The following is a 227,048-nucleotide window of genomic DNA, read 5'->3' as shown; positions in this document are numbered from 1 at the left end:
CGCACGGTCTCGGGGGTGACCTCGACGCACTCGTCCTCGCGGCAGAACTCCAGGCACTGCTCGAGGGAGAGTCGCTTGGCCGGAATCAGCTTCTCGAAGTTGTCGGAGGTGGCGGACCGGATGTTGGTCTGCTGCTTCTCCTTGGTGATGTTGACGTCCATGTCGTCGGCGCGCGAGTTCTCGCCGACGATCATGCCCTCGTAGACCTCGGTGGTCGGCTCGAGGAACATGATGCCGCGTTCCTGCAGGTTGGTCATGGCGTACGCCGTGGCCGCGCCGGAGCGGTCTGCGACCAGCGAGCCGTTGTTGCGCGACCGGATCTCGCCGGCCCACTTCTCGTAGCCCTCGGAGATGTGGTGCGCGATGCCGGTGCCCCGGGTCTCGGTGAGGAACTCGGTGCGGAAGCCGATCAGGCCGCGGGCCGGGACGACGAACTCCATGCGCACCCAGCCGGTGCCGTGGTTGGTCATCTGCTCCATGCGGCCCTTGCGCGCAGCCAGCAACTCGGTGATCGCGCCGAGGTACTCCTCGGGGGCGTCGATGGTCAGGCGCTCCATCGGCTCGTGGACCTTGCCGTCGATCTCCTTGGTGACCACCTGCGGCTTGCCGACAGTCAGCTCGTAACCCTCGCGACGCATCTGCTCGACGAGGATGGCCAGCGCCAGCTCGCCGCGGCCCTGCACCTCCCACGCGTCGGGACGCTCGGTCGGGAGCACGCGCAGCGACACGTTGCCGACCAGCTCGGAGTCGAGACGGTCCTTGACCAGGCGGGCGGTGACCTTGTGGCCCTTGACCCGGCCGACCAGCGGCGACGTGTTGGTGCCGATGGTCATCGAGATGGCCGGCTCGTCAACGTGGATCAGAGGCAGGGCGACCGGGTTCTCCGGGTCGGCCAGGGTCTCGCCGATGGTGATCTCGGGGATGCCCGCGACCGCGACGATGTCACCGGGGCCGGCGGACTCGCCGGGCTTGCGCTCGAGGCCCTCGGTGACGAGGAGCTCGGTGATCTTGACGTTCTTGATGTCACCGTCGCGCTTGATCCAGGCGACGGTCTGGCCCTTCTTCAGGTTGCCCTGCTTGATGCGCAGCAGTGCGAGGCGCCCGAGGAACGGGGAGGCGTCGAGGTTGGTGACGTGGGCCTGGAGCGGCGCGCCCTCGTCGTACGTCGGGGCCGGGATGGTGTCGAGGATCGTCTTGAAGAGCGGCTCGAGGTCGCTGCCCTCGGGCATCGTGCCGTCCGCGGGCTTGACGGTGCTGGCGATGCCGGCCTTGCCCGAGGCGAAGACGACCGGGAAGTCGAGGGCGTCCTGGCTGTGGGACTCGTCCAGCAGGTCCATGAACAGCTCGTAGGTCTCGTCGACGACCTCGTCGATGCGGGCGTCGCCACGGTCGGTCTTGTTGACCACCAGGATCACCGGCATGTCGGCGTTGAGCGCCTTGCGGAGCACGAAGCGGGTCTGGGGGAGCGGGCCCTCGGACGCGTCGACCAGCAGCACGATGCCGTCGACCATCGAGAGGCCGCGCTCGACCTCGCCACCGAAGTCGGCGTGGCCCGGTGTGTCGATGATGTTGATCGTCATCGGCTTGCCGTCGGCGGCCGGTCCGGCGTAGTGGACGGCGGTGTTCTTCGCGAGGATCGTGATGCCCTTCTCGCGCTCGAGCTCGCCGGAGTCCATGGCGCGTTCGGCGACGCCCTCGGCCTGGTGCGCGGTGAACGCGCCGGCCTGGTGGAGCATCGCGTCGACCAGCGTGGTCTTGCCATGGTCGACGTGGGCGACGATTGCGACGTTGCGCAGATCGGAGCGTGAGGTGTTTCCAGACATGGGGCAGCGCTTTCGTTCGCGATGGATTCCTGCCCGGCCATGGGACAGCCCGGTCAGTCTACGGCGCTGACACGGTGCGCTCCGAATCGTTCCCTGCGAGATTTTCACTGCGCCATGTATCAAATGTCTGGTTTGCCCGTCCTTTGTTGGCAGTGTCGGAACGCACCGTGCGCTCCGCCCCCGACAGGAGCAACGTCATGGGTCTCAGCAATTTCAGGCATGTCATCGGCTACGGACTGCTCGTGGTCCTCGCCACCGCCGGAGGGGCCAGCGCCTCGGCGATCCCCGGCACGAACACCGTCGACTCGGGGGACATCATCAACCGTGAGGTGAAGGCGGTCGACATCGCTCCCGGCGCGGTCAGGTCGGGCACGGTGCTCAACCACTCGCTGCTCGGCATCGACTTCAAGAACAACTCGGTGACCGGCGACGCGGTCCGGGAGCACAGCCTCAACATGGCCTCGGCCGGCTGCCAGGTCGGGCTCGTGCACAGCTTCACCAACCTGTCCGGCATCCCGCAGGACGCGATCTGGCGCAACGCCGACAACGGCCACAACTGCTCCGGCGGCCAGATCCTCGTGCGCCACACGAGCGCCGGCAACTACCAGGTGCAGTTCGTCGGGGACCCGGCTGCGCTCGGTGTCGCGATGCCGGTCAGCGGCTACAACTCGATCGGTGTCACCAAGTCCGGCGACGTGTTCAACCTCGAGCAGCGCAACATGGACGGCACGCTGGTCAACAACACGATCAGCTTCGTCACCTACTGATCGCCTGCTGCACAGTGCACCTCCCGGCACCGTGCAGCTTCGTGCCCGAAGTGCGGCAGTTCGCCCGGGCCTGCGCCCCCTCCCTGCGCAGACCTGCCCTTCACGGGGTCGAACTGCCGTACTTCGGGCCTTTCGCATGTCGGTGGGTCGCGATAGGACTGAAGTCATGAGCTGTTCCATCGTGCCGCCGTACCTCCTCCGCCAGATCGCCTCCGAGCCCGACGCCCGGGCCACCGACCACTGCCATCGCACCCTCGAGATCGATGAACGCTTCCGGGCAGGGCGCCGTGCGCCACGGGCCGTGGCGGCCGCCGACGGAGGGTTCACGGTGCACACCGCCGACAACGGCACCGACCTGCCGGGCCGCGCCGTGCGCGCCTCCGGCGAGCCTGCTTCGGGCGATGTCGCGGTCGACGAGGCGTACGCCGGACTCGAGGCGTCGCTGGCGATGTACGCCGACGTCTACGCGCACAACTCGTGGGACGGGCAGGGTGCCCACGTGCTGGCGACCGTGCACTACGAGCGCAACTACGACAACGCGTTCTGGAACGGCACCCAGCTGGTCTTCGGAGACGGAGACGGCGAGGTGTTCGACCGCTTCACCAAGCCGGTCGACGTGCTGGCCCACGAGCTCACCCACGCGGTGACCGAGTCGGTCGCGGGGCTGGTCTACGAGGGGCAGTCCGGTGCGCTCAACGAGTCGGTCTCCGACGTCTTCGGCGCGTGCCTCAAGCAGCGGGTCCTCGGCCAGGGCGCCGCCGAGGCCGACTGGGTCGTCGGCGAGGGACTCTTCCTGCCCGGCGTCAACGGCCGCGGGCTGCGCGACATGCACAACCCCGGCACGGCGTACGACGACCCGGTGCTCGGCAAGGACCCCCAGGGCGCGGACATGTCGGCCTATGTCGAGACGACCGACGACAACGGCGGAGTCCACCTCAACTCCGGCATCCCGAACCGTGCGTTCGTGCTGGCCGCGCTCGCAATCGGCGGCACCTCAGCCGAGGGCGCCGGCCGCATCTGGTGGACGGCGCTGGGCACGGTGGCCCCCGACGTCGACTTCGCCGGGTTCGCCGCGGCCACGGTCGAGGCGGCCGGCGACCACGCCGACGCCGTACGCGATGCCTGGGCGCAGGTCGGCGTCGAGGTCGCGCAGCCCGCAGGCGACGCGGCTGGCGGTGCGACTGCGGACGACGTGGCCGCATTCGGTGGTCGAGCAGGGCGAGGGACGAGCCCGGAGAGTCGAGACCACTCCGCAGAGGCAGCGCCGACCGTCGTCGAGGTCCGCCGTACCGGTGGCTTCGCGGGCCGCACGGCGACCGGCCGCTGCGACCTCGGCGGCGAGGGCGCCCACCTCGACGAGGTGCGCGCACTGCTGTCCCGGGTCGACCTGCGCCCGGCCAAGCCGGCCCGCACCTACCCCGACATGTACTCCTACGTGATCCGCGTCGACGACGACGAGGTCACCCTCGCCGAGACGCAGCTGACCGACGACCTGCGCCGACTGACCGCGCTGGTGCTGGAGCAGACCCCCGACGACTCCTGAGGCTGCCCCGGGCGACCACGATCGTGCAGGTGGCGAGTCGTGACACCGGAGTCGCCTGGAAAGCGACCACGATCGTGCAGGTGCAGACTTCGGGTCGCGGGCGACGGCCAGCGGGCGACGGTCGCGACGGGCCAACGCGTCAGGCGGGCTCGAACCCGGGGACGTACTCCTCCAGCAGCGCGCGGAACTCCACCTCGGCCTCGAGCTGGCAGAGCACGCCGAACCCGCCGAGCCAGACCCGGTGGATCAGCATGTACTCCGGCGGCAGGTTGAGCTTGAAGGCACGGGCCAGGTTCTCCTGGGTGGGCGTCGCGACCCGAACCGTCTGCGAGCGCAGCCACTGGCGGTTGAACCGGAACGACTCCGAGCGGCCGGCGTCGAGGAACGGGCCGAGGTAGTCGCGGAGGTCCTCGGGGGTGAACTCGGTGCGCGGCAGCAGGAAGCCCTCGCGGCGCAGGCCGTCGACCACCGTCTCCCAGTCGTCGGAGAGGCCGTGCGAGAGCAGTTCGCCGAGCGGACGCGGGAACCCGTCGGGCAGCCGGGCGACCGCGCCGAAGTCGACGACGCCGAGGCGGCCGTCGTCGAGGATCCGGAAGTTTCCGGGGTGTGGGTCGGCGTGCAGCAGGCCGGTGCGGGTGGGGCCGGAGACGAGGAACCTGGCGTAGAGCCCGCCGAAGTGGTTGCGCTGCTCCGGCGTGCCGAACTTGATCACCTGGGCCAGGGACGACGGGCTCTCCATCCACGTCGTCACCAGCACGCGTTCGGTGTGCGCCACCACCGCGGGTACGACGAAGTCGGGGTCGTCGGCGAACTCGGCGGCGAAGACCGACTGGGCCGCGGCCTCAAGGGTGTAGTCGAGCTCCTCGGCGACCCGGGCCTCGACCTCGGCCAGCAGCGGCTTGATGTCGAGTCCGGGAGCGAGCACGGTGAACAGCCTGGCCATCCGGCCGAGCTGGCGGATGTCGGAGCGCAGCGCCTTCGCGGCGCCGGGGTACTGCACCTTGACCGCCACCTCGGTGCCGTCGGCCCAGGTCGCGCGGTGCACCTGGCCGATCGACGCGGACGCGACCGGTGAGGCGTCGAACGCGCTGAATCGGGTGCGCCAGTCGTCGCCGAGCTCCTCGGAGAGAACCGACTCGAGCATGCGCACCGACATCGGTGGCGCGGAGTCCTGCAGCTTGGTCAGGGCGTCGCGGTAGGGGCCGATCAGCTCGTCGGGAAGCGCCGACTCGAAGATGCTCATCGCCTGGCCGAACTTCATCGCGCCGCCCTTGAGCTCGCCCAGGACCTTGAAGATCTGGTCGGCGGTGCGGGCCTGCACCTCGGTCAGGACGGCGTTGGCCGGTCGACCGACGAGGCGCTTGCCGAGGCCGATGGTCGTGCGTCCGGCGTAGGCGGCGGGCAGGCTGGCCAGACGCGCCGTGCGTCCGATCGCGGACTGGCGCATCTTCGAGTTCCCCGGTTCCTCACCCACGAGCCAGAGCCTATCCGGACCACCCTCGCGACGACCTGTCGCCAGTTGGTGTCGACCCGTCGCCAGTTAGTGCCGACCCGTCGCCAGTTCGCGAGGACCCGACGCGAATTCGACGATCCGCGACGAACTGACGACGGGTCGATCAGAACTCACGACAGGTCGATCAGAACTGGCGACGGGTCGATCAGGCGAGGGCGCGGTCGAGGGCGGCCTCGACGTGCAGGGTGGTGCACGGGAACAGCGGCACCTCGACGTCGGCCTGCTCGATGAGCAGCTCGAGCTCGGTGCAGCCCAGGATCACGCCCTGCGCGCCGCCGTCCCAGAGCTGGTCGATCAGCTCGACGATCTTGCGCCGCGAGGAGTCGAGCACCTTGCCGTGCACGAGCTCGTTGTAGATGATCGCGTTCACCATCTCGTGCTGCTCGGGTGCCGGCACGTGCACCTGGAGGCCGTGCGAGGCGATCCGGTCGGTGAAGAACGTGCGCGACATCGCGAACGTCGTACCGACGAGTGCGACGGTGTCGACCCGCCGCGCCTTGGCAGCCTCGGCGACCACGTCGGCCAGGTGCAGCAGCGGGATGTCGACCGCTGCCTCGACCTGTTCGGCCACCCGGTGGAAGGTCGTGGTGCACAGCATCAGGAAGTCGGCGCCGGCCTTCTCCACCCCGCGCGCGGCCTCGGCCAGGATCGTGGCGACGCCGTCCCAGTCCTCGGCCTCCTCGAGCGCGGTGACCTCCGCGAAGTCGACGGAGGCCATCACCGTCTTCGCTGAGGAGTAGCCGCCCAGCCGCGTCTCGACGCCGAGGTTCAGGTCCTTGTAGTAGGCGGCGCTGCTCTCCCAGCTCATTCCGCCGATGAGTCCGATGGTCTGCACACGCGCAGTCTCCCGTGCCGCGGACGATTCGGCCACCCCGGGTCTCGTCAATTGGCGCCGGGGCCGACCGGCAGGCGATCGAATCCGCGCAGCACCCGGGTCGGCCGGCGCGTGGGCGTGCCGTTCACGATCAGATCGGGGAACCGGTCGTAGAGCGCCCGGAGCGCGACGGTCGCCTCGAGGCGGGCCAGCCCGGCACCCAAGCAGTAGTGCACACCCGAGGAGAACGCGAGGTGCTCGGCGGCGTTGCTGCGACGTACGTCGAACCTGTGCGGCTCGACGAACACCGCCGGGTCGCGGTTCGCACCACCGATCATGGTGAGCACGACCGTGCGGTCGGGCACGGGAACCCCGGCGACCACGGTGTCCCGGTAGGCCTGGCGCAGCGTGAGCTGCACCGGGGAGTCGTGCCGCAGCACCTCCTCGACCGCGTTGGTCCAGAGGTCGGGCTCCTCGCGCAGGGCGGCGAGCTGATCGGGGTGCCTGGCCAGCAGTGCGACGGCGTTGCCGATCAGGTTGACAGTGGTCTCGAAGCCGGCGCCCAGCAGGAGCAGCCCGGTCGCGTGCAGCTCCACGTCGGTCAGCCGGTCATCGCCGTCGAGCTGGGTGAGCCGGCTGAACAGGTCGTCGCCCGGATCGCGACGCAGCTGCGCGACGTGTTCCTCGAACCAGGCGTGCAGGTGGCGTACGTCGTCGCTCGCGGCGCGGAACTGCCGCCAGGACAGTCCGGGGTCGAGGGTGATGGCGGCCCCGTTGCCCCACTGGAGCAGGCGCCCGTGCATCTCCTCGGGCACGCCGAGCACCCGGCCGATGACCGCGACGGGAAGCTGGGCGGCGTACTCCTCGACGAGGTCGAATCCGCCTGCGCCACGCGCGGCGATCCGGTCGAGCAGGCTGTCGGCGACGGATCGGATCTCGGGCTCCAGGGCGGCCACCGCGCGCGGGGTGAAGACTCGCGAGACCAGCTTGCGGTAACGGGTGTGCACGGGCGGGTCGACGGCCAGCAGGGAGGGCGGGTCGATCGGGCCCAGCTCGTCCGGGTTCGCGAACGCCGCGACCAGGCGCTGCAGCGGTAGCGGCAGCTCACCGTGGCCGCCTGCCACACCGAACGCGTCGCTGCGCAGGATCTGGTTGACCGCCGCGTGGTCGGTGGAGGCCCAGGCGATGCGGCCCCGGGCCAACGGGCCACGCTCGCGGAGCTCGTCGTACGCCGGGAACGGGTCCTCGCGCAACACCGGGTCGACCTCGAGCCTGGCGATGAGGTCGCCGCGCCTGGCTGCGGACCTGATCGCCCACCGGCTCATGCCGTGCGCGGCGGTCCAGGTGACCAGCCGGTGGCCGGGGAGGTTGGCGAACCGGCCGCGTTCCGCGGGCGCCGTGGGCCGGGCTGCGTGGGCGTCGGTCACGGGGCAGACCCTGCCCGGAACGTGGCCCGGGTCGGGTGTCTGCGCTGCGTTAGGACGCGTGGACAAGGGGCCCTCCCGAGGTGGCACCGCGCTCCGGGTAGCGGGCCAGGATGCGGAGTACGCCGGCATGGCGGGCGCGCAGGTCGCGCAGCACTGCCACGCGTTCGTCGGGACCGAGGTCCTGGTCGAGCTGTGCCTCGACGGTGAGGTTCCACCGGTAGCGCAGGTGGGCGACCAGGCAGTCGCGGTCACCGAAGATCAGCGCGATCTCGTCGTTCCACGGCAGCTCGCCGGAGAGGTCGAGTCGGGTCGACTCCTCGATCTCGCGCAGGGCCTGCCAGCGTCGGTGGGTTTCTTGCCAGGTCATGGTCATCTCACTTTCGCACCGTTGCTACTGGATCGGTCAAGAGCGACGCTAGGCGCGGGCACCCTGGCCGGGCATCGCGCTGCGGTACCCATCCGGGCTCCGACCCTGGTAGGAGTCGCCACCCGCCCGCGGAGTGATGGCAACGGCGCGTGAGTTCCCTAGGCTGGCCACATGTCTGTCGACCTGGGCGCGTTCGTGCGTGCGCTGCGCGCCCGCATCGAGGACAAGGGCGCCTCCCGCGGACTCGTCTACCCGTGGTGGATCGCGGTCATCACCTCGGTCGGCCAGGTCGGCGCCATGCTGGTCGCGGCCGCACAGCGCGACGTTCTCTGGACGCCGCAGCCCGTGGTCCTGGCGGTGCTGCTGATCGCCGTCCCGCACGCCCTGCACTTCGTGCTGCGCGACTGGCTGCACTGGAGCATCGGCACGGCGTTCGGGTTGGCCGGTGTGGGCTGGATGCTGTCCGCGCCGATGGTCGTCGACACCAACGCCGACGCGACCGTGCTCGCCCTGGCCCTGCTGGTCGGCGAGATGACCACCACCGAAGGTGCGCGCCTCGGCCTCTTCGTGGGCGGGCTGTCGGTGGTGATGATGTTCGTCATCGAAGGACCGGATGCCCTCGAGCTGGGGCTGCCGTCGATCCTGGTGGCGTTCATGATCGGCTACACGCTGCGGTGGCAGATGCGCGCGATCTCCGCCGAACGCGACGCAGTCGACGGCGCCCGCGCCCGTGCCGCCCTCGAGGAGCGCCAGCGCATCGCGCGCGAGATCCACGACCTCGTCGCGCACTCGCTCAGCGTCACCCTGCTGCACGTGACCGGTGCCCGCCGGGCGTTGACCGAGGACCGCGACGTCGACGACGCCGTCCACGCCCTCGAGGACGCCGAACGGATCGGACGCCAGGCGATGGCCGACATCCGGCGCACCGTCGGCGTCCTCAACAACGGCCCGCGCTCCGACGTACAGGCGGCCCTGCCCGCGGCCGGTGACATCCCGGGGCTGGTCGACGACATCCGGGCCGCCGGGCTCGAGGTCGACTTCGCGGAGTCCGGCGACCCGTCCGGCGTGCCCGAGTCGGCCGGCCTCTGCCTGTTCCGTGCGGTGCAGGAGTCACTCACCAACGTGGCCCGGCACGCGCCGTCCGCGCCCGCGCAGGTGCGCGTCGACTACTCGTCGCGCGGCGCGACCCTGACGGTGCGCAACCCGGCGCCGGCGGCGGCGCGACGTGGCACCGGCGGCTCCGGGCTGGCCGGCATGGCGGCCCGGGTCGAGCAGTTCGGTGGCACCTTGTACGCCGGACGCGATCCGGGCGCGGCCGACCAGTGGTTGGTGGAGGTGGACCTCCCGGGTTCGGCGGAGTGGTGCGTGGTGAAGCGGATGAAGGGAAGGGCTCGATGAACCCGGTGCGGGTGCTGCTGGTCGACGACCAGGAGCTGGTGCGGTCCGGGCTGCAGCGCATCCTGCGCCGCCGTGACGGGTTCGAGGTCGTCGGCGAGTGCGCCGACGGTGCCGAGATCCCGGGCACGCTGGCCGAGCTCGCCGCGGCGTACGACGGCACGGGTGCCCCGGTCGACGTGGTGGTGATGGACCTGCGGATGAAGCGGGTCGGTGGCATCGAGGCGACCACGCGGCTGCGCACCGACCCGGAGGCGCCACCGGTGCTCGCGCTCACCACGTTCGACGACGACGAGCTGCTCTCCGGTGCGCTGCGCGCCGGAGCCGCGGGGTTCGTGCTCAAGGACTCGCCCGCCGAGGACCTCATCCGCGCCGTGCGCGCGGTCGCCGCGGGTGACTCGTGGCTCGACCCCGGCGTGACCGGGCGGGTGCTGAGCACCTACGTGCGCACCGGCCCCGAGTCGGCACAGCGCCCGGAGGAGCTGACCGCCCGGGAGTACGAAGTGCTCCAGGCCATCGGGCGCGGCCTGGCCAACAGCGAGATCGCTTCGGCGCTGCACATCTCCGAGCTGACCGTGAAGAGCCACATCGGCCGGGTGTTCACCAAGCTGGACCTGCGCGACCGTGCGGCCGCCGTGGTCTATGCGTTCGACCACGGCATCGTGACGCCCGGTGGCTCCTAGCAGGGCTCGGTCCAGAGCGAGGGCGCCCGGGCACTAGTCGCTGGTGCGGTGCACGTTGTTCTGGGCGGCTTGGGCACGCGGCTTGATGACCAGCTCGTCGATGTTCACGTGGGCCGGTCGGGTGGCCACCCACGCGATGGCGTCGGCGACGTCCTCGGCGACCAGGGGGTCGGGTACGCCGGCGTACACCGCGTCGGCCTTGGCCTGGTCGCCACCGAAGCGGACCAGGGAGAACTCCTCGGTGTGCACCATGCCGGGCGCGATCTCGCTGACCCGGATCGGTTCGCCGAGCAGCTCGAGGCGCAGGGTCTGGGTCACCACCTTCGTGCCGTGCTTGGCCGCGACGTAGCCGGCGCCGGTCTCGTAGGGGACCCGCCCGGCCGTGGAGCCGACGTTGACGATGACGCCGTCCCCGCTGGCTCGCAGGGCCGGCAGCAGCGCCTGCGTCACCCGCATCAGCCCGACCACGTTGACGTCGTACATCGCCTGCCACTGCTCGGCGTCGGCCGACTCGACGGGCGCGGAGCCGAAGGCGCCGCCGGCGTTGTTGACCAGCACGTGGACCGATTCGCCGACGGCTCGTGCGAGGCCGTCGACCGACGCGGCGTCGGTGACGTCACAGGCCACCGCGAGGCCGTCGATCTCGGCGGCGAGCTGCTCGATCCGGTCGGTACGGCGTGCGGCGCAGACCACCCGGAACCCCTCGGCGGCGAGCGCTCGGGCGGTGGCGGCGCCGATCCCGCTGGAGGCTCCGGTGACGACTGCTGTGCGGCGAGTGCTCATGGCGAGGATTGTGCCGGATGGAGAGACGAGTGGCAGGGACGGGCCAGCCACGGCACACTGGGTCGGTGGCGCGTCGGGGTGGCGTGCCTGCGCGTGCACGAGAGCGCGCCTGCGTGTGCACAGAGAGGAAGCGTCGACGTGCGTGGACTGGCCGCCGTGACCGGGATCCTGGGTGGGCTGTGCCTTGTCGTCCGCCACTTCATCGACAGTGCCGATCCCTTGCAGTGGGCGGGCTTCGGACTTCTGGGCGTCGCGGTCCTCTGCATCGGGCTGATGCTGGTCCCGAAGGCTCCGGTCTGGCTGCAGGCCATCGTCGCGGTCGGCGTCGTGTGCCTCGCCGGCTCGGTGCTGGTCACCCTGCACAGCGAGCTCGACCCTGACCCGGTCGATCTCGGCGTCGGTGTCCTGGCCGTCCTGCTGTTCCTGTTCCTCGCCGTCCGGTGGCGTGGGTCCCGTGCGCCACGCACCCACGGCTCGCACAGCCGCTGACGCCTGCACCCTCCCGCATGCCGCATGCCGCCTGCCGCCTGCCGCCTGCCGGCGGGAACAGCCGGGAATAGCAGGCCTGCCACCGTGGTTCTGGGGAGGATGACCCGAGGAGGTACGACGCGCAGATGAGCCGCATCGCGATGATCAGCCTGCACACCTCGCCGCTGGACCAGCCGGGCACCGGCGACGCAGGCGGCATGAATGTCTACGTGGTCGAGCTGTCCCGACAGCTGGCCCGTCGCGGCATCGCCGTCGACATCTTCACCCGGGCCACGTCGTCGACACTGGATCCGATCGTCGAGTTCTCCGACAACATCCTGGTGCGCCACGTGCACGCCGGACCCTTCGAGGGGCTGACCAAGTCCGAGCTCCCGGGGCAGCTGTGCGTCTTCGCGCGCGAGGTGCTGCGCGCCGAGGCGGCGAACCTGCCCGGCCACTACGACGCGGTGCACTCGCACTACTGGCTCTCCGGACAGGTCGGCGCGCTGGCCCGTGACCGTTGGGGCGTCCCGCTCGTCCACTCGATGCACACCATGGCGAAGGTGAAGAACGAGGCGATGGCCGAGGGAGACACCCCCGAGCCGATCGCGCGCGTGCTCGGCGAGGAGCAGGTCGTCGAGGCCGCCGACATGCTGATCGCCAACACCGACCTCGAGGCCAAGCAGCTGATCGAGCTGTACGACGCCGAGCCCGGACGGGTCGAGGTGGTGCACCCGGGTGTCGACCTCAACGTGTTCCGTCCCCGCATCGACGCCCGCGAACGCCTCGGGCTGCCGGCCGACGCCCAGGTGCTGCTCTTCGCCGGTCGGCTCCAGCCGTTGAAGGCGCCCGACGTCCTCCTCAAGGCCGTGCACGTGCTGCTGACCGAGGACCCGTCCCTCCGTGCGCGCCTCGTGGTGCCGATCGTGGGCGGACCCTCCGGGTCCGGGCTCGAGCACCCGGAGGCCCTGGCCGACCTGGCCCACGACCTCGGGCTCGACGACGTGGTGCGGTTCGTGCCGCCGGTCGCCCAGTCCGTGCTGGCCGACTGGTGCTCGGCCGCGACCCTGGTCGCCGTACCGTCCTACAACGAGTCGTTCGGCCTGGTCGCCGTGGAGGCGCAGGCCGCCGGAGCGCCCGTGGTCGCGGCTGCCGTCGGCGGCCTGCCGACCGTCGTCCGCGACGAGCACTCCGGCCTCCTGGTCGACAGCCACGAGCCCCGCGACTGGGCGCACGCCCTCGGCCGGGTCCTCCGGGAGCCCGGGCTGCACGCCCGCCTGGCCGCCGGTGCGGTCGAGCAGGCGCGGCAGTTCTCGTGGGAGCGCACCGCGGACCGTACCCTCGAGGTCTACCGCCGGGCTGCCGGACTGATGAGGGAGGACGAGGCGATTGTCACCGCAGGTTGAGGCAGAACGGCCCGATCACGATCGGGTCGAGGTCGTCCGCGCCTGGCTGGTCGACAACGAGGTCGCCTACGACGAGGGCGCCCCCGGCGTCTTCTCGTTCTCGCTCCCGGGTGAGAACAAGCTGCAGACTCCGGTGCGCGTCGACGTCGGCCCGCACGCGCTCGGCGTCCACGCGTTCGTGTGCCGCAACCCCGACGAGAACCACGAGGGCGTCTTCCGCTGGCTGCTGGAGAAGAACCTGCGGCTGTACGCCGTCGCGTTCGCCATCGACCGGCACGGTGACATCTACCTCGACGCCCGGCTGCCGCTCTCGTCGACCAACGCCGACGACCTCGACCGCCTGCTCGGCACGGTGCTGGCCACCGCCGACGAGTCGTTCAACACCATCCTCGAGCTCGGCTTCGCCTCCTCCATCCGCAAGGAGTGGGAGTGGCGCATCTCGCGGGGCGAGTCCACGAAGAACCTCGAAGCGTTCCGCGGGTGGCTCGAGCAGGAGTAGGTTCCGCCCATGACAACGGTTGCCTACGTGATCGCCGGCCTCGTCGCCGCACTGCACCTCTGGTTCCTGGTGCTCGAGATGTTCCTCTGGACGGCGCCGGCCGGTCGCAAGGCCTTCGGGCTCACGGCGGAGTTCGCGGAGGAGACCAAGGCGCTGGCCGCCAACCAGGGCCTCTACAACGGGTTCCTCGTCGCCGGCCTGGTCTTCGGGATGATCCGCGGCGACGAACCGACGATCGCGTTCTTCCTGGCGTGCGTCGTGGTGGCCGGCGTCTACGGCGCGGCCACCGTGAGCCGCAAGATCCTGTTCGTCCAAGCCGTGCCCGCCCTGATCGGCCTGATCCTCCTCATCCCCGCTCTCACCTGACCCGTCGCCAGTTCTGATCGACCCGTCGTTAGTTTCGATCGACCCGTCGTGAGTTCTGATCGACCCGTCGTGAGTTTCGTTCGACCCGTCGTGAGTTCTGATCGACCCGTCGTGAGTTTCGATCGGCACGAAAGACTGGCGACGGGTCGCCCAGAATTGGCGACAGGTCAACCTGAACTGGCGACGGGTCGCGTGAAGTCAGTCCCACGCGTCACTTTCGTCACTTACGCTGTCGGGCATGGCCTTCCCCTCCGCTCGTCGTACGCCGTCACGCCTGGCCGTCGTACTCCTGATCGCCGCGCCCTTGGCCGCCGCCGCACCCCTGGCCACGGCTGCGCGTCCGGCCGCGACTGCGCCCCTGGCCGCAGCGCAGGTTGCCGCTCCGGCAGCCATCACGTCCTCAGCCGGTACGTCGCACGCGTCGCCCGCGGTCGTCGTACAGCGGGCGGGGGCCGTCACACCGCGCGTGCAGACCACCCGCTGGAGCAGCAACGCCGAGCTCGCGACCGGCCTGCGCAACGGCAGCCTGATCAGCAACGGATCGCTGCAGTTCGCAGCCCGGCCGATGGGGTCGGCCAGCCTGCGTGATCCCTACGGCTCGGGGCGCTCGGTCCGCTACGACTACGCACGCTGGACCTCGCCGTGGGTGGCGCCGGGCTTCGACGCGACCAACCTCATCGCATCGTGGAACGCCCGCGTGCCGGCCGGCACCTACCTGCGGATCGACGCGCGCACGAAGTCGGCGACGGCGGCCAGCTCGTGGGACACGCTCGCGGTGTGGGGCTTCACCGTCGAGAGCATCCATCGCTACTCCGGTGAGGCGCAGACCGACGACCTCAACAAGCTGAACACCGACACCCTGGTCAGCCAGGGCACCAGCCGGATGCGCCAGTGGCAGCTCCGCGTCACGCTGATGCGGCGCAGTGGCACCACCGCGACGCCGCGCCTCGACTCGATCGGCGCGGTCGCGGCGAACTTCACCACGCGCACCGCGGCGACTTCGCCGACCTCGATGCGCGCGACCAGCGAGAGGGCGGTGCCGAAGTTCTCCCAGATGATCCACACCGGCCACTACCCGCAGTGGGACGCGGGCGGCGAGGCCTGGTGCTCGCCGACGTCGACGGCCATGGTGCTGCGCTACTACGGCCGCGGGCCGAGTCCGGAGCACTACGCGTGGACCGGTGAACGCGATGGCCAGGTCGACCACGCTGCGCGCTACACCTACGACCACAACTACCAGGGCACCGGCAACTGGCCGTTCAACACCGCCTATGCCGGGCAGTACTCCACGGACGCCTTCGTCACCCGCCTGCTGAACCTGCGCGACGCCGAGCGGTTCATCCGGGCCGGCATTCCCGTGGTGGTCTCCATCGCGTTCGCGCGTGGCGGTCTCGACGGGTCGCCGCTGACCTCGACGCCGGGCCACCTGGTGGTGATCACGGGGTTCGCGGCCGACGGCCGGGTGATCGTCAACGACCCGTCTGCCGCGACGAATGCCGGCGTACGCCGGGTCTACCGTCGCGACCAGTTCGAGCGCGCGTGGCTCGGTGGGTCCGGCGGCGTGGCCTACGTGATCCGCCCGCCCGGCAGAGCCCTTCCCGGCGATTCCCCCCGCTGGTGACCCACCCGCGATACTCCCTGACGTTTCGGCCCGTCACCCGCGATACTCCCTGACGTTCCGGCCCCTCACCCGCGATACTCCCCGACGATTCCGTGGTCGGCCGTCGCGGCAGTCATGTCGTGACGGGTTGGTCGGCGGGTACGGCGGCCAACGGCTCCTTGACGCGGGTACGCCGACGCGAGACGAGCACGCCGACCACGCACAGCACCCCTCCGACGTACGCCAGTGCCGGAGGCGTCTCGCCGAGCAGCACGGCAGCCAGCACGATCGCGATGACCGGCACCAGGAACGTCGTGATCGCGAGGCGGCCGGCGTCCATGTGGGTCAACGCGAAGGCCCAGGTCGAGAACGCGAGGGCGGTCGGGAAGACGCCGAGGTAGAGGATCCACAGCCACGACGAGGCGCTGCCGTGCTCCACCAGGTCGACGAACTCACCGGTGAACGGCGAGGCGGTGAGCAAGCCGATCACGCAGGCCAGGAACGTGATCTCGAACGGGTGCAGTCGCCGGGTCAACGGCTTCTGGCAGACCACGCCGATGCCGTAGGTGATTGCCGCGAGCACGGTCAGCAGCACGCCCCACAGGTCGCGGTCGCCGGACTGGTCGTTGGCCAGCGCGATGATCGCGACGCCGGTGAAGCCGATGGCGATGCCGACCACCAGCCACTTGGTGAGGCGCTCGTCGAGGAACACCGCGGCAAGCAGCGCTACCAGCAGCGGGCCGATCTGGATCAGCATGGCCGCAGTGCCGGCGTCGATGCGGCGCTCGGCCTCGTTGAGGGCGAGGTTGTAGATGCCGAACCACATCACGCCGCACGCGATGAGCAGCGGCCACTCACGCCCACGGGGCCAGGTGCGCGGACGCCGATAGACCATGATGCCGAGCACGATCGCCGCGATGCCGAGCCGCCCGATGGTCAGCGCACCCGGGGTCACGTCGTGCCCGAGGTGCCGGATCGCCACGAAGGCGGACGCCCAGCACACAAGGGTGAATCCGGCGGCTGCGGTGGGCAGCCAGGTGCGAGTCAGGGCTGGGGAGTTCGTCACTCACCAAGCCTAGGGACCGGCGTACGTCGTTGCCGAGCGATTTTCGGACAGCGTTGCGCGACATCCCGCCGTACTCCCCGATACTGCCTGAGATGTCCGACCTCGAAGGGCCGAAACGTCAGGGAGTATCCCCAAGGAAGGGCCGAAACGTCAGGGAGTATCCCCAAGGAAGGGCCGAAACGTCAGGGAGTATCGGAGAGCTAGAGGTCGAGCTTGTAGCCGAGGCCGCGGACGGTGACCAGGAACTTCGGCTCACCGGGGTCGGGCTCGAGCTTGGCGCGCAGCCGCTTCACGTGCACGTCGAGCGTCTTGGTGTCGCCGACGTAGTCCGACCCCCACACCCGGTCGATCAGCTGGCCGCGGGTGAGCACACGGCCGGGGTTGCGCAGGAACATCTCGAGCAGCTCGAACTCCTTGAGCGGCAGCCGCTGCTCGTTGCCGTCGACGGTCACCACGTGGCGCTCGACGTCCATGCGCACCGGGCCGGCCTCGAGCGTGGCCGGCGACAGGTCGGGCTCCTGCCCGCGGCGGAGTACGGCGCGGATCCGCGCGACCAGCTCGCGGGGGGAGTAGGGCTTGGTGACGTAGTCGTCGGCGCCCAGCTCGAGCCCGACCACCTTGTCGACCTCGTCGTCCTTGGCGCTGACCATGATCACCGGCACCGTCGAGGTCTGCCGGATCTGACGGCACACCTCCGTGCCGGGGATGCCCGGCAGCATAAGGTCGAGGAGCACGATGTCGGCGCCCGCCCGGTCGAACTCGGTGAGGGCGTCGGGGCCGGTGTTGGCCACCGCGACCTCGAAGCCTTCCTTGCGGAGCATGTACGCCAAGGCGTCGCTGTAGCTCTCTTCGTCTTCGACAACGAGTACCCGGGTCACGGACGTGCCTCCTGCTTTTTCCTGGGAAGGGTCAGGGTGAACGTGGATCCCTGTCCCTCGACGGACCATACGCGGATGTCGCCACCGTGGGTGGCCGCGACGTGCTTGACGATGGACAGGCCGAGGCCGGTGCCACCTGTGGAGCGGTGCCTGGCCGGGTCGACCCGGTAGAACCGCTCGAAGATTCGGTCGATCTCCTCGGTCGGGATGCCGATGCCCTGGTCGGTCACCGAGATCTCGACGGACTCCTCGGTGGCGCGCGCGGCGACCAGCACCGACGACCGGTCGAGGGAGTAGTTCACGGCGTTGGCGACCAGGTTGCCCACCGCCACGGCGATCTGCTCGGTGTTGCCGAGGACCTTGAGGCCCTTCTCGCCCGAGGCCACCACCGACAGCCCTCGCGACTCGGCGTCGATCGCGACGGTGTCGACCGCGGTGGCGATGATCGAGTCGACGTCGACCGGCAGCGGCTGGTCGAGCGGGTCGTCGCCCTGGAGCCGGGAGAGCTCGATGATCTGCTGCACGAGGCGGGCCAGTCGCTCGCTCTCGATGATCATCCGGCCGGCGAAGCGCTCGACCGCCTCGGGGTCGTCGGAGGCCTCCTGCACGGCCTCGGCGAGGATGCGGATCGCACCGATCGGGGTCTTCAGCTCGTGGCTCACGTTGCCGACGAAGTCGCGGCGGATCGCCTCGACCCGGCGCTCACGGGTGCGGTCCTCGACCAGCACCAGGATCAGCCGGGCGCCCAACGGCGCCACGCGGGCGGTGACGTGGCGCGCGGGCGCGGCCGACGTACGGGCGACGACGATCTCGGTCTCCCGGATCTGCCCGTCGCGGCGCACCTGGCGCACGACCTCGGAGAGTCCGGAGTCCTTGAGCTCGTGACCGCCGACCAGGCCGAGGGCGTACGCCGGCGCGGAGGCCTTGCGTACGACGTCGTCGTCGTCGATCACCATCGCACTGGAACGCAGCACCGACAGCACCTGGGCCACGCCGGTGGGAACCACGGGCTCGGCGGTGTCGGGGATCCGTTGCTGCTGCCGCTCGCTCATCACGAAGGCCAGCACGACCCCGGCCACGAAAAGGCCGATGAGCAGCGCAAACAGGACCGTTTGCGATGTCGTCACGCCATGATCGTACGCAGCGTTTCACCTGGAGTTCGCCAACGAGTCCAATGCTTCACACTGTTCATCCCCAGTTCACGCATCAGCGACGGCTGGTCACTTGCGCCCCTTACTGTCTCCCGCATGCGTGAGGCCTTCCATGACGAACTCGATTCCATCTTCATCGACCTGGCGGGCATCGCCCGCCAGGTCCAGCACGCCGTGTCGCGTGCCACCGAAGCCTTGATGACCGGTGACGTGCACATCGCCGAAGAGGTGATCAGCGGCGACAAGGCGATCGACCTCGCCCGGGAGGCGGTGGAGGAGAAGTCATTCGAGCTGCTCTCGCTGCAGCAGCCGGTCGCCCGTGACCTCCGCACGGTGGTCGCCGCGCTGCGCATGGTGGCCGAGCTCGAGCGGATGGGCGACCTGTCCGTCCACGTCGCCAAGATCGCCCGGTTGCGCGTCCCGTCGGTCGCCGTACCGGCGCAGGCGGAGCCGACCATCCGCCGGATGGCCACGGTGGCCGAGATGATGACCGCGAAGACCGCGGAGATCATCGAGAAGCGCGACGTCGAGGCTGCCGCCGAGCTGGCCCAGGACGACGACGAGATGGACCGCCTGCGCCGCAACTCCCTGCGTGAGCTGCTCAGCTCGGAGTGGACCCACGGTGTCGAGCCGGCCGTCGACCTGGCCCTGCTGGGCCGCTACTACGAGCGGATCGCGGACCACGCCGTCTCGGTCGCCCGTCGGGTGGTCTTCGTGGTGACCGGCGAGACCGTCGTCGACGACTGAGTCCAGGCTGGGACCGCAAGGACAAGACGTCGGCCCGCACTCCACTGTGGAGTGCGGGCCGATGCCCTTCTCGGCCAGGCCCTCGGGGGACCCGGTCGTCGGTCAGGGCTTGGAGAGCCTCATCGAGTAGTCGCCCGATCCGCGGTAGGACTGGACGACGTACGAGTAGGAACCCGCCGTGCCCTCATAGGTGATCTCCTCGTGCGAGCTCGAGGAGTCACTCTTGGCCACCCGCACCCACGAGCTGCCGTTCCACTTCTCCAGGTAGAGGTCGTAGTCGGTGCCCTCCGGACCGTCGAGGCACGCCTTGTGCGTGCCCGCAGCGGCCGAGGTGTAGTAACCCTCGGCGCCCGGCTCGTACGAGTAGTCGTTCGTGCCGGTCAGGCTGCCGTTGTCGGTGAGCGTGAGGTCCGGGCAGGTGCCCGGCTCCGGGTCGGTTCCGCCGCCGGTGCAGGCGACGTCGTTCTCCGGCACGCCCACGCCGTCCCATGCCTTCTCGACTCCGGCGCACTCAGCGCTGTCGGCACCGTAGATGTCGGTCGCGGCCTGCACCGTCGCGTCACGCGCCTCGGGGTAGGTCGTGGTCGAGGTCATGTAGGCGTCGAGGGCCTTGAACCAGATCTGCTCGACGTTCTCACGGCCGATGCCCTCGACGGTCGAGTCGTCACAGGTGGGGCTGTCGTAGCTGACCCCGTTGATCTCCTTCGCGCCCGAGCCCTCGGAGGCCAGGTAGAAGAAGTGGTTGCCCGGACCCGAGGTGTAGTGCGGGTCGTCGTTGCCGATCTCGGGGGTCCAGCAGTCGTAGCTGGCACCGTCCTTGGAGGGCTGGTCCATGTAGCGCAGGGGTGTCCCGTTGCCGTTGATGTCGATCTCTTCGCCGATCAGGTAGTCGCCGACGTCCTCTGCGTTGTTGGCGTTGAACTCCACCGCGGTGCCGAAGATGTCGCTGGTGGACTCGTTGAGGCCGCCCGCGTCGCCGTAGTAGACCAGCCCGGCGGTCGCCTCGGTGACACCGTGGCTCATCTCGTGGCCGGCCACGTCCAGCTCGGTGAGCGGGTTCTCGTTGTTCTCGCCGTCGCCGTACGTCATCTGCTGGCCGTCCCAGAAGGCGTTGACGTAGTTGTCGCCGTAGTGGACCCGCGAGGGGACGCCGACGCCGTCGTCGAAGATGCCGTGGCGGCCGTGCTTGTCGAGGAAGTAGTCCCACGTCTGCGCGGCGCCGTAGTGCGCGTCGACACCGGCCGAGTGCGGGTCGGCCATCGTTCCGTCGCCCCAGTCGTCGTCCTCATCGGTCATCACCGAGCCGCCGGACTCGCCGTTGCCGAGGTCTATGGTCGTGCCGTTGCCGCGCTCGGTGTCGGTCATCTCGAAGCCACCGCTGACGGCCTTGGTGCCGATCTCGACCTCGCCGACGAAGATTCCGTGGCCGGTGCCGGTGTGGATCTCGTCCCAGCTGGCCAGGGTCTTGCCGGTCTGGGCGTCGACGATGACGTGCAGGCGGCTGGGCGTCTGGTCCTTCTTCACACCCTTCACGACGACGTCGTAGGCCAGCCGGTCGCCACCGTCGGTCGCGAAGACGACCTGCTCCGCGGACTTGCCGGTGACCTTGTAGCCGGCCGTGCGGACGCCCGCGTCGAGGGCCCTGGCCCTGCTGACCTTGGCCGTGCTGCTGGTCGGCTTCACCGCGGCCCGGCTGGCGTGCTGGACGCCGGTCACCGCTCCCTTGGCGTTGGCGTGGACGATCATGTCGCCGCCGATGACCCGCATGCCCTGGTAGGTGCGCTGGTAGCGGGTGTGCGTGACGCCGTCGGTGTCCTTGACCACGTCGGTGGCGGTGAGCTCCTGGCTGGCCGGGAGCCCGATCTTCTTCGCCATCGTCGCCTCGCCGGAGCGGGCCCGGGACAGCAGCTGCTTCTGCTCCTTGACGGTGACCGTCTTGGCGCTGTTGCGCTGCTGGGCCTGGAGGTCAGACGAGCGGTCTTCGCGCGGCTTCTGGACGTCGTCGTCGCCCCCGAATGCCTGCGCGGTCGGCGCGAGGCACATGAGGGCGATCGTCGCGGAGGCCACCAGTGTGCGGCGCCTGCGCGAGATGAGGTTGTGACTCATTGATCTCTCTTTCCCGAGTTGGTGCCGGAGTCGACACTGCCTTCGACCTTGTGTCGTCGTACGCCGGCAGGCAAGAGAGGCGGGCTTGTTAACTTTTGACTCGTGGACGGGCCGACCCGAAGGTCAGTAGTGCCAGGCGAGCCCGGTCGTGCCGGGGGCACAGTCGAGCACCACGTAGTGCGCGTGCCCCAGCGAGTCGACGGTCACCCGCCGGGCCGAGTCGCCACCCTCGTCACGGGGCCGGTGGTAGGCCTCCACCCACTCCGGCAGGTCATTCGTCGGGAAGTGCACCTCGACGACGTACTCGCGGATCGCACGCGCACAGCTGGCGTCGTACGACGTGTCGAGCGGGCCGGGCCCGTCGGCGGTGATCTCGTAGTCGAGCACGACGGTGTCGCCACGGCTCAAGGACTGGGCGAAGCGCAGCTCCGTGCCGAGCACCCGGTGGGCCGTGTCGACGTGCCGGGAGGCGACCTCGGCGCCGGCATGGACGGTGAGCCAGGGGGTCCCGGCGGTGCGGTCCTCGAAGAACTGGGTGACCCCGATGCCCTCGAGGCCGTCGGCGTCGGCCCGGGCGACGGTGCGGATGCGCACCGACTCGATGCGTCGCGCGGCGTCCAGGCGTACGACGTCGTGCTGGCTGATCCGTGTCAGGTGCTGGCCGCCCGAGTGTGCCTGCACCTTCTCGGCGATGCGACGTACGGCCTCGCGCTCGACGAAGCGCGGCACCAGGCCGACCTGCTTCGGGGCCCGGACGGGGCCTCGTGGACGTGGTGCCGGGACCAGCACCCGCAGGCTGCGTGGGGCCAGGCCGAGCACGCTCTCGAGGTGGGCGACGACCATCTGCGAGCGCTTGCGGCCGGGGACCCGGTTGCCGCTCTGCCAGTAGCTCAGCGTGGCGACGCTGACCTCGACCCCGCGTTCGGCGAGACGCTGCTGGATGTTCTCCAGACACAGCCCGCTGCGTTCGACCGCTTCGCGCAGCGCGGTGGCGAAGTCGTTGGGGCGTGTGATCAGCGCGGGCACGGTTCTCCGATCGTGCCCCAACCCATCTCCCCGAGCGTCGAAATCTAGCAGCACGCTCCCGGCAGGCCGCCTGCTGCTGAGCCTCCACGCGTGATCGGGTCCGACTCGTGATCGACCCGGGTGGGTCGCATAGCCTGCATCAGTGACCACACTCCTCATCCTCGGCGCCACGGGTGCCGTGGGCTCCCGAGCTCTCGAGATGGCCCTCGCCGACACCCGGGTCGACCGCGTCGTCGCCCCCACCCGGCGTCCCCTCGCCGAGCGCGACGGTCTGACCAACCCGGTGCTCGACTTCCACGACCTGCCCGGGGACAGCGACATCTGGAGCGTCGACGCCGTCGCCTGCGCCCTGGGTACGACGCGCAAGCTGGCTGGCTCGCGTGACGCGTTCCGACAGGTCGACCACGACCTCCCACTCCGGGTTGCCGAACTGACCCGCCAGGCCGGGGCGTCGTCGTACGCACTGGTCTCGTCGGTGGGCGCCGACGAGAGGTCGCACACGTTCTACCTGCGGGTGAAGGGCGAGACTGAGAACGCTCTCGAGAAGTGCGGCTTCGAGTCGCTGACCCTGCTGCGCCCTGCCGGCCTGGTCGGTGGTGTCCGCACCCGTGCGACCGGCATCGGTGACCACCTCGTCGAGGCCAGTCGCGCGATCAAGCCGCTGATGCCGGCCCGATATCGTCCCGTGCACGTCGACCGGGTGGCCGCGGCACTCGTCGGGTCAGCGGTGGCCGCCGACCCCGGCGTGCACGTGCGTCAGAGCGAGTCGCTCTGACCGCTGGTCTGCTGCGCCCCTGCGGACACTTCGACCCCCGCCAGCAGGGTGCAAAGCAGCATGGACGGAGCGTTACTCGCGGGGTGGGTGGTCAGCGGCCCTGGTTGGCCACGGCGGCGGCGGCCTCGGCGGCGGCCTCGGGGTCGAGGTACTCGCCACCCTTGACCGTCGGTGCGAGGTCGTCGTCGAGGCGGTAGACCAGCGGCATGCCGGTGGGGATGTTCAACCCGGCGATGTCGGTGTCACTGATGCCGTCGAGGTGCTTGACGATCGCGCGCAGACTGTTGCCGTGGGCGGCGACCAGCACCGTCTTGTCGGCGCGCAGGTCGGCGACGATGTCGGACTCCCAGTAGGGGAGCAGTCGCGCGATGACGTCCTTGAGGCACTCGGTGCGGGGCATCTCGTCGCCCAGGTCGGCATAGCGGGGATCGCCCACCTGGGAGAACTCGTCGTCGTCGGCCAACGGCGGAGGCGGGGTGTCGAACGAGCGGCGCCAGGTCATGAACTGCTCCTCGCCGTACTCGGCGAGGGTCTGCTTCTTGTCCTTGCCCTGCAGGGCGCCGTAGTGGCGCTCGTTGAGGCGCCAGCTGCGCCTGACCGGGATCCAGTGGCGGTCCGCGGCATCGAGGGCGAGCACGGCGGTGTTGATCGCGCGGCGCTGGAGCGACGTGTGGACCACGTCGGGCAACAGGCCTGCGGCGACCAGCTGCTCACCGCCGCGGACGGCCTCGGCGCGGCCCTTCTCGGTCAGGGCCACGTCGACCCAGCCGGTGAAGAGGTTCTTCGCGTTCCACTCGCTCTCGCCGTGGCGGAGCAGGATGAGGGTGTAGGTCATCAGTGGTCGTCGCCCTCGGTGGCGTGCTCCTCGCCCGAGTGGCCGACCTCCTGGCCCTCGGTCAGCTCGTCGCCGTCCTGGCCGGCCCACTGGCCGGCGTTGGCCACGATCGGCACCTCCACCTTCACGGGGTCGGAGTGGCTGAAGCTCAGCGTCAGGGTGGCCCAGCCGCCGATCTTGAAGTCGCCGGTGACCTTGATGCCGTCGACCGAGTCGCCGCTGGCGGCGGGCAGGTCGTCGGTGGTGTTCGCGATGCGGGTGGCGCCGCCGGGGGCGACGGTGACCTTGCCCTTGACCTGGGCGGTGACACCCTCGCCGGTGATGCCGGTGAGCGTGTCCTCGTTCTCGAGGTCGTTGTTCGACAGCGTGGTCACCAGGGTGCCCTCGCCGTCGGCGGTGGCGACGATCACGGCGTTGAGCACGTCGACGGCGTGGTCACGGTTGTTCGCGCCGGGAGCCGGCGTGTAGACCTTGTCCGTGGCGTAGTTGAAGCCACACGACGCCAGCATGGGCGCGGCGAGCACGAAGGTGCCGGCAGCGATGGCGCGGGCAATCCGGTTGCGAAGCAGCATCTGAAGGCCTTTGGTGTCGTCGGCGGGCCGTGTCTGACCGGACCGCAGTCGGGTCACAGCCTAGACGACATATTCCGAGTGGGAGATGCCGGGCTCGCGGTGTCCGCATCCCGACCCGGCGGCGGGTTCACGCCTCATTCATTCACTGCACGAGGCCGACGGTGAGGGCGGTCGCGATCAGCGCTGCCCCGACCACGATCGTGTAGATGACGGCGATCACCATCAGCTTCGGAGCCCCCGTCCTCAACGCGATCCGGAGCGGGAAGCTCGTCGTACCGTCCTTGTTGTCGTCGACCAGGCCGGGCAGGGAGACGAGCAGGTGGACGCCGATGCCGAGCAGTGCGGCGCACACGGTGAGGGCCAGGGTCGGCGGACCACCCGCGCCGTCGCCACCCCAGCCGCCGTACGACAGGAACGCGGGGAACAGGCCGAACGTGGCCATCCAGGGCAGGTAGGAGAACTGGCTGCGACGCAGCAGCCCGGCGTTGGTGAGCATGGCGATCAGCAGTATGCCCAGCCAGGTCAGGCCGGACGTGAGGCCGTGGGAGATCGCCAGCGGGATCACCAGCAGTGCCGCGACGGCGATCGAGAAGACCACCGTGCCCTTCTCGAGGTAGCCCGCGGCGACGGGCTTTCCCTCGCGGGCGTGGGACTTGTCGCGGTCGGCGTCGACGAGGTCGTTGTGCCAGCCGAGCAGCACCTGTCCGACGAGTGCGGTGGCCAGCACCAGGCCGACCTCGCGCGTGGGGCGGCCGGCCAGGGCGGCAGCGACCGTGAGGCCGAGCGTGACCAGCACTGCCTGCCGCGGGTGGCTGGCCCGGAACAACGCGACGGGCAGGCTCCGACCGAGCTCGAAGACCGCGCCCGGTGTGCCGTCGGCGCGCGACGAACGGACGCGTCGTGCGGGCTTGTAGTTCTTGGCAGACATAGGCCGAAGTATTGACCAAGGGGCCCGTGATTGCAGGGATTCGACGCGCCAGTGCGGTACGGCGGCGGCGCCCGATCGAGGCCTCGAGAACACTTGCCCACCACAGGCAATGCGGTTCTGTCAAGCCCGGATTGGGCACCTGACCTGCGCAAACGTGGAAAGGGGTGTCTAGAACTCGTGTTAGACTGGTCACCTAGGAAGGGGTACTTGGCACATGACATTTACCGTCGGCGAAACGGTTGTTTACCCAAATCACGGAGCGGCTGTCATCGAGGACATCGAGACGCGCACCATCAAGGGAGAAGACAGGGAATACCTGGTTCTCCGCATCGTCGCACAGCAGGACCTTGTCGTTCGGGTTCCTGCCTGCAACCTCGACCTGGTCGGGGTTCGTGACGTCGTGGACAAGGAGGGCCTCGACCGCGTGTTCGACGTCCTTCGTGCCGCGCACGTCGAGGAGCCGACGAACTGGTCGCGTCGCTACAAGGCGAACCTCGAGAAGCTGCACTCGGGTGATGTGATGAAGGTTGCCGAGGTCGTTCGCGACCTGTGGCGCCGTGAGCGTGACCGCGGCCTGTCCGCCGGTGAGAAGCGGATGCTGGCGAAGGCACGCCAGATCCTCGTCTCCGAGCTGGCCCTGGCCGAGCACACCAACGAAGACAAGGCAGAGGCGATCCTCGACGAGGTCCTCGCTTCCTGATCCCTGTTTCACGCAAGAGCCCCACGGTCCCCAGGGCCGTGGGGCTCTCGTCATTCCATCGACCCGTCGTGAGTTGCGGTTGACCTGTCGTGAACTGCGGTTGACCTGTCGTGAACTGCGACCAGGGATGGAAACTGGCGACGGGTCGATCGGAACTGGCGACGGGTCGGCGGACGCTTGTCCAGTGGCCGTGAGGTGGTGAGGACAAGTTGACACCTGCGTGAAACAAACCGTTCCCGGCCCGAAATCTGCACTGCCTAGGTTCCTCGACATCCGCACACTCGAGGAGTCGATCGTGACCACCACCGCACCCCTGCCCTCCCGGCCCGCGCCGTCCGCCATGAAGGGCGGCACCTGGATCGAGGACTGGCGCCCCGAGGAGCCCGAGTTCTGGGAGAACGGCGGCGCCAAGGTCGCCCGCCGCAACCTGATCTGGTCGATCTTCTCCGAGCACCTCGGCTTCTCCGTGTGGCTGCTGTGGAGCGTCAGCGCCGCCATGCTGCTCAAGGTCGGCTTCGACTTCACCACGTCGCAGCTGTTCCTGCTGGTCGCCGTACCCAACCTGGTCGGGTCGCTGATCCGGTTGCCCTACACCTTCGCGGTGCCCAAGTTCGGCGGGCGCAACTGGACGGTGGTCAGCGCCACGCTGCTGCTGATCCCGACCCTGCTGTTCGCGCACTTCGTGCAGCGCCCCGAGACGCCGTACTGGGTCTTCCTGGTGATCGCGGCGACAGCCGGCTTCGGCGGCGGCAACTTCGCCTCCTCGATGGCGAACATCAACTTCTTCTACCCGGCCAAGCGCAAGGGCACGGCGCTGGGCCTCAACGCGGCCGGCGGCAACCTCGGCGTCGCGGTGATCCAGTTCTTCCTGCCGATCGTGGTCGGTGGCGCGGGTGCCTTCGGCCTGGTCAAGGCGAGCGAGAGCGGCCTGGCCCTGCAGCGTGCCGGCTACCTGTACGCCGCACTCGCGGTGCTGGGTGCGGTCTGCGCCTGGTTCTTCATGAACAACCTGGCCGCCGCCCGCTCCAAGCCGCGCGAGCAGCTGGCCGTCGTGAAGTACAAGCACACGTGGGTGATGTCGTTCCTCTACATCGGCACCTTCGGCTCGTTCATCGGCTACTCCGCCGCGATGCCGCTGCTGATCAAGCTCAACTTCTGGGTGCCCACCGCCGACGGTGCCGGCGCCGGCATCAACTTCGCCTACTACGCCTTCCTCGGCGCACTGGTCGGCTCGGTGGCCCGCCCCTTCGGTGGCTGGCTGGCCGACAAGTACGGCGGCGCGCGGGTCACCCTCTTCACGTTCGGCGCGATGATCGCCGGCACGCTGGCGGTGCTGTGGACCCTCTCGCAGCTCACCCCGAACCCGACCGCGAGCGTGGCGATCGCCGAGGAGAACCAGCAGTGGTTCCCCTGGTTCCTCGGCTTCTTCCTCTTCGTCTTCGCGGCCAGCGGCATCGGCAACGGGTCGACGTACCGGATGATCCCGCTGATCTGGGCCCGCCAGGCCCGCACCACCACCGCGGAGGGCACCCCCGAGCAGGCCGACGCACTGGCCCGCGCGACCAAGGAGTCGTCGGCCGTGATCGGCATCGCCGGGGCCGTGGGCGCCATCGGCGGCTTCCTGATCCCGATGACGTTCGGTGCCCCGTGGATCGAGGACCCGGTGTCGGCCGTCAGGGGTGCCTTCCTCGTCTTCACCGCCTTCTACGCCGTGTGTCTGGGCGTGACGTGGTTCTTCTACACCCGACGCGCGTTCCTGGTCGGCCGGGTGCCGAGCCTGGCCGGCGCCGGAATCTAGGACCTGCATGAGCACCGAGACCCACTGTCCCTACTGCTCGCTGCAGTGCGGGATGCGGCTCGCGCCGGCCGGGGCCTCCGTCGGGGCTTCGACCGGCGCGAAGCCCGCCCCCGCACGGGCCGCCCTCGAGGTCACCGAGTGGCCGGAGTTCCCGGTCAACCAGGGGGCCCTGTGCCGCAAGGGCTGGACGTCGACCGGGTTGCACAGGCATCGCGAGCGGTTGACCCAGCCACTGGTGCGCTCCGCCGAGACCGGGGAGCTGGCGCCGGCGTCGTGGGAGGAGGCCCTCGACCTGATCGGCGACCGCCTGCTCGCCGTGCGCGACGCTCACGGGGCCGACGCGATCGGCGTCTTCGGTGGGGGCGGGCTGACCAACGAGAAGGCCTACCAGCTGGGCAAGTTCGCCAGGGTCGCGATCGGCACCAGCCAGATCGACTACAACGGTCGCTGGTGCATGTCGTCGGCCGCCTCTGCAGGCACCCGGGCACTGGGTCTCGACCGCGGTCTGCCCTTTCCCCTTGCGGACATCGAGCAGCCCGACGTCGTCGTGCTGGTCGGGTCGAACCTGGCCGAGACCATGCCGCCGGCCGCGCGTCACCTCGCCGCACTGCGTGAGCGGGGCGGCAAGGTCGTGGTGATCGACCCCCGCCAGACCTCGACCGCCGCGCAGGCCGACGTGTTCGTGCAGCCCGTTCCGGGCACCGACCTCGCGCTCGCGCAGGCCGTGCTCCACCAGGTCGTCGCCGACGGCAACGTCGACTCGGACTATGTCCAGGCTCGGACGACGGGCTTCTCGTCCGTGCGCGACTCGGTGGCGTCGTGGTGGCCCGAGCGGGCCGAACGCGTGACGGGGGTGCCGGCGTCGGAGATCCGTTCCCTGGCTGCGCTGCTGGGCTCCGCGGACAAGGTGATGGTGTTGACCGCCCGCGGCGCGGAGCAGCACGCGTCCGGCTCCGACACGGTGCTGGGCTGGATCAACGTGGCGCTGGCACTGGGCATGTGCGGCAAGGAGTACGCCGGCTACGGCTGCCTCACGGGGCAGGGCAACGGGCAGGGGGGACGCGAGCACGGGCAGAAGGCCGACCAGCTGCCCGGCTACCGCATGATCGACGACCTGGAGGCTCGCGCGCACGTCGCGTCGGTGTGGGGCATCGACCCCGATTCCCTGCCTGGCAAGGGGAAATCGGCCTACGAGCTGCTCTCCTCCCTCGGTGAACCGGACGGGGTGAAGGCCCTGTTGGTCTTCGGCTCCAACATCGTGGTCTCCGCACCCAACGCCTCGTTCGTGTCGCAACGCCTGGACGCCCTCGACCTCCTGGTCGTCGCGGACATCGTGCTCAGCGAGACCGCCGCGCGCGCGGACGTCGTACTGCCCGTCACGCAGTGGGCGGAGGAGACTGGCACCATGACCAACCTCGAGGGACGCGTCATCCTGCGTCAGCAGGCGATCACGCCGCCGGCCGGAGTGGTCAGCGACCTGGCCGTCCTGCGTGGGCTGGCGACCAGGCTGGACTCGCCGGTCGACTTCTCCACCGAGCCGGAGGAGATCTTCGCCGAGCTGGGCCGGGCCTCCGCCGGTGGCAAGGCCGACTACGCCGGGATCACCTACGACCGGATCCGCGACGAGCAGGGCGTGTTCTGGCCCTGCCCCTCACCCGACCACGCGGGCACACCGCGGATGTTCCTCACGGCCTTCGGCCACCCCGACGGTCGGGCCCGCTTCCACGTCGTCGAGCACCGGGGCGCGGTCGAGCAGCCGGACGCCGACTATCCGCTGCACCTGACCACCGGGCGGGTGCTCGCGCAGTACCAGTCCGGCGCCCAGACCCGCCGGGTGCGCGACCTGCCCGACACCGGACCCTTCGTGGAGCTGCACCCGATGCTGGCCCGGCGCCTGTCGGTGTATGACGGAGAGGAGGTCCGGCTGGCCACGCGACGCGGCGTGATGACCGCACCGGCGCGGGTCGTCGACACGATCCGCCCGGACACCGTCTTCGTGCCGTTCCACTGGGTCGGTGCCAACCTCCTCACCAACGACGCCCTCGACCCCGCCTCGCGGATGCCCGAGTTCAAGGCCTGCGCCGTGGCGGTGTCGCGCGCCGATCTGATTGCGTCCGGTCGTGACCTGCCCGACGTGGTGGCTGCGTCATGAGCGAACGGCTCGTCATCGTCGGCAACGGGATGGCCGCCACCCGGCTGGTCGAGATGCTCGTCGCGCGGCGGTACGACGGACACATCACCGTGATCGGCGAGGAGCCGGTGCCGGCGTACAACCGGATCCTGCTGTCGGCCGTGCTCGAGGGCACCCACCGCGCCGAGGCCCTGACCATGCGCGACCCGGAGTGGTTCGCCTCGGTGGGGGTCGACCTGCGCCTGGGCAGCCGGGTGCTGCAGGTCTCGCGCAAGGAGTCCGACGTCATGCTGGTCGACGGGACGACGATCCCCTGGGACCGGCTGGTGCTGGCGACCGGCGCCATCCCGACGCTGCCACCGATCCGCGGGCTGGTGCAGATGGACGGCCAGCTGCATCCGAAGGTGCACGCGTTCCGCAGCCTTGCCGACTGCAACGGGCTGCTGTCCGCACTGGCGGAACGTGAGGGACAACGTGCCGTGGTCGTGGGCGGCGGACTGCTCGGGCTCCAGGTCGCGCGCGCCCTCAGCGTGCGCGGCGTCGCGACCGAGATCGTCGAGGGCACGGAGCACCTGCTCTCGACCCAGCTCGACGAGCGCGGGGGCTCGATTCTCAAGCGTGGGTTGAAGAAACTCGGCACGGAGGTCTACACCGGCGCACGCGCCGTACGCCTGACCGACGAAGGTCTGAAGCTCGACAACGGCTACACCCTGGAGACCGATCTGGTCATCCTCACCGCCGGCGGACGCCCGTCGACGGCACTGGCTCGGCAGGCGGAGCTCTACGTGCGGCGCGGGATCGTGGTCGACGGCCACCTCGCCTCGATCACCGACCCACGGGTGCACGCTGTCGGCGACTGCGCCGAATTCGCGGGGAAGGTGACCGGGTTCGTGCCACCTGCCTGGGAGCAGGCCGTCGTCCTCGCTGAGCACCTCTGTGGCGGCGACGTGGCGTACGACGGATCACGCTCGGTGGCGCGGCTGAGGGCCAGCGACCTGGAGGTCGCCGTGCTCGGGGACCCGGAGCACACCGATGGTGAGGTGGTCGAGGTGACCAACCCGATCGCCGGGACGCACCGCAAGCTCGTCGTCCGGGGCGGGGTGATCGTCGCCGCCGCGCTGGTCGGGGACCTGGCCCGGGTCGGACTCATCACCCAGCTCTACGACCGGCGCACCATCCTGGGCGCGCACGAGCCGGGGGAGCTCCTCTCCGCCGAGCGCGCGACCGCCTCGGAGGCGACGGAGCTGCCCGACGACGCGGAGGTCTGCGCCTGCGCCGGCGTCAGCGCCGGCCGGATCCGCGGCTGCCGCACGCTCGACGAGGTGCGCGGCTCGACCCGGGCCACCACCGGCTGCGGCGGCTGCAGCTCCGTCGTCGAGCAGCTGCTCGCCCGCTGACGGACGAGTCCTGATCGACCCGTCGTGAGTTTGGATCGACCCGTCGTGAGTTTCGAGAACTGGCGACAGGTCAACCGGAACTGGCGACAGGTCGGTGAAGAAGGGTTTTCATGCCCGAAACAAAGCGAAACCCTCCAGTCAACATGGGCCGCATAACTTCCAGTCACAGGTTGTCAGGAAGGACTCCTCATGAGCACACGCAAGACACTTGTCGTCATCGGGCACGGCATGGTCGGTCACCGTTTCGTCCAGGCTGCCATCGAGCGGGGCCTCACCGAGCGGTTCGACCTCGTGGTGGTCGGCGAGGAGCCGCGTCCGGCGTACGACCGGGTGGCGCTCACCTCGTTCTTCGAGGTCGGCGCCGAGCAGCTCTCCTACCTGCCCTCCGGTGCGTACGACGACCCGCGGGTGCGGCTGGTGCTCGACACCCCCGTCACCGCGATCGATCGTGACGCGCAGACGGTGACCCTGGCCGACGGCGAGGTCGTGGACTACGACGTCGCCGTGCTGGCCACCGGTGCGGCGCCGTTCGTGCCGCCGGTGCCGGGCAAGGACCTCGGCAACGTCTTCGTCTACCGCACGATCGAGGACCTCGAGGCGATCCGCGAGGCATCGAAGACCGCGAAGTCCGGTGCCGTGATCGGCGGCGGGCTGCTCGGCCTCGAGGCCGCGAATGCCCTGCACCAGTTGGGGATCGAGGCCCACGTGGTCGAGATGGCGCCGCGCCTCATGGCGGTGCAGATCGACGATGCCGGTGGTGCCACTCTCAAGCGGCACATCGAGCAGCTCGGCCTCACCGTGCACACCGGCGTGATGACGGAGTTCATCGACGGCAACGATGACGGCCTGGTCAGCGGGCTCAAGTTCAAGGACGCCGACGAGCCGCTCCCGGTCGACCTGGTGGTCTTCTCCGCCGGCATCCGACCGCGGGACCAGCTGGCCCGCGACTGCGGCCTCGAGGTCGCCGAGCGTGGCGGCATCCTGGTCGACCCGCAGATGCGCACCAGCGATTCGTCGATCCTGGCCATCGGGGAGTGTGCGGCGCCCGGGGGGAAGATGTACGGCCTGGTCGCGCCGGGCTACCAGATGGCCGAGGTCGCGGTGGACGGCCTGCTCGAGGGACCGGGTGAGTTCACCGGTGCCGACATGTCCACCAAGCTCAAGCTGCTCGGTGTCGACGTGGCCAGCTTCGGTGACGCGTTCGCGGCCACCGAGGGTGCCCTCGAGCTGGTCTTCGCCGACGCCGTTGCCGGCGTCTACAAGAAGCTCGTCGTCTCCTCGGAAGGGGATCGGCTGCTCGGTGGCGTGCTGGTCGGCGATGCGTCGGCGTACGGCGTGCTGCGGCCGATGGTCTCCAGTGGCATGGCGCTGCCGGAGAACCCGGAGGAGCTGATCCTCCCGGCCGCGCGTGGGGGCGGGGCCGCGAAGCTGGGCATGCCCGACGAGGCCGTGGTCTGCTCCTGCAACAACATCACCAAGGGCTCCATCTGCGGCACCATCGACGCCGAGGGCTGCGCCGACCTGCCGTGCGTGAAGTCGTGCACGAAGGCCGGCACGGTGTGCGGCTCATGCGTGCCGATCGTGAAGAACCTGCTCGCCGAACGACTCGAGGCGGCCGGCAAGGCGGTCAGCAAGGGCATCTGTGAGCACTTCGACCTGACCCGCCAGGAACTCTTCGACGTCATCGCCGTCCACGGCTTCCAGCGCTTCGACGACATCGTCACCGCGCACGGCCGCGGTCGTGGCTGCGACATCTGCAAGCCGGCCGTCGCGTCGATCCTGGCCAGCCAGTTCAACGGCCACGTGCTCGACAAGACCACCGCCAACCTGCAGGACACCAACGACGCCTACCTCGCCAACATCCAGCGCAACGGCACCTACTCCGTCGTCCCGCGTATCCCCGGCGGCGAGATCACCGCCGACAAGCTGATCGTGATCGGTGAGGTGGCCCGCGACTTCGACCTCTACACGAAGATCACCGGTGGGCAGCGGATCGACCTGTTCGGCGCCCGCATGGAGCAGCTGCCACAGATCTGGAAGCGACTCGTCGACGCCGGGTTCGAGTCGGGCCACGCCTACGGCAAGTCGCTGCGCACCGTGAAGTCGTGCGTGGGCTCGACCTGGTGCCGCTTCGGCGTGCAGGACTCGGTGCAGATGGCGATCGACCTCGAGCTGCGCTACCGGGGGCTGCGCAGCCCGCACAAGCTGAAGGGCGGCGTCAGCGGCTGCGCCCGCGAGTGCGCCGAGGCCCGGGGCAAGGACTTCGGGGTCATCGCGACCGAGAAGGGCTGGAACCTCTACGTCTGCGGCAACGGGGGAGCGATCCCGGCGCACGCACAGCTGTTGGCCAGCGACCTGAGCTCCGAGGACCTGGTCCGCTACCTCGACCGGTTCCTCATGTACTACATCCGCACCGCCGATCGGCTGCAACGTACGTCGACCTGGCTCGGCACGATCGACGGTGGGCTCGAGCGGGTCCGTGAGATCGTGGTGGACGACGCCCTGGGTCTCGGCGCCGAACTGGAGGCGGAGATGGCACGGCACGTGGACTCCTACTTCGACGAGTGGAAGGAGACCATCGAGGACGAGGAGAAGATGTCCCGCTTCGTCTCCTTCGTCAACGCGCCGGGTGTTCCCGACCCGAACATCTCTTTCTCCACGACGCGCGGCCAGATCGTCCCGTCGCAGTCGGAGGAGCCGGTCTCGCTCGGCGCCACGATCCCCGTGGGCGCCCCGACCGGAGCGGGTGCGCTGTGACCTCGCGGGAGTGGGAGCCGATCTGCGACCTCGCCGCCCTCGAGGTGGAGCGCGGTGCGACGGCGCTGGTGCACGGGCAGGCGGTGGCGATCTTCCGCACCCATGACAACGAGGTCTTCGCGCTCGGCAACTACGACCCGTTCGCCAAGGCCAGCGTGCTGGCCCGCGGCATCGTCGGCACCCGCGGCGAGATCCCGTTCGTCGCCTCGCCGATGCACAAGCACGCCTTCGACCTGAGGACCGGCCGCTGCCTCGACGACGACCACGTCCAGGTGCCGTCGTACGACGTGCGCGTGGTTGCGGGCGTCGTACAGGTCGGGCCTCGCCTGGAGGTCGCATGACCGTCGACGGGCCGCTGGCCTCCTTCCGGATCGGCGTCACCGCCGCCCGGAAGGCCGAGGAGCAACGCACGCTCCTCGAGCGACGCGGTGCGCAGGTCGAGTGGGCGCCCGTGCTGTCGGTGGAGCCGAACAAGATCGACGCGGTGGCGCTGCGGGCAGCCACCGAGCAGGTGCTCACCGCCCCCGTCGACCTGTTCATCGCGACCACCGGCATCGGCCTGAAGTCGTGGTTCGCGGCGGCGGAGGAGTGGGGCCTGCTCGAGCCGCTCCTCGAGTCCCTCAACGGTGCGGAGATCCTGGCCCGCGGCCCGAAGTCGGTCGGCGCGCTGCGTCGTGCCGGGCTGCGCGAGCTGTGGGCGCCGGAGTCGGAGTGCTTCGAGGACGTGCTGGCCCACCTGCGTGGCCGCGACCTGACCGACCGGCGGATCGTCGTGCAGGAGCACGGCCAGTCGCTCTCGAACGTCGCGCACGCGCTTCGGCGTCAGGGGGCCACCGTCGACGTGGTCACGGTCTACCGCGTCGAGGGGCCTGCAGACCCGGCACCGGTCTTCCGCATGGTCGACCTGATCGCCGACCGCAAGCTCGACGCGGTCACCTTCACCGCGGCGCCGGCGGTGGCGTCCCTGATGGACGTCGCCGGCGCGATGGGCCGCCGCGACGAGGTGATCGCCGCGTTCCAGGCCGACGTCGTCGCCGTCTGTGTCGGCCCGGTGACCGCCGCCGCGTTCGAGATGTGGGGCGTGCCGACGGTCCAGCCGGACCGTGCCCGCACCGCCGCGATGGTGAAGCTGCTCGAGACCGAGCTGCCGGTACGCCGGGCAGGGCAGGCCTTCGACGTAGCGGGCCACGTGCTGTTGCTCCATGGTGACCAGGTGCTGCTCGACGGGGTGGCGGTGCACCTCTCGCCCTCTCCCTTCGCGGTGCTCCAGGCGCTGGCGGTCAATCCCGGTCACGTGGTCCCTCGCCGGGAGCTCCTGGCCGCCCTGCCGACGGGGCAGGCGGCCTCCGAGCACGCGGTCGAGATGGCCGTGGCCCGGTTGCGTGCCGCGCTCGGCACCCGCGTCGTACAGACAGTGGTGAAGCGGGGCTACCGATTGGCGACGCCATGACCGGCGCGGTCACCGCACTGCCGGACGCCGGCCCCGCCGCCGGGCCCTCGCTGGTCACCGTTGCGCACGGCACCAGGATGTCGGCCGGCAACCGGATCGCGGTGGCGATCACCGCCCAGGCCCGACGCCGGTTGGACGTCGCGGCCACCGCGTCCTACGTCGAGCTGTGCCAGCCGCACTTCGCCGACGTGATGACGAGCGCCCAGGGCCCCACGGTCGTCGTACCGCTGCTGCTCTCGTCCGGATTCCACACCCGCGTCGACCTGCCGGGGGCGGTGACCCGCTCGGCGTACCCGGTGCGGCTGGCCGGGCCTCTCGGCCCGCACCCGCTGCTGGCCGAGGTGATGGTGCGGCGGCTGCTGGGGGCCGGCGCCCGACCCGACGACCCGGTGGTGATGGCCGCCGCGGGCTCGAACGATCCTGCGGCGCTGGTCGACCTCGCCGAGATGACCCGGTTGCTGCGGCGTCGCTGGGACGGTCCGGTGCACCTGGCCACCGTCGGCGGTCGCGGCCGTCGGGTGCACGACACCGTCGTGGCCGCGCGCGCCGGGGGGCGGGTCGCCGTGGTGCCCTACCTGCTGGCGCCCGGACACTTCCTCGGACAGGTGCGCCGTCGGGCGGCCTCGGCCGGGGCGACCGTGGTGGCGGATGTGATCGGTGCCGACCCGCTGGTCGCCGAGCTCGTCGTACGCCGGTATCTCGCCTGCACCCGCGACCACACCCTCGCCGCCTGACCCCACGTTTGGTCAGACGATGAGGGCGGTGGCGATCGCGGCGACGCCCTCGCCGCGGCCGGTGAGGCCGAGGCCGTCGGTGGTGGTGGCCGAGATCGAGACGGGAGCGCCGACCACCTCGGAGAGCACCCGTTCGGCCTCGGTACGGCGGTCGCCCAGGCGTGGCCGGTTGCCGATCACCTGGATCGCCACGTTGCCGATCGTGAAGCCGGCCGCACGCACGCGTCGTACGGTCTCGGCCAGCAGCGCGCTGCCCGAGGAACCGGCCCACTCGGGCTCTGCGGTGCCGTAGTTCGTGCCGAGGTCGCCCAGTCCGGCGGCCGAGAGCAGTGCGTCGCAGGCGGCGTGCGCGGCGACGTCCGCGTCTGAGTGCCCCTCGAGCCCGGCCGGCTCGTCGGGCCAGGCCAGACCGGCCAGCATCATGGGTCGATCGACGGCAAAGCGGTGTACGTCGGTGCCGATGCCTGTGCGGGGGGTCGAAGTCACGAGATGATCATGCCTGAGACCATGGACGGCGTGACGACTCCCCGAGGTGCCTGGTCGGCTGCCGGCGCCGTGGCCGGTGTGGCCGGACTGGCGATCAGCCATGCGGCGACGATGGTGCTCACCCTGCGCTCCTCGCCCCTGGTCGCCGTGGCCGAGCTGATCATCCAGCACGTGCCGGGTGGTCTCGCCGAGCGGGCGATCAAGGTCCTCGGCAGCAACGACAAGCCGTTCCTCGTCGTGGTCATCTTCCTGATCATGATGCTCTTCGCGATGTGGGCCGGGCGCCTGGCCGAGCACTCGTGGTGGAAGCCGATCCTGGTCTGGGTGGGCATGGGTGCCGTCGGCCTGCTCGCCGTCCTCACCCGCTTCGACGCCACCGCGCTCGACTACCTGCCGGTGACCGCGGGTGTGGTCACGTGGATCGTCGCGTTGTCGTTCCTCACCGAACCACTGCACCACGCCGATGCGGCGGACGACACCCAGTCCGACGGCAAGTCGCGGCGCAGCTTCCTGATCCGCTCCGGAGTGCTCGGCGTGGCCGGCATCGGGGTGGGCATCTTCGGCCAGAACTTCGGCGCCAAGCGGCGTCACGTCGAGGAGACCAGGCGCCTGCTGAACCTTCCCGTCACCGACCCCAAGTCGCCGCGCGGGACGATGGTCGACGTCCCCGACATGCCGTCGTGGAAGACGCCGACCGGGGAGTTCTACAAGATCCACACCGCCGTCGTGGTGCCGACGATCGAGCCGCAGGACTGGTCGCTGCGCATCCACGGCAAGGTCGACCGCGAGATCACCCTGACCTACCAGGAGCTGGTCGACCGGCCGCTGATCCAGCGCTGGATCACCCTCAACTGCGTCTCGAACCCGGTCGGCGGACCGCTGATCGGCAACGCCTGGTGGTCCGGCGTGCTGCTCGCGGACCTGCTCGAGGAGGCCGGGGTGTCCGGCGACGCCGACGCGATCCTCCAGACCTCGCACGACGGCTGGACCTGTGGCACCCCGCTCGACATGGTCACCGATCGCCAGCGGCACGCGATGCTGGCGATCGCGATGAACGGCGAGCCGCTGCCGATCGACCACGGCTTCCCCGTGCGCACCCTGGTGCCGGGGCTGTACGGCTACGTCTCGGCCTGCAAGTGGGTGGTCGACATCGAGGTCACGAAGTTCGAGGACTTCGAGGCCTACTGGACCGACAAGGGCTGGTCCGAGAAGGGTCCGGTGAAGATCGCCTCCCGCATCGACGTGCCGGAGAACGGCGACGACGTCGAGACTGGCACCGTCAGGATCGGCGGGCACGCATGGGCGCAGCACACCGGTATCAGCGGCGTCGAGGTGGCGATCAACGGCGGCGAGTGGACGCGGGTCGACATCGGCTCGAGTCCCAACACCGACACCTGGGTCCAGTGGAAGACAGAGGTCGATCTCGAGGAGGGCGACCACACCGTGTTGGTGCGGGCCGTCGGCTCCGACGGGGAGACACAGACCGGGGTCGAGCGCGACACCCGGCCGGATGGTGCCACCGGTTGGCACCAGATTGAGATCAGCGCCTCATGACCTTCACCTCAGACGGAGTGGCCCTCGTCGTCGGCGGCAGCGGCGGGCTCGGTGCTGCGATCGCGCGGTTGCTCGCCGAGCGTGGCAGCAACGTCGCGGTCACCTTCCGCGCCAACGAGTCCGCCGGTACGACGACCGCGGCGTCCTGCCGCGAGTGGGGCGTGCGCTCCTCGGCGTACCGTCTCGACGTCGGCTCGTCGACCGACTGCGCCGACGTGGTGGCGAAGGTCGTCGAGGAGTACGGCGGCCTGCACACGCTGGTCCACGCGGCCGGACCGCACGTGCCGATGGTGCACCTGTCCCGCGTGGCACCCGACGACATGGCGCGACAGCTGGCCGACGACGCGGGCGGGTTCTTCAACGTCGTGCATCCCGCGCTGACCCACCTGCGGGCCGACGGCGGATCGATCGTGGCGGTGACCACGGCGGCGACCGCCCGCTACCCGGTGCGCGACGGCCTCTCCGCCGGACCCAAGGGGGCGGTCGAGGCGCTCGTGCGCGGACTGGCCGCCGAGGAGGGCCGGTTCGGCGTGCGGGTCAACGCGGTCGGGCCGGGCATGCTCACCGACGGCATGGCGGCCCGCCTGATCACCTCCGGCGAGCTGTCCGAGGCCGCCCTCGACGTGACCCGCGACAACATCCCGCTGCGCCGTTTCGGCAATGCCCGCGACATCGCCGAGGCGGTCTGCTTCCTCGCCTCCGACGCCGCCGGCTTCATCTCGGGCCAGAAGCTGGACGTCGACGGCGGCTACACCGTCTGACCTCCTGCCTCGGAAATCGTCAGGGGGGTGGCCGGACCTCTAGGATTGCCCGGGTGAGCCTCAAGTTCTATGACACAGCGACCCGCGAAGTGCGTGACTTCGTGCCCCTCGAGGAGGGGAAGGTCGGCATCTACCTGTGTGGGCTCACGGTGCAGTCGGAGCCGCACGTCGGGCACATCCGCTCGGGCGTGAACTTCGACGTGCTGCAGCGGTGGCTGCGTGCCTCTGGTTACGAGGTCACGTTCATCCGCAACACCACCGACATCGACGACAAGATCCTGATCAAGGCCGCCGAGCAGGGTCGCCCCTGGTACAACCTCGCCTACGAGATGGCGCGCGAGCTGTCGAAGGCGTACGCCGCCCTCAACGTGGCCCCGCCGACGTACGAACCCGCGGCCACCGGTCACATCCCCGAGATGGTCGAGCTGATCTCCGAGCTGATCACCCGCGGCCACGCCTACGCGGCCGAAGACGGCTCGGGCGACGTCTACTTCGACGTCCGCTCCTGGCCGTCGTACGGCGAGCTCTCGGGGCAGCGCATCGACGACATGGAGGCGGCCGCCGACGCCGACCCGCGCGGCAAGCGCGACCCCCGTGACTTCGCCCTGTGGAAGGGCTGGAAGAAGGAAACCGAGCCCGAGACCGCTGCCTGGCCGAGCCCCTGGGGTCCGGGACGTCCGGGTTGGCACATCGAGTGCTCGGCGATGGCCGGCAAGTACCTCGGCACCGCCTTCGACATCCACGGCGGCGGCCTCGACCTGCGCTTCCCGCACCACGAGAACGAGCAGGCACAGTCCCGCGCGGCCGGGCACCCGTTCGCGTCGTACTGGCTGCACAACGCCTGGATCACCACCTCCGGCGAGAAGATGAGCAAGTCGCTCGGCAACTCGCTGCTGGTGCCCAACGTGCTCGAGCGGGTGCGGCCCATCGAGCTGCGGTTCTACATGGTCTCCGCGCACTACCGCTCGCACGTCGAGTTCAGCTTCGAGGCGCTCGACGAGGCCGCCGTCGGCTTCCGTCGCATCGAGAACTTCCTGGCCCGCGCCGCCGCCGAGGTCGGCGAGGTGCCGACCGGTGGGCTGCTCTGCGCCGACTTCGTCAACGCCATGGACGACGACCTCGGTACGCCGGCCGCGGTCGCCGCGATCCACGACGTCGTGCGCGAGGGCAACAAGCTGATCGGCACCGGCGACATTGACGCCTTGCGGGGCAATGCGGCGTCGGTGCGCGCCATGCTCGACGTGCTCGGCCTCGACCCCGCAGACCCGGCGTTCGCGACCGGCTCGACCGGCGAGACCGACAAGCTGAGCGCCGCCGTCGACGTACTCATCAACACCCTGCTGGAACAACGCAACGAGGCGCGCGCGGCCAAGGACTACGCCACCGCCGACGCCATCCGCGACCGCATCAAGGCGGCCGGCATCGAGATCGAGGACACGCCCAGCGGTCCGAAGTGGTCTCTCGAGACAGACACGAGCAACTGAAGTGGAGCACAACTGACATGCCCGGGAACTCCCAGCGTCGAGGCGCCATCAAGAAGACGGGCAAGGGCAACCCCACTGCCGGCTCCGGCGGTCGCGTCAAGCGCGGCCTCGAGGGCAAGGGCCCCACGCCTAAGGCGAAGGACCGCCCGAACCACAAGGTCTACAAGAAGATCAACAAGGTCGACAAGTCGGCTGCCGCGCGCCCGAAGCGCCGCACCGCCAAGGGCGGCGACTCCGAGTGGGTGGCCGGCCGCAACTCCGTGGTCGAGGCGCTTCGCGCGCACATGCCGGTGACCGCGCTGTACGTCGTCGAGGGCACCGAGCGCGACGCCCGGCTGCGTGAGGCGTTCGCGCTGGCGGCCGACGGCGGCGTCTCGCTGCTCGAGGTCTCGCGCGGCGAGATGGACCGCCTCACCAGCGGCGCCGTCCACCAGGGCCTCGCCGCGCGCGTCCCTGCCTACGAGTACGCCGACGCGGACGAACTGATCGACTTCGCGGCGGCGAACGACGAGAAGCCGCTGATCGTGGTCCTCGACTCGGTCACCGACCCGCGCAACCTCGGCGCGATCGTGCGCTCGGCCTCCGGGTTCGGTGCGCACGGCGTGGTCATCCCTGAGCGTCGGGCCGCCGGCATGACGGCATCGGCCTGGAAGACCTCCGCCGGTGCGGCGGCCCGCCTGCCGGTCGCGCAGACGGTCAACCTGGTGCGCCAGCTGAAGGCCTACCAGGACGCCGGCTGCATGGTGATCGGCCTGGCTGCTGACGGTGACCTGTCGCTGACCGACCTCGACAAGCCCGAGGTGGACCTCTCGAAGAACCCGCTGGTCGTGGTGGTCGGCTCCGAGGGCAAGGGACTGGGCCGACTGGTCGCCGAGACCTGCGACCACCTCGTCTCGATCCCGATGGCCACCGGCCTCGAGTCGCTCAACGCCGGCGTCGCCGCCTCGATCACGCTCTACGCGATCGCTCAGGCCCGCCAGGCCTGAGGGGTTCGCCTGCGTGGGCCTTGCCGGGTCGTTAGGGTCGAAGGCATGGCTGTCGGGAAACGGAACGTGCTGCGTGCGGGCGGCTACGTGCTGGCCTGGCTGCTGCTCGCCGTGCCCTCGGCGCTGGCGATCTTCCTGAGCTCCAGCACCACAGTCACGGTGGCCAGCCACGACGCGACGGTCAGCCCGAGCCTGGGGCAGTACGTCACGATCCGCACCGGGCCGTTCCTGCCCGACGTGCGCCGTGACTCCGGCGGCCCGATCGGCGTGGACATCGTGCTCGGCAAGACCGAGGCCGACTCCACCGAGATGCTGGTCGAGCGCTACGCGTTCATCGCCAGCCAGCCCCAGTCGCAGGTCGCGATCGTGGAACGCGCGGTCACCCGGCTGGTCTGGGACGCCGCAGCGCGCGGCGCCGTCCTCGCCGTGTTTCCCCTGCTGTTGTGGGCGTTGATCGGCAGGCAGCGCCGCACCGAGATCTTCGGTCGTACGCCGAAGCACCTGATCGTGGCGACACTGGCCACCGGCACCACGATCGCGGCCGTGGTGGTGCTGGTCATCAAGCCCTGGCAGACCGACGAGACGAAGGTCGTCGACCAGTCCCAGTGGCAGAGCCTCCAGTCCTACCTGCCGGAGTTCGACGTACCGGCCGAGGCCCGCGACATCGAGGTGCAGGGCACCCTGGCCGCCAGCGGCACCAAGCGGCTGGTGCTCAGCGCGGTCGACACCTACCGCATGAGCCGGGAGTTCTACGACGCCGCGCGCGACAAGGCCGAGACGCTCGAGCTGCGCAGGCCCGGCGAGGACGAGTCCGTGGCCGTGATCGTCTCCGACCGACACGACAACATCGGCATGGACCAGGTGGCTCGTGCCATCGCCGACCGGGCCGACGCGAGCGCGGTGCTCAACGCGGGTGACGACACATCGACCGGATCGGAGTGGGAGGCCTTCTCCCTGGACTCTCTCGACGACGCGTTCAAGGACTACGACGGCCGGTTCTCCGTGCAGGGCAACCACGACCACGGCACGTTCGTGCAGGGCTACCTCGACGACCTCGGCTGGCAGACCGCGAGCGGCAGCCTGCTCGAGGGACCGGGTGGTGGGCGTCTCCTGGCCTACAACGACCCGCGCTCCAGCGGGCTGGGCACCTGGCGCGACCAGCCGGGGATCAGCATCGACGAGCTTGCGGTCAACATCGCGGACCGGGCCTGTGAGGCGGGCCAGCGCATCAACACCCTGCTGGTGCACGACATCGACATGGGCACGGTCGCCCTCGAGCGCGGCTGCGTCGACCTCGTCATCTCCGGCCACGTGCACGTGCAGGTCGGACCCGACCTGGTCAAGGGCTCCAACGGCGAGTCCGGCTACAACTACACGAACGGCACCACCGGCGGTGCGGCGTACGCCGTGGCCGTGGGCAGCAAGCTGCGCCGCCCGGCCGAGGTCACGTTGGTGACCTACCGCGACGGCCGCCCGGTCGGCCTCCAGCCGGTGACCCTGCAGACCAACGGCGTCTTCGACGTCGGCGACTACCTCCCGCTCACCTACCGGAGTGAGGACACGCGCCAGGTGGGTGCGGACGGCTCAGGTGGGTCCGGCGGCGGGCAGGACCGGGCGCTTCGGTAGCTCGACGGCGATGTAGTCGCGGGCGGTGTCGAAGATGTCCACCTCGTGGCCGGCCGCCTCGGAGAGGAACCACCGGTGGACGAGGATCTCGTGGAAGATCTCCGCCGGCTCGAGACGGCCGCGCAGCTCCGGCGGCACCATCGCCTTGATCGGCTCGTAGACCCGCACGAGCCACTGGTTGGCCACGATCTCCGGGTTCTCGCCGGCCAGCCCGAGGTGCGCGGTGTAGGCGGCCAGGTCGTTGAGCAGTCGCCGGGCCTGGTTCTCCTCGACGCTCAGGCCGGTCAGCCCCTGCAGCTCCCGGGCGTGGTGGCCGAGCTCGACGACCTTCGGCTGCAGCCGGTAGCAGTCGCCCTCGGGTGCGGCGACCATCTCGATCTCGTCGACGTCGAAGCCGAGCTCGTTGAGTCGCTCGATGCGCTGCTCGACCCGCCACATCTCGTCGCGGCCGAACTCCTCCGCGCGGGTCAGCTCGGCCCACAGGAGGTCGTAGCGCTCACGCAGCAGCGCGATCACCTCGGCCGGGTCGACGGAGTCCTTCAGGTCGCCGCTGGCGGTGAGGTCGAGCAGCTCGGCGTACACGTTCTCGCAGCCGACCTCGACGTCGTGCTCGCGCATCGCGTCGGACAGGGTCGCCTTCAGCTCGCCGGTCTCGGCGTCGACGAGGTACGCCGAGAACTCGCCGGCGTTGCGACGGAACAGCACGTTCGAGAGCGACACGTCGCCCCAGTAGAAGTGGGTCAGGTGCAGCCGCACCAACAGGACCACCATCGCGTCGATGATCGCCGGGAGCTCTGCTGCGCCCAGCCCGTTGGAGAACAGCCAGCGGTAGGGCAGCGAGTAGCGCAGGTGCCGGGTCACCAGCACCGACGGCAGCGGGCGGTCCTGGTTGTCGGTGCGGCCGGAGATCACGCACTGCGGCTCGACGCACGGCAGGCGCTTGGCGCCGAGCTCCCGGAGCATGCGGTACTCCCGGTTGGCGATCTCCTCCTCGGTCTCCTTGGCGACATACGTGTTGCCGCCCGGACCCGTGGTGATGATGCGTACGACGTGACGCGAGAGCCCGCGCGGGAGCGGCACCAGGTGCACCTCGTCCCAGTCGGCCAGGGGCTGCGACCAGGGCAGGGGCAACAGCGCAGGATCGGGTCGAGTCGCCACCACGCGCAACGCCATCTGCCCATCGTGGCGGCTCGCCCGCGGGGGCACAAGGTGGTGGTTCCGACACCCGTCTCCGCGACCACCGAATGCCGGGAGGGCGGTCAGAGGGAGATGACCAACGCCCCGGGGCCGTCGGCGGAGGCGACGACGAGGTGCTGGTCCTGCTGGTCGAGGGTGGCCGACCCCGTGGCGAGCAGCACGGACGAGGCGCGCAGTCCGGTGATCGTGAGCGCCGGTCCCGCGGAGCGGCGTACGACGACCAGCACGTCGCCGTCGGGGTGCTCACGCACGAACGCCAGCACGTCGTCCTCGACGTGGACCCACCGCAGGCCACCACGGCGCAGTGCGACGTGCTCCCGACGCAACCGTGAGAGCGCGGAGTAGACGGCCAGGGTGTCGCGGTCCCAGGACTCGGGACGGTGCCACGGCATGGTGCGGCGGGAGTCCTCGCCGAGCACGCCCTCGAGGCCGATCTCGTCGCCGGCGAAGACCATCGGCACCCCGGGCAGGGTGAACTGCAGGGTCGCGGCGACCTGGTGACGCGCGGCCGACCCCGTCACCGTGCGGATCCGCGCGCTGTCGTGGGAGCCGAGGATGTTCCACGACGACGAGAACGTGCGCCAGCCGTAGCGGGCCAGCCACATCCGCATCGAGGCCACGACCTGCGCGCCGGTGCGGGTCGGCACCGGAACGGGAGTGCCGAACGAGCGGGCCGCCGTGTCGTCCGCGCGCAGCCACTCCCACACCGGCCAGGAGAAGCCGGAGTAGTTCATCGTGCCGTGCCACCCGTCGCCGGGCACGTCCTCCGACCCGTCGTGGTTGTGCTCGCCGAGCACCAGCGCGTCGTCGCGGATGGCAGTCGCCGTGCGGCGTACGGCGCGAGCCACCTCGTGGTTCAGGTCGACCTCGCGCAGCCGCCCGGTCATGTTGGCGACGTCGATGCGCCACCCGTCCAGGTCGTACGGCGGCAGCAGCCAGCGCCCCACGACCGAGTCGGGCCCTTCGGTGAACGCAGCCCGCAGGGCCGGATCGCCGTGGTTCAGCTTGGGCAGCGTGTGGTGGCCCATCCAGGTGGCGTAGCTGCCGTCGGGTTCGAAGCAGTACCAGCTGCGGTGCGGGTCCTGCTCGTCGCCGGCCGCCGAGGTGAACCACTCGTGGGTGTCGCCGGTGTGGTTCGTGGTCAGGTCACCGAGGATCCGCCAACCGCGTTCGTGCACCGCGTCGGACAGCCGCGCGTAGGCCTCGTCGCCGCCGAGCAGCGGGTCGACCGACGCGAACGTGGAGGCGTTGTAGCGGTGGTTGGACTCACCGGGGAAGACCGGCGTCGTGTAGACGATGTCGGCACCGACCTCGGCGACGTGGTCGAGGTGGTCGGTGATGCCGTCGAGGTCGCCGCCGAAGAACTGCAGGGGAGTGCGGGGGTCGCTGCCCTCGAAGACGACGGTGTCGTCCCACCCGGCCGGCGTGGCCCAGGTCGGGGTCTCGCGTTCGTCGGCCGCGCGCGACCGGGCGAAGCGGTCGGGGAAGACCTGGTAGACGACGCCGTCGCGGGACCAGTCGGGCGCCGGGTCGTGGGAGGACAGCTTGAAGTCGAAGGCGTCGGGGACGTCGTGGTCGAAGACCCCGGCCCCGGTCAGCCAGCGCTGGGTGCGGTCAGCGTGCACGAGCAGGAAGCGGTAGTTCATCACTGGGTTGTGCAGGGGGAGTTTCGCCTGCCACCACTGGTGATTGTCGTCCTCGGTCGCCGCAGCGCGCAGGAAGATCGGCTCGGCGTCGGTCGTCGTACGCACCCAGACCTCGGTGATCGCGTCATCGCGGTGGGTTCGGCAGCGGATGCCGACCAGGTCGCCGGGGGCGGGGGACTCGTCGTCGACGTAGAGGGGTGACCCGTCGTGGTGGGGCTCGCGCAGGAGATCCATGGCTCCAGTGTGGCGGGTCGGGCTCACCGCGGCCTGCTGGGCTCCAGGAACACGGCGCCCGGGCCGCGCGGGGCGACGATGTCGTGCGGATTGCTGAGCGCGCAGGTCTTCAGGCTCAGGCAGCCGCAGCCGATGCAGCCGTCGAGCCGGTCGCGGAGACGCTCGATGCGCTCGATCTGCTCGTCGAGACGGTCCCTCCAACGCTTGCTCAGCCGGGCCCAGTCGGCCTTGGTCGGCGTACGGTTCTCGGGCAGCGTGGCGAGTGCCTCCCCGATCTCCTCGAGGCTGAGCCCGACGGTCTGGGCGCTGCGGATGAACGCCAGCCGGCGCAGGGTCGACTGCGGGTAGCGGCGCTGGTTGCCCGTCGTGCGCACGGACTGCACGAGGCCGCGCGACTCGTAGAACCTGATCGCCGAGGTGGCCACCCCGGCGCGTTCGGAGAGATGCCCGATCGTCCACTGCTTCATGGTGGCTCCAGACTTCAAGTGACCTTCAACTTGAAGTCCATGGTGCCACGGGCCTGGTGGAGCCGCGTGAGAGAATCGAACTCTCGACATTCGCTTTACAAGAGCGATGCTCTGCCATCTGAGCTAACGCGGCGTGCGCCGTCGGACAGCGCGGCAGGAAGTCTATCTGCTGGTCCGGGTGCGTCGTCGCCCAGACCCGGCCGCAGACCCCGGCCGCAGGCACCGATGAGTTCCGGGCTCTTCGCAGGTCTCACCTGAAAACCACCAGGAGGACACATGCACGATCTCGGAAGCGCCACCAACGCGATGGCGGCAGTCGTCGCCGGAATCCGCGACGACCAGCTCACCGCACGCACCCCGTGCCCGGCGTACGCGCTCGGTGACCTGCTCGAACACGTCGACGGCCTGAGCCTCGCCTTCGCCATGGCTGCCCGCAAGGAGCTGCCGGCCTCGGCCGGCGCGCCGCCCGCGGGCGACGTCAGCAGGCTGGCCCCGGACTGGCGCACCCGGGTGCCGGAGCAGCTCGAGGCGCTGGCCGCGGCCTGGCGGGAGCCCGACGCCTGGACCGGACAGACCGCGGCCGGTGGCGTCGAGCTGGACGGCGAGACGGCCGGACTGGTCGCCACCAACGAGGTGGTCGTGCACGGCTGGGACCTGGCCCGGGCCTCCGGGCAGGAGTTCCCCATCGACGACGAGAGCGTGGCGCGGGCCCGGGCGTTCGTGGCGATGTTCAGCGGACCCGGCACGGAGGGGATGCGCGGTGACGCGTTCGGCCCCGAGGTGGCGCCGCCCGCCGATGCCTCGCCATTGGAGGAACTGGTCGCGATGAGCGGTCGGGACCCGCGCTGGCAGCCCTGAGCGACGTTCCCCGCCGGTGGGCTCCGGCACGCCGGCAGACGGGCCTACGATGGCGGGCATGGCCACACCGCTGCGTCACAAGATCGTGAACAACTCCGCCTCCTACCTGCGCCCCGGCGAGCAGGTGCAGGCGGTCCTGGCCGGGCAGACCATCACCGGGTGGTGGGCCCTGCTCACCTACCTGTTCTTCTTCTGGCTGCGCTACCGCGCGGTCCTGGTGACGGACCAGCGCATCCTCGTCCTCGACACCGGCAGGTGGTCGATGACCAAGCCGAAGGGTGTGGTCGCGGAGCTGCCGCGCAACGTGATCATCGGGCCGGCCAGTGGCCTGTGGTGGAAGTGCCTGACGCTCGGCGAGAAGCTCTACGTGCACAAGCGCTTCCACAAGGACGTCCTCGCCGCCGACACGGCGCTGATGGAGTCGGGCGTCCCGCCGCAGCAGATCCCGCTCGGCGGCCACGCGCAGTCGCAGGGTCAGCAGTCGCAGGGTCAGCAGTTCCCGGGGCAGGACCAGTGGCAGGCGCCGGGGCAGCACGCCGCGCCCCAGGGTCAGCAGTGGCCGGCGCCGCAGGAGCAGTACGCCGCACCGCAGGACCAGTGGCCGGCTGCGCAGCAGCAGTGGCCCGCGCCGGGCCCGCAGGGCGCACCGCAGGACCAGTGGCAGCAGTGGCCCCCCGCCCCCGGGCAGCAGCAGTGGCCGGCTCCGCAGCAGGCGCCCGAGCCGCCGGCCCCGAAGAAGGCCGACCCCTGGCGGTCGGGCGAGCTCGACGAGCCCGACTTCGACAACCGCACCCGGATCCGCCCGCGCCCCGAGGAGTGAGCCCGGACTGAGTCCGGACTGAGCCCTCCGGCGCTCCGAACCCTGCCGCGTCCGGCGGGCCGTGGAACATGCAGTTCGGTCGCTGAGGCGCGGCTCTCACGCTCAAGGACGGACGTGGAAGCCCGAACTGCATGTCGGACGGTCCGCGTGAGCCCCGTGGGCGACTAGTCCAGGGTGTCGAGGGCGGCCTGCGACTGGCGCTCGGCCGCTTCGGCGAGCTCGCCGGCCGACTGGTCGGTGCCGTCGTACGCCGAGGCCGCGGTCGTCGTACCGTCCAGGGCGGCGCGGAGCAGCTCGGTGAACGCCGTGGCGAAGTCGTCGCCGGACAGTTCCTCCAGGCCGTGGATGTCGTCCTCGGTCGGCGTGCCCTCGAGGTCGGGGGCGTCCGCCTCGATGCCGTGGTCGACCCCGTGGTCGCGCACGGTCACGGGCACGTCGGCGCCCCACTCGGCCAGCAGGTCGGCCGAGGTCTCGATGCGCGCCGTGGCGTCGGCGCGGACCGTCTCGACCGCCGTCGAGGTGGTCGTGGGCAAGGTCTGGCCGAGGGAGGCGTCGAGCAGGTTGAGCAGCGCCGCGTCGCGGTGCATCAGCTCGGTCGCGAAGGCGGCGCGGTCGGCGCTGCCTTCCTTGGCGTCGGAGTCGTCGGACGAGCAGCCGAACAGCAGGAACGCCAGCAGGCCGGTGACGAGCAGGCGGAACCTCATCGCACCCGACGTACGTCGAACTGCGAGGCAGGGTTGGCGATCGACTCCTGGCCGAGCACGATCTGGAGCTCGCGTTCACCGGAGTCGATCGTCGCCTGGAGCACGCCGAGCACCGACGACGCCGTGGCGCCCAGGGCGTACGCCGGGTCGCCGGTCGTGCGCAGGTGGGCGGTGAACAGGGCGGCGGTGAGGTCGCCGGACCCGTTGGCCTTCAACGGGAGCCGCGGCGTCTGCACGATCCACGCCCCGTCGTCGGTGACCGCCAGCATCTCGAGGGTGTCGGCGGGCGCGTCGGGCTGCTCGACGCTGGTCACCAGCACGGTCGAGGGGCCCATCGCGCGGGCCAGGTCGACAGAGGCGAGGGTCTCGTCCAGGGAGAGTGGCGAGGTGTCGGTGAGGAAGCCGAGCTCGAACTGGTTGGGCGTGATCAGGTCGGCCGCGGGCACCACGCGGTCGCGCAGCAGCGGCGGGATCGCCGGGTTCACGAAGCAGCCGCTCTTCGCGTTGCCCATCACCGGGTCGCACGCGTAGATCGCGGCGGGGTTGGCCTTCTTGACCCGGGCGACGGCGTCGAGGATCACGTCGCCAATCTCCTCGCCGCCCTGGTAGCCGGACAGCACCACGTCGACCTGGTCGAGCACGCCGCGTTCCTCGATGCCGGTGATGACCTCGCGCACGTCGTCCGCGGCGAGCATCGGCCCACGCCAGGCGCCGTACCCGGTGTGGTTGGAGAAGTGCACGGTGAACACCGGCCACACCTCGTGGCCGAGGCGCTGCAGCGGGAAGACGGCGGCGGAGTTGCCGACGTGGCCGTAGGCGACCGAGGACTGGATGGAGAGGATCTTCACCGGCACATCCTCCCATCCGGATTGGCGTACTCAAGGTACGGAAACCCCTTCCCGGCGAAACTAGAACTTGTTACAGTCGGCTGTCCGGCGAGATCGAACACATGAGGGTGGAGAACGATGGCCAAGCAGGGGAGCGTCAACGAGGCCGAGTACGTCGTGGTGGGCGCCGGGAGTGCCGGATGCGCCGTGGCGGGTCGGCTCGCCGACGCCGGGCACAGCGTCGTACTCCTCGAAGCCGGCGGCTCCGACAAGTCGATGATGTTCCGCAAGCCCGGCATGATCACGATGATCCATGCCGAGCCGAAGCTGAAGGCGAAGTTCGACTGGGGCTACTACAACGCCCCGCAGGAGCACCTCAACAACCGCAGGATCCCGGCCACCCGCGGCAAGCTGATGGGCGGCTCGAGTTCGGTCAACGGGATGATCTTCGTGCGCGGCAACCGGGCCGACTTCGACTCCTGGGCCGACGAGGGCAACAAGGGCTGGTCGTACGACGACGTGCTCGAGACCTACAAGAAGCTGGAGAACTGGGAGGGCGGCGCCGACGACTACCGCGGCACCGGCGGACCGGTCCAGGTGATCGAGAACCACGACATCACCGACGCGGCGAAGTCGTTCGTGCAGGCCGGCGAGGCTGCCCTCGGGGTGGCCAGCACGCCCGACTACAACGGCGCCGAGCAGTCCGGCATGCACGTCATCCAGGAGTCGACCCGCGACGGCGTCCGCTACTCCGCGTCCCGCGCCTACGTCACCGACAACGCCTCGCCCGGCCTCTCCGTACAGACCGGCGCGACCGTGGCACGTGTGGTGATCGAGGCCGGCCGGGCCACCGGCGTCGAGGTGATCGAAGGCACCTCTCGCCGCACGATCAGGGCCACCAAGGAGGTCATCGTCAGCGCCGGAGCCTTCGGATCGCCGCAGATCCTGCAGCTCTCCGGCATCGGCCACGCCGACCACCTCGCCGGCTTCGGCATCCAGGTGCACGCCGACCTTCCGGTGGGTGACAACCTGCACGACCACCTGTTCGTGCCGACCACCTGGCACGTCACGAACTCGCCGCACAAGGGCAACGCCTTCTACTTCGGCAAGGGCATCCTCAAGGACCGGCTCAAGCCCGGCCGGACCTTCATGGCCCACTCGGTCTTCGAGTCCGGCGCGTTCGTGAGCACGTCGCTGGCCGAGGGCGGACCCGACATGCAGCTGCTGGCCCTGCCGTGGTCCTACCCGGCGCCCAACCAGGACGCCCCGGTCCGGATGAAGCCCGACCAGCGCACGTCGTGGAGTGCGTTCTCGACGCTGATCCAGCCGAAGTCGCGCGGCACCCTGCGGCTGGCCAGCGCCGACCCGACCGTCGCGCCGATCATCGACCCGCAGTTCCTCGCCGAGCCCGACGACCTCAAGGTGCTGGTCGAGGGGCTCGAGATGATCCGCGAGATCATGCACCACCCGTCGATCGCCGCCACCGTGAAGGGCGAGTACGAACCCGGACCGGCGTACGACGGCCAGAGGCTGGTCGACGAGGTGCTGAACCGGGCCACGACGGTCTACCACCCGGTCGGCTCGTGCCGCATGGGCGTCGACGACCGTGCCGTGGTCGACCCCGAGCTCAAGGTGGTCGGCATCGAGGGCCTGCGCGTCGCCGACGCCTCGATCATGCCGACCATCATCCGCGGCAACACGAACGCACCGTCGATCATGATCGGCGAGAAGGCCGCCGAACTCATCCTCCAGGGAGCCTGACGCCATGAACCGACCTGTCTCCGTCACCGATGCCTTCCTCCAGCAGCTCGTCTCGCGAGTGCCCTCGACCTCGGGCGGCACGTGGAAGCTGACCGAGGTCTACACCGGCGAGGTGCTGGTCGAGCTGCCCCAGTCGACGCCCGACGACATCACGGCGGCCTTCGAGGCCTCTCGCCGCGCGCAGGCGGAGTGGTCGCAGTGGCCGTTGAAGAAGCGGCTGAAGGTCTTCAAGAGGTTCCACTCGCTGGTGCTGTCGCGCAACGAGACGATCGTCGACCTGATCCAGGTCGAGAGCGGCAAGGCCCGACGGATGGCGTTCGAGGAGACCCTCGACATCCCGATGGTGGCCGGCTACTACCTCAAGCGCGCGGCCAGGCTGCTGGCGCCGAAGAAGCATGCCGGCCCGGTGCCCGTGGTGTCGTCCTCCCTCGAGGTGCGCCAGCCCAAGGGCGTCGTCGGCATCATCGCGCCGTGGAACTTCCCCTTCGCCACCGGCATCTCCGACGCCATCCCGGCCCTGATCGCCGGCAACGGCGTGGTGGTCAAGCCCGACAACAAGACCGCGCTCTCGCCGCTGTACGGCGTGCAGCTGCTCGAGGAGGCCGGGCTGCCGCGCGGTCTCTTCCAGGTGGTGTGCGGCGAAGGTCCCGACGTCGGGCCGACATTGATCGACAACGCCAACTACGTGATGTTCACCGGCTCCACGGCCACCGGCCGGGTTATCGGCGAGCGGGCCGGGCGCAACCTGATCGGCTGCTGCCTCGAGCTCGGCGGCAAGAACCCGATGATCGTGCTGCCCGACGCCAACCTCGACGACGTGGTCAAGGGTGCCCTGTTCGGTGCGTTCGGGAACACCGGCCAGATCTGCATGCACATCGAGCGGATGTACGTCCACGACTCGATCTACGACGACTTCAGGTCACGGTTCGTCGCGGCCACGGAGAAGCTGCGGGTGCGGGCGACGTACGACTTCGAGGCGGAGGTGGGCTCGCTGGTCTCGGTCGACCACAAGAACCGCGTCGCCTCGCACGTCGAGGATGCCGTCGCCAAGGGCGCCGTCGTGGTGACCGGTGGGCGCGAGCTGCCCGAGGTGGGGCCGGCGTTCTACGCGCCGACGATCCTCGAGGGCGTCACCAAGGACATGCTGGCCGGCGTCGGCGAGACGTTCGGGCCGGTCGTGGCGCTGCACCGCTACTCGTCGGAGAACGAGGCGATCGCGCTGGCCAACGACACCGACTACGGGCTGAACGCCTCGGTGTGGGGCGGCGACATCGACCACGCGACCAGCGTCGGCCGGCGGATCCACTCGGGCAACGTCAACATCAACGACATCCTCGCCACGGCGTACGCCTCGAAGGGCACGCCGTCCGGCGGCGTGAAGCAGTCGGGCGTCGGCGCGCGTCACGGCGACCAGGGCCTGCTGAAGTACACCGACGTCCAGAACGTCGGCATCCTGCGCAAGCAGGTGATGGGCGCGCCCGACGGCATCCCGTTCGAGAAGAACGTCGAGCAGCAGATCAAGGGCCTGGCCATCATGCGCAAGCTCCGCATCCGCTGATACGAGCCTGCAATTGTTGATGCGCGAACCGGCAGTTGTTGCGTCGCGAACCGGCGATTCTTGATGCGCGAACCGGCAGTTGTTGTTGCGGTCAGGCCATCTGGAACGAGCGCTTCGACAGGCCCATCCAGTAGCCGTCGATCCTCTTGTCCCGCGGGTCGTCGGCATTGCGCGAGGCGCCGAGCGAGATGAACAGCGGGATGTAGTGCTCGACGGTCGGGTGCGCGTAGGGCATGCCCGGCGCCTTCGTCTTGTACGCCGCCAGCTCGTCGATGTCACCACGTGAGAGGGCCTCGGCGGCCCAGAGGTCGAAGTCCTTGGACCATCCCGGTGCGGCGGCCTCGATCGACCAGTCCTTGAGGAACGGCAGGCCGTGGGTCAGGAATCCGGAGCCGATGATCAGCACGCCCTCGTCCCTCAAGGGGCGCAGGCGCTCGCCGAGCTTGAGCAGCTTGTAGGGGTCCTCGGTCGGCAGCGACATCTGCAGGACCGGGATGTCGGCGTCGGGGTACATGATCTTCAGCGGCACCCACGCGCCGTGGTCGAGCCCGCGGCTGCGGTGCTGGTGCACGGGCTCACCCTGCGGCATCATCGCCGCGACGCGCTTCGCGAGTGCGCTCGCGTCGGGCGTCGCATAGGTCATCTGGTAGTACTTCGGCGCGAAGCCTCCGAAGTCGTAGACCAGCGGCACGTTCGACGCGGTGAGACTGACCGGCGCGGACTCCCAGTGAGCACTCACGATCAGGATCGCCTTGGGGCGCGGCAGGTCGCGCGCCCAGGACGCGAGCTCACCCGCCCAGACCGGGTCGTCGAGGAGCGGGGGAGCGCCGTGGCCGATGTAGAGCGCCGGCATCGTCATCGTGGAGTCCATGTCAATCACAATAGTTTAACCTTCAACTTTATTCCACCCCTCTTCCTGGACAGTCCCCAACGTCTGGCACCTCTCCCTGCTCGAATCGGGTGTCAAACGTGGGGGACCATCTCGGTAGGGTCGGGAGGCATGAGCGTGTTGTCGAGGTTGGTCGAGAAGGGGCTCGTCGCCGAGGACTGGGCCGCTGCCCTGGCGTCGGTCGACGACCAGATCGCCTCGATGGGGCGGTTCCTGCGCGAGGAGCTGGCGGCCGGGCGTCCCTATCTTCCGCACGGCGATCACGTGCTCCGCGCGTTCCAGCGCCCGCTCGCCGACGTACGCGTGCTGGTCGTCGGCCAGGACCCCTATCCCACGCCCGGCCATCCGATCGGCCTGAGCTTCGCGGTGGCGCCCGACGTACGACCGATCCCGCGCAGCCTGACCAACATCTACCAGGAGCTGCACACCGACCTCGGCCTCGAACCTGCCGCCCACGGAGACCTGACCGCGTGGTCCGACCAGGGCGTCATGCTGCTGAACCGGGTGCTGACCGTGCGCCCCGGCGAGGCCGCGTCGCACCGCGGGCGGGGCTGGGAAGCGGTCACCGAGTGCGCGATCCAGGCGGTCGTACGCCGGGGAGGGCCGCTCGCCGCGATCCTCTGGGGCCGTGACGCGCAGTCGCTGAAGCCGATGCTGGGCGCCGTGCCGTGGGTGGAGTCCGCGCACCCGTCGCCCCTGTCGGCGCACCGCGGTTTCTTCGGGTCGCGGCCGTTCAGCCGGGTGAACCGGATGCTGGAGGAGCAAGGTGGCCGGGCGGTGGACTGGAGGTTGCCGCAGGTCGCTGCGGCGATGTGACTGGTTCGTAACGTTCAACCCGTGGCAGCCTGCGGACGTGCACACTGTGCGCCACCGTCACCAGGGAGGTCTGCGTTGCTGACTCGAATCGCTGTCGTCAACCGTGGAGAGGCCGCGATCCGGCTGATCCGTGCCGTGCGAGACCTCAACGCCGAGGGCGGTGCCCAGCTCACCACGATCGCCCTCTTCACGGACGACGAACGGTCAGCGATGTTCGCGCGCGAGGCCGACGAGGCCTACGGCCTCGGCCCCGCCTCCGCGCGCCCCTACCTCGACCACGCGGTCCTGGAGCGCGCCCTGGTCGAGACCCGTGCCGACGCGGTCTGGGTCGGCTGGGGCTTCGTCGCCGAGGACCCCGCCTTCGCCGACCTCTGCGACCGGCTGGGCATCACGTTCATCGGCCCGTCCGGTGAGTCGATGCGCAAGCTGGGCGACAAGATCGGGTCGAAGCTGATCGCCGAGGAGGTCGGGGTGCCCGTCGCACCCTGGAGCCGCGGCGGGGTGGACACCCTCGAGGAGGCACTGGCCTCCGCCGAGCAGGTCGGCTACCCGCTGATGCTCAAGGCCACCGCCGGCGGTGGCGGGCGAGGCATCCGCAAGGTCGAGAACCCGGCCGACCTCGAGGACGCCTACCAGCGCACCCGCGACGAGGCCGAGCGCGCCTTCGGCAGCGGCGTGGTCTTCCTCGAGCGCCTCGTGACCGGCGCCCGCCACGTCGAGGTGCAGCTGATCGCCGACGGGCAGGGTACGGCGTGGGCGCTCGGCGTACGCGACTGCTCCGTGCAGCGCCGCAACCAGAAGGTGATCGAGGAGTCCGCCTCCCCGCTCCTCGACGAAACCCAGGTCGCCGAGGTCAAGGAGTCGGCCGAACGCCTGGCGCTGGCCGTCGGCTACCGCGGCGCCGGCACCGTCGAGTTCCTCTACCACCCCGAGACGCGCACCTTCGCGTTCCTCGAGGTCAACACCCGGCTGCAGGTCGAGCACCCGATCACCGAGGTCACCACCGACGTCGACCTCGTCAAGGCGCAGCTGCACGTCGCGGCCGGTGGCCGCCTGGAGGGCGAGCGCCCGGCCGAGGTCGGCCACGCCGTCGAGGCCCGGCTCAACGCCGAGGACCCCGACCGCGACTTCGCGCCCTCACCCGGCCGCATCGCCCTGCTGGAGCTGCCCGCCGGCCCCGGCATCCGGGTCGACTCGGGCGTCGCGGAGGGCGACACGATCCCCGCCGACTTCGACTCGATGATCGCCAAGGTGATCGCCTACGGCCGCACCCGTGCCGAGGCACTCGCCCGGCTGCGCCGCGCCATGGCCGACACCACCGTCGTGATCGAGGGCGGCGCGACCAACAAGAGCTTCATCCTCGACCTGCTCGACCAGCCCGAGGTCGTCGACGGCAATGCGATGGTCGACGGCAGCGCGGTCGGATGGGCCGACACCGGGTGGATCGACCGGGTCCGTGCCGAGGGCCGGCTGGTCGCGCACAAGCACTCGGGAGTGGCCCTGGTGGCCGCGGCGATCGAGGCCTACGAGGACGAGGAAGCGGTCGAGATCGCCCGCCTCCTCGAGACCGCCCGTGGCGGTCGCCCGCAGGTGCAGCACACCGTCGGACGGCCGGTCGAGCTCAAGCTGCGCGGCACCGTCTATCGAGTCACGGTGGTGCAGACCGGTCCCGAGACCTATCGGGTGACCGTGGCGCTCGGGGACCAGTCCGAGACGTTGACGGCCTCCCTCGACCGGCTCGACGAGTTCCACGCCCGGCTCACCATCGACGACCAGAGGTTCCGACTGGTCAGCGCCACCCACGGCCCGATGCACCTCGTCGAGGTCAACGGGGTCGCGCACCGGGTCAGCCGTGACGAGGGCGGCGTCGTACGCTCCCCGGCGCCGGCGCTGGTCGTGGCCACGCCCGTCCGTGCCGGCGACGTGGTCGAGGCCGGCACACCCGTTCTCGTGCTCGAGTCCATGAAGATGGAGACCGTCCTCCACGCCCCCGTCGCCGGGACCGTGAAGGAGCTGCTGGTCACCACGGGCTCACAGGTCGAGACCGGCGCGCCGCTGCTCAGGCTCGAGCCCGACGCCGAGGCCGATGCGGCTCCGGCCACCGCGGCTCCGGGCGAGGCTCCCGGCCTCGACCTGCCGGTCGCCCGTGGTGAGGTGACGCTCGACGAGCGGGTACGCCGGGGTCTCGCTGACCTGAGTGCCGTCCTGATGGGCTTCGACCTCGACCACAGGGCCGACCGTGCCGTGGTCGACGACTACCTGGGCGCCCGCGAGGCATTCCGTGCCGAGGGTGGCGACGTGCTGACCGACGAGCTGGCCCTGCTCGCCATGTTCGCCGACTTCGCCGAGCTCAGCCGCAACCGGCCGGCCGGGGAGCAGCTGCACACCGAGCTCCGGGTGCACAGCTCGCGTGAGCACTTCCACACCTACCTGCAGAGCCTCGACGTGGAGCGCGGCGGCCTGCCCGACGAGTTCCGGCAGCGCCTGATCCGTGTGCTGGCCCACTACGGGGTGGCCGACCTCGACCGTACGCCGCAGCTCGACGAGGCGGTCTTCCGGATCTTCCTCTCCCAGCAGCGATTCGCCACCGACCTCGCGCTGGCCACGTCGCTGCTCGAGCGCTGGATGGCCGAGCCGCCGCCGGCGACCGAGATCGGCGCCGGCGTGCGCGAGCTCCTCGACCGCCTGGTGCGTGCCACCCAGCTCCGGTTCCCGGTGGTCGGCGACCTGGCCCGCAGTGTGCGGTTCCGCTGGTTCGACCAGCCGGCCGTCGACGCCGAGCGCGCCGGCGTACTCGCGGCCGGGCGCAACGAGGCCGCAGCGCTGGCCGCGGACCCGGACCTCTCCGATCGCGACGCCCGCCTCGACGCCCTGGCCGACATCCCGGAGCAGATCGTCGGGTTCCTCGCCGAGCGGCTCGAGAAGGGCATCCCCGCCCACGAGCCGATGCTGGAGGTCCTCTTCCGCAGGCACTACCGCGAGTACGACCTGCACGACGCCCGGCCGGTCCACATCGACGACCGCCCCTGCGCGGTCGCCGACTACACGCTCGACGGACGCCCCACCCACCTGGTCTCCACCGTCGGACATGTCTCGGAGCTCGTCCCCGGCAGCGGACTGGGCGACGCCGTCGACCAGCTGGTCGACGGGGGCGGGGACGGCGTGGACGTCGTCGCCGACCTCTACCTCGGCTGGGCCGACGCGCCGGCCACCCCCGACGCGATGTCGGCCGAGCTGGGTCGCCTGGTCAACGCGCTCTCGTTCTCCGCCGCCGTACGCCGCCTCGTGATCGCGGTGTGCCCCGGGTCCGGCCGTCCCGTGGAGTACTTCACCTTCCGGCCTGCCGAGGGCGGAGCCGTCGAGGACACCCTCGTGCGCGGCCTGCACCCCATGGTCGCGCGCCGCCTCGACCTGTGGCGCCTGCGCAACTTCCACGTCACCCGCCTCGACGCCCCCGAGGACGTCCTGCTCTACGAGTGCGTGGCGCGGGAGAACGCCCAGGACCGGCGCCTGGTCGCGCTGGCCCAGGTGCGCCAGCTCGCCATCATCCGCGACGACGAGGGCCGGGTGATTGCCGTACCCCATGCCGAGCGTGCGGTCGAGAACTGCCTCGAGGCGATCCGTCGGGTGCGCACCTCCCGCGGGGCCGCGGGGAGCAAGCTCGACGTCAACCACGTGTGGGTGCAGGTGTGGCCGGTGGTCGACGCCGACGTCGACCAGCTCACCACCCTGCAGGGCAAGATCACGCCGCTCACCGACGGCGCGGGCATCGAGGAGGTCGTGGCCCAGGGCCGCATCGCCGGGCCCGACGGGCAGGCGACCCCGGTCGCCATCCGGTTCCACGCCCGGCCCGGGTCCGGCGTCACCGCCTCGATCGAGCCGCCGCCCACCGAACCGCTCAAGCCGCTCGACGAGTACGCCGGCAAGGTGCTCCGGTCGCGTCGCCGCGGAATGGTCTACCCATACGAGCTGACCGGAGTCCTGGCCGGCAACGGCGGAACCCTGGTCGAGCACGACCTCGACGAGAACGGTGTGCTCGTTCCGGTCGACCGCGCGCCGGGCCTGAACAAGGCCGGGATCCTCGTGGCCGTGGTCACCACCCCGACGACCCTGCACCCCGAGGGAGTCACCCGCGTGGTGCTCTGCGGTGACCCGACGAAGGCGCTGGGAGCGGTCTCCGAGGCCGAGTGCGCGCGGCTGATCGCGGCGATCGACCTGGCCGAGCAGATGCAGGTCCCGGTCGAGTGGTTCGCGATCTCGGCGGGCGCCCGCATCTCGATGGAGTCCGGAACCGAGAACATGGACTGGGTGGCCGCCGGCCTCAAGCGCATCATCGAGTTCACCCAGGATGGCGGCGAGATCAACATCGTGGTCGCCGGCATCAACGTCGGCGCCCAGCCCTACTGGAACGCCGAGGCCACGATGCTCATGCACACCAAGGGCATCCTCGTGATGACGCCCGACAGTGCCATGGTGCTGACCGGCAAGCAGTCGCTCGACTTCTCCGGAGGCGTCTCCGCTGAGGACAACTTCGGTATCGGCGGCTACGACCGGGTGATGGGCCCCAACGGCCAGGCGCAGTACTGGGCGCCCGACCTGGCCAGCGCGTTCGGTGTGCTGATGGCCCACTACGACCACACGTACGTCGTACCCGGTGCCTCGGGTCCGCGGCGTGCGCCGAGCAACGACCCGGCCGACCGGGACATCACGTCCTTCCCGCATTCGGCACCCGGGAGCGACTTCTCGACGGTGGGCGAGATCTTCTCCGCGGCGACCAACCCCGACCGCAAGAAGGCCTTCGACATCCGGACCGTCATGCGGGCGCTGGCCGACCAGGACCACCCGACCCTCGAGCGCTGGGCCGGCATGGCCGACGCCGACACCGCGGTGGTGCAGGACGTCCACCTCGGTGGCAATCCGGTGTGCCTGCTGGGCATCGAGTCCCGGCCGGTGGCACGACGCGGCTTCCCGCCCACCGACGGCCCCGACACCTACACCGCGGGCACGCTGTTCCCGCGGTCGTCGAAGAAGGCGGCCCGGGCGATCAACGCCGCCAGCGGCAACCGGCCGATGGTGGTGCTGGCGAACCTCTCCGGCTTCGACGGCTCACCCGACTCGATGCGCAACCTGCAGCTCGAGTACGGCGCCGAGATCGGGCGGGCCATCGTCAACTTCGACGGTCCGATCGTCTTCTGCGTGATCTCGCGCTACCACGGTGGTGCCTTCGTGGTCTTCTCCAAGCGGCTCAACCCGCGGATGACCGTGCTGGCGATCGAGGGTTCCTACGCCTCAGTGCTGGGTGGCGCCCCGGCCGCGGCCGTGGTCTTCGCCGGCGAGGTCGACAAGCGCGCCGCGGCCGACCCGCGAGTGGCTGCCCTCGAGGAGCGGATCGGCGAGGCCTCCGGCACCGACCGTGCCGGCATGGTGCTCGAGCTGGCGACGTTGCGGGCCGAGTTGCGGGCCGAGAAGATCAGCGAGGTCGCCGCCGAGTTCGACGGTGTCCACGACATCCACCGCGCCGTTCGCGTGGGATCGGTCGACGAGGTCATCTCCGCCGCGCAGCTGCGGCCGAAGATCATCGAAGCGATCGAGAGAGGCGCACGAGCCGGCAGTTGTTGATGCGCGAGCCGTCAGTTCTTGCGTCGCGAACCCGCGCATCAAGAACTGCAGGTTCGTGGGTCAGGGGACAGGGCGTTGGAGGCGGTCGAGGAACGCGATCAGCAGGGCCTCGCGCATGGCGGGGGAGGCTACGTCGAGCATGGCGTTGACCTCGGCCATCCGCGCAGGCAGGGCCAGTGAGCCGTCGTCGGACGCGCTGACCAGCCCCGAGGCAGCCAGCAGTCCGTCGAAGTCGTCGTCGGACAGAGTCGTCGGGTCGAGCGCGGCGATGAAGGCCACCACCTCGGGGTCGACCGACACAGGGCCAGCCGTCACCGCGGACTCGACGGCCGCCTTCAGTGCTGCGAGGAAGTCGTCGACATGGGCCAGGGTCGCCGCCGAGACCGACAGGTGGATCGTGGCCGGCGCGTCGGCGTACGACATCTGCGGCTGGACGTACCACCCGGCCGCGGCCATCTCGTCGCAGACCGTGAACGGGTCGCACGCGTCGGTGCAGGCCAGCGCGACCAGCGTCGAATCCGGCTGTACGACGACCCGCAGGTCGGGGATTGACGTGATGCCTTCGACGATCCGGTCGACCGCGGTGAACACATCCTCGGCCAGGCGCAGGTAGCCGTCGTCGCCGATCGACTGCACCACGGCCCACGCCGCCGCCAGCGGGCCACCCGACTTCGTCGACTGCATCGTCGAGTTCAGCATCGTGTAGCCGGGCCAGTCCGCCGAGGCGAAGTACTGCGCCTTGCGCAGCGCGGGCGTGCGGTGCAGCAGGATCGACGTGCCCTTGGGTGCGTAGGCGTACTTGTGCAGGTCGACCGAGACGCTGGTGACCCCGTCGACCGCGAACGTCCACGGCGTCACCGGCCGCCCCAGCCGGGCGGCGTACGGCAGCACCCAGCCGCCGATGCAGGCGTCCACGTGGCAGCGCACGCCACGGGCCGCGGCAGCCGCCGCGATGTCGGTCACCGGGTCGACCACGCCATGGGCGTACGACGGTGCGCTGGCCACCACGAGGACGGTGCGGTCGTCGATCGCAGCGGCCATCGCATTCGCGTCCGCGCGGAAGTCGGACGTCACCGGGACCACGACGGCCTCGACCCCGAAGTAGTGGGAGGCCTTGTGGAATGCGGCATGTGCGGTGGACGGCAGCACCATGCGCGGGCGCTCGACGGACGGGTTGGCGTCGCGAGCCGCCTGCACGGCCAGCAGCACGGACTCGGTGCCGCCCGACGTCACGGAGCCGACCACGGACGGCGGTGCGTCGAGGAGCCCGCAGGCGAAGCCGACCAGCTCGTTCTCCATGGTGAGCAGCGACGGGAAGGCGGTCGGGTCGAGACCGTTCGAGCCGGCGTACGCCGCGACCGCGGCCCGGCCGACCTCGTCGACGTCGGGGAGTCCCGAGTCGTAGACGTAGGCCAGGGTGCGTCCGCCGTGGACCGGGAGGTCGCCGGCCTGCAGGGCGCGGAGGCGGGCGAGGACGTCGGTCATACGGGCTCCTGGGAGTCGGGTGCGGTCTCCTCGATCGAGGGGACCAGCAGTGTGGGGTCGCCGAGCGAGTAGCGCGAGAGCCACCACAGCGATGCGAGGGTCAGGGCGGCCGGCACCAGTGAGAAGCCGAGCACGATCGCGGTGACCGCCGAGTCGGGCTGATCCACGTCGCCGGAGGTCGAGGAACGGTAGTCGCCGGCGGCCAGCATCAGGGCGAAGAGCCCCGGTCCGAGAGCGAGCCCGAGCGTCTCGGCCGCCGTCCAGACGCCGGTGAACACCCCGACCCGGTTGGAGCCGGTGCGCAGGGCGTCGGCCGCGGCGGCGTCGGGCAACATCGCCATCGGGAACACCTGGGCGCCGGCATAGCCCACGCCGATCAGGCCGGTGGCGGCGAACACCACGCCGGCCGGGGCTTCGCGGGCCACGATCGCCAGCAGTGCGCCGGCGGCCAGCACCAACGACGCCGCGACATACCCCTGCTTCTTGCCCACGCGGGTGCCGAGCCGCGCCCACAGCGGCGTCAACAGCAGTGCCGGCCCGACGAAGCAGACGAACAGGATCGTCGACGCGCCCTGCCACTCGAGCACGTCGCCGGCGAGGTAGTCGACCCCGGCGAGCATGCAGCCCGTGGCCAGTGCCTGGAGGACGAACGTGATCAGCAGGAGCCTGAAGTCCCTTGCCTGGCTGACGATTCTCAGCTGGTCGGCCAACGACCCGGCGCCGGCACTGACCTCTCGATGGGGCGCGTTGCGGGTGCCGACGTACGTGCCGACGACACCGATCGCGATCAGCACGGCCATCACCACGCCCATCACGCGGTAGCCGTCACGGCCGCCGATCGCGTCGCGGATCAGCGGCGCGGTCGCACCGGCGAGCATGATCGTGAAAGCCAGGATCGCCACCCGCCACGACATCAGTCGCGTGCGTTCGTCGTACGAGTCGGTGATTTCGGCCGGCATCGCGACGTACGGCACCTGGAAGAAGGCGTACGCCGTCGCGCAGCCGAGGAAGCAGACCAGCACCCACAGCGCGTCGAGACCCTGCGAGCCGGACGACGGCCCCGCGAAGAGCAGCGCGAACGCCACCGCGAGGGACAGGCCACCGCGTAGCAGCCACGGACGCCGCGGGCCGCGCGGGTCGTCGGTCCGGTCGCTGATCCGGCCCGCGACGGGGTTGAGGATCACGTCCCACGCCTTCGGCAGGAACACGATCAGTCCCGCGTAGAGCGCGCCGATGCCCAGGCTGTCGGTCAGGAACGGCAGCAACATCAGGCCCGGCACCGTGCCGAACGCCCCGGTCGCGACCGAGCCGGTGGCGTAGCCGACGCGTACGCCGCGGGTCAGGGGCTCGGACATGTCCGAACACTAGCCATGCAACCGGCTGGGCGTCGGGAGTTGCGCAGAGTCAAGGATCCACGGTTCTGGCACCAACACGTGCAGGGTCGGGACGCAAGGAATGCCAGCTCGGTCAGAGGGCCTCGGCCATGGCGGCGCAGGCCTTCAACCACGCCGAGCGTGTGGCGTCGGAGAGCTGGTCGTACTGCACGACCGACCCGGCCACCAGCGCCGGGTCGTAGGGGATCCGGAAGACGTCACGCGTGCGCTGCGCATAGACGGCCGTGAGGTCCTTGGCCAGTTGCGCGTCGACGTTCGGTGACGGGTCGGCCAGCACGGTGATCGTCTTGTCCTTGATCTGCGAGTGCCCGGCGTCGGCGAGCGCGTCGAGCATCCACAGGCCGGAGTAGCCGGTGTCCTCGCGCACCGTGCAGGTCACCACGATCAGGTCGGCCATCTTGGCGGCGGCCAGCCAGTTCTCCGCACGCAGGTTGTTGCCGGTGTCGACCAGGATCAGGTGGTAGAACCGCTCGAGCAGCCGGTGCACGGCGTCGAAGTCGTTGGCCTTGATCGTGCCGGTCACGTCGGCCCGCTCGTCGGAGGCGAGCACGTCGAAGTGGGCGTCGCCCTGGCTGCGCACGAAGGCGCTGAGGTCGCCGATGCGCGACTCGTAGACGTCCTGGAACCGCTCGAGGTCGTCGAGCAGCTCGCGGGTCGTGTTGTGGTGGCCGACCTGCTCGCCACGCATGCCGAGCGTGCCGCGGGTCTCGTTGTTGTCCCACGCGACCACGCCTCCGCCGCGCACGGTGCCGAACGTGTAGCCGGCCGCGAGCACCGACGTGGTCTTTGCCGCGCCACCCTTCGGGTTCGCGAACACGACGGTGCGCGGCCCCGCGAACGAGCGTTGTACGGCGGCCCGCGACTGGCGCCACGTGCGTTCGGCCTTGCCCATCTTGGGCTTTATCAGGCCGAACGTGAGCTTGCGGACGACGCCCCGCCAGCCCCACGTCGCCGGGCCGATGTCGATCGCCTGGTGCCGGGCACGTAGGAAGTCCTGGGCGGTGGGAACGGGCTCAGGTTCCTGCTGGGGTGGGAGGTTCGGCTGCTGGCCGGCGTACTGCCCGCCCTGGGGAGGCCCCTGCTGGCCGGCCGGCGGTGGCTGCTGGCCGGTGGGCGGCTGCGCCTGGTGGGCGCCGGCAGGTGGTCGCTGGTGCTGGGGTGGCTGTGCGTAGGACGGTGGCGCGCCGTTGTACGCCGCAGCACCGTCTGTCGGCCCGGGCTGGCGCCTACGGGCGCCCGGGTTCGTCGACGGTCCGTTCTGCTGGCTGTTCTGGTGACCGGTCGCCGTCGGGGGATGCGCGGCGTACGGCCCCGAAGGCCCCGCGACCGGACTGGGCTGGAGCTGCCAGCGAGGGTGCTGGTCCGGGCCGTTTCCGCTGACCGGGGCGTCGTCGGGCATCGTTACCTCCGAGTGTGGTTCGAGCATCCGCTTGGCATTGTTGCATCCCGCCACGGTGACTCGGTGGCCCCGACGGCACGGCTCACAGGCCGCGGGCGTCCACCAACCCCGAGGGCGCTACTTCGCCAGGGAGCGTGAGCTGCCCGATCCGTAGCGCCGGGTCGGGCTGGCACCGATGCCGGCTGCCTCCGAGGCACCGGGCTTGGCCTTCTTCGCAGCAGGCTTCCTGGCAGGGGCCTTGTCGGGCGGGGAAGCCTCCTCGGGCTCCCTGTCGCTGGACCACTTGCTGATCCAGCCGTCGATGAACTTCCACGTCGTCTCGCGTGCCGAGCGTCCGGTGAGCATGCCTAGGTGACCTCCTGGGACGACCTCGAAGCGCACTTCGGGTGACCCGGTGAGTAGGGGAACAACTGCCTTCACGCACGCGACCGGAGCAATCCCGTCGGTGGCGCCGCCGAAGACCAGAACCGGCTTGTCGACGTCCTTGATCTCGATGCGACGATCACCGAACGCGAAGTAGCCGTACTTCAGGTCGTTGGTCTTGAAGAACCGATGGTAGAGCTGCCCGAACGTGCGGCCGGGGTAGGCGATCATGTTGGCGGTGAAGACCTCGACCGCCTCGATCTGCGCCAGGAAGTCCGTGTCGTCGAGATTCTGCAGCTTCACCAGCGGCTTGGAGACGAGCTTCTGGGCGGCGGAGAGCTGGAACGCCCACCGCACCAGGGGCTTCGGGGCGCCGCCCATGGCCTGGTAGACCCGCGTCACCGGGCCGCGGCCGTCGGTCAGGCCGCCGAGCCAGGGCCGGTCCGCCATCTTCACGAGCGGGCGCAGGGGCGCCATCAGCGGCACCTTCGCCACGTCGAACGGCGACCCGACGATGGTCATCGAGGCGATCGGGAGCGTCGGGTCGTCGGCGGCGGCCAGCGTCATGAAGATTCCGCCCAGGCTCCATCCGATGACGTGCACCGGTCGACCCCCGGCGTGTTCGGAGGCGGCCCGGATCGCCATCGGCACGACCTCGTCGATCCAGTGCTCCATGCCGAGGTTGCGGTCGCGGAACGACACCTCGCCGTACTCCACGAGGTACGTCGGTCGTCCGCCGGTGACCAGGTGCTCGACCAGGGAGCAGCCGCGGCGCAGGTCGAAGCAGATCGACGGCGCGGCCAGCGGTGTCACGAGCAGGACGGGGTCGCCGTCCTCCTTGACCTTGCCGCTCGGACGGTAGTGATAGACCTGCCGCAGGAGCCCTTCGTCGATCAGGGTGCGAGGCATCTTCCTGAGGTCCGCCACGCCGCCGTACAACATCTTGTGGGCGACGTTGCTCGCGGCTGAGACGACCTGATCGGGTTTCGGGATCAGATCCATGTTCGCAAAGTACCCGAACCTCGACATTCGTGGGCGCGACGACTAGACACTGACCATGAAGTGGAACGCGATCAGGACAGTGGGGGCCGCGGGAGTCGCGGCCATCGGTGCAGTGGCGGTGCACGACCTGACCCAGAAGAGGCATGCGCTCAAGCGGAACTTCCCGGTGGTCGCCAACCTGCGCTACCTGCTCGAGTCGATCGGCCCCGAGCTGCGGCAGTACATCATCACCGACAACGACCAGGAGCGGCCCTTCAGTCGCGACCAGAGGCGCTGGGTCTACGCCTCGTCGAAGCTGGAGAACAACTACTTCGGGTTCGGCACCGACAACAACATGGAGAACAACGTCGGCTACCCGATCATCCGGCACCGCACGTTCTCCGACGTCGCGCCGAACACCAGCATCCACGACGGCGAGGAGCAGCCGCTGCCGTCGGCGAAGGTGATGGGCGGGCCGCGGGGTCGCACGCACGCCTTCCGGCCGAACTCCATCGTGAACGTGTCGGCGATGAGCTTCGGCTCGTTGTCGGGAGCCGCGATCGAGGCCCTCAACAAGGGGGCGGCACTCGCCGGCACGCTGCACAACACCGGTGAGGGCGCCCTCTCGCCGCACCACAAGCAGGGTGGCGACCTGGTCTTCCAGATCGGTACGGCGTACTTCGGCTGCCGCGACGAGCAGGGGCGGTTCGACCTGTCCCGGCTCAAGGACGTGGTGGCCTCGGCGCCGGTCAAGGCGATCGAGATCAAGCTGAGCCAGGGCGCCAAGCCCGGACTGGGCGGCATGCTGCCGGCGGCCAAGATCAGCCAGGAGATCTCCGAGATCCGCGGCATCCCGATGGGGCACGACTGCTCGAGTCCCTCGCGGCACACCGAGTTCAGCGACGTCGACAGCATGCTCGACTTCGTCGAGACGATCGCCGACGCCACCGGCCTGCCCGTCGGCATCAAGTCCGCAGTGGGCAACATGGACTTCTGGCAGGACCTGCTCGAGCAGATCACCCCGGAGCGCTCGGTCGACTTCATCACCATCGACGGTGGCGAGGGTGGCACCGGCGCGGCTCCGCTGGTCTTCAGTGACTCGGTCGCGCTGCCGTGGCGGCTGGGTTTCAGCAGTGTCTTCAAGCTCTTCGCCGAGGCCGACAAGGACGGTGACATCACCTGGATCGGCTCGGCCAAGCTCGGCCTGCCGGAGAACGCGATCGTGGCGATGGCACTGGGTGCCGACATGGTCAACACCGCCCGCGGCGCCATGCTCGCGCTGGGCTGCATCCAGGCCCAGAAGTGCCACACCGACCACTGCCCGACAGGCGTCGCGACCCAGAACCCGTGGCTCGCACACGGCCTCGACCCCGAGCTGAAGTCGGTGCGGGTGGCCAACTACATCAAGACGATGCGGCGCGACCTGCTCAAGATCGCCGAGGCCTGCGGTGTGCCCCACCCCGGGTTGATCGGGATCGACGACGTCGACATCGTGGACGGCGTACAACAGACCCGGTCGCTGGGCGAGGTGTACGGCTACCGTCCCGGCTGGGGCCTCCCGCCGGAGTCGGTGCGCAGCGACATCACGGCGCTGATGGCGCCCCACGTGCCCACTCCCTGACCAACCGCGTGCTCTTGATGCGCGAACCGTGTGCTTTTGATGCGCGAACCGTGTGCTCTTGCGTCGCCAACCGCGTGCTTTTGATGCGCCAACCGTGTGCCCTTGCGCCTCGAACACCGGGTTCTTGATCTGCGACATCAAGAACCCGGTGTTCGCGTAACCAGAATCCACGGTTGGCGCATCAAGGATCCGGTGTTCGCGCATCAAGAATCCACGGTTGGTGAGGCGGGAGGGGAGGGGTCAGGAGAGGCGGGCGGGGCGCACGGGCTTGCCGTGTGAGGGGCGCACGGACGTCAGCTCGGACAGGAAGCTGTTCGCCCAGCTGGCCACGTCGTTCTCGGTGACGGTCTTGCGCATCGCCTTCATGCGGCGGGTGCGGTCCTTGTCGTCGGAGCGCGCCGCATCGAGGATCGCCGACTTCATGCCGTTGATGTCGTAGGGGTTGACCTGCCACGCCTGCCGCAGCTCGTACGCCGCCCCGGCGAACTCCGAGAGCACCAGCGCACCGTCGTTGTCGAAGCGGCAGGCGACGTACTCCTTGGCGACGAGGTTCATGCCGTCGCGGTACGGCGTGATCACCATGATGTCGGCCGCCCGGTAGAGCGCGGCCATCTCGTGGCGGGGGTACGCCGAGTGCAGGTAGGCGATCACCGGCTGCCCGATGCGACCGAGGTCGCCGTTGATGCGGCCGACGAGGCGGTCGATGTCGTCACGGAGCACGCGGTACTGCTCGACGCGCTCACGGCTGGGGGTCGCGACCTGCACGAACACGCTGTCCTTGACGTCGAAGTGGCCGTCGGCGACCAGCTCCGAGTAGGCGCGCAGCCGCGGGTAGATGCCCTTGGTGTAGTCGAGTCGGTCGATGCCGAGCAGTACCCGCTTCGGGTTGCCCAGCGCAGCCCGGATCTGTGCGGCGCGCTCGGCCACCGACTCCGAACGGGCCAGCTCCTCGAAGCCGGCGGTGTCGATCGAGATCGGGAACGCGGCGGCCAGCACGGTGCGACCGTCGGGCAGGTAGACCAGGTCGCGGTGGGTCTTGTGGCCGACCCGCTGGCGGACCAGCCGGACGAAGTTCTGCGAGGCCCCGGAGAGCTGGAAGCCGACCAGGTCCGCGCCGAGCAGTCCCTCGAGGATCTGGCGCCGCCACGGCAGCTGCTGGAAGAGCTCGCCGGGCGGGAACGGGATGTGCAGGAAGAAGCCGATGCGCAGGTCGGGCCGCAGCTCGCGCAGCATCTGCGGCACCAGCTGCAGCTGGTAGTCGTGCACCCACACGGTCGCGTCCTTCGAGGCGATCTCGGCGGCGCGGTCGGCGAAGCGCTGGTTGACCGTGACGTAGGAGTCCCACCACTCACGGTGGAACTCCGGCTTGGCGACGACGTCGTGGTAGAGCGGCCACAGCGTGCCGTTCGAGAAGCCCTCGTAGAACTCCTCGATCTCGAGCTCGCTCAGCGGGACCGGGACGAGCGAGAGGCCGTCGTCGACGAAGGGCTCGCTGGTGTCGTCGGCGACGCCGGTCCAGCCGATCCAGGCCCCGTCGTTGCTGCGCATCACGGGCTCCATGGCGCTGACCAGCCCGCCGGGGGAGCGGCGCCACTGCTGCGACCCGTCGGGCAGGGTCACCCTGTCGACGGGCAGGCGGTTGGCAACGATCACGAGGTCTGCGGATCCGGTCGTCACGCCCCGACCCTATAGGGCCCACCTCGGTGGGTGGGCGCCAATCGCTAATCCCCGCGCGGGGTCTTCGGCGGTTTCACGGCCCACGTCTCGAGCCGGGAGTAGCCCTTCACCGGCGTCGTTCGCGCCCGTCGTACACGGAAGAGGTCGTCGTGCTCACGCAGCTCGTCGGCGAGCTCGCGGTTGACCAGAACGCGGCCGGGCCGGGCGATCGAGGTGAGTCGAGAGGCGATGTTGACGACCTCGCCGAACACGTCGCCGAGCCGCGCGAGCACCCGGCCGTGTGCCATGCCGACCCGCACCTGCGGGAAGTCCTCGTCGATCTCATGGGCGCCGGCCAGGCGCAGCGCGATGCGGCCGGCCGCGACCGGGTCGTCGGCCACGAAGAGCACCTCGTCGCCGATCGTCTTGATGATCCGGCCCCCGTCGTCCGAGATCACCGCGTTCACCGTCGACTCGAAGCGCTCGACCATGTCGGCCAGCTCGTCGGCGTCGAGGCTGCGGGTGCGGCGGGTGTAGCCGACGATGTCGGCGAACCCCACGGCCTGTACGACGGCATCGTCGGAGGCCTGCAACAGCAGCCGGCCGGCGGCGTTGGCCAGGTGGCGCCGCCAGACGTACTCCTGCAGGTTGGAGAGCGCGGGCAGCGCGGTCTCGATCACCGGCTCGATCTCGGCGAAGTCGAGGCGGGCGCCCGAGCCGAGCATCATGGTGGCGACCTCGGCGATCTCCCACTCGGCAAGGCGGGCGAAGCTGCGGCCCATGCTGCGGGTCAGCGCGTTCTCGGTGCGTGGGTCGACCATTCCGCTGGCGACCAGCCCCTCCAGGGTGCGCACCGCCTCGACGTCCGCGTCGGTGAACAGCACCTCGTCGTCGGAGGCGGGGGAGGGGAAGCCGAGTGAGAGCCACAGCTCCCGGGCGCGCTCGTCGGTGACGCCGGACTGCTCGATGACGTCGAGCCGGGTCAGGTGCGGAGCCTGGCCGAGCAGCGTGGCCTCGAGGGCAGCGAAGAGCGCAGGGTCGAGCCCGGGAGTCTGGGCCACCTCAGGCCGTGTCTCGCAACGGCGCCCGTCTGAGCGTCATGGTCTAGGCCGGGGTGTCGGGCAGGCGGTCGTGCGCGGTCTGCTCGAGGGCGGTGCGGAAGGTCGGGACCGTGTCGATGAGGTCCTGCACCGCCTCGCTGGTGAAGTGCAGCACGGACAGTGGCGTCAGCGACACCACGCTCGCGTTGCGCAGCTTGTGGTTCACGATCGCGGTCTCGCCCACGGTGTCGCCCGGGCCGAGCCGGGCGATCTCCTGGCCACCTCGCCGTACCGAGACCTCGCCCTCGAGGAGGATGTAGGCCTTGTCGGCCGGTGTCTTCTCCCAGATCAACGACCAGTTGGCCGGGATGGTGACTGCGGTGCCGTGCTCGACGAGTGCCTTGACCTCGGAGTCGCTGAGGTCGGCGAAGCGGTCGAGGCGGGCGAGAGCCGCCTTCTCTTGTGAATGGTTCACGTGATTGATCCTCTCGAAGGGTCGACGTGTGGCGCCGCGCTCCGTCCCGGGTAGATCTTCGCGGTCGGGTCGCCGCCTGTCCAGAGAACGGCCGTTGCTGTCCGCGGATCGAGCGTGCGGCGTGGGCGAGCGTGCCGCCACGGAGGCCGGCGAGATGCTGGTTGCGCGGGACGACACATGGGAGCATGCGGACCGACCAGGCAGGGGAGGACATCGGTGAAGCCAGTGGACGAGGTGGTCCGCGACCGGATCGCGCCGGTGCTCAGGCGCGCCGGGTTCCAGCGCCGGCGCCGCCACTTCTGGTTCGACAGCGCGTCCGGTGATCGGGCGTACGTCGAGGTGCGCCCGTTCAAGCTCGGCTTCCGTGAGGCCGAGTTCTTCGTGGACCTCGGGGTGCAGCCGCGGATCTGGGCCGACTGGCTCGGCCGCGACGGGGGAGAGACCCGGGACGTGCTCTGGGCCGACCGGCTGATGGTGCCCGGACGGCGCCCACCGATGGCTGATCACTGGTCCCTCGACCTGGTCGACGAGCCGGCGGGGGACCTGTTGGCCACCGAGCTGTCCGCACGTCTGCCCGAGATCCTGGGCCTGCTCGATCCGGCGTCGCTTCTGGGCTATGCCCGCACCCTGCCCCGACCGGGCCGGAAGATCAGCGTGCGACCCGAGATCGCGCTGGCCGTGATGCTCGCCACGCAGGGCCCCTCCGACGAGCTGGAGCAGTGTCTGGGCGCGCTCGCGACGGACCCGGACTGGGTCGCGTTCGACACCGAGTTCGTCGCGTTCGTCCGTGGCTGGATCGCCCAGCACCCCGCCGACGAGCAGGACTGACCGGGCGGATCGCCCCGTTGACGGGGTCGCCGGCTGTCCAGAAAAAGGCAGTCGGTGTCCGCTGGTCGGTCGCCGTACCGCTTCCTCGGGCGCGTCGTCAAGGACTCGCCGCGAATCGAATGACATGCGTGTGATTCAGCGTCTAGGATGAGGGTCGAGCCTTCGGGCAATCACAGCAGTTAGGGGTCGAGACGCATGGACGCTGCAGAGTCCGTCAACCACCAGCAGTCCGCGGACGGGGTCTCCCTGTCGACGCGTGACAGCGAGATCCTCGAGTTCGAACGCCAGTGGTGGAAGTACGCCGGCGCGAAGGAGCAGGCGGTCCGCGAGAAGTTCGACATGTCCTCGACGCGTTACTACCAGGTGCTCAACGCCTTGATCGACAAGCCGGAGGCGCTGGCCTCCGACCCGTTGCTGGTCCGTCGCCTGCGCCGCCTCCGGGCCGCACGCCAACGCCAGCGCTCGGCCCGCCGACTCGGCTTCGAGGTCTGATCCGGTGCGCGCGAGAGACGACCGTGGTGTCGCCTTCCCCTCTCCGCTCGTCATCCTGAGCATCATCGCGGTGGCCATGGCCGGCATCGCCTACGTCACCACCATGGACCGCGGCGGCGACGGCAAGATGGAGTCCGTCTCCCAGCCGGCACCCTCGCCCACCTCGTCGTCGCCGACGGCCGACCCCGAGCCGGCGCCCGTGGTGAAGAAGAAGCCCAAGAAGGTCGTCAAGGGCAAGGTCTACGTCGAGGTCTACAACAACTCCAACATCTCCGGACTGGCGGGCTCCACCGCGTCCAAGGCCCAGTCGTTCGGCTGGCAGGTCGTGGCCTCCGACAACTGGCACGGCACGATCCCGGCCTCCACTGTCTATTACCCCGCCCGGCTCAAGGCGGCCGGCAAGCTGCTCGCCAAGGACCTCGGCATCGCCCGCGTGATCCCCGCGGTCGACCCCATGGGCGGCGACCGGCTGACCGTCATCCTCACCCCCGACTACATCTCCTGACCCGCCCCTCGAGCGGTCAGAGTCGGGCGGAGGCGGCGTCGCGACTGAGCTGCCGCAGGAGGTCGAGCACGCCCTCGGGCCCGTCGACCGAGACGTCCGCACGCCGCAGCAGCGCGCCCTGTTCGTCGGACGACGAGCACACCAGCAGCGTGGCCTGACCGGACTGGCGCAGCTCCTCGACCGCCGCGAAGGCCTCCAGGTCGCCCAGGTCGTCGCCGGCGAACATGAAGCCGCGCGTCGACAGCTCCTCGGCGATGGTGTGCACGGCGTCGCCCTTGTGGGTGCCCGGGGCACGCACCTCGATCACGCTGCGCCCCGGCTCCACGGTCAGGTCGTTGGCCGCGGCGAGCTCGGAGACCGGGCCAAGGAGTCGCTCGAACGCGGCGGTCGCGTCCGGCAGCCGCCGGGTGTGTACGGCGACCGCCAGCCCCTTCTCCTCGACGTACGCGTCGAATGCATCGGCCCGTCGCAGCAGTGAGGGCAACCCGAGCAGGAAGCTGGCCAGGCCGTGCGGCGGACGCGGCGAGATCACCCGGCGGTTGACCGAGGACCACCGCTCGTTGCCGTACTGCCCGAAGATGTAGAGCTCCTTGCCCATCTCGCCGATCGCGTTGCCGACGTCGTCGAGTCCGCCGAGCGCGAGGGCCTGGCGGGCGGGCCGACCGGTGATGATCGCGATCGCGGCCACGTGCTCGGCCAGCTCGACGAGGACCTCGCCGGCGTCGGGGTGGATCCGGGCCAGGCTGGGGTCGTCGACGATCGGCGACAGGGTGCCGTCGAGGTCGAGTCCGATGACACTGTCAGCGGCGACACGCACCAGCGCGGCGTACCGCTCCTCACCTGTCGCGGAGATGAACTCCATGGGTCCACCCAATCATGTCCGTTCGGTGCGCGTTCCGGATGCTGCCGTCGTACGACGAGGCGCCCTGGTGCGAGACGGCGTACGACGACCGCGCGTGGCGACGCACGACGACGGATCGACGCGACTCCGACGCCTCGAGCGTGTCCGCATCCCGGACCCGATGTGCACATCGTGAGACAGGCTGCGTAGGCTGAGCAACAGCTCATCGAGAGGGACTGAGGGAACGGCCCAGTGAAGTCCCGGCAACCGCCACGAGCCCCCTGACCCGGCCCCGCCGGATCAGTCGTGGAAACGGTGCTAATTCCGGCCCGCGGCGAGATACGCCGTTGGGGAAGATGAGAAGGAGGACTCATGAGCGCACCAACAGTCGAGGCCGGCAAGACACTCCGCGAAGGCGCCTTCGGCAATGCCACCGGCCTGTCGTGTCGCGAGTGCGGCCACCAGATCGCGCTGGGTCCCCACTACGCGTGTCCGGAGTGCTTCGGACCCCTCGAGATCGCCTACGACTTCCCGGCCGTGACCCGCGAGCAGATCGAGGCCGGCCCCGCGAACATCTGGCGCTACAAGGCCCTGCTGCCGGTGCCCGACGACATCGAGCAGAGCCCCAACACCGAGCCCGGCTTCACCCGCCTGCTCAAGGCTGACAACCTCGGTCGCGAGCTCGGCATCGACAACCTGTGGGTGAAGGACGACTCGACCAACCCCACCAACTCGTTCAAGGACCGCGTCGTCGCCTGCGCACTCAGCGCCGCCCGCGAGTTCGACGCCAAGGTCTTCGCCTGCCCCAGCACCGGCAACCTGGCCAACGCGGTCGCCGCCGCCGGTGCCCGTGCCGGCATCAAGACGGTCGTGTTCATCCCGAGCAACCTCGAGCAGCCCAAGCAGGTGAACTCGGCGGTCTTCACCGACAACCTCATCGCCGTCGACGGCAACTACGACGACGTCAACAAACTGGCCTCCGAGATCGCCGGCGAAGAGGACGGCTGGGCGTTCGTGAACGTCAACGTGCGTCCCTACTACGCCGAGGGCTCCAAGACGCTCGGCTACGAGATCGCCGAGCAGCTCGGCTGGCGCCTGCCCGACCAGATCGTGATCCCGGTGGCCTCCGGCTCCCAGCTGACCAAGGTCGACAAGGCCTTCCAGGAGCTGATCAAGCTCGGCCTCGTCGAGGACAAGCCCTACCGCGTGTACGGCGCGCAGGCCGAGGGGTGCTCGCCGGTCTCGGTGGCCTACAAGGCCGGCGTCGACGCGATCCGCCCGGTCAAGCCCGACACCATCGCCAAGTCGCTGGCCATCGGCAACCCGGCCGACGGCGTCTACGTGCTCGACGTGTGCCGGCGCTCGGGCGGAGCGGTCGAGGACATCACCGACGACCAGGTCCGCGACGCGATCGTGCTGCTGGCCCGCACCGAGGGCATCTTCACCGAGACCGCCGGCGGCACCACGGTCGGCGTACTCAAGAAGCTGGTCGAGACCGGACAGCTCGACACCTCGCTCGAGACCGTCGTGATCAACACCGGCCACGGTCTCAAGACCCTCGACGCGGTCTCCGAACGGGTCAGCGCCCGGGTCACGATCGCCCCGTCCTACGACGCCTTCGTCGCCGCCAACATCCTCTGACGAACCGTGGATTCTTGATGCGCGAACCGTGGGTTCTTGCGCCTCGAACCCGCAATCCTTGATGCACACCCGACCCCAGGAGTAGCCATGAGCGTTTCCGTCCGCATCCCGACCATCCTGCGCACCTACACCGGTGGCGAGTCCGAGGTCACCGCCGAGGGTGGCACGCTCGCCGAGGTGCTCGACAACCTCGACGCCAACCATGAGGGCATCAAGGCGCGCGTGCTCGACGACAACGGCGCCCTGCGCCGCTTCGTCAACGTGTACGTCGGCAACGAGGACGTCCGCTTCCTCGACAACCTCGAGACGCCCACGGCTGACGGCGTACAGGTCTCGATCATCCCCGCGGTGGCCGGCGGCTGCTGAGCCCGGGCCCGCCGCGGCTGCGGTGCCGGACGTGCGGACGCCGCGCGGTGAAGAAGTGCGGCAGTTCGACCGCTTCGGCGTGGTGTTGAGCGGGCGCCGTTGCCCGGTGTGGGTGAACTGCCGTAGTTCCTGACCCGCGATGATGAGCACATGGACCACACCTACGCGCTCGACCTGACCTGGCAGGGCAACCGCGGCACCGGCACCAGCGGCTATCGCGACTACACCCGCGACGTCCTCCTGCGCGCCGACGGCAAGCCGGACCTCGAAGCATCGGCCGACCCGACCTTCCGCGGTGACCGCGGCCGCTGGAATCCCGAGGAGCTGCTGCTCGCCGCGCTCGCCGAGTGTCACCTGCTGTCCTACCTGCACTCCGCGGTCAACCACGGCGTCGTGGTCACGGCGTACGACGACTCGCCGGTCGGCACCATGGCACAGGTCGGCCAGGGCGGACGCTTCACCTCGGTGGTGCTGCGTCCTCGCGTGGTCGTCGCCGCGCCGGACCAGGTCGAGACCGCGCTGGCCATCCACCACGAGGCCAGCGAGAACTGCTTCATCGCCGCGTCCGTGAACTTCCCGGTGACGCACGAGCCGACGGTCACCGTCGCCCCCTGATCGACCTGTCGCCAGTTCTGATCGACCCGTCGTGAGTTCGCGAACTGGCGACGGGTCACCTGGAACTGGCGACGGGTCGCCTGGATGACGTGGGGAGGGCGTACGACGAGCGGCCCTGCGTTCATTTCGACATACAGTTCGACCCGGCAACGACGGGGTTGAGCCGGCCGACCGCGACCACCTCCGCGAACTGCCTGTCGAAATGAACGGCTCACGGCTCGTTCAGCAGTTCCAACGCGAGGGACGCGCTGGCGCGGTAGTCGACCTTGCTGACCGGGGTGCGCGGCACCTGGTCGACGAAGAGGAACACCTTGGGCACCTTGTAGTTCGCGATCAGCGCGTGGCAGTGCTCGCGGAGCTCCTCGGCCGAGACGGACACCAGACCGGGTCCGGAGTCGGCAGCGGCGCCGTCCACCGAGACTCCCTCGCGCAGCTGCACGAGAGCAGTCACCTGTTGCCCCCAGCGCTCGTGCGGCGTGCCCACCACCACCGCGTCGAAGACGTCGTCGTGGCGCAGCAACACCGCCTCCACCTCCTCGGGGTGCACCTTCTCGCCGCCGGTGTTGATGCAGACCGAACCGCGGCCAAGGACGGTGACCGAGCCGTCCTCCTCGCGGCGCGCGAAGTCGCCCGGGACCGCCCACCGCACCTCGTCGATCTCGCGGAACGTCGCCGCGGACCTCACCGGGTCCTTGTAGTAGCCCAGCGGCACCGGTCCGGACCGACCCAGCATGCCGGTCATCCCCGGTGGGCAGGGCTCGAAGGACGCGTCGAAGACCTCGACCTGGTCGCTGACGTCGAAACGCGGCGCACCCGCTGCAGCCGTGGAGCCGTCGTCGATGCGGGCACCGGTCGCGCCGGACTCCGACGCGCCGTACGAGTCGAGGATGAAGCGGTCCGGCAGGGCCCGCCGGATCTGCTCCCGCACGCCTTCGGACAGGGGCGCCGCACCGTTCGACACCGCGACCAGGGATGAGAGGTCCCATCGGGTAGGGGCGGCCAGGATCGCCTCGGCCACCGGTCGGCCCATCGCGTCGCCGAGGAAGGTCAACGAGTTGACCCGCGCCCGCTCGACCAGGTCGAGGATGCGTTCGGCGTCGAAGTTGGGCTCGGTGAAGAGCCCCACCGCGGCGCCGGCCATGTGCGCGTTGCCCATGATCCACTGGCTGCCGCCATGCATCATTGGGCCACAGGCGAGCAGCACCAGCGGGTTCTCGTTGGCCGTGGCCTCGTTGGCCAACTGCTCCACGGAGTCGAAGGGCGCCCCGAACCTGCTCTGGTTCAGCGCCGCCCGCATGAGGTCTTCCTGGCGCCAGACCACGCCCTTGGGGCTGCCGGTCGTGCCTCCGGTGTAGAGCACGTAGTGGTCGTCGGACGAACGCCCGGCCAGCCGTGTGGTGGAGGCCGCGGCCAGCGCGTCGTCGTACGCCGGACCGAGCTCGATCACGTGCTCCAGCAGCGGGAGGTCGAGCGCGCGTACGGCGTCGACGTACGCCGGTTCCACGAGGGTGGCGACGCAGTCGGCGTTGTCGTAGAGGTAGGCCAGTTCGTCGCTGAGGTACTTGTAGTTGATGTTGATCGGTACGGCGCGTGTCTTCAGGCAGCCGTAGAACGCATCGACCCACTCGATGCGGTTCGCGGAGTGCACCGCCACGTGGTCACCGGGCCGGATGCCGAGCGAGACCAGGTGGTTGGCCAGCCGGGTCGACCGGTCGTCGATCTCGGCGAAGCTCCAGTCGCGGTCGATCGTGCGTACGGCGGCGCGGTCCGGGATCGCGTCGGCCATGGCCTCGATCAGGTCGGCCAACGTGAGGGGACGCCCCGGTGCTGTGGTCTGGGTCACACGAGAAGGATCGCGGTTGGGCCGTCGCGCGTAAATGGCGGGTCTCGGTGGATGGCTCGGGTCGAGGTTGTCGGCGTCGAACGCCGGGTCATTGGGTCGAGCGGGGGCGCCGGGTGAGGGAGTCCCGTCGCCGAACTCGGGCCAGTCCTCCCGGTGCGTCGTGCTGAAGTCGCGTGGGTCAGCCGACGTCGTTCACGGTGGTCTGGATCTCGCCGATCTGCAGCTGAGCGGCGGGCCCGGGCACGCCCGTGACCTGCTGCGTGACTGCCTGGCCGTCGGGAAGCGTGAAGGACACGTCGTAGACCGTGGACACGGTCACGGAGTATTCGCCCTTGCGGTCATAGCCATGCTCGACGGAACCCGCCTGGCCCACCTCGGCACCTTCGATGCCGGTGCCGGTCGCGCTGTTGCCGTCGCCGAAGTCCCACGTGGTCTCGCCGCCGGTGAACCGGACCGCGATGGAGTGGCCGAACAGGTTCACCGTGCGGGTCACGTCGGGTGCGTCGGCGTAGTAGTTGTTGGGGATGTTCACGTAGGACTGCGTCGCGGGCTCGACGTGCGGCTGTGTCTTGGGCGCCAGGGCACGGGCCACCTGGACCACCATCTCGGCGGTCACGACGGGCGTGGTCGGCATCGGGTCATCAGGGCCCTTGCACACCGTCGCGACCTGATCCCACGCGGTGGGCTTCCGGCCGTCGGCGAAGATCGTGCGGCGGTAGACCCAGAAGCGAATGGCTCCTGTTTCGCCCATGGCGTCGCAGGTGTTGACCGCGGCACCGCACAGGACGTCCGCACCGCCCTCGGGCGCGTTGATCGAACAGGTGGGCACGTACTTGTACTCCGGCCACTGGGTCGGGGGAGTGTAGGTACCGTCGTCGCCGATGCTGTGGTCGATGACGTCCTGGAAACCATTCTCCTGTTGGCCCGTGATCTCGGTGCCGTGTTCCGTCTCGCCGCTACCCCAGCCGTCGTCGTCTCCCGCGGTCGCTGCGTTGACGGGTGCCAGGAGAACGCCGAGGAAGAGCGCCAGAGACCCAAGTGCGCGGTACGCCTTCATCTGCTCAACCCCCGTAGGTGAGTCGGTAATCTTCGAGGAGCCACGACTTGTCGCCCTGCGACCAGCGCAGGTCGGCCTCGAACGACCCTGGTGTCGGAGTCTTCGGCCCGAGCTTCCTTCCGGCGTCGTTGATCTTCTTTCCTGCCGGCATCTTGAACGTCGTCACAAGGGAGTAACGGTCAGGCGACTGATCCATGACGTAGACCTGCTCGGCAGTGGGCAGTCGGTTCGGAATGTAGGCAATGCCTTCCTCGATCTGCTGTCGAGTGACCTCGGCATCGCTCTTGCAGGACTTGCACTTGCTCCAGTCGGCGACGATCTCCCGGGCCACGGAGACATCGCGGGCTGCAAAGCCGTACTGCACCAGCTGGAGGGCAAAGCCCGTGAACTCCTTGGCAGAGGCCAAGGTCTTCGTCTGGTTCTCAGGTGCGCTGGGCTGTGTCATCCCCGCCGGGAGGTTGGCTGGCACATCGCTCGACTCGCTCGAGGTCTCCGAGGGGCTGGACGAGGCGGACTTGTCGAGGTTGAGGTCGCGATCCTTCTCGTCATCGCCGCAGGCGGCGATGAGGGTCAACGACAGGACAGCAGCAACGATCCCGAGCTTTCGCACCACAGGGTCTCCAAGTTTCGTCGGCGGGGCATCCATGAAACTACCCGGCCCGACCTTTGTCGAAACCGACCGTTCACTCCGGACCCCAACGCCGTTGGGCGCCCGGTCGGTTCCGCATGGTTCAAGTGGAGTGATGAGACTTCGACCGCTCACCCTCGTCGCGGGAGCGATCAGCGTCGGCGCCGCCGGCTTCCTGGTGGGCTCGCGCCAACTGCTGCGCGCCCAGGCCGCCCAGGCCCGCGCGTTGATCGGCAAGCCGCTCGGGGAGGAGGCGCTCGACGCGGACCGCACCTTCAAGAAGAGGTACGGCGACCCGATCCACCTGCTGGTGCTCGGTGACTCGATCGCTGCCGGACTCGGTGCCGAGCTGCCCAGTCACACCCCCGGGGCCAGGCTCGCGAAGTACGTCGCGAAGCAGGCGCACCGGTCTGTCGTGCTGCACACCGGCGCGCAGGTCGGAGCGGAGAGCTCGATGCTGGCCGACCAGCTGGGCGCGCTGAAGTCTTCGTACCGCCCTGACGTCGCGGTCGTCATCGTCGGGGGCAACGACGTCACCCACCGGGTGCCGGTCTCCGAGTCGGTCGACCACCTGTCGGCCTGCATCAGTGCACTCCAGGAAAGAGGAGCGTCGGTCGTCGTCGGCACCTGCCCCGACCTGGGCATGCTGCGACCGGTGCCGCAGCCGTTGCGGGCCCTCGGCTCGCGGGCGTCTCGACAGCTCGCCGTCGCGCAACGCGCGGCCGCGTTGACGTTGGGTGCCCGGGCAGTGGACCTGGCCGAAGTGGTCGGGCCGTTCTTCATCACGAACCCCGACGAGATGTTCAGCCTCGACCGCTTCCACCCGTCGTCGCTCGGCTACAAGCGCACCGCCAAGGCCGTGTTGCCCTCGGTGCTGGCCGCGCTCGGGATCGCCGACGACGTGCCGTTCGGCCACCACGCCCCGGCCTGACCTCAGTCCGGATCAGCGACAGGCCTGGTCCAGCAAGGCCTGTGCCCGGGCCCGGGTGCGCACGTCGGGCAGCCGCAGCACCCTCACCAGCGGATCGTCACCCAGCCGCGCAGCCATCAGGAAGTGGAAGGTCTGGCTGCTCTCGATCAGTGCGTGCACGTCGCACCGCGGGACCACCATCGTCATGGGGAAAGTCCGTCGGTCCACCCCGGGAGGCAGCACCGCCGGCTGGTCCAGATGCAGTTCGAGCAGGACGGATCCGACGATCTCGGGCACCACGATCCGGCGTTCCTCGGACCGGCGGGTCAGCGTGATGTGGCCGGCCAGCTCCGTACGCCGGCCGCTCCCGACCAGCTGCCACGGCCCGTCGTAGGAGAGTCGTACGGCGGACTCGACCCGGCGTTCGTCGCACTCCCGTTGCCAGATGCGGGTGACGAAGCCGGTGCCACTCGCATCCAGCGTGCGGCGTACGACGTCGTTCCCGACGCGGACCCGGCCGATCACCGGCTTGCTCGTCGGCGCGAGTGCCGAACAGTCCGGCGTGGGGAGCGTGATGTTGAGATCGAGCGTCCGACCAGCCTCGACGGTCGTGGAGTAGTCGTCGAGGAACTTCCCGTAGCCGGGCCAGTCGAGCCCCACGCCGGTGACCGTGAGGTCGTCCGACGACGAGTTGACCACCCGCAGCTGTGCGCGTGGCGTGCCCTCGAAGACACGTTGCTGCACGAACGACATCGCCACGTCGGGCACCTCGGGCTGGGTCTCCACGGCGCACCCGGCAGTCAGCAACAACAGGGCGCCGCCCAGTCGCATCGCGATCGACATGCTCCCCAGTCTCACGCATCTCACCGAAACCCGGTTGGTGCGCGAGGGCCGCGCACCCTTCGCCCGGGCTTACGCTCGCCGCATGACCAACGTGTTGCTGGCGACCTGCACCGGCTGGCCCGACGGCGAGCCGGGGGCGCCGGCCCTCGAACAGGCCCTGACCGCCCGTGGACTGTCGTCGCGCTGGGTGGCCTGGGACGACGAGACTGTCGACTGGTCGAAGGCCGACGCGGTCGCCGTGCGCTCGACGTGGGACTACGTCAACAGGTACGCCGAGTTCGTGACCTGGGCACGCGAGGTGGAGCGCGAGACCGTGTTGCTCAACGGCGCCGACGTGTTCGCCTGGAACCTCGACAAGGCCTATCTGGCCCACCTCGACGGTGTGCCCGCCGTACCCACCATGACCGCAGACTCGGTCGCCGAGCTGGCAGACGGTGTGCGCAGGTTCGGCACCGCCGTGGTGAAGCCGCGCGTGGGCGGCGGCGGCTCGGGCGTGCTCGTCTTCGACGACCCCGACGACCCGAACCTTGGCCGCGCAGAGCACGAGCACCCGCTGCTGCCGCGGCCGGAAGGGCCATGGGTGGTGCAGCCGTTGGTCGAGTCGGTGCGCACCGAGGGCGAGACGTCGGTCTTCGTGCTGGGCGGCCGCGCGGTCTCCCAGGTCGACAAGCTGCCCGCGGGCGACGAGATCCGGGTCCATGAGCACTTCGGTGGCTCGTCGCGACCGGTGCCGCTGCGCCCGGAGTGCGCCGACCTGGCCACCGAGGCGTGTACGGCGGCGTCGCGAAAGCTCGGTCGGACCCTGCACTACGGGCGGGTCGACATGATGCGGCTGGCCGACGGATCCCTTGCGGTCAGTGAACTCGAGCTGATCGAGCCGGGCCTCTATCTCGACGTGCTGCCGGGCAATGCAGAGCCCTTCGCGGAGATGGTGGCCAGAACAGTCTCCTGACCTCCAACCATTTGGCTGTCGCCCGCGTTTGACTGTCATGCAGCGAACGGGGAGACCAGATGACCACCGGTGACAGGGAGTCGTTCACGCTGTGGGCGACCGAGCGGCAGGGCGCGTTGCTGCGCACCGCCGTCCTCGTCACCGGCGACCACCAGCGCGCCGAGGACCTGGTGCAGGAGGCACTGACCAAGGTCGCGCTGCGCTGGGGCAGGCTGCGCGACGGCCAGCCGGACGCCTACGCCCGGACCGTCATCGTGCGCGACAACATCTCCTGGTGGCGCCGGCATCGCCGCGAGAGGGTCGGCCTTCCCGAGTACGACGACCGCGCGGCCCCGGTCTCCGGTGCGACCAGTGAGCGGCAGCTGATGCTGCGTGACGCGCTCGCCCGGCTGACCGCCCGACAGCGGGCGGTGATCGTGCTGCGCTTCTACGACGACCTCACCGAGACCCAGACCGCGGACGTCCTCGGCGTCGCGGTCGGCACGGTCAAGAGCCAGACCCACCTGGCCCTGCGCCGACTGCGCGAAGCCGCGCCCCAACTGGCCGAACTCCTGACGGAGGACTCCTGATGACCGAACGACGATTGAAGGACCTGCTCCACGAGAGCGTCGACGGACTGCCCCCGGTGCCACTCGCCGACGCCGCGTGGACGGACGCGGTACGACGCCGGCGCCGCAGCCGCATCGCCGGTACGGCGGCAGCGGTCGCCGCGGTGGCGGTGATCGCCGGGTCGGTCTCCTTGCTGGGTGGTCCCGACGATGACGGGAGCGCGCCCCCGGCCACGCAGCCGTCGAACACGAGGTCCTCCGACCCCCGCCTGCCGAACTCGACCGACGCGGCGTCGACGGGTACCGAGCCCGACGGGCGCCACGGCGACTGGCGGGTCTACTGGGGCCCGGCAGACAAGCAGGAGGCGCGCCTGCCGCGGGTGGATTCGCCGCTGCCACGGCAGGTCGACCTCTCGGCCGATGCCACCGACCTCGCGGACGACCCGATCGACACCGCCCTCGCGGCGTACGCCGTCATGGACGGCAGCGGACTGCGCACGGTGCTCCTGCTCGCTCCCGACGGTTCCCTGCGCAGGGTCGACGTCTCCCGCGTCCAGCCGTTGGTCGACGACTCCGGCAACGTGATCGCCGCCGGCACCAACATGCTGTCGCCCAAGGGCGACCACCTGCAGTTCCCGCAGAACGACAGCGTCCTGATGCTCACCCTGGCCACGGGCGAATGGCGCACGATCGAGGTCGGCGAGGCGGTCACCGAGCACGCGACGTGGGTGGGCGACGACCTCCACCTGCCGAGCACCGTCGGAGGCGCGGGTCCGCTCTACGGCGTCGACGGCCAGAGGACGGGTGCGTCCCGACGAGGCCTGCCGACGGCTCCGCCGGGCGACGACGTGACGCCGTACGGCCTCGCTCGGTCGGGTCCGAAGGGCGTCGCCCAGAGCTGGTCCGGGGCCGACGGACTTCCGGTCGCCGACCACGAGGTCACGCCGTCCGAGGTGATGGTCGTGCAGGGCTTCGACGAGAGCGACAGCGCGCTGCTGGTCTTCGGCTCCAAGGCGTTCGCCAACCTGGGTGGCGAACGCAACAAGGAGTGCTGTCCCGTGAAGTTCTGGCTCGACGACGACTGGGTGGTCTATGAGGCACAGGACGGGAGCCCTCGGTTGATCGCCTGGCAGGTCGGAACCCATGACTTCCGCAGGGTCTCCGAGCTCACGGGACTGAAGCCCGACCAGGAGTACGCCGTTTCCAGCTACTCCCGGATCTGGTCCTGACCACGACTCGAGATCATTTGCACTCTCATGGGTCGAGTGCTAAACATGAGGCTGGCACTCTCATCAAGAGAGTGACAACAACGGGACCGGTGAGTTGAGGTCCGAAGCGTCGGCGGGAAGGGTCCGCCGGGTCAGCCGGATCGTCCGTCGCGGGCAGCTCTCCGACTCCGTTCCAACTCTTATGCACAGCAAGGAATCGCAGGAGTTATGCCGAAGCTGATTGCTTTCAACGAAGAGGCGCGCCGCGGCCTCGAGCGGGGCATGAACACCCTCGCCGACGCCGTCAAGGTGACCCTCGGCCCCAAGGGCCGCAACGTCGTCCTGGAGAAGAAGTGGGGCGCCCCCACGATCACCAACGACGGTGTGTCGATCGCCAAGGAGATCGAGCTCGAGGACCCGTACGAGAAGATCGGGGCCGAGCTCGTCAAGGAGGTCGCCAAGAAGACCGACGACGTCGCCGGTGACGGTACGACGACGGCCACCGTCCTCGCCCAGGCAATGGTCCGCGAGGGTCTGCGCAACGTGGCCGCGGGTGCGAACCCGATGGGCCTCAAGCGCGGCATCGAGGCCGCTGTCGCCGCCGTGTCCGAGCAGCTGCTCGCCATGGCCAAGGACATCGAGACCAAGGAGCAGATCGCCTCTGCCGCCACCATCTCCGCCGGTGGCGACACCACCGTCGGTGACGCCATCGCCGAGGCGATGGACAAGGTCGGCAAGGAAGGCGTCATCACCGTCGAGGAGTCGAACACGTTCGGCATCGACCTCGAGCTGACCGAGGGCATGCGGTTCGACAAGGGCTACATCTCGGCCTACTTCGTCACCGACCCCGAGCGCATGGAGACGGTTCTCGAGGACGCCTACGTCCTCATCGCGAACCAGAAGATCTCCAACGTCAAGGACCTGCTCCCGCTCCTCGAGAAGGTCATGCAGTCCGGCAAGCCGCTGCTGATCCTCGCCGAGGACGTCGACGGGGAGGCCCTCTCGACGCTGGTCGTCAACAAGATCCGTGGCACCTTCAAGTCCGTGGCCGTCAAGGCCCCCGGCTTCGGTGACCGCCGCAAGGCCATGCTCCAGGACATCGCGATCCTGACCGGTGGCCAGGTCATCTCCGAAGAGGTCGGCCTCAAGCTGGAGTCGACCGGCATCGAGCTGCTCGGCCAGGCCCGCAAGGTCGTCATCACCAAGGACGAGACCACCATCGTCGAGGGCTCGGGCGACCAGGCCCAGATCGAGGGCCGGGTCAACCAGATCCGCGCCGAGATCGAGAACTCCGACTCCGACTACGACCGCGAGAAGCTGCAGGAGCGCCTGGCCAAGCTGGCCGGCGGCGTTGCGGTGATCAAGGTCGGCGCGGCCACCGAGGTCGAGCTCAAGGAGCGCAAGCACCGCATCGAGGACGCCGTTCGCAACGCGAAGGCTGCCGTCGAAGAGGGCATCGTCGCCGGCGGTGGCGTGGCGCTGGTCCAGGCTGCCGACGCCGCGTTCGAGAAGATCAACCTCGAGGGTGACGAGGCCACCGGCGCGAACATCGTGCGCGTGGCCACCGACGCTCCGCTGAAGCAGATCGCGATCAACGCCGGCCTCGAGGGCGGCGTCGTCGCGGAGAAGGTGCGCAACCTGGAGTCGGGCCACGGCCTCAACGCCGCGACCGGCGAGTACGTCGACATGATCGCCGCGGGCATCATCGACCCCGCCAAGGTCACGCGCTCGGCGCTGCAGAACGCTGCGTCGATCGCCGCGCTGTTCCTCACCACCGAGGCAGTCGTCGCGGACAAGCCCGAGAAGGCTGCTCCGATGGGCGACCCGTCCGGCGGCATGGGCGGCATGGGCGGCATGGACTTCTGATCGCCAGATCACCACGCTGCACACAGCATCAACCGAACGGCCCCGGGTTCTCCCGGGGCCGTTCGGCCATTTCGTCCCGCGAGCCGTGGATTGTTGATGCGCGAACCGTGGATTCTTGGTGCTCCGTGCACGTGGCCGGCTGGAACCGGGGCCTAGACTCGCCACCATGCGCAGATCTCTCGTGGCCGTTCCGCTGTTGCTCGTTCTCGCCCTCACCGCCGGTTGCGGAGACGACGACAAGGACAAGAAGGACGAGTCCAAGCCGAGCGAGACCACGTCGACGACGACCGAGCCCAGCGAGGACTCTTCGACCTCACCTTCGACGCAGCCGACCGAGCCGGTGACCTCGAAGCAGTTCTGCGACGACGCCAAGGACGCGTTGAAGGGCGACTCGGCGAGCCAGGTGTTGCAGCAGGTGGCGACGGTGGTCGCCGACGGCCTGCCCGAGGACATGCCGCAGGACGCGGTCGACGGCATTCAGGTGCTGATCGACATCGCGCCGCAGCTCGAGAAGACCTCGACGGCCCTGAAGGCCTACACCGACCTCTCGTCGGAGAAGCGCGGCAAGGTCAACGCGCTGGCCACCTACCTGACCACCACGTGCGGGCAGAACCTCGTGGCGGACATCATCCCGGCGCTGAAGGACATCCCGTCCGAGCTGCTCTCGCTGCTGCCCAGCGACCTGCCCACCGTGATGCCCTCGAGCTGACCTGCTCGAGGTCGACCCGGATCCGCCGTTCGCCAGTCTCCTGGTCATCGAGCGTTGCAGTTCGTACCACTCCCGGCTCGGAACACGTATGAACTGCAACTCTCGCCGTACACCCGCGCACGCCCAAACGCGCCGTACGCCCGCTGCCGGGCTCAGGAGTCGGTGCTGAGCTGGCCCAGTGCGGCGACCACGGCGCCGGACTCCTCGCAGACCCAGACCGGGTCGGGGCCGCCGAGCTCGGGGTGGATGTGCAGGGCGTGTACGGCGTCCTCGCAGCGTGGGCACACCGGCCACCGGCCGACGCGCATCAGGAGGGCGTCCTGCACGTCCTGGGCGACCAGCCCGCCGACGTACGGCTCGCCGGCCGGCCACTGCTCGGCCCACCATCGGCGCTCGGAGACGGCGTCCTCCAGCAGCGAGACGGTCTCTGCGGAGGCGACCCCCGTGGCCTCCAGGTCTCGCATCACGACGGCGCGGGCGGAGAGCAGTTGGTCGGTCACCCTCCCATTGTGCGTCGCCCCCGGTGAGACCCCGCCAACCGTGGATTCTTGATGCGCGAACCGCGTGCGGTTGATGCGCGAACCGTGACTCGTTGGGGTGGGCAACAAGAATCCACGGTTCGAAGCGCAATCTTGCGGGGTTCGCGCATCAAAAGGGCGGTGTTCGCGGCCCTAGAGTGACCGGGTGAGGATTCATGGACTGCTGCTCGCCGCGGGGGCCGGCCGGCGGATGGGCACGCCGAAGGCGCTGGTCGACGACTGGTTGTCGCGCGGTGTGACCGCCCTGCGCGACGGAGGCTGCGACGAGGTGACCGTGGTGCTCGGTGCCGCGGCCGCTCAGGCCCGTTCCCTGCTCGACGGCGTCGAGGTCGGCATTGTCGAGGCGGACGACTGGGCCGACGGCATGGGCGCATCCCTGCGTGCCGGGCTGGCCGCCCTGGCCGGGCTCGATGCACCGCCGGACGCAGCACTGGTCACCCTCGTCGACCTCCCGGACGTCGGCGCGGACGTCGTACGCCGGGTGCTCGCCGCCCCGCAGACCAGCCCCGGGTCGGAGCCGGCGGGCGGTGAGTCGCGGACACAGTCGATCACCCCGGGCGTGCTCCGCCGGGCGTCGTACGCCGGCGTGCCCGGGCACCCCGTGCTGATCGGCCGCGACCACTGGTCCGGCGTACGCGCATCTGCCGAGGGTGACCGTGGCGCCCGCGCCTATCTGGCCGCCCGCGAGGTCGAGCTGGTGGAGTGTGGCGACCTGGCCACGGGGCAGGACGTCGACAGCCCAACCCGCGACCAACGTCGCGCTGAGTAGCCTTGAATGCATGGACACTCCACACACTCCGGGCTCGGTCGCCGAGGTCGAGAAGTTCCTCGGTGACACCGGCTACGTGTGTGAGGAGTCGTTGGCGACCGTGGTGTTCCTCGCGCTCACCATGCAACGACCCCTGCTGCTCGAGGGCGAGCCCGGCACCGGCAAGACGGCACTCGCCGAGGCGATCGCGGAGGCCCAGGGACTGCCCCTGATCCGGCTGCAGTGCTACGAGGGGATCGACGCGACGCAGGCGCTCTACGACTGGGACTTCCCCCGCCAGATCCTGCACCTGCGTGCCCTCGAAGCCTCGGGCAACGCCGACGTGCAGCAGGCCGAGAAGAGCCTGTACGACGAACGCTTCCTGCTCGCCCGACCCGTGCTCCAGGCGCTGCGTGAGAGCCCGGCGGTGCTGCTGGTCGACGAGGTCGATCGGGCCGACGACGAGTTCGAGGCCTTCCTGCTGGAGGTGCTCTCGACGTACCAGGTGAGCATCCCCGAGATCGGCACGGTGCGCGCGGCGACGCCGCCGATCGTGGTGCTCACCTCCAACCGCACCCGCGAGCTGCACGACGCGTTGAAGCGGCGCTGCCTCTACCACTGGATCGACCACCCGGGGTTGGAGCGCGAGGTCGAGATCCTGCGCTCGCGCAACCCCGAGGTCAGCGAGACGTTGGCGCGTCAGGTCGCCACCGCCGTCCAGTCGCTGCGCACCGAAGACCTCCTCAAGCCTCCGGGCGTGGCCGAGACCCTCGACTGGGCGCGGGCCCTGCAGGCGTTGGGTGCCACCGAGCTCGACCTGGCCACCGCCTCGGCGACGTTGGGCGCGCTGGTGAAGTACCGCGAGGACGGCGACCGGGTGCGCCAGGCCCTCGACCGGCTGATGGCGGTGTGACGGTGCCGCACGCCGCCGACGAGATCCTGCTCGGCTTCACCCGCGCGCTCCGCGCCGCCGGCGTCCCTGTCACCCAGGACCGAACCCATGGGTTCGCCTCGGCGGTCGCGCTGCTCGGCGCCGACGACCACCGGGCGACGTACTGGGCGGGCCGCGCCACGCTCTGCGCCGGACCCGACGACCTCGAGCGCTACGACCAGGTGTTCCACGCCTGGTTCAACCACCGCGACGGACTGCCGCGGCCGACGCCGTCGACCGAGGCGTCGGCCCCGCTCGCGACCGACCTGCTGGGCAGTGACGACGACGAGCTGGCCGGTGACGACGCGGCGGGTGATGACCCGGTGCGGGCGATGGCCAGTCGCACGGAGCTGCTCCGGCATCGCGACGTCGGCACCATGTCGGCCTCCGAGAGGCGCCTGCTGACCACGCTCTTCAGCGCGCTGCACCCGCGCCTGCCCATGCGGCGTACTGCCCGACAGCACGCGTGGCACAGGGGCTCCGTCGATGCCCGTCGCACCCTGCGGGCCAGTCTGCGACGCATGGGGGAGCCCGCCGATCTCGCGTGGCGACGGCGGGGTGCCCGGCCGCGTCGGGTGGTGCTCCTGATCGACGTGTCAGGGTCGATGAGCAGCTACGCCGACGCCTTGCTGCGTCTGGCACACCGCTTCGCGACCACCGACGAGGGCCGTCACGTCGAGGCCTTCACGGTCGGCACCCGGCTGACGCACATCACCCGCGCGCTGCGACAGCGCGACCCCGACCGGGCCCTGGTCGCGGCCGGAGACACGGTGCCGGACTGGTCCGGTGGCACCCGACTCGGTGAGGTGATGCGGGTCTTCCTCGACCGATGGGGCGCCCGCGGCCTGGCCCGCGGTGCCGTGGTCGTGGTGTTCAGCGACGGCTGGGAGCGCGGCGACACGGCCCTGCTCGGCGAGCAGATGGCGCGCCTGCACCGCCTCGCGCACAAGGTGGTCTGGGTGAACCCGCACCGGGGCAAGGCCGGCTACCTGCCCGTGCAGCAGGGCATCGCCGCGGCGCTCCCGCACGTCGACGACTTCCTTGCGGGTCATACCCTGACCACGTACGCCGAACTGTTGGAGGTCGTGGCAGATGCGTGAAGTGCTCCCGGAGCTCTTGGAGTGGTGGCGGGCCGGCGAGACGGTCGGCATGGGCACGGTCGTGGCGACCTTCCAGTCCGCACCGCGGCCCCCGGGCGCCTCGATGCTGGTCGGCCCGGAAGGTACGGCGGTGGGCTCGGTCTCCGGCGGCTGTGTCGAGGGTGCGGTCTACGAGCTGGCCGGCGAGGTGGTCGAGTCCGGCGCACCCGTCTTCCAGCGCTACGGCATCTCCGACGACGACGCGTTCGCGGTCGGCCTGACCTGCGGCGGCATCCTCGACGTGTACGTCGAGAAGGTGAACCAGGAGACGTTCCCCGAGCTGGGTGAGATCGCCGACGACCTCGAGGCCGGTCGCGCGGTCGCCGTGGCGACGGTGATCGAGCACCCCGACCCGTCCTGGGTGGGCCGTCGCACCCTCATCCGCCCTGACTCCGCGACACTCCCTGACGTTCAGGCCCCCAGCAGGACCGAAACGTCAGGGACTATCCCAGAGGAAGGGCCGAAACGTCAGGGAGTATCTCTGGGGAGTGCGCGGGTGGACGACGCGGTCCGCGACGACGCGCTCGGGCTGCTCGCGTCTGGGCACAGCGGCACGCTGTCCTACGGACCCGACGGCGAACGCCGCGGCGAGGGCATGCGCGTCTTCGTGTGGGCCTTCGCGCCCAAGCCCCGCATGCTGGTCTTCGGCGCGATCGACTTCGCCGCGGCGGTGGCGCGGATCGGCAGCTTCCTCGGCTACCACGTGACGGTCTGCGACGCCCGCCCCGTGTTCGCGACCAACACCCGCTTCCCCGAGGCCGACGAGGTGGTCGTCGACTGGCCGCACCGTTTCCTCGCCGCCGAACAGGAGGCCGGGCGCATCGACTCGCGCACGGTCCTCTGCGTGCTCACGCACGACCCAAAGTTCGACGTACCGCTGCTCGAGGTGGCGCTGCGGCTGCCCGAGGTCGGGTACGTCGGCGCGATGGGCTCGCGGCGTACGCACGACGACCGCCTGGCGCGGTTGAAGGAGGCCGGCGTGACGTCCGAGGAGATCGACCGGCTGTCCAGCCCGATCGGCCTCGACCTCGGTGCCCGCACCCCCGAGGAGACCGCGGTCAGCATCGCCGCCGAGATCGTCTCGTCGACCTGGGGCGGCAGTGGTCAGCCGCTGGCCGCACTCGAGGGCCGGATCCACCGGTAGCGAACCGCCACCTGTCCGTTCGGGCAGGCCGGACCCGTCACCTTGCCGGGCTCTCAGGGCCGAGCACGCTCCTACTGTCGTGGGTGAAGGCGCCTGGTCGGCGCACACACCACCACGGAAGGCCACGACATGGGGCGGTACGTCATCGAGCGGGAGTTGCCCGGAGCCGGAGAGCTCGACGAGCAGCAGCTCCACGACATCAGCGCCAGGTCCAACCAGGTGCTGGCAGGCATGTCGGACATCGAGTGGGTCCAGTCGTGGGTCACCGACGACAAGCTCTACTGCGTGTACGACGCCGCGAACCCCGAGGACATCGCCGAACACGCCCGCCAGGGCGGGTTCCCGTGCGACCGGGTCAGCCCGGTGACCGGCACGATCTCGCCGGAGACCGGGCGCTGAGAGACTCCGCCTGGGCGGACCCAACGTTCTCGCAACGTTTGGCGGTGCACAGTGGTGCAGGTCACACAGTTGGGAGACTTTGATGAGCACGACGATGGTCCCGGCCAGCGGGGAACGCCACGGCAGCACCCTGCGGGAAGGCCCCGTGGAGACCTTTGAACTGGCCAAGTTCCACGCGCCCGAGGTGGTGCTGGGCACCGGCTCCCTCGCCGAGGCCGGTTTCGCGGCCGGGCGCCTGGGCGCCCGGCGTCCGCTGGTGGTCACCGACCCAGGCATCATCGAGGCCGGCTGGGTCGACGAGCTGCTCGGCCACCTTCGCGAGTCCGGTCTCGAGCCGGTGGTCTTCTCGAGCGTCACGCCGAACCCGCGCGACCACGAGATCCGCGCGGCCTACGCGCACTACGCCGAGTGGGACTGCGACGTGATCATCGGCATCGGCGGCGGTTCGGTCGCCGACGCGGCCAAGGGCGTGGCGATCCTGTCCGGCAACGGCGGCGACATCCTCGACTACGCCGGGGTCGACCTGATCACGCACCCGATCCCGCCGCTGCTGATCATCCCGACGACGTCGGGCACCGGCGCCGACGTCAGCCAGTTCTGCATCGTCACCGACACCGAGAGGTCCGTGAAGGTGACCATCCTCGGCCGGGCCCTCGTGCCCGACATCTCGATCACCGACCCGCGGCTGCTGGTCACGATGCCCGAGGACCTCAACGCCGCCACCGGCCTCGACGCCCTGACCCACGGCATCGAGGCCTTCGTCTCGCTGGCCCACAACCCGCTCGCCGACACCCACGCGATCAGCGCCGTCGGGCTGGTCTGTCGCAACCTGCGGACGACGATGACCACGCCGCGTGAGGCCGAGGCGAGGCGCAAGATGGCGCAGGCCAGCCTCCAGGCCGGGCTGGCGTTCTCCAACGCGATCCTCGGTGCCACCCATGCGATGAGCCACCAGGTCGGCGGACTGCTCGACGCCCCGCACGGCGTCGTGAACGGCGTACTCCTGCCGCACGTGGTCCGCTACAACGCCCGGGCCACGCCGGAGCGGTTCGTCGAGCTCGCCGCCGCGGCCGGGCTGTCGGTGCAGGGCATGCCCGGCGAGGAGGCGGCCGAGATGCTCGCCGACCACATCCGCCTGCTGGCCGACGACATCGGCGTGCCCCGTGGGTTGAGGGAGCTGGGGGTCACCGAGGAGGACATCCCGCGGCTGGCCCGCACCACGCTGGACGACGCCTGCCTGACCACCAACCCGCGGCTGGCGAGCGAGCAGGAAATCGCCGAGCTCTTCCGGAACGCTCTCTAGAGATGAGTGATCGGCACACTCCCACGGGGAGCGATCTCACCACCCTCACCGGCGTCCGGTCGGGCAAGGGCTCCTACTACCGCGCGTACGTGCGCTCCGACGAGCGGATGCAGCACGCCGTACGAGCGATGGACTCGATCAGCCGCGCCCTGGTGCGCACGGCGGAGGGCCCGCGCGCGCTCCTGGAGGAGGTGGCCCGTGCGGCCGCCCAGCACCTCGACGCGCAGTGGACCGTGCTGGCCCTCTCCGACGGCCAGCTGCCCGGCGCACGCCCGCGCTTCCTGGCCGTCGACCACGTCGGCCGGGTGATCGACGACGACGCCGACCTGCCCCACCACGTACGCCGCGAGCTCGGCGCGATCCGTGCCGGACACGCCACCGGTGCACCCGGCTTCGACCGGTGGGTGCGGGTGCCGATGACGCTCGACAACGCCATGATCGGCAGCCTGGTCGGGCTGCACGGCCTCGACGCGGAGCCCGAGCCCGGCGACCTCTCCGTGCTGCGCATCCTGGCCAACGAGGCCGCGGTCTCCCTCTACAACTGCGAGCAGTACCAGGCCGGCCTGGCCCTGCACCGCCGGGCCCAGAGGTTGTACGACGACGCGGTGTCCCAGGCACTCGACCTCGAGGAGCGGACCCGCGAGCTTCGCCAGGCCGAGGAGCGACTGCTGGTCGCCCACCAGCGCGAGCTGGTAGACCACGAGCGGCACCGCATCGCCCGTGAGTTGCACGACAACGTCACGCAGTTCGTGCTCTCGGCGGGCATGTCGATGGAGATCGCGCGAGGAGAGGCCGAGGACCTGGGCGCGTCGGCGGCCGGGCTGCTCGGGCACCTCAGCACCGCCAAGAACCTCACCCAGGAGGCCGTCGACCAGCTGCGCCGCGCGATCTACGCGCTGCACCAACCGCACCGCGACACGGTCTGGACGCTGCCCGAGCTCTTGCAGGAGGTGGCCGAGCACCACCGGCCGCACCTGTCGGTGCACCTGCACATCGAGGGCGAGGTGCAGGTGCTGCCGGCCGACGCCGACCACGAGATCGCCCGGGCGGTCGGCGAGGCGCTGTTCAACGTGGCGGTGCACGCCGAGGCGACGCGGGCCGTGATCCGGATGCGCTACCGGACCGACGAGCTGTTCGTCAGCGTCGCCGACGACGGTGTCGGAGACCCGGGGGAGCTGGCCCGCAAGCTCCGCATCGGTCGGGGCCGGCCGGCCGACGGGCGCCACTGCGGCCTGGCCAACATCTACAGCCGCCTCTCCGACATCGGGGGGTCGCTCGCCTTCCGCCGCGCCCGCATCGGCGGCGTACGGATCGAAATGCGTGTCCCGCTGCCCCTGGCGGTCAACCGCCCGGGGATGATCACCGGCCTGGTGGGAGCCAGGCCAGAGGAGGAAGCATGCCCACCCTGAGCCCACCCGAGGCGCCCACCGGGCCCGACGTCGACACCGTCGACATCATGCTCGTCGACGACCACGCGATCGTGCGGCAGGGATTGCGCTCGATCCTGGAACGTGAGTCCGACCTGCGGGTCATCGCCGAGGCGTCGAGCCGTGCGGAGGCGCTGGCCGTGATCGCCGCGGCCCGCCCGCGCATCGTCCTGCTGGACCTCAAGCTCTCGACCTCGTCGGACTCCGAGGGCCTCGACCTCTGCGCCGAGCTGTCAGAGCAGTACCCCCATCTCGGCATCCTGGTGCTCACCACGTTCCTCGACGACGCGTTGGTGCTGCGTGCGGTGCGGGCCGGGGCCCGCGGCTACGTGGTCAAGGACGTCGACACCTCGGGTCTGATCCGGGCGATCCGTGACGTGGCGCGAGGCGAGAGCGCCTTCGACGCGCGTTCGGCCGCGGCCATGGTGCGCGGGCTGAACGCGCCGACGGCGGCCGAGCAGAAGCACCTCACTCCTCGTGAGTGTGAGGTGCTGGCACTGCTCGCCCGCGGCCTGTCGAACCGTGACATCGGCCGGAGGCTCTACATCTCCGAGACCACGGCCAAGTTCCATGTCGGGAACATCCTTCGCAAGCTGGGGGTGACCCGCCGCGCGGAGGCGGTGTACGAGGCTTCCAAGCTGGGCGTCATCTGATCGACTGATCAGGGAACGGCCAGCACCGTCCGCTCCCACGTGGTGTTCACGATGATCGCGGCCGAGGCGTAGAGCGCGACGACGGCGTCCGCGATCAGCAGGTAGCCGGCGAGGTGGCCGAGTCCGGTGCTCTCGAAGAACGCGCCGAAGGCGGCCAGGTAGAACACCGTGCACAGCAACGTGAAGATCACGATCGTGGTCAGGTTGGTGCGCAGCGCGGCGAGCAGCATGTACGTCGAGAAGATCGCCCACGCCAGCAGGAACATCCCGGTGATGGCGGCGGCGTCCGCGGTCACCATCGGGCCGTAGAACTGCACGAGAAGCGCGTAGCTGAGCCAGAAGCCGGCGTACGCCGTGAACACCAGCCCCGGGAACGTCTCGCCGCGCTGGAAGTGGATGATGCCGGCGACCAGCTCGGTGAGGAAGCCGAGCGAGAGGGCCAGGGAGAGCACGGCCGGAGTGGCGAGCGGGTCGATCAGCCCCGACATCACCGTCGAGAGCACGAGTGCGGAGATGCCGAAGCTGGCCAGGCCCAGCGGGAACGGGTCGCCCCAGCCGGAGGGCGCAGGGGCCACGGCAGGAGCGGGCGTCGTCGTGGCCGCATGGGCCGGGCGACTGTCGATGTCGGTCATGTTTCCTCCAGGAGTGGTTGGGCTTCTGACGCTAGGAGTCGCGGGTTCCCGGCGGACCGCCCGAGAGGCGGGGTGCCGGGCCTGTCCGGACAGTCCTCTCCCGGCCCTGCGTGAAGCCGAAGTACAGGTACGGCGTGCGTCGCACGCGTGCCGGCGTACGGGTGGGTGAAGTCGGGGAGAGGTGCGCAGTCATGACGATCGAGCCGAACGCCCGAAGACACGACAACGTGGTGGATCGCTGGCCGTCAGCTGGACGGCCTGCACCGGACCGTCCGACAGGTAACTCGCAGGCTGCCGGCCCCGTCTGAGCGTGAACCGCTCCCTGACCCGCCTGCTCACCTGTCGTACGGCCCACCCCCGTCGGGTCGACCAGGTGCCGGCCGTGTCGGTGAGTGCTGCCTGTGACCGCAACAGCCACTGGGTGCGATCCACCACGTCGTGGTTGAGGATCAGGCGAGGTCGATCAGGAGCCAGCCGCCGTGCGCCTCGCGGACGACGTACGGGTGGCCGGTGGCGGCACCCCAGGCGTCGAGGTCGTCGAGGGAGACGGTGCGCACGTGGCCCCAGGTCGCGTCGGCCTCTTCCTCGAGGGGGATCGCAATCACGACGCGTCGGCGGGCCACGCGCAGGGCCTCGTGGACGACGCGTTCGCCGTGGTCGGGCTCCAGGTGCTCGAGCAGGTGGATGGCGAGCACGTTGTCGCACGAGTCGTCGGCGAACGGCAGCCGGCCGGCGTCGGCGGTGCGCGTGTGCACGTCGCGGCCGAGGCGCGGGGCGACCGCGTCGAGCAGGCCGACGGTGCCGGCGGAGACGTCCGAGGCGATCACCGCGCGCCCGGCGGCGGCGAGCCGGAGGGACAGGAAGCCGAAGCAGCAGCCCAGCTCGAGCACCGTGCCGGGAGCCAGCGCCTGCTCGGCCAAGCCGTAGACGGGTGCGTAGTCGGCGATGGTCCCGTGCCGGGTGCCGGTCGGGTCACCGGTGAGGGACTCAGCGACGCGGGCGAGGGTGTTGGCGTAGAAGTCGGTCCACGCGTCGAGCGGCTCCGCACGGGTGCTGAGCACGATGCCGGTGAGCAGCCGCTCGAAGAGGTCGGGTCCGCGCAGCCAGCCGGGCTGGAACAGCTCCTCGGCGATCAGGCCCGCCAGGTCGTCGTCGATCTGGTCGGGCCGCAGCGCGTGCGAGAGCTTGATCAGGGGACCTTCGTGGAGGATGTCGAAGTGCTCGGTGCGCACAGTGCGCAGCTGCCGGCGTGGGCGGGGGCCGTGCAGCGCCGTCACCTCGACCATGGCGTCGCGGTAGACGCCGTCGTGGGTCGCGACGAACGGGTCGATCGCCGAGACCGGCTCGACGGCGCTCATGCCGGGCCCCTGGGCGAACCGCACCGCCGGACCCTCACGTCGTCACCTTCAGTGAGGTGGTGACTTCCTCGAGGCCGTGCAGGTTGCGCACCACCTGCACCTTGTCGGTGTGTTCGGCGTACGCCGGCAGGTCGCAACCGCCCAGTCCCCATGAATAGCTGGGCTCCGGGGTCAGCCAGATCGTGGAGCGCGCCCGGCGGGTGATCTCCTCGAACGCCTCGAGCCCGGGGTCCTTGCCGTTGCCGCGACCGTCGCCGAGCACGATCACGGTCGTACGCCGGTTGACCGCCGAGCCGTACTGGTCGAGGAACTGGCGGAACGACGACCCGTAGTCGGAGTCGGCGTCGACGTCGAGGATGCCGCCGGCCGGCAGGCCCGCCATCACGAGGGACAGCGCGTCCTCGATGCGGTGCTCGGAGAACAGGTCGGTGATCTCGACCATGTCCTTGACGAACGCGAAGGTGCGCACCGACGACGCGACCGACTGCAGGCTGTGCACCAGGTGCAGGGTGAACCGCGCGGTCGAGCGCACCGACAGCGAGACGTCGCACAGCACCAGCAACCTGGGTCGGTCGTGTGCCTTGGCGACGGTGACCGGGCGGAACGGGACGCCGTCGTACTTCATGTTGCTGCGCATGGTGCGCCGGCCGTCGACCACGCCGCGCGCGGCCGTCGTACGACGGGGGCGGGGCGCGCCGTGCAGGCTGCGCAGTAGGCGACGCAGCGACTCCTCGAGCTCGGCACGCTCGTGCTCGTCGACGGTCTCGGCCTGCGCGGCCTGGAGCTCGCGGGTCTCGATCTCGCGCTCGGTCTCCATCAGCTGCTGGAGGTGGTCGCGGATCCGCTCGGGCAGGCTGGCCAGCCAGGGCGCCAGCGCCTTGCGCAGCGCGGCGAGGTCGCCGTCGTCGACGAAGGTGTCCTCGGGCAGGCGTTCTTCGAGCCAGCTCAGCAGCGCCATCTCCTCGTGCACCGACAGCTCGGTGTCGAGCTCCATGCCGGGGCTGCGGACCAGGTCGCCGGGGTTGCCCGGGTTGTGCATGCGACGGGTCGAGAGCTGCACCCTGGCCGCCTCGCCGGCGCTGGTCTGGGTGTCGTTGGAGAGCACGATCTCATCGGTCAGTGCGGCGATGTCGATCTTGTTGGCCTCCTGGTGCAGGTTGTACTGCTGGGCCATGTCCTCGGGCTTGAAGAACTCCTTGATGTCGTCGGGCTTGCCGTGCGAGTGCCCGTCCTCGGGGATGTCGCCGGGCTCCTCCGACAGGGTGAAGTCGGTCAGCTCGCCGTCGTCGCTCAGGTCGTCGTGGGTGTGCTTGTGCTCCTCGCCGGCTTCGTCGATGACGGGACGCAGTCCGAAGAACCGGTCGAAGACGCGGTCGAAGGTGGCCAGGTCGCGCCGGTCCTTGACCAGGCTGACCGCCAGCGCCGCGCGGAGCACCTCGCGTTCGTCGAGCACGCTCGGTTGGGCCACGGCGTGCATGGCGTCGATGACCTCCGCCGTACTCACCCGCACGCCGTGGAGTCGCAGCAGGCGGATGAACCGGTGGACCGCGCCTTCCATGCCGTCGGCCTAGACCGGGCGCTTGCGCGCCGAGAAGGACCGGCTGCCCTGGCCGGGTGACACCGCACGCGACGGGCCGAGCTTGTTGTCCGCGCCGTAGTAGCCCTTGTCGTGGCGGCCGGGCCTGTCCTTGGCGGCGCGGGCGGCCTTGCCGTCGACGTCGCCGGAGTCATCCCGTGCCGCGGGCGGCTGCGGCGCGGGGTCGTGGTCGTGACCGTGGCCATGCCCGTGACCGTGCCCGTGTCCGTGCAGGCTGTCGGGCACGACGGCGTTCGGGTCGACCATCTTCGGGATCGCGGCGAGCGCCTTCTTGAGGTCGCGTTCGTACTTCACGACGACGTTGAGCGTGCTGGACAGGATGTCGGAGGTCAGCTCCTCCACGCCCAGCACGGCGAGGGTGCGCGCCCAGTCGATCGTCTCGGAGATACTCGGCGCCTTGCGCAGGTCGAGGTCGCGCAGGTCGCGCACGATCTCGACCAGGCGTACGGCGAGTGCGTCGGAGAGGCCGGTGTCCTTGGAGCGGATGATCTCCAGCTCCCGCTCGGCGTCGGGGTAGTCGAGGAAGAGGTGCAGGCAGCGCCGCTTGAGGGCCGCCGAGAGGTCACGCGTGTTGTTGGAGGTGAGGACGACGTACGGCAGGTGCTTGGCGCGGATGGTGCCGATCTCGGGAATGGAGATCTGGAACTCGGAGAGCAGCTCGAGGAGCACCGCCTCGAGCGCCTCGTCGGCCCGGTCGACCTCGTCGATGAGGAGTACGACGGGGTCGTCGGAGTCGATCGCCTCGAGCAACGGACGGGCGGCGAGGAAGCGCTCGGAGAAGAACACCGAGTCTTGCTTGGCGATGCGCTCGATCGACTCGTTGAGGTCGGCGGCGTCCTCGACGATCGAGCCGATCTTCTCGCGCAGGATCTGGGTGTAGAGCAGCTGCTTGCCGTAGTCCCACTCGTAGAGCGCCTTGGTCTCGTCCTGGCCCTCGTAGCACTGGAGGCGGAGCAGTCGCCGGCCGGTCGCGTGGGCCAGGCTCAGGGCCAGCTGGGTCTTGCCGACGCCGGCCGGGCCCTCGAGGAGCACCGGCTTGTCGAGCCGGGTCTGGAGGAAGACGGTGGTGGCCAGGCGGTCGTCGGAGAGATAGCCGTGCTCGGCAAGGCGCAGCCGGGCCTCCTCGACGTCGGCGAAGGCGGGGGCCGGTTCGGGCAGCGTGCTCACGTTCTCTCCTCAGGCAGTGGTTGCGTGGCCGGTGGGATCCGGTCCGGCCGCCGGCTCGATGGACGGCGACCGGACCGGGGCTCTGTCAGCTGATCAGGTCGTCCAGATCGCCGTTCATGCAGTGATCGATCACCGGGCGCACGGTCTCGAACGTGCACTCCTTGGCATTGCCCGGCGTACAGGCGTCACCGAGGACGTGGTGGGTGATGCGGTCGATGTCCTCGTCGTCGCCCTTGATCACCGGTGCGTTCTCGTAGTACGCCGTCGGGCCGGTGCCCAGGCGGTTCTTCGAGTAGCTGTCCTGGGTGACGTCGGTGAACTTCTCCGGGATGCCCACGTCGCGGAGCAGCCGGATCGACGCGGCGAGGGCGGCGTCGGCAGCCTGCACCTTGGTCATGCCGTGGGTGTCGATGCCCATGGCCTCGGCGATGTCGGCAAAGCGACCGTAGACCGCGGGCATGTTGAACGCCCACACCCGGGGCAGCGCGATCGCGTTGTTGAGCCCGTGGTGGGTGTCGTAGAACGCCGACACCGCGTGCGAGATCGAGTGGATGATGCCGAGGCCGCCGGAGTTGAACGCCTGGGCGGCGATGTACTGGGCGTACATCATGCCCTCGCGGCCCTTGAGGTCCTGGCCGTTCCACACTGCCTCGCGCAGGTTCTCCGAGGTCAGCTTGATGGCCCGGATCGCGTTGCCGAGTGACGGCTCGAAGTTGAGCCGTGACACGTACGGCTCCGAGGCGTGTGCCAGCACGTCGAACCCGCACTGGGCGGTGTAGTCGACCGGGCAGTCGAAGTAGAGCACCGGGTCGTCGATCGCCAGGGTGGCGACAGAGGCGTCGTCGAAGGCGACGTACTTGTGCGGGTTGTCGGGGTCGGTCGTGGTGTCGGTGATGACGTAGGCCCACGACGTCTCGGAGCCGGTGCCGGCCGTCGTCGAGACCGCGATGTGCGGCGGGTTCTTCGGGTTCTCGGACATGTTGAAGCCCTCGAACTCGTTGACGTTGCGCCCGTCGTGCGCCACCGAGATGCGGGCGCCCTTGCAGGCGTCGTGCGAGGAGCCGCCACCGATGGAGACGAACGAGTCGCACGCGTTCTCCTGGTAGAGCTTCACCGCGTCCATGGTGTTGTAGTCCTTGGGGTTGGACTCCACCTTGTCGTAGAGCACGACCTCGAGGCCGTGGTACTTCATCGACTCGACGATCTTGTGCACGATGTCGGTGCCGCGCAGGCCCGAGGTCATCACCAGCGTCTTGCGGAAACCGAGCTTGAGCGCCTCGGGGCCGATCATCTCGTGCGCGCCGGGTCCCATGAGGGCCCTCGGGAACGGGTGGAACTCCTTGATCGGGAACGGCTTGAGCAACTCGTCAACTTGCATCAGAGAAACCTCCGGATTCGGGGTGGGTGCTTCGGACGCTAGGTCCGTCGGAAGGGCCCCGAACAGACGAGGATCGCGAAACCGGCCGCGGGGGGAGGGGTGCACCTGTCCGTCCCGACAGGTGCCACCGGCCGCTGCGATGGTTGTGGCGTTCTCGGGCGTCGAGACGGAACCGGTGACGCCGTCACGGTCCACGGGCTACGGTTGCGAGAGACCGTCAGGAGAGCCGATGTCCGTCGATCGTCAGCAGCTGCACGAGCGCAGGATCGATGCCGTGCGCGCCTGGACCGCCTTCGTCGAGCAGGGTGACCGGGCCGAGCAGCTGGTCCGTCCCGAGATCCTGCACTCGTGGCGACGGTCCGGCTCGCTGATCAGGCCGGACGTGACCGAGGCGCCGCTGGCCGACGAGGCCGACACCGCGGCGTACTGGGCCGGCTCGCCGCTCCAGGTCGGCGTCGAGCGTGTCGAGGACGAGCTGCGGCGTACGGCGGACGACGGTGACCTGGTGCTCGCCGTGACCGACCCCGAGACCCGCATCCTGTGGACGTACGGCGGCCGTGTGATGCGCCGCAAGGCCGAGTCGGTCAACTTCGTCGTCGGCGGCAAGTGGGACGAGGCGAGCGTCGGCACCAACGCGCTCGACCTCGCGCTGCGCACCGGCGGGCCGTCGATGGTGTTCAGTGCGGAGCACTTCGCGCCGATCGTGCACAACTGGGTGTGCTGGGCGGCGCCGGTGCACGACCCTGCGACCGGTGAGGTGCTCGGCGTGATCGACCTGTCGACCACCTGGGACCGCACCCACCCGATCGGGCTGGCCACCGCGCGCATGATGGCGCGGGTGATCGAGGGGGCGATGCCCCGGTCGATGCATGCCGGTGGTCGGGCCCCTCACCTGGTGCTGCCCGACGACGAGATCGGGCTCAGCCTGCGGTTGCTCGGCTCGGCCGAGGTGCATCTCGACGGCGAGCGCCTGCTGCTCAACCGACGACAGACCGAGATCCTCGCGCTGCTCACCCTCCACCCCGACGGGCTCACCCTCGAGCAGCTGCACGCGCTGCTCTACGGCGACCAGTCGATCACCCTGTCGACGCTCAAGGCCGAGGTCTCGCACCTGCGGCACGCGGTCGGTGGCCAGCTGGCGTCGCGGCCCTATCGCCTCACGCTCCCGGTGCAGGCCGACGTCGAGACCGTCGTACGCCTGCTCCGCCAGGGCAAGGTGCGCGAGGCCGTGGCGGCGTACGGCGGTGACCTGCTGCCCGGCACCGAGTCCCCGGGGCTGGGGGAGTACGCCGACTATCTCGCAGTCGCCGTGCGTGAGGCGCTGCTGGCCGACCCGGTGCCGGCGGCGGTGGTGCGCTACACCGAGCTGGCGCCCTATGACACCCAGGTGATCGAGGCCTGCCTGGCCTCGCTCGGCGAGGCCCCGCACCCGCTCAAGCCCCTGCTCCGCGGCAAGCTCGCCGCCGCCTCATCCTCCCGATAGTCCCTGACGTTCGGGCCCCCAATTCGGGATACTCCCTGACGTTCGGGCCCCCAAATCGGGATACTCCCTGACGTTCGGGCCCCTAAATCGGGATACTCCCTGACGTTCGCGTCCCCGGAGGGACCGAAACGTCAGGGAGTATCGCGGCGAGAGGGCCGAAACGTCAGGGAGTATCCAACCTTTCGCCAACCTCGGGTTCATAGCGTGAGCCGGGTCACAGGTAGCCAGTGCGTCTGCGAGGAGTCGTCCATGACCAGGATCGAAGTCACCGTCGACGGAGCAAAGGTCTCCGACGACGTCGAGCCACGGATGCTGCTGGTGCAGTACCTCCGGGAGAAGCTCGGCAAGACCGGCACCGTGATCGGGTGCGACACCAGCAACTGCGGGGCGTGCACGGTGCACCTCGACGGGCGCAGCGTGAAGTCGTGCAACGTGCTGGCCGTGCAGGCCGACGGCCACGAGGTGACCACGATCGAGGGGCTGGCCACGAACGGCGAGCTGCACCCGATGCAGGCCGCGTTCCACGAGTGCCACGCCCTCCAGTGCGGCTTCTGTACGCCGGGCATGATCATGCAGTCGATCGACCTGCTCAACGACAACCCGAAGCCCGACGAGAAGCAGATCCGCGAGGGCATCGAGGGCAACCTTTGCCGGTGCACCGGCTACCACAACATCGTGCGAGCCGTGCAGACCGCGTCCGGGCAGGAGGTCGGCAAATGACCGTGACCGAAGAGCCGCAGATGGAGATCGGCCGGGACCGGCGCCGCAAGGAGGACCAGCGACTGATCACCGGTCGCACCCGCTGGACCGACAACATCACCCTCCCGGGCATGCTGCACCTGGCCATGGTGCGCAGTCCTTTTGCGCACGCCAAGATCGTCAACATCAACGTCGACGAGGCGAAGGCGGCGCCCAACGTGGTCACGGTGGTGACCGGCAAGGACCTCGGCGAGGAGCAGGGCTCCCTGCCGAACGCGTGGCCGATCACGCCCGACCAGGTCACCCCGCCGCACCCGCCCGTCGCGATCGACCGGGCCACGTTCGCCGGCGAGATCGTCGCGGTCGTGGTGGCCCGCAGTGCCGCCGAGGCGCGTGACGCGGCCGAGCTGGTCGACGTCGACTACGAAGAGCTGCCCGCGGCCCTCGACCTCAAGGAGTCGGCGGAGGACAAGGTGCTCGCGCACCCCGACCTCGGCACCAACAAGTCGGCACTCTGGGTCTTCGACTCGGCCGACGCAGGCACCGGCGGCAACGTCGAGGAGGCCATCGCCAAGGCGCGTGAGGACGGCATCGTCCTCGAGCGCGAGTACCGCCAGCAGAGGCTGATCCCCGCGTTCATGGAGCCCCGCTCGACCGTGGTCGACCCGACCGGCGAGCAGATCACGATGTGGAGCGCGACCCAGATCCCGCACATCCTGCGCTTCCTGCTGGCTGCCGTACTCGGTGTCTCCGAGGCGAAGGTGCGAGTCATCGCGCCCGACGTCGGCGGCGGCTTCGGCGGCAAACTGCAGACCACGCCCGAGGAGTTCATCACCATGGTGCTGGCCCGGCGGCTGGGCAAGCCGGTGAAGTACACCGAGACCCGCTCCGAGTCGATGATGGCCGCCCACCACGGCCGCGACCAGTGGCAGAAGCTCACCCTGGCCGCCGAGAAGGACGGCACGGTCACCGGATTCAAGGTCGAGCTGCTGGCCGACCTCGGCTCGCACGTCTCCCTCGTCGGTGGCGGCGTCCCGGTGCTCGGTGCGTTCATGTTCAACGCGATCTACAAGTTCCCCGCCTACCACTTCGCGGTGCAGACGGTGCTCACCAACAAGGCCTGGACCGACGCCTATCGGGGTGCAGGGCGCCCCGAGGCGACGTTCGGGATCGAGCGCATGATGACCGAGCTGGCCGCCGAGCTGGGTGTCGACCCGCTCGAGGTGCGTGAGAAGAACTGGATCAAGCACGAGGAGTTCCCGTTCACCACGGTGGCCGGGCTCGAGTACGACTCGGGCAACTACGAGGCCGCCACCGCGTTGGCCAAGGAGCACTTCGGGTACGACGAGCTCCGGGCCGAGCAGAAGGCCAGACGTGAGTCGAAGGACCCGATCCAGCTGGGCATCGGTGTCTCGACGTTCACCGAGATGTGCGGCCTGGCGCCGAGCCGCGTGCTGGGCAGCCTCGACTACGGCGCCGGCGGCTGGGAGCACGCGACCGTGCGCATGCTGGCCACCGGCAAGGTCGAGGTGGTCACCGGAGCCAGCGCCCACGGCCAGGGCCACGAGACGGCGTTCAGCCAGATCGTCGCCGACCGGCTCGGAGTGGCCTTCGAGGACGTCGAGGTGCTGCACGGCGACACGATGGTCGCGCCGAAGGGCCTCGACACCTACGGCTCCCGGTCGCTCGTCGTCGGTGGTGAGGCGCTCGTGCGGGCCGCCGACAAGGTGATCGAGAAGGCCAAGCCGATCGCGGCCCACCTGCTCGAGGCATCGGTCGACGACATCGAGTTCTCGGCCGGTCGCTTCGGGGTCCGTGGCACCGACCAGGGTCTCGCGATGGCCGAGGTGGCGCTGGCGACCTTCGCCGCGCACAACCTGCCCGACGGTGTGGAGCCGTCGCTCGACTGCGACGCGACGTACGACCCGGTGAATTTCAACTACCCCCACGGCACGCACCTGTGCGCGATGGAGGTCGACACCGAGACCGGTGCGGTCAAGATGCGCAAGTACACCTGCGTCGACGACATCGGCAACGTGATCAACCCGCTGATCGTGGCCGGCCAGGTGCACGGCGGACTGGTGCAGGGCATCGCGCAGGCGCTCTGGGAGGAAGCCGTGTACGACGACTCCGGGACGCTGGTCTCGGCCTCGTTCGTCGACTACCTGGTGCCGACCGCAGCCGACACGATCAGCTTCGACGTCGACCACACCACCACGCCGTCGCTGACCAACACGCTCGGCACCAAGGGCGTCGGCGAGGCCGGCACGATCGCCTCGACACCGGCGGTGGTCAACGCGGTGGTCGACGCGATCCGGCAGTTCGGCGTCAACGACGTCCGCATGCCGTGCACGCCGGAGAGAGTGTGGAAGGCGATCAACGACGGCGGCGGCGGCGACAAGACCACGGAGGCGGCCGCTCCGCACTTCGACGACAGCGGCGACACAGCCATCGCGGACGGAGCCCCGGAATGATCCCCGCAAAGTTCGACTACCTCGCACCCACGACGGTCGAGGAGGCCCTGGCCGCCTTGGCCGAGCACGGTGACGACGCCAAGATCATCGCCGGCGGGCAGAGCCTGCTGCCGGTGCTGCGGATGCGCCTCAACGCACCCGAGATGATCATCGACCTCGGCCGCATCGAGTCCCTGCGCGGCGTGACCGAGGACGGCGACGCCCTCGTGATCGGCGCGATGACCACCCACACCGACGTCGGCAAGAACGCCCTCGTCGCCGAGCACGCGGCGGTGATCACCAAGGCGATCGAGCACCTGGCCGACGCGCAGGTCCGCCACCGCGGCACGTTCGGTGGCGCCCTCGCGCACGCCGACCCGGCGGGAGACCTCGGTGCACCGGTGCTGGCGCTCGATGCGGAGTTCGTGATCACCGGCAGCGGGGGAGAGCGCCGGGTGTCGGCGTCCGACTTCTTCGAGGACTTCATGACCACCGCGATCGGCGACGACGAGATCCTCACCGCCGTACGCATTCCCAAGCACACCGGCTGGGGTGGCCACTACGAGAAGTTCGTGCGGGTCGCCCACCAGTGGCCGATCGTCGCGGTGGCCGCGACCGTGCGCGCCGAGGGCGGCACCATCGCCGAAGCGCGCATCGGCCTGACCAACATGGGCTCGACGCCCCTGCGCGCGACCGCCGTCGAGCAGGCGCTGGTCGGCCAGCCGGCCACCGACGAGGCCGTACGCCGGGCAGCTGAGTCGGCCGCGGAGGGCACCAACCCGCCGTCGGACCTCAACGGTGACGCCGACTATCGCCGACACCTGGCGACGGTGCTGACCCGTCGGGCCGTGCTCGCGGCCGCGGGAGCGTGAGCCCGTGCAGCTGACCCACGAGTTCACCGTGCCCGCCTCGCGCGCCGAGACCTGGGCCGCCTTCAACGACATCGAGTCGGTGGCCGGATGCTTTCCGGGCGCCACGGTCACGTCCTTCGAGGGCGACACGTTCACCGGCAGCTGCAAGGTGAAGCTGGGCCCGATCGCCCTTGTCTACAACGGATCCGGCTCGTTCACCGAGAAGGACGAGTCCGCCGGCGTCATGAAGATCAAGGCGATGGGCAAGGACAAGCGCGGCAACGGCACCGCCGGCGCCGACGTCGTGGCCACCATGAGCGAAGCCGGCCCCGGCGAAACCCGGGTCGAGGTGGTCACCGACCTCAACATCACCGGCAAGCCCGCCCAGTTCGGCCGCGGTGTCATCCAGGACATCAGCGACAAGCTGCTGGGCCAGTTCGTCGACTGCCTGAAGACGAAGGTCGGCGGCACGCCCGAGCCCGACGCGGACTCCGAACCGGCCTCGGTGCCGACGGGTGCTGCGGCGGTCTCCGCACCCGGCGGCGACCCGGACGCTGGTCCGGCGTCGTCGCCCGCCGCGGAGAGCTCGGCCGCGCCCGCCCCACAGGCGAGTACGCCGTCGCGCCACAAGGCCGAGTCCTCCGGATCCTCGGGCTCCTCCGGCTCGGACGACGCACTCGACCTCGGTGCGACCGTGCTGCCGATCCTGCTCAAGACCTACGGCAAGCAGTTGGCTGCCGCCCTCGGCGTACTCGCCCTGGTCGTCTGGATCACCCGCCGCCGCTGCTGCTGAACGAGCGCCCTTCGAGACGGCTCGTCCCTCGCCTCCTCGGAACCCATCTCGAGACCACGCCGTGAGATGAACGCCCGCGGGCCGGCCGGGTGGAGTGGGGTAGGCGGGCCCGCGAGCGTTCCTTGGCCGGTCAGGCATCAGGTATGCGGGCTGATGCGGACCGTGGGCGCCGCCAGTTCTTGGGAGGGAGAGGCGGCCCGTGACAACGATTGAGCCAGTACGACGACCGCACGGCAAGGGCAAACGTCCAACGCACTGACAAACAACCTCAAACTTGGCACCTACGTGACAAGAAATGCCGTCCCGCCTTTCGTTGGCCGAGTGGCGAGCGTCGACCCGCGGAGCCTTCGCGGTGTGGTCTCGATACACCGCCTCGTCCCTCGGCGGCACTCGACCACCGAAGGTCCCTCGGCGGCACTCGCACAGCGGAGCTTTCGTTGGTCGAGCAGCGAGCGCCAGCGAGCGTATCGAGACTGGACCACCAGTTCGATCAGGTCAGAGCTTGGCGGCAGCCCGCAGGCGCAGGGAGTTCCCGACGACCAGCAGGGCCGCCACGACGCCGAACACCAACCCCAGCAGGGGACTGAGCACACCGAGCCCGGCGCCGACGAGTCCGACAACAGGCGTGACGAGACCGATGACCCGGTTGGTGCGGATCACCGACAGGGCAGTCCGCGAGAGAGACAACGCGCCGGCCACCGCGTCGACCGCCAGCGTGTCGAGCCTGATCGACGACGGGCCGGGCGCTGGCCCTGAGCACACGGCCAGGTCGGCAACCTCCAACGCGTCGGCATTCGCAGGGGACGGCCCGACCATCGCGACCACCTGACCCGCCTCCTGGAGCTCGGTCACCACGCGAGCCCGCTTCTCGGGCGCGACCTCGGCATGCAGCACGTCGATGCCGACGGCAACACCCAGTCGTTCGGTGTTGTGGCTGGTGCCGTCGGAGACAAGCACCGGCGCGAGGCCGAGTGTGCGCAGTCGGTCGACGGAGGCCAGGGCGTCCTCGCGGACCACGTCGTCGACGGTGATGTGGCCCAGTGCCCGGGCGTCCACCTCGACGGCGACGGTGGTGCCGTCCCCGCCGACGTGGTCGAGCCCGATCCAGTCGGGGCGTCCGACCCGCACCGGGTGCCGGTCGACGGATCCGCTGATCCCGAACCCGGGGGTCTGCACGACGTCGGTGAGGTGTCCGCGTCCGGCGAGCTTGGCGATGGCACGTCCGACCGGGTCCTCGGCGGAGTGCTCGAGGGCGCCGGCGAACCACCGCAGGTTGCGGTCGTGGTCGGGCTCGACCGGGTCGACGGAGACGACGGCGAGCTCGTCCGCGGTGATCGTGCCGCTCTTGTCGAGCACGATCACCGTGATCCGTTGGGCCGTGTGCAGCGCCGGCTCGGTGAGGCGCAGCCCGACAGCGGCCCCGCGTCGTACAGCGAGGCGCAGCGGCAGCCACGCCGACAACAGGTAGCCCAGCGGGAACGCCGCCAGCAACGCGGAGGTGGCGACCCGCATGCCAGCGGAGGCGTCGTCCAGGACGGTCCACGCGAGGCCGAGGGCCACCACAGCCGCACAGACGATCGGCAGTACGGCGACCGTCGGAAGGCCCGAAGACACAGAAGAAGAGCGGCGATTCAGAGAGGTCATCACTCCTCCTCGTCCGCGCGGAAGCGTTCGAAGTCGCTCTGGTCGCCCGCCTTCCAGAGCGGGACGCTGGCCTTGAGCAACATGGTCATCGTGGTCACGAAATCCGGGTCGTGGAGGTCTTCGCCGAACAGCTCGTTGATGCGCTTCCACCGGTAGCGAACCGTCTGCGGGTGCACGCCCAGTTTGGCAGCGATGGCGGGAGCGCTGTCTCGTGTCTCAAGCCAGACCAGCAGGGTCTCGGAGAGGATCTCGCGCGAGTTGGGGGTCTCGGCCAGCAGTGGCGGCAGCAGCTCCTGGCACAGCTGTTGACGCAGCGTCGGCTCGGCGTGCAGCCAGAGCTGGGTGCGGTGGTCCTCGCAGCGGATCACCCGCTCCGAGGGGATCACGCCGCGGAGTGCGAGGCGCACCGCGCGCGTCGCCCAGCGGTAGGCGCTGCGAGCCTCGGTGATCGCGACCGGCCAGGAGATCGCGATCGCCTTGACCAGTGGTTCCTTGTCGAGCCGGGTCAGCACCTCGTCGCTGCGATCCTGCGCGGTGACCAGCACCCGCCCCGTGGGGTCGGAGCCGACCAGGCACCACGGGGTCAGATCGTCGAGGGAGAGCGCGTCGGCGTTGCGCTGGGTCTGGACGCTGAGCACGACGACCTCGTTGGGCAGCTCCCAACCGGCCAGTGAGGCCTGGTGCTCGAGCTCGGCAGTGCCGTCGCCACGGAGCAGGCCCTCCAGGAGCCGCGAGGTGGTGACTCCCTGGTCGCGGTCGAGCGCCTTCAGTGCGCCGACGTGGCCGAGCCGGGCCTGTTCGGCGAGGTGGTCGATGTGGGCGAAGAGCGCGTCGCCGAGGTTGGCCAGCGCCGCCGCCGAGAGCCGGTTCTCGATCGCGAAGGAGCGGAGGTACTCCCACGACTCCTGCGTGGCGAGGCGGAAGGCGGTCTGCATGGCCTCGAGCGGATGCCCGTCCATGGCCTCGCCGTGGCCCATCCGCCGGAAGAGCTCGTCGGCGCGACGGCCCGTCATCGTCGGGTTCTCGAGGTTCTCCAGGAACTCGTTGATCGCGCTCGACACCGCGAACTCGATCAGCTGGTGCCGCCGTCCGGTGGTCGACTGGCCGTAGCGGTCGATCTGTCCGTGGATGGTCGCCACGATCTCGGAGACCAGCGACGGCATCATCGGCCGGAACAAGCGCGCCAGCTGCACCGCTGAGATCGTGACTGGCTGACCCGGGTCAACCCCCGTCATTGCATGCTCCCCGCCCCCGGTCGTGGCGCCCTCCAGTGACGTCGTCCCGACGGTTCGTCGGGCGATGGGCGCTGCGCACATGCCTACCGTGTCCGGTGGTGGCGGTCAACGGCGACGAACGCTCTGCACCAGTACCGCCGTACGACGACGTCCGTCGTCCGGCTCGCGCAGCCAGCGTGGCGTCATCGACTCCAGCGCCGTCAACAGGCCGACCGTCTCCGCCGGATCGTCGAGGCGATCGCCGAACAGGTGCTTGATGTGCTTGAGACGCGAGCGCACGGTCTGTTCGTGCACCTTCAGGAGGCGAGCCACAGCGGGTGCGGTGTGCCCGGTCTGCAGCCAGACCAGCATCGTCTCGGCCAGGGCCGCGCGTCGTTTCGGGGTCTCGGCCAGCAGTGGCGCCAACACCTGTTCATCGGCGCAGCGGCGCAGCACGGGGTCGGCATGCAGGCACAGCTCGGCCTGGTGGGCCTCACACCAGACGACGCCGTCGCCGGGCGCATCGATGATCCGATCGGCGACGAGCTTCAGGGTCTGGAGTCCCCAGCGCAGGGCATGTGCTGACGCGTCCGGCTCGACTCCCCAGCTGATCGCGACCGGGCCGTGGGAGGTGGCGATGACGCGGGCCTGCTGCTCCACGTCGTCGGGTGCACCGAGCAGCACGAGTGCGCCGTCGTACGTCCCGACCAGTACGGCGCCACACGGTGCGGTGAATGCTGCAGGGGAAGGGTCGCCCGCCACCGCGACCGCGACGAGGTCGGGGATCGTCCAGCCCACTCGCTGCGCGAGGGCGCGTACGTCGGCGTCGTCCGCACCGGTGGCCAGCGCCGTCAACAGCCGGAGTCGTACGTCGGGCGTGCGCCGAGGTGCGCCGAACCCGAGGAGCGCGTGCTCGAGGAGCTGTCGTTGGTAGTCGAACAACGCGTGCATGAGGTGGTCGACCGCGACCAGCGGAAGGTCGAGTTCACGGGCCAGAGTGCGGAGGTCATCCCACGACTCCTGGGTGGCTATCTGGTGGGCCGCCCGCATCGCGTCGAGGTCGTGACCGGCCTCTGCCTCCAAACTCCCGAGTCGCCGGTAGGCCGCGGCCACGGAGGCGCCACGCACGGGGGCGCCGGCGAGAGCGTCGACGAACAGGGTCACGGCGGAGTCGATTGCCTCGGTGATGAGGTCGCGGAGGCGCGGATCGCGGAAGCCCACGACGTCGCAGCTGATGCGTTCGGCGATGCGGCGGGTGAGCTCGACAGCGCGAGGGCGGTAGATCGCCACCATCTCCGGCGTGATCGAGGGAGGTGGCGCCGCGATGGTCAGGCGCGGCGCTCGTGCCTGGGGCAGGCGACCTCCGACTCGCTGTGTGGGGCTCGGCGTTGGCAGCGACATCACTTCTCCTCCCGCACGACGGACCACGCGCTCCTGGGAGCGAGGGGCACCGTCAAATGGTTCTCCCGAGCACAGTGAATGCGTCGGCGGCGCACACGTAAAGGGTTGTCGGGCACGTGGAGCGAACTTGGTCGGGAGACTTGTCACGCACGTGACAAGTTCTTCTCCCCCAATGCGTGATCGGCCAGCCCCGGGCGACGCAGAAACTGTCACCTTTCTGACAGTTTCCGGCCCAGTTCGGAGCCAATGTCGGCGCCGGGGTTGTCGCCGTGAGCGCGGATCCACCTGAATGGCGATGTCATCGCGAGTGTGGCCTTGGTCCGCAGAAGGCCGGCATCGCGTCAGTCTCGAACCACAGGGGAATCCGTGAAATCTCAGTTGGCGCCACGACGGCGCTCTCGCCTCGCGATGGCAGCCGCCGCCGTCCTGTCCATGCTGCTCGTTGCGGCCGCGCCGTCCGCGCAGGCCGAGGACGAGAATCCCACCCTGAGCGTCATCTACGACGCGGTCGGCTCCACTCACGTCGGCGCGCAGGTCGACGCAGACCTGGCTCTCGGGCCCACCGAGATCAAGGTCGTGATGGATCTGGTGACGGCACAGATCGTCGATGGAACGTTGACGATCCCCAGCAAGGTGATGAACTTCGACATCTTCGGGATCCCGTCGCGGGCAAGGGTCACAATGACCCAGGTAGGCCCGGTCACGGGCACGTTGACCAAGCTGCCCTCGCCTCGCCAAGCGCTGAGCCTGGACACGCAGGTCAAGTACGACATCAGGCTCAGCAACGTCGAGGCAAAGGTGTTCGGCGTCTGGTGGCCGCTGGCCGTGGGCAGCAACTGCCACACGATCAACCCGGCCACGATCAATGCCAAGAGCCCGATCAGCAACACCACACCGCCGACCGGCTACTTCACCATCAATGCAGGTGGCCCGCTCGTGGCCAACTACACGATCGGCAACTTCACCGGCTGTACGCCGCTGAACTTCTTCGACATCCCCGGCTTCTTCCCGTGGTTCGGGTCGGTGCCGATCAACGCGCTGGTTCCTGGCAGCAACAACACGCTTGAGCTGAACCTCAGCAACCCGCGCAACGGCGACGGCCTCTAGCCCCACGCCTCACCTCACGAATCTGCACAGCCCGGCAACATCCAACCCAAGGAGAAAACAGATGATGAAGCGCAACAAGCTGGCCACAGGCCTGGTCGCAACCTCCGCTGTCGGAGCAGCTGTCCTCGCGATGTCCGGCCCGGCGCACGCACTGGCAACCAACTACACGCCGACCAGCAGCAACTCCGGCGCGGCCGTGACCTTCACGGGCACCAACGTGAGCTTCACGGACATCCCGGCAAGCCAGACGCTGACCTGCACCACCTTCAACCTCACTGGCACGGTCACCAACAACGGCGTCAGCAGGCTCATGGGTGCCGAGGCCGGCAGCCTCGGATCCCTGACCTCCAGCGGGTGCACGAACCCGATCGCTGGCGCCACGACGGTCACGCCCACCGGCACCTGGAAGGTGAAGATCACTGGCGACGAGGTGAGTGGCGTCTCCCCTGCAACGCTGTACGACGTGAACGCGGACGTGACCGCAGCAGGGTGCACCTTCGACGTGGCTGGTTCAGTGGACGGCACGTTCAACGAGACCAACCAGCGGTTCACCCCCACGGCGTACGCCACGGACCCGAACATCGAGCTCGAGATCTCCAGCACCCCGGTGGGCTCGACCTGCCTTCTGCTCGACGTCCAGCTCGGTGACCCGATCGACGTCGGCGGTTACTGGACGACCAGCGGGTTGACCATCACCAACCCGTGACGACAACGGCCTGATCCGAAGCCGGTGGTGCAGGTCGCATGACGCGACCTGCACCACCGGCTTCTCGTGTGGGTGACAACCACAGGGAATCCGTGAAGAAGCCAACCCGAGGGCAGCTGCGTTGATCGCGTTCGCACGGCGTCGTCGGCCTTCTTTGCCTGACTTCAGTTCCTCCGGGCCCGACGACCGACGGAGGCCTCGGGTTCGTGGACGAAGGCTGGGGACCCGACAGCGATTGCGAACCCGTGACCGACCAGAACTTGTCACGTCGGTGACAACTTCCGGCGCTGCACAGAGATCGGCTCTGCCAACGAGTAGCGCGCGTCATCTGGATCACCTTCACTGGTGCCAGCACCACTATCGACACTGGACCTGAACTGCATCATCGGAATGGTGATGTGCTTCATCCGCCCCATTCGAGGCCAGGAGGGCCACAGACCGTGCGAACCCCGTTCATGCTCTTACGCAGAACAAGGCGATACCACCGCACGGCTGCTCTGACATGCGTCGCACTCCTCGGTGCCTTGACGTTTCCCTCGAGTGCGGCACCCGCCGATGAGTCACACGAAGCTGCAACCCCGGCACAGGCCGAAGCCACTGTCATGAGCGGGCTGCCAGGTTCGGAGGACCTTCCTCAAGAGAAGATCGCCTTGACCCAGGGCCTCGTCACGTTGACACAGACGGCCGCCGCTCGGGCGTCCAAGATGTTCATCACGATTGGTCCTGACTCACCAATCTGGGGCGGCCTCTACCAAGGCTTGTACAACACTCCGATCGAGAACCCGGTGTCGTTTCTGGCAATGTGCACCCGTGGTCGGGCGTGTGTCGACAACCCGTTCGATCAACCCGACTGCGCCGACCCATCTGTTCCCACCAGCATGAATCGGGGCAGTTTCTTGCGCGTGGCGATCTACGCGCTTTCGCCTCTCACGTCCGGGGGAGTGGACGCTGGGCTCGTGGCCCGGGTGCCCGTCAACCTGGTCGCCTTCGGCTCGATCCCGGCGACCGCGACGTTGACCTTGCGGCAGCCCAAGCTGAACGGCAAGCTCCGTCCCTTCACCGCGAACATATGGGATACGAACAGCCCTTTGAACAAGGGCTGCGATCCGAATTTCACCACTCGGACGTCAACCATAGTCGAGGGGAAACTTGAGGTGACGCTCAGTGACTTGACGGTGGACGGGGTGCCAGTCGACCTCGGGAAATCGTGCCGAACCGAGAGCCTTGTCGACCTGCGGATGTGGAATGAGGGTGCCTACACACCTGGCGGTGGAGGAACTCTGGCCGCCTACGACGGTCTTCATGGTCCTTCGCTGGGCCCACTGAACTCGCCCTACCACCAGGAACTCGACGGCCAACAGATTCCAGCGTCCACGGGGATTACGATTCCACCGTTCACGGGTTGCGGCGTCGGTGGCGAGGATCTGAGCCCGATAGTCAGCGCCATGGCGTCTGGACCCAACAACCCCGTCCGCGCGGTCCAGAGCCCGATGGCTTCATTTGACGAACTGCCCCTGGACGACCTCGGCACCTGCAGCAACGTGTGCCCCAAGGATGTGATTCCGGACGTTCCGGCCAACCCTCCGCTTCCGGAGGGCGACGAGTGATGTCGGGGCGGCGAACCACATGAGTGAGATGACAACACCTGCGTGAACCACGGCCGCGATCGCTGCAGACCGCAGCGACGTGCGGTCCCGCTCAGCATCTGACCAACTATCCACCTGCTCCCGGGAGCTGTCCATGCGCCTACCTCGCCCACGAATCGGGTCACGTGCTCGCCGTACGGTCGTTGCTGTCGTTGTCCTGGTCGGCAGCGTCCTGGTGCTACCCAGCGGTGCCGTCCAGAGCGACGAGCCCAACCGCACCGAAGGGCAGGCGGCAGCTGATGACCTGCCGACGGGTGAGGGGTATGTCCTTGCGGGGGTGGTGTCGTCGACCCAGGGGGCGGTCTCGCGCCGGTCCAAGACCTACATCACCCTCGGACCGGACAACCCGATCATCGGGATCCTCCGTTATGCGCGCTTCAACGATCCGATCGAGAATCCCACGCGTTACAGCGCGCGCGTGGCAAACGTCGACTGGCCCTTTGGCCCCGTGCCCTGCGCGACGGTGCCGGTCGATCAATACAAGAAGACCCGGATCGACCTCTCAGACCTCACCGTGGTCACCATCACAGACGACGGCAAGCCCAAGGAGGTCGGTGCTCTGCCCGACACCACGGTCAGACTCGTGGCGTTCGGGTCCATCCCCGCCACGGCAACGCTGAGCATGAAGATGGTCCGCGAGAACGGGGCGATTCAGCCGTGGACGGTGGCGACGTGGGTGACGGGCGCGACCAACTTCCCCGGCTGTGACGGTCCGACGGCGAACAGCTATTTTCGAACGTTGATCGCAGGGCAGGTGCAGATCAGCCTCAGTGACCTGGTGGTCGACGGCGTCCCGGTCGACCTCGGTCCCTCGTGCCGGGCCGCGCACCCAGCCGATGTGTGGCTCTGGGGCGTCAAGCCGTACATACCTCTGCAGGGCGGGTCCCTGGGGCAGTATGAAGGCGTCGTCGACCGCAACGGAGACCCGCTGCGCGGGTCCACCGGCCCGCTCGACTCTCCCTACTACCAGGAGCTGAACGGAAAGAGCATTCCCGATCCGCGTGGTGTCGACATCCCTCCCTTCATCGGCTGCGGCTCGGGCGGTGACGACCTCAGCCCGCTGGTGACCGCCATGGCATCCGGCCCCAACAACCCCGTTCGCGTGAACCAGGGTGGTCCGATGTTCACGCCCTATGACCCCGACGACCTCCTCAAGTGCGACTCGCCCAGTCGCTGCCCGCTGCCCGCCCCGGCCGCGCCGGAGATGCCGCCGCTGCCGGACGGGGAGACGCCGTGAACCTCGTGCCCGGCCAAGTCCAGAACTTGTCACGCCGGTGACAACTTCTTGCGTCTGGTGAAAGTACGTCTTGCCAAGGTGTGGCACTCCTCTCCGCGAGCACCTTGACTCATGGTCACCACCTCCGACACCACCTCTGGGGAACAGCGCATGCATCTCGGTATTCGGCGACGTCCGCTCTCGACCCGCGCGCGTGCTGCGGCCATCGCGCTGTCGTGCGTGATTGCCGGAGCGTCCGGTGTCGCTGGCGCCGCGGTGCTGATCTCCGACGGTGACCAACCTCAGAAGTCGTCGCAGTCGCCGCCGACCGATGGCGTCGCGGTGCTCCCGGCGGCGCTCGAGGCGGCCCGCGTTGATGGCGCCGAGGTGCAGGCCAATGCGCACGTACGCCGAGAGGCCGTCGGCGTCCCGAGGTCCTACCCCGGCTCGATCGCCAAGGCCCCGGAGGTCGCGGTGGCGGCGTACCAGCGCGCGAGTGCCGTCATGAACGCCGCGTCGTCGTGCCAACTCGACTGGCTCACTCTGGCGGCCATCGGTCGCGTCGAGTCCAACCACTCCCGCGGGGCGAAGCTCGAGCACCGGCTCACCAAGGCAGGCGTCGCCAGGCCGGCCATCGTCGGTCACGTGCTCAACGGCCGACGCGGGCTGGGCACCTTCGCCGACACCGACGCCGGCACCCTCGACCGCAACCAGCGTTGGGACGCGCCCGTCGGCGCCCTCGCCCTGATGCCGACCACCTGGAGCACCGTGGCGGTCGACGCCGACGGCGACCAGCGGCGCAACCCGCAAGACATCGACGACGCCGCCCTCGGGGCCGCGGTGTTCCTGTGTGCCGACGGCCGCAAGCTCAAGAAGCCGGCCCAGCTGCGCGTCGCGCTCGCGACGTACCACCGGGCGCAGCGCTTCGTGAGCACGGTGCTGGCGCTGCAGAAGCGCTACGAGAAGCAGGCCTCGAAGGTGCCCGACTACACCCCGCCCGGCGGCGTACGGATCCCTGACGACATGCCGGCCCTGTGTGCCTGCGACACTCCTGCGGCCCGCACGGCAGAGAAGTCCGACGACCACAAGCCCGGGCGCGAGCAGGGGAGTGACAACAAGGACGGCGACGGCACGACCCGTCCCGCCGGGCCCGTAAAGCCGTCCGACCCCGCGACGGATCCGGGCACGCCCAGCGACCCGCCCACGTCCACGGATCCGGAGCCTCCCACCGAGTGCCCGTCGCCCACGGACCCGGAGACACCCACGGACCCGCCATCCGACCCGCCCTCGACGGACTGCCCCACCGATCCGCCGACCACGGATCCGCCGACCACGGATCCGCCGACCGAGTCGCCCACCGAGCCCGCTCCGGAGACCACGAGCACCAGCTAGGCCGTCGCGGTCTCGTTGCGAGCAGATCCACAGTTTGTAGCCTGAAACCCCCATATTCTGTAGCCTGAGTTGGCCTCAAACTGTAGCGTGGTTCGCATGGCATACCTACCTCGAGTCATCGACGGGCCACTGAAGAACAGGTTGGCGAGTGCCGGTGCCGTCCTGATCGAGGGACCCAAGGCCTGCGGCAAGACGCAGACCGCGAAACGGGTCTGCGCGAGCGAGGTGCTCCTTGACGTCGACCTCGGTGCGCGAGAAGCGCTTGCCGTGGATCCCGCAATCATCCTGAGTGGAACTGCTCCGAGGCTCGTCGACGAGTGGCAACTCGGCGGCTCGCTGCTGTGGAACAAAGTGCGTCGTGAAGTTGACGACAGGCAGTTACCTGGGCAATTCGTCCTCACTGGATCCGCGACTCCTCGCGACGACGTGACTCGTCACTCCGGCGCTGGTCGGATAAGTCGCCTCCGCATGCGCCCGATGAGCTTGTTCGAGATGGGCCTGTCGACCGAAGAGGTGTCCGTGGGAGCCCTGATGTCAGGCGAGATGACGCCGTGCAGCGATCCCGGAATCTCCATCCACAAACTCTTGGAGTTGCTCGTCGTCGGTGGATGGCCGATCAATCTGGGGCGGTCGGTCGACGCGGCCGCCCAGAGCAACATCGACTACCTCGCGAATGCCCGAGAGGTGGACGTGCCATCGGTCGCAGGCGCTTCCCGAGACCCGGCACGCCTCGGTCGGCTCATCGAGTCGCTCGCACGCAACACCGCGACGGAGGTGAAGATCTCGGTGCTCGCCCGTGACACCACGGGAGGTGATGGGCGCGAGACGCCGCTCGCCCGCACAACGATCTATGACTACCTCTCGGCGCTCGAGCGTCTGATGCTCATCGAAGACGTTCCGGCGTGGTCGCCGCACTTGCGGTCGAGGGCCACATTGCGGAAGGAGTCGAAGCGTCACTTCGCAGATCCGTCGCTCGCAGTGGCCGCGCTCGCCGCCAGTCCGGAGAGGCTGATGGCGGATCTGAACTTTGCCGGCTTCATCTTCGAGTCGATGGTGATCAGAGACCTTCGAGCATTGACGGCACCGCTGGGGGCGACGATTTCTCACTACCGGGACTCCAACGGAGTCGAGGCAGATCTGATCGTGCAACTGCCCGACGGGCGATGGGGCGCCTTCGAGGTCAAGCTGGGTCCGGAACGCGTCGATGAAGCCGCGGCGTCGCTGAGTCGGTTCGCCGCCTCGATCGACAGTCAGAGGAGTGGCGCGCCCACCGTGCTCGGGGTCATCACGAACGGCACATATGGCTATCGCCGACCGGATGGCATCGCAGTGGTTCCCGTGGGAGCCTTGGCTCCGTGACGAAGAGGGTGATGCGAGAGTTGCAGTTCGTACCACTTCGGTGCCGCTAGGCGTACGAACTGCAACTCTCGAGGACCGTCGGGCTGTCACCCGCGCGCGGTCGCGGCCGACCCTCTGCTCGGCGTACGCGCGTGCCCAGCAGGTCGCCGCCACCCGTTCTTGTCACCCGCGTGACAACTTCTCCAGCCATTCGCTGCCAGTCGGGTCCAGGTGCTTGCGTATGAGCCACGCCACACAGCAGGGTCTGTCGTGGCGGGGGACCCACGGTCGTTTCCGCCCACCTGAAGCCGCCGACACCGGCGTGCGCCGACAAAGCGATGAGCAGGGGAACCACCATGGGCGGACTGATCGAGGTCACCGGACTCACCAAGAGCTTCGGTCGCCAGAACATCTGGCACGACGTCACCCTCACCCTTCCGCCCGGTGAGATCACGGCACTGCTCGGACCGTCGGGCACGGGCAAGTCGGTCTTCCTCAAGTCGGTGATGGGCCTGATCGAACCCGAAGAGGGCCAGATCCTGGTCAATGGCGTCGACATGGTCACCGCCAAGGAGTCGAAGCGGCTGGCGTTGCGCAAGAAGTTCGGCGTGCTCTTCCAGGACGGCGCGCTCTTCGGCTCGATGAACGTCTACGACAACGTGGCCTTTCCACTGCGGGAGCACACCCGCAAGTCGGAGTCCGAGATCCGCGAGATCGTGCTCACCAACCTCGATCTCGTCGGCCTCGCCGGCACCGAGAAGAAGCTCCCCGGCGAGATCTCCGGCGGCATGAAGAAGCGCGCCGGGCTGGCCCGGGCCATGGTCACCGACCCCGAGATCATCCTGATCGACGAGCCCGACTCGGGTCTCGACCCGGTGCGCACCTCCAACCTGGCCCAGCTGCTGGTCGAGGTGAACACCGCCACCGACGCGACCATGCTCGTGGTCACCCACAACATCGAGCTGGCCCGTACCCTGCCCGACAACCTCGGCATGCTCTATCGCCGCGAGCTGGTCATGTTCGGCCCGCGCGAGGACTTCCTGATGACCGACCACCCGGTCGTCTCGCAGTTCATGACCGGCGACCCGCAGGGCCCGATCGGCATGAGCGAAGAGACCGACCACCGCACCAACGACCCCGACTCCTACGAGCCGGCGATGTCGGGTGGGCCTGCGGGTCCCGACGGTGGCACCGCGGTGATGATGCGCGGCGGCGGCGCCCGCGCCATCGAGGTGCTGCCCCGCCAGCTGACTCCGGTCTCCGGGGCGCCGCGTGCGGCCGGGCTGCGGCACCGCGAACGCGTGAACTCCGGGGCGGCGCAGCTCTACACCGCCGACGACGAGGAGAAGGACCGAGCGCGGCCCATCCGCCGTCCCAGTCTTCCGACCCGTGCGCTGAACTCCACGGGTGACCTCTTCGCCCTGGCCCTCGACACGGTCAGCTTCAGCTTCAGGCGCCCCTTCGCGTTGAAGGAGGTGATCGAGCAGTTCTGGTTCGTCGTCTCCGTGTCGTGGATCCCGGCCCTGCTGGTCGCGATCCCGTTCGGCGCGGTCATCGCACTCCAGCTCGGCACCCTCACCGTGCAGATCGGTGCGCAGTCGTTCACCGGCGCGGCCAGCGTGCTGGCCGTCGTACAACAGGCGGCGCCGATCGTGACCACGCTCGTCATCGCCGGGGCAGGTGGTGCCGCGATCTGCGCGGAGCTCGGCGCCCGCACCATCAGGGATGAGATCGACGCGATGCGGGTCATCGGCATCTCGCCCGTGCAACGCCTGGTCGTGCCACGGGTGCTCGCCTGCATGGGCGCCGCCGTGCTGCTCAACGGGCTCGTCTCCGTGGTCGGCGTGCTCGGTGGCTACTTCTTCAACGTCATCGTGCAGGGGGGCACCCCGGGCGCCTACCTCTCCAGCTTCACCGCGCTCGCCCAGATCGAGGACCTGTACGTCGGAGAGCTCAAGGCGGTCATCTTCGGCTTCCTGGCCGGCGTCATCGCCTGCTACCGCGGGCTCAACACCGCGCCCGGCCCGAAGGGCGTCGGCGACTCGGTCAACCAGTCCGTCGTGATCACGTTCCTGTTGCTGTTCTTCGTGAACTTCGTGGTCACCACGCTGTATCTGCAGCTCTTCCCCGGAAAGGGCGCCTGAGATGGCACAACACACCGCGACGCGGGGCAAGGTGCGGGAGCCGCGCTGGTTCGACAGGATCCTGAAGCCGATCGCCAACGCTGGCGCCGACCTGCGCTTCCACGGCGCGGTGATGGCGTGGATCCCGGCCACCCTCAAGCGCTACCCCCGCGACATCCTGCGGCTGCTCTCCGAGGTGAGCTTCGGCTCCGGTGCACTGGCCGTCATCGGCGGCACGATCGGCGTGATGCTCGGCATGACGCTCTTCGTCGGCACCGTGGTCGGCATGCAGGGCTACGCCGCCCTCGACCAGATCGGCACCTCGACCCTCAACGGCTTCATCTCGGCCTACTTCAACACCCGCGAGATCGCCCCGCTGGTCGCGGCCCTAGCGCTGTCGGCCACCGTCGGCTCCGGCTTCACGGCCCAGCTCGGCGCCATGCAGATCAACGAAGAGGTCGACGCCCTCACCGTGATGGCAGTGCCGAGCGTGCCCTACCTGGTCACCACCCGGGTGATCGCCGGCTTCATCGCGATCATCCCGCTCTACATGATCGGCCTGCTCACGTCGTACGCCGGATCACGGCTGATCACGGTCTACTTCTACGGGCAGTCGGCCGGCACCTACGACCACTACTTCCACCTGTTCCTGCCCCCGATCGACATCCTGCTGTCGTTCGTGAAGGTGCTGATCTTCTCGGTGCTGATCATCCTGATCCACTGCCGCCTCGGCTTCACCGCCCAGGGCGGACCTGCCGGGGTGGGCATGGCCGTCGGCACCGCCGTACGCCGCAGCATCGTCACCGTTGCCGTCCTCGACCTCGTGCTGTCGTTGGCGATGTGGGGCACGACGACCACCGTGAGGATCGCCGGATGAAGCGCCCCTACAAGCTCACCGACGTGGGCCTCGGCCTCGGCTCCCTGGCGCTCGCGCTGCTGCTCTGCGTGGTCGCACTGATGGTCTACAACAAGGCCTTCACCGACACCGTCGACGTCAAGCTCGAGGCCGGCGCGGTCGGCAACGCGTTGCAGGAGGGCTCCGACGTCAAGGTGCACGGCGTGCCCGTCGGCCGGGTCTCCTCGGTGGAGGCCACCGACAGTGGCGCGACGCTGACCCTCTCGCTCGACCCCGACACCGCCAAGACGCTGTCGAGCGACACGTTGGCCCGGCTGCTGCCCAAGACCCTCTTCGGCGAGCGGTACGTCGTCCTGATGCCGGCCGCCGGCGCACCGGGTGACGGACTCTCCAACGGTGACGTCATCGAGCAGGACAAGTCGCAGGAGGCGGTCGAGCTCGAGAAGCTCTTCGACAAGCTGCTGCCGCTGCTGCAGACCCTGCAGCCCGACAAGCTCTCGGCCTCGCTCGGCGAGCTCTCCGCGATGCTGGCCGGGCAGGGTGAGGCGATCGGCGACTCCATGACGCAGTGGGGCGCCTACCTCGAGAAGCTCAACCCGCTGGTGCCGCAGATGACGCAGGACTTCGCCCGGCTGGCCACGGTCGCCGACGGCTACAACGACGCGTTCCCCGACCTGCTCGACGCGCTGAACACGATGACGGTGACCTCGAAGACGCTGGTCGACCAGCAGACCCAGCTCAGCGACGTCTACACCAACGTGATCACGGCGGCCAACGCGAGCAACGGATTCCTCGACCAGAACAAGGACACCATCGAGATCCTCTCCGACAAGTCGCGTGCCGCCCTGGGCGCCGTACGCCCGTATGCCTCGCAGTTCCCCTGCATGTTCCGCGCGGTGCGCAACTTCATCCCCAAGATGGACAAGGTGCTCGGCAAGGGCACCGACGAGCCGGGCCTGCACGTGCGGCTCAACATCGAGCCCTCGCGGGGTAAGTACCTCGCCGGCAAGGACGCCCCGACGTTCTCGACCGGTGGCAAGGCGCGCTGCCCCTACATCACCGGCGACACCACGAGGCCGCGGGCCAGTGGTGAGCCCGATGCGATCTCGGCACCGCCCGGCATCGCACCGGCACAGCTGTCGGTCTCGCCGAGTGCGCGGGGACTCGGCGAGGCCAACTCCCCGGCGGAGAACCAGCTCATCGCCGAGCTGATGGCGCCCACGCAGGGGCTCGCACCCGAGGACTACCCCGACTGGGCCAGCCTGCTGCTCGGCCCGGCCCTGCGGAACACGAAGGTGGTTCTCCAATGACCAGCACGATCATCAAGAGCCTGGTGTTCACCATCGTCACCGTGCTCGCGACCGCGATCCTGGCCTCCACGATTCGCAACGACTCCGGTGGCAGCTCGCGGGAGTACAGCGCGATGTTCGAGGACGCGACCAGTCTCAACAAGGGCGACGACATCCGCATCGCCGGTGTCAAGATCGGCACGGTCTCCGACGTCGAGGTGGCCGACAAGCGGCTGGCGAAGGTGACCTTCACGGTCAGCGACGACGTCGACCTGACCGAGGGCACCACAGCGCAGCTGCGGTTCCGCAATGTGGTCGGCCAGCGCTACATCGCGCTCGAGCTGCCCACGAAGCCGGGCAAGAAGCTGAGCGAGGGCCACACGTTCTCCACCGACGCCACCGAGCCGGCGCTCGACCTGACCATGCTGTTCAACGGCTTCCGCCCCTTGTTCAAGCTGCTGAACCCCGAGGACGTCAACAACCTGAGCAACCAGATCATCGCGGTCTTCCAGGGTGAGGGCGCCACGGTCGACGGGCTGCTGTCGAGCACGGCCAGCCTGACCTCGACGATCGCCGAGAAGGACGCCGTGATCGGCGACCTGATCACCAACCTCAACAACGTGCTGACCACGCTCAACGACCCGTCCGGCCAGCTCGACACCACGATCACCACGCTCCAGCAGCTGGTCAGCGGCCTGGCCGGCGACCGGGTCACGATCGGCAACACCCTCGACGGGCTGGGCGACCTGACCACCAGCGTCGCCGGACTGCTCGACGAGGGCCGCAAGCCGCTGAAGGGTGCGATCTCCGCGCTGGGCGACCTGTCGGAGAACCTCGACGACTCGGCGCCGGTGATCGACAAGTTCCTCCAGACCCTGCCGACCAAGCTCGACCGGATCGGACGCGCGGCCAGCTACGGCTCGTGGGTCAACTTCTACCTCTGCTCCATCGAAGGACGCATCCCGATGCCCGAGGGCTACTACGGGGACCTCGGAGCCCAGCCGATCGCCGGAAGGTGCCGATGATGACGCGCTATCGCACAGCGTTCGCCGAACGCAACAAGGTGGTCCTGGCCCTGGTCGGCATCACCGCCATGGTCCTGGTCTTCCTCTGCGCGTTCTACGCCGAGGCCCTTCCCGGCCTGCGCGGCAAGACCTACACCGCCCAGTTCGCCGAGGCCGGCGGCATCCGCCCCGGCAACGAGGTGCGCGTCGCCGGGGTGAAGGTCGGCGAGGTCACCGACGTCTCGCTCGACGGCAAGGTGGTCGAGGTCGAGTTCCGGGTCAAGGACGTCGACCTCGGCAGCGAGAGCACCGCCTCGATCAAGGTCAAGACGATGCTCGGCCAGAAGTTCCTCTCGATCGACCCGCTCGGCAGCGGTGAGCTCGACGAGCCGATCCCGGTCGAGCGAACCACCGTGCCGTACGACGTCAACGCGGCGTTCTCCGACCTCTCCACGACCGTCGACGAGATCGACACCGCGCAGCTCGAGAAGAGCTTCCAGGTGCTCAGCGACACGTTCCGCAACACCCCGCAGTCGGTGCGCTCGATCGTCACCGGGCTGACCGACCTGTCGCGCACCCTGTCGAGCCGCGACGCCGAGCTGGCCGGGCTGATGCAGTCGGCCAGCAGTGTCACCGGCACGCTGGCCGACCGCAACGCCGAGTTCGCCAAGATCATCACCGACGGCAGCGCGTTGCTCGGTGAGCTCGAGACCCGCCGCCAGACCGTCAAGGACCTCCTCACCGGCACCACAGCACTGGGCACCCAGCTGCGCGGCCTGGTCAAGGACAACGAGAAGACGCTCAGCCCCGCGCTGGCCAAGCTCGACAAGGTCTCCGAGATCCTCAACCGCAACCAGCAGAACCTCGAGGCAGCCATGTCCAGACTCGGTCCCTACTACCGGGTGCTCGCCTCCGCGACCGGCAGCGGCCGCTGGATCGACAGCTACATCTGCGGGCTCTTCGACGCCTCGCAGGCACCCCTGCTCGACAACGACGTCGAACGCAACTGTTCGCCGGCCAAGGGAGGCGGACGATGAAGCTCGTCAAGCGGATCGCGGTCATCGTGATCGCCCTGGCACTGGTCACGGCCGCGATCGTGGTCGGCGCCAAGGCCTGGTTCAAGCCCGAGCCCACCAAGGTCGAGGCACTCTTCGAGTCGACCGTCGGGCTCTACCCCGGCTCCGACGTACAGATCCTCGGCGTACCCGTCGGCCACGTCACCGCGGTCGACCCCGAGGGCGACCTCGTGCGGGTCAGCATGGAGATCGACGAGGACCAGGAGGTCGGCGCCGACACCGCCGCCGTGATCGTCGCCCCGACCCTGGTCAGCGACCGCTTCGTGCAGCTCACCGAACCGTACGACGGGGGCGCCAAGCTCGCGTCCGGCGACGAGATCCCGCGCGAGCGCACGGCGGTGCCGGTCGAGATCGACGACCTCTACAAGTCGCTCAACGACGTCGGGAAGAAGCTCGGTCCCGAGGGAGCCAACAAGGACGGTGCGCTCGCCGACCTGCTCGAGGTAGCCGCAGCCAACCTCGACGGGCAGGGCACCAACCTCAACACGATGATCAGCGAGTTCAGCAAGGCGACCGCCACGTTGAGCAAGACCGACACCGACTTCTTCTCGACCGTCACCAACCTGGAGAAGTTCAACGACATGCTGGTCGCCAATGACCGCACCGTCGGCAACGTCAACCAGCAGTTCGCGGCAGTCACCGACTACCTCGCCGACGACCGCGACGACCTCACCACGGCGGTCACCAACCTGGGCGACGCACTGGTGATCCTCGACGACTTCATCCGCGACAACCGCGGCAACCTGAAGTCGTCGGTCAGCCAGCTGGTCGGCCCGACCAAGGTGTTGGTCAATCAGAAGAAGTCGCTCGAGGAGTCGGTGCGCCTGATCCCGCTGGTGCTGCAGAACTACCTCAAGGCCTACGACCCGAAGTCCAACACGCTGCAGGGTCGCGGCAACCTCAACGAGCTGACGCTGTGGTCGAAGAACGGCCTCGACAGCCGGACGTCCTCCGACGCGCCGCCGAACCTGCTGCCCGGAGTGGGGGAGACCCGATGAAGCGTCTTGCCCTCGGCTCCCTGGCCGCCTCCTCGGTGTTGCTGTTCGCCGGCTGCTCCGGCATCAGCGGCGGCGCCTACGACATGCCGCTGCCCGGCGGCGCCGACGTCGGCGACGACCCGATCAAGATCAGCGCCGACTTCGAGGACGCCCTCGACCTGGTGCCGCAGTCGAGCGTCAAGGTCGACAACGTCGCCGTCGGACGCGTCTCGGAGATCACCCTCAACGACGACGGCCACAGCGCCCACGTCGAGCTGGTGGTCAACAGCGACGTCGACCTGCCCGCCGGCACGCAGGCCCGCCTCTCGCAGACCTCGCTGCTCGGTGAGAAGTACGTCGCCCTCGTACGGCCGGCCGCCTCCACATCCGGCCCCTCTGGCTCCTTGAGTGACGGCGACAACCTCGGTCTGGCCGCCACCTCGCAGGCCGCGGAGGTCGAGCAGGTGCTCGGTGCCCTGTCGATGGTGCTCAACGGCGGCGGCATCGACAAGTTCCAGCAGATCTCGCGCGAGCTGCAGAAGATCTCCACCGGCCGAGCCGGCGAGATCAAGGCGTTCCTGGGCCAGATGCAGACCTTCGTCACCGGGCTCGACGACCGCAAGGAGTCGATCACCGCGGCCATCGACGGACTCGCCAGGCTGTCGGAGACCCTCGACGGCGACAAGGAGAAGATCACCAACGCGCTCAACGAGCTGAGCCCCGGCATGCAGGTGATCGTCGACCAGCGCAAGCAGCTGGTGGCGATGCTCAGCTCGCTCGACACGCTCTCCAACGTCACCGTCGAGACGCTGAACGCCGCCCAGGACGACATCGTCGCCGACCTGCAGAGCCTCGAGCCGATCCTGGCCCAGCTCGCCAAGTCGGGCTCCGACCTGCCGGAGTCGCTGCAGATGCTGCTCACCTACCCGTTCCCGGACTCGGTGCTGGGCGCGATCAAGGGTGACTTCCTCAACGTGTTCATCACGACCAACTTCCGCACCCTGCCGGCCGGTTGCGACGCGATCGGGTGCGTGTGGCCGCAGGTGTCGGGCACCGCACCGGCGACCCGCACGTCGCCGGGGCTGAACACGAACGCACCACCGACCCTGCTGGAGCCGACCAACTCGCCGGCACCGGGCATCCCGACACCGACGATGACGGTGCCGACGCCCTCGGCAGACCCGACTGACCCGTCGTCCGACCCGTCGCCGTCGTCCGACCCGTCGTCCTCGGACCCGACCACGTCGTCCGACCCCTCGCCGTCCGACCCCTCGCCGTCCGACCCCTCGCCGTCCGACCCGACGGACTCGTCGTCCCCACAGGCGGACTCGTCCCTCGCACCCCGAGAGGGTGATCAGTGATGTTGACCGCACGGATGAAGATCCAGGTGCTGGCGTTCGTGATCATCGCGTTGGTGGCCACGACCTACCTGAGCGCCCGGTACGTCGGACTCGACCCGTTCAAGTCGTCGTACAACGTGACCGTGGCGCTGCCCCAGGCCGGCGGCATCTTCGAGAACGGTGAGGTCACCTACCGCGGCGTACCCGTCGGCCGGATCGAGTCGCTCAAGGTCACCGACGACGGCATGGAGGCGACGCTGCGGATCAACAAGGACGCGCCCGACATCCCGGCCGACGTGAAGGTGCAGGTGTCGAACCGTTCCGCGATCGGCGAGCAGTACATCAACCTCAGCTCCGAGACGACCGACGGCCCGAAGCTCGAGAGCGGCGACCGCATCGTCGGCACCGACGCGTCCCTGCCGCCGTCGATCGACGAGCTGCTGCGCACCGGCTACGAGTTCGTGAACTCGGTGCCTAAGGACGCACTCACCACGGTGATCGACGAGACCTACAACTTCTCCAAGGGCGCCAACCGAAACCTGCCGCGGCTGGTGCAGACCTCGAAGGACTTCGCCGAGAGCGCGGATCGCAACTTCCTGGTCACCAAGGGGTTGATCGAGAACTCCACGATCGTGCTGAAGACCCAGGAGGAGTCGGCGGCGTCGATCAAGGCGTTCAGCCGCAACCTCCGCCTGATCGCCGGCGGGCTGAAGGACGCCGACAAGCCGCTGCGTGACCTGATCGGCGCCACCCCGGCCGCCTCGCAGGAGATCGGCAAGCTCTTCAACGAGGTCGGCGGCCCGATCGGTGCGCTGATGGCCAACCTGGTCTCGACCGCGCAGATCTTCGGCGTCAACGCGTCCGGTGTCGAGGATGCGTTGATCAGGATGCCCGAGGCGTTCAGCGTCGGTTACGCCATCACCAAGTCCAGTGGCATGGAGATGGGACTCGTGCAGACCTACTTCGACCCGCTGCCCTGCACCACGGGGTACGGCGACACGACGGTGCGCCCCGGCCTCGACACGTCAGGTGGCAAGAAGTTCAACACCAACGCGGGTTGCACGCTCGCACCGAGCAGCGGGGCCAACGTGCGCGGACCGACGAGCGTGCGTGTTCCTTCCACTCTGGCCGAACTCATGGGGGAATGATGGCCTTGTCCACAACGGAGGGGGAGCGCGTGACCGCGCCCGACGAAGACAGAGAAGACTCGACGGCACCGGTGGCTTCTGCTGCCGACTCGGCGTCGCCGGTGTCGTCGTCAAAGGACTCCGGTGCCGAGCCGCTGGCCGGCAAGGCGTTCTGGTTCCAGGTCGGTGCACTGCTGCTCGCGACCGTCGTACTCGGCACAGGGCTCTTCGCCTGGTGGCACAGCAGCAACGAGGAACCGGCGTCCACCCTGGGCGACAGCCGCGACGCAGCGCTCATCGCGGCCAAGCACGACATCGAGGTGATGAACACCCTCGACTACCGCGACATCGACGGGAGCGTCGCGGCGTGGCAGGAGGTCACCACCGGGTTGCTCTACGACCAGACGGTGAACCTGACCGACGAGCAGCGCCAGCTGTTGAAGGAGCAGAAGGCGATCTCGACCGCCAAGGTCGTCGACGCCGCGGTCGTGGACATCACGCCCACCACGGCGACCGTGATCGCCTCGCTCGAGCTGACCGTGATCGACGACAAGGACCCCGACGCGCAGGCACCACCGAAGCGCAACCGCTACACGGCCGATCTGGCCAAGGTCGACGGTGAATGGAAGCTGGAGAACCTGCAGCAGGTGGCGGTGGATCTCTCATGAGTGACGGGAAGAACGAAGCAACCGAGACCACTTTCAAAGCACCGACCGAGACCTCAGTGGACACGTCGGCCGGGGCCTCGATGCCGGGCGAATGGCAGCGACTGCTCCGCCGCAACGCGCTGTACGTCGTGGCCGTGGTGTTCCTGCTGGTCGGAGCGTTCGGCTGGCTGGCGAGCCTCGACTCCGAGGAGGAGGCGCCATCCGCCGACAACCACGCGCTGACTGACAAGGCCGCGACCAGCGAGGTCTCGACCGAGGTGTCGCGGGCGCTGACCGGAGTGCTCAGCTATGACTACGCCGACCCGTCGGTCTCGCAGAAGATTGTCGACAACGTGCTCACCGGTGACGCGCGCAAGGAGTACGACGTACTCCTGAAGAACCTCCAGGAGAAGGCGCCCGGGCAGAAGCTGGTGCTCACCGCCCAGGTGCAGGCCGCTGCGGTCAAGGAGCTCAACGACGACAGGGCCACGCTGCTGGTCTTCCTCGACCAGACCAGCAAGCGGGTCGACGACAAGGAGGCCAGCATCTCCGCCGCACAGCTGTCCATCGAGGCGCGCAAGGTCGACGGCGCCTGGACCATCACCCAGCTCCGCCCACTGTGACTCTTCGCCTCGCTGGTTGAGGAGGCGGCGCCAGCGCCGTCTCGAAGCCACTCCGTCTCGGGGGGAGTGGCTTCGAGGCGAGTCTGGTCTCGATGCACCGCCTCGTTCCTCGGCGGCACTCGACCACCGAAAGACCGTCAGTCGCGCGCGGCCACGTGGCGGCGTACGTCGTCCAGGAACTCTGACTCCCGCACGCCCAGGGCGCTCAGCGGGCTCAAGCGGACGACCTCGCCGCTCTCCGCCCTGGTCACCCGCGGATGGAGGAGGTCACGCAGCTGCCGCTCGCGGCGGGCCACCTCCTTGGGTCCGAGGTGGTCGGCGAGGTCCGTCCCCGCGCACGTGACGACCAGGGTTCGTCCCGGTTCCTCATCGGCAACCGCCACGTCCTGGATTCGCTGCCAGGTCGTGGTGAACCTCGTGGTGCTCGACTCGACACGGAGGCCGTCGCTGCCGACCACCAGCCCGTAGCGTCCCGTCGTACTGCGGCGGGTCTGCACGACGACTGCGATGCCTCCCGCAGTCAGCAGGGTGCCGCACACTCCGAGGCCCAGACTCCAGACCACCCGCACCGCGGTCGTCGGTTCGGTGCGCACCCACTCGCCGGCGTCGGACAGCTCCTTCCGCCCGATCAGGCCGGTCCAGAGGTCACCCGTCCAGACCGTGACCGCACCGACCAGGGCGGCCGCTCCGATCAGCAGCAACACCAGCGCCAGGGCATGGGCCTTGAGGGCGCTCCGGGTCGCCACGCGGTAGAGCGTTCGCGAACCCGATTCCATGACCTGACCGTACCCACGCACGAGGCGCTCGAATCCCGGGCGGTTAGGTCCCGCACTTCGGGGTAGGACGTGCGCAACGGATGAGAGGAGCAGACCATGGGTGAAGTCAATCCCGACCAGGTGCTCGCGATCGCCAAGAAGGTCGCAGCTGAACCACACGCCTACGTGCAACGTGCTCACCACACGGTGGCCAACGAGTGTCCACTGCAACCGCTGGCCTTCGGCATCCTGCCGAGCGCGTTCGTCAGCTCGAGCTATGAAGGGGCGCGCGCCTTCATGGGTACGGCGACGGAGCAGGGCACGGAGGCGACCCTCAACCTGGCCCGTGGCCTGGGCGATGTCGCCCGCGCCTACGGCTCGGCCGAGGCGGTGAACACGGTGAACGCATCGCTGCCAGAGCTGCCACCGACCAACATCGACGGCACCGGCGACTCGACGGGCGGCCAGATCGCCGTTGTCGGGGCGGAGGTCGGGCTGCTGGTGATGTGGTCGTTGACCGGCGCCACCATCGTCGGCTGCTCGGCACTGGCGCCCACGGCCCTCGGCGCGATGACGGCGTGGGCCGTTGTGCAGCCCGACGACGCCGCGCTCTCGCGGGCCTTCAGTGCCTGGGGGTCGGCCCGGATGGATTCGCAGATGGCGAAGAACGAGCTCGCCGCCAAGCTGTCCGGCCTCAACGACGCCTGGCCGAGCAGCGAGACGGCCCGCGAGGCCTACGACAGCTGGAAGCTGCTCTACGACAGCAACCTCGACCTGCTGATCCAGAGCCTCCAGGGCGTCGAGACGACCTTCGACAACGTGGTGGACGCGATCGGGACCTCCGAGGACCTCATGTTCGGCATTGTCGTGGGCACCCTGGCGCTCCTGATCACGCTCACCGCGCTCGAGCTGATTCCCGGCGCATCCGCGGTGATCCAGCCGATCAAGCAGCTGGCCGGTCTGGGGTTGACCCTGGGCACGATCGCGACCGTCATCGGCATCGGCGGCCTGGTCTTCGACCTCATCAAGAACCTCAACGAGCAGGCCAACAATGCCGACGGCTTCCAGATCAACCAGCCGGGCAACCAGGCCCAACCCCACTTCGAGCAGCTGCCCCGGATCGACTGGGCCGCGGACATCTAGGAGAGTGCAGTGATCAAGCCCGAAACCGACATGAAGCGCATGCTGGAGCAGATGACTGCGCAGGTCGAGAAGACCAAGGCCGTGGCAAGGGAAGTGGCCGAGCTGCAGGTCGAGGGTGAGGTGGCCGAGGGACACATCAAGGTCACCGTGACGGCGACCGGTTCCCTGGTCGGCGTACACCTCGACCCGAAGGCCATGCGGATGCCCAGCGAGGACCTGGCCGAGGCGATCGTGGAGGCCTCCCGAGTGGCGACCCAGAACGCCGCGGTCCGCGTGCGTGAGATCTGGGCGGAGAACGGGGTGCAGAGCGACCTCGACGTGGCGTCACTGATCCAGGGGTCCGCCGACGTCGAGACAGACATCGACAAGCGTGTGGACGAAGCCAAGGAGGCCATGCGCCGCCACGGGATCTGAGTCGTCGTCAGAACACGTTGAGGGGCCGGAACTGCACCGAGATGCGAGGTCCCGCGTGCGCCGTCTTGGGCACGCAGTGCTCCCAGGTGCGCTGGCAGGATCCGCCCATCACCAGCAGGTCGCCGTGCCCCATCGTGAACGACACCGACGGTCCACCGCCGCGCGGGCGCAGCATCAGCTTGCGTGGGTCGCCGAAGGAGACGATCGCGACCATGGTGTCCTCATGTCGTCCACGACCGATGGTGTCGCCGTGCCAGGCCACTGAGTCGCGACCGTCGCGGTAGTAGCAGCATCCGGCGGTCTCGAACGGCTCACCCAGCTCGGGCAGGTAGTGCGCACTCAACGCGTCACGGGCTGATCCGAGGACGGCGTGGGGCAGCGGCTCGCCCACGCCGTACGTGTGGACCAGACGCGGCACGTCGACGACCCGGTCCCACATCTCGCGCCGCTCCGCGCGCCACGGCACCGTCTCGACCAGTGCGGTGAAGACGTCGTCGGCGCCGGCGATCCAGTTCGGTCGTACGTCGACCCAGGCGCCACGCGAGAGCGTCGTACGCCGAGCAGGCGCCAGACCACCGACGGACGGCGCGGTGGCCACGTCGAACAGGTTGGCCTGGAACTCGACGCTCATGCGTGCAAGGCTAGCAGATTCATCGAACAGGCGTTCGAAGTCGGGGAAGTCCCTGAACCACCCCCGGAACCTGCCAAAAGCAGTGGGAGCCCGGCCCCGCGATCCCCTAGGTTGGAGCCCATGACGAATGGCTCCGCGCCCGCGGCACGCGTGCAGAACCTGACCAAGACCTACGGCACCGGCCAGGCCCTGATCAAGGCGCTCGACGATGTCACGCTCGACCTCGCCGCGGGGGAGTTCACCGCGGTGATGGGCCCGAGCGGTTCGGGCAAGTCGACGCTGATGCACTGCTGTGCGGCGCTCGACACCGCAGACAGCGGCACCGTCCACATCGGCGAGCACCAGCTCAGCGGCATGGGCGACAAGGAGCTCACCCGGTTGCGGCGCGACGAGATCGGCTTCGTCTTCCAGTCCTACAACCTCGTGCCGACGCTGACCGCCGAGGAGAACATCAAGCTGCCGATGGCGATCGCCGGTCGCAAGCCCGACCCCGAGTGGTACGACACGGTGATCTCGACCGTCGACCTCGGCGACCGGCTCGGCCACAAGCCGAACGAGCTCTCCGGCGGCCAGCAGCAACGCGTCGCGGTGGCGCGTGCCCTGGCCAGTCGGCCGAGCATCATGTTCGCCGACGAGCCGACCGGCAACCTCGACTCGAAGTCGGGCGCCGAGGTGCTCGGGTTGCTGCGCACCAGCGTCGACGACTACGGCCAGACGATCGTGATGGTCACCCACGACCCCGTGGCGGCGGCGTACACCGACCGCGTCGTCTTCCTCGCCGACGGTCGCATCGTCGACGAGCTGCGCGACCCCGACCGGGAGCAGATCCTCGGCAAGATGCAGGAGCTCACCGCCCGCGAGCTCGAGGCCTGACCGACGATGTTCAAGGTCACCTGGCGCAACCTGCTGGCCCGCAAGGTGCGGCTGATGCTCTCCGCCTTCGCGATCGTGCTCGGCGTCGCGTTCGTGTCCGGCACGATGATCTTCACCGACGCGATGGGCGGGGCGTTCGACGACATCATCGAGGGCTCCACGGCCGACGTCGAGATCGCGTACGCCGGCGCGGGCGACTTCGACTCCATGCAGGACAACCGCACGATTCCCGCCTCCGTCGTCGCCGACCTCGAGAAGCTGCCCGAGGTCGAGTCGGCGCACCCGCAGAACGTGCTGCAGTCGGTCTTCATCATCGGCAACAACGGCAAGGTGGTCGGTGGCAGCGGCCCGCCCGGGCTCGCCTTCAACCCGACCACGGCGACCTCGATGAACGGCAACCCGGTGCTGGTCACCGCCAAGGGTGAGCTGCCCGACGGCCCCGACGAGATCGCGATCGACGTCGACGCCGCCAAGAAGGCCGACTACGACATCGGCGACACCGTCACGCTGGCCACCGGCGCCACCCCGCCGACGATGAAGGCGAAGCTGACCGGGCTCGTCGAGTTCGGCTCCGGCGGCCTCAACGGCGCGACCCTGACCGTCTTCGACACGAAGTTCCTCCAGAAGAAGTTCTTCGGCGGCCGCGACGTCTACACCTCCATCTCACTGAACGCCGCCGACGGGGTCTCCCAGACCCAGCTGCGCGACGCCGCCCAGAAGGTGCTGCCCAAGGGAGTCGAGGCGCGCACCGGTGACGACGCGGTCGAGGAGAACCAGGCCAGCCTCGACGAGATCCTGGGCTTCCTGAAGACGTTCCTGCTGGTCTTCGCCGGCGTCGCCCTGGTGGTCGGCGTCTTCCTGATCATCAACACCTTCTCGATCCTGGTCGCCCAGCGCAGCCGCGAGCTCGCCCTGCTGCGGGCCCTCGGCGCCTCGCGCGGGCAGGTCAACCGGTCGGTGATCAGCGAGGCGGTCGTGGTCGGGCTGGTCGGGTCGACCCTCGGGCTCGGAGTGGGCTACCTGCTCGCGTTGTTCCTGAGATTCCTGTTCGGGCAGTTCGGGCTCGACCTCGGGGGCGCCGAGTTCCCGGTCACCGGCTGGACCGTCTTCTGGTCGTACGCCGTCGGGCTGGTCGTCACCACGATCGCCGCGGTGCTGCCCGCCGTACGCGCATCCCGCATCCCGCCGATCGCGGCGCTCCGCGACGACGTCGCTCTGCCCGAGGCGACCCTGCGCAAGCGGATGGTCGTCGGCACCGTGCTGGTGGTGCTGGGCGCCGCGGGCATGGCCGGTGGACTGATCGGGTCCGGCACGCTCGGACTGGTGCTGATCGGTGGCGGCATCCTGCTGATCCTGATCGGCGTGGCGCTGATGAGCGCGCTGCTCGGCCGGCCGCTGCTCACCCTCTTCGGCGCGATCTACCGCAGGCTGTTCGGCAGTGTCGGCAACCTCGCCGCGCAGAACACGCTGCGCAACCCGCGCCGCACCGGCGCGACCGCCAGCGCACTGATGATCGGCCTGGCCCTGATGTCGATGATGTCGATCTTCGGGGCGTCGGCGTCGGCGTCGACCGATGCCGCGATCGGCACGTCGCTGACCTCGCAGTTCATCGTCTCCAACGTGGTGGGCCAGCCGTTCTCGCCCGACGTGGCCCGTCAGGTCCGCAAGCTCGACACCGTCGAGGGTGTGGCCTCGGTGCGCCAGGGCTACCCCAAGGTCAAGGGGAGCACCGTCTACGCCGCCGCGATGCGCGCACAGGACATCAAGTTCGCCTTCCGCATCCCGGTCTCGTCGGGCAACCTTGCCGATCTCGGCCCCGGCAAGGCGGCTGTCGCCGAAGGGCAGGCCGAGGACAAGGGGCTCTCCATCGGCGACTCGGTCACCCTCGACTTCCAGGCAGGCAAGGTGAAACTCGAGGTCGTCGCGATCTTCGACGGCGTCGGCGTGGTGCCCGGCAACTACCTCGTCACCCCCGACACGCTCACCAAGGGCGGCCTCGTGCCGCTCGACTCGATGGTCTTCGTGACCAAGAAGGACGGCGCCTCGACCGACGACCTGAAGGACCAGATCGACGAGATCACCAAGGACCTTCCGACCGTCACCGTCAAGGACCCCGAGGGGTACGCCGACGAGCAGAAGACCCAGATCAACCAGTTCCTCTACATGATCTACGGGCTGCTCGGACTGTCGGTGATCATCGCGATCCTCGGCGTCGTCAACACGTTGAGCCTCTCGGTCATCGAGCGCACCCGCGAGGTCGGCCTGCTCCGCGCGGTCGGCCTCAGCCGGCGCCAGCTGCGCACGATGATCCGGCTCGAGTCGGTGGTCGTCGCGGTCTTCGGTGCCCTGCTCGGCATGGTGATGGGCGTGGTCTTCGGGTCCACGCTGGTGTGGGCGCTGGCCGACCAGGGGCTCACCGAGCTCTCGATCCCGTGGGGGCTGCTGGTCGTCTTCGTGGTCGCCTCCGGGGTGCTCGGCGTACTCGCCGCGGTGTTCCCGGCCCGGCGTGCGGCGAAGCTCGACGTGCTGCGGGCGATCGCCACCGAGTAGCCCGAGGGGGTCGTGTCTCCCGGGACGACCTGCCCCAGCCGAACAGTCAGACTCCGTAGTCCCAACGGGTCATCTTCACCGCAAACGCCGGAGAGGCGGGCGCGGGCGCTGCGACACTCGCGACGTGGACCAGGCCCTCGACTTCACGACCGCGCCGCCGCGCAAGCACGTCGCGGTGCGCGAATACGTGCGCGACCTCATCCACGGCCTGCCCGCCGGGTCGCCGGCGCCCTCCGAGCGCGAGCTGGTGCAGCGGTTCGGCGTGGCCCGGATGACGGTCCGTCAGGCCATCGAGGCGCTGGTCGCCGAGGGCCTGCTCGACCGGATCCCCGGCAAGGGCACCTTCGTCAGCGAGCCCCGGACCCGCGTCGGGGAGCTGCGCAGCTTCACCGACGAGATGAGCAGCCGCGGCCTCCTCGCGGAGTCGCAGACCCTCGTCGCCAGGCTCGAGAAGGCCGGCCCCGGCGTGGCGCGCGCGCTGACGATCAGTGAGGGCGACGCCGTGATCCGCTGGCAGCGGCTGCGGCGTGCCGACGGCGAGACGATGTGCATCGAGAACGCCTACCTCTCCGAGGTGCTGCTGCCCGGCTTCCTGCAGGCCGCACTGCCGGTGAGCCTCTACGCCGAGCTCGAGGACCGCGGCCTGCGTCCGACCTGGGCCGAGGACTCCGTCAGCGCCGCGATCGCCACGGCCGAGGAGTCCGACCTGCTCGGCATCGCCGCCGGATCGCCGGTGCTGCGCGTGGCGCGGCGGGCGTTCATGGACGACAAGGCGGTCGAGGTCTCACGCTCGACCTACCGCGCCGACCGCTTCACCCTCTGGGTCCAGTTCGCCGCCCACTGACCTGTCGACAGTTCACGTCGACCCGTCGCCAGTTCACGTCGACCTGTCGCCAGTTCACGCGGCGCACAGAAACTCACGACGGGTCGACCAGAACTCACGACAGGTCGATCAATGCCGGGTCGGGAGTGGCAACGGCAATAGGCTGCGCCGCATGAGCCTCCTCCTCGAAGTCGCGATCCGCAGTGAGCGCGACGTGATGGGAGCCCAGGAAGGCGGAGCCGACCGGCTGCTGCTGGCCGACGCCAACGGGCGTTCGCCCGACCTCACCGCCGCCTCCGTGGCGCTGCGTGAGGCCGACATCCCGGTGCGCATCGTGCTGCGCCTCAACGACTCGTTCACCACCACCGGCGGCGAGTTCACCCGCCTGGTCGGCCTCGCCCAGGAGTACGTCGCACTGGGCGCCGAGGGTGTCGCGTTCGGGTTCCTCGACGCCGACCTCGACATCGACGAAGCCACCTGCCGAGCGCTCGCCGAGTCACTCGAGGGCGTGCCGTGGACGTTCCACGACGCGGTCGACTCGGGACTCGACACCCGCCGCGTCTGGCGCTCGCTTCTCCAGCTGCCCGGCCTGGACGGCGTACTCACCTCGGGATCGCCGCAGGGTCTCGGCGTCGGGTACGACGACCTGCTGGCCACCGCCCAGGCGGACGAACGGGCGGCGGCGCTGATGCTGCCCGGTCAGGGCCTGTTGCCCGAGCATGTGCCGTGGCTGGCCCGCGCGGGGGTCACCAAGTTCCACATCGGCATCCAGGCTCGCCCCGGTGCGTCGTACAAGTCGTACGTCGACTCCGGTCACGTCCGCTCGTGGCGGCTCCTGCTCGACTCCTGAATCGGGGCGGGCGACTCGACCGGGCAGAACCCAGACGATTTCGATGGTGGGTCAGGCGTCGAGCGCGGGCAGGTCGTCGGCGTCGACGATGCGGTAGGCATACCCCTGCTCCGCGAGGAACCGCTGCCGGTTCTGCGCGAAGTCCGCGTCGACCGTGTCGCGCGAGACGATCGTGTAGAAGTGAGCGGACTTGCCCTCCGACTTGGGGCGCAGCAGCCGGCCGAGGCGCTGGGCCTCCTCCTGGCGTGACCCGAAGGACCCGGAGACCTGGATGGCGACCTCCGCCGAGGGCAGGTCGATGGAGAAGTTGGCGACCTTCGAGACCACCAGCAGCCCGATCTCGCCGGACCGGAAAGCCTCGAACAACCGCTGCCGTTCACGCACGGTCGTCTCACCCTTGATCACCGGTGCGTCGAGGGCCGCGGCGAGCTCGTCGAGCTGGTCGATGTACTGCCCGATCACCAGCGTGGGTTGGCCGGAGTGCTGCTGGACCAGCTGCTTGACCACGTCGATCTTGTGGTGCGTGCACGCGGCCAGCCGGTAGCGCTCCTCCGGCTCCGCGACCGCATAGGCCATCCGCTCGGCAGACGGCAGCGTCACCCGCACCTCGACGCAGTCGGCCGGCGCGATGTAGCCCTGCGCCTCGATGTCCTTCCACGGCGCGTCGAAGCGCTTCGGCCCGATCAGCGAGAACACGTCGCCCTCGCGGCCGTCCTCACGCACCAGCGTGGCGGTGAGGCCCAGGCGTCGCCGGGCCTGCAGGTCGGCGGTCATGCGGAAGATCGGCGCGGGAAGGAGGTGCACCTCGTCGTACACGACCAGGCCCCAGTCGCGCGCGTCGAGCAGCTCGAGGTGCGGGTAGGCGCCCTTCCGCCGCAGCGTGAGCACCTGGTACGTCGCGATGGTGACCGGCCGGATCTCCTTGACGGCGCCGGAGTACTCGCCGATCTCGTCCTCGGTCAGGGTCGTCCGCCGGACCAGCTCGTCCTTCCACTGCCGCGCGGACACTGTGTTGGTGACCAGGATCAGCGTGGTCGCCTGCGCGTGGCCCATTGCCGCGGCACCGACGATCGTCTTGCCCGCACCACAGGGGAGCACGACGACACCGGAGCCGCCGTGCCAGAACGACTCGGCCGCCTCGGCCTGGTAGTTGCGCAGGTGCCAGCCCTCTTCGCGCAATGCGATCGGGTGCGACTCGCCGTCGACGTAGCCGGCGAAGTCCTCGGCCGGCCAGCCGAGCTTCAACAGTGCCTGCTTGAGATTGCCGCGCTCGGAGCCGTGGACGACGACCGTCTCGTCGTCGACCCGGTCGCCGATCATGCCCTTGATCTTCTTGGCGCGCAGCACCTCCTCGAGCACCGGCTTGTCGGTGGAGGAGAGCACCAGCCCGTGCACCGGGTGCTTGTCGAGGCGAAGCCGCCCGAAGCGCGACATCGTCTCGGCGATGTCGACCAGCAGTGCGTGCGGCACGGAGTAGCGGGAGTACTTCAGCAGCGTGTCGACGACCTGCTCGGCGTCGTGACCGGCGGCGCGGGCGTTCCACAGCCCGAGCGGCGTCAGCCGGTAGGTGTGCACGTGCTCCGGCGAGCGTTCGAGCTCGGCGAACGGCGCGATCGCCCGTCGGCAGTCGGCAGCGTCGTCGTGGTCGATCTCCAGTAGCAACGTCTTGTCGGACTGGACGATCAGGGGTCCGTTCACAGGGCCTTGCTCTCGGGGAGTTCGTCGGCGAGTGGCACGGAGGCGACCTTCTTGCGGGCGCGGTACGCCGCCACGTTGGCCCGCGACGAGCACCGGTCGGAGCAGTAGCGGCGCGACTGGTTCGGCGAGGTGTCGACGTAGACGTTGGTGCACGGCGACGCCGCGCAGACTCCCAGCCGGGTGGGGCCGAGGTCGCAGACCAGCGTGGCCAGCCCGAGCAGGGCCTCGGAGACCAGCAGCTCGGAGACCGACGCGGCCCGGTTGGCGACGTGCAGGTGCAGGTTGCCCAGGTCGTGGTCGGAGATCATCGGCGTCACCGGGTGCCGGTCGAGCAGGTCGTTGAGGCCAGCCACGACAGTCTTCACGTCGTCGTCGCCCGAGGCCACGAAGACGGGCCGCAGGTCGTCGGCGAACCGGCGCAGGTGCGCGACGTCCTTCTCGGTGGTCTGGCTGTGCAGCCACTCACGGCGGGAGAGGAAGTCGATGAGGTCGTCGACGTCTGCGATGTCTGCGTTGAGCAGACTCGCAGCCGACTCGGCGTACCTGATGAAATCCACGGGCCCAGTCTACGTTTCCGCACCAGTGACATTCCGGACGGCCGTGATCCGGTGGATCGAGAACGCGCGCCGGTCGTCGCTGCGGTGGTCGTACGCCGTGAGCTGGCCGCCCTCGACGCGCACCGGGTCGACCACGCGCTCGGTGGCGGTGCCGTGGTTGTCGAGGTAGCCGATCCACACGCTGGTGCCCGACTCGATCGCGGCTCGCAGCATGGCCAGCGAGTCGGCCGGCGTGGTGGCGGTGCGGGCCTCGGGACGCAGGTCGCGGGCCCGGTCGCCGGCCCGGATCGCCGCGACCGCGTGGGTCACCTGGGCCTGCGCGCGGGCGGCGTCACGCCCGGTGGTGCGCTGCTTGGGCGTGCGGGCCCGGCGTACGGCGGGGCGCGCGACGTGCACGGTGCCGTCCTCGGCCTCGACCACGGGTGCGGCGCCGAGCTCGCGCAGGCGGGGCAGCAGCACGTCGATCGGGGTGGTGCTGATCAACACCGTGGGGGCGATCCGCCGCAGGCCGAGCGTGGAGGCGCCGCGAAGGTGCAGGAGGGCCTCGAGGGCGGCCTCGTCGTCGGTGCGGAGGAACGCCTCGGCGTAGCCGACCCGCAGCGAGCCGTAGGTGCGAGCGGTGTCGTCGACCAGGTAGGCCAGCGGCTGGGGGATCTCGGTGCGCGACACCGAGGTGAGGAACGCGTGGATCTCGTGGGAGGTCCAGCCGGCGTCGAGGGCCCGACGCACCGACGAGGAGGAGAAGCGGTAGGTGGTGGCGCCGCCGCGGGACTCGACGTCGGCGATCAGCTGCAGCTTGGCGGCCAGCGCGGACTCCAGCGGCCCCGGGGCGATCGCGGTGAGGTCGCCCTGGATGAGGATGTGGTCGAGCGGCTCGGGCAGCAGCGGCGCCAGGGCTGCGACGGCCTCGTCGCGGGAGCCGGACACCAGTCGCCGGCCGAAGTCGGAGAGCCCGCCGAGCCCGGTCACGCCGACCAGGGCCGCCTCCTCGGTCGACCACGCGACGAGGCGGGGCAGTGTGGAGGGGCGACGGGGCCGCAGCCACTGCACACGCGCCACCAGGGACGGGACGCCGGTGGCCGTTGCCAGCACCGTGCCGGGCTCGAGTGCGGCGAGCTGGGCCAGCGAGACCAGCCGGGTGTCGACCAGGTGCGGGTCCACCAGGCCGGGTGCCAGTGGGTTCAGCGACTTGCCGGCGGAGTCCTTGGCGCCCACCATCCCCGAGACGCATGGGCTGGACAGCCAGGCCTGGGCCAGGTCTGCCCAGCGCTCGGCGAACGGCTTGCGGCACCACGCGTCGTACGCGTCGGTGGGGATCCAGTTGTCGGCCACGTCGGCCGAGACGGTCGCGACCAGGCCGGCGGCGGCGGCCAGCTCGACCAGGAACCCGGCCTCGCGCAGGTCGACGTGCAGCAGCACGCCGGCGGCCTTGAGGTCGCGAACGGCCAGCCCGCCCGTGCGCAGGACGGGCGGCGGAGCCGTGCCCCACGCATCGAGCAACAGCTCCACCCGGCGTACGACGTCGAACGCGGCACCGGCCGCGGCCCCTGAGGTCATGGACGCGTCGCGCTCGCTGGTCAGCAGCTCCGGCAGGGGTACGGCGGCGCCGTCGTACTCGCCCCCGCGGGGCAGCAGCTCGGCGACGACGCTGAGCGGACGGGGTCCGGCGGAGGACTCCCAGACCAGGGCGAGGTCGAGCAGTCGGGCGAGGTCAGGATCGTCAGCCGATCGGGTTTCGCCGTCGGTCACGAGGGCATGAAGCAGCCAGAGCTCGGCGCGGGTGAGTCGGTCGAGCGCGCGGAGGACAGAGGCCCTGGTGGCCGCCCGCGAGGCAAGCTGAGACGAATCCTGAGGAGCGGGAGTGGCCAGATCGGGGCGGGCGCGCAGCAACTGCGCGAGACGAGTTTCGGGCCACGCGCGAAGTTGGTCCGCCAATGAGCGGAACGCCGGATCGGATCCGGCGGCGGGGGAGGCGACCATCCCACTCACGCTACTAGTCAGTGTGGCTGAGGCCCTAACCTGTCGGTGCGGGCATCTCAGGGAGCGCTGGGAGTGACCCGCATGTTGACCGGGACAGTGAGGAGTGGCGTGGCCGTGGTTCATCTCCAGTGTGGTGCCGCCACCGACGTCGGGCGGGTGCGCTCGACCAACGAGGACGCGCACTTCGCGTCGTCACCCGTCTTCGTGGTCGCCGACGGCATGGGCGGCCACCAGGCCGGAGACATCGCCAGCGCGATCGTCGTCGAGGAGTTCGCCCGCCTGGCCCACGACGGCTACGACTCGAGCAAGGCCCCCGAAGTGGTCACCGAGTCCCTGAAGCGTTGCCAGCGCAGCATCCAGCAGTACGGCGAGGCGCACCGCAACGAGGGCGACGGCGACTGGTACGCCGGAACGACGGTCGCCGCTGCCGTGCTCTGCGAGGACGAGGAGGGCGCCAAGTGGCTGCTCACCAACCTCGGTGACTCGCGCATCTACAAGCTGCACAACGGCAGCCTCGACCAGGTCTCGGTCGACCACTCCCTGGTGCAGGAGCTGCTCGACTCCGGCGAGATCAACGCCGAGGAGGCCGCCACCCACCCCGAGCGGCACGTGATCACCCGGGCGCTCGGCGGACCGGTGTTCCGCGACCCCGACTTCTTCGTGCTGCCGCTCTCGTCGGCCGAGCGTCTCGTGCTCTGCTCCGACGGGGTCAGCGGCATGATCGCCGACCACGTGATCCACCAGATCGTGTCCACCACCGACGACCCGCGCGACGCGGCCGAGGCACTCGTCTCGGCGGCGGTCGCGGCGGGCGGCGAGGACAACGCGACCGCTGTCGTGGTCGATGTGGTGGGATTGACCGAGAGCGCGACGCCCCACGTGTTGCGCACCGAACCTGTGAGCCTGGAAGAGAAGTTGGGGGCACTCCCATGAACGACGCTCCACAGAACGCCATCCGCAGCTACCGCCCGGGCGGGTGGTACGCCGTCTTCGGCGAGCACGCCTGCGTGCTCCTGCCGGAGAGTGAGAAGCCGCGGGTGGCCGCACTCTGGGAGCTGGTCGACGCCGGAGCCGGCTTCGACGAGTTGCTCGACGCGCTGATCGCGACGGGACTGCGTTCCCTGCCCGGCTTCGTGCTGGTCAGCACCGCCGAGGACCCGACCCGCATCGTCCTGCGTGGCGCCGCCCGCGCAGTGGTGACCCTCGAGAGCGGCGAGGCCGTCGACGTCGACGGTGGCGCCGCCGCCACCTGGGTCGAACAGGCCCTGTCGGGCGTGGTCTCGCTCCAGCTGGTGCTCGAGGACGCCGAGGAGGCGGTCGACTTCGGCATCCGCGGCGGACTCGTCCGGGTCTCGCGCGTCGACCAGCCGCCGGTCTCTTCAGGCACGATGGCCCCGGCCGCCGGTGCCGCCGCCGCGTCCGTGCCCACGGCTGCCTCGGGGGAGTCCGAGGTGGCGCCGGCCGACGCCGGCCAGTCGAGCGGTGCCGGTGCGGGTGTCGGTGTCGGTGCACCCGCCACGCCGTACGCCGCCCCGGTGGTGGCGCCCGTGGTCGGGTTCGACCCACTCACCGACGACCTGCCCGAGCACGCCTACGCGCAGGAGCCCGTAGTCGAGGAGCCCGCAGCCGACGAGATCGCCGGTGCGCGGTCCGGTGAGACGCCGAGCGTCGAGGCGCCGGCGGTCGAGGAGCCCCCGGCGGCGGCGGTCGAGGAGCCGGTCGTCGACGAGCCCCCGGCGGCGCCGGTCGAGGACCTGCCGATCGCCGACGAGCCCGTCGCCTACGAACCCGTCGCCGACGAGGTGCCCGAGGCGGGTGCCGACGCACCGACCGAGGCCCACGCCTTCCCGTTCTTCAACGACCCCGACCCCGAGACCGGCGAGCTGCCGGCCGTGCAGGACGCCGACGCGCCCGCCAAGTCGGCGTGGGGCGACCCGGAGCCGGTGCCCGAGCCGGCGCCCGCCAAGTCCGCGTGGGGCGACCCCGAGCCCGTGCCAGAGCCGGTTGCCGAGGAGGCTCCGGTCGAGCAGACGCCCGAGGCGCCCGCCAAGTCCGCCTGGGGAGACCCCGAGCCGGCCCCGGCCGCCGAGGCGCCCGCCGAACCCGCGTGGGGCCAGCCGGAGCAGCCCGCCGCCGAGACCGGCCAGGCACCTGCCGCAGCCGCACCCCCGTCCGAACCCGCGTGGGGCCAGCCGCAGCCTCCTGCCGACGCGACCCAGCCACCGTCCGCGCCTCCCGCCGAACCGGCCTGGGGCCAGCCGCAGCAGGGCAACGTCTACACGCCGTCCGAGGCGCCCTCGAACCCGTTCGCTCCCGGGGCCGACAACCCCGCCGAGCCGCCGATGTGGGAGCCGCCGGCCCCGGCGTCCGCACCCCAGTGGGGAGCACCGCAGGCGCCCGAGGCCCCGGCCTGGGGCAACCAGGGTGACGTGCAGGACGCCGACCACGACGGCAACACCGCCGCCGGCGGCTACCAGGCCGACCAGTTCGCGCGCCAGCACCCAGGAATCCCCGGCCAGCCGCCGGCGCCCAGCGTGACCGCGCACGCGGTCGCCCGCCTGGTGTTCTCCAGCGGCGAGACCATCGACGTCGACCGTGCCGTCCTGGTCGGGCGCGCCCCCGAGGCGCGCCGGTTCACCTCCACGGACCAGCCGCGCCTGGTCACCGTGCCGAGCCCGAACCAGGAGATCTCCTCGACCCACCTCGAGGTGCGTCCGGGCTCCGGCGTCGACCACGGCAGCGCCATCGTCACCGACATGGGCTCGACCAACGGAACCGTGCTGACCCAGCCCGGGTTCGCCCCCGAGGACCTCCAGCCCGGCATTGCCGTACAGCTGCTGCCCGGCTCGGTGATCGACCTCGGTGACGGAGTCACCATCCAGGTCACCAGCCTCTGAGCCGGCGCCCGCCGCCATGTCCCTGAACCCCGAGAGCGCGCTCGCGGCCGAGCCGGAACGGCGCTTCCAGGCGTTCGTCGTGGACCGGGCGGTGGCGTGGTCGCTGTTCGCGGCCGCGGGTGTGGCGGCGTGGTGGTGGTTCTTCCGCGAGGGCAGTCCGTGGCCCGGCGTCGCGCTCGTCGCCGGCACGGTCCTCGTGGTCAGCGTGGTCTTCGCGGTGCTGCTCGGCACCAGGGGGACCTCGCCGGGCAAGGCCCTGTTCGGACTCCGCGTCGTCTCCCACGAGGGCGGCGGACCGATCGGCGTCGGCAAGGCACTGCTGCGCACCCTCGTCGTCGGCCTCGGTTCGTTGCCGATGTTCGGGCTCGGGCTGGCCACGCTCGCGTGGACCGCGGTCGAGGACCGCTCCCGCGAACGCCGTGGCTGGCACGACCAGGTGGCCGGATCGGTGGTCGTCGACGTACGCCCCCGGCCGGTGGCCGAGGTGGCCGTCGAGGAACGCCCGCGCCACGTGGTCAACCTGACGGCGATGAAGCTGGTGCCGGTGCGGCACGCTCCGAAGCCCGTCGGGGCGGCCCTCTCGGGTGCGCCCGGCCGCACGTCGGCAGGGCCGGCGACCGGCCCCACCACGGGCACACCAACCGGCACGCCGACCGGCACACCAACGGGCCGGCCCACCAGCACGCCGACCGCACCGCCCGCGCTCTCCCAGGAGCCACCGGCCCCACCCACCCAGGTGCCTGCGGCCCGACCCGTCCAGGCACCGGAGCCGCAACCGCCGGCACCGCGGCCAGCCGCGCAGCTGCCGCAGGCGCCCACGGCCCCTCGCCAGGCCGGGCGCAACGACGGGCTGTCCGACCGCACGGTGCCCGGCGGCGGCGTCGAGCATCCCGACGCCCCGTCGACCAGCCCCGGTCCGCGGACGCGAGTCACCTGGCGGATCACCTTCGACTCCGGTGAGACGTTCGTGGTGGAAGGTCTCGGCGTCCTCGGACGCCAGCCCGTCGGGCGGCCGGGGGAGCCGGTGCGCCACGTCGTACCCCTGCGTTCGGAGGACATGTCGATCTCCAAGACGCACGCACAGTTTCACCTGGCCTCCGACGGGGCACTGGTGTTCATCGACCGAGGGTCCACCAACGGTTCGCTGCTCGTCCGCAAGGGTGTGTCGCGCGAACTCACGGCGGGTCGCCCTGCCACGCTGGTCGACGGTGACCGCGTGGTCTTCGGCGATCGCCAGATGAAGGTTTCCAGGGAGGACCAATGAACACACACTGCATGCTCGAGGAGATCTGTCGATGGCTGTGATCCAGGCACGGGGGCTCGGCAAGGCCTACAAGGGCAAGACTGCCGTGAACAACCTGTCGTTCGACGTCCGGCCCGGCACGGTGACCGGCTTCCTCGGGCCCAACGGCTCGGGCAAGTCCACCACGATGCGGCTGATGCTCGGCCTCGACAACGGCCACGGCACCTGCACGTTCGACGGCCACCCGTTCGCGTCGTACGACGTCCCGATGCAGCACGTGGGCGCCTTGCTGGAGGCCAAGCCGTTCCACCCGACGCGCACCGCGCGCAACCACCTGCGCATGATCGCCGCGCCGAACTCGATCCCCGACACCCGCGTCGACGAGGTGCTCGGCATGGTCGGGCTCGCCGACGTGGCCAACAAGGAGCCGGGCACGTTCTCCCTCGGCATGGGCCAGCGCCTCGGCCTGGCCGCCGCGCTGCTGGGCAACCCGCACACGTTGATCCTCGACGAGCCGGCCAACGGCCTCGACCCGCAGGGCATCCGCTGGATGCGCGACCTGCTCAAGAGCCTGGCTTCCGAGGGCCGCTCGGTCTTCGTCTCCAGCCACCTGCTAAGCGAGATGGCCCTGATGGCCGACGAGCTCGTGGTCATCGGTCGCGGTCGCATGATCGCCAACGGCCCGGTGGAGGACTTCACCAGGCAGAGCAGTGCCAACCACATCAAGGTGCGCACCCCGCAGGCGCACGACCTGGCCGCGCTGATCGGCCAGAGGCTGGCCGGCCAGGGCTCGGTCAAGGCGGTCACTCCCGGCGAGCTCAGCGTGGTCGGCCTGACCGCCGACGACATCGGCGACATGGCCTTCGACAACCAGATCCGGCTGCACGAGCTGTCCACGATCCAGGCCAGCCTCGAGGACGCGTTCCTCGAGCTGACCGGTGGGTCGGAGGAGTACCAGGCGCAGAACCCGGTGCCCCACCGGCCGCAGGCCCCCGCATTCGGTGGCCCGCAGCCCGGCCCACCGCAGGGTTCCTACGGCCAGCCCCCGCAGGGTCAGTACGGCCAGCAGCCGCCGTACGCCGGCCAGCCCGGCCAGCCCGGCCAGCAGCAGCCGTACGCCGGCCAGCAGCAGCCCCCGGTCTACGGACAGCCCGGCCAGCAGCCCGGCCAGTGGGCGCAGCCGCCCCAGCAGACCCCACCACCCCAGCAGGCGCCCCGTGACGGCGGCGACGACCAGTCAGGAGACCGGGCATGACCGCCGCGTTGAGGTACGAATGGCGACGGCTGACCACCCTGCACTCCACGTGGTGGATCACCGGTGCCGCGATCGCGGTCAGCGCCGGCTTCACGTTCGTGGTGGCGATGCTGATCCGGCTGAACATCCCCTCCGAGCTGAAGGGGTCGGTCGACAAGGACGACTCGCGGTTCTTCCTCGAGGCCGGGATGACCCAGTTCTCCAACGTCGACCCGGTGTTCTACCTGATCGCCTTCGCCATCGCGATCCTGGGCATCCTGTCGTGGGGCCACGAGTACCGCCACGGCATGATCCGCGCGACCCTGACCGCCGTGCCGAACCGCACCGCGGTGTGGAGCGCCAAGTTCATCACCGTCGGCGCCTGGGTGGCCGCGGCCGTGTTGGTGGCCTGCGTGCTGTCGCTGGCCTGCACGCTGCTGTGGTTCGCCAGCCTCGACTTCGAGTACGACTGGGCCGAGCTCGGGCTCTCCATCCTGCAGCGCATGGTCTACACCGTGCTGCTGACCTGGCTGGTGATGGCGGTGACCGAGCTGATCCGGCACCAGACCTTCGCGTTGGTGCTGCTCTACCTGTGGCCGCTGGGCGTCGAGACCCTGCTGCGGGCGATGCTGCTGATCTTCGGCATCTTCAACCCCGGCATCTCCGACTCCGCACGCTTCCTGCCGTTCAACGCGGGCGGCCGGATCATCCAGGACTTCGGGCTGACCAACGGCTACGAGTCGAACTCCGGACTCTTCGACAACCCGCTGAGCCCGCTGGGCGCGCTGATCATCTTCGGCGGCATGACCGCGGTGCTGATGGCCGGCTCGCTCTACAGCTTCAAGACCCGCGACGCCTGATCGACCTGTCGCCAGTTCTGATCGAGCCGCCGTGAGTTTTGATCGAGCCGTCGCCAGTTCTGATCGAGCCGTCGTGAGTTCGGGTCCTCCGGCAGAACTGGCGACAGGTCGCCCCGAACTGGCGACGGGTCGCCCCGAACTGGCGACGGGTCGCCCCGAACTGGCGACAGGTCGCCGAGCACTGGCGACAGGTCAGCGGGTGAGGACGAGGGGGATGCGGACCCGCGTGCCGTTGGCCCCGCGCCAGGTCACCGACCCGCTGTCGGCGGCACCACGCATCGGCGTACGCCGCAGCACGTGCACGTGGAACGAGCGGGTGTCTCCCGGGGCGATCTTGAGGGCGGCCGGCACCACGGTGACGATGTGCGCGTCGAAGCCGGTCGCCTCGGACGAGTAGTACATCGCCTTGGGGCCGACGTTGGTCACCCGGCGAGTGATGATCGTGCCGCGGGCCGGCACCCGGCGCTCGGCCGAGGGCAGGTTCAGCACGGAGGGATCACGACCGGCGTCGAGCGCGCGGCGGTACGCCGAGGGCGGCAGGTCGAAGACCAGGCCGGGCCGCGCGTCGTCGTCCGAGCGGACGATGCCGGCACCCTGACGGAGGGCGCTGGGGCGGTGGTCGGCCTGCCGGCTGGTGGTCATCAGGGCCGAACGCACGCGGTTGGCGCTCCAGTTCGGGTGGGCGGAGCGCAGGCTCGCGGCCAGGCCGCTCACTCGTGCCGTGGCGCCGGACGTGCCGCTGAGCAGCTCCCAGTTGCCGTTGCCGGCCGCCGGGGACGTGGCCGCCAGCAGTCCGAAACCGGGTGCCACGAGGTCGGGCTTGACCACGCCCGCGTCTGCCGAGCCGCGCGCCGACCAGGGGAGTACGGCGGGCGCACCGGCCGCACCACGGGTGTGCACGAGCCGGCCGCGCAGGATTCCGGGAGCGGCGACCGCACGACGCAGCCGGGCGCCTTCGGTGGCGTCGACGTGGAGAGTCGGCACGGAGTGGAAGTCGGCGCTCAGGCTCTCACCGGGTGCGTTGACCAGCACCATGCCGACGCCGTCGGCCAGGCGGACGGCCGCGGACTTGTCGACCCGGGCCACCTGGCCGCGTTCACACAGCAAGATGCGGTCGGCGGCACGTGCGGCGTCGAGCGCGCCGGGCAGGCACAGTCGGGCCTCGGCCGGCGTACGACCGGGAGCGGGGACGTCGGCGGCCAGGACCACCGGTGCACGGTCGGGCAGGCTGCGTGCGGTGAGGATGCCGGTGATCGGCGCACCGGAGGGAAGTTCGAGGGCGCCGCTGCGGTCGGGGCCGGAGCTGGCGCCGACCGTGGTCACCCACGGGTGCTGGTAGCCGGCCGAACGGTGGTCGTTGCCGGCGGCGGCGGTCACGAAGATGTCGCGCTCGGCCGCCCCGAGCAGGGCCAGGTCGACGGTGTCGGGGGCACCGGGACCGGGCGAGGCCACGGACACGTTGAGCACGTCGACCCGGTCGTGCACAGCGCGGTCGATGGCGCTGACCACGTCGGCGGTCGAGCAGCCGTCGTCGGCCGGGTCGGGGGCCGACCAGCAGGCCTTGTAGACGGCCAGGCGGGCGTCGGGGGCGGTGCCGGAGAACGTGCCGAGCCGGCGTCCGGAGGAGATCGCGGTGACCTTCGCGTTGCCGGCGGCGACCGAGGCCACCTTCGTGCCGTGGCCGGAGTCGTCGCGTGGCGACAGCTCGGCGGAGGAGCGCAGGTTGTCGGCGCCGAAGCCGGTCACGAACCAGGTCGCGGAGGCTATCTTGCCGTTGCAGTCGCTGCTCGACCAGGTCGCGGACGCCTCGCAGGTGCCGCGGAAGTCGGTCGGGAGGACGCCCAGTGACGTGGTGGACACCAGGGCCGGGGTGTCGGGCGAGATGCCGCTGTCGACCACGCCGATCACCGTGCCCCGACCACCCGAACCGCGCGGCACGGGTCCGGCGGACAACGAGTCGGCGGTCGTACCGGCCAGGGAGCGGATGTCGTTGCGCTCGACCAGGGCGACGCCGGGGAGGCCGCGCGCGAGGCGGGCCTGGTCGGCGGAGAGTGCGACGGCGAAGCCGTTGAGCGCGGTGGTCCAGCGGTAGACCGGGTCGTCGGCGTCGAGGAGCTCCAGCGTGTCGTCCTGCTGGGCGAGCATGCTCGTGCGAAGGTTGGCTGCGGACTCAGCACTACGGTCACCGGCCGTGCCGGGACCGTCGAGGGTGATCAGGTAGAGCGAATCGGTGGGTTCGGCGGAGACCGGCACCGGGTTCAGGGCAGCACACAGGCCCACCCCTGCCAGGGCGGCGCCCAGCACCATGCGTCGCATCACAGAACCCACAAGTCGCAGCAGTTACCGAAACCCCCATGGTGGCAGCGTCGGGGGGCGGTTTCAATTCCGTCCCCACAAGGCGCTGGGCACCTGCGCCTAGGCTGTCACACATGACGGGCCCTGTGGTCGGTTTCGACCTCGACATGACGCTGATCGACACCGTTCCGGGATTCGCGGCCACCCTGACGGCGCTCGGCGACGAGCTCGGCGTCGACTTCCCGGTCGAGGAGATGACCCGCCGGCTCGGCCCGCCGCTGGAGATGATGCTGCGCGACCACCTCCCGGAGGAGCAGGTCAACCCGGCCGGCGACCGCTTCCGGGCGCTCTACCCGGACCTGGCCATTGCCTCGGTGTCGGTGTTCCCGGGTGCGCACGAGTCCCTGGCCGCCGTACGCCGACTGGGCGGTCGCAACATCCTGGTCACCGGCAAGGTGGCCACCAACGCGCAACGCCACGTCGACCACCTCGGTCTCGACATCGACCACCTCGAAGGGTGGGTGTGGGGTGTCGGGAAGGCCGACGTGCTCCGCAAGGAGGGCGCGACGATCTACGTGGGCGACCACGTGCACGACGTCGAAGGCGCGCTGGCGGCGGGCATCCTCAGCGTCTCGGTGCTCACCGGCGGCTGCACCCGCGAGGAGCTCGAGGCGGCCGGGACCCACGTCGTGCTCGACGACCTCACCGCTTTTCCGGCCTGGCTCGACGACCACCTCGGAATCGCATTGGCCTCCGGGTGACGTCGCACCATAGGCTCCGCATGCAGGACTGCGTCGTACGACCGGGCGCAGCACGATCAGGCAGCGCGCACGCAGGTAGCGCACATCAGAGAGGGGCACTCCAGTGCCTACTGGCAAGGTGAAGTGGTACGACGCCGAGAAGGGTTTCGGCTTCCTGTCCCAGACGGACGGCCCCGACGTCTACGTGCGCGCCGAGGCCCTTCCTGAGGGAACCACCGTGCTCAAGGCCGGCACCAAGGTCGAGTTCGGCATCGCCCAGGGCCGCAAGGGCGACCAGGCCCTCCAGGTGAAGCTGGTCGACGCCCCGGTGTCCGTGGCGCGCAACAAGTCCAAGGCGCAGCGCAAGACCCCCGAAGAGATGTCCACCATCGTCGAGGACCTCATCCGCCTGCTCGACGACGTGGGCGAGGGCTACCGTCGCGGCCGGCACCCCGAGGCGAAGACCGCCCGACCGACCGCGAAGCTGCTCCGCGCGCTGGCCGACGAGCTCGAGCTCTAGGCCGTATCTCTCACACGGCCCAGGCCCCAGCGGTCAGTAGCTCTCGCCGGGCACCGTCTGCGGCTCGTGCGGGGGCTGGTGCGGGTACGGCGGCCGCGGCCGCCGCGCCGGTCCACCGCGTACGACGAGCACGAACACGGCCCACGCGGCGAGCACGGCGAACCCGACGCCGAGGCCCAGGCGGGGGATCAGCGGCATCGCGATGCCCACGAACCCGCCGACCACCCAGGCCAGCTGCAGCATGGTGTCGGAGCGGGCGAACGCGCTGGTCTGCACGCGCTCGTGCACGTGCGTCTGGATCGTCGAGTCGAGCGAGAGCTTGGCCAGCGACTGTGAGAGTCCTGCCGTGAGACCCAGGGCGACCAGTGGTATCAGCCCGTAGAACAGGGCAGCCACCAGCGCCATCGCCGCGTCGGCGAGCAGTGCGACCACCACGGTGACCGACGGGTTCACCTTCTTCAGGATCGAGCCGAGGAAGATGCCGAGGGTGTTGCCCAGCCCTGCGGCCCCGATCACGAGGCCGAGGAGCATCGCCTGTCTGTCCTCCCACCCGTCGATGGGGTTCTCGCGCAGCAGGAACGCCATGAACATCGTGAGGAAGCCGGAGAGGAACCGTGGCCCGCAGTTGGCCCGCAGCGCGAACGCCACGGGTGCGGGGATGCGCATGCTCTGGCGCTGCGGGTTGGCCCGCGCGGACGGCCCGGGCATCAGCTCGAGGTGTGCCTCGCCGGCTGAGGAGTCGACCTTGCGGGGCAGCAGGATGGCCAGGATGGTGGCACCGATGAAGACCACGAAGCCGTAGCGCAGCGACCACTCGGGACCGAAGGTGGCGGCGAGACCAGCCAACGGGGCCGAGACACCGGCGCCGACCACACCGGCCAGACCGATGCGTGCGTTGGCCTTCACCAGCGTGACGCCCTCGGGCACCAGGCGTGGCGCGGCCGCGGCCTTGGTGATGCCGTAGGCCTTCGACGAGACCAACACGCCCAGGGCGGCAGGGAACAACCACGTCGACTCGGTGACCACCGCGGCGGCGAGGACCCAGCACAGGAAGGCGCGGATCGCCATCGTGCTGCCGATGGCCCAGCGTCGGCCGTGGCTGAACCGGTCGAGGAACGGGCCGATCAGCGGCGCGACGATTGCGAACGGCAGCATCGTCATCGCCAGGAACAGGGCCACCTGGCCGCGCGCCTCACCGGTCGGCACCTGGAAGAACAGCGTGCCGGCCAACGAGATCGCCACCGCCGTGTCTCCGGCGGCGTTGAAGGCGTGCAGCTCGATCAGGCGGAACAGGCCCGAGTCTCCGGCTCCTTCGGCGTGGGAGGCGCGGCGCGCCACCCGGAAGGTCGCCTTGCTCGCCTTGGCGGTGCCACGGGCCACCGCCCGGGCACCGACACCGGTGGCCTTGGCGAAGCGGATCGCGTTCTCACCCTTGGTGTGGGTGGGCCCGTAGGGGTCGTACCCATGGCCGTCGGTGGCGTCACCGGGGCCCTGGTGGGGATCGCGGGACGGGTCCTGGTGGGGATCGTCGGGCGGCCGTGTGGTCATGCCGCCATCCTGCCCGGTGCCCCCGACATCATGCGAGCCGAACCCTCCCCGTCTGGTGAATCGCCTGCCGAACCCCTACCCGGCAAGACAATACGTGCTCGCATGGGACACAATCACGCACGTGACCGTGACAACCCGAACCAAGTCCGACAGCGCCCTTGTCGCTGCCGTCGACGCGGCCCGCGCTGCCCTGGCCGCCGACGTGCCCGTTTCCGACATCGGTGAGCACCTCGGTCACCAGGAGGAGGGCGACCGGGTCCTGAGCCACTACTTCGACTGCACCCGTCCGGGCTACACGGGCTGGCGCTGGTCGGTGACGATCACCCGGGCCTCCCGCCAGAAGGCGGCCACGGTCGACGAGATCGTGCTGATTCCCGGCCCCGAGTCGATCACCGCCCCGGCCTGGGTGCCCTACAAGGAGCGCATCCAGCCCGGCGACATGTCGCCCGGCGACCTGCTGCCCGTCGAGGACGACGACGCCCGCCTGGTCCCGACGTACCTCGTCGGAGACAGCGCCGTCGACCCGCTCGACCAGCAGGACGACGCACAGCTGCGCCAGGTGGCCGACGACCTCGGCCTCGGCCGGGTGCGCACGCTCTCGCTCGAGGGCCGCGACCTGGCTGCCGAGCGGTGGTACGACGGCGAGGCAGGCCCGCTGGCACCCATCGCGCAGCAGGCCCCGGCCAACTGCTGGTCGTGCGGGTTCCTCGTGCGCCTGGCCGGTCCGCTGTCGGTGACCTTCGGCGTCTGCGCCAACGGCAACGCCAACGACGACGGACGCGTGGTCGCACTGGGCCACGGCTGCGGTGCGCACTCCGAGGCCCAGCTGACCAAGAAGCAGCAGCCGCTCCCGATGCCCGACCACGTCTTCGACACCCTCACCATCGACGAGGTCGACGCGTTCTGACCCGTCACACGACGGCCGCCTGACCGCCGTACGACGGCCGGCGCGTCACGTGCTGCGCAGCACCACCAGTCGCTCGGTGGCGCGGGTCATCGCGACGTAGCGGTCGACGGCGCCCTCGATCCCCGAGCCGAAGGTGTCCGGGTCGATCAGCACCACGAGGTCGAACTCGAGCCCCTTGGACAGCTCCGGGGTGAGGGCCCGGACCCGCGGGTCGTCGGGGATCGCCCAGTTCTCCGGGGAGGTCGCGATGACGCAGGCGACGCCTTCCTCGTGCCCGGCCAGCCACTCGTCGACCGTCGCGGCCAGCTCCGCCGTACGCCCGTGCACCACGGGCAGGCCGCTGCTGCGGACGGAGGTCGGCACGTTGGCGTCGGGCAGCGCGGCCCGGATCACCGGCTCGGCCTCGACCATGACCTCCTCGGGCGTGCGGTAGTTGATGCCGAGGGTGGCGATCTCGACCCGGTCGAGGCCGGCGCGCTCGAGCCGCTCCTGCCACGACTCGGTGAAGCCGTGCCGGGCCTGGGCGCGGTCGCCGACGATGGTGAAGCTGCGTGAGGGGCAGCGCAGCAGGAGCATCTGCCACTCCGCGTCGGTCAGCTCCTGCGCCTCGTCGACGACGACGTGGGCGAACGGCCCGGCCAGCAGGTCCGGCTCCACGCCGGGCTGGGCCGACTCGTCGACGATGATGCTCTGGGCGTCCGAGACCTTCAGCATCGACATCAGCTTCATCTCCGAGTCGTCGTCCTCGATCAGGTGGTCGACGACCGCCGCGATCTCCTCGCGTTCGGCGGCGACGGCGGCCTCGTGCCGACGCCGGCGACGGGACGCCTCCGGGTCGCCGAGGCGCTGCCGGGCGGCGTCGAGCAGCGGGAGGTCCGAGACGGTCCACGCCGACGGGTCGTCGCGTTGCAGGGTGCGAACCTCCTCGGGCGTCAGCCACGGGGCGCACATGCGCAGGTAGGCCGGCACCTCCCAGAGGTCGCCGACGAGGTCGGTGGGCTCGATCAACGGCCAGGCCTTGCCGAACTCGGCGCGCAGGTCGGCGTTCTGCGCCAGCGACGAGCGCACCATCTCGGGAGTGACCTCGTCATCCGTCTCGTGCTTGTCGACCAGGATGGTGAGCAGCTCCTCCCAGACCTGGTCGCGGGCCTCGTTGTGCGGCGTGCCGGGCTCGCGCGACTCGAAGGCCTCCACCCAGTCGGCGGTGCTCAGCCACAGGTCCGCCCAGTGGGTCTCGACCTCCATGCCCTCCTTCGGCGGCTCCTCGTAGAGGCGGACCGCCGGCTCGATGGCCCGCACCATGTCGGCGGTGGCCTTGAGGCGGGCCACCTCGGGGTCGGCCTCGTCCGGTGCGGTGGCGCCCTCGGGGACCAGGTGCCTGAGCGTGCAGGTCTGCACCCCTTCCTCGCCGAGGCTGGGGAGCACGTCGGACACGTAGGCCAGGTAGGGCTGGTGCGGACCGACGAACAGCACGCCTCCACGCCGGTGACCCAGCCGAGGGTCGGAGTAGAGGAGGTACGCCGTGCGGTGCAGGGCCACCACGGTCTTGCCAGTGCCGGGCCCGCCGTCGACCACGAGGGTGCCACGGGACCCGGCCCGGATGATCGCGTCCTGGTCGGCCTGGATCGTGCCGAGCACGTCGCGCATCCGGGCCGACCTGTTGCTGCCCAGACTGGCGATGAACGCGGACTGGTCGTCGAGTGCGGCCCGCGCCTCGATGCCGTCCGGGGTGAACACCTCGTCCCAGTAGTCCGTGACCTGGCCGCTGGTCCAGCGGTACCTGCGTCGGCTGGCCAGCCCCATCGGGTTGCCGTGGGTGGCTCCGAAGAACGCCTCGGCGGCGGGGGAGCGCCAGTCGACCAGCAGGCGCCGCCCGTCGGGGGCGGTGAGGCCGAGGCGCCCGACGTACACCGGTTCCTGGTCGTCGACGGCGACCATGTGGCCCAGGCACAGGTCGAGCCCGAAGCGGCGCATGGTGCGCAGCCGGTTGGTCAGCCGGTGCACCTCGAGGTCGCGGTCCATCGCCGCCTGGCCGGTGCCCCCGGGGGCCTTGCGCGTCTCGTCGAGGCGCTGCTCCAGGTCGGCGATGGCCTGCTCGAGGCTCTCCGCGATGACCGCGAAGTGTTTCTCGTCGCCGGCGACGAGGGCCGGGTCGTCCTTGTGGGTGAGGTGGTCGGGAAGGTGGAACGCACTGGTGGGCAAGGGGTTCACGGCATCAGTTCCGATCGCTGCAGGAGGCCATGGCCCGGAGATTCTGCGGCATGAACGGGGCCTTGCGGCAAGCCCCCACCTGCGCTATACCTTGGGAGTGGAGAGGCGAGGGCCTCTCCTTTTTCGTGCCCTGAGTCTGCGAACCGCAGGTCAGGCGGGGCCCTCGGCGGTGCGCTCCTCGCGGGCCTTGCGCCGGCGCCGGCAGAACTCCAGCCCGAAGAGGCCGAGCCCGAATCCGGCCATGCAGGTCCACAGCCACCACAGGTGGCCGTCGTCGGAGAGACGCCCGTAGAACGGCAGCAGGGCCAGGAAACCGAGCAGCCAGAGCCCGGTGCCGACCTCGAGGGTGCGCACGCCGTCGACGTCGAGCGGATCGACGTCCGCGACGATGTAGGTGCGGTTGCCGATCTCGTGCGTCATCGGCTGGTCCTCGTGCTCCACAGGACGAAACCTAGTCCACCCCGTGACGTCGCCGTAACGGGGAGGAGTGCCAACAGGTCCCCGGATCTGCCACGATGCGGATCGTGAACTCACCTGCGCAGCCTCGGGCGACCTCCGGCATCGACTCGTTCTTCAAGATCTCCGCACGCGGCTCCACCATCGGACAGGAGCTCCGCGGTGGTCTCGTCACGTTCCTGACGATGGCCTACATCGTCGTGCTCAACCCGCTGATCCTCGGCTACGTGCCCGACTCCGAGGGCAACTTCCTCGGCGGAGGCACCGATCCCGGCTCGGGCATCCCGGCGATCGCCGCGGGGACGGCGCTGATCGCCGGTCTGCTGACCATCCTGATGGGATCGGTGGCGAACTTCCCGTTGGCGCTGGCCACCGGCCTTGGCCTCAACGTGTTCGTGGCGAACACGATCGCCCGGCAGTCGACGTGGTCCGACGCGATGGGGCTCGTCGTGCTCGAGGGCATCGTGATCCTGGTGCTCGTGCTGACCGGGTTCCGTACGGCGGTCTTCCACGCCGTGCCACGGCAGCTGAAGGTGGCCATCTCGGTCGGCATCGGGCTCTTCATCACGCTCGTCGGCCTGGTCGACGCGCGCTTCGTGACGCGCATCCCCGACGCGTTCACCACCACCGTGCCAGTCCAGCTGGGCGTCGACAGCCACCTGCTCGGCTGGCCGGTCCTGGTCTTCGTCGTCGGGCTGGCGCTGATGGTCGGGTTGTGGGTGCGCAAGGTCCGCGGCGCGATCCTGATCGGGATCCTCGCCAGCACCGTGCTCGCCGTGATCGTCGAGGCGATCGGTGACCTGGGCGCCGTGCAGTCCGATGGCAGCAACCCCAACGGGTGGGCGCTGAGTGTCCCGTCGCTCGACGGCTCCGTGTTCGACAAGCCCGACTTCGCCACCCTCGGCGAGTTCAACCTGTTCGGCGCCTTCGACTCTGTCGAGGGCGGCATCCTGGCCGCCGTACTCCTGGTCTTCACCCTGCTGCTCGCCGACTTCTTCGACACCATGGGCACGATGACCGCGATCGGCGCCGAGGCGGGCCTGAACGACGAGCAGGGCATCCCGCCCAACACCCAGCGGATCCTGATCGTCGACTCCGTGGCCGCGATCGCCGGTGGCGCGGGCGGCGTCTCGTCGAACACGTCCTACATCGAGTCGGCGTCGGGCGTGGGCGAGGGCGCCCGCACCGGACTGGCCTCGATCGTCACCGGCGTGCTGTTCCTGCTGGCGATGTTCCTCACGCCCCTGGTCGGAGCGATTCCCTCGGAAGCCGCTGTGCCGGCCCTGGTGCTGGTCGGCTTCATGATGATGCAGCAGGTTGGCGACATCGAGTGGCGCGATCCCGAGATCGCGATCCCGGCGTTCCTGACCATCGTGCTGATGCCGTTCACCTACTCGATCAGCGTCGGCATCGGCGCCGGGTTCCTCGCGTTCGTGCTGCTCAAGGTCGTGATGGGCAAGCTGCGCGACGTCCACCCGTTGATGTGGATCGTGGCCGTCCTGTTCGTCGTCTACTTCGCCTACAGCCCGATCAGCTCGTGGATCAACTGACGAACTGGCGACGGGTCGATCGGAACTGGCGACGGGTCAACGGGGCACGGGGACGGTGAGGGTGGCGACGGGGTTGTCGAACTCGTCGACCCGCAGGCTGACCTGGACCTGCCAGTCGCCGGGCTCCGGGAGCACGACGGGGGCCGTGTAGACACCAGTGCCCGAGCGTTCCAGGGGTACGGCGCCGAGGTCGACGTCGTCCGAGCGCATCGACACCACGGGTGCGGCGTACGGCGACACGGGCCGTCCGGCCGAGTCCTCGAGGTGCACGTGCAGCGTGGTGCGGCCCGGGGACGGCGGCGTCAGCAGCACCAGCACGGTCAGGTCACCGATGTCGGCCGAGACGAACTCCGCAGCAGCAGCCGGTGCCGGCTCCGCGGGTCGAGGTTCGGGTGACTGGGAGACCAGGAACCCGGTCAGCCCGAGCACGACGACCAGCAGCGACGTCTCGACCGTGACCGAGCGGCGGACCAGGTCGAAGGCATGGCGCGGAGTGCCGTCGTCGGGGGTGGCCAGCGCGCGGGGGAGCAGCACCCAGCGGTTGGCGGCGGCCACCGCCATGACGAGCACCGCGATGCCGACCTTGACCATCAGGACCGTGCCGTAGCGGGTGCCGAACAGCGCGTCCCAGGAGCCGACGATGCGCCAGGCCATGAACGATCCCGCGACCACCAGCAGGGCCAGGGTGCCGGCCGCCACGGTCGAGAACCGGGCGAGCGTGCGGGCCGCGAGATCGCCGTGTCGGCGCAGGGCTCCCAGGGTGAGGGCGAGCCCGACGAGTCCGCCGAGCCAGACCGCTCCGGTCACCAGGTGCAGCATGTCGGTGGCCAGCACGAGCGGTTGTGGACCAGTGGTGCGGGCGTGCCCGACCAGGGCGGGAGCGACGACCGCGACGGTCGCTCCGGCGAGGGCGACCGCGCGCAGGCGTCGGGTCCAGCCCCGGGCACGCCCCGCCGCGGTGAGTACGACGACCGCGACGCCCAGGCCCGACGCCACCAGGAGGGCGATCGTCAGGTCGTCGCCCACCAGTGCGAGGTCCCACGCACCAGCCGATGCGAGGTCGCCGAGACCGAGGAGCTGCTGGTGCACGGCGGTCAACGGCACCACCGCGAGTGCGGCGAGCCCGGCGACCGCGGCACACACCCGGGTGACCACCGTGAGCCGCCCGCGCACCCGGCCCACGTTCGCCCCCGGAGGCAGCAGCAGGCAGGCGAAGGCGATGAGTCCCGCGGCCAGGAGCAACGCGACGTACAACGCGCCCTGCGCGACACCGAGCGTGCCCGAGACCGCGGTCGACGGGTCCCTGACCTGACCCGGCGCGGCCACGTGCTCGCTGGGCTTGCCGACGGAGAACGTGAGCGACCCCGCCACCGGGTGACCGTCGTCGGAGACGATGCGCCACGTGACGACGTAGGTGCCGTCGCCCAACTCGTCGGGGAGATCGACGGTCACCTGACGGTCCCGGGCGGCGCTGTCGGAGTCGAGTGACCGACCGTCGGCGTCGAAGAGTGAGACCGCGTCGGACGGAAGGGTGACGCCCTCGTCGAAGGTGAGCGTGACCCGGTCGGGTGCCGAGACCAGCACCTCGCCCTCGGCCGGGTCGGAGCCGACGAGGGTGGCGTGTGCCGAGGCCGGTCCCGCCGATCCGAGCACGACCAGGAGCCCGGCGACGACGGCCAGCGCGATCCGCGCCAGACGCCGCGCCATCAGCGTCGGCGTACGAGGACCAGCGCCGCCCCTCCCACCAACAGTCCCAGGATGCCGACCCCGAAGGCGGCCATCTCCATCGAGCGGGATGCTGCCTCGGGGGAGCCCCCGGAGGCGTCGCTCGCAGTGCCCTCCTCGTGCGCGGCACTCTCAGCGTGCCCGGTGCCCTCGGCGCCCGCCTTCTCGGAACCGCTGATCGTGACCGTCGGCGCGGGCGACTCGAGCTGCTCCGGGTCCTGGCCCTCGGCGGCCACTTCGGTCCAGGCGGTCTCGCCCTTCTCGCAGGTCTGGATCACCGGGAAGGCGAGGGTCTCGCCCTCGGCGTCGGGAAGGGTCAACGACAGCTCGAAGGTGTCGCGTACGCCGTCGGGCAGGGGAGTCCTTGCCGTGTAGGTGACCGTGCCCACCCGTTCGGTGACCGTGTTGCCGTGGGCGTCGGTGGCCGGCTCGTCGAGCGGGACGATCTGCGTGCGCACCTTCCACAACGGGTTGCGGGTGGGGGTCACCGAGAGGATCTGCTCCGGGATCCGGAAGGTCATCCGGGTGGTCGCGGACCCCTCGCAGCCGTGGCCCACACTCGCGGTGAGCACGGTCGAGGCCCCGGCGCCGGTCTCAGAGGCGGTGATCGTGACGTGGGCGTCGGCGGCGGTCGGCGTACCCAGCACGACCAGGGCGGTGACGCAGGGCAGGGCGAGCAGTCGAGCTGCCTTCATGGGGCATCTCCTCAGGTGGGGGTCACCCGTCGTGGACGGCGGTGAGCTTCGAGAACACGACGAGGTTTCCGGTGTGGTGTCCGACGTTGGGGTCGAAGTTGCTGCAGGTGATCAGCCGCAGCGTCGGAGTGCTCAGGTCCCCGCCGTAGACGAGCTTCGTCGGGAAGCGGTCCTTGTCGAAGGTGCGCAGGGCGTAGACCGTGAAGGTCGCGCGTGTGCCGTCCTCCCGGTCGACGGTGACCTTGTCCCCGGGACGCAGTCGGCCGAGGTCGAGGAAGACGGACGCGCCCTCCTCCGTGGACACGTGTCCCTCGATGATCGAAGGTCCCGGTTGCCCCGGTGTCGGCGACTTGTCGAACCACGCCGCCTTGTCGAGGTCGGGGCCGGGCTGCGGAACCTCCAGGGTCCCGTCGTCCGCGGTGCCGACGGTGATGACCTCGGAGTCGACCCCGATCTTCGGGACCGTGAGGGTGATCGGGGTCGAGGGCCCGAGCGGCGGGTCCTTCTCCTCGGCCGCCTTGCCCGGCGTCGAGGAACCGGGGGAGCCGTCGGGTGAGGCGCTCCCGGGGTCGCGGGTCGCGTCGAGGGAACCGGTGTCGTCAGGTGCCGGCGGCGGGTCGGGGTCCTGGCCCTTCAGGGCGAGGACCAGGACCAGGATGCCGACGGCGGCCACCGCGGCGAGCAGGAGCCCGCCGCGGCGACCGCCAGTGACCGACATGTCAGGAACCTTCGACCTTCCGGTCAGGCGTCCTGCTCGACGCGGCGACGGCGGGCCATCATGCCGACGGCTGCGACCGAGAGCAGGCCGCCACCCAGGGCGAACATGCCCAGGTTCTCCACGCCGGCGGTCGAGCCGCTACCGGTGTCCACGCCACCGCTGGGCGTCTTGTCCAGGGCGCCGCAGAGCGCAGGGGCGGTTGCGGCCAGCGGCAGCGACGGCACCAGCTTGCTCTTGGCGTTGGCGGCCTTCTTGCTCAGCGTGGCCGGGTCGAGCCCGTGGACCACGATCACGCCGGTGCCCGAGCTCAGCTGGTCGACGGTGTCCTGGCTGAGCGTGATGGTGCGGTTGTACTCGAGGCTGTCGCCTCCGGGTGCGATCTTGATGTTGGTGCCGGCCTTGGGGCTGGTGTCGCCCTTGACCGACAGCGTGGTGCCGATGTCGCCGTACGCCGGAGTGCCTTCGACCGTGTCGACGATGCCGTCGCCGTTCTTGTCGAGGGCGAGGCCCGACGGGCAGGTGCCCTGGGCTCCGATGTGGATGTGCTGGACGTGCGGGTAGTCGGCGTTCATGAACGTCTTGGGCAGCCCGCTCCAGCTGAGCTCGACCGTGGCCTGGTCGCCCTGCACGGTGATCATGGCCATGCCGGACCCAGAGGATCCGTTCAGCGGGTCGAGGCTCGTCTGGTAGGTGCCGTCGGCGCCGTCAGCGAACGCGGCAGTGGGTGACATCGCAATGGTCACGGCTGCTGCCGCAAGGGGAATGAGCAATCGGATCGGCTTCTTCATTGAAGACTCCTCCTCCATGGCTCGCCCTTTCTGAATCGTGCGGGCGAGCACAGTTGCGAGTGATTCGGACCACTCGTGCCATCGGATTGGTGGGATCTGCCAAGTTCCGGGACGGAGCCACACCAATCCGGGTGTGCCTCCGGGACGAACCACTGGTGAACCGTTCGCGATCCGGCACGACGACGGGAGTCTGGAATGAACCGCACGACACGATGGGCTGCGGTCGCTGCGGCCTCGGTGCTGCTGACCGGCTGCGGCTCGACGGCGGCCGACAACGAGTCGAAGCCCGCGCCGGACAAGAGCTCGACGGGCTCCCACACGATGCCCGACGGCTCGGTGATGTCCGACGACGAGATGCAGTCGGGCGGCGCCGAACCAGCGGGCGCCGAGCCGTCTCCCGCGGCCCGCATGGTGTGTGACGGTGACGTCGCCGACGACGTGCAGCGCATCTCCGGTCTCGGGAAGGCCCCGACGCGCCAGGCGTCGTGGTCCGAGCCGATGTACACCTGCACCTACAGCCTCCCCGAGGGTCCGTTGGTCCTCTCGGTCCACGACGCCACCGACGCGCAGTCCGGGCGCGACCACTACGAGACACTGCGGACGACGCTCGACGACGCCCAGGACATCGTCGGCATGACCAGCCTCGGCCTGCCCGCCTACGAGACCGGCGACGGCGTCGCCGTGTTCATCAAGGACGACAAGACGCTCGAGGTCGACGCCACGGCACTGCCCGACGGGCTCGGCCCGGACGGCGACATGACGCAGGCGGACCTGGCCTACGCCGTGGCCACCAGCGTGCTGGCGTGCTGGGAGAAGCACACCTGAGTCGCGTCCCTTGAATTTGCTTAGCATGGGTAATGACCTATGCTAAACACATGCCAACTGTTGAGAAAGCCGTCCGCACCAATGCGGGGCTGGCCTCGGAGTTGCGGCTCTCGGTCATGCGCCTGCGTCGACGTCTCACGTCCGAGCGTGCTCCCGACAACGAGCTGAGCATCCCGACGATGGCGGTGCTCGGCTGCCTGGCGCGCCACGGCGACTGCACCGTCGGCCAGCTGGCCCGTCGAGAGCGGGTCCAGCCGCCGTCGATGACCCGCACCGTCAACAGCCTGGTCGACGGCGGCTACGCCACCCGCCGCCCCCACGAGTCCGACGGCCGCCAGGTCGTCGTGGCACTCACCGAGAAGGGTCGAGAGACCCTCCTGGCCGACCGTGCACGTCGAGACGCGTGGCTGGCCCGGCGCCTCTCCGACCTGACCACCGAGGAGCGCGCGGTCCTGCGTGCCGCCGCCCCGATCCTGCAACGCATGGCAGAGGAGGACTGACCACGCTTTGATCCCGCACCCCTTCCCTCGTCAGCACGCTGAGGCTCGGCCGTGAGTCCCACCTTCCGCTCCCTGCACAACCCGAACTACCGGCGCTATGCCGCCGGCAGCCTCGTCTCGAACGTCGGCACCTGGATGCAGCGAGTGGCCCAGGACTGGTTGATCCTGGTCCTCACGGCCAGCGGCACCGCCCTCGGCATCACCACCGGACTCCAGTTCCTGCCCGTCCTGCTCCTCTCGCCGTACGCCGGCGTGATCGCTGACCGCTTCGACAAGCGCCGCCTGCTGCAGGTGACCCAGGCCGCCATGGGTGTCGCCTCGTTCGCCCTCGGCCTGATCACCGTGCTCGGTGTGGTCGAGGTCTGGCACGTCTACACGATCGCCTTCGTCTTCGGCATCGCCTCCGCCTTCGACGCCCCCGCCCGCCAGTCGTTCGTCTCGGAGATGGTCGACGCCGACGACCTCACCAACGCGGTGGGGCTCAACTCGGCCACGTTCAACATGGCCCGCATCCTCGGCCCCGGCCTGGCCGGCCTGATGATCGGTGCCCTCGGCGGTGGCGCCTGGGCGACCGGCTGGGTGATCCTGATCAACGCGGTCTCCTACGCCGCCGTCATCTGGCAGCTCGAGCGCATGGACGCCGACCTCCTCCACACGCCGAAACGGGTCGAACGCGCCCCGGGGGCGCTCCGGGAGGGGGTCCGCTACGTCAGGGGGAAGCCCAAGATGGTGATGATCCTGATCCTGGTCTTCTTCGCCGGCACGTTCGGGATGAACTTCCAGATCACGTCCGCGCTGATGGCGACCGACGTCTACGGCAAGGGCGCCGGTGAGTTCGGCCTGCTCGGCTCGACGATGGCGATCGGTTCGCTGGCCGGTGCCCTGATGGCCGCCCGCCGGGTCCGGATCCGCATGCGGCTGCTGGTCGTGGCTGCGCTCGGGTTCGGCATCGCCGAGGTGGTGGCCGGCCTGATGCCGTCGTACGTCGCCTTCGCGCTGTTCAGTCCCGCGATCGGCCTCTGCACGCTCACCCTGCTCAACTCCGCCAACGCGGTGATGCAGCTCGAGTCCGACCCCCAGCTGCGCGGTCGGGTGATGGCGCTCTACATGACCATCGTGATGGGCGGTACGCCCCTCGGCTCACCCGTGATCGGGTGGATCGGGGAGTCCTTCGGGGCTCGCTGGACCCTGATCTTCGGTGGTCTGCTCACCATCGCCGGTGTCGGCGTGGCCGTGCTGGTGTTCTGGCGCATGAACAGGGGCTCTCGTTCCGTTTTGACCCCCGCTGGGGCACCGGGTAACGTGTTCCCTCGTGTCTGGGACAACCCGGCCGTTGCGCGTGCTCGAAAATAGTCGGCGCATCTGAAACGGCCGACACGCCCGAGCGCGGGGGTGGCCAGACGGGGTTGCCAAGCACCACCCGGACACCATGCCCAACCGGGCATTTGAGCAGTTTTCGTTCCCGACAAGTCGTCGGGTCCTGTGAGAGACAACGAAGGGGAACCACCAAGGTGCCCACCATTCAGCAGTTGGTCCGCAAGGGCCGCCAGGACAAGGTGTCGAAGAACAAGACGCCTGCCCTGAAGGGATCGCCGCAGCGCCGAGGCGTCTGCACCCGCGTCTACACCACCACCCCGAAGAAGCCGAACTCCGCCCTGCGCAAGGTCGCCCGTGTGCGCCTGTCCAGCGGCGTCGAGGTCACGGCGTACATCCCGGGCGTTGGCCACAACCTCCAGGAGCACTCGATCGTGCTCGTCCGCGGCGGTCGTGTGAAGGACCTCCCCGGTGTTCGCTACAAGATCATTCGCGGCTCGCTCGACACCCAGGGTGTCAAGAACCGCAAGCAGGCCCGTAGCCGCTACGGCGCGAAGAAGGAGAAGAGCTAATGCCTCGCAAGGGTCCCGCTCCCAAGCGCCCGATCGACGTCGACCCGGTCTACGGCTCGCCTGTCGTCTCCCAGCTCGTCAGCAAGGTGCTGATGGACGGCAAGAAGCAGGTCGCCCAGCGCATCGTCTACACCGCGCTCGAGGGTTGCCGCGAGAAGACCGGCACCGACCCCGTCGTCACGCTCAAGCGTGCACTCGACAACGTCAAGCCGGCCATCGAGGTCAAGTCCCGCCGTGTCGGTGGCGCGACCTACCAGGTTCCGGTCGAGGTCAAGGGCACCCGAGGCTCCACGCTCGCGCTGCGCTGGCTCGTCGGCTACGCGAAGGACCGTCGTGAGAAGACGATGGCCGAGCGCCTGATGAACGAGATCCTCGACGCCAGCAACGGCCTCGGTGCCGCTGTCAAGAAGCGCGAAGACACTCACAAGATGGCCGAGTCCAACAAGGCCTTCGCCCACTACCGCTGGTGACGCAGGCTCTCGAGCCTGTCATCGCGACCAACTCTTTTCGAGGGGACATCACTTAAGTGGCTGTCGACATCACCACGGACCTCAACACGGTCCGCAACATCGGCATCATGGCGCACATCGATGCCGGTAAGACCACCACCACCGAGCGCATCCTGTTCTACACGGGCATCACCTACAAGATCGGTGAAGTCCACGAGGGTGCGGCCACGATGGACTGGATGGAGCAGGAGCAGGAGCGTGGCATCACGATCACCTCTGCTGCGACCACCTGCTGGTGGAAGAAGCACCAGATCAACATCATCGACACCCCGGGTCACGTCGACTTCACCGCCGAGGTCGAGCGCTCGCTGCGCGTCCTCGACGGTGCCGTCGCGGTCTTCGACGGTGTTGCCGGTGTCGAGCCCCAGACCATGACGGTGTGGCGTCAGGCCAACAAGTACTCCGTCCCCCGCATGTGCTTCGTGAACAAGCTGGACCGCACCGGTGCCGACTTCTTCCGTTGCGTCGACATGATGGTCGAGCGGCTCAACTCCACCCCGCTGGTGCTCCAGATCCCGATCGGCGCCGAGGGCGACTTCCTCGGTGTCGTCGACCTGGTCGGCATGCGTGCCCTGACCTGGCGTGGCGAGACCACGATGGGTGAGGACTACACCGTCGAGGAGATCCCCGCCGAGCTGGCCGAGCAGGCCGCGGAATACCGCATCAAGCTGCTCGAGACGCTCTCCGAGGCCGACGACGAGATCATGGAGAAGTACCTCGAGGAGGGTGAGTTCACCGTCGAGGAGCTCGAGGCGGCCATCCGTCGCGCGACGCTCGCCGACAAGCTCAACCCGGTCCTCTGTGGCACCGCCTTCAAGAACAAGGGCGTCCAGCCCCTGCTCGACGCGGTCGTCAAGTTCCTTCCCTCGCCCCTCGACATCGAGGGCATCGTCGGGCACGCGCCCAACGACGAGGAGAAGGAGATCGTGCGTCAGCCTTCCGACGACGAGCCGTTCTCCGGTCTTGCCTACAAGATCGCGACCGACCCGCACCTCGGCAAGCTGATCTACGTCCGCGTCTACTCCGGCAAGCTCGAGGCCGGTTCGACGGTGCTCAACCCGGTCAACGGCCGCAAGGAGCGCATCGGCAAGGTCTACCAGATGCACGCCAACAAGCGCGAGGAGATCGCGTCGGTGGGTGCTGGCCAGATCGTCGCCGTCATGGGCCTCAAGGACACCAAGACCGGTCACACCCTGTGTGACCCGCAGAACCCGGTCGTCCTCGAGTCCATGTCGTTCCCGGCCCCGGTGATCGAGGTCGCCATCGAGCCGAAGACGAAGTCCGACCAGGAGAAGCTGGGCACCGCGATCCAGCGCCTCTCCGACGAGGACCCGACCTTCACGGTGAAGACCGACGAAGAGACCGGCCAGACGATCATCGCCGGCATGGGCGAGCTCCACCTGGAGATCCTCGTCGACCGCATGAAGCGCGAGTTCCGCGTCGAGGCGACCGTCGGCAAGCCGCAGGTGGCCTACCGCGAGACGCTCCGCAAGGACGTCACGAACCACAGCTACACCCACAAGAAGCAGACCGGTGGTTCGGGTCAGTTCGCCAAGGTCGTCATCTCGCTCGGCCCCAACATCGACCCGGAGACCGGCACTGGTGCCGGCTACGAGTTCGTGAACAACGTCTCGGGTGGCCGCGTGCCGCGCGAGTACATCCCGTCGGTCGACCAGGGTGGCCAGGCCGCCATGGAGTTCGGCGTGCTCGCCGGCTACCCGATGGTCGACGTGAAGTTCACGCTCGAGGACGGCGCCTACCACGACGTCGACTCGTCCGAGCTCGCGTTCAAGCTCGCCGGCAACCAGGCCTTCAAGGAGGCCGCCCGCATGGCGAAGCCGGTGCTGCTCGAGCCGATGTTCGCGGTCGAGGTGACCACCCCTGACAGCTTCCTCGGAACCGTCATCGGTGACATCAACTCGCGTCGCGGTCAGATCCAGGCACAGGAAGAGCGTCACGGCGACATGGTCGTCAACGCGCTCGTGCCGCTTTCCGAGATGTTCGGGTACGTTGGCGACCTGAGGTCCAAGACCTCAGGCCAGGCGTCGTACTCGATGGAGTTCGACTCGTACGCCGAGGTTCCCACGAACGTCGCCGACGAGATCATCAAGAAGGTTCGCGGCGAGTGACACTCGTCCGGATCCTCGGCACAGCAACACCCACATTTACGAGTCAAGAAACACACAACCCAGGAGGAGCCCACAGTGGCTAAGGCGAAGTTCGAGCGGACCAAGCCGCACGTCAACATCGGCACCATCGGTCACATCGACCACGGTAAGACGACGCTGACCGCGGCGATTACCAAGGTGCTGCACGACGCGTACCCGGAGCTGAACGCGGCTTCCGCATTCGACGAGATCGACAAGGCGCCCGAAGAGCGCCAGCGCGGCATCACGATCTCGATCGCGCACGTCGAGTACCAGACCGAGGCGCGCCACTACGCGCACGTTGACTGCCCGGGTCACGCGGACTACATCAAGAACATGATCACCGGTGCGGCCCAGATGGACGGCGCGATCCTCGTGGTCGCCGCCACCGACGGTCCGATGCCGCAGACGCGTGAGCACGTGCTGCTCGCCCGCCAGGTCGGCGTGCCGGCCCTGGTCGTGGCGCTCAACAAGTGCGACATGGTCGACGACGAGGAGCTCATCGAGCTCGTCGAGATGGAGGTGCGCGAGCTCCTCTCCGAGTACGAGTTCCCGGGCGACGACATCCCGGTCGTTCGCGTTGCCGCCTTCCCGGCGCTGCAGGGCGACGCCAAGTGGGGCGAGTCGATCCTCGAGCTGATGAAGGCTGTCGACGAGTCCATCCCGACTCCCGAGCGTGAGACCGACAAGCCGTTCCTCATGCCTGTCGAGGACGTCTTCACGATCACCGGTCGCGGCACCGTCATCACGGGCCGCATCGAGCGGGGCATCGTGAAGGTGAACGAGGAGGTCGAGATCATCGGCATCCGCGACACCGCTCAGAAGTCGGTCGTCACCGGCGTCGAGATGTTCCGCAAGCTGCTCGACGAGGGCCAGGCCGGTGAGAACGTCGGTCTGCTGCTTCGTGGCACCAAGCGCGAGGACATCGAGCGCGGCATGGTTGTCATCAAGCCGGGCACCACGACCCCGCACACCAACTTCGAGGCCTCGGTCTACATCCTCTCGAAGGAGGAGGGCGGCCGTCACACGCCGTTCTTCAACAACTACCGTCCGCAGTTCTACTTCCGTACGACGGACGTGACGGGCGTTGTGACCCTTCCCGAGGGCACCGAGATGGTCATGCCCGGTGACAACACCGAGATGGTCGTCGAGCTGATCCAGCCCATCGCCATGGACGAGGGTCTGCGCTTCGCCATCCGCGAGGGTGGCCGCACGGTTGGCGCCGGTCGCGTCACCAAGATCACCAAGTGATCTAGCCTCACCTGCTTCACCCGAAAGGCCCTGCACCGCTCGCGGTGCAGGGCCTTTCGCATCCCCAACCGTGGGTTCTTGATGCGCGAGCCGTGGGTTCTTGACGTCCGAGCCGTGAGTTCTTGGTGCAAGACCGCAAGAACCCACGGTTCGGGGCGCAACCATCCACGGTTCGCGACGCAAGAGCACACGGTTCGTGCGGTCTGGTGGGATGGGGGCATGCCCCGTTTCTCGCGTGCCGAGCTCGAGTCGTTCCGCGACGCCGAGGTGCCCGACCTGGTCGGCGCCGGCCTCCGCCTGCTGTTCGTCGGGATCAACCCCGGTCTCTGGACGGCCGCCACGAAGACCCACTTCGCGCACCCGGTCAATCGCTTCTACCCGGCCCTGTACGCCGCGGGCATCACTCCGCGACCGATCGACCCGGCCGCGGGCATGACCGACGACGACCGGGCCATGATGATCGCCCGCGGGATCGGCATCACCAACCTCGTACGCCGGGCCACGGCCAGGGCCGACGAGCTCGATCGCGCGGAGCTCCGCACCGGCTCCGCGAGGCTGGCCGGGTTCGTCGCCGAGCACCGGCCACTCGTGGTCGCGGTCGCCGGGATCACGGCGTACCGCACCGCCTTCGGGCTGCCGAAGGCACTCGCCGGTCGCCAGCCCGAAGGCCTGGCCGGCGCCGACCTCTGGGTGGTGCCCAACCCGAGCGGCCTCAACGCCCACGAGACCGTCGCCTCCCTCGCCGAGGCGTACGCCGCACCGGCGCGTGCCGCCGGCCTGCTCGACGTCTAAGCGTGCCTGCGGATGGCGCCGGACACGTGTCGGTGAATCCGGTCAGGGTGCTGCTCACCAAGTTTGCTGCGGGGCCTATGCCTACGCGGCTCAGAAGCGTGGTTGGCCGGAGCCGCCGCCGCTCCCGCCCTACCACGACGCCTGACGGGCAGTTCGCGAGCGCGCGCCCTTAGACTTGTCCGGCCATGAACCAGTCCCGCCCCGCCCGACCGCACAACAAGGTGACCGATGACGGTCGCCGGGTGCGCGAAGTGCTCACCTATTCGCGCCGGGGCAGCCGGCTCACACCCAAGCAACAGTTGGCCTGGGACGCGTACGCCGACCGCTACGTCATCCCCGACGAAGCCGTGGACCAGCCCGAGTTCAGCCTGACCGGGCAGTTCGCGACGGACCAGCCGCTGATCATCGAGATCGGCTGCGGGGTGGGCGAGGCTACTGCGCCGCTGGCCGCCGCGCGGTCGTCGTACAACGTGGTCGGCTTCGAGGTCTGGCACCCCGGGGTGGCCGAGACCATCGGTCGGCTCGGCGAGGCAGGCGTCGACAACGTGCGGATGAGCAGTGTCGACGCAGTCTGGTCGATGGAGCACCTGGTCGGGCCGGGCCAGCTCGCCGAGCTGTGGACGTTCTTCCCCGACCCATGGCACAAGAAGCGGCACCACAAGCGTCGCCTGGTGACCCCCGACTTCGCCGCGCTGGTGGCCAGCCGACTGGTCGGCGGGGGAGTGTGGCGACTGGCCACCGACTGGGCCGACTATGCGGAGCAGATGGTGGAGGTGCTCGACGCAGAGCCGGCACTCAAGGGTGGCGTGGTCCCGCGCTGGGACGACCGTCCGGTGACCCGTTTCGAACGACGGGGCCTGGCCGAGGGCCGTGCGCCGATCGAGCTTCTCTACCGCAAGGTCTGACTCGCGTGCCGCCCGACCACTCCGACGAGAGCTGCACCGACCTCGGCATCCTGAGGGTCAGTCGCCAGGAGTGGTACGCCGCAGCAGGCGAGGAGCTCAGGTTCGACCAGGTGCCGAATCCTGCGTACGCGGTGCCGGGTCAGGAAGGCGGACCCGAACGGCCGGGCAACGATCGCCCGGCCTTCGGCTGCCTGATCGTCGTCGTCGCGATGCTTGTTGCCACGTCTCTCGCCACCAACTACTGGCGCCATGGTCAGACGTCGCTCGGCTGGATCATGCTGGGCCTGGCGCTGCTCGTGGGGCTGGGCGTCGCCAAGTTCCTGGCGTTCATGGGAGGCCGGTTCATAGACGTCGCCATGGCCCGCCGGGTGGCCCGCCCCTGGACCGACTTCGCCGCGGCCGCCGACTCCGCGGACCGTGACCACTTCGACCTGTCCTGGTCCGTGTTCGCAGCACACGAGGCCGAGATGCGGGCCGCCGTGACCGCTCTAGGGGAGGACCAGCTCTCCGACGTCGAGAGGGCCCGGCTGCAGTCCCGGGCCGACGAGCTCGGCGCCGAAGCGTTCGCGCTACGGGCCCATGCCGAGCGGGTGAGCCGAGCACTCGATTCACAGACCGGGGACACCGGCGTACGACGCGGGCTGATCGACACCCTCCCAGCATTCGACGCCGACGAGCTGGCCTCGGCGGCCTCGGCCACCGAGACCGTGGTGTCGGCCGGCCTGGCGCCGCTCAGAGGCCGGGAGGACGACATCGACTTCGCGTCGCTGGTGCAGCTCCGACGCCGCCACTACGCCGCGCCCGGGGCCGACCTCGAACTGCCGAATCCACGCCGACCTTTTGTCGACGTCAAGAAGGCGCGGACTCGGCGTCGCGTTCACGGAGTGCGCAGCGGCGCTGCCACCGGGCTTGCCCTGCTCGCGCTCGTCAGCTTCTGCATCCTGCTCGTCACCGCCTTCACCGGACCGGTGCTCGCGTGCGTGCTGGCCGGTGTCGCGGCGATCCTGGCTGTCGGCATGTTCGGGGTGATCACTCCCGAGGACCCTCACCTGCACATGGTGGTGATGCCGGCGGAGCTGGCGATGCCGTGGGCCGACGTCATGGCGGCCGCGCAGTTCGTCGCCAGCGGTCGCGCCGCGGTCGGGTCGGTGCACGCGATCGGCGCGGCGGAGCCCCGTGCCCGAGCCGCGTTGAGCATCCTCTTCGAGGATCATCAGGCCCGGCGGATTGCGGAGAGCAGGTCAGCAGAGAGAAGCCCGGCCGTGCTCGGGGTGCTGGCCGACCAGGACCGCACCGAGGTGCGCGAGGACAGTCATGACCTGTGCGCTCGCATCTGGGCCCTGCACCGCATCGAGATCCTTGCCGACGAGCAGTTGCAGGACGCCGCCGAGGTGGGAGACCTCTGACACGAGACCCGTCGAGAGCTGGTCGAACCACCGACATCCGGTGGCACTGAACACGTCAGCGTCGGGGGAGTGGCTCAGGAAGGCTCGTCGGCCGGACCCAGCAGGGCGAGCTCCTCGTCGACGTACTCGTCCTCGATGCCGGCCGCGTCGAGCTCGAGTCGCAGGCCGTGTTGCACCGTGCGCGCCTCGTCGGTCCGGCCCAGGAGCCGCAGGGTCCAGCCGACCATCCAGCGGGCGATCTGGATCTCCCGCGCCGACCCGATGCGGATCCGGGCGGTCAGGGCCTGGCGGAAGGTCTCCAGGGCCTCTTCGAGCTGAGCGTCGTCGACGAGCGCGCAGCCCAGGTTGTTGAGCAGGGAGGCGTCCCAGTCGCGGGCCCGCTGCTCCTGCGAGGCGAGTGCGACGTCGAGGGCGCGGCGGTTCGCGGCGGCCTGGTCGGCGGGTGACTCGACCATCAGGGCCAGCATGTGCAGGGCGTCGACGTGGAGTGCCTCGAGCCCTGCCACGCCGGCCGCGGACGCGGCTGCCTCGAACTCCGTGGCGGCGTGCGCCGGGTCGTGGCCGGCGCTGCGGAGAAGGCGGCCACGCTCGAGATGAATGCGGGTGGCGACCTCGGGGGAGAGGGAAGGGTCCAGGCCGTCGAGCACGCCGTGCGCCTCGGCGTACTGCTCGAGCAGGCCGAGCGCCCGCGCCTCCTGGGTGGCCAGCACGGAGTCGGCCGGCGAGTCGCCGGTCGCGGCGGCACGGAGGGCCCGGAACCTCTCGAGGCTCGACGAGGGGTCCTCGAAGTCCCACAACTGCTCAGGAATCACCGATTCAGTGTCCAACGGGGTACCTTTCGGAGGCATCAACGGGGCGATTGTGCCCCGAACCGGAGTGTCGCAGGATCCCCGCCCCAACCGATTTGGTAAGTCGGGGTGATCTCTGCCAAGATAGTCCGGTTGCTCCGGCGGGTCGCCGGGGTGCGGCAAACTTGACTACTGAATCGCGTCTCTTGAGTTCGAGATCGGTGGTCGGCGTGCGTCCGCACCGCTCTGAGCCATCAGAGGGAGACCCGATCAGCTCGACGAACCCGTCGGGCGCCACCAACAAATCCAGCGGAATCACGGCTGTAGTTGCGCGAAGTCAGCGCGACACGCCCGACCGCGGGGGTCGGCGGAGCGCGGCGGGACGACTTCACCCGGAGTCGTGTCGAGACAGACTGCACGCGGTACCCACACCGGTACTAGAGACAAGGGACGAGAGAGACCTATGGCGGGACAGAAGATCCGCATCAGGCTCAAGGCCTATGACCACGAGGTGATCGACACCTCGGCGCGGAAGATTGTTGACACCGTGACCCGTACGGGCGCGAAGGTCGCCGGCCCTGTGCCGCTGCCGACCGAGAAGAACGTCTATTGCGTGATTCGCTCGCCGCACAAGTACAAGGACTCCCGCGAGCACTTCGAGATGCGCACCCACAAGCGCCTCATCGACATCATTGACCCCACGCCGAAGACGGTCGACTCGCTCATGCGCCTCGACCTGCCTGCCGGTGTCGACATCGAGATCAAGCTCTGAGGTCGGGAGTCATGACTACTGAACACAACATCAAGGGCCTTGTAGGCACCAAGCTGGGCATGACCCAGACCTGGGACGAGAACAACAAGATCGTCCCCGTCACCGTGATCGCGGCTTCGACCAACGTCGTCACCCAGGTCCGCCAGCCCGAGACCGATGGCTACAACGCCATCCAGATCGGCTTCGGCGAGATCGAGGGACGCAAGGTCACCAAGCCTGCCTCGGGTCACTTCGAGAAGGCCGGCGTCACGCCGCGCCGTCACCTCGTCGAGATCCGCACCGCTGACGCCGCGTCGTACTCCGTCGGCCAGGAGATCAGCCCCGAGCTGTTCGCCGCCGGCGACGAGATCGACGTCACCGGCACCAGCAAGGGCAAGGGCTACGCCGGTGTCATGAAGCGTCACGGCTTCCACGGTGTGTCCGCCTCGCACGGTGCCCACCGCAACCACCGCAAGCCCGGCTCGATCGGCGCCTGCGCCACTCCGGGTCGTGTCTTCAAGGGCATGCGCATGGCCGGCCGGATGGGTGGCGACACGATCACCACCCAGAACGTCACCGTCCACGCCGTCGACGTCGAGAAGGGCCTCGTGCTGCTCAAGGGTGCCGTTCCCGGCCCCAAGGGTGGGCTCGTCGTCCTGCGCTCGGCCGTCAAGAAGGAGGTCTCCCAGTGAGCACCAACGCGAAGGTCGCCAAGGTCGACCTCCCCGCCGAGATCTTCGACGTCCAGGTCAGCATCCCGCTGATCCACCAGGTCGTCGTGGCCCAGCAGGCCGCTGCGCGTCAGGGGACGCACTCCACCAAGACGCGCGCCGAGGTGCGCGGTGGTGGTCGCAAGCCCTACAAGCAGAAGGGCACCGGCCGCGCCCGTCAGGGCTCGACCCGCGCGCCGCAGTTCGCCGGCGGTGGCATCGTCCACGGTCCGCAGCCGCGTGACTACGACCAGCGCACCCCCAAGAAGATGAAGGCCGCCGCCCTCAAGGGCGCGCTGACCGACCGGGCCGTCAACGACCGCATCCACGTGGTCGAGTCCCTCGTCTCCGGCTCCAAGCCGTCGACCAAGGACGCCATTGCCGCCCTGGCCTCGCTCAGCGAGCGCAAGAACTTCCTGGTCGTGCTCGAGCGTGGCGACAACCTCACCTGGCTGTCCCTGCGCAACGCGCCGAACGTCCACATCCTGGCCGTCGACCAGCTCAACACCTACGACGTCCTGCACTCCGACGACGTGGTCTTCACCAAGGGCTCGTTCGACGCCCTGGTGGCCGGTACGCCGAAGGGCAAGTCGGTCAAGGCCGTTGCCGCTGAGTCCGAGACCACGGAGGCCCCGGCCGCCGAGGTCAAGGCCTTCGCAGCCGTCGACGACGCCGACCACGCCGGTGGCGCACAGCCGCTGGAGAACGGCGACGCGCCCGAGGGCTACGAGATCAAGGGCAACAAGGACTCCATGAAGTACCACGCCCCCGGTGGCCGCTGGTACGACGCCACGGTGGCCGAGGTCTGGTTCAAGACCGCTGCCGACGCCGAGGCCGCTGGCTTCGTCGAGGCCGGCAAGAAGGCTGCTGCCACTGAGGAGGACGACAAGTGAGCACCCTGAACAAGGACCCCCGCGACATCCTGATCGCGCCGGTCGTGTCCGAGAAGAGCTACGCCCTTCTCGACGCCAACAAGTACACCTTCGTCGTGCGTCCCGACGCCAACAAGACCGAGATCAAGATCGCGGTCGAGAAGGTGTTCAACGTCAAGGTCACGTCGGTCAACACGATCAACCGCCAGGGCAAGACGCGTCGTACGCGTTTCGGCATGGGCAAGCGCGCGGACACCAAGCGCGCCATCGTCAGCCTCGCTGAGGGCCACCGCATCGACATCTTCGGGGGCCCGGTCTCCTGACCGGCGCCTTCTAGCAGAGGACTGAGAGAAAATGGCTATCCGCAAGTACAAGCCGACTACCCCGGGCCGTCGTGGCTCGTCGGTCGCCGACTTCGTCGAGATCACCCGGACCACTCCGGAGAAGTCGCTGACGCGCCCGCTGCCCAAGAAGGGCGGCCGCAACAACCAGGGACGCATCACCACGCGTCACCAGGGTGGCGGTCACAAGCGTGCCTACCGCGTCATCGACTTCCGTCGCTACGACAAGGACGGTGTCCCGGCCAAGGTCGCGCACATCGAGTACGACCCCAACCGCACCGCGCGCATCGCGCTGCTGCACTACGCCGACGGCGAGAAGCGCTACATCATCGCGCCGAAGGGCCTGGAGCAGGGCACGCCGGTCGAGTCGGGCGCCAACGCCGACATCAAGCCGGGCAACAACCTGCCGCTGCGCAACATCCCCGTCGGTTCGACGATCCACTGTGTGGAGCTTCGTCCGGGCGGCGGAGCGAAGATCGCCCGCTCGGCCGGCAACTCGGCCCAGCTCGTCGCCAAGGAGGGCTCGCGCGCCACACTGCGCATGCCGTCCGGCGAGATGCGCTTCGTCGACGTGCGCTGCCGCGCCACGATCGGTGAGGTCGGCAACGCCGAGCAGTCGAACATCAACTGGGGCAAGGCCGGCCGCATGCGCTGGAAGGGCAAGCGCCCGACCGTCCGTGGTGTCGTCATGAACCCGGTCGACCACCCGCACGGTGGTGGTGAGGGCAAGACGTCCGGTGGTCGCCACCCGGTGTCCCCCTGGGGCAAGCCCGAGGGCCGCACGCGCAAGCGCAAGGCCTCCGACTCCCAGATCATTCGTCGCCGCAAGTCCGGCAAGGGTAGGAAGTAACCGACTATGCCTCGTAGCCTGAAGAAGGGCCCGTTCGTCGACGGCCACCTGCAGAAGAAGGTGGACGCCGAAAACGAAAAGGGCTCGCACAACGTCATCAAGACCTGGTCGCGCCGGTCGATGATCGTGCCCGACATGATCGGTCACACCATCGCCGTGCACGACGGTCGCAAGCACGTTCCCGTCTTCGTGTCCGACTCGATGGTCGGCCACAAGCTCGGTGAATTTGCCCCGACCCGCACCTACCGCGGGCACGTGAAGGAAGACCGGAAGGGACGTCGTCGATGAGTGTCACAGAGCGTAAGCGCACCAGCGCACGCCGCGATTCGCTTCTCGGTGACCAGCCCGGCGCCTTCGCGAGCGCCCGCTTCGTGCGGATCACCCCGATGAAGGCCCGCCGTGTCGTCGACATGGTTCGCGGTCTGCCCGTCGAGGACGCCCTCGCGCTGCTGCAGTTCGCGCCGCAGTCGGCCGCCGAGACCGTGTTCAAGATCCTCGAGAGCGCCGTTGCGAACGCCGAGACCACCGAGGGGCTGGACGCCGGCACCCTGGTGATCTCGACCGCGATGGTCGACGAGGGTCCGACGATGAAGCGTTGGCGCCCGCGTGCGCAGGGCCGGGCCACCCGGATCAACAAGCGCACCAGCCACATCACTCTTGTTGTGCAGCCGGCGGACGTCGTCGCTGCGCAGAAGAACGTGAAGAAGGGACGGACTGCCTGATGGGGCAGAAAATCAACCCGAACGGCTTCCGCCTCGGCATCTCGACGGACCACAAGAGCCGTTGGTACGCCGACAAGCTGTACAAGTCGTACGTCGGTGAAGACGTCGCGATCCGCAAGCTGCTCTCCAAGGGCATGGAGCGGGCCGGCATCTCCAAGGTCGAGATCGAGCGCACCCGTGACCGTGTCCGCGTGGACATCCACACGGCCCGCCCGGGCATCGTCATCGGTCGCCGCGGCGCCGAGGCCGACCGCATCCGCGGCGAGCTCGAGAAGCTCACCGGCAAGCAGGTGCAGCTGAACATCCTCGAGGTCAAGAACCCCGAGGTCGACGCGCAGCTGGTCGCCCAGGGCGTTGCCGAGCAGCTCTCCGGCCGTGTCCAGTTCCGTCGTGCCATGCGCAAGGCGATCCAGACGTCCATGCGCTCCGGCGCCAAGGGCATCCGGATCCAGTGCTCGGGCCGACTGAACGGCGCGGAGATGTCGCGTACCGAGTTCTACCGCGAGGGTCGCGTGCCGCTGCACACCCTGCGTGCGGACATCGACTACGGCTTCTACGAGGCTCGCACCACCTTCGGCCGCATCGGCGTGAAGGTCTGGATCTACAAGGGCGAGGTCGCCGGCACCCGTGCCGAGCGCGAGGCGCAGGCTGCTGCCCGCGCCGGTGCCCCCGGTCGTGGCGGTCGTGGCGGCCGTGGCGGAGAGCGCCCGAGCCGTGGCTCGCGTGGCGACCGTCCCAACCGCTCGGACCGTTCGGCCACCGCCGAGGCGCCTGCCGCCGAGGCTCCCGCAGCCGAGGCCCCCGCGGCCGAGGCAACCGCTGCTACCTCTGGGGAGGCCTGAGCCATGTTGATGCCCCGTCGTGTCAAGCACCGCAAGCAGCACCACCCCAAGCGGACCGGTGCTGCCAAGGGTGGGACCCGCATCTCCTTCGGAGAGTACGGTCTCCAGGCGCTCGAGCCGTCCTACGTGACCAACCGTCAGATCGAGTCCGCTCGTATCGCGATGACCCGTCACATGAAGCGCGGCGGAAAGGTCTGGATCAACATCTACCCGGACCGCCCGCTGACCAAGAAGCCTGCCGAGACCCGCATGGGTTCCGGTAAGGGTTCCCCGGAGTGGTGGGTTGCCAACGTCAAGCCCGGCCGCGTCATGTTCGAACTCTCCGGTGTCACCGAAGAAGTTGCCCGCGAGGCCATGCGCCTTGCCGCGCACAAGCTTCCGATGAAGTGCCGGTTCATCTCGCGTGAGGTTGGTGAATTCTGATGAGCACCGCATTTGAACTCGACGACCTTTCCGGCGTCGACCTCGAAGCCAAGCTTCGGGAGGCCAAGGAGGAGCTCTTCAACCTCCGTTTCCAGGCGGCCACCGGCCAGCTGGAGAGCCACGGCCGGCTTCGCCTGGTCAAGAAGGACATCGCCCGGATCTACACCGTGGTGCGTGAGCGCGAGCTCGGCATTCGATCCGCCCCGGGCACCAGCACTGAGGCCGAGAAGGATGGTGGCGCCGCATGAGCGAGCAGACCGCAGTTGAGGCAGACCGCTCGAGCCGCAAGGTTCGCGAGGGTCTCGTCGTCAGCGACAAGATGGACAAGACCGTCGTGGTCAGCGTCGAGGACCGCGTGAAGCACGCGCTGTACGGCAAGGTCCTTCGCCGCAACAGCAAGCTCAAGGTCCACGACGAGCAGAACGAGTGCGGCATCGGCGACCGGGTCCTGATCATGGAGACCCGCCCCCTGTCGGCCACCAAGCGGTGGCGCCTCGTCGAGATCCTCGAAAAGGCCAAGTGATCGGAGGGCCTGCCAGGCCCTCACCAGCTCTACGTCAAATATCAGTTCGGCAAGGCTCACGCCCCGTTCGTCTCGGGATGGGCGCTGAGAACCGGCACGACATTCAGGAGAAAACCCGATGATCCAGCAGGAGTCGCGACTCAAGGTCGCCGACAACACCGGTGCGAAGGAAATCCTTTGCATCCGTGTTCTCGGTGGTTCTGGTCGGCGCTACGCCGGTATCGGCGACACCATCGTTGCCACCGTGAAGGACGCGATCCCCGGTGGCAACGTCAAGAAGGGTGACGTCGTCAAGGCTGTCGTCGTACGCACGGTGAAGGAGCGTCGTCGTCAGGACGGTTCCTACATCCGCTTCGACGAGAACGCAGCCGTGATCCTCAAGGCGGACGGCGAGCCGCGAGGTACCCGCATCTTCGGCCCCGTGGGTCGTGAGCTGCGCGAGAAGAAGTTCATGAAGATCATCTCGCTCGCCCCGGAGGTGCTGTGATGGGTAAGTCGCTGAACATCAAGAAGGGCGACACCGTCAAGGTGATCGCGGGCAAGGACAAGGGCGCCGAGGGCAAGGTCATCAGCGTTCTCCGTGACGAGGACCGCGTCATCGTCGAGGGCGTCAACCGCGTCAAGAAGCACGAGAAGGTCGTCAACCAGGGCAGCGGGAACACCGGTGGCATCGTGACCACCGAGGCCCCGATCCACGTCTCGAACGTGATGCTGGTCGAGGGTGACGGCGTCACCCGCATCGGCTTCCGTCGCGACGAGGTCACCAAGCGTCGCTCCGACGGTTCGACCTACACCGCTCAGCGCAGCGTCCGCGTCTCGCGCAAGACCGGTAAGGAAATCTGAGATGACTGAGACCCAGACCAACGCACCGCGTCTCAAGGCGCGCTACCGCGAAGAGATCGTTCCCGCCCTCCGGGCCGAGTTCGAGTTCGCGAACGTGATGCAGGTTCCCGGCCTGACCAAGATCGTGGTCAACATGGGCGTCGGCGAGGCTGCCCGCGACTCCAAGCTGATCGAGGGTGCGGTCAAGGACCTCACCGCGATCACCGGTCAGAAGCCGCAGGTCACGAAGGCCCGCAAGTCCATCGCGCAGTTCAAGCTGCGTGAGGGCATGCCGATCGGCGCGCACGTCACGCTGCGCGGCGACCGCATGTGGGAGTTCCTCGACCGCCTGCTGTCCTTGGCCCTGCCCCGCATCCGCGACTTCCGCGGCCTCAACGGCAACCAGTTCGACGGCCGTGGCAACTACACCTTCGGTCTGACCGAGCAGGTCATGTTCCACGAGATCGACCAGGACCGGATCGACCGGTCGCGCGGTATGGACATCACCGTCGTGACCACCGCCACCAATGACGATGAGGGTCGCGCGCTGCTCAAGCAGCTCGGCTTCCCCTTCAAGGAAGGCAACTGACATGGCGAAGACCGCCCTCAAGGTGAAGGCCGCCCGCAAGCCGAAGTTCGCTGTCCGCGGTTACACCCGCTGCCAGCGTTGTGGCCGGCCCAAGGCCGTCTACCGCAAGTTCGGCCTGTGCCGGATCTGCCTCCGGGAGATGGCGCACCGCGGCGAGCTGCCCGGCGTCACCAAGTCCTCCTGGTAAGACCCCAAACCAAAAACGATCGCTGAAGGTCGTGCCCGAGATGCGGGCACGAAACCACGGTGGAGAAAGGGCCAATCCGGCCATGACGATGACTGACCCGATCGCAGACATGCTCACGCGTCTGCGCAACGCCAACCAGGCGTTCCACGACTCGGTTGCCATGCCGTACAGCAAGCTCAAGGCGGGCGTTGCCGAGATCCTCCAGCAGGAGGGTTACATCACCTCCTTCGAGGTGAAGGACAACGTCTCAGCCGAGGGCGAGCCGGAGGTCGGCAAGACGCTGACCATCACGCTCAAGTACGGCCGCAACCGCGAGCGCTCCATTGCGGGCGTTCGCCGCATCAGCAAGCCCGGCCTGCGGGTCTACGCCAAGAGCACGGGCCTGCCCCGCGTCCTCGGCGGACTGGGGGTCGCGATCATCTCGACCAGCCAGGGCCTGCTGACCGACCGTCAGGCCAACAAGAAGGGCGTGGGTGGGGAAGTCCTCGCCTACGTCTGGTAGTCGGCACACCGAGAGCAAGGAAAGGTAGAGGAACAAGCATGTCGCGCATTGGCAAGCTCCCCATCACGCTCCCCTCGGGTGTCGACGTCCAGATCGAGCAGAGCCTCGTGACGGTCAAGGGCCCCAAGGGCAGCCTGAGCCACAACGTGGCCGCTCCCATCACCGTCGAGCGCGGTGAGGACGGCGTACTCGAGGTCAAGCGTCCGAACGACGAGCGCGAGAGCCGCTCGTTGCACGGTCTGACCCGCACCCTGATCAGCAACATGGTCGTGGGTGTCACCGAGGGCTACGAGAAGAAGCTCGAGATCGTCGGCGTGGGTTACCGCGTCCTGTCGAAGGGCCCGACCCAGCTGGAGTTCCAGCTCGGTTACTCCCACTCGATCACGTTCAACGCCCCCGAGGGCATCACGTTCACCGTGGAGGGACCGACCAAGCTCGGTGTCTCCGGGATCGACAAGCAGTTGGTCGGCGAGGTTGCGGCCAACATCCGCAAGCTGCGCAAGCCCGAGCCCTACAAGGGCAAGGGCGTTCGCTACGCGGGTGAGCACATCCGCCGCAAGGTCGGAAAGGCTGGTAAGTGACCATGGCGATCTCACTGAAGCACAACAAGCACACGGCCACCCGCACTGCGTCGCGTCTGCGTCGCCAGAAGCGTGGTCGCAAGAAGCTGCACGGTACGACGGAGCGCCCCCGCCTCGTCGTGACCCGTTCGACCAAGCACATCAGTGTTCAGGTCGTCGACGACCTGGTCGGCAAGACGCTCGCGTCGGCCTCGACCATGGAGAACGACCTGCGTGGTTTCGAAGGCGACAAGACTGCCAAGGCCAAGAAGGTCGGCGAGCTCGTTGCCGAGCGTGCCAAGGCAGCTGGCGTCGAGGGCGTGGTCTTCGACCGCGCTGGCAACCGTTACCACGGCCGCATCGCGGCCCTTGCCGATGGCGCCCGCGAGGGCGGCCTGACGTTCTGATCGCAAAGACAAGGAAGAGGTAGTTCTCATGAGCGGACCCCAGCGCGGACAGCGCGCCGGTGGTGAGCGCCAGGGTGGCGGTGACCGCCGTGGACGCGACGGTCGTGGAGGCCAGCAGGCCGACAAGACCGCGTACATCGAGCGCGTCGTTGCGATCAACCGTGTCGCCAAGGTCGTCAAGGGTGGTCGTCGCTTCAGCTTCACCGCCCTGGTGGTCGTCGGTGACGGCGAAGGCATGGTTGGTGTCGGTTACGGCAAGGCCAAGGAAGTTCCCGCGGCGATCGCCAAGGGCGTGGAGGAAGCCAAGAAGAACTTCTTCAAGGTTCCCCGCGTCCAGGGCACCATCCCGCACCCGGTGCAGGGCGAGAAGGCGGCTGGCGTCGTCATGCTCCGTCCGGCAGCCCCCGGTACCGGTGTCATTGCCGGTGGTCCGGTGCGCGCGGTGCTCGAAGCCGCCGGCATCCACGACATCCTGAGCAAGTCGCTCGGTTCCTCGAACCAGATCAACATCGTGCACGCGACCGTCGAGGCGCTGCGCATGCTGGAAGAGCCCGAGGCTGTTGCCGCCCGTCGTGGCCTGACCGTCGAGCAGGTGGCCCCGGCCGCCCTGCTCAAGGCTCGGGCGGAGGTGGCCCAGTAATGGCTCAGCTCAAGGTCGAGCAGAAGAAGTCCACGATCGGCTGCAAGGCGAACCAGCGCGAGACCCTGCGCTCGCTCGGCCTGAAGCGGATCGGCGACGTGGTCGTGAAGGAGGACCGTCCCGAGATCCGTGGGATGGTCCAGACCGTGCGCCACCTCGTGACCGTTGAGGAAGTGAACTGACATGACGCTCAAGCTGCACCACTTGCGTCCTGCCCCCGGTGCCAAGACCGCCAAGACCCGTGTTGGTCGTGGTGAGGGCTCCAAGGGCAAGACCGCGGGCCGCGGTACCAAGGGCACCAAGGCGCGTTACCAGGTTCCGGTTGCCTTCGAGGGTGGCCAGATGCCCCTGCACATGCGTCTGCCGAAGCTCAAGGGCTTCAAGAACCCCTTCAAGGTGGAGTTCCAGGTCGTCAACCTCGACCGCATCTCGGAGCTCTTCCCCGAGGGTGGCACCATCACCGTCGAAGACCTGATCAGCAAGGGTGCCGTCCGCGACGGTCACCCGGTGAAGGTTCTCGGCCAGGGTGACATCTCCGTCGCCGTCCAGGTGAGCGCGAACGCGTTCTCCGGTTCGGCCAAGGAGAAGATCGAGGCCGCTGGCGGCTCGGTCACGGTGCTCTGATCGAACATTCGTAGTACAGGCGAGGGGCCCGGATTCGTCCGGCGCCCCTCGCCCTGTCTCGACTGCGGGCGGCATTGAGTTGCCTGTTAGGCTTCCCCGAGTTCTGGCCCGGCCGGGGCAGTGTGGTCATCTCGACAGGCTCGACACAGCGCTCGACGAGCTCGATCACCGACTGACTTGAGAAAGAGGATCACGTGCTAGGCGCGTTCGCCAACGCTTTCCGGACACCGGACCTGCGACGCAAGTTGCTCTTCGTCCTGGGGATCATCGTGATCTTCCGGTTCGGCTCGACCTTCCCTGCACCCGGTGTGAACACCGCGAACGTGCAGTCCTGCATCAGTGACGTCCAGGACAACTCGGTCTACAGCCTGATCAACCTGTTCTCCGGTGGAGCGCTCCTGCAGCTCACCGTCTTCGCGCTGGGCATCATGCCCTACATCACCGCCTCCATCATCCTGCAGCTGCTCGTCGTGGTCATCCCGCGGCTCGAAGCGCTCAAGAAGGAGGGGCAGTCCGGCCAGACGAAGATCACCCAGTACACCCGTTACCTCACGCTCGCGCTCGCGCTGCTCCAGGCCACCGGCATCGTGGCCCTGGCCCGCAACCGCCAGCTGCTGCAGGGCTGTGAGCTCCCGCTCCTGCACAAGGAAGACACCCAGACGTTCCTCGTCATGGTGATCACCATGACCGCCGGCACCGCCGTGATCATGTGGCTCGGTGAGCTGATCACCGAGCGCGGCATCGGCAACGGCATGTCGATCCTCATCTTCACCCAGGTCGTGGCGACGTTCCCGGGTGCCTTGTGGGGCGTGCAGACCAGCAAGGGCTGGCTGACCTTCTCCATCGTCATGGTCATCGGCCTGATCCTGGTCGCGGCCGTCATCTTCATCGAGCAGGCCCAGCGCCGCATCCCGGTGCAATACGCCCGGCGCATGGTCGGCCGCAAGATGTTCGGCGGCAGCTCGACGTACATCCCGCTCAAGGTGAACCAGGCCGGCATCATCCCGGTCATCTTCGCCTCGTCGCTGATGTACCTCCCCGCCATGGCGGTGCAGTTCAACCAGGGCAAGGCCGACCAGCCGGGCTGGATCAACTGGGTCCAGAAGTACCTCGTCGACGGCAGCCACCCGGGCTACATGGCGATCTACTTCCTGCTCATCATCTTCTTCACCTACTTCTACGTCTCGATCACCTTCGACCCGAAGGAAGTCGCGGACAACATGAAGAAGTACGGCGGCTTCATTCCCGGCATCCGTGCGGGCAAGCCGACCGAGGACTACCTGTCCTACGTCCTGTCCCGGATCACCTTCCCGGGCGCGCTTTACCTCGGTCTCATCTCGCTGATCCCCCTGATCGCCTTCGCAGTGATCCAGGCCAGCCAGAACTTCCCGTTCGGCGGAACCTCCATCTTGATCATGGTTGGCGTCGCGCTCGACACGGTGAAGCAGATCGAGAGCCAGCTCCAGCAGCGCAACTATGAAGGATTCCTCCGCTGATGACCTCCAACCTCAAGGGAATGCGCATCATCCTGATGGGCCCGCCGGGTGCCGGCAAGGGCACGCAGGCCAAGGTGATTGCCAACCACTTCGGTATCCCCGCCATCTCCACCGGTGACATCTTCCGCGCCAACGTGGCCGGCAAGACCCCGCTCGGCGTCGACGCCCAGCGCTACATGGACGCCGGCGAGTACGTCCCCGACGAGCTCACCAACGCCATGGTGCGCGACCGTCTGGCCCAGCCCGACGCGGAGCCCGGGTTCCTGCTCGACGGCTACCCGCGCACGCTCGCCCAGGTCGAGGAGCTCGACGAGATGGTCGGCGAGGGCCACCCGGTCAACGCGGTCGTCGTACTCACCGCCGACAAGGAAGAGCTGATCTCGCGGCTGCTCCAGCGTGCCCAGATCGAAGGCCGCGCCGATGACACCGAAGAGGTGATCCGTCGCCGCCAGGAGGTCTACACCGAGCAGACCGCACCCCTGATCGAGGTGTACGGCGGCCGCGGACTCGTCGTCGACGTCGACGGCATGGGCGAGATCGACGCCGTGACGCACCGCATCTTCGACGCCCTCGAGTCCCGAGGCAGCTGACCCGATCGTGTTCGAGCGCGGGATCCAGATCAAGACCCCCGAGCAGATCGAGAAGATGCGGGTCGCCGGCCTGCTCGTGGGGGAGACCCTCGAGCTGCTGCGCCGGTCCGCCAAGGTCGGGGTCACGACTGGTGAGCTCGACGCGATCGCCGAGGACAACATCCGGTCCGGCGGCGGCATCCCCTCGTTCAAGGGGTACGCCGACCCGCCGTTCCCGGCCTCGATCTGCGCCTCGGTCAACGATGAGGTCGTGCACGGCATCCCGGGCGACCGGGCGCTGGCCGAGGGCGACATCATCTCGATCGACTGCGGCGCGATCGTCGACGGTTGGCACGGTGACGCGGCCGTCACGGTCGCCATCGGCGAGGTCCCTGCCGACGTCGCCGAGCTGATGCGGGTCACCGAGGAGTCCATGTGGCGCGGCTTCGCGGCCGCACGCCTGGGTGGCAAGGTCGGCGACATCTCCCACGCGGTCGAGAGCTATGTGCGCTCGCAGGGCGACTACGGCATCCTCGAGGACTTCACCGGCCACGGCATCGGCACCGAGATGCACCAGCCGCCCAACGTCCCCAACGTCGGACGGCGTGGTCGCGGACCCAAGATCGTGCGTGGGCTGGCCCTGGCCGTCGAGCCGATGGTCACCCTCGGCACCAAGCGCACCGCGGTGCTCGACGACGACTGGACCATCGTCACCACCGACGGCAGCTGGGCCGCCCACTACGAGCACACCTTCACCCTCACACCCGACGGTGCGTGGATCCTGACCGCACTCGACGGCGGCCAGGCCAAGCTCGCTGAACTGGGTGTCCCGTACGGCGGACGCTGACCGATTCGGTTAGCGTGGGCCGCGACGTAGACGATCCGGGACAGGTTGGAGCGCATGGGCACCATGGCACATCAGCCCGCCATGCTGTCGACCCTCCGGGTGACCGTCGCCGGTCAGACGCGTGAGTTCGCCGACGCGGTGGTGACGGTCGGTCGCGACGGGCAGGCGTTGATCTCGCTGCCGCACCCCGACGTGTCACGCCGGCACGCGGAGTTCCGGCGTACCCGCCAGGGCTGGGTGCTGGTCGACCTCGAGTCCACCAACGGCACCTGCATCGGGTCGCGTCCGATCTCGCAGGAGCTGCTGCCCGCGGGGCATCCGGTGACCGTGGTCGTCGGCGGCACCGAGGGCCCCGCCTTCGAGGTGGAGGTGGTCCCGGCTCCGCTCACGAACCCGGGCACCAGCACCGGTCAGCCGGGCGCGCAGCAGTCGCCGATGCCACAGTCCCCGGCCGCACAGTCCCCGGCGCCACAGTTCCCGCCCCCGCAGACACAGCAGCCGGACGCAGGCCGGGCAGGCACGGGCCCGTCGACGTACCCGCCGCAGGCCGGGGTCCCGCCGATGTCGTACCCGGGACCGAACCAGCCCCAGCAGTTCCAGCCGCCGCCGATGGCACCCGGGGCACCGACCCAGCCGTGGTACCCCGCGGGCGAGAGCTCGATCCCGCTGGCGCCGCCGGGCCAGATGGTGCACGGCCAGACGGTCATCCCGTCCAACCAGCCGCAGGGTCGGGTGCTGACCATCGGCCGTTCGCGCACGTGCGACGTGGTGATCGACGACCCCCTGGTGTCGCGGCAGCACGCCACGATCGCGCTCGGCAACGTCGCCGTACTCCACGACCTCGGCAGCTTCAACGGCACCTTCGTCAACGGCCACCGACTGGCCGGCAGCACCCCGTTGAACCCGGGTGACGAGGTCATCTTCGGCAACCAGACCTTCAGCTGGACCGGCGCCAACCTGTCGGTGCGAGCCACCCGTACCGACCTCACCCTGTTCGCCGAGAACCTCACCACGGTGGCCAAGGGTGGCAAGCGGCTGCTCGAAGGCATGTCGTTCGAGCTCGGGCCGTCCAGCCTGACGGCGGTGATCGGCCCGTCCGGCGCGGGCAAGTCGACCCTGCTGGGAGCGCTGACCGGCTCCAACCCGGCCACGCACGGCCAAGTCATCTGGCAGGGTCAGGACCTCTACACGCACTACGAACAGCTCCGCTTCCAGATCGGCCTGGTGCCGCAGTCCGACATCCAGCACCCGCAGCTGACCGTGCGCCAGGGCCTGTCGTACGCCGCGATGCTGCGGCTCCCTCCCGACACCACGGCCGCCGAGCGAGCCAGCCGGGTGCAGCGCGTCGTGGGCCAGATGCAGCTCGAGCGCCAGATCGACAACCGCATCGGCACCCAGCTCTCCGGTGGCCAGCGCAAGCGGGTGTCCATCGCGACCGAGCTGCTCACCGCACCGCCGCTGCTCTTCCTCGACGAGCCCACCTCCGGGCTGGACCCGGGCCTGGACCGCGACGTCATGCACCAGCTCCGCACCCTCGCTGACGAAGGTCGCGTCGTGATGGTGGTGACCCACTCCGTGCTGGCGCTCGACGTGTGCGACAACGTGCTGGTGCTCGCGCCCGGTGGGCGTCGTGCGTACTTCGGGCCGCCCGACGGCGTGCTCGCGCACTTCGGTTGCAGGGACTACCCGCAGGTGTTCGACCTGCTCGACGAGCCCGACCTGTGGCAGCGCATCCCGGCCCCTCCGGCGCCCGTCGAGACCGGCCGCCTGCCGGCGATGAATGCCGGCGTCACCCAGCCGCCGCTCCAGTCGATGAGCCGGCAGTACTGGACGCTGGTCCGCCGCAACCTGGCGGTGACCGTCTCCGACCGACTCCTGTTGATGATGCTGCTGTTGCTGCCCCTGGTGCTCGGCGGCCTGAGTCGCGTCGTACCCGGCGACGACGGATTCAGCATCGCGCGGACGATCAACGAGCGCGGCATGATGGACCACAAGGAAGCCCTGACCAGGCTCACGATCCTGATCATGGCCGCCGCCCTGATGGGGACGGCGGTCACGATCCGGGAGCTGGTCGGCGAGCGGCCGATCTTCCAGCGCGAGTACGCCGTGGGCCTGTCTCCCGGCATGTACCTCCTCAGCAAGGTCAGCGTCCTCGGCACCGCGTGCTTCTTGCAGGGCATGCTGGTCACCTGGATCGCCACCGTCGGCCTGCCCGGTCCCGACAAGGACGGCGCTCTGGGCATGGGCAACTTCGAGGTGGCGCTGGCCATCGGTGGACTGTCCTTCGCGATGGCGGTGCTCGGGCTCGCGGTCTCGGCCGTGGTGACCTCCAACGAACAGACCATGCCGGCGCTGGTCGGCCTGGTGATGGTGCAGCTCGTGCTGTGCGGTGCACTCGTGCCCGTCGCCGGACGCGCCGTACTCGAGCAGCTCGCCTGGCTGGCACCGGCGCGGTGGGCGTTCGCGGCCACCGCCGCGGTCGTCGATCTCGACAAGGCCAAGCGCGGCCTGCCGAAGGACGAACGAGACCTCGACTCGCTCTACGACCAGACCGTCGCGCAGTGGATCCTCGACATGAGCATGCTCTGGATCCTGGCCGCGATCATCCTCGCCGTCTCCTTCTGGCTGGTCCGCCGCAGCGCCACCCCCCGACACTGACCTCCGGCCGGCCTCGCTGGTCGAGGCGGTCGGGCGCGGGCGCAAGCTCCTCGACCACCAACAATCCGGTGCTCGCGCATCAACAACCCACGGCTCGCGCATCAACAACCCACGGTTCGCGGAGGAGGGGGAGAAAAAGTTCGGGGTTGGTGCAACATGGGGAGGCTCCGGGGCGTGAGATGTGCATGGATGTGGTGGTGGCAGATCTCGAGTTCGACGAATGGGTGAGTGCGCGGGTGCCCGCGTTGCTCCGGTTCGCCTACCTCGTCACCGGAAGCCGTGAGGCCGCCGACGACGTGCTCCAGAGCGTGTTGACCAGGTCGTTCGAGCGGTGGGGCACGGTGCGTCGTACCGACGATCCCGACGCCTACGTGCGGCGGATGATCATCAACGAGAACGTCACGTCGTGGCGCCGCTGGGGCAAGCGACAGTCCCCGGTGGCCGAGGTCTTCGACATTGCGCGTACGCCCGACCCGGCCGAAGGCGTCAGCAACGCCGATGCGGTCTGGCGGGTGTGCCAGGCGCTGCCGGAGCGACAGCGTGCCGCCGTGGTGCTCCGTTTCTACGAGGACCTCAGCGACCGCGAGATCGCGGCGATCCTCGAGTGCTCCGAGTCGACCGTCCGCTCCCAGATCCACCGTGCACTGTCGGCCCTCCGGGTCGAACTCGAACGGCAGGAGGCCGGCGATGACTGAGAAGTACACCGAGCAGGATCTCGAACGGATCATGCGACAGGGCCTGGCCGAACGGGCCGAGGAGGCCGCGGACTCCCTCGAGGAACCGCTGGCCACGCGCCCGGGCCGCCGACGCAACTGGCTCGCCGCGGCAGCCGTCGCGGCCGCACTGGTGGTCGGCGTACCACTGGCCTGGCAGGCGATCGACCGTGACGACACGGGACCGACCGGCGGCGACGAGGTGGCCACCGACGACGGGGGACCGCCCGCGTGGCGGGTCGAGTCGTACGGCGGCGTGCAGGTGCGCGTCCCACCCAGCTGGGGATGGGGTGGCGCGCCGATGCGCAACGTGGACCCGGGCGACGATCGACCTCTCGACTGTGGTGCTGCCGCCTTCGTGCGACCCGGCAGCTCCGACTACGAGTTCATCCCGAAGAACACGCCGTATGTCGGACGTCCGGTGATGATGACCGACGCCTGCACGGTCCTCACCGGGCGCGAGCTGTCGGAGCTTGGTGTGCCGACGTCGGATTCGGTCTGGCTGGACGCGGTGGGTGTGCAGCCAGGGACGGTGGACGTCGGCAACGGCTATGTCCGCGAGACGGTGAAGGTCGGGGACGACACGGTCACGGTCACGAGCGACGATCCCGAGCTCCGCACGAAGATCTTGGCCACGGCGGAGTCGGTCGAGGTGGACGCCAACGGCTGTGCCACCGACGCCACGTGGGACGACGTGCCCGACGGCACACTGCGCGAGATCGAGCCGGAGTCCCTGTCCGTGTGCAGCTACATGACCTATCGCGGCGAGACCACGCTGGTCTGGTCGGCACGACGCGACACGGACGACGCGGCGCAGTACGCCCAGGTCGTGGAGGAGTCGTCGGCGAACTACGACCCGATCCGGCCGTGCACCGAGCAGCCCGACGGCGAGTGGTTGGCGATCGGCGTCAACGGCGCCGGTGGCAAGACCGCGTGGACCGGCGTGGTGATGGGGGAGTGCGCGCAGATCCTGTGGCACTACAAGGCGCAGGGCGATCCCGAGTCGCTCGCCGCCTCACCTGTGGTTCCGCGGACGGTGGCGCCCTGGGCCAGTTCCTGGACCCGCGGCTACCTTGCCGGGCCCGTCAACTGGGGTGAGTACGCCGGCAAGGACGGCGAGGGAATGTTCCGCGGTCTCCTCGGTTGACCTGTCGCTTGTTCTGATCGACCTGTCGTGAATACGGATTGACCCGTCGCTTGTTCCAGAACTGGCGACAGGTCAACACGAACTCACGACGGGTCGCTGGAATAGGGGCGGTGCGGACGTCGTTGGGCCGGGTGTGACGTCACCTGCTCCTGCCCTGTCCGTGCTCGACCTGGTGCCCGTGCGCACCGACCAGACGACTGCCGACGCCGTCGCCGCCACCCGAGGCCTGGCCCGGGTGGCAGACGAGACCGGCTACCGGCGCTACTGGGTGGCCGAGCACCACAACATGCCGGCCGTCGCAGCGACGAACCCGCCGGTGATGATCGCCCTGCTGGCGGCGGCCACGGAGCGGATCAGGGTCGGCTCCGGCGGCGTGATGCTGCCGAACCACGCGCCGCTCGTGGTCGCCGAGCAGTTCGCCCTCCTCGAGGCCGCGTTCCCCGGCCGCATCGACCTCGGCATCGGACGCGCGCCGGGCACCGACCCGGTGACCAGCTTCGCCCTGCGCCACGGCGCCGGCGGGGTCGGTGAGGACGCGGTCGAGCGGTTCCCCGAGTACGTCGAGAACATCGTCGCGATGATGGACGAGGGCGGCGTCGGCCTGTCCGTTGCGGGACGTACCCATGAGCTGCGGGCCACGCCCCGGGCCGCGTCGCGGGCGACCGTGTGGCTGCTCGGCTCCTCCGACTACTCGGCCCGCCTCGCCGCCAGCCAGGGCCTGCCCTACGTCTTCGCGCACCACTTCTCGGGCCGCGGTACGGCGGAGGCCCTCGAGCTCTACCGGTCGACGTACCGGCCCTCGCCCGAGAACCCCGAGCCCCGCACCTTCCTGACCGTGAACGCCTCCGTCGCCGAGACGACCGAGGAGGCCGAGCGACTCGCGCTCCCGCAGCTGCACGCGATGCTCACCCTCCGCACAGGAGGGCAGCTCCGGCCCCAGCTGCTGGTCGAGGAGGCCGAGGCGATCGGCTTCCCCGACGCGCACCTGCCACTGGTCAACGGCATGCGCGGCCGCTGGGTCATCGGTGACCCGGCCACCGCCGCCGAGCGCATCGCGGACCTGGCCGCGGAGTTCGACGTCGACGAGGTCATGGTGCACCCCGTCGCCGGGTCGTACGTCGGCGAGCCGGTCGACTCCGCAGCCACCCGTGAGGCGACCCTCAGGCACCTGGCCGCGGCGATTCCCGCGTTCGTGGGCTGAGCCTCGAGGCTGAACCGGCCGAACCGGCCTGATTAGGGATGTCGGCGCCCACCAACTAGACTGGTGCGTCGGCCCAACGTGGGTCTGTTTCGTGGTGCCTCGCGGCTGCCCGGACATCGAGTTTCCTCACCCCCGGGTGAGGGAGTGTGTCTGGGGAAAATGAGGCCCATGCGGCGGTTCACGAGGTCCACTTCCACTCACGTGGGAGAGGTTCCCGGGCCAGCTGGGACCGGCCATCCGGTCGCAGTGCACCACGGTAGACGTATCCGTTACAACAGATTGTGGAGGACATGCCGAAGAAAGAAGGCGTGATCGAACTCGAGGGCACCATCACTGAGGCCCTTCCGAATGCCATGTTCCGTGTTGAGCTCAGCAACGGACACAAGGTTCTCGCCCACATCAGCGGCAAGATGCGCCAGCACTACATCCGCATCCTCCCCGAGGACCGGGTCGTGGTGGAGCTTTCGCCGTACGACCTCACTCGCGGTCGGATCGTCTACCGCTACAAGTGATCGCAACCGGTCGCGCCTGCGTGACCGGGTCGGTGGCTTGTGCCAGCCGAATTCAAACCGAAAGGACCGTCCTCGTGAAGGTCAAGCCGAGCGTCGGCAAGATGTGTGACAAGTGCAAGGTGATTCGTCGCCACGGCCGCGTCATGGTCATCTGCGAGAACCCGCGCCACAAGCAGCGCCAGGGTTAGGTCGCAACAGCGACCAACCCACACAACTGAACACCAAGACAACGTGATCGCTTAGGCCTCAGGGCCGAAACCACCTCCGGAGCAGAAGGCCGGGGCCTGGCACTCGTCAGGGCGCGACACGACCGAAACCTCTGTGAACTACCGAAGGGCGCAAGCTCTTCACAGAAAGGGCCATCACATGGCACGCCTTGTTGGTGTTGACCTCCCGCGCGACAAGCGCATCGAGATCGCACTCACCTACATCTACGGCATCGGCCGTACCCGCTCCCAGCAGCTGCTGGAAGCCACCGGGGTCAACCCGAACCTCCGCGTCCACGAGCTGGGCGACGAAGAGCTGGTCAAGCTCCGTGACGAGATCGAAGCCAACTTCAAGATCGAGGGTGACCTCCGTCGCGAGGTCCAGGCAGACATCCGTCGCAAGATCGAGATCGGCAGCTACCAGGGTCGCCGCCACCGCATGGGCCTCCCGGTCCGCGGCCAGCGCACCAAGACCAACGCGCGTACCCGCAAGGGTCCCAAGCGCACGGTTGCCGGCAAGAAGAAGGCCAAGTGACCCGCTGCCTCACGGCACGGCACTGACGCCCACTTCCTCGTACACACAGCTACCAGCAAACTTCAGGAGATATTGAATGCCTCCCAAGAGCCGCACCGCGGCTGGCGCCAAGAAGGTGCGCCGCAAGGAGAAGAAGAACATCGCTCAGGGCGAAGCCCACATCAAGAGCACGTTCAACAACACCATCGTCACGATCACCGACCCCACGGGTGCGGTCATCTCGTGGGCCTCTGCCGGCACCGTCGGCTTCAAGGGCTCGCGCAAGTCCACCCCGTTCGCGGCACAGATGGCAGCCGAGGCTGCCGGTCGTCGGGCCATGGACCACGGCATGAAGAAGATCGACGTCTTCGTCAAGGGCCCGGGCTCGGGTCGCGAGACGGCGATCCGTTCGCTTGGTGCAATCGGCCTCGAGGTCGGCACCATCCAGGACGTCACGCCCACTCCGCACAACGGATGCCGGCCGCCCAAGCGCCGTCGCGTCTGATCACCCCGAGACCTTAGGAGACTTTGAGAAATGGCCCGTTACACCGGCCCCATGACCAAGAAGTCGCGCCGTCTCGGTGTCGACCTCGTCGGCGGCGACCAGGCGTTCGAACGTCGCCCCTACCCGCCCGGCCAGCACGGCCGTGGCCGCATCAAGGAGAGCGAGTACCTCCTCCAGCTTCGCGAGAAGCAGAAGGCCCGCATCTCCTACGGCATCCTCGAGAAGCAGTTCCACAACTACTACGTGGAGGCCTCGCGCCGCGCCGGCAAGACCGGTGACAACCTGCTTCAGCTCCTCGAGTGCCGCCTCGACAACGTGGTCTACCGTGCCGGCTTCGCCCGCACCCGCCGCCACGCCCGCCAGCTCGTCGTGCACGGCCACTTCAAGGTCAACGGCAAGAAGGTCGACATCCCGTCGTTCCAGGTGACCGCCCACGACGTCATCGACGTGCGTGAGAAGTCGCTGGAGATGACCCCGTTCATCGTGGCTCGCGAGACCCACGGCGAGCGCGTCGTCCCCGCCTGGCTCGAGGCGCTGCCGAACCGCATGCGCGTCCTCGTGCACCAGCTCCCCGTCCGGGCCCAGATCGACATCCCGGTCCAGGAGCAGCTGATCGTCGAGTACTACTCGAAGAAGTAACACCTGTTCGGTGGTCGATGCTCAGTCTGCGACCACAGACGACTATCCGCCGAATACCTTTGAAATCGGGCCCGTCAAATAGTGGGTGGGTCCGGAAAGGAAAGAATCAGTGCTTATCGCTCAGCGCCCGACCCTGTCGGAAGAGTCCGTCGACGAGTTCCGCTCGCGGTTCGTGATCGAACCCCTGGAGCCCGGCTTCGGATACACGCTCGGCAACTCGCTGCGCCGTACGCTCCTCAGCTCCATCCCGGGTGCGTCCGTCACCAGCATCAAGGTTGACACCGTTCTCCACGAGTTCTCGACCATCGAGGGCGTCAAGGAAGATGTCACCGAGATCATCCTCAACATGAAGGGTCTGGTCGTCTCCTCGGAGCACGACGAGCCCGTCACGATGTACCTCCGCAAGCAGGGTGCCGGCGACGTCACCGCTGCCGACATCCTGCCGCCGGCCGGTGTCGAGGTGCACAACCCCGACCTCAAGATCGCCACGCTGTCCGACAAGGGCAAGCTGGAGATGGAGCTGGTCGTCGAGCGCGGTCGCGGTTACGTCAGCGCCGTGCAGAACAAGGGCGGGGACAACGAGATCGGCCGCATGCCGGTCGACTCGATCTACTCGCCCGTCCTGAAGGTGACCTACAAGGTCGAGGCCACCCGTGTCGAGCAGCGCACGGACTTCGACAAGCTGGTCATCGACGTCGAGACCAAGCCGTCGATCCGTCCCCGCGACGCGATCGCCTCGGCCGGCAAGACGCTGGTCGAGCTCTTCGGCCTGGCCCGCGAGCTGAACGTCGAGGCCGAGGGCATCGACATCGGCCCGTCGCCCGTCGACGAGCAGCTGGCTGCCGACCTCGCCCTCCCGGTCGAGGACCTGCAGCTGACCGTTCGCTCCTACAACTGCCTCAAGCGCGAGGGCATCCACACCGTGGGTGAGCTCATCTCGCGCTCGGAGCAGGACCTGCTCGACATCCGGAACTTCGGTTCCAAGTCGATCGACGAGGTCAAGGGCAAGCTGGTCGAGATGGGCCTGTCCCTCAAGGACAGCGCGCCCGGCTTCGACCCGGCCACCGCCCTCGCCGCGTACGGCGATGACGACGACGACACCTTCGTCGAGGACGAGCAGTACTAATTGAATTTGGCCGAGCGTGTCCGGACTCCGTCCGTCCACGCTGCCGGCCTCGCGGTCGAGGTTCGCTCGGCTTGAGGTCGGCTGGCGGCTGCCGGACCTGGGGTCACCCTCGTACAGCGGTCGCTCGCGGCGGCTGACGGACTCGGGGTCACCTTCGTGCGTCGGTCGCTCTCGGCGGCTGACGGACCTGGGGTCACCTTCGTACGTCGGTCGCCATCGGCACCACACTTCCCGCAACATCTACTCCGGTACCTGACACGGCCGGGGAGAATCGAGAACACAATGCCTACCCCCATGAAGGGTGCCCGCCTCGGCGGAAGCCCGGCGCACCAGCGTCACATCATCGCCAACCTGGCCACTGCTCTGTTCGAGCACGGTCGCATCACCACCACCGAGGCCAAGGCCCGGGTGCTGCGTCCGCACGCCGAGAAGCTGATCACCAAGGCGAAGAAGGGCGACCTGCACAACCGTCGCGAGGTCCTCAAGACCATCCGCGACAAGTCGGTCGTGCACACCCTCTTCACCGAGATCGCGCCGACCTTCGCCGACCGTCCGGGTGGCTACACCCGGATCACCAAGATCGGCCCCCGCAAGGGCGACAACGCCCCCATGGCGGTCATCGAGCTGGTGACCGAGGCCTACAGCCCCAAGGCCCCGTCGACCAAGAAGGTCGAGAAGGCCGCTGCTCCCGTCGAGGAGGCTCCCGCGGAGGAGACCACCGAGACCGAGGCCGCTGCTGACGAGACCGAGGTCAAGGGTCTCGCCGACCTCGGCGACGACGCTGCCGCTCCTCTCGAGGACGGCTCGGCCCCCGAGGGCTTCACCATCAAGGGCAACCAGGACTCGATGAAGTTCCACACCACCGAGTCGCAGTGGTACGACGCGACGGTTGCCGAGGTCTGGTTCAAGACCGAGGAAGCCGCCGAGGCCGCTGGCTTCACCAAGGCCGGCTGACCACTCTGCTCGCACTCGTCGGCCCGTCACCGTTCGCGGTGGCGGGCCTTCGTCATTTCCCGGCAGCGGTTCGGCAGAGGTCAGGGGAGCAGGGCAGGATCCTGGTCGGACCCCAGGCGCGACCCACCGAGGTCGGCGCGTTGACCGGCCGCATAGCCACCGGGCAGGCCCGAGCCGGAGAGCTGGCGCGGCCGCGCCGTACCGAGGCGGGGGTAGGTGTCGGTGACCGCCCGGGCGACGTCGAGCGAGCGGTCGGCGAGCACGAGGCCCATGGAGCGGCCGGCCGCGGCGGCCCGGCCTGCGGCCCCGGTCTCCGCGAGGCGCTCCGCGGTCTCGAGGCGGCGGCTGATGGCCAGCCGGAAACCGGCCAGCCAGGAGCGCCGGAAGGCGGCCTTGTGGTCCCACGCCGGAACCGGTGTGCGGCCCAGCCAGGTCGAGGCCTGCATCAGCAGGCTGGTGAACAGCAGGTCGGCGCGGGCCAGGTCGGACTCGTGTCCGAACAGGTGCACCGCGAACCGCTTGCCGTCAGGCGTGCGATCGGTCATGTGCACCGCGCGACAACGCAACCTGACCGCCACCGCGCTGAGCAGGTCGGCCTTGTCGCGGGCATAGGGCGCCTCGAGATGCACGACGCGGTCGCCCACGACGTCGGACTGCGGCACCTCGGCGGCCAGGAGCGCCTGGTCGATGCCGTAGTCGGCAATGAGCGTGGCCGCCTTGGCCGTGTAGAGCTCGGCCTCCTCGGGCGTCGAGGCGTCGTTCTCGGCCTTGGCCAGCAGCTTGCGGATCTTCGCCAGCATGGGGTGGTCAGCGTGCATGGGGGGAATCCTCTCGTCGGTGGGTGGACAACTCTGCGACACCGCACCGACAGCGGCGGAGGTTCTCCACAGGCATCGTCAGGCGCGCCAGTGCTGCTCGACCAGGCGCAGGCTCTCCGACAGCTCCAGGCCCAGCTGGCGCGCGGTCGCGACGTACGCCGCGGCGGCTGCCCGGGCCTCCCCGCCGGAGGCCGTCGCAGTGCTGGCCACCGACGTGCCGCGCCGGCCCTCAGTCACCACGACCCCGTCGGCCTCGAGCTCCCGGTAGACCCGGGCGACGGTGTTCACGGCCAGCCCGACCTGTCCGGCGAGGCCCCGCACTGTGGGCAGCCTCGTGCCCGGCGTGAGCTCGCCCGAGGCCACCCGCGAGGCGATCTGCACGCGCAGCTGTTCGTACGGCGGCGTGGCCGACTCCGGATCGAGCGGTGTGAACTCCATGCCCGCACCCTATGAGGTGGCGCGGGGCCGATGCGGTAGAGAGGGGGCATGGACAACGTCGCGCTGGTCGTCGGGGAGTCACTGGTGGACGTCGTGCATGCGGCGGACGGATCCGTCACCGCGTTCCCCGGTGGCAGCGCGGCCAACGTCGCGGTCGCCCTGTCGAGGTTGGAGCGGCCCACACTCCTGGCCACGAGCTGGGCCGACGACGAGCACGGCCGGTTGTTGGCCGACCACCTGGCCGCGAACGGGGTCGGCCTGGCCAGTGACCCGCTGCAGCTGGCGAGGACGTCGACGGCGGTCGCCACCATCGGCCCGGGAGGCGGGGCCAGCTATGACTTCGACATCGAGTGGCGCATGGCGCAGCCCACCGACCTGGCACCGGTCGTCGTGCATCTCTGCTCCCTCGGCGCCGTGCTGAGCCCCGGTGCGGACGACGTGCGCGACCTGGTCGCCAGGATGCGAACCGGGGCCACGGTCAGCTTCGACCTGAACCTGCGCCCCGAGGTCAGCGGTCGCGGGGACGAGGTTCGACGGCGGGCGGAGCACCTGGTCGGGCTCAGTGACGTCGTGAAGGCCTCCGACGAGGACCTCAAGGGCCTGTTCCCGCTGCGCTCGGCGCCGGAGTCGGCCGCGGCCCTCCTGGCCCTCGGACCTGCCGCGGTCGTGCTGACCCGGGGGAGCGCGGGCGCGACGTGCTTCACCGCCGAGGCGACCGTCGAGGTCGCGGCGCTGCAGACCGAGGTCGTCGACACCATCGGCGCCGGAGACACCTTCTCCGCGGCCGTGCTCGACGCACTGTGGGCGAGGGACCTGCTGGGTGCCCCGGCGCGCGCTCGCCTGCGCGCCCTTGACCCGGCCGGGTGGCAGGAGGTGTTGGCGCACGGTGCGGCGGCGGCCGCGGTGACCGTCTCGCGGGCCGGCGCCGACCCGCCGTACCGCCGCGAGCTCGAGCGCTGAGGCCGGGCGAGGAGTGACCGGCCGACCGGCAGCCCGTCGCGTGCCGGAGCCATGGCAGGATTGCCGACCGTGCGCATCAGGATCGACTTCGCCTACGACGGCACCGACTTCAGGGGCTGGGCCCGCCAACCGGCGTTCCGCACGGTGCAGGGCGAGTTCGAGAAGGCACTCGCCACGGTGCTGCGCATCGAGAAGGTCACCGTCACCGTCGCCGGCCGCACCGACACGGGCGTGCACGCCCGTGGCCAGGTGCTCCACGTCGACCTCGAGGAAGCCGTCGTGGCCAAGGGCGGCGGGCGCTCCCAGGACCCACCGATGGACGCGCTGCGACGCAGGCTCAACGGGCTCCTCCCGCCGGACATCCGGGTGCTGCGCATCTCGCCGGCCCCTGAGGGCTTCGACGCCCGGTTCTCGGCCAGCTGGCGCCGCTACGTCTACCGGGTCGCGGACACCGCCGCGGCCGTCGACCCGTTGCGCCGCAACCACGTGCTGGCCTGGCCCAAGCCGCTGGACATCGAGGCCATGAACCTCGCCGCCTCCGACCTGCTGGGCCTCCACGACTTCGCGTCGTTCTGCAAGCGCCGCGAGGGCGCCACCACCGTGCGCACCCTGATCGACCTGCACTGGGCGCGCGCGGACGACGGCCTGGCCGAGCTCACCGTGCGCGCCGACGCGTTCTGCCACAACATGGTGCGCTCCCTGGTCGGGTGCCTCCTCGCCGTCGGCGACGGACGGCGACCTCGTGAGTGGCCGGCACAGGTGCTGGTCGCGGGCGCCCGGAACCCGGCCGTGACCGTGGTGCAGGCTCGTGGCCTCACGCTCGAAGAGGTCGGCTACCCGGACGGCGACGAACTGCGCGCGCAGGCCGACCGGGCACGCAACAAGAGGGAGCTCCCGCATGGATGACCACTACTTCTCCGCCGACCCGTCGGTGCCGTTCACCCGTGAGGACTTCACCTGCGAGGTCTGGGGCAACGAGCTCGCCCTGACCAGCGGTTCCGGCGTCTACTCGCGCGGGCACCTCGACCACGGCACCGCGATCCTCTTCCGCGAGACCGAACCACCAGCCCAGGGCCAGGTGCTCGACCTCGGCTGCGGGTACGGCGTGATCGGGCTGGCCGTCGCCCGGGCGGTGCCGCTGGCCAACGTCACCGGTGTCGACGTCAACGCCCGCGCCGTGCTGCTGGCCAACGAGAACGCGAAGTCCCTCGGGCTCGACGGCCGCTTCGTGGCCTGTACGCCGGAGCAGGTGCCCTCGACGTACCTCTTCGACGAGATCTGGTCGAACCCGCCGATCCGCATCGGCAAGGAGGCCCTGCACGAGCTGCTGCTGACCTGGCTGCCCCGGCTGGCTCCCGGCGGCCGGGCAGTGATGGTGGTGGGCAAACACCTGGGCGCCGACTCGTTGCAGCGGTGGCTGGGCGACCAGGGCTACCCGACGACCCGGCTGGCCAGCGCCAAGGGCTTCCGGGTGCTCGAGACGCGCCGGGCCGACTGAGCCCGCGGCCGGGCTGAGTCGTCGTACGAGCGGACTCCTACTGGAGGGGCGCTGCCTCGTCGACGGACTCGTGCTCGGCCCGGTCGAGCCCGTCACGGGCCGCCCGGTCGAGGGTGTCACGCGAGCGTTCCCACCAGGCACACACGGCGAGCACGAAGCCGGCCAGGACGGCGCCGCAGATGATGTCGATGACGTAGTGCTCACCGAAGTAGACCAGGGCCAGGCCCATGGTCGCGGGGTAGGCGAGCAGCAGCCAGCGCAGCCCCGAGCGGAGCCGGATGATGGCGTAGACCGCGATCAGGAACGAGATGCCGAAGTGCAACGAGGGCATCGCGGCCACCGGGTTGCCGACGCCGGTCAGCACCAGGTGGAAGCGGCCCAGGCCGACGGCCTCCCAGCCGCGGTGGGTGATCCGGAACACCGGATGCTCGAGATAGCCGTCCTCGGAGGCCATCCACGGCGGGGCCATCGGGTAGAGGATGTAGATCACGAGCGCGACGAGGTTGGCCCCGACGTAGCGGCGCATCCACTTCTTCCACTCGCCACGGTTGCGCAGCCACAGCACCATGGCCAGGATCAGGCCGGCCACGAAGTGGCTCGTGTAGACCACCGCCAGGGCGATGTCGTACCACCGGGCGGGGCTGTCGGGGTCGCAGGGGGAGCCGCACATGCGCTCCTGGAGCCAGTACGACGGCAGCTCGCCGAACAACGCCTGGTCGGCCTGCACCGGCATGCGGATGTGCACCGGCATCTTCAGCAGCTCGTCGGCCAGGCCGCGACTGTAGAAGTAGACGACGAGCGCGGCCACCGGTATCCACCAGTCGCGCACGAAGTTGAGGTGGTACCGCCATTCCTCCTCGACGTTCCAGCAGATCGTGGCGAGCCACAACCACAGGAAGATCTGGACCGTGTCACTCGGAATGCCGAACCGGACGATCCAGGCGCCGAGCGCGACGGCGAAGACGGCGTAGGCCAGTGCCCGGATTCCGGGCCGCGTCACACCCCGTCGAGAGGGAAGGGCAGAGCGGACCGATGTGTCCCCCGTTGCTTCTGCCATGAGCGGAATGCTACGTCAACCCATGTAAAGGTGGCATTTCCTTATCGGGAGGTGTCGGGACGAAGAATTGCCGGGGTTCGCAACACAATGGACCCCGAACGCGTCTGTTCTGCATGAGCACGATGACCTTGGATGGAGTGGGTGTGACCGATCCGGACTTCGAGTCCTGGGTGACCGCGCGCGGCGGTGGCCTGCTCCGCTTCGCCTACGTGCTGACCGGCAACGCCGCGGACGCCGAGGACGTCGTCCAGGACGCCCTCTCCCGGGCGATCGGCGCCTGGCCTCGGATCTGTGCCGCCGACGACCCCGACGCCTACGTCCGCCGCATGGTGGTCAACGCGCACACCTCCTGGTGGCGCAAGTTCCGCCGCCGGGAGTCCCCGGTCGCCGAGGTGCGCACCGACGGCTCAGAGGTGACCGGCCCGCCGGCGTACGACGACCGGCTCTGGCAGGCCTGCCGCCGACTCCCGGAGGCCCAACGGACCGCGATCGTGCTCCGGTTCTACGAAGACATGGACTACGCGGCGATCGCCGCGATCACAGGCGTCCGCGAGGGCAGCGTCAGGTCACGCGTCTCGCGTGGGCTCGACGCGCTGCGGGCCGAGCTCGGTGACCACGACCACGAAAGGGGAACGGCAGATGAGTGACTTCGAGAAGAGGGTGCGCGACACCCTCGCCGGGCAGGCCGACAAGGCACCCGGCGACGCCTCCGGGCTGGCCGACGCGGCCAGGGCTCGTCGTGGCCGCCGGCGTACGGCGATCGGCGGTGCCGTCGTGGCCGCGGCCGTGGTGGCTGCCATTCCGCTGGGGCTGGCCCTCGTCGACCGCGGCGACTCCGGTGGCCGTGACAGCGCGGCCCGTGAGAGCACGAGCCCTGACACGGGGGCCGCGGACCCCGCCTCCGACCTTCCGGAGATCCCCGACGGCTGGCGGTGGGAGTCGTGGCGCAACGTCGAGGTCGCGGTGCCCGGCGACTGGCGCGACGGCTCGGCGTACGACCTCTGCATCCCGGGGGCACCCAACCAGCCCGCGGGCAACATCAGCCGCGACGCCTACCAGGCCGACTTCGAGCCCGACGTCGAGGGCACGGCAAGCTGCCCGCAGGGCGTGACCTTCCTGGCCGGGACCCCCAAGGAACCGATCGCGGCCGGCGACGGGGTCGCCAAGCGGGTCAGCCTCGCCGGCAACACCCTCGACGTGGTCGCCGCCGACCAAGAGACCCTCGACCAGGTCGTCGCCTCGGCCCACGAGATCACCGAGACCGACAGCCTCGGCTGTGCACCATCGATCGAGTTCGGCACCGCGGCCTTCGGGGAGGCCGAGGGAGCCGTCACGATGTGCGACTACGTCATCGGGGGATACGGGTCCGACCGCAGCACGCCCGTGCTCGACTCCTCGCGCACGCTGAAGGAGGCGCAGGGCGAGCAGCTGACCGCGGCCCTGACCAGCACACGGACGATGGCGAACGCAGCCAAGGTCGACCCCGGGTGCACGCTGTCGAAGGGTGCGCCGCCGGTCCTCGTGCACCGGCTCCAGGTCGGTGACGTGGTGCTGGTCGACATCGCTTCGAGCGACTGCGGCGGCACCCAGATCGTGACCGGTGACGGCCCACAGCAGCTCGACTACGCCCTGCTCGACGCGGTCGACCCGGCCACGATGTCGCTGGGCTGAGCCCGGCGCAAGAACTCGTTTGCTGGCAGGGCCCACGGCGGGGAACAATCCGCTCGTGGGCCATGTCGATGTCGCCGGTGTCCGGTACGAGCTCCCGGACGGCCGGGTGCTCCTCGACGACGTCTCCTTCCGGGTGGGGGAGGGCGCCAAGGTCGCGCTGGTCGGTGCCAACGGCGCTGGCAAGACGACCCTGCTGCGCATCGTCACCGGTGAGCTGACGCCGCACGCCGGCGCGGTCACCCGCACCGGCGGATTGGGCGTCATGCGGCAGATGGTCAACGCCGGACTGGCCGAGGCGCCGACGGTGGCGGACCTGCTCCTCTCGGTCGCCCCACCCCGTGTGCGGGCGGCGGCGGCCGCCGTCGACGAGTGCGAGCGGGCGCTGATGGAATCCGACGACGAGAAGACCCAGATGCGCTATGCCACGGCGCTCTCCGACTTCACCGACGCCGGCGGCTACGACATCGAGGTCATCTGGGACGTCTGTACGACGGCCGCCCTCGGCGTCTCCTACGACCGGGCGAAGTACCGCGACCTCTCCACCCTGAGCGGCGGTGAGCAGAAGCGGCTGGTGCTGGAGTACCTGCTCCGCGGGCCCGACCAGGTGCTGCTGCTCGACGAGCCCGACAACTTCCTCGACGTGCCGGGGAAGATCTGGCTCGAGCAGCGGATCAACGAGTCCGACAAGACGATCCTGTTCATCAGCCACGACCGCGAGCTGCTCGACAACACCGCGACCCGGGTGGTGACCGTCGAGCTCGGCTCGGCCGGAAACCGGGTCTGGACCCACCCGGGCGGCTTCGCGTCGTACCACGAGGCACGCAAGGACCGGTTCCTGCGCTTCGAGGAGCTGCGCCGCCGCTGGGACGAGGAGCACGCCAAGATCAAGGCACTCGTGCTCCGGCTCAAGATCAAGTCGGAGTACAACGACGGCATGTCCTCGCAGTACCGCGCGGCCCAGACCCGGCTGCGCAAGTTCGAGGAGGCCGGGCCGCCGATGGAGCAGCCCCGCGAGCAGCAGGTGACGATGCGCCTCAAGGGCGGCCGCACCGGCAAGCGCGCGGTCGTCTGCGAGTCCCTGGAGCTCACCGGTCTCATGCGGCCCTTCGACCTGGAGGTCTGGTACGGCGAGCGGGTGGCCGTGCTCGGCTCCAACGGCTCCGGCAAGTCACACTTCCTGCGACTCCTGGCGGCCGGCGGCACCGACCCCGACATCGAGCACCAGCCGGTCGGCGACGTCCCCGTCGTACCGGTGCTCCACAACGGGAAGGCAAAGCTGGGTGCCCGGGTGCGGCCCGGCTGGTTCGTGCAGACCCACGAGCACCCCGAGCTGGTCGGTCGCACCCTGCTGGAGATCCTGCACCGGGGTGAGGCCCAGCCCGACGGCCGAGGACGCCAGGGGATGGGGCGCGAGCAGGCCTCACGCGTGCTCGACCGCTACGAGCTGGCGCACGCCGGTGAGCAGCGGTTCGAGTCGCTCTCGGGCGGCCAGCAGGCGCGGTTCCAGATCCTGCTCCTCGAGCTGTCGGGGGCGACCCTGCTGCTGCTCGACGAGCCGACGGACAACCTCGACGTCCAGTCGGCGGAGGCGCTCGAGGACGGGCTCGCCGCCTTCGACGGCACGGTCCTCGCGGTCACCCACGACCGCTGGTTCGCGCGCGGGTTCGACCGGTTCCTGGTCTACGGGTCCGACGGCTCGGTCTACGAGTCCGACGGGCCGGTCTGGGACGAGGGCCGGGTCGAGCGGGTCCGCTGAGCGACGGGACACGGCGACGAGGTCCGACGGACGACGCCCTTGCCGTGGCGCGTGACGCGGGTCACAATGCGGCGAGCGCATCCGCGGACACGACCCGAGTGGAGATCCCCGTGACCGAAGCACCGATCCCGCAGTTCCTCGACGAGCGGCTGGTGTGGTGGGCCGAGCACGACCCGGACGGCGAGGCGATGACCTACCTCGACCGCACGTGGACCTGGGCGCAGTGGAACGACCGGGTACGCCGGGCGGCGGGTGGCCTGCGCGACCTCGGCATCGGCCGCGGTGACGTGGTGGCGTTCCTCGACAAGAACCACCCGGCCTGCGTCGAGATCAGTCAGGCGGCCGCCTCGCGCGGCGCCGCCAACGCCATCGTCAACTGGCGCTCCGCGGGCGACGAGGTCGACTACGCGGTGAACGACTCCGGGGCCCGCGTTCTGTTCGTCGGAGCCGAGCTGATGCCGACCATCGAGGCGATCCGCGACCGGCTGACTGCCGTGGAGAAGGTCATCGTGGTCACGCCCGACGGCGCCGACGGCGACGAGTACGAACAGTGGCTGGCGGCATCGGAGCCGGTCGGGCGCGCCGACGACGTGACTCCCGACGACACCTGCCTGGTGATGTACTCCTCCGGTACGACCGGCCGGCCCAAGGGCATCATGCTCTCGCAGGCCAACATGCTCGCGCACACGATCAACGCCCACGACGGATGGGGTTTCGAGCCCGGCGACAAGTCGATGGTCTCGATGCCGTTGTTCCACGTCGGCGGGTCGTCGTACGTGCTCTTCGGCATGCACGACGGCGTGCCGAGCGTGATGACCCGCGACCCCGACGGCGCGTCACTGGCCGGCGCCATCATGAAGGGCGCCAACCGCACGTTCCTGGTGCCGGCGGTGCTGGCACAGGTGCTGCAGTCCGGCCCCGACGCGGTGAAGGTGTTCGGGAAGCTGAAGACCTACACCTACGGCGCGGCCCCGATGCCACCGCCGCTGCTGCGCGCCGCCATGGAGGCCTGGCCCGACACCGACTTCCTCCAGGTCTACGGACTGACCGAGGTCGCGGGTGTCGCCACGCACCTGCTGCCCGAGCACCACCGCGACCCGGGCCACCCGGAGCGACTGCTCTCCGCCGGAATCCCGATCCCGGGTGTCGAGGTGCGCATCGTCGACCCCGCATCCCTCGGGGACGTGGCAGTGGGTGAGGAGGGTGAGATCTGGCTGCGCACGCCGCAGCTGATGCAGGGGTTCCTCAACCGGCCCGACGAGACTGCCGAGGTCATCGTCGACGGTGGCTGGTTCCGCACCGGCGACATGGGCAAGGTCGACGACGGCGGGTTCGTCTACGTGCAGGACCGCATCAAGGACATGATCATCAGCGGCGGGGAGAACATCTACTCGCCCGAGGTCGAGCGGGTGCTCGCCGAGCACCCGGCCGTCCTCGAGGTCGCCGTGATCGGCGTGCCGGACGACACCTGGGGCGAGTCGGTCAAGGGGGTCGTGGCGCTCAAGCCGGACACCACCGCCACCGCCGACGAGCTGATCGCGTTCTGCAAGGCCAGCCTGGCGTCGTTCAAGTGCCCGCGCTCCATCGACGTGATCGAGGCGCTGCCGCGCAATCCCAGCGGCAAGATCCTCAAGCGTGAGCTGCGCAAGCTGCACTGGGGCGGCCGCGACTCCGCCATCGTCTAGCACGCGGCGGTCCGCCCGGCGCCGGGCGGACCGGGATCAGGAGAGCTGGGCCTTGGCCAGCTTCGCCTCGCGGCGTACGTCCTTGGCGAGGCGGCGTGCGTCCTTGCGGGCGGAGGTGGCGGCGTGGCGGGCGCGCCAGGCCACGCCCGGCTTGCCCTCGGTGTCGACGCCGGCCAGCAGCAGGCCGCCGAGCACGCCGGCGTTCTTGAAGAACTGGAGCCGTTGCATGTTCTTCGCGGCGGGGTCGGTCTCCTCCCAGAAGGGGTGACCGGCGACGGTGGTCGGCACGAGGCTCGCGGCCAGCACCGTGGAGGACAGACGCGGCGCCTTGCCGAGGGCCAGGGCCGCGGCGGCCGCGATCTGCACGCCGGCGTTGAGGCGCACGAGCGTCTGCGGGTTCGACGGCACCGGCGCACCCGGCGCGACGCGCTGGGCGAGCGGGACGACCCGGTCGGTGACCTTGGCGGCCTTGGCGGCCAGCACGTCGGAGTTCTTCAGGGCGTTGGTGGCGCCGAAGAAGAACGTGGTCGCGAGGAGCGGACGGGCGATCAGTCGCACGAGAGTCATGCCTCCATTCATACCCGACCGCCAAGTCGGGCGGGAGTCGGGTCCCGGTCGATTTCGGTCGCGTAGTGGCGATAGAGGCAGTACGCCGACGCCGCGCACAGCACGTGCCAGACGGCGTGACCCTGCAGCAGCGAGTCGGGCGAGCAGAGGCCGGTGCCCGACGCCGTGAGGTTCCAGATCGTGAAGGCGACCACCATGCAGGCCACCGCGGCCCAGGCCCACCGCGCGTGAGGGAAGAGACCGCGGCGGACCAGGACTGCCTCGATGGCCAGGCCGACCACGAGGAGGAAGCCGAACGCGACGTTGCCGGCGTACATCACGACCGGGATCTCACGGCTCCACAGCCCGGCGATCTCACACGCGGCGACGAAGACGACGAAGATGACCGCCAGGAAGACCGGCCCACGGTCGAGGAGCCGCATCAGCGCGTAGCCGGCGATGAACGAGGCCACGAGGTACATGCTCGCCATGTCGAGGTGGCCACCGAGGCTGGACTGCGTGGCGTGCTTGGCCATGCTGGCCGGCCCGAGGAGCACGACCAGGACTGCGAACGCGGGGGCGAGTGACCGGTGCCGGCCCAGGGCGCCGCGGGTCGGGCTGTGGCGCAGCAACGACCAGGCGATGGCCAGTCCGGCGGCCACGAACCCGAGGTTGCTCCACGTGTTGGCCGGCTGCTTGATGAACCCGCCGCGGGCGGCCTCGCAGAACGTGTCGCCGCGGCCGACGTCGGCGCCCAGCCACCCGTCGTACGCCGCCAGGAGCAGGAGCCCCACACCGGCGACGGCCACCACCCCGGCACAGACCACGGGCCCCGGACGCACGGCGTGAAGCCGGCGTCCGGGGCCCGGGTCGAGGTGCTGGGTCAGCTCACTTCCAGCGCTCGGAAGCCGGCACGAAGTCCAGCTGGCGGTCGCCGGTGTAGATCTGCTTCGGACGCGCGATCTTCTGTTCCTTGTCCTGGACCAGCTCGAGCCACTGGGCCAGCCAGCCCGGCGTACGGCCGATGGCGAACAGCACGGTGAACATCTCGGGCGGGAACTGGAAGGCCTCGTAGATCAGGCCGGAGTAGAAGTCGACGTTCGGGTAGAGCTTGCGCTTGACGAAGTACTCGTCCTCGAGCGCGATCTTCTCCAGCTCCTTGGCGATCTCGAGGAGCGGGTTGACCCCGGTGACCTCGAAGACGTCGTCGCAGGCCTTCTTGATGATCGTGGCGCGCGGGTCGAAGTTCTTGTAGACCCGGTGGCCGAAGCCCATCAGCTTCTCGTTGCCGGCCTTCACACCCTCGATGAACGCGGGGATGTTCTCCTTCTTGCCGATGCGCCGAAGCATGCGCAGCACGGCCTCGTTGGCGCCACCGTGCAGCGGGCCGTAGAGGGCGCCGACGCCGGCAGCCACCGCCGAGTAGGGGTCGACCTGGCTGGAACCGACCGAGCGGACCGCGTTGGTCGAGCAGTTCTGCTCGTGGTCGGCGTGCAGGATGAACAGCACGTCGAGGGCCTTGACCAGGCGCGGGTCGGCCTCGAACTTCTTCTCGCTCATCTTGAACAGCATGGAGAGGAAGTTGGCGGTGTAGCCGAGGTCGTTGTCAGGGTAGATGTAGGGCTTGCCCTGTGCGTGGCGGAACGACCAGGCGCCGAGCGTCGGCATCTTGGCGATCATGCGCACCATCTGCATGTGCCGGTTGTCCGGGTCGCCGATGTTGCGCGCGTCGGGGTAGAACGTCGAGAGGGCACCGACCGAGGCCATCATCATGCCCATCGGGTGGGCGTCGTACCTGAAGCCCTGCATGAAGGTCTTCACGTTCTCGTGCACGAACGTGTGGTAGGTGATCTCGTGTTCCCAGTTGTCGTACTGCTCCTTGGTCGGCAGCTCGCCGTGGATGAGCAGGTAGGCAACCTCGAGGAAGTTGGACTTCTCGGCCAACTGCTCGATCGGGTAGCCGCGGTACTCGAGGATGCCCTTGTCGCCGTCGATGAACGTGACCGCGCTGCGGCACGATGCGGTGTTGACGAAGCCGGGGTCATAGACCGCCAGGCCGGGTGCTTCCTCGGAAACGCGAATCTTGCCCAGGTCGGCGGCCTTGATGGTGCCGTCGGTGATGGGTACTTCGTACTCGCTGCCCGTGCGGTTGTCTCGAACGGTGAGCGAGCCTGCCTCGTTGGCAGTGACGGCCGGTACGTCGGTCACGTCGGCTCCTGTCGGTGAAAGAGTGTCGTTCACTCTCGTATATGTGTCGGATGCCAACCTATTCCGTCCGTGTCGATGACGCGAACGCGGCGTCCCTCATCGTGGTCGTGACCCGTGAGTAGCAAGCCGCGCCGGTACGCCGTGCGTCGTACGACGGGCACTGGCCACGATCGGGTGGGTTCGCCCGTTTTGACCGTGGGGGAGCGCGCCACCTATTCTTGACAGTCGCGTCTCCTGCCGCGCCCGCACGGGTGCAGACCCGGACGAAATGGAACCGGGCAGAGTTCGTCAGAAGCGCTGCGTCACCACCCGGTCAGGACCTCTGCCCGGGCCCAACGAACGAAAAGGCTACATACGTGCGTACGTACAGCCCCAAGCCCGCTGACATCCAGCGCGAATGGCTTGTCATCGACGCCCAGGACGTTGTCCTCGGCCGCCTCGCCGTCCAGGCCGCGACGCTGCTCCGCGGCAAGCACAAGGCGAACTTCGCCCCGCACATGGACATGGGTGACTTCGTCATCGTCGTCAACGCGGAGAAGGTCGCCCTGTCGGGCAAGAAGAAGACCGACAAGATGGTCTACCGCCACTCCGGTTTCCCGGGCGGCCTGAGCACCACGCCGATCGGTGACCTCCTCGAGAAGGACGCCCGCAAGGCCATCGAGAACGCGGTCTGGGGCATGCTCCCCAAGAACCGCCTCGGCCGCCAGATGCTGAAGAAGCTCAAGGTCTACTCCGGACCCGAGCACCCGCACGCGGCCCAGCAGGCCAAGCCGTTCGAGATCACGCAGATCTCCCAGTGATTGCAGACAAGGACATCAACGTGACTGAGAACCAGGCTGAGACCGCCGAGGTCGAAGAGACCTTCGAGACCAACGAAGACGGCGTCGCGTACTCCTCGGAGTCCGCCCCGTCCGCCGACGCCCCGCTGCGTCCCGCGACCATCGCGCCCGCGAACGCCACCGGCCGCCGCAAGGAGGCCGTCGCCCGCGTCCGCCTCGTCCCCGGCACCGGCCAGTGGACCGTCAACGGCCGCGACCTCGACTCGTACTTCCCGAACAAGCTGCACCAGCAGGTTGTCAACGAGCCGTTCGCGAACCTCCAGCTCGAGGGCCGCTTCGACGTCATCGCCCGCATCCACGGTGGTGGCATCACCGGCCAGGCCGGCGCCCTGCGTCTCGGCGTGGCCCGTGCCCTGAACGCCATCGACGTCGAGGCGAACCGCCCGTCGCTCAAGAAGGCCGGGCTGCTGACCCGCGACGCGCGCGTCATCGAGCGCAAGAAGGCCGGTCTCAAGAAGGCCCGCAAGGCACCGCAGTTCTCCAAGCGCTGATCGCGCAGGTTTCTGGGTCCATGCCGCAGAAACTGTTTGGCACGGACGGGGTCCGGGGTCTGGCGAACGGTCAACTGACCGCAGAGCTGGCCCTGGACCTCTCCGTGGCTGCTGCACATGTCCTGGCCGACCGCGGCGAGTTCGCGGGGCACCGCCCCGTCGCCGTGGTGGGTCGGGACACGCGCATTTCCGGGCAGTTCCTCGAGGCTGCCGTCGTGGCCGGTCTGGCCTCTGCCGGGGTCGACGTCCTCCTGCTCGGCGTGCTGCCGACACCGGGCGTGGCCTACCTGACCGGTGCGCTCGAGGCCGACCTGGGCGTGATGCTCAGCGCCTCGCACAACCCCATGCCCGACAACGGCATCAAGTTCCTGGCCCGGGGCGGGGTAAAGCTCGACGACGCGATCGAGAACGCGATCGAGCAGCGCCTGGGTGAGCCCTGGGACCGTCCCACCGGTGGCGACGTCGGCCGCGTGGCGACGTACGACGCGGCGGTCGACGACTACTGCGCCCACCTGGTCCGTACGACGACCCGTCCGCTCACCGGACTGCGCGTGGTGCTCGACTGCGCCGAAGGTGCGGCCGCCGACGCCGGGCCCAAGGCGCTCGCGGACGCCGGGGCCGACGTCACCGCGATCCACGCCCAGCCCGACGGGCTCAACATCAACGACGACTGCGGGTCGACCCACCTGGAGTCCCTTCGCAAGGCCGTGATCAAGGACGGCGCCGACGTCGGCTTCGCCCTCGACGGCGACGCCGACCGCTGCCTCGCCGTCGATGCCTCGGGCGAGGTCGTCGACGGCGACCAGCTCCTCGCCGTACTCGCGCTCTCCATGCGCGACGCCGGTCGGCTGCCCAATGACGTCGTGGTCGCCACGGTGATGAGCAACCTCGGCTTCGTGCAGGCCATGAAGGCCAACTCGGTGAAGGTGCGCCAGACCAAGGTCGGCGACCGCTACGTGCTCGAGGCCATGAAGGCCGGCCGCTACGGTCTCGGCGGCGAGCAGTCGGGCCACGTGATCATGAGCGAGCACGCCACCACCGGCGACGGCATCCTCACCGCACTCCACGTGCTGGAGCGGATGGCCTCGACCGGGTCCTCCCTGGCCGAGCTGGCCGCGGTGATGACCCGGCTGCCGCAGGTGCTGATCAACGTCCCCGGCGTCGACAAGTCGCGGGCCGACGAGGACGCCGTACTCGCTGCGGCGGTCGCCGAGGCCGAGGCCGAGCTGGCCGACACCGGTCGGGTGCTGCTGCGCCCCTCGGGCACCGAGGCGCTGGTGCGGGTGATGGTCGAGGCCCCGACCGAGGAACAGGCCGCCTCGGTGGCCGAGCAGCTCGCCGCCGTCGTGCGCGAGCGCCTGTCGCTCTGACCGAGCGCGGGTACGGGTAACGGATACGGGGCCGCACTTGTGCGGTGCTGTGGTCGGTTCGCCCGTGGCGTGACGCGTGTGGAGCGACCGTAACCCCGCGTTACTCGCGGCGGGGTGGGACGAAAACGGGTCGCCCCGGCCTGCCCCAGTGCCTAGGGTCGCCCCGTGAGTGACTTGGAGATCCGCGAGATCGACGTCCATGACGAGGCCGCGCTGCGCACCTGGTGGGAGGTCGGGCACGCGGCCAGCGCGGAGCGGCCCTTCGACGCATGGCCGGCGTGGGAGGTCTCGCGGGTGGCGCTGCCGTTCCCGCGCACCGACTCCGCGATCACCCTGCTCACCGCCTTCGACGCGGGCGCCGCAGTGGGCACGGCACTGGTCGTGGAGTTCCTCCTCGACAACACCCACCTCGCCGAGGTCACCGTGTACGTCGACCCGGCACAGCGCCGGCGCGGGTTCGGCACGCAGCTGCTCGACGAGGCCGAGGAGCGGGTACGCCGCAGCGGCCGCACCTCGATCATCTCGAGTGCCTTCGCCCCGGTCGACGGGGAGAGCCCGGGCTCGCTCTTCGCCGCCGCGCGCGGATACCCCGTGGGCAGCGCCGAGGAGACCAAGCTGGTCGACCTGGCCACCGCGACAGAGTCGTGGGGTTCCCTGCAGGACGAGGCGGACGCCGGACTCGACGGCTACTCCTGCATCGTCTTCGACGGCCCGTGCCCCGAGGCGCACGTCGAGGGGTTCGCCGACGTGCTCTCGGTCTTCATCGGTGCCATTCCGTCCGGTGACCTCGACCTCGAGGACGCCCAGTGGACTCCCGAGCGCATCCGTCTCGGCGAGCGCGAACGCGTCGAGGCCGGCCGGGTCAACGTCACGGCGCTGGCCCTGACCCCGGCCGGTGGGGTCTGCGGGTTCTCCGACGTACGCCTGAGCCGGGCCGACCCACGGCACGCTGGGGTCGGCGGCACGCTGGTGGTCCCCGAACACCGGGGCCATCGGCTGGGCCTGGCGATGAAGCTGCTCACGCACGGGCGGGTGAGGGAGCTCTTCCCCGAGTGCGAGTTCATCGAGACCGGCAACGCCGGGGTCAACGCGCCGATGAACGCGGTCAACGAGCGCATGGGCTATCGCGTGGTGGAGCGTTGCCTCGACGTGCAGAAGCGTCTGGCATGACGGAAGGGAAGGGCATGAGCTGCGAGATCGTCCGGGTCGACCCGTTCGACGACGAGGCCTTCGAGGCCTGGTACGCGACGTACGCCGCCGCCGACGCACACGGACGCGAGGAGCTGGCCGCCACCTGGACGCTGGCCGAGCTGCGGGCCCAGGGACAGGCGGTGCAGGAGCACCAGGAGAGCGCGTGGTGGTCGGGGCTGCTGGAGGGCCGCACGGTGGTCGCCGGAAAGCTCAGGCTGACCCACCACGACAACCGCGACCTCGCCATGGTGGAGGTCTTCACCGAGCCGGCCCATCGCACCCACGGGCACGGCTCGGCCATGCTGGCGGTCCTCGAGGAGCAGGCCCGGGCGGCCGGCCGCACCCGCTTGCTCGCCGAGTGCAGCTACCCGATCGACGCGCCCCAGGACGGCTCCGGACACCCGTACGCCGACTTCCTGCGGCACCGCGGGTTCACCTTCGGCATCGGTGACGTGCAGCGCATCCTCGACCTGCCGGTCCCCGAGGACGACCTGCATGCACTCGTCGATTCAGCTGCGCCGAGCCACGCGTCGTACACCTTCCGCTCGTTCGCCGGGCAGATCCCCGAGGAGCTCCTCGCCGAGTACGCCGCCCTGTGCGGAGCGCTGATGACCGAGGCGCCCACCGGTGACCTCGTCCTCGAGTCGAGTCACGTCGACGTCGATGCCTTCCGTGCGGAGCAGGAGGTCCTCGAGCGTCAGGGGCGCACCCGCTACGGCACGGTCGCCATCGCCGACGACGGCACACTGGCCGGCTACACCGACATCGTCGCCAGCGCCCACGACCGCGGCCGCGGCTACCAGTGGGGCACCCTGGTCTGGTCGGCGCATCGCGGCCACCGGCTCGGCCTGGCGCTCAAGGCGCGCAACCTCGTGTCCCTGCAACGTGAACGCCCCGACCTGGGCGTCGTACGCACCTGGAACGCGGAGGTGAACGACCACATGGTGGCGGTCAACGACCTGCTGGGCTTCCGCCCGGTCGAACGACTGGGGGAGTTTCAGAAGAATCCCGGTGCGTCATGATGGAGTCATGAACGAACGGGGAGGCCTGCGCCAGGCAGCGTTGGCGCTTGCTGTCGTGAGCGTCCTGACCACCCTGGGCGCGGGGATCACCGCGGGTGTCGCGGCCGGCCAGGGTGACGACCCCGACGGCTCGGGCACCCTGGTCCGCGGCAAGGGCGACCCGACGGAGTCCGGGACGGGGCCGTCCGAGACGAGCACCACCGAGGACCCGGGCTTCGACTACACCGGCTGGAAGGTCGTCAACGGCATGCCCGGCGACTCCGGTGAGGTGGCCAGCTACCGATTGCCGCCCACCAGCTGGAAACCTTTCGCCTCCGACTACGCGGTCAGCTTCACCGACAAGAGCGGCAAGGCCTACGTGAGTGGTCACGCGTTGGCCAACTACTACGGCAACAGGTGCAAGGACGGCGGCGAACGGGTCCCGGGCGGTTGGACCGTGCTGGCCGACACCGTCCCCTCGGGCGACCTGAAGACCATCGCGGAGGACGCCGCGCGCGGCTGGGCACGCGGCTACGGCACCAACGCCAACGGGACCACCGGCACGATGACCCGAGCGGTGGCCAAGGAGGTCACCCTCGACGACGGCACGACGGCCGCCCGAGCGTCGATCGACATCGACATGAGCATCTTCAGCGGGGTCTGCCTGCCGACCAAGGCGCAGGTCTCGGTCACCACGATCGACACCTCCGAGGGCGCCAAGACGCTCGTGCAGGCGCGCTACGTCTCGGCGGTCGGGATCACCGACACGCAGTGGAGGGCGATCGGCCAGTCGCTCGAGGACTGAGCGTCGAGCAGGCCGGCGCGGGCCAGTGCAGGGCAGAGTGGACCAGTGCGGGTCAGAGCTTGCGGAGCCGCACGTAGCGCACAGAGTGGTCCGCGTCCTTGCGCAGCACCAACGTCGCCCGCGAACGGGTCGGCAACACGTTCTGCACCAGGTTGGGCCCGTTGATGCTCTCCCAGATGCGGGTCGCCTCGGCGACCGCTTCGTACTCCGTCAGGCTGGCGTAGCGGGTGAAGTAGGACTCGGGGTCGCGGAACGCGGTCTCGCGCAACCGCTGGAACCGCTGGATGTACCAGTGCCGGATGTCGGTGGTCGCGGCGTCGACGAACACGCTGAAGTCGAAGAAGTCGCTGACCGCAAGGCCGGTGCGGCCGTCGTCACGGACCCGGGCCGGCTGGAGGACGTTGAGGCCCTCGATGATCACGATGTCGGGATGCCGGATCACGATCTTCTCGTCGGGCACCACGTCGTAGGTCAGGTGTGAGTAGATCGGTGCCTCGACCTCGTCCTTGCCGGACTTGATGTCGACCACGAAGCGGAGCAGCGCCTTGCGGTCGTAGGACTCCGGAAAGCCCTTGCGCAACAACAGTCCGCGGCGCTGGAGCTCGGCGTTGGGCATCAGGAAGCCGTCGGTGGTGACCAGCGCGACCGACGGGTGCTCGGGCCAGTGGGCCAGCATCTGCTGCAGCACGCGAGCAGTGGTGGACTTGCCCACGGCCACCGACCCGGCCAGCCCGATCACGAACGGCGTGCGCGGTGGCGTCGGCCGGGCCAGGAACTCCTGCTGGCTCCGGTGGAGCTTGCCGGCCGCTTCGACGTACATGCTCAGCAGCCGGGAGAGCGGCAGGTAGACCTGTTGCACCTCGTCGAGGTCGAGCTCGTCGCCGAGGCCCCTGACCCGGTCGATCTCCTCGGGGGAGAGGGGTTGCTCGGTGTGCTCGGCCAACGCGGCCCAGGCGGCGCGGTCGAGTTCGACGTACGGCGAGGTCTCGCGCGCCTGCTCGCGGCTCTCGGAGCCTGCCGGTGAGGACATGCCAAGCATTGTTGCAGGGGGAAGGACCACTGCTTCGGGCGGATACACTTCCCGCCATGTGTGGAATCGTTGGGTACGTCGGCAGCAAGCAGGCTCAGCAGGTAGTGATCGAGGGGCTGCGTCGACTCGAATACCGGGGCTACGACTCCGCAGGCATCGCGCTGGTGCATGAGGGAGCGATCGCCTCCGACAAGCGCGCCGGCAAGCTGGCCAACCTGGACAAGGCGATCGCCGAGGCCCCGCTCCCGACCTCGTCGACCGGCATCGGCCACACCCGCTGGGCGACCCACGGTGCCCCCAACGACACCAACGCGCACCCGCACCTGGGCCAGGAGTCGCGGTTGGCACTGGTTCACAACGGCATCATCGAGAACTTCTCCGAGCTGCGTGACGAGCTCGAGTCGGAGGGCCACACCCTGGTCTCCGAGACCGACACCGAGGTGGCCGCCCACCTGCTCGAGCGCGAGCTGGCCACCGGCGTCAACCTCACCGTGGCCATGCAGCAGGTGTGCCGACGCCTCAAGGGCGCCTTCACACTCGTCGCCGTCGACGGCCAGGACCCCGACCGCGTGGTCGCCGCCCGCCGCAACTCCCCGCTCGTGGTCGGGCTGGGCGAGGGAGAGAACTTCCTCGGCTCCGACGTCGCGGCGTTCATCGAGCACACCCGCGAGGCGCTCGAGCTCGGCCAGGACCAGGTCGTCACGATCACCCGTGAGGGCGTCGAGGTGACCGGCTTCGACGGCTCGCCCGCCGAGGGTCGTCGCTACCACGTCGACTGGGACCTCGCGGCCGCCGAGAAGGACGGCCACGACTGGTTCATGCGCAAGGAGATCCTCGAGCAGCCCGAGTCGGTGTACGACGCGATGCTCGGCCGCCACACCGAGGACGGCCAGCTCATGCTCGACGAGGTGCGCATCGACGACGAGGCGCTGCGCGACATCGACCGCATCATCGTGGTGGGCTGCGGCACTGCGGCGTACGCCGGTCAGGTGGCCAAGTACGCCATCGAGCACTGGACCCGCATCCCGGTCGAGGTCGAGCTGGCCCACGAGTTCCGCTACCGCGACCCGATCCTGACCCGCAACACGCTCGTCGTCGCGATCAGCCAGTCGGGCGAGACCGCCGACACCCTGATGGCGATCAGGCACGCCCGCGCCCAGGGCGGCAAGGTGCTGGCGATCTGCAACACCAACGGCGCCACGATCCCGCGTGAGTCCGACGCGGTCATCTACACCCACGCCGGACCCGAGATCGGGGTTGCCTCGACCAAGGGCTTCCTGACCCAGATGGTGGCCTGCTACCTGCTCGGCCTCTACCTCGCGCAACTTCGGGGCACGAAGTTCGGTGACGAGATCGCCTCGGTCGTGCGCGACCTGCAGCAGATCCCCGCGCAGATCCAGCAGGTGCTCGACCGTGCCGACCAGGTCTACGCGCTGGCTGCCACGCTCAAGGACTCCAAGGCGGTGCTGTTCCTGGGCCGTCACGCCGGCTACCCGGTGGCCATGGAAGGTGCGCTCAAGCTGAAGGAGCTGGCCTACATCCACGCCGAGGGCTTCGCCGCGGGCGAGCTCAAGCACGGCCCGATCGCGTTGATCGAGCCCGGACTGCCGGTCTTCTGCGTGCTGCCGCCCCGCGGCCGCGACCAGCTGCACGACAAGATGGTCAGCGCGATCCAGGAGATCCGGGCCCGCGGCGCCCGCACGATCGTGCTCGCGGAGGAGGACGACCAGTCGGTCGCGAAGTACGCCGACGAGATCATCCCGCTGCCCAAGGTGCCCACGCTGCTCCAGCCGTTGGTCGCGGTCGTGCCGCTTCAGCTGTTCGCCTGCGAGCTGGCCACCCTGATGGGCCACGACGTCGACCAGCCCCGCAACCTGGCCAAGTCCGTCACCGTCGAATGNGGACCCCGATGAATCACCCCACGAGAACGCGCTTCGCTTGCCTTCCCGCGGGGACCCCGATGACCACCCCACCCGAGGACACCCGGTGATCGTCGGGGTCGGCATCGACGTGGTCGAGATCGAGCGCTTCATCGCCTCCCTCGAACGCACGCCGGCGCTGCGCCACAAGCTCTTCACCCCCGCGGAGGCATCGCTCCACCCGCAGTCCCTGGCCGCCCGGTTCGCGGCCAAGGAGGCGATGGCCAAGTCGCTGGGTGCCCCGGCGGGACTGGCCTGGCACGACGCCGAGGTGATCTCCGAGACCTCCGGCCGACCGAGGTTCGAGCTGCGGGGCACCGTGAGGGCCGCGGCCGACGCACTCGGTGCGTCGTCGGTGCACCTCTCGCTGAGCCACGACGGTGGCATCGCGTCGGCGTTCGTCGTACTCGAGGGCTGACGCGGCCCTCTCGTCGGTGTAGGTACGTTGGGCTCCATGCGTGGAGCACACACCGTGGAGCAGGTCCGGGCGGCCGAGGCGGCACTGATGGCACGCCTGCCCGAGGGCGCGCTGATGGCGCGTGCCGCGGCCGGCTTGGCCACCGCCGTCATCGACCTGCTCGGCGGCGCCTACGGGCGACACGTCCTGCTGCTGGTCGGCTCGGGCGACAACGGTGGCGACGCGTTGTACGCCGGTGCGATGCTGGCCCGCCGCGGCTGCGCGGTCGAGGCGGTGCTGCTCTCCACGCGCGTCCACGAGGCCGGGCTGGCCACCCTGCGCAGGGCCGGTGGCCTGGTCCGGGAGCCGGGCGGTGGCGCCCGTCCCGACGTGCTGGTCGACGGCATCGTCGGCATCGGAGGACGCCCGGGCCTGCGTCCCGAGGCGGTCGCCGAGCTGGCGGCGTACGACGGCGTGCCCGTGGTCGCCGTCGACGTGCCCAGCGGCGTGGACGTCGACACCGGCGAGACACCCGGACCCCATGTCGTGGCCGACGTGACCGTGACCTTCGGCACACACAAGGTCGCGCACCTCGTCGACCCGGCCGCTCTCGCCTGCGGCACCGTGGCCCTGGTCGACCTCGGACTCGACCTGCCGGAGGCCGGTGTCGAGTCGCTCCAGCCCGCCGACATCGCGCGACTCGTGCCCCGCCCCGGACCGGACGCCCACAAGTACACCCGCGGGGTCGTCGGCCTGCGCACCGGTGAGGCCTTCGCGGGTGCCGGACTGCTGAGCGCTGCGGGCGCCTCGTGCGGGCTGGCCGGCATGGTCCGCTACGTCGGTCCCCTCGAGGTCGCCGAACAGGTCCTCGCGGCTCACCCCGAGGTGCTCGTGGGAGCCGGACGCGTGCAGGCCTGGGTGGTCGGCTCCGGTGGCGGTGCCGACGCGGTCGACGAGCGAGCAGCCGCACTGTGTGACGGCGTACCGGTGGTGCTGGACGCCGACGCACTGGTGGACCTGCCCGCCGACCTGCCGGAGGGCGTCGTGCTCACTCCGCACGCCGGCGAGCTGGCCAGGATGCTGGGCATCGACCGCGCCGAGGTCGAGGACCGGCAGCTCCACTGGGCCCGCGCCGCCGCCGAGCGGTGGGGAGCGGTGTGCGTGCTGAAGGGGCGCCACACGCTCGTCGCACGCCCCGACGGACGGGTCCGGGTGACCACCACCGGGCTGCCCTGGCTGGCCACCGCCGGGGCCGGCGACGTGCTGGGCGGGCTGACCGGCGCGCTGCTCGCCTCGGGCCTCGACCCCTTCGACGCGGCATCGGTCGGGTCCTGGCTGCACGGTGCGGCAGCGACCCTGGCCTCCGACGGTGGGCCGATCGTGGCCGGTGACGTCGCCAGGGGCATTCCTGAGATCGTTCACATGGTGTGCACGGAGCATGACTAGGTTGACCCCATGCTCTACACCGCGCTGCACGCCGTCGTCCCGCCCGTGGCACGAGCCGTGTGGCGCCCGGAGATCACCGGCCTCGAGAACATCCCCGCCTCCGGTGGGGTGATCGTCGCCAGCAACCATCTCTCGTTCGCGGACAGCCTCGTGATCCCGATCGTGGCGCCGCGCAAGGTGGTCTTCCTGGCCAAGTCCGACTACTTCACCGGGTCGGGCATCAAGGGCGCGCTGTCCAAGGCCTGGTTCGAGGGCCTCGGCATGCTGCCGGTCGACCGTGACGACGCGCAGGCAGCGCTCACCTCCCTCGACACGGCGCTCAAGGTCCTCGGCAAGGGCGAGGCGTTCGGCATCTATCCCGAGGGCACCCGGTCGCGCGACGGGCGGCTCTACCGCGGACGCACCGGCGTGGCCCACCTCGCGCTGACCGCGGGCGTGCCGGTCGTGCCCGTCGGGCTGCAGGGCACCGCGGAGCTCCAGCCGGTCGGCTCACGCCTGCCGCGGCTGGCCAAGGTGCGTGTCGCGATCGGCGAACCGCTCGACTTCACCGGCCGCTTCGACGACGTGCCGGCCGGCCGCGCCCGTCGTACGGCGACCGACGAGATCATGGCTGCCATCGCGCAGCTGAGCGGCCAGGAACTGGCGGGGCAGTACAACGACCGTCCGGTCGAGGACGAGTCCTGACGTTCGTCCGGGCACTCGGCCTGACAGAATCGCGGCCATGACTGAAGGTGCGCGCGCCGAGATCGTGGTCGACGTTGCGGCGATCCGGCACAACGTCCGGCGCTTGCGGGAGATCGTGAAGGGCTCGACCGGCTCCGGACCGCTGATGATGACGGTGGTCAAGGCCGACGGCTACGGACACGGCGTCCACGAGGCCGCCCGGGCGGCCCGCGAGGGCGGCGCCGACTGGCTGGGCGCGGCCACCATCGACGAGGCCGTGGCGGTGCGCGCCGGCGGCGACTCCGGACGACTGCTGTGCTGGCTGACCGTGCCCGGTGAGGACTGGGCGGCCGCGATCACCCGCGACATCGACGTCACGGCGTACTCCCTGGCCGAGCTGGCCGAGATCGAGGCCGCGGCCCGCGATCTCGGTACGACCGCTCGTGTGCAGCTCAAGGTCGACACCGGCCTCTCGCGCGGTGGCTGCCTGCCGGCCGACTGGCCTGCGCTCACCGCCGAGGCCCGCGCGGCCGAGGAGCGCGGGCACGTGCGGATCACCGGCATCTGGTCACACCTGGCCTGCAGCGACGAGCCGGAGCACCCCGCGAACGACAGCCAGGAGAGAGTCTTCCGTGACGCGCTGGCGGTGGTCGACGCGGCCGGCCTGACGCCGGAGGTGCGTCACCTGGCCAACAGTGCGGCCGCCGTGCTCCGCCCCAGCGTCCACTTCGACCTGGTGCGCTGCGGTATCGCCAGCTACGGCCTCGACCCGGCGCCCGGCGTCACCGGTGACCTGGGACTGGTGCCGGCGATGACCGTGCGCGCGCGGTTCGCGATGGTCAAGAAGGTCGCGGCCGGTGAGTCCGTCTCCTACGGCCACACGTGGACCGCGGAGGCCGACACCACGATCGGACTGGTCCCGATCGGCTACGCCGAGGGCCTGCCCCGCATCGCCTCCAACCGGGTCGACGCGTGGTACGCCGGACGCCGGCGGCCGGTCCGGGGCACCATCTGCATGGACCAGTTCATGGTCGACCTCTCCGGTGAACCGGCCGACGCCGGCGACCGGGTCGAGGTCTTCGGCACCGGGCACGACGGCGCACCGACCGCCCTGGACTGGGCCGAGGCCGCGGGCACCATCAACTACGAGATCGTCACGCGGGTCGGTGGCCGGTTGCAGCGGGTGCACGTCGACAGTGAAGGATCGCCGAATGAGCGTGCGTAGACGGGTCCTGCAGGTCGCCGCCGGGGTGGCGGGTGTCGCGGCGGCCGGCACGGTCGCGGGCACCGCCGTACGCGTGGTCAGGCAGCGACGCATCATCGCCCGCCGCGGTGTCGGCGATGCGCTCGAGCTCGGCTCCCTGCACTCGGCACCGGTCACCGTCATCGCCGACGACGGCGTACCGCTCCACGTCGAGGTCGACGAGTGCACCGCCCCCGAGGGCGCCCGTCGAGCCGGCGAGCTCGCTGACGACGACCTCACCGTCGTCTTCGTGCACGGCTACGCGCTCACCCTCGACTGCTGGCACTTCCAGCGGGCCGGCTACCGCGGGCTGGTCCGGGCGGTCTACTACGACCAGCGCTCACACGGCCGGTCCGGACGGTCGTCGTCGAAGAACGCGACCATCGAGCAGCTCGCCCAGGACCTACGCGAGGTGCTCGACCAGGTGGTGCCCCACGGCCGCGTCGTGCTGGTCGGGCACTCGATGGGTGGCATGTCGATCGTGGCGCTGGCGGAGGCGCACCCCGAGCTGTTCGGCGACCGGATCGCCGGGGTCGCGCTGATCTCCACGACCGCCGGTGGCCTGAGCCCGCACCGCATCGTGCTGCCGATGGTGCCGCGCGGCGTGGCCGGCCTGATGACCACGCGACTGATCGCCGGGCTGGCTCGTGGTGCGCGCGTGGTCGACGGCGTACGACGCCTCGGCAAGGACTTCGCGATCGTGGCCACCGACCGTTTCGCGTTCGGCAGCGACGTGCCGGGGGAGTACGTCACGTTCGTCGACTCGATGCTCTCCGGGACGCCGTTCGAGGTGCTGGCGGAGTTCTTCCCGAGCTTCGACGCGCTCGACAAGTTCGCCGTGCTGAACGCGCTCGAACGGGTGCCGACCACGATCATCTGCGGCACCGCCGACAAGCTCACCTCGATCGGGCACAGCCGCAAGATGCACTCGCTGCTGCCGCACTCGCGCCTCGTCGAGTTCGACGGCGCCGGGCACATGGTGATCATGGAGCGGCACGTCGAGGTCAACGCCGCGCTCGACGACCTGCTCGCGGCCGCGCTCGAGCACGAAAGGGAGCAGCCCTCGTGAGCCGGCGGATCGAGACCGTCGACCAGGCGGCCGCGGGCGACGTGTACGCCGTGGTGCGCGCCGCGTTCGGCGCTCGCCCACCGCTCGACCCGCCGGCAGGTGCGCTGGCCGAGACTGTCGAGTCGATCGGCAAGGCGCTCGCCGACCAGGGTGGCCTGCTGGCCCTCGAGGACGACAAGGCAGTCGGCTCCCTGCTGTTCGACCGGGAGGGACCAACCTTGGCCCTGCGCCGATTCGGGGTGGTGCCCGGCGCCCAGGGCTCCGGCGTCGCCGGAGACCTGGTGCGGGCCGCGGAGGAGCACGCTGAGGCTCTCGGGTGCACGTCGGTGCGGGTCGTGGCCCGCGTCGAGCTCCCCGCCTCCGTCGCGTTCTGGGAGCACAACGGCTTCGTCCGCGGCGCCCGCGAAGGAGCGTTCCTGCACCTCGTCAAGGTCTTCCCACGCAGGTTCACCCTGCCGACCGCCGAGGACGCGACGGCGTTCGGTGAGCGGATCGCCGGGCTGATGCGGGCCGGTGACCTGGTGATCCTGACCGGCGAGCTGGGGGCCGGAAAGACCACCTTCACCCGCGGCCTCGGGGCCGGGCTCGAGGTGCGGGGCGGCGTCACCTCGCCGACGTTCGTCATCGCGCGGGTGCACCCCTCGCTGGTCGGCGGCCCCTCGTTGGTGCACGTCGACGCCTACCGTCTCGGCTCGATCGACGAGCTCGACGACCTCGACCTCGACACGTCCCTCGACGAGGCGGTCACCGTCGTCGAGTGGGGCGCCGGAGTCGCGGAGGGTCTGGCCGACGACCGCCTCGAGATCTCGCTCTTGCGGGCGACCGGTGACGTCTCGTCGCTGGAGGACCACGACGTGCGCGAGGCCGTCGTACAGCCGGTGGGGTTGCGCTGGGCCGACATCGCCTGGCCGGTCTGAGCGGCTTCGTCGCGCGCGGGACCCTCGTGATCGCGCTCGCGCCGGCACGCGGTTAACCTCGTCCTCGTGCTCCTCGCCTTCGACACCGCGTCCCCCCAGGTCACCGTCGCCCTCGCCGAGGGAGACGACGTGCTGGCCGAGCTGCGTTCGGAGCAGTCGATGAAGCACGGCGAGCAGCTGGCCCCGCTGATCGAGGCGGTGCTGGCCCAGGCCGGTGCGGTGCGGCAGGACGTCACCGCGATTGCCGTCGGCGTCGGGCCCGGACCCTTCACCGGGTTGCGGGTCGGGCTGGTCACCGCCCGCACGCTCGGTTTCGTGCTCGAGGTGCCGGTGTACGGCGTGTGCTCGCTCGACGTGCTGGCCGTCGAGGCGGTCGCAGCCGGCGCGGTGGACCAGCCGTTCGTGGTGGCCACCGATGCCCGGCGCAAGGAGGTCTACTGGGCGCCGTACGACGAGTCGGGCGCGCGCCTCGACGAACCTCAGGTGAGCCGGCCCTCCGACGTGGCCACCGCAGTGCCCGTCGTCGGCGAGGGTGCCGCGCTCTATCCGGAGAGCTTCCCGACCTCGGTCGGTCCGCAACGTCCCGGCGCCGGATGGCTCGCGGTCGCAGTCGCCGACGAGCGCGTCGAGCTGCTCGACCCCGAGCCGCTCTACCTGCGCAGACCCGACGCCGTGATGCCCGGCAAGCCGAAGAGGGTCTCGTGATCCGGCCGGCGCTCGCCGCGGACTGCGCTGCCGTCGCCGAGCTCGAGGAGAACCTGTTCGGCGCCGAGGCGTGGGACGAGGACTCCCTCCTCGACGACCTCGAGCGCGACGGCCGGTTGTTCGTGGTCTTCGAGGACGACGACGAGCCGGTCGGCTATGCGATCACGACCCTGGCTGGTGACTTCGTCGACCTCGCGCGCATCGGCGTACACCCGTCGCGGCAGCGGGAGGGCATCGCCGCCGCACTGCTCGAGCACGTGCTGGACGCGGCCGACGACGACGGCGCCGACCGGATGCTGCTCGAGGTGTCCGCGGTGAACCCGGAGGCGCTGGCCTTCTATGCCGCGTCGGGCTTCGAGCAGATCGACGTACGACCCCGCTACTACAAGGACGGCTCCGACGCGATCGTGATGCTCCGGTCGATCGGCCCGTCCGGGAGCCCCTCATGAACGAACCCCTGGTCCTTGGCATCGAGACGTCCTGCGACGAGACCGGCGTCGGCATCGTGCGCGGCCACACACTGCTGGCCGACGCGGTCGCCTCGTCCGTGGAGGAGCACGCCCGCTTCGGTGGCGTCGTGCCCGAGGTCGCCTCGCGGGCGCACCTCGAGGCGATGGTGCCGACCATCGAGCGTGCCTGTACGACGGCCGGCATCGCACTCCGCGACGTCGACGCGATCGCGGTCACCAGCGGCCCCGGACTGGCCGGCGCCCTGCTGGTCGGCGTGGCCGCCGCCAAGTCGTTGGCCCTCGGACTCGGCAAGCCGCTCTACGGCGTCAACCACCTGGCCTCGCACGTCGCGGTCGACCAGCTGGAGCACGGGCCCTTGCCCGAGCCGTGCATCGCGATGCTGGTCAGCGGCGGTCACTCCTCGCTGCTCCGTGTCGCCGACATCACCACCGGCGTCGACCCCCTCGGCGCCAGCATCGACGACGCGGCCGGCGAGGCGTTCGACAAGGTGGCCCGCCTGCTCGGCCTGCCGTTCCCCGGCGGCCCGTTCATCGACCGCGCTGCCGCCTCGGGCTCCAGCGTGTACGTCGATTTCCCCCGTGGCCTCACCTCGCGACGCGACCTGGAGCGACACCGTTTCGACTTCTCGTTCTCCGGGCTCAAGACCGCGGTCGCCCGCTGGGTCGAGGCCCGCGAGCGCTCCGGTGAGCCGGTGCCGGTCAACGACGTCGCCGCCTCGTTCCAGGAGGCGGTCTGCGACGTGCTCACCCGTAAGGCGATCGACGCCGCGGTCTCCGAGGGGATCGACGACATCCTGATCGGCGGCGGGGTCGCGGCGAACTCACGCCTCCGGGTGCTGGCCGAAGAACGCGCCGCGGCGCGGGGCATCAGGGTGCGGGTCCCGCGGCCCGGCCTGTGCACCGACAACGGCGCGATGGTGGCCGCCCTCGGGTCCGAGATGGTCGCCCGGGGCCGCACGCCCTCCGCCCTCGACCTCCCCGCCGACTCCTCCCAGCCGATCACGACGGTCCTGGTCTGACTTCTGCTGGTTGAGGAGGCCGCGTCCGCTTCGTGCCCTTCTCGGTGGTTGAGGAGGCGCGCCAGCGCCGTCTCGAGACCACTCGGTCGCGGGCCACCATGCCGGCCACGCTGCTCGGCCAGGACAGTGCAGTTGGTGTGGGCGGGTGTGGGCGTGGCGGTAGCCCCGTTCACCGTGTTGTGGTGGCGGGGCTTGCGCTGGTGGTGCTGTGGGGCCGGTGCTGCTTGTAT

At 69.5% G+C, this 227,048-nt stretch carries 218 protein-coding genes, 1 tRNA gene, 1 pseudogene and 1 riboswitch (1 of these 221 cut by a window edge); of the genes and pseudogenes, 155 read left to right on the top strand and 65 right to left on the bottom strand.

Features of this window, described 5'->3' with window-relative positions; translation table 11 throughout:
• On the bottom strand, positions 1–1,823 hold the 5' portion of the coding sequence (gene typA / locus ASH02_RS14060) for a translational GTPase TypA (RefSeq protein WP_056688194.1). Its footprint begins 73 nt before the window's first position; only the first 1,823 of its 1,896 coding nucleotides appear in the window; its start codon is at positions 1,821–1,823; its stop codon lies beyond the left edge, outside the window.
• A 197-nt stretch (positions 1,824–2,020) separates the two neighbouring features.
• Between typA and ASH02_RS14055 the strand changes: the two genes are divergently transcribed.
• Positions 2,021–2,590 (top strand): hypothetical protein, encoded by a 570-nt coding sequence (locus tag ASH02_RS14055; RefSeq protein ID WP_056688197.1) that lies wholly within the window; start codon positions 2,021–2,023, stop codon positions 2,588–2,590.
• Between the two features lie 166 nt (positions 2,591–2,756).
• A complete protein-coding gene (locus ASH02_RS14050) occupies positions 2,757–4,133 on the top strand; it encodes a protealysin inhibitor emfourin (protein WP_057294936.1) in 1,377 nt (458 codons plus the stop codon).
• Between the two features lie 139 nt (positions 4,134–4,272).
• Here the strand turns inward: ASH02_RS14050 and ASH02_RS14045 are convergent, their stop codons facing one another.
• The 4 genes from ASH02_RS14045 to ASH02_RS14030 all read right to left on the bottom strand — a co-directional run bounded on the left by ASH02_RS14045 (position 4,273) and on the right by ASH02_RS14030 (position 8,254).
• The gene (locus ASH02_RS14045) at positions 4,273–5,607 is read right to left on the bottom strand and encodes an ABC1 kinase family protein (RefSeq protein ID WP_235532667.1); all 1,335 of its coding nucleotides are present in this window, start codon (positions 5,605–5,607) and stop codon (positions 4,273–4,275) included.
• 184 nt (positions 5,608–5,791) lie between these two features.
• Positions 5,792–6,481, bottom strand: coding sequence for an aspartate/glutamate racemase family protein (locus tag ASH02_RS14040; RefSeq protein ID WP_056688277.1), 690 nt, complete (start codon positions 6,479–6,481; stop codon positions 5,792–5,794).
• A 47-nt stretch (positions 6,482–6,528) separates the two neighbouring features.
• A complete protein-coding gene (locus ASH02_RS14035; protein ID WP_200951239.1) occupies positions 6,529–7,887 on the bottom strand; it encodes a cytochrome P450 in 1,359 nt (452 codons plus the stop codon).
• Between the two features lie 49 nt (positions 7,888–7,936).
• Entirely contained in the window at positions 7,937–8,254 is a 318-nt protein-coding gene (locus ASH02_RS14030; RefSeq protein WP_156393770.1) for a hypothetical protein, read from the bottom strand.
• A 171-nt stretch (positions 8,255–8,425) separates the two neighbouring features.
• On the opposite strand from ASH02_RS14030, the gene ASH02_RS14025 reads away from it, so the two are divergent.
• Complete coding sequence (locus tag ASH02_RS14025; protein WP_056685288.1) at positions 8,426–9,652, top strand: sensor histidine kinase; 1,227 nt, start codon at positions 8,426–8,428, stop codon at positions 9,650–9,652.
• Entirely contained in the window at positions 9,649–10,332 is a 684-nt protein-coding gene (locus ASH02_RS14020; RefSeq protein ID WP_056685292.1) for a response regulator transcription factor, read from the top strand. Before ASH02_RS14025 ends, ASH02_RS14020 begins: the two co-directional genes overlap by 4 nt.
• A gap of 33 nt (positions 10,333–10,365) precedes the next feature.
• Here ASH02_RS14020 and ASH02_RS14015 read toward each other — a convergent pair whose 3' ends face one another.
• Positions 10,366–11,115: an SDR family NAD(P)-dependent oxidoreductase gene (locus ASH02_RS14015; RefSeq protein ID WP_056685295.1), complete on the bottom strand. Its 750-nt coding sequence runs from the start codon at positions 11,113–11,115 to the stop codon at positions 10,366–10,368.
• Between the two features lie 138 nt (positions 11,116–11,253).
• Here ASH02_RS14015 and ASH02_RS14010 point away from each other — a divergent pair, with 138 nt between their 5' ends.
• The 5 genes from ASH02_RS14010 (at position 11,254) to ASH02_RS13990 (ending at position 15,475) form a co-directional block, all read left to right on the top strand.
• Positions 11,254–11,604, top strand: coding sequence for a hypothetical protein (locus tag ASH02_RS14010; protein ID WP_056685298.1), 351 nt, complete (start codon positions 11,254–11,256; stop codon positions 11,602–11,604).
• A gap of 125 nt (positions 11,605–11,729) precedes the next feature.
• The gene (gene mshA / locus ASH02_RS14005; protein ID WP_056685301.1) at positions 11,730–12,989 is read left to right on the top strand and encodes a D-inositol-3-phosphate glycosyltransferase; all 1,260 of its coding nucleotides are present in this window, start codon (positions 11,730–11,732) and stop codon (positions 12,987–12,989) included.
• Complete coding sequence (locus ASH02_RS14000; RefSeq protein WP_056685304.1) at positions 12,973–13,488, top strand: YbjN domain-containing protein; 516 nt, start codon at positions 12,973–12,975, stop codon at positions 13,486–13,488. Before mshA ends, ASH02_RS14000 begins: the two co-directional genes overlap by 17 nt.
• A 9-nt stretch (positions 13,489–13,497) precedes the next feature.
• Positions 13,498–13,854 carry a DUF1304 domain-containing protein gene (locus tag ASH02_RS13995; RefSeq protein WP_056685319.1) on the top strand — a complete coding sequence of 119 codons (357 nt, stop codon included), beginning with the start codon at positions 13,498–13,500 and terminating at the stop codon, positions 13,852–13,854.
• Positions 13,855–14,092: 238 nt separating this feature from the next.
• Entirely contained in the window at positions 14,093–15,475 is a 1,383-nt protein-coding gene (locus ASH02_RS13990; RefSeq protein ID WP_056685322.1) for a peptidase C39 family protein, read from the top strand.
• Positions 15,476–15,587: 112 nt separating this feature from the next.
• Here the strand turns inward: ASH02_RS13990 and ASH02_RS13985 are convergent, their stop codons facing one another.
• From ASH02_RS13985 to ASH02_RS13975, 3 genes are all read right to left on the bottom strand, one after another.
• The gene (locus tag ASH02_RS13985) at positions 15,588–16,520 is read right to left on the bottom strand and encodes a DMT family transporter (RefSeq protein WP_057294935.1); all 933 of its coding nucleotides are present in this window, start codon (positions 16,518–16,520) and stop codon (positions 15,588–15,590) included.
• Between the two features lie 200 nt (positions 16,521–16,720).
• Entirely contained in the window at positions 16,721–17,398 is a 678-nt protein-coding gene (locus ASH02_RS13980) for a response regulator transcription factor (RefSeq protein WP_056685326.1), read from the bottom strand.
• Positions 17,395–18,525, bottom strand: a complete 1,131-nt coding sequence (locus ASH02_RS13975; RefSeq protein WP_056685329.1) for a sensor histidine kinase — start codon at positions 18,523–18,525, stop codon at positions 17,395–17,397. The genes ASH02_RS13980 and ASH02_RS13975 overlap by 4 nt, the downstream gene beginning before the upstream one ends.
• A 120-nt stretch (positions 18,526–18,645) precedes the next feature.
• Here ASH02_RS13975 and phoU point away from each other — a divergent pair, with 120 nt between their 5' ends.
• Positions 18,646–19,296 (top strand): phosphate signaling complex protein PhoU, encoded by a 651-nt coding sequence (gene phoU / locus ASH02_RS13970; RefSeq protein WP_056685333.1) that lies wholly within the window; start codon positions 18,646–18,648, stop codon positions 19,294–19,296.
• 102 nt (positions 19,297–19,398) lie between these two features.
• Here the strand turns inward: phoU and ASH02_RS13965 are convergent, their stop codons facing one another.
• Both ASH02_RS13965 and ASH02_RS13960 read right to left on the bottom strand, forming a co-directional pair.
• Positions 19,399–21,402 carry a M4 family metallopeptidase gene (locus ASH02_RS13965; protein WP_082563995.1) on the bottom strand — a complete coding sequence of 668 codons (2,004 nt, stop codon included), beginning with the start codon at positions 21,400–21,402 and terminating at the stop codon, positions 19,399–19,401.
• A gap of 123 nt (positions 21,403–21,525) precedes the next feature.
• Positions 21,526–22,428, bottom strand: coding sequence for a hypothetical protein (locus ASH02_RS13960; protein ID WP_056685336.1), 903 nt, complete (start codon positions 22,426–22,428; stop codon positions 21,526–21,528).
• A 142-nt stretch (positions 22,429–22,570) separates the two neighbouring features.
• Here ASH02_RS13960 and ASH02_RS13955 point away from each other — a divergent pair, with 142 nt between their 5' ends.
• Positions 22,571–23,203 (top strand): NAD(P)H-binding protein, encoded by a 633-nt coding sequence (locus tag ASH02_RS13955; RefSeq protein ID WP_200949848.1) that lies wholly within the window; start codon positions 22,571–22,573, stop codon positions 23,201–23,203.
• A gap of 91 nt (positions 23,204–23,294) precedes the next feature.
• On the opposite strand, the gene ASH02_RS13950 is transcribed toward ASH02_RS13955, so the two are convergent.
• The 3 genes from ASH02_RS13950 to ASH02_RS13940 all read right to left on the bottom strand — a co-directional run bounded on the left by ASH02_RS13950 (position 23,295) and on the right by ASH02_RS13940 (position 25,538).
• Positions 23,295–24,038 carry a phosphoglyceromutase gene (locus ASH02_RS13950; protein ID WP_056685339.1) on the bottom strand — a complete coding sequence of 248 codons (744 nt, stop codon included), beginning with the start codon at positions 24,036–24,038 and terminating at the stop codon, positions 23,295–23,297.
• Positions 24,038–24,610, bottom strand: coding sequence for a hypothetical protein (locus ASH02_RS13945; protein ID WP_056685342.1), 573 nt, complete (start codon positions 24,608–24,610; stop codon positions 24,038–24,040). Before ASH02_RS13945 ends, ASH02_RS13950 begins: the two co-directional genes overlap by 1 nt.
• 142 nt (positions 24,611–24,752) lie before the next feature.
• Positions 24,753–25,538 (bottom strand): UbiA family prenyltransferase, encoded by a 786-nt coding sequence (locus ASH02_RS13940; RefSeq protein ID WP_056685345.1) that lies wholly within the window; start codon positions 25,536–25,538, stop codon positions 24,753–24,755.
• Between the two features lie 214 nt (positions 25,539–25,752).
• On the opposite strand from ASH02_RS13940, the gene ASH02_RS13935 reads away from it, so the two are divergent.
• The 8 genes from ASH02_RS13935 (at position 25,753) to ASH02_RS13900 (ending at position 36,505) form a co-directional block, all read left to right on the top strand.
• Positions 25,753–26,238 (top strand): CarD family transcriptional regulator, encoded by a 486-nt coding sequence (locus ASH02_RS13935; RefSeq protein WP_056685347.1) that lies wholly within the window; start codon positions 25,753–25,755, stop codon positions 26,236–26,238.
• A 295-nt stretch (positions 26,239–26,533) separates the two neighbouring features.
• Positions 26,534–28,036, top strand: a complete 1,503-nt coding sequence (locus tag ASH02_RS13930; RefSeq protein WP_321163491.1) for an MFS transporter — start codon at positions 26,534–26,536, stop codon at positions 28,034–28,036.
• Positions 28,037–28,043: 7 nt separating this feature from the next.
• Positions 28,044–30,188 carry a molybdopterin oxidoreductase family protein gene (locus ASH02_RS13925; protein ID WP_056685350.1) on the top strand — a complete coding sequence of 715 codons (2,145 nt, stop codon included), beginning with the start codon at positions 28,044–28,046 and terminating at the stop codon, positions 30,186–30,188.
• A complete protein-coding gene (locus ASH02_RS13920; RefSeq protein ID WP_056685351.1) occupies positions 30,185–31,564 on the top strand; it encodes an FAD-dependent oxidoreductase in 1,380 nt (459 codons plus the stop codon). Before ASH02_RS13925 ends, ASH02_RS13920 begins: the two co-directional genes overlap by 4 nt.
• 189 nt (positions 31,565–31,753) lie before the next feature.
• The gene (nirB, locus tag ASH02_RS13915) at positions 31,754–34,321 is read left to right on the top strand and encodes a nitrite reductase large subunit NirB (RefSeq protein ID WP_056685354.1); all 2,568 of its coding nucleotides are present in this window, start codon (positions 31,754–31,756) and stop codon (positions 34,319–34,321) included.
• Entirely contained in the window at positions 34,318–34,662 is a 345-nt protein-coding gene (gene nirD, locus ASH02_RS13910; RefSeq protein ID WP_056685357.1) for a nitrite reductase small subunit NirD, read from the top strand. Before nirB ends, nirD begins: the two co-directional genes overlap by 4 nt.
• Positions 34,659–35,771 (top strand): uroporphyrinogen-III synthase, encoded by a 1,113-nt coding sequence (locus ASH02_RS13905; protein ID WP_056685361.1) that lies wholly within the window; start codon positions 34,659–34,661, stop codon positions 35,769–35,771. The genes nirD and ASH02_RS13905 overlap by 4 nt, the downstream gene beginning before the upstream one ends.
• A complete protein-coding gene (locus ASH02_RS13900) occupies positions 35,768–36,505 on the top strand; it encodes a sirohydrochlorin chelatase (RefSeq protein WP_056685364.1) in 738 nt (245 codons plus the stop codon). The genes ASH02_RS13905 and ASH02_RS13900 overlap by 4 nt, the downstream gene beginning before the upstream one ends.
• A 12-nt stretch (positions 36,506–36,517) precedes the next feature.
• On the opposite strand, the gene ispF is transcribed toward ASH02_RS13900, so the two are convergent.
• Positions 36,518–36,991 (bottom strand): 2-C-methyl-D-erythritol 2,4-cyclodiphosphate synthase, encoded by a 474-nt coding sequence (ispF, locus tag ASH02_RS13895; protein WP_235529955.1) that lies wholly within the window; start codon positions 36,989–36,991, stop codon positions 36,518–36,520.
• A 9-nt stretch (positions 36,992–37,000) separates the two neighbouring features.
• Here ispF and ASH02_RS13890 point away from each other — a divergent pair, with 9 nt between their 5' ends.
• Genes ASH02_RS13890 through ASH02_RS13870 form a run of 5 tightly spaced genes read left to right on the top strand, consistent with a single transcriptional unit; the run spans position 37,001 to position 43,402 of the window.
• Complete coding sequence (locus ASH02_RS13890; protein ID WP_235539050.1) at positions 37,001–38,545, top strand: molybdopterin-dependent oxidoreductase; 1,545 nt, start codon at positions 37,001–37,003, stop codon at positions 38,543–38,545.
• Complete coding sequence (locus ASH02_RS13885) at positions 38,542–39,306, top strand: SDR family NAD(P)-dependent oxidoreductase (RefSeq protein ID WP_057294934.1); 765 nt, start codon at positions 38,542–38,544, stop codon at positions 39,304–39,306. The genes ASH02_RS13890 and ASH02_RS13885 overlap by 4 nt, the downstream gene beginning before the upstream one ends.
• Before the next feature lie 53 nt (positions 39,307–39,359).
• Positions 39,360–40,790 carry a cysteine--tRNA ligase gene (gene cysS / locus ASH02_RS13880; protein WP_057294933.1) on the top strand — a complete coding sequence of 477 codons (1,431 nt, stop codon included), beginning with the start codon at positions 39,360–39,362 and terminating at the stop codon, positions 40,788–40,790.
• A 17-nt stretch (positions 40,791–40,807) separates the two neighbouring features.
• Positions 40,808–41,776 (top strand): 23S rRNA (guanosine(2251)-2'-O)-methyltransferase RlmB, encoded by a 969-nt coding sequence (gene rlmB, locus ASH02_RS13875; RefSeq protein ID WP_056685373.1) that lies wholly within the window; start codon positions 40,808–40,810, stop codon positions 41,774–41,776.
• Positions 41,777–41,821: 45 nt separating this feature from the next.
• Positions 41,822–43,402: a metallophosphoesterase gene (locus ASH02_RS13870; RefSeq protein ID WP_156409771.1), complete on the top strand. Its 1,581-nt coding sequence runs from the start codon at positions 41,822–41,824 to the stop codon at positions 43,400–43,402.
• Here ASH02_RS13870 and ASH02_RS13865 read toward each other — a convergent pair.
• The 4 genes from ASH02_RS13865 to ASH02_RS13850 form a co-directional block, all read right to left on the bottom strand.
• Entirely contained in the window at positions 43,361–44,575 is a 1,215-nt protein-coding gene (locus ASH02_RS13865; protein WP_056685378.1) for a DUF4032 domain-containing protein, read from the bottom strand. The genes ASH02_RS13870 and ASH02_RS13865 overlap by 42 nt on opposite strands.
• Before the next feature lie 86 nt (positions 44,576–44,661).
• Positions 44,662–46,479, bottom strand: a complete 1,818-nt coding sequence (locus tag ASH02_RS13860; RefSeq protein WP_082620893.1) for a glycoside hydrolase family 13 protein — start codon at positions 46,477–46,479, stop codon at positions 44,662–44,664.
• Positions 46,480–46,502: 23 nt separating this feature from the next.
• The gene (gene soxR / locus ASH02_RS13855; RefSeq protein ID WP_056685381.1) at positions 46,503–46,946 is read right to left on the bottom strand and encodes a redox-sensitive transcriptional activator SoxR; all 444 of its coding nucleotides are present in this window, start codon (positions 46,944–46,946) and stop codon (positions 46,503–46,505) included.
• A 57-nt stretch (positions 46,947–47,003) separates the two neighbouring features.
• Positions 47,004–47,079, bottom strand: a tRNA-Thr gene (locus ASH02_RS13850).
• Positions 47,080–47,222: 143 nt separating this feature from the next.
• On the opposite strand from ASH02_RS13850, the gene ASH02_RS13845 reads away from it, so the two are divergent.
• Both ASH02_RS13845 and ASH02_RS26665 read left to right on the top strand, forming a co-directional pair.
• Positions 47,223–47,804, top strand: coding sequence for a TIGR03086 family metal-binding protein (locus ASH02_RS13845; RefSeq protein ID WP_057294931.1), 582 nt, complete (start codon positions 47,223–47,225; stop codon positions 47,802–47,804).
• Positions 47,805–47,862: 58 nt separating this feature from the next.
• Positions 47,863–48,624: a hypothetical protein gene (locus ASH02_RS26665; protein ID WP_200959138.1), complete on the top strand. Its 762-nt coding sequence runs from the start codon at positions 47,863–47,865 to the stop codon at positions 48,622–48,624.
• 164 nt (positions 48,625–48,788) lie between these two features.
• Here the strand turns inward: ASH02_RS26665 and ASH02_RS13835 are convergent, their stop codons facing one another.
• Entirely contained in the window at positions 48,789–49,328 is a 540-nt protein-coding gene (locus ASH02_RS13835; protein ID WP_056685386.1) for a DUF305 domain-containing protein, read from the bottom strand.
• Positions 49,325–50,176, bottom strand: a complete 852-nt coding sequence (gene pdxY / locus ASH02_RS13830) for a pyridoxal kinase PdxY (RefSeq protein ID WP_056685389.1) — start codon at positions 50,174–50,176, stop codon at positions 49,325–49,327. The genes ASH02_RS13835 and pdxY overlap by 4 nt, the downstream gene beginning before the upstream one ends.
• A gap of 117 nt (positions 50,177–50,293) precedes the next feature.
• On the opposite strand from pdxY, the gene ASH02_RS13825 reads away from it, so the two are divergent.
• Positions 50,294–51,916 (top strand): GMC family oxidoreductase, encoded by a 1,623-nt coding sequence (locus ASH02_RS13825; RefSeq protein ID WP_056685391.1) that lies wholly within the window; start codon positions 50,294–50,296, stop codon positions 51,914–51,916.
• Positions 51,917–51,920: 4 nt separating this feature from the next.
• The gene (locus ASH02_RS13820) at positions 51,921–53,474 is read left to right on the top strand and encodes a succinic semialdehyde dehydrogenase (RefSeq protein WP_056685394.1); all 1,554 of its coding nucleotides are present in this window, start codon (positions 51,921–51,923) and stop codon (positions 53,472–53,474) included.
• A 91-nt stretch (positions 53,475–53,565) separates the two neighbouring features.
• Here the strand turns inward: ASH02_RS13820 and ASH02_RS13815 are convergent, their stop codons facing one another.
• The gene (locus tag ASH02_RS13815; protein ID WP_235539048.1) at positions 53,566–54,345 is read right to left on the bottom strand and encodes a dioxygenase family protein; all 780 of its coding nucleotides are present in this window, start codon (positions 54,343–54,345) and stop codon (positions 53,566–53,568) included.
• A gap of 129 nt (positions 54,346–54,474) precedes the next feature.
• Between ASH02_RS13815 and ASH02_RS13810 the strand changes: the two genes are divergently transcribed.
• Positions 54,475–55,179, top strand: a complete 705-nt coding sequence (locus ASH02_RS13810) for a uracil-DNA glycosylase (protein WP_057294930.1) — start codon at positions 54,475–54,477, stop codon at positions 55,177–55,179.
• Positions 55,180–55,254: 75 nt separating this feature from the next.
• Positions 55,255–60,798 (top strand): ATP-binding protein, encoded by a 5,544-nt coding sequence (locus ASH02_RS13805; protein WP_057294929.1) that lies wholly within the window; start codon positions 55,255–55,257, stop codon positions 60,796–60,798.
• A gap of 60 nt (positions 60,799–60,858) precedes the next feature.
• Here the strand turns inward: ASH02_RS13805 and ASH02_RS13800 are convergent, their stop codons facing one another.
• The 4 genes from ASH02_RS13800 to ASH02_RS13785 form a co-directional block, all read right to left on the bottom strand.
• A complete protein-coding gene (locus ASH02_RS13800; protein WP_057294928.1) occupies positions 60,859–62,283 on the bottom strand; it encodes a pyridoxal phosphate-dependent decarboxylase family protein in 1,425 nt (474 codons plus the stop codon).
• Positions 62,280–63,638, bottom strand: coding sequence for an MFS transporter (locus tag ASH02_RS13795; RefSeq protein WP_057294927.1), 1,359 nt, complete (start codon positions 63,636–63,638; stop codon positions 62,280–62,282). The genes ASH02_RS13800 and ASH02_RS13795 overlap by 4 nt, the downstream gene beginning before the upstream one ends.
• A 112-nt stretch (positions 63,639–63,750) precedes the next feature.
• On the bottom strand, positions 63,751–65,076 hold the full coding sequence (locus ASH02_RS13790; protein ID WP_200949846.1) for a MinD/ParA family ATP-binding protein: 1,326 nt from the start codon (positions 65,074–65,076) through the stop codon (positions 63,751–63,753).
• 117 nt (positions 65,077–65,193) lie between these two features.
• Positions 65,194–66,441, bottom strand: coding sequence for an alpha/beta fold hydrolase (locus tag ASH02_RS13785; protein WP_056685412.1), 1,248 nt, complete (start codon positions 66,439–66,441; stop codon positions 65,194–65,196).
• A gap of 55 nt (positions 66,442–66,496) precedes the next feature.
• Between ASH02_RS13785 and ASH02_RS13780 the strand changes: the two genes are divergently transcribed.
• The gene (locus ASH02_RS13780; RefSeq protein ID WP_056890067.1) at positions 66,497–68,041 is read left to right on the top strand and encodes an FMN-binding glutamate synthase family protein; all 1,545 of its coding nucleotides are present in this window, start codon (positions 66,497–66,499) and stop codon (positions 68,039–68,041) included.
• A gap of 240 nt (positions 68,042–68,281) precedes the next feature.
• On the opposite strand, the gene ASH02_RS13775 is transcribed toward ASH02_RS13780, so the two are convergent.
• The 3 genes from ASH02_RS13775 to ASH02_RS27050 are packed head-to-tail and all read right to left on the bottom strand — an operon-like array spanning position 68,282 to position 71,212.
• Positions 68,282–69,718, bottom strand: a complete 1,437-nt coding sequence (locus ASH02_RS13775; protein WP_056685418.1) for an alpha,alpha-trehalose-phosphate synthase (UDP-forming) — start codon at positions 69,716–69,718, stop codon at positions 68,282–68,284.
• Between the two features lie 44 nt (positions 69,719–69,762).
• Complete coding sequence (locus tag ASH02_RS13770) at positions 69,763–70,758, bottom strand: adenylate/guanylate cyclase domain-containing protein (RefSeq protein WP_057294926.1); 996 nt, start codon at positions 70,756–70,758, stop codon at positions 69,763–69,765.
• A 43-nt stretch (positions 70,759–70,801) separates the two neighbouring features.
• Complete coding sequence (locus tag ASH02_RS27050) at positions 70,802–71,212, bottom strand: Crp/Fnr family transcriptional regulator (RefSeq protein WP_082563998.1); 411 nt, start codon at positions 71,210–71,212, stop codon at positions 70,802–70,804.
• 216 nt (positions 71,213–71,428) lie between these two features.
• Here ASH02_RS27050 and ASH02_RS27045 point away from each other — a divergent pair, with 216 nt between their 5' ends.
• The 3 genes from ASH02_RS27045 to ASH02_RS13750 all read left to right on the top strand — a co-directional run bounded on the left by ASH02_RS27045 (position 71,429) and on the right by ASH02_RS13750 (position 73,037).
• Entirely contained in the window at positions 71,429–72,040 is a 612-nt protein-coding gene (locus ASH02_RS27045) for a hypothetical protein (protein WP_235539046.1), read from the top strand.
• Positions 72,041–72,235: 195 nt separating this feature from the next.
• Positions 72,236–72,532, top strand: coding sequence for a DUF3263 domain-containing protein (locus ASH02_RS13755; RefSeq protein WP_057294924.1), 297 nt, complete (start codon positions 72,236–72,238; stop codon positions 72,530–72,532).
• Positions 72,533–72,536: 4 nt separating this feature from the next.
• A complete protein-coding gene (locus tag ASH02_RS13750; RefSeq protein WP_057294923.1) occupies positions 72,537–73,037 on the top strand; it encodes a LytR C-terminal domain-containing protein in 501 nt (166 codons plus the stop codon).
• Between the two features lie 16 nt (positions 73,038–73,053).
• Here the strand turns inward: ASH02_RS13750 and otsB are convergent, their stop codons facing one another.
• The gene (gene otsB / locus ASH02_RS13745) at positions 73,054–73,899 is read right to left on the bottom strand and encodes a trehalose-phosphatase (protein WP_057294922.1); all 846 of its coding nucleotides are present in this window, start codon (positions 73,897–73,899) and stop codon (positions 73,054–73,056) included.
• A gap of 199 nt (positions 73,900–74,098) precedes the next feature.
• Positions 74,099–74,241: riboswitch (SAM riboswitch) on the top strand.
• A gap of 9 nt (positions 74,242–74,250) precedes the next feature.
• On the opposite strand from otsB, the gene thrC reads away from it, so the two are divergent.
• The 3 genes from thrC (at position 74,251) to ASH02_RS13730 (ending at position 76,500) form a co-directional block, all read left to right on the top strand.
• Positions 74,251–75,519, top strand: a complete 1,269-nt coding sequence (thrC, locus tag ASH02_RS13740) for a threonine synthase (RefSeq protein ID WP_057294921.1) — start codon at positions 74,251–74,253, stop codon at positions 75,517–75,519.
• Between the two features lie 87 nt (positions 75,520–75,606).
• Positions 75,607–75,885, top strand: a complete 279-nt coding sequence (locus ASH02_RS13735) for a MoaD/ThiS family protein (protein ID WP_056685439.1) — start codon at positions 75,607–75,609, stop codon at positions 75,883–75,885.
• Between the two features lie 150 nt (positions 75,886–76,035).
• Positions 76,036–76,500 carry an OsmC family protein gene (locus tag ASH02_RS13730; protein WP_056685442.1) on the top strand — a complete coding sequence of 155 codons (465 nt, stop codon included), beginning with the start codon at positions 76,036–76,038 and terminating at the stop codon, positions 76,498–76,500.
• Positions 76,501–76,711: 211 nt separating this feature from the next.
• Here ASH02_RS13730 and ASH02_RS13725 read toward each other — a convergent pair whose 3' ends face one another.
• The 3 genes from ASH02_RS13725 to ASH02_RS13715 form a co-directional block, all read right to left on the bottom strand.
• A complete protein-coding gene (locus tag ASH02_RS13725; protein ID WP_156409770.1) occupies positions 76,712–78,343 on the bottom strand; it encodes an AMP-binding protein in 1,632 nt (543 codons plus the stop codon).
• Between the two features lie 178 nt (positions 78,344–78,521).
• A complete protein-coding gene (locus ASH02_RS13720) occupies positions 78,522–79,400 on the bottom strand; it encodes a hypothetical protein (RefSeq protein WP_057294919.1) in 879 nt (292 codons plus the stop codon).
• A 4-nt stretch (positions 79,401–79,404) separates the two neighbouring features.
• A complete protein-coding gene (locus ASH02_RS13715; RefSeq protein ID WP_156409769.1) occupies positions 79,405–80,046 on the bottom strand; it encodes a hypothetical protein in 642 nt (213 codons plus the stop codon).
• A gap of 97 nt (positions 80,047–80,143) precedes the next feature.
• Here ASH02_RS13715 and ASH02_RS13710 point away from each other — a divergent pair, with 97 nt between their 5' ends.
• The gene (locus tag ASH02_RS13710; RefSeq protein WP_056685455.1) at positions 80,144–80,959 is read left to right on the top strand and encodes an SGNH/GDSL hydrolase family protein; all 816 of its coding nucleotides are present in this window, start codon (positions 80,144–80,146) and stop codon (positions 80,957–80,959) included.
• Positions 80,960–80,971: 12 nt separating this feature from the next.
• Here ASH02_RS13710 and ASH02_RS13705 read toward each other — a convergent pair whose 3' ends face one another.
• The gene (locus ASH02_RS13705; protein ID WP_057294917.1) at positions 80,972–81,781 is read right to left on the bottom strand and encodes a hypothetical protein; all 810 of its coding nucleotides are present in this window, start codon (positions 81,779–81,781) and stop codon (positions 80,972–80,974) included.
• Positions 81,782–81,863: 82 nt separating this feature from the next.
• Between ASH02_RS13705 and ASH02_RS13700 the strand changes: the two genes are divergently transcribed.
• The 5 genes from ASH02_RS13700 to ASH02_RS13680 all read left to right on the top strand — a co-directional run bounded on the left by ASH02_RS13700 (position 81,864) and on the right by ASH02_RS13680 (position 87,064).
• Positions 81,864–82,733 (top strand): ATP-grasp domain-containing protein, encoded by an 870-nt coding sequence (locus tag ASH02_RS13700; RefSeq protein ID WP_162262590.1) that lies wholly within the window; start codon positions 81,864–81,866, stop codon positions 82,731–82,733.
• A 59-nt stretch (positions 82,734–82,792) separates the two neighbouring features.
• Complete coding sequence (locus ASH02_RS13695) at positions 82,793–83,302, top strand: SigE family RNA polymerase sigma factor (RefSeq protein ID WP_057294915.1); 510 nt, start codon at positions 82,793–82,795, stop codon at positions 83,300–83,302.
• Entirely contained in the window at positions 83,302–84,510 is a 1,209-nt protein-coding gene (locus tag ASH02_RS13690) for a hypothetical protein (RefSeq protein ID WP_057294914.1), read from the top strand. The genes ASH02_RS13695 and ASH02_RS13690 overlap by 1 nt, the downstream gene beginning before the upstream one ends.
• A gap of 207 nt (positions 84,511–84,717) precedes the next feature.
• Complete coding sequence (gene groL, locus ASH02_RS13685) at positions 84,718–86,355, top strand: chaperonin GroEL (RefSeq protein WP_056685470.1); 1,638 nt, start codon at positions 84,718–84,720, stop codon at positions 86,353–86,355.
• A gap of 166 nt (positions 86,356–86,521) precedes the next feature.
• Positions 86,522–87,064, top strand: coding sequence for a hypothetical protein (locus ASH02_RS13680; protein WP_056685473.1), 543 nt, complete (start codon positions 86,522–86,524; stop codon positions 87,062–87,064).
• Positions 87,065–87,216: 152 nt separating this feature from the next.
• Here ASH02_RS13680 and ASH02_RS13675 read toward each other — a convergent pair whose 3' ends face one another.
• Positions 87,217–87,564 (bottom strand): hypothetical protein, encoded by a 348-nt coding sequence (locus ASH02_RS13675; RefSeq protein ID WP_235529952.1) that lies wholly within the window; start codon positions 87,562–87,564, stop codon positions 87,217–87,219.
• 184 nt (positions 87,565–87,748) lie between these two features.
• Here ASH02_RS13675 and ASH02_RS13670 point away from each other — a divergent pair, with 184 nt between their 5' ends.
• The 8 genes from ASH02_RS13670 to ASH02_RS13635 all read left to right on the top strand — a co-directional run bounded on the left by ASH02_RS13670 (position 87,749) and on the right by ASH02_RS13635 (position 95,347).
• Positions 87,749–88,372, top strand: coding sequence for a nucleotidyltransferase family protein (locus ASH02_RS13670; RefSeq protein WP_057294913.1), 624 nt, complete (start codon positions 87,749–87,751; stop codon positions 88,370–88,372).
• 10 nt (positions 88,373–88,382) lie between these two features.
• Positions 88,383–89,264 carry an AAA family ATPase gene (locus tag ASH02_RS13665; RefSeq protein ID WP_056685479.1) on the top strand — a complete coding sequence of 294 codons (882 nt, stop codon included), beginning with the start codon at positions 88,383–88,385 and terminating at the stop codon, positions 89,262–89,264.
• Positions 89,261–90,382 carry a vWA domain-containing protein gene (locus tag ASH02_RS13660; RefSeq protein WP_057294912.1) on the top strand — a complete coding sequence of 374 codons (1,122 nt, stop codon included), beginning with the start codon at positions 89,261–89,263 and terminating at the stop codon, positions 90,380–90,382. Before ASH02_RS13665 ends, ASH02_RS13660 begins: the two co-directional genes overlap by 4 nt.
• Entirely contained in the window at positions 90,375–91,565 is a 1,191-nt protein-coding gene (locus ASH02_RS13655) for an XdhC family protein (protein WP_056890053.1), read from the top strand. Before ASH02_RS13660 ends, ASH02_RS13655 begins: the two co-directional genes overlap by 8 nt.
• A 129-nt stretch (positions 91,566–91,694) precedes the next feature.
• Complete coding sequence (locus ASH02_RS13650) at positions 91,695–91,964, top strand: DUF4242 domain-containing protein (RefSeq protein WP_057294911.1); 270 nt, start codon at positions 91,695–91,697, stop codon at positions 91,962–91,964.
• A gap of 82 nt (positions 91,965–92,046) precedes the next feature.
• Entirely contained in the window at positions 92,047–93,267 is a 1,221-nt protein-coding gene (locus ASH02_RS13645; RefSeq protein WP_056685493.1) for an iron-containing alcohol dehydrogenase, read from the top strand.
• A 2-nt stretch (positions 93,268–93,269) separates the two neighbouring features.
• Positions 93,270–94,676 (top strand): MadS family sensor histidine kinase, encoded by a 1,407-nt coding sequence (locus tag ASH02_RS13640; protein WP_056890051.1) that lies wholly within the window; start codon positions 93,270–93,272, stop codon positions 94,674–94,676.
• Complete coding sequence (locus ASH02_RS13635; RefSeq protein ID WP_056685498.1) at positions 94,664–95,347, top strand: MadR family response regulator transcription factor; 684 nt, start codon at positions 94,664–94,666, stop codon at positions 95,345–95,347. The genes ASH02_RS13640 and ASH02_RS13635 overlap by 13 nt, the downstream gene beginning before the upstream one ends.
• Before the next feature lie 8 nt (positions 95,348–95,355).
• Here the strand turns inward: ASH02_RS13635 and ASH02_RS13630 are convergent, their stop codons facing one another.
• From ASH02_RS13630 to mdo, 5 genes are all read right to left on the bottom strand, one after another.
• Positions 95,356–95,979: an acetate uptake transporter gene (locus ASH02_RS13630; RefSeq protein WP_057294910.1), complete on the bottom strand. Its 624-nt coding sequence runs from the start codon at positions 95,977–95,979 to the stop codon at positions 95,356–95,358.
• Positions 95,980–96,428: 449 nt separating this feature from the next.
• Entirely contained in the window at positions 96,429–97,337 is a 909-nt protein-coding gene (gene mftM, locus ASH02_RS13625) for a mycofactocin oligosaccharide methyltransferase MftM (protein WP_156409768.1), read from the bottom strand.
• 34 nt (positions 97,338–97,371) lie between these two features.
• On the bottom strand, positions 97,372–98,895 hold the full coding sequence (locus ASH02_RS13620) for a VWA domain-containing protein (RefSeq protein WP_056685506.1): 1,524 nt from the start codon (positions 98,893–98,895) through the stop codon (positions 97,372–97,374).
• 9 nt (positions 98,896–98,904) lie between these two features.
• Entirely contained in the window at positions 98,905–100,101 is a 1,197-nt protein-coding gene (locus ASH02_RS13615; protein ID WP_057294908.1) for an AAA family ATPase, read from the bottom strand.
• 85 nt (positions 100,102–100,186) lie between these two features.
• On the bottom strand, positions 100,187–101,479 hold the full coding sequence (gene mdo / locus ASH02_RS13610) for an NDMA-dependent methanol dehydrogenase (RefSeq protein ID WP_056685512.1): 1,293 nt from the start codon (positions 101,477–101,479) through the stop codon (positions 100,187–100,189).
• A gap of 229 nt (positions 101,480–101,708) precedes the next feature.
• On the opposite strand from mdo, the gene ASH02_RS13605 reads away from it, so the two are divergent.
• The 5 genes from ASH02_RS13605 (at position 101,709) to ASH02_RS13585 (ending at position 107,758) form a co-directional block, all read left to right on the top strand.
• Complete coding sequence (locus tag ASH02_RS13605; protein ID WP_056685517.1) at positions 101,709–102,962, top strand: hypothetical protein; 1,254 nt, start codon at positions 101,709–101,711, stop codon at positions 102,960–102,962.
• Positions 102,963–103,211: 249 nt separating this feature from the next.
• Positions 103,212–103,682: a (2Fe-2S)-binding protein gene (locus ASH02_RS13600; protein ID WP_056685520.1), complete on the top strand. Its 471-nt coding sequence runs from the start codon at positions 103,212–103,214 to the stop codon at positions 103,680–103,682.
• On the top strand, positions 103,679–106,135 hold the full coding sequence (locus ASH02_RS13595; RefSeq protein ID WP_056685522.1) for a xanthine dehydrogenase family protein molybdopterin-binding subunit: 2,457 nt from the start codon (positions 103,679–103,681) through the stop codon (positions 106,133–106,135). The genes ASH02_RS13600 and ASH02_RS13595 overlap by 4 nt, the downstream gene beginning before the upstream one ends.
• Positions 106,132–106,986 carry an FAD binding domain-containing protein gene (locus ASH02_RS13590; protein ID WP_056685526.1) on the top strand — a complete coding sequence of 285 codons (855 nt, stop codon included), beginning with the start codon at positions 106,132–106,134 and terminating at the stop codon, positions 106,984–106,986. The genes ASH02_RS13595 and ASH02_RS13590 overlap by 4 nt, the downstream gene beginning before the upstream one ends.
• A 4-nt stretch (positions 106,987–106,990) precedes the next feature.
• Positions 106,991–107,758, top strand: coding sequence for an SRPBCC family protein (locus ASH02_RS13585; protein ID WP_057294907.1), 768 nt, complete (start codon positions 106,991–106,993; stop codon positions 107,756–107,758).
• A gap of 495 nt (positions 107,759–108,253) precedes the next feature.
• On the opposite strand, the gene ASH02_RS13580 is transcribed toward ASH02_RS13585, so the two are convergent.
• From ASH02_RS13580 to ASH02_RS13570, 3 genes are all read right to left on the bottom strand, one after another.
• Positions 108,254–109,402 carry an HAD family hydrolase gene (locus ASH02_RS13580; RefSeq protein WP_082620890.1) on the bottom strand — a complete coding sequence of 383 codons (1,149 nt, stop codon included), beginning with the start codon at positions 109,400–109,402 and terminating at the stop codon, positions 108,254–108,256.
• The gene (locus ASH02_RS13575; protein WP_057294905.1) at positions 109,402–110,595 is read right to left on the bottom strand and encodes a helix-turn-helix domain-containing protein; all 1,194 of its coding nucleotides are present in this window, start codon (positions 110,593–110,595) and stop codon (positions 109,402–109,404) included. Before ASH02_RS13575 ends, ASH02_RS13580 begins: the two co-directional genes overlap by 1 nt.
• Positions 110,596–110,742: 147 nt before the next feature.
• Positions 110,743–112,017 (bottom strand): helix-turn-helix domain-containing protein, encoded by a 1,275-nt coding sequence (locus tag ASH02_RS13570; protein ID WP_082620889.1) that lies wholly within the window; start codon positions 112,015–112,017, stop codon positions 110,743–110,745.
• A gap of 366 nt (positions 112,018–112,383) precedes the next feature.
• On the opposite strand from ASH02_RS13570, the gene ASH02_RS13565 reads away from it, so the two are divergent.
• Positions 112,384–113,124, top strand: coding sequence for a hypothetical protein (locus ASH02_RS13565; protein ID WP_156388522.1), 741 nt, complete (start codon positions 112,384–112,386; stop codon positions 113,122–113,124).
• A 61-nt stretch (positions 113,125–113,185) separates the two neighbouring features.
• Entirely contained in the window at positions 113,186–113,830 is a 645-nt protein-coding gene (locus tag ASH02_RS13560; RefSeq protein ID WP_056685541.1) for a hypothetical protein, read from the top strand.
• Between the two features lie 263 nt (positions 113,831–114,093).
• On the opposite strand, the gene ASH02_RS26110 is transcribed toward ASH02_RS13560, so the two are convergent.
• Positions 114,094–114,237, bottom strand: coding sequence for a hypothetical protein (locus ASH02_RS26110; protein ID WP_156388521.1), 144 nt, complete (start codon positions 114,235–114,237; stop codon positions 114,094–114,096).
• A gap of 195 nt (positions 114,238–114,432) precedes the next feature.
• Between ASH02_RS26110 and ASH02_RS13555 the strand changes: the two genes are divergently transcribed.
• The 14 genes from ASH02_RS13555 (at position 114,433) to ASH02_RS13490 (ending at position 130,484) form a co-directional block, all read left to right on the top strand.
• Entirely contained in the window at positions 114,433–115,437 is a 1,005-nt protein-coding gene (locus ASH02_RS13555; protein WP_056685545.1) for a hypothetical protein, read from the top strand.
• Positions 115,438–115,570: 133 nt separating this feature from the next.
• Complete coding sequence (locus tag ASH02_RS13550; protein ID WP_156393712.1) at positions 115,571–116,713, top strand: hypothetical protein; 1,143 nt, start codon at positions 115,571–115,573, stop codon at positions 116,711–116,713.
• 150 nt (positions 116,714–116,863) lie between these two features.
• Positions 116,864–118,084, top strand: a complete 1,221-nt coding sequence (locus ASH02_RS13545; RefSeq protein ID WP_162262589.1) for a lytic murein transglycosylase — start codon at positions 116,864–116,866, stop codon at positions 118,082–118,084.
• A 96-nt stretch (positions 118,085–118,180) separates the two neighbouring features.
• Positions 118,181–119,443 (top strand): ATP-binding protein, encoded by a 1,263-nt coding sequence (locus ASH02_RS13540; RefSeq protein WP_056681908.1) that lies wholly within the window; start codon positions 118,181–118,183, stop codon positions 119,441–119,443.
• A gap of 335 nt (positions 119,444–119,778) precedes the next feature.
• Positions 119,779–121,566 carry an ABC transporter permease gene (locus ASH02_RS27550; protein WP_442938404.1) on the top strand — a complete coding sequence of 596 codons (1,788 nt, stop codon included), beginning with the start codon at positions 119,779–119,781 and terminating at the stop codon, positions 121,564–121,566.
• A gap of 1 nt (position 121,567) precedes the next feature.
• Positions 121,568–122,422, top strand: a complete 855-nt coding sequence (locus ASH02_RS13530) for an MlaE family ABC transporter permease (protein ID WP_082563818.1) — start codon at positions 121,568–121,570, stop codon at positions 122,420–122,422.
• Positions 122,419–123,711, top strand: coding sequence for an MCE family protein (locus tag ASH02_RS13525; protein WP_057294902.1), 1,293 nt, complete (start codon positions 122,419–122,421; stop codon positions 123,709–123,711). Before ASH02_RS13530 ends, ASH02_RS13525 begins: the two co-directional genes overlap by 4 nt.
• Complete coding sequence (locus ASH02_RS13520; protein WP_056681903.1) at positions 123,708–124,715, top strand: MCE family protein; 1,008 nt, start codon at positions 123,708–123,710, stop codon at positions 124,713–124,715. Before ASH02_RS13525 ends, ASH02_RS13520 begins: the two co-directional genes overlap by 4 nt.
• Entirely contained in the window at positions 124,715–125,731 is a 1,017-nt protein-coding gene (locus tag ASH02_RS13515; protein WP_235529951.1) for an MCE family protein, read from the top strand. Before ASH02_RS13520 ends, ASH02_RS13515 begins: the two co-directional genes overlap by 1 nt.
• Positions 125,728–126,768, top strand: coding sequence for an MCE family protein (locus tag ASH02_RS13510; protein WP_057294901.1), 1,041 nt, complete (start codon positions 125,728–125,730; stop codon positions 126,766–126,768). Before ASH02_RS13515 ends, ASH02_RS13510 begins: the two co-directional genes overlap by 4 nt.
• Entirely contained in the window at positions 126,765–128,108 is a 1,344-nt protein-coding gene (locus ASH02_RS13505) for an MCE family protein (RefSeq protein ID WP_057294900.1), read from the top strand. The genes ASH02_RS13510 and ASH02_RS13505 overlap by 4 nt, the downstream gene beginning before the upstream one ends.
• A complete protein-coding gene (locus ASH02_RS13500; protein WP_057294899.1) occupies positions 128,108–129,235 on the top strand; it encodes an MlaD family protein in 1,128 nt (375 codons plus the stop codon). The genes ASH02_RS13505 and ASH02_RS13500 overlap by 1 nt, the downstream gene beginning before the upstream one ends.
• 29 nt (positions 129,236–129,264) lie before the next feature.
• Positions 129,265–129,882, top strand: a complete 618-nt coding sequence (locus tag ASH02_RS13495) for a nuclear transport factor 2 family protein (protein WP_057294898.1) — start codon at positions 129,265–129,267, stop codon at positions 129,880–129,882.
• Entirely contained in the window at positions 129,879–130,484 is a 606-nt protein-coding gene (locus ASH02_RS13490; protein ID WP_057294897.1) for a hypothetical protein, read from the top strand. Before ASH02_RS13495 ends, ASH02_RS13490 begins: the two co-directional genes overlap by 4 nt.
• A gap of 137 nt (positions 130,485–130,621) precedes the next feature.
• Here ASH02_RS13490 and ASH02_RS13485 read toward each other — a convergent pair whose 3' ends face one another.
• On the bottom strand, positions 130,622–131,260 hold the full coding sequence (locus ASH02_RS13485; protein ID WP_056890032.1) for a hypothetical protein: 639 nt from the start codon (positions 131,258–131,260) through the stop codon (positions 130,622–130,624).
• 96 nt (positions 131,261–131,356) lie between these two features.
• Between ASH02_RS13485 and ASH02_RS13480 the strand changes: the two genes are divergently transcribed.
• Together ASH02_RS13480 and ASH02_RS13475 are read left to right on the top strand one after the other, a co-directional pair.
• Positions 131,357–132,382 (top strand): hypothetical protein, encoded by a 1,026-nt coding sequence (locus ASH02_RS13480; RefSeq protein ID WP_056681879.1) that lies wholly within the window; start codon positions 131,357–131,359, stop codon positions 132,380–132,382.
• Positions 132,383–132,391: 9 nt separating this feature from the next.
• Positions 132,392–132,796: a YbaB/EbfC family nucleoid-associated protein gene (locus tag ASH02_RS13475; protein WP_056681876.1), complete on the top strand. Its 405-nt coding sequence runs from the start codon at positions 132,392–132,394 to the stop codon at positions 132,794–132,796.
• Positions 132,797–132,803: 7 nt separating this feature from the next.
• On the opposite strand, the gene ASH02_RS13470 is transcribed toward ASH02_RS13475, so the two are convergent.
• Positions 132,804–133,427 (bottom strand): alpha-ketoglutarate-dependent dioxygenase AlkB, encoded by a 624-nt coding sequence (locus ASH02_RS13470; RefSeq protein ID WP_056681872.1) that lies wholly within the window; start codon positions 133,425–133,427, stop codon positions 132,804–132,806.
• Between the two features lie 120 nt (positions 133,428–133,547).
• On the opposite strand from ASH02_RS13470, the gene ASH02_RS13465 reads away from it, so the two are divergent.
• From ASH02_RS13465 to ASH02_RS13450, 4 genes are all read left to right on the top strand, one after another.
• Positions 133,548–134,300 (top strand): ABC transporter ATP-binding protein, encoded by a 753-nt coding sequence (locus ASH02_RS13465; protein ID WP_056681869.1) that lies wholly within the window; start codon positions 133,548–133,550, stop codon positions 134,298–134,300.
• Between the two features lie 6 nt (positions 134,301–134,306).
• On the top strand, positions 134,307–136,850 hold the full coding sequence (locus tag ASH02_RS13460; protein ID WP_056890031.1) for an ABC transporter permease: 2,544 nt from the start codon (positions 134,307–134,309) through the stop codon (positions 136,848–136,850).
• A 124-nt stretch (positions 136,851–136,974) separates the two neighbouring features.
• Positions 136,975–137,694, top strand: coding sequence for a GntR family transcriptional regulator (locus ASH02_RS13455; protein ID WP_056681864.1), 720 nt, complete (start codon positions 136,975–136,977; stop codon positions 137,692–137,694).
• A 151-nt stretch (positions 137,695–137,845) separates the two neighbouring features.
• Positions 137,846–138,523 (top strand): copper homeostasis protein CutC, encoded by a 678-nt coding sequence (locus ASH02_RS13450; RefSeq protein ID WP_057294896.1) that lies wholly within the window; start codon positions 137,846–137,848, stop codon positions 138,521–138,523.
• A gap of 51 nt (positions 138,524–138,574) precedes the next feature.
• On the opposite strand, the gene ASH02_RS13445 is transcribed toward ASH02_RS13450, so the two are convergent.
• Genes ASH02_RS13445 through ASH02_RS13435 form a run of 3 tightly spaced genes read right to left on the bottom strand, consistent with a single transcriptional unit; the run spans position 138,575 to position 142,527 of the window.
• Positions 138,575–140,221, bottom strand: coding sequence for a DNA repair helicase XPB (locus ASH02_RS13445; protein ID WP_057294895.1), 1,647 nt, complete (start codon positions 140,219–140,221; stop codon positions 138,575–138,577).
• On the bottom strand, positions 140,218–140,778 hold the full coding sequence (locus ASH02_RS27040; protein ID WP_056681856.1) for a CGNR zinc finger domain-containing protein: 561 nt from the start codon (positions 140,776–140,778) through the stop codon (positions 140,218–140,220). Before ASH02_RS27040 ends, ASH02_RS13445 begins: the two co-directional genes overlap by 4 nt.
• Before the next feature lie 9 nt (positions 140,779–140,787).
• Complete coding sequence (locus tag ASH02_RS13435; RefSeq protein ID WP_235539044.1) at positions 140,788–142,527, bottom strand: helicase-associated domain-containing protein; 1,740 nt, start codon at positions 142,525–142,527, stop codon at positions 140,788–140,790.
• Between the two features lie 345 nt (positions 142,528–142,872).
• Here ASH02_RS13435 and ASH02_RS13430 point away from each other — a divergent pair, with 345 nt between their 5' ends.
• The 5 genes from ASH02_RS13430 to ASH02_RS13410 are packed head-to-tail and all read left to right on the top strand — an operon-like array spanning position 142,873 to position 148,992.
• Entirely contained in the window at positions 142,873–143,691 is an 819-nt protein-coding gene (locus tag ASH02_RS13430) for a PP2C family protein-serine/threonine phosphatase (RefSeq protein WP_235539042.1), read from the top strand.
• Positions 143,688–145,655 (top strand): FHA domain-containing protein, encoded by a 1,968-nt coding sequence (locus tag ASH02_RS13425; RefSeq protein ID WP_057294892.1) that lies wholly within the window; start codon positions 143,688–143,690, stop codon positions 145,653–145,655. The genes ASH02_RS13430 and ASH02_RS13425 overlap by 4 nt, the downstream gene beginning before the upstream one ends.
• Before the next feature lie 16 nt (positions 145,656–145,671).
• A complete protein-coding gene (locus ASH02_RS13420) occupies positions 145,672–146,919 on the top strand; it encodes an RDD family protein (protein WP_057294891.1) in 1,248 nt (415 codons plus the stop codon).
• 31 nt (positions 146,920–146,950) lie between these two features.
• On the top strand, positions 146,951–148,153 hold the full coding sequence (locus ASH02_RS13415) for an ABC transporter ATP-binding protein (protein ID WP_082620887.1): 1,203 nt from the start codon (positions 146,951–146,953) through the stop codon (positions 148,151–148,153).
• On the top strand, positions 148,150–148,992 hold the full coding sequence (locus ASH02_RS13410) for an ABC transporter permease (protein WP_056681843.1): 843 nt from the start codon (positions 148,150–148,152) through the stop codon (positions 148,990–148,992). Before ASH02_RS13415 ends, ASH02_RS13410 begins: the two co-directional genes overlap by 4 nt.
• A gap of 192 nt (positions 148,993–149,184) precedes the next feature.
• On the opposite strand, the gene ASH02_RS13405 is transcribed toward ASH02_RS13410, so the two are convergent.
• Positions 149,185–151,308: a S8 family serine peptidase gene (locus tag ASH02_RS13405; RefSeq protein ID WP_057294890.1), complete on the bottom strand. Its 2,124-nt coding sequence runs from the start codon at positions 151,306–151,308 to the stop codon at positions 149,185–149,187.
• A 113-nt stretch (positions 151,309–151,421) separates the two neighbouring features.
• Between ASH02_RS13405 and ASH02_RS13400 the strand changes: the two genes are divergently transcribed.
• Entirely contained in the window at positions 151,422–152,048 is a 627-nt protein-coding gene (locus tag ASH02_RS13400) for an HAD family hydrolase (protein WP_056890024.1), read from the top strand.
• Positions 152,049–152,151: 103 nt separating this feature from the next.
• On the top strand, positions 152,152–152,547 hold the full coding sequence (locus tag ASH02_RS13395) for a cold-shock protein (RefSeq protein WP_056681834.1): 396 nt from the start codon (positions 152,152–152,154) through the stop codon (positions 152,545–152,547).
• A 33-nt stretch (positions 152,548–152,580) separates the two neighbouring features.
• Here ASH02_RS13395 and ASH02_RS13390 read toward each other — a convergent pair whose 3' ends face one another.
• Positions 152,581–154,095, bottom strand: coding sequence for an MFS transporter (locus ASH02_RS13390; RefSeq protein WP_082563815.1), 1,515 nt, complete (start codon positions 154,093–154,095; stop codon positions 152,581–152,583).
• Positions 154,096–154,216: 121 nt separating this feature from the next.
• Here ASH02_RS13390 and ASH02_RS13385 point away from each other — a divergent pair, with 121 nt between their 5' ends.
• On the top strand, positions 154,217–155,002 hold the full coding sequence (locus tag ASH02_RS13385; protein WP_235529948.1) for a DUF3027 domain-containing protein: 786 nt from the start codon (positions 154,217–154,219) through the stop codon (positions 155,000–155,002).
• 45 nt (positions 155,003–155,047) lie between these two features.
• Here ASH02_RS13385 and helR read toward each other — a convergent pair whose 3' ends face one another.
• Positions 155,048–157,213, bottom strand: coding sequence for an RNA polymerase recycling motor ATPase HelR (helR, locus tag ASH02_RS13380; RefSeq protein ID WP_056681831.1), 2,166 nt, complete (start codon positions 157,211–157,213; stop codon positions 155,048–155,050).
• Between the two features lie 150 nt (positions 157,214–157,363).
• Positions 157,364–157,633: a DUF2530 domain-containing protein gene (locus ASH02_RS13375; protein ID WP_056684921.1), complete on the bottom strand. Its 270-nt coding sequence runs from the start codon at positions 157,631–157,633 to the stop codon at positions 157,364–157,366.
• Between the two features lie 95 nt (positions 157,634–157,728).
• Here ASH02_RS13375 and ASH02_RS13370 point away from each other — a divergent pair, with 95 nt between their 5' ends.
• The gene (locus tag ASH02_RS13370) at positions 157,729–159,219 is read left to right on the top strand and encodes an NCS2 family permease (RefSeq protein WP_056681828.1); all 1,491 of its coding nucleotides are present in this window, start codon (positions 157,729–157,731) and stop codon (positions 159,217–159,219) included.
• A 36-nt stretch (positions 159,220–159,255) separates the two neighbouring features.
• Here ASH02_RS13370 and ASH02_RS13365 read toward each other — a convergent pair whose 3' ends face one another.
• Genes ASH02_RS13365 through ASH02_RS13350 form a run of 4 tightly spaced genes read right to left on the bottom strand, consistent with a single transcriptional unit; the run spans position 159,256 to position 163,145 of the window.
• Positions 159,256–160,926 (bottom strand): copper resistance protein CopC, encoded by a 1,671-nt coding sequence (locus tag ASH02_RS13365; RefSeq protein ID WP_056681825.1) that lies wholly within the window; start codon positions 160,924–160,926, stop codon positions 159,256–159,258.
• Positions 160,926–161,639 carry a YcnI family copper-binding membrane protein gene (locus ASH02_RS13360; protein ID WP_056681822.1) on the bottom strand — a complete coding sequence of 238 codons (714 nt, stop codon included), beginning with the start codon at positions 161,637–161,639 and terminating at the stop codon, positions 160,926–160,928. Before ASH02_RS13360 ends, ASH02_RS13365 begins: the two co-directional genes overlap by 1 nt.
• A gap of 22 nt (positions 161,640–161,661) precedes the next feature.
• A complete protein-coding gene (locus ASH02_RS13355; RefSeq protein ID WP_056681819.1) occupies positions 161,662–162,357 on the bottom strand; it encodes a class F sortase in 696 nt (231 codons plus the stop codon).
• 23 nt (positions 162,358–162,380) lie between these two features.
• Complete coding sequence (locus ASH02_RS13350; protein WP_056681817.1) at positions 162,381–163,145, bottom strand: hypothetical protein; 765 nt, start codon at positions 163,143–163,145, stop codon at positions 162,381–162,383.
• Positions 163,146–163,340: 195 nt separating this feature from the next.
• On the opposite strand from ASH02_RS13350, the gene ASH02_RS13345 reads away from it, so the two are divergent.
• The 10 genes from ASH02_RS13345 to ASH02_RS13300 all read left to right on the top strand — a co-directional run bounded on the left by ASH02_RS13345 (position 163,341) and on the right by ASH02_RS13300 (position 173,366).
• Entirely contained in the window at positions 163,341–163,970 is a 630-nt protein-coding gene (locus ASH02_RS13345) for a hypothetical protein (RefSeq protein WP_056681814.1), read from the top strand.
• Between the two features lie 50 nt (positions 163,971–164,020).
• Positions 164,021–164,470, top strand: coding sequence for a MarR family winged helix-turn-helix transcriptional regulator (locus tag ASH02_RS13340; RefSeq protein ID WP_056681812.1), 450 nt, complete (start codon positions 164,021–164,023; stop codon positions 164,468–164,470).
• A 51-nt stretch (positions 164,471–164,521) separates the two neighbouring features.
• Positions 164,522–165,823 (top strand): MFS transporter, encoded by a 1,302-nt coding sequence (locus ASH02_RS13335; protein WP_056681809.1) that lies wholly within the window; start codon positions 164,522–164,524, stop codon positions 165,821–165,823.
• A gap of 158 nt (positions 165,824–165,981) precedes the next feature.
• Positions 165,982–166,356, top strand: a complete 375-nt coding sequence (rpsL, locus tag ASH02_RS13330) for a 30S ribosomal protein S12 (RefSeq protein WP_056681807.1) — start codon at positions 165,982–165,984, stop codon at positions 166,354–166,356.
• Positions 166,356–166,826 carry a 30S ribosomal protein S7 gene (gene rpsG / locus ASH02_RS13325; RefSeq protein ID WP_056681804.1) on the top strand — a complete coding sequence of 157 codons (471 nt, stop codon included), beginning with the start codon at positions 166,356–166,358 and terminating at the stop codon, positions 166,824–166,826. Before rpsL ends, rpsG begins: the two co-directional genes overlap by 1 nt.
• A gap of 56 nt (positions 166,827–166,882) precedes the next feature.
• Positions 166,883–168,994, top strand: a complete 2,112-nt coding sequence (gene fusA / locus ASH02_RS13320; protein WP_056681802.1) for an elongation factor G — start codon at positions 166,883–166,885, stop codon at positions 168,992–168,994.
• Between the two features lie 75 nt (positions 168,995–169,069).
• Positions 169,070–170,263 carry an elongation factor Tu gene (tuf, locus tag ASH02_RS13315; protein ID WP_056681799.1) on the top strand — a complete coding sequence of 398 codons (1,194 nt, stop codon included), beginning with the start codon at positions 169,070–169,072 and terminating at the stop codon, positions 170,261–170,263.
• Between the two features lie 219 nt (positions 170,264–170,482).
• Positions 170,483–171,055, top strand: a complete 573-nt coding sequence (locus tag ASH02_RS13310; protein WP_057294889.1) for a mismatch-specific DNA-glycosylase — start codon at positions 170,483–170,485, stop codon at positions 171,053–171,055.
• Positions 171,056–171,240: 185 nt separating this feature from the next.
• Complete coding sequence (gene trmB, locus ASH02_RS13305) at positions 171,241–171,960, top strand: tRNA (guanosine(46)-N7)-methyltransferase TrmB (protein WP_057294888.1); 720 nt, start codon at positions 171,241–171,243, stop codon at positions 171,958–171,960.
• A 5-nt stretch (positions 171,961–171,965) separates the two neighbouring features.
• Positions 171,966–173,366, top strand: coding sequence for a hypothetical protein (locus tag ASH02_RS13300; protein WP_057294887.1), 1,401 nt, complete (start codon positions 171,966–171,968; stop codon positions 173,364–173,366).
• A gap of 74 nt (positions 173,367–173,440) precedes the next feature.
• On the opposite strand, the gene ASH02_RS13295 is transcribed toward ASH02_RS13300, so the two are convergent.
• The gene (locus ASH02_RS13295) at positions 173,441–174,178 is read right to left on the bottom strand and encodes a tetratricopeptide repeat protein (protein WP_156393637.1); all 738 of its coding nucleotides are present in this window, start codon (positions 174,176–174,178) and stop codon (positions 173,441–173,443) included.
• A gap of 439 nt (positions 174,179–174,617) precedes the next feature.
• Between ASH02_RS13295 and rpsJ the strand changes: the two genes are divergently transcribed.
• From rpsJ to rplQ, 35 genes are all read left to right on the top strand, one after another.
• Positions 174,618–174,926 (top strand): 30S ribosomal protein S10, encoded by a 309-nt coding sequence (gene rpsJ / locus ASH02_RS13290; protein WP_008360994.1) that lies wholly within the window; start codon positions 174,618–174,620, stop codon positions 174,924–174,926.
• 11 nt (positions 174,927–174,937) lie between these two features.
• A complete protein-coding gene (gene rplC / locus ASH02_RS13285) occupies positions 174,938–175,597 on the top strand; it encodes a 50S ribosomal protein L3 (protein WP_056681783.1) in 660 nt (219 codons plus the stop codon).
• A complete protein-coding gene (gene rplD / locus ASH02_RS13280) occupies positions 175,594–176,508 on the top strand; it encodes a 50S ribosomal protein L4, sunset domain variant (protein ID WP_056681779.1) in 915 nt (304 codons plus the stop codon). The genes rplC and rplD overlap by 4 nt, the downstream gene beginning before the upstream one ends.
• A complete protein-coding gene (gene rplW, locus ASH02_RS13275) occupies positions 176,505–176,810 on the top strand; it encodes a 50S ribosomal protein L23 (protein ID WP_056681776.1) in 306 nt (101 codons plus the stop codon). The genes rplD and rplW overlap by 4 nt, the downstream gene beginning before the upstream one ends.
• A 31-nt stretch (positions 176,811–176,841) precedes the next feature.
• Positions 176,842–177,678 carry a 50S ribosomal protein L2 gene (gene rplB / locus ASH02_RS13270; RefSeq protein ID WP_056681773.1) on the top strand — a complete coding sequence of 279 codons (837 nt, stop codon included), beginning with the start codon at positions 176,842–176,844 and terminating at the stop codon, positions 177,676–177,678.
• Between the two features lie 6 nt (positions 177,679–177,684).
• Complete coding sequence (gene rpsS / locus ASH02_RS13265; protein ID WP_056681770.1) at positions 177,685–177,966, top strand: 30S ribosomal protein S19; 282 nt, start codon at positions 177,685–177,687, stop codon at positions 177,964–177,966.
• Positions 177,963–178,400, top strand: a complete 438-nt coding sequence (gene rplV / locus ASH02_RS13260; protein ID WP_082563813.1) for a 50S ribosomal protein L22 — start codon at positions 177,963–177,965, stop codon at positions 178,398–178,400. The genes rpsS and rplV overlap by 4 nt, the downstream gene beginning before the upstream one ends.
• Positions 178,400–179,242, top strand: coding sequence for a 30S ribosomal protein S3 (gene rpsC / locus ASH02_RS13255; RefSeq protein ID WP_056681767.1), 843 nt, complete (start codon positions 178,400–178,402; stop codon positions 179,240–179,242). The genes rplV and rpsC overlap by 1 nt, the downstream gene beginning before the upstream one ends.
• Before the next feature lie 3 nt (positions 179,243–179,245).
• Positions 179,246–179,665 (top strand): 50S ribosomal protein L16, encoded by a 420-nt coding sequence (gene rplP, locus ASH02_RS13250; RefSeq protein ID WP_056681764.1) that lies wholly within the window; start codon positions 179,246–179,248, stop codon positions 179,663–179,665.
• Positions 179,665–179,913, top strand: a complete 249-nt coding sequence (gene rpmC, locus ASH02_RS13245) for a 50S ribosomal protein L29 (protein ID WP_056681761.1) — start codon at positions 179,665–179,667, stop codon at positions 179,911–179,913. Before rplP ends, rpmC begins: the two co-directional genes overlap by 1 nt.
• Entirely contained in the window at positions 179,910–180,188 is a 279-nt protein-coding gene (gene rpsQ / locus ASH02_RS13240) for a 30S ribosomal protein S17 (RefSeq protein ID WP_056681758.1), read from the top strand. Before rpmC ends, rpsQ begins: the two co-directional genes overlap by 4 nt.
• A 118-nt stretch (positions 180,189–180,306) precedes the next feature.
• Positions 180,307–180,675 carry a 50S ribosomal protein L14 gene (gene rplN / locus ASH02_RS13235; protein ID WP_056681755.1) on the top strand — a complete coding sequence of 123 codons (369 nt, stop codon included), beginning with the start codon at positions 180,307–180,309 and terminating at the stop codon, positions 180,673–180,675.
• Positions 180,675–181,031, top strand: a complete 357-nt coding sequence (gene rplX, locus ASH02_RS13230; protein ID WP_056681752.1) for a 50S ribosomal protein L24 — start codon at positions 180,675–180,677, stop codon at positions 181,029–181,031. The genes rplN and rplX overlap by 1 nt, the downstream gene beginning before the upstream one ends.
• A gap of 1 nt (position 181,032) precedes the next feature.
• Positions 181,033–181,599: a 50S ribosomal protein L5 gene (rplE, locus tag ASH02_RS13225; RefSeq protein ID WP_056681750.1), complete on the top strand. Its 567-nt coding sequence runs from the start codon at positions 181,033–181,035 to the stop codon at positions 181,597–181,599.
• A gap of 1 nt (position 181,600) precedes the next feature.
• A complete protein-coding gene (locus ASH02_RS13220; protein ID WP_011757321.1) occupies positions 181,601–181,786 on the top strand; it encodes a type Z 30S ribosomal protein S14 in 186 nt (61 codons plus the stop codon).
• A gap of 82 nt (positions 181,787–181,868) precedes the next feature.
• Positions 181,869–182,288 carry a 30S ribosomal protein S8 gene (rpsH, locus tag ASH02_RS13215; RefSeq protein ID WP_056681747.1) on the top strand — a complete coding sequence of 140 codons (420 nt, stop codon included), beginning with the start codon at positions 181,869–181,871 and terminating at the stop codon, positions 182,286–182,288.
• Positions 182,289–182,326: 38 nt separating this feature from the next.
• Entirely contained in the window at positions 182,327–182,869 is a 543-nt protein-coding gene (rplF, locus tag ASH02_RS13210; protein WP_056681744.1) for a 50S ribosomal protein L6, read from the top strand.
• Between the two features lie 2 nt (positions 182,870–182,871).
• Positions 182,872–183,255 (top strand): 50S ribosomal protein L18, encoded by a 384-nt coding sequence (rplR, locus tag ASH02_RS13205; protein ID WP_056681741.1) that lies wholly within the window; start codon positions 182,872–182,874, stop codon positions 183,253–183,255.
• A gap of 28 nt (positions 183,256–183,283) precedes the next feature.
• Positions 183,284–183,895 carry a 30S ribosomal protein S5 gene (rpsE, locus tag ASH02_RS13200; protein ID WP_056681737.1) on the top strand — a complete coding sequence of 204 codons (612 nt, stop codon included), beginning with the start codon at positions 183,284–183,286 and terminating at the stop codon, positions 183,893–183,895.
• Entirely contained in the window at positions 183,895–184,077 is a 183-nt protein-coding gene (gene rpmD, locus ASH02_RS13195; RefSeq protein ID WP_056681735.1) for a 50S ribosomal protein L30, read from the top strand. Before rpsE ends, rpmD begins: the two co-directional genes overlap by 1 nt.
• A gap of 1 nt (position 184,078) precedes the next feature.
• Positions 184,079–184,519, top strand: coding sequence for a 50S ribosomal protein L15 (rplO, locus tag ASH02_RS13190; protein WP_056890012.1), 441 nt, complete (start codon positions 184,079–184,081; stop codon positions 184,517–184,519).
• A gap of 194 nt (positions 184,520–184,713) precedes the next feature.
• The gene (gene secY, locus ASH02_RS13185) at positions 184,714–186,015 is read left to right on the top strand and encodes a preprotein translocase subunit SecY (protein ID WP_056681725.1); all 1,302 of its coding nucleotides are present in this window, start codon (positions 184,714–184,716) and stop codon (positions 186,013–186,015) included.
• A 20-nt stretch (positions 186,016–186,035) separates the two neighbouring features.
• Entirely contained in the window at positions 186,036–186,605 is a 570-nt protein-coding gene (locus tag ASH02_RS13180; protein WP_056684915.1) for an adenylate kinase, read from the top strand.
• Positions 186,606–186,609: 4 nt separating this feature from the next.
• Positions 186,610–187,431, top strand: a complete 822-nt coding sequence (gene map, locus ASH02_RS13175; protein ID WP_056681722.1) for a type I methionyl aminopeptidase — start codon at positions 186,610–186,612, stop codon at positions 187,429–187,431.
• A 54-nt stretch (positions 187,432–187,485) separates the two neighbouring features.
• On the top strand, positions 187,486–190,089 hold the full coding sequence (locus ASH02_RS13170) for an FHA domain-containing protein (protein ID WP_082563812.1): 2,604 nt from the start codon (positions 187,486–187,488) through the stop codon (positions 190,087–190,089).
• Positions 190,090–190,286: 197 nt separating this feature from the next.
• Positions 190,287–190,784 (top strand): SigE family RNA polymerase sigma factor, encoded by a 498-nt coding sequence (locus tag ASH02_RS13165; RefSeq protein WP_235529947.1) that lies wholly within the window; start codon positions 190,287–190,289, stop codon positions 190,782–190,784.
• Positions 190,777–191,949, top strand: a complete 1,173-nt coding sequence (locus ASH02_RS13160) for a hypothetical protein (RefSeq protein WP_056681717.1) — start codon at positions 190,777–190,779, stop codon at positions 191,947–191,949. Before ASH02_RS13165 ends, ASH02_RS13160 begins: the two co-directional genes overlap by 8 nt.
• 133 nt (positions 191,950–192,082) lie before the next feature.
• Positions 192,083–193,150, top strand: coding sequence for an LLM class flavin-dependent oxidoreductase (locus ASH02_RS13155; RefSeq protein WP_200951150.1), 1,068 nt, complete (start codon positions 192,083–192,085; stop codon positions 193,148–193,150).
• Between the two features lie 290 nt (positions 193,151–193,440).
• Complete coding sequence (gene infA, locus ASH02_RS13150; protein ID WP_026145687.1) at positions 193,441–193,662, top strand: translation initiation factor IF-1; 222 nt, start codon at positions 193,441–193,443, stop codon at positions 193,660–193,662.
• 74 nt (positions 193,663–193,736) lie between these two features.
• Positions 193,737–193,850 carry a 50S ribosomal protein L36 gene (gene rpmJ / locus ASH02_RS13145; RefSeq protein WP_056681713.1) on the top strand — a complete coding sequence of 38 codons (114 nt, stop codon included), beginning with the start codon at positions 193,737–193,739 and terminating at the stop codon, positions 193,848–193,850.
• A 178-nt stretch (positions 193,851–194,028) separates the two neighbouring features.
• Positions 194,029–194,403, top strand: a complete 375-nt coding sequence (gene rpsM, locus ASH02_RS13140) for a 30S ribosomal protein S13 (protein WP_056681710.1) — start codon at positions 194,029–194,031, stop codon at positions 194,401–194,403.
• A gap of 76 nt (positions 194,404–194,479) precedes the next feature.
• The gene (rpsK, locus tag ASH02_RS13135) at positions 194,480–194,887 is read left to right on the top strand and encodes a 30S ribosomal protein S11 (RefSeq protein WP_056681707.1); all 408 of its coding nucleotides are present in this window, start codon (positions 194,480–194,482) and stop codon (positions 194,885–194,887) included.
• Between the two features lie 30 nt (positions 194,888–194,917).
• A complete protein-coding gene (gene rpsD / locus ASH02_RS13130) occupies positions 194,918–195,526 on the top strand; it encodes a 30S ribosomal protein S4 (protein ID WP_056681703.1) in 609 nt (202 codons plus the stop codon).
• A 109-nt stretch (positions 195,527–195,635) separates the two neighbouring features.
• Positions 195,636–196,652, top strand: a complete 1,017-nt coding sequence (locus ASH02_RS13125) for a DNA-directed RNA polymerase subunit alpha (protein ID WP_056681700.1) — start codon at positions 195,636–195,638, stop codon at positions 196,650–196,652.
• 282 nt (positions 196,653–196,934) lie between these two features.
• Positions 196,935–197,606, top strand: coding sequence for a 50S ribosomal protein L17, sunset domain variant (gene rplQ / locus ASH02_RS13120; protein ID WP_056681697.1), 672 nt, complete (start codon positions 196,935–196,937; stop codon positions 197,604–197,606).
• An 80-nt stretch (positions 197,607–197,686) separates the two neighbouring features.
• Here rplQ and ASH02_RS13115 read toward each other — a convergent pair whose 3' ends face one another.
• Positions 197,687–198,424, bottom strand: a complete 738-nt coding sequence (locus ASH02_RS13115) for a DUF2786 domain-containing protein (protein WP_056681694.1) — start codon at positions 198,422–198,424, stop codon at positions 197,687–197,689.
• A gap of 78 nt (positions 198,425–198,502) precedes the next feature.
• Entirely contained in the window at positions 198,503–198,862 is a 360-nt protein-coding gene (locus ASH02_RS13110; RefSeq protein WP_056681691.1) for a GntR family transcriptional regulator, read from the bottom strand.
• 48 nt (positions 198,863–198,910) lie between these two features.
• On the opposite strand from ASH02_RS13110, the gene ASH02_RS13105 reads away from it, so the two are divergent.
• The 3 genes from ASH02_RS13105 (at position 198,911) to ASH02_RS13095 (ending at position 201,320) form a co-directional block, all read left to right on the top strand.
• Positions 198,911–199,822 carry a PfkB family carbohydrate kinase gene (locus tag ASH02_RS13105; protein ID WP_056681688.1) on the top strand — a complete coding sequence of 304 codons (912 nt, stop codon included), beginning with the start codon at positions 198,911–198,913 and terminating at the stop codon, positions 199,820–199,822.
• A gap of 69 nt (positions 199,823–199,891) precedes the next feature.
• On the top strand, positions 199,892–200,728 hold the full coding sequence (truA, locus tag ASH02_RS13100) for a tRNA pseudouridine(38-40) synthase TruA (protein ID WP_235532583.1): 837 nt from the start codon (positions 199,892–199,894) through the stop codon (positions 200,726–200,728).
• Positions 200,721–201,320 (top strand): class I SAM-dependent methyltransferase, encoded by a 600-nt coding sequence (locus ASH02_RS13095; protein ID WP_056681681.1) that lies wholly within the window; start codon positions 200,721–200,723, stop codon positions 201,318–201,320. Before truA ends, ASH02_RS13095 begins: the two co-directional genes overlap by 8 nt.
• A gap of 37 nt (positions 201,321–201,357) precedes the next feature.
• On the opposite strand, the gene ASH02_RS13090 is transcribed toward ASH02_RS13095, so the two are convergent.
• On the bottom strand, positions 201,358–202,377 hold the full coding sequence (locus tag ASH02_RS13090; protein WP_082563810.1) for a phosphatase PAP2 family protein: 1,020 nt from the start codon (positions 202,375–202,377) through the stop codon (positions 201,358–201,360).
• A gap of 143 nt (positions 202,378–202,520) precedes the next feature.
• Between ASH02_RS13090 and ASH02_RS13085 the strand changes: the two genes are divergently transcribed.
• From ASH02_RS13085 to ASH02_RS13070, 4 genes are all read left to right on the top strand, one after another.
• The gene (locus ASH02_RS13085) at positions 202,521–203,024 is read left to right on the top strand and encodes a SigE family RNA polymerase sigma factor (protein ID WP_235529945.1); all 504 of its coding nucleotides are present in this window, start codon (positions 202,521–202,523) and stop codon (positions 203,022–203,024) included.
• A complete protein-coding gene (locus ASH02_RS13080; RefSeq protein WP_056681672.1) occupies positions 203,017–204,048 on the top strand; it encodes a hypothetical protein in 1,032 nt (343 codons plus the stop codon). The genes ASH02_RS13085 and ASH02_RS13080 overlap by 8 nt, the downstream gene beginning before the upstream one ends.
• A 55-nt stretch (positions 204,049–204,103) precedes the next feature.
• Positions 204,104–205,804, top strand: a complete 1,701-nt coding sequence (locus tag ASH02_RS13075; protein WP_057294886.1) for an ABC-F family ATP-binding cassette domain-containing protein — start codon at positions 204,104–204,106, stop codon at positions 205,802–205,804.
• A gap of 110 nt (positions 205,805–205,914) precedes the next feature.
• Positions 205,915–207,489, top strand: a complete 1,575-nt coding sequence (locus ASH02_RS13070; protein ID WP_057295145.1) for a long-chain-fatty-acid--CoA ligase — start codon at positions 205,915–205,917, stop codon at positions 207,487–207,489.
• 36 nt (positions 207,490–207,525) lie between these two features.
• On the opposite strand, the gene ASH02_RS13065 is transcribed toward ASH02_RS13070, so the two are convergent.
• The 3 genes from ASH02_RS13065 to ASH02_RS13055 are packed head-to-tail and all read right to left on the bottom strand — an operon-like array spanning position 207,526 to position 210,243.
• Entirely contained in the window at positions 207,526–208,056 is a 531-nt protein-coding gene (locus ASH02_RS13065; protein ID WP_056681666.1) for a DoxX family membrane protein, read from the bottom strand.
• Between the two features lie 8 nt (positions 208,057–208,064).
• Positions 208,065–208,877, bottom strand: coding sequence for a ceramidase domain-containing protein (locus ASH02_RS13060; protein WP_056681663.1), 813 nt, complete (start codon positions 208,875–208,877; stop codon positions 208,065–208,067).
• A 46-nt stretch (positions 208,878–208,923) separates the two neighbouring features.
• Positions 208,924–210,243, bottom strand: coding sequence for a citrate synthase (locus tag ASH02_RS13055; RefSeq protein ID WP_082620886.1), 1,320 nt, complete (start codon positions 210,241–210,243; stop codon positions 208,924–208,926).
• 356 nt (positions 210,244–210,599) lie between these two features.
• Here ASH02_RS13055 and rplM point away from each other — a divergent pair, with 356 nt between their 5' ends.
• The 6 genes from rplM (at position 210,600) to ASH02_RS13025 (ending at position 215,940) form a co-directional block, all read left to right on the top strand.
• Positions 210,600–211,043 (top strand): 50S ribosomal protein L13, encoded by a 444-nt coding sequence (rplM, locus tag ASH02_RS13050; RefSeq protein WP_056681660.1) that lies wholly within the window; start codon positions 210,600–210,602, stop codon positions 211,041–211,043.
• Between the two features lie 20 nt (positions 211,044–211,063).
• Complete coding sequence (gene rpsI / locus ASH02_RS13045; RefSeq protein WP_056684904.1) at positions 211,064–211,573, top strand: 30S ribosomal protein S9; 510 nt, start codon at positions 211,064–211,066, stop codon at positions 211,571–211,573.
• Positions 211,574–211,593: 20 nt separating this feature from the next.
• Positions 211,594–212,943 (top strand): phosphoglucosamine mutase, encoded by a 1,350-nt coding sequence (gene glmM / locus ASH02_RS13040; RefSeq protein WP_057294885.1) that lies wholly within the window; start codon positions 211,594–211,596, stop codon positions 212,941–212,943.
• Positions 212,944–213,108: 165 nt separating this feature from the next.
• The gene (locus tag ASH02_RS13035) at positions 213,109–214,113 is read left to right on the top strand and encodes a GNAT family N-acetyltransferase (protein ID WP_082620885.1); all 1,005 of its coding nucleotides are present in this window, start codon (positions 213,109–213,111) and stop codon (positions 214,111–214,113) included.
• A complete protein-coding gene (locus ASH02_RS13030) occupies positions 214,110–215,156 on the top strand; it encodes a GNAT family N-acetyltransferase (RefSeq protein ID WP_156409765.1) in 1,047 nt (348 codons plus the stop codon). Before ASH02_RS13035 ends, ASH02_RS13030 begins: the two co-directional genes overlap by 4 nt.
• A gap of 7 nt (positions 215,157–215,163) precedes the next feature.
• Complete coding sequence (locus ASH02_RS13025; protein ID WP_056889999.1) at positions 215,164–215,940, top strand: hypothetical protein; 777 nt, start codon at positions 215,164–215,166, stop codon at positions 215,938–215,940.
• Positions 215,941–215,992: 52 nt separating this feature from the next.
• On the opposite strand, the gene coaA is transcribed toward ASH02_RS13025, so the two are convergent.
• Positions 215,993–216,970 carry a type I pantothenate kinase gene (gene coaA / locus ASH02_RS13020; RefSeq protein ID WP_082563808.1) on the bottom strand — a complete coding sequence of 326 codons (978 nt, stop codon included), beginning with the start codon at positions 216,968–216,970 and terminating at the stop codon, positions 215,993–215,995.
• Between the two features lie 56 nt (positions 216,971–217,026).
• On the opposite strand from coaA, the pseudogene glmS reads away from it, so the two are divergent.
• From glmS to tsaD, 10 genes and pseudogenes are all read left to right on the top strand, one after another.
• A pseudogene (glmS, locus tag ASH02_RS13015) lies at positions 217,027–218,870 on the top strand (glutamine--fructose-6-phosphate transaminase (isomerizing)); the annotation flags it as partial.
• Positions 218,871–218,956: 86 nt separating this feature from the next.
• Complete coding sequence (locus tag ASH02_RS13010) at positions 218,957–219,307, top strand: holo-ACP synthase (RefSeq protein WP_056681646.1); 351 nt, start codon at positions 218,957–218,959, stop codon at positions 219,305–219,307.
• Positions 219,308–219,343: 36 nt separating this feature from the next.
• On the top strand, positions 219,344–220,732 hold the full coding sequence (locus tag ASH02_RS13005; RefSeq protein ID WP_056681645.1) for an NAD(P)H-hydrate dehydratase: 1,389 nt from the start codon (positions 219,344–219,346) through the stop codon (positions 220,730–220,732).
• 9 nt (positions 220,733–220,741) lie between these two features.
• Complete coding sequence (locus ASH02_RS13000) at positions 220,742–221,416, top strand: lysophospholipid acyltransferase family protein (protein WP_056681644.1); 675 nt, start codon at positions 220,742–220,744, stop codon at positions 221,414–221,416.
• A gap of 37 nt (positions 221,417–221,453) precedes the next feature.
• A complete protein-coding gene (alr, locus tag ASH02_RS12995; protein WP_056681643.1) occupies positions 221,454–222,620 on the top strand; it encodes an alanine racemase in 1,167 nt (388 codons plus the stop codon).
• On the top strand, positions 222,607–223,707 hold the full coding sequence (locus ASH02_RS12990) for an alpha/beta fold hydrolase (protein ID WP_056681642.1): 1,101 nt from the start codon (positions 222,607–222,609) through the stop codon (positions 223,705–223,707). The genes alr and ASH02_RS12990 overlap by 14 nt, the downstream gene beginning before the upstream one ends.
• A complete protein-coding gene (gene tsaE, locus ASH02_RS12985; RefSeq protein WP_056681641.1) occupies positions 223,704–224,624 on the top strand; it encodes a tRNA (adenosine(37)-N6)-threonylcarbamoyltransferase complex ATPase subunit type 1 TsaE in 921 nt (306 codons plus the stop codon). The genes ASH02_RS12990 and tsaE overlap by 4 nt, the downstream gene beginning before the upstream one ends.
• Before the next feature lie 66 nt (positions 224,625–224,690).
• Complete coding sequence (gene tsaB, locus ASH02_RS12980; protein WP_056681640.1) at positions 224,691–225,329, top strand: tRNA (adenosine(37)-N6)-threonylcarbamoyltransferase complex dimerization subunit type 1 TsaB; 639 nt, start codon at positions 224,691–224,693, stop codon at positions 225,327–225,329.
• Positions 225,326–225,778: a ribosomal protein S18-alanine N-acetyltransferase gene (gene rimI, locus ASH02_RS12975; RefSeq protein WP_056681639.1), complete on the top strand. Its 453-nt coding sequence runs from the start codon at positions 225,326–225,328 to the stop codon at positions 225,776–225,778. The genes tsaB and rimI overlap by 4 nt, the downstream gene beginning before the upstream one ends.
• A complete protein-coding gene (gene tsaD / locus ASH02_RS12970) occupies positions 225,775–226,818 on the top strand; it encodes a tRNA (adenosine(37)-N6)-threonylcarbamoyltransferase complex transferase subunit TsaD (protein ID WP_056681638.1) in 1,044 nt (347 codons plus the stop codon). Before rimI ends, tsaD begins: the two co-directional genes overlap by 4 nt.
• The last annotated feature ends 230 nt before the right edge of the window (positions 226,819–227,048 follow it).

Source organism: Nocardioides sp. Soil796, from assembly GCF_001429525.1.
Lineage (GTDB): Bacteria > Actinomycetota > Actinomycetes > Propionibacteriales > Nocardioidaceae > Nocardioides.
The sequence above is the reverse complement of the archived record's forward strand: the minus strand, read 5'-3'. Positions and strand labels throughout refer to the sequence as shown.

Excerpts from the sequence above, each read along its gene's own strand:
- ASH02_RS14055 (WP_056688197.1), top strand. The coding sequence starts at position 2,021 with ATGGGTCTCAGCAATTTCAGGCATGTCATCGGCTACGGACTGCTCGTG.
- ASH02_RS14050 (WP_057294936.1), top strand. The coding sequence starts at position 2,757 with ATGAGCTGTTCCATCGTGCCGCCGTACCTCCTCCGCCAGATCGCCTCC.
- ASH02_RS14030 (WP_156393770.1), bottom strand. The coding sequence starts at position 8,254 with ATGACCTGGCAAGAAACCCACCGACGCTGGCAGGCCCTGCGCGAGATC.
- ASH02_RS14025 (WP_056685288.1), top strand. The coding sequence starts at position 8,426 with ATGTCTGTCGACCTGGGCGCGTTCGTGCGTGCGCTGCGCGCCCGCATC.
- ASH02_RS14020 (WP_056685292.1), top strand. The coding sequence starts at position 9,649 with ATGAACCCGGTGCGGGTGCTGCTGGTCGACGACCAGGAGCTGGTGCGG.
- ASH02_RS14015 (WP_056685295.1), bottom strand. The coding sequence starts at position 11,115 with ATGAGCACTCGCCGCACAGCAGTCGTCACCGGAGCCTCCAGCGGGATC.
- mshA (WP_056685301.1), top strand. The coding sequence starts at position 11,730 with ATGAGCCGCATCGCGATGATCAGCCTGCACACCTCGCCGCTGGACCAG.
- ASH02_RS13995 (WP_056685319.1), top strand. The coding sequence starts at position 13,498 with ATGACAACGGTTGCCTACGTGATCGCCGGCCTCGTCGCCGCACTGCAC.
- ASH02_RS13990 (WP_056685322.1), top strand. The coding sequence starts at position 14,093 with ATGGCCTTCCCCTCCGCTCGTCGTACGCCGTCACGCCTGGCCGTCGTA.
- phoU (WP_056685333.1), top strand. The coding sequence starts at position 18,646 with ATGCGTGAGGCCTTCCATGACGAACTCGATTCCATCTTCATCGACCTG.
- ASH02_RS13965 (WP_082563995.1), bottom strand. The coding sequence starts at position 21,402 with ATGAGTCACAACCTCATCTCGCGCAGGCGCCGCACACTGGTGGCCTCC.
- ASH02_RS13950 (WP_056685339.1), bottom strand. The coding sequence starts at position 24,038 with ATGACCTACACCCTCATCCTGCTCCGCCACGGCGAGAGCGAGTGGAAC.
- ASH02_RS13945 (WP_056685342.1), bottom strand. The coding sequence starts at position 24,610 with ATGCTGCTTCGCAACCGGATTGCCCGCGCCATCGCTGCCGGCACCTTC.
- ASH02_RS13940 (WP_056685345.1), bottom strand. The coding sequence starts at position 25,538 with ATGTCTGCCAAGAACTACAAGCCCGCACGACGCGTCCGTTCGTCGCGC.
- ASH02_RS13935 (WP_056685347.1), top strand. The coding sequence starts at position 25,753 with ATGACATTTACCGTCGGCGAAACGGTTGTTTACCCAAATCACGGAGCG.
- ASH02_RS13925 (WP_056685350.1), top strand. The coding sequence starts at position 28,044 with ATGAGCACCGAGACCCACTGTCCCTACTGCTCGCTGCAGTGCGGGATG.
- ASH02_RS13920 (WP_056685351.1), top strand. The coding sequence starts at position 30,185 with ATGAGCGAACGGCTCGTCATCGTCGGCAACGGGATGGCCGCCACCCGG.
- nirB (WP_056685354.1), top strand. The coding sequence starts at position 31,754 with ATGAGCACACGCAAGACACTTGTCGTCATCGGGCACGGCATGGTCGGT.
- ASH02_RS13905 (WP_056685361.1), top strand. The coding sequence starts at position 34,659 with ATGACCGTCGACGGGCCGCTGGCCTCCTTCCGGATCGGCGTCACCGCC.
- ASH02_RS13900 (WP_056685364.1), top strand. The coding sequence starts at position 35,768 with ATGACCGGCGCGGTCACCGCACTGCCGGACGCCGGCCCCGCCGCCGGG.
- ASH02_RS13890 (WP_235539050.1), top strand. The coding sequence starts at position 37,001 with ATGCCTGAGACCATGGACGGCGTGACGACTCCCCGAGGTGCCTGGTCG.
- ASH02_RS13885 (WP_057294934.1), top strand. The coding sequence starts at position 38,542 with ATGACCTTCACCTCAGACGGAGTGGCCCTCGTCGTCGGCGGCAGCGGC.
- rlmB (WP_056685373.1), top strand. The coding sequence starts at position 40,808 with ATGCCCGGGAACTCCCAGCGTCGAGGCGCCATCAAGAAGACGGGCAAG.
- ASH02_RS13870 (WP_156409771.1), top strand. The coding sequence starts at position 41,822 with ATGGCTGTCGGGAAACGGAACGTGCTGCGTGCGGGCGGCTACGTGCTG.
- ASH02_RS13865 (WP_056685378.1), bottom strand. The coding sequence starts at position 44,575 with ATGGCGTTGCGCGTGGTGGCGACTCGACCCGATCCTGCGCTGTTGCCC.
- ASH02_RS13860 (WP_082620893.1), bottom strand. The coding sequence starts at position 46,479 with ATGGATCTCCTGCGCGAGCCCCACCACGACGGGTCACCCCTCTACGTC.
- soxR (WP_056685381.1), bottom strand. The coding sequence starts at position 46,946 with ATGAAGCAGTGGACGATCGGGCATCTCTCCGAACGCGCCGGGGTGGCC.
- ASH02_RS13845 (WP_057294931.1), top strand. The coding sequence starts at position 47,223 with ATGCACGATCTCGGAAGCGCCACCAACGCGATGGCGGCAGTCGTCGCC.
- ASH02_RS26665 (WP_200959138.1), top strand. The coding sequence starts at position 47,863 with ATGGCCACACCGCTGCGTCACAAGATCGTGAACAACTCCGCCTCCTAC.
- ASH02_RS13835 (WP_056685386.1), bottom strand. The coding sequence starts at position 49,328 with ATGAGGTTCCGCCTGCTCGTCACCGGCCTGCTGGCGTTCCTGCTGTTC.
- ASH02_RS13825 (WP_056685391.1), top strand. The coding sequence starts at position 50,294 with ATGGCCAAGCAGGGGAGCGTCAACGAGGCCGAGTACGTCGTGGTGGGC.
- ASH02_RS13820 (WP_056685394.1), top strand. The coding sequence starts at position 51,921 with ATGAACCGACCTGTCTCCGTCACCGATGCCTTCCTCCAGCAGCTCGTC.
- ASH02_RS13815 (WP_235539048.1), bottom strand. The coding sequence starts at position 54,345 with ATGGACTCCACGATGACGATGCCGGCGCTCTACATCGGCCACGGCGCT.
- ASH02_RS13810 (WP_057294930.1), top strand. The coding sequence starts at position 54,475 with ATGAGCGTGTTGTCGAGGTTGGTCGAGAAGGGGCTCGTCGCCGAGGAC.
- ASH02_RS13800 (WP_057294928.1), bottom strand. The coding sequence starts at position 62,283 with ATGACCGACGTCCTCGCCCGCCTCCGCGCCCTGCAGGCCGGCGACCTC.
- ASH02_RS13795 (WP_057294927.1), bottom strand. The coding sequence starts at position 63,638 with ATGTCCGAGCCCCTGACCCGCGGCGTACGCGTCGGCTACGCCACCGGC.
- ASH02_RS13790 (WP_200949846.1), bottom strand. The coding sequence starts at position 65,076 with ATGCCCGACGACGCCCCGGTCAGCGGAAACGGCCCGGACCAGCACCCT.
- ASH02_RS13785 (WP_056685412.1), bottom strand. The coding sequence starts at position 66,441 with ATGGATCTGATCCCGAAACCCGATCAGGTCGTCTCAGCCGCGAGCAAC.
- ASH02_RS13780 (WP_056890067.1), top strand. The coding sequence starts at position 66,497 with ATGAAGTGGAACGCGATCAGGACAGTGGGGGCCGCGGGAGTCGCGGCC.
- ASH02_RS13755 (WP_057294924.1), top strand. The coding sequence starts at position 72,236 with ATGGACGCTGCAGAGTCCGTCAACCACCAGCAGTCCGCGGACGGGGTC.
- otsB (WP_057294922.1), bottom strand. The coding sequence starts at position 73,899 with ATGGAGTTCATCTCCGCGACAGGTGAGGAGCGGTACGCCGCGCTGGTG.
- thrC (WP_057294921.1), top strand. The coding sequence starts at position 74,251 with ATGAGCGCACCAACAGTCGAGGCCGGCAAGACACTCCGCGAAGGCGCC.
- ASH02_RS13735 (WP_056685439.1), top strand. The coding sequence starts at position 75,607 with ATGAGCGTTTCCGTCCGCATCCCGACCATCCTGCGCACCTACACCGGT.
- ASH02_RS13730 (WP_056685442.1), top strand. The coding sequence starts at position 76,036 with ATGGACCACACCTACGCGCTCGACCTGACCTGGCAGGGCAACCGCGGC.
- ASH02_RS13720 (WP_057294919.1), bottom strand. The coding sequence starts at position 79,400 with ATGAAGGCGTACCGCGCACTTGGGTCTCTGGCGCTCTTCCTCGGCGTT.
- ASH02_RS13715 (WP_156409769.1), bottom strand. The coding sequence starts at position 80,046 with ATGGATGCCCCGCCGACGAAACTTGGAGACCCTGTGGTGCGAAAGCTC.
- ASH02_RS13710 (WP_056685455.1), top strand. The coding sequence starts at position 80,144 with ATGAGACTTCGACCGCTCACCCTCGTCGCGGGAGCGATCAGCGTCGGC.
- ASH02_RS13705 (WP_057294917.1), bottom strand. The coding sequence starts at position 81,781 with ATGTCGATCGCGATGCGACTGGGCGGCGCCCTGTTGTTGCTGACTGCC.
- ASH02_RS13700 (WP_162262590.1), top strand. The coding sequence starts at position 81,864 with ATGACCAACGTGTTGCTGGCGACCTGCACCGGCTGGCCCGACGGCGAG.
- ASH02_RS13695 (WP_057294915.1), top strand. The coding sequence starts at position 82,793 with ATGACCACCGGTGACAGGGAGTCGTTCACGCTGTGGGCGACCGAGCGG.
- ASH02_RS13690 (WP_057294914.1), top strand. The coding sequence starts at position 83,302 with ATGACCGAACGACGATTGAAGGACCTGCTCCACGAGAGCGTCGACGGA.
- groL (WP_056685470.1), top strand. The coding sequence starts at position 84,718 with ATGCCGAAGCTGATTGCTTTCAACGAAGAGGCGCGCCGCGGCCTCGAG.
- ASH02_RS13680 (WP_056685473.1), top strand. The coding sequence starts at position 86,522 with ATGCGCAGATCTCTCGTGGCCGTTCCGCTGTTGCTCGTTCTCGCCCTC.
- ASH02_RS13665 (WP_056685479.1), top strand. The coding sequence starts at position 88,383 with ATGGACACTCCACACACTCCGGGCTCGGTCGCCGAGGTCGAGAAGTTC.
- ASH02_RS13655 (WP_056890053.1), top strand. The coding sequence starts at position 90,375 with ATGCGTGAAGTGCTCCCGGAGCTCTTGGAGTGGTGGCGGGCCGGCGAG.
- ASH02_RS13650 (WP_057294911.1), top strand. The coding sequence starts at position 91,695 with ATGGGGCGGTACGTCATCGAGCGGGAGTTGCCCGGAGCCGGAGAGCTC.
- ASH02_RS13645 (WP_056685493.1), top strand. The coding sequence starts at position 92,047 with ATGAGCACGACGATGGTCCCGGCCAGCGGGGAACGCCACGGCAGCACC.
- ASH02_RS13640 (WP_056890051.1), top strand. The coding sequence starts at position 93,270 with ATGAGTGATCGGCACACTCCCACGGGGAGCGATCTCACCACCCTCACC.
- ASH02_RS13635 (WP_056685498.1), top strand. The coding sequence starts at position 94,664 with ATGCCCACCCTGAGCCCACCCGAGGCGCCCACCGGGCCCGACGTCGAC.
- ASH02_RS13630 (WP_057294910.1), bottom strand. The coding sequence starts at position 95,979 with ATGACCGACATCGACAGTCGCCCGGCCCATGCGGCCACGACGACGCCC.
- mftM (WP_156409768.1), bottom strand. The coding sequence starts at position 97,337 with ATGAGCGCCGTCGAGCCGGTCTCGGCGATCGACCCGTTCGTCGCGACC.
- ASH02_RS13620 (WP_056685506.1), bottom strand. The coding sequence starts at position 98,895 with ATGGAAGGCGCGGTCCACCGGTTCATCCGCCTGCTGCGACTCCACGGC.
- mdo (WP_056685512.1), bottom strand. The coding sequence starts at position 101,479 with ATGCAAGTTGACGAGTTGCTCAAGCCGTTCCCGATCAAGGAGTTCCAC.
- ASH02_RS13605 (WP_056685517.1), top strand. The coding sequence starts at position 101,709 with ATGTCCGTCGATCGTCAGCAGCTGCACGAGCGCAGGATCGATGCCGTG.
- ASH02_RS13600 (WP_056685520.1), top strand. The coding sequence starts at position 103,212 with ATGACCAGGATCGAAGTCACCGTCGACGGAGCAAAGGTCTCCGACGAC.
- ASH02_RS13595 (WP_056685522.1), top strand. The coding sequence starts at position 103,679 with ATGACCGTGACCGAAGAGCCGCAGATGGAGATCGGCCGGGACCGGCGC.
- ASH02_RS13590 (WP_056685526.1), top strand. The coding sequence starts at position 106,132 with ATGATCCCCGCAAAGTTCGACTACCTCGCACCCACGACGGTCGAGGAG.
- ASH02_RS13580 (WP_082620890.1), bottom strand. The coding sequence starts at position 109,402 with ATGACCTCTCTGAATCGCCGCTCTTCTTCTGTGTCTTCGGGCCTTCCG.
- ASH02_RS13570 (WP_082620889.1), bottom strand. The coding sequence starts at position 112,017 with ATGTCGCTGCCAACGCCGAGCCCCACACAGCGAGTCGGAGGTCGCCTG.
- ASH02_RS13560 (WP_056685541.1), top strand. The coding sequence starts at position 113,186 with ATGATGAAGCGCAACAAGCTGGCCACAGGCCTGGTCGCAACCTCCGCT.
- ASH02_RS26110 (WP_156388521.1), bottom strand. The coding sequence starts at position 114,237 with ATGAAGCACATCACCATTCCGATGATGCAGTTCAGGTCCAGTGTCGAT.
- ASH02_RS13555 (WP_056685545.1), top strand. The coding sequence starts at position 114,433 with ATGAGCGGGCTGCCAGGTTCGGAGGACCTTCCTCAAGAGAAGATCGCC.
- ASH02_RS13550 (WP_156393712.1), top strand. The coding sequence starts at position 115,571 with ATGCGCCTACCTCGCCCACGAATCGGGTCACGTGCTCGCCGTACGGTC.
- ASH02_RS13545 (WP_162262589.1), top strand. The coding sequence starts at position 116,864 with ATGCATCTCGGTATTCGGCGACGTCCGCTCTCGACCCGCGCGCGTGCT.
- ASH02_RS13540 (WP_056681908.1), top strand. The coding sequence starts at position 118,181 with ATGGCATACCTACCTCGAGTCATCGACGGGCCACTGAAGAACAGGTTG.
- ASH02_RS27550 (WP_442938404.1), top strand. The coding sequence starts at position 119,779 with ATGGGCGGACTGATCGAGGTCACCGGACTCACCAAGAGCTTCGGTCGC.
- ASH02_RS13530 (WP_082563818.1), top strand. The coding sequence starts at position 121,568 with ATGGCACAACACACCGCGACGCGGGGCAAGGTGCGGGAGCCGCGCTGG.
- ASH02_RS13525 (WP_057294902.1), top strand. The coding sequence starts at position 122,419 with ATGAAGCGCCCCTACAAGCTCACCGACGTGGGCCTCGGCCTCGGCTCC.
- ASH02_RS13520 (WP_056681903.1), top strand. The coding sequence starts at position 123,708 with ATGACCAGCACGATCATCAAGAGCCTGGTGTTCACCATCGTCACCGTG.
- ASH02_RS13515 (WP_235529951.1), top strand. The coding sequence starts at position 124,715 with ATGACGCGCTATCGCACAGCGTTCGCCGAACGCAACAAGGTGGTCCTG.
- ASH02_RS13510 (WP_057294901.1), top strand. The coding sequence starts at position 125,728 with ATGAAGCTCGTCAAGCGGATCGCGGTCATCGTGATCGCCCTGGCACTG.
- ASH02_RS13505 (WP_057294900.1), top strand. The coding sequence starts at position 126,765 with ATGAAGCGTCTTGCCCTCGGCTCCCTGGCCGCCTCCTCGGTGTTGCTG.
- ASH02_RS13500 (WP_057294899.1), top strand. The coding sequence starts at position 128,108 with ATGTTGACCGCACGGATGAAGATCCAGGTGCTGGCGTTCGTGATCATC.
- ASH02_RS13490 (WP_057294897.1), top strand. The coding sequence starts at position 129,879 with ATGAGTGACGGGAAGAACGAAGCAACCGAGACCACTTTCAAAGCACCG.
- ASH02_RS13485 (WP_056890032.1), bottom strand. The coding sequence starts at position 131,260 with ATGGAATCGGGTTCGCGAACGCTCTACCGCGTGGCGACCCGGAGCGCC.
- ASH02_RS13480 (WP_056681879.1), top strand. The coding sequence starts at position 131,357 with ATGGGTGAAGTCAATCCCGACCAGGTGCTCGCGATCGCCAAGAAGGTC.
- ASH02_RS13470 (WP_056681872.1), bottom strand. The coding sequence starts at position 133,427 with ATGAGCGTCGAGTTCCAGGCCAACCTGTTCGACGTGGCCACCGCGCCG.
- ASH02_RS13465 (WP_056681869.1), top strand. The coding sequence starts at position 133,548 with ATGACGAATGGCTCCGCGCCCGCGGCACGCGTGCAGAACCTGACCAAG.
- ASH02_RS13460 (WP_056890031.1), top strand. The coding sequence starts at position 134,307 with ATGTTCAAGGTCACCTGGCGCAACCTGCTGGCCCGCAAGGTGCGGCTG.
- ASH02_RS13450 (WP_057294896.1), top strand. The coding sequence starts at position 137,846 with ATGAGCCTCCTCCTCGAAGTCGCGATCCGCAGTGAGCGCGACGTGATG.
- ASH02_RS13425 (WP_057294892.1), top strand. The coding sequence starts at position 143,688 with ATGAACGACGCTCCACAGAACGCCATCCGCAGCTACCGCCCGGGCGGG.
- ASH02_RS13420 (WP_057294891.1), top strand. The coding sequence starts at position 145,672 with ATGTCCCTGAACCCCGAGAGCGCGCTCGCGGCCGAGCCGGAACGGCGC.
- ASH02_RS13415 (WP_082620887.1), top strand. The coding sequence starts at position 146,951 with ATGGCTGTGATCCAGGCACGGGGGCTCGGCAAGGCCTACAAGGGCAAG.
- ASH02_RS13410 (WP_056681843.1), top strand. The coding sequence starts at position 148,150 with ATGACCGCCGCGTTGAGGTACGAATGGCGACGGCTGACCACCCTGCAC.
- ASH02_RS13405 (WP_057294890.1), bottom strand. The coding sequence starts at position 151,308 with ATGCGACGCATGGTGCTGGGCGCCGCCCTGGCAGGGGTGGGCCTGTGT.
- ASH02_RS13400 (WP_056890024.1), top strand. The coding sequence starts at position 151,422 with ATGACGGGCCCTGTGGTCGGTTTCGACCTCGACATGACGCTGATCGAC.
- ASH02_RS13390 (WP_082563815.1), bottom strand. The coding sequence starts at position 154,095 with ATGACCACACGGCCGCCCGACGATCCCCACCAGGACCCGTCCCGCGAT.
- ASH02_RS13375 (WP_056684921.1), bottom strand. The coding sequence starts at position 157,633 with ATGACGCACGAGATCGGCAACCGCACCTACATCGTCGCGGACGTCGAT.
- ASH02_RS13370 (WP_056681828.1), top strand. The coding sequence starts at position 157,729 with ATGCGGATCGTGAACTCACCTGCGCAGCCTCGGGCGACCTCCGGCATC.
- ASH02_RS13365 (WP_056681825.1), bottom strand. The coding sequence starts at position 160,926 with ATGGCGCGGCGTCTGGCGCGGATCGCGCTGGCCGTCGTCGCCGGGCTC.
- ASH02_RS13360 (WP_056681822.1), bottom strand. The coding sequence starts at position 161,639 with ATGAAGGCAGCTCGACTGCTCGCCCTGCCCTGCGTCACCGCCCTGGTC.
- ASH02_RS13355 (WP_056681819.1), bottom strand. The coding sequence starts at position 162,357 with ATGTCGGTCACTGGCGGTCGCCGCGGCGGGCTCCTGCTCGCCGCGGTG.
- ASH02_RS13350 (WP_056681817.1), bottom strand. The coding sequence starts at position 163,145 with ATGAAGAAGCCGATCCGATTGCTCATTCCCCTTGCGGCAGCAGCCGTG.
- ASH02_RS13345 (WP_056681814.1), top strand. The coding sequence starts at position 163,341 with ATGAACCGCACGACACGATGGGCTGCGGTCGCTGCGGCCTCGGTGCTG.
- ASH02_RS13340 (WP_056681812.1), top strand. The coding sequence starts at position 164,021 with ATGCCAACTGTTGAGAAAGCCGTCCGCACCAATGCGGGGCTGGCCTCG.
- rpsG (WP_056681804.1), top strand. The coding sequence starts at position 166,356 with ATGCCTCGCAAGGGTCCCGCTCCCAAGCGCCCGATCGACGTCGACCCG.
- ASH02_RS13310 (WP_057294889.1), top strand. The coding sequence starts at position 170,483 with ATGCCCCGTTTCTCGCGTGCCGAGCTCGAGTCGTTCCGCGACGCCGAG.
- trmB (WP_057294888.1), top strand. The coding sequence starts at position 171,241 with ATGAACCAGTCCCGCCCCGCCCGACCGCACAACAAGGTGACCGATGAC.
- rpsJ (WP_008360994.1), top strand. The coding sequence starts at position 174,618 with ATGGCGGGACAGAAGATCCGCATCAGGCTCAAGGCCTATGACCACGAG.
- rplC (WP_056681783.1), top strand. The coding sequence starts at position 174,938 with ATGACTACTGAACACAACATCAAGGGCCTTGTAGGCACCAAGCTGGGC.
- rplB (WP_056681773.1), top strand. The coding sequence starts at position 176,842 with ATGGCTATCCGCAAGTACAAGCCGACTACCCCGGGCCGTCGTGGCTCG.
- rpsS (WP_056681770.1), top strand. The coding sequence starts at position 177,685 with ATGCCTCGTAGCCTGAAGAAGGGCCCGTTCGTCGACGGCCACCTGCAG.
- rplV (WP_082563813.1), top strand. The coding sequence starts at position 177,963 with ATGAGTGTCACAGAGCGTAAGCGCACCAGCGCACGCCGCGATTCGCTT.
- rpsC (WP_056681767.1), top strand. The coding sequence starts at position 178,400 with ATGGGGCAGAAAATCAACCCGAACGGCTTCCGCCTCGGCATCTCGACG.
- rplP (WP_056681764.1), top strand. The coding sequence starts at position 179,246 with ATGTTGATGCCCCGTCGTGTCAAGCACCGCAAGCAGCACCACCCCAAG.
- rpmC (WP_056681761.1), top strand. The coding sequence starts at position 179,665 with ATGAGCACCGCATTTGAACTCGACGACCTTTCCGGCGTCGACCTCGAA.
- rpsQ (WP_056681758.1), top strand. The coding sequence starts at position 179,910 with ATGAGCGAGCAGACCGCAGTTGAGGCAGACCGCTCGAGCCGCAAGGTT.
- rplN (WP_056681755.1), top strand. The coding sequence starts at position 180,307 with ATGATCCAGCAGGAGTCGCGACTCAAGGTCGCCGACAACACCGGTGCG.
- rplX (WP_056681752.1), top strand. The coding sequence starts at position 180,675 with ATGGGTAAGTCGCTGAACATCAAGAAGGGCGACACCGTCAAGGTGATC.
- rplE (WP_056681750.1), top strand. The coding sequence starts at position 181,033 with ATGACTGAGACCCAGACCAACGCACCGCGTCTCAAGGCGCGCTACCGC.
- ASH02_RS13220 (WP_011757321.1), top strand. The coding sequence starts at position 181,601 with ATGGCGAAGACCGCCCTCAAGGTGAAGGCCGCCCGCAAGCCGAAGTTC.
- rpsH (WP_056681747.1), top strand. The coding sequence starts at position 181,869 with ATGACGATGACTGACCCGATCGCAGACATGCTCACGCGTCTGCGCAAC.
- rplF (WP_056681744.1), top strand. The coding sequence starts at position 182,327 with ATGTCGCGCATTGGCAAGCTCCCCATCACGCTCCCCTCGGGTGTCGAC.
- rplR (WP_056681741.1), top strand. The coding sequence starts at position 182,872 with ATGGCGATCTCACTGAAGCACAACAAGCACACGGCCACCCGCACTGCG.
- rpsE (WP_056681737.1), top strand. The coding sequence starts at position 183,284 with ATGAGCGGACCCCAGCGCGGACAGCGCGCCGGTGGTGAGCGCCAGGGT.
- rpmD (WP_056681735.1), top strand. The coding sequence starts at position 183,895 with ATGGCTCAGCTCAAGGTCGAGCAGAAGAAGTCCACGATCGGCTGCAAG.
- rplO (WP_056890012.1), top strand. The coding sequence starts at position 184,079 with ATGACGCTCAAGCTGCACCACTTGCGTCCTGCCCCCGGTGCCAAGACC.
- ASH02_RS13180 (WP_056684915.1), top strand. The coding sequence starts at position 186,036 with ATGCGCATCATCCTGATGGGCCCGCCGGGTGCCGGCAAGGGCACGCAG.
- ASH02_RS13170 (WP_082563812.1), top strand. The coding sequence starts at position 187,486 with ATGGGCACCATGGCACATCAGCCCGCCATGCTGTCGACCCTCCGGGTG.
- ASH02_RS13160 (WP_056681717.1), top strand. The coding sequence starts at position 190,777 with ATGACTGAGAAGTACACCGAGCAGGATCTCGAACGGATCATGCGACAG.
- infA (WP_026145687.1), top strand. The coding sequence starts at position 193,441 with ATGCCGAAGAAAGAAGGCGTGATCGAACTCGAGGGCACCATCACTGAG.
- rpsM (WP_056681710.1), top strand. The coding sequence starts at position 194,029 with ATGGCACGCCTTGTTGGTGTTGACCTCCCGCGCGACAAGCGCATCGAG.
- rpsK (WP_056681707.1), top strand. The coding sequence starts at position 194,480 with ATGCCTCCCAAGAGCCGCACCGCGGCTGGCGCCAAGAAGGTGCGCCGC.
- rpsD (WP_056681703.1), top strand. The coding sequence starts at position 194,918 with ATGGCCCGTTACACCGGCCCCATGACCAAGAAGTCGCGCCGTCTCGGT.
- rplQ (WP_056681697.1), top strand. The coding sequence starts at position 196,935 with ATGCCTACCCCCATGAAGGGTGCCCGCCTCGGCGGAAGCCCGGCGCAC.
- ASH02_RS13115 (WP_056681694.1), bottom strand. The coding sequence starts at position 198,424 with ATGCACGCTGACCACCCCATGCTGGCGAAGATCCGCAAGCTGCTGGCC.
- ASH02_RS13110 (WP_056681691.1), bottom strand. The coding sequence starts at position 198,862 with ATGGAGTTCACACCGCTCGATCCGGAGTCGGCCACGCCGCCGTACGAA.
- ASH02_RS13105 (WP_056681688.1), top strand. The coding sequence starts at position 198,911 with ATGGACAACGTCGCGCTGGTCGTCGGGGAGTCACTGGTGGACGTCGTG.
- ASH02_RS13095 (WP_056681681.1), top strand. The coding sequence starts at position 200,721 with ATGGATGACCACTACTTCTCCGCCGACCCGTCGGTGCCGTTCACCCGT.
- ASH02_RS13090 (WP_082563810.1), bottom strand. The coding sequence starts at position 202,377 with ATGGCAGAAGCAACGGGGGACACATCGGTCCGCTCTGCCCTTCCCTCT.
- ASH02_RS13080 (WP_056681672.1), top strand. The coding sequence starts at position 203,017 with ATGAGTGACTTCGAGAAGAGGGTGCGCGACACCCTCGCCGGGCAGGCC.
- ASH02_RS13065 (WP_056681666.1), bottom strand. The coding sequence starts at position 208,056 with ATGACTCTCGTGCGACTGATCGCCCGTCCGCTCCTCGCGACCACGTTC.
- glmM (WP_057294885.1), top strand. The coding sequence starts at position 211,594 with ATGCCGCAGAAACTGTTTGGCACGGACGGGGTCCGGGGTCTGGCGAAC.
- ASH02_RS13030 (WP_156409765.1), top strand. The coding sequence starts at position 214,110 with ATGACGGAAGGGAAGGGCATGAGCTGCGAGATCGTCCGGGTCGACCCG.
- ASH02_RS13025 (WP_056889999.1), top strand. The coding sequence starts at position 215,164 with ATGAACGAACGGGGAGGCCTGCGCCAGGCAGCGTTGGCGCTTGCTGTC.
- coaA (WP_082563808.1), bottom strand. The coding sequence starts at position 216,970 with ATGTCCTCACCGGCAGGCTCCGAGAGCCGCGAGCAGGCGCGCGAGACC.
- ASH02_RS13005 (WP_056681645.1), top strand. The coding sequence starts at position 219,344 with ATGCGTGGAGCACACACCGTGGAGCAGGTCCGGGCGGCCGAGGCGGCA.
- ASH02_RS13000 (WP_056681644.1), top strand. The coding sequence starts at position 220,742 with ATGCTCTACACCGCGCTGCACGCCGTCGTCCCGCCCGTGGCACGAGCC.
- alr (WP_056681643.1), top strand. The coding sequence starts at position 221,454 with ATGACTGAAGGTGCGCGCGCCGAGATCGTGGTCGACGTTGCGGCGATC.
- ASH02_RS12990 (WP_056681642.1), top strand. The coding sequence starts at position 222,607 with ATGAGCGTGCGTAGACGGGTCCTGCAGGTCGCCGCCGGGGTGGCGGGT.
- tsaD (WP_056681638.1), top strand. The coding sequence starts at position 225,775 with ATGAACGAACCCCTGGTCCTTGGCATCGAGACGTCCTGCGACGAGACC.